The organism is Pseudoalteromonas sp. 68 DY56-GL68, assembly GCF_041414825.1.
In the GTDB taxonomy this organism is placed as follows: domain Bacteria; phylum Pseudomonadota; class Gammaproteobacteria; order Enterobacterales; family Alteromonadaceae; genus Pseudoalteromonas.
This window is the reverse complement of sequence record NZ_JAOCZL010000006.1, coordinates 1-230,686: the sequence shown is the minus strand read 5'-3', so window position 1 is coordinate 230,686 and position 230,686 is coordinate 1. Positions and strand designations below refer to the sequence as shown.

The 230,686-nt window shown below is 40.1% G+C and carries 192 protein-coding genes and 3 pseudogenes (1 of these 195 cut by a window edge); 109 read left to right on the top strand and 86 right to left on the bottom strand.

Going from position 1 to position 230,686, the window contains the following annotated elements; translation table 11 throughout:
- Positions 1–406, bottom strand: the start of a protein-coding gene (locus tag NYF15_RS01775; protein WP_371352573.1) for a glycoside hydrolase family 3 protein. It extends 1,403 nt beyond the left edge of the window; only the first 406 of its 1,809 coding nucleotides appear in the window; its start codon is at positions 404–406; its stop codon lies off the left edge, out of view.
- Between the two features lie 350 nt (positions 407–756).
- Between NYF15_RS01775 and NYF15_RS01770 the strand changes: the two genes are divergently transcribed.
- The 3 genes from NYF15_RS01770 to NYF15_RS01760 all read left to right on the top strand — a co-directional run bounded on the left by NYF15_RS01770 (position 757) and on the right by NYF15_RS01760 (position 6,116).
- The gene (locus NYF15_RS01770) at positions 757–3,618 is read left to right on the top strand and encodes an FAD-binding and (Fe-S)-binding domain-containing protein (RefSeq protein WP_371352572.1); all 2,862 of its coding nucleotides are present in this window, start codon (positions 757–759) and stop codon (positions 3,616–3,618) included.
- A gap of 132 nt (positions 3,619–3,750) precedes the next feature.
- Positions 3,751–5,364, top strand: a complete 1,614-nt coding sequence (locus NYF15_RS01765; protein WP_371352571.1) for a sensor domain-containing diguanylate cyclase — start codon at positions 3,751–3,753, stop codon at positions 5,362–5,364.
- 50 nt (positions 5,365–5,414) lie between these two features.
- A complete protein-coding gene (locus NYF15_RS01760; RefSeq protein WP_371352570.1) occupies positions 5,415–6,116 on the top strand; it encodes a M15 family metallopeptidase in 702 nt (233 codons plus the stop codon).
- 1 nt (position 6,117) lies between these two features.
- Here NYF15_RS01760 and NYF15_RS01755 read toward each other — a convergent pair whose 3' ends face one another.
- A complete protein-coding gene (locus tag NYF15_RS01755; RefSeq protein WP_371352569.1) occupies positions 6,118–6,612 on the bottom strand; it encodes a hypothetical protein in 495 nt (164 codons plus the stop codon).
- Between the two features lie 124 nt (positions 6,613–6,736).
- Here NYF15_RS01755 and NYF15_RS01750 point away from each other — a divergent pair, with 124 nt between their 5' ends.
- Positions 6,737–10,750: a rhombosortase-dependent M36 family metallopeptidase gene (locus NYF15_RS01750; RefSeq protein WP_371352568.1), complete on the top strand. Its 4,014-nt coding sequence runs from the start codon at positions 6,737–6,739 to the stop codon at positions 10,748–10,750.
- A 126-nt stretch (positions 10,751–10,876) separates the two neighbouring features.
- Here NYF15_RS01750 and NYF15_RS01745 read toward each other — a convergent pair whose 3' ends face one another.
- Together NYF15_RS01745 and NYF15_RS01740 are read right to left on the bottom strand one after the other, a co-directional pair.
- Positions 10,877–13,042: a M3 family metallopeptidase gene (locus tag NYF15_RS01745; protein WP_237119305.1), complete on the bottom strand. Its 2,166-nt coding sequence runs from the start codon at positions 13,040–13,042 to the stop codon at positions 10,877–10,879.
- 15 nt (positions 13,043–13,057) lie between these two features.
- Positions 13,058–13,993 carry an endonuclease/exonuclease/phosphatase family protein gene (locus tag NYF15_RS01740; RefSeq protein WP_371352567.1) on the bottom strand — a complete coding sequence of 312 codons (936 nt, stop codon included), beginning with the start codon at positions 13,991–13,993 and terminating at the stop codon, positions 13,058–13,060.
- Between the two features lie 129 nt (positions 13,994–14,122).
- On the opposite strand from NYF15_RS01740, the gene NYF15_RS01735 reads away from it, so the two are divergent.
- From NYF15_RS01735 to NYF15_RS01665, 15 genes and pseudogenes are all read left to right on the top strand, one after another.
- Positions 14,123–15,454, top strand: a complete 1,332-nt coding sequence (locus NYF15_RS01735) for a dihydroorotase (RefSeq protein ID WP_371352566.1) — start codon at positions 14,123–14,125, stop codon at positions 15,452–15,454.
- An 11-nt stretch (positions 15,455–15,465) separates the two neighbouring features.
- Positions 15,466–16,350, top strand: a complete 885-nt coding sequence (gene folE2 / locus NYF15_RS01730; RefSeq protein WP_371352565.1) for a GTP cyclohydrolase FolE2 — start codon at positions 15,466–15,468, stop codon at positions 16,348–16,350.
- 114 nt (positions 16,351–16,464) lie between these two features.
- Positions 16,465–18,624, top strand: a complete 2,160-nt coding sequence (locus NYF15_RS01725) for a S46 family peptidase (RefSeq protein ID WP_371352564.1) — start codon at positions 16,465–16,467, stop codon at positions 18,622–18,624.
- Positions 18,625–18,809: 185 nt separating this feature from the next.
- A complete protein-coding gene (locus tag NYF15_RS01720; RefSeq protein ID WP_237119300.1) occupies positions 18,810–19,451 on the top strand; it encodes a thermostable hemolysin in 642 nt (213 codons plus the stop codon).
- A pseudogene (locus tag NYF15_RS01715) lies at positions 19,448–20,905 on the top strand (AMP-binding protein); the annotation flags it as partial. The gene NYF15_RS01720 and the pseudogene NYF15_RS01715, both read left to right, overlap by 4 nt.
- Before the next feature lie 12 nt (positions 20,906–20,917).
- Entirely contained in the window at positions 20,918–21,607 is a 690-nt protein-coding gene (locus NYF15_RS01710) for a TenA family transcriptional regulator (protein WP_371352963.1), read from the top strand.
- Positions 21,604–22,380, top strand: a complete 777-nt coding sequence (locus NYF15_RS01705) for an SDR family oxidoreductase (protein WP_371352563.1) — start codon at positions 21,604–21,606, stop codon at positions 22,378–22,380. Before NYF15_RS01710 ends, NYF15_RS01705 begins: the two co-directional genes overlap by 4 nt.
- 20 nt (positions 22,381–22,400) lie before the next feature.
- Positions 22,401–23,048 (top strand): tetratricopeptide repeat protein, encoded by a 648-nt coding sequence (locus NYF15_RS01700; RefSeq protein ID WP_371352562.1) that lies wholly within the window; start codon positions 22,401–22,403, stop codon positions 23,046–23,048.
- A 3-nt stretch (positions 23,049–23,051) separates the two neighbouring features.
- Positions 23,052–23,711: a response regulator transcription factor gene (locus tag NYF15_RS01695; RefSeq protein WP_063703908.1), complete on the top strand. Its 660-nt coding sequence runs from the start codon at positions 23,052–23,054 to the stop codon at positions 23,709–23,711.
- Positions 23,711–25,021, top strand: a complete 1,311-nt coding sequence (locus NYF15_RS01690) for an ATP-binding protein (protein WP_371352561.1) — start codon at positions 23,711–23,713, stop codon at positions 25,019–25,021. The genes NYF15_RS01695 and NYF15_RS01690 overlap by 1 nt, the downstream gene beginning before the upstream one ends.
- Positions 25,022–25,025: 4 nt before the next feature.
- Positions 25,026–25,361 carry a cupredoxin domain-containing protein gene (locus tag NYF15_RS01685; protein ID WP_371352962.1) on the top strand — a complete coding sequence of 112 codons (336 nt, stop codon included), beginning with the start codon at positions 25,026–25,028 and terminating at the stop codon, positions 25,359–25,361.
- The gene (locus NYF15_RS01680; RefSeq protein ID WP_371352560.1) at positions 25,348–26,094 is read left to right on the top strand and encodes an iron transporter; all 747 of its coding nucleotides are present in this window, start codon (positions 25,348–25,350) and stop codon (positions 26,092–26,094) included. The genes NYF15_RS01685 and NYF15_RS01680 overlap by 14 nt, the downstream gene beginning before the upstream one ends.
- The gene (locus NYF15_RS01675; protein WP_130151985.1) at positions 26,082–26,786 is read left to right on the top strand and encodes a hypothetical protein; all 705 of its coding nucleotides are present in this window, start codon (positions 26,082–26,084) and stop codon (positions 26,784–26,786) included. Before NYF15_RS01680 ends, NYF15_RS01675 begins: the two co-directional genes overlap by 13 nt.
- Positions 26,787–27,031: 245 nt before the next feature.
- Entirely contained in the window at positions 27,032–27,241 is a 210-nt protein-coding gene (locus tag NYF15_RS01670) for a cold-shock protein (protein ID WP_130151984.1), read from the top strand.
- A 109-nt stretch (positions 27,242–27,350) separates the two neighbouring features.
- On the top strand, positions 27,351–28,115 hold the full coding sequence (locus tag NYF15_RS01665) for a substrate-binding periplasmic protein (RefSeq protein WP_371352559.1): 765 nt from the start codon (positions 27,351–27,353) through the stop codon (positions 28,113–28,115).
- Here the strand turns inward: NYF15_RS01665 and NYF15_RS01660 are convergent.
- The 3 genes from NYF15_RS01660 to udk all read right to left on the bottom strand — a co-directional run bounded on the left by NYF15_RS01660 (position 28,112) and on the right by udk (position 30,872).
- A complete protein-coding gene (locus tag NYF15_RS01660; RefSeq protein WP_371352558.1) occupies positions 28,112–28,843 on the bottom strand; it encodes a substrate-binding periplasmic protein in 732 nt (243 codons plus the stop codon). The two genes, NYF15_RS01665 and NYF15_RS01660, sit on opposite strands and share 4 nt — an antisense overlap.
- Before the next feature lie 157 nt (positions 28,844–29,000).
- Complete coding sequence (locus NYF15_RS01655) at positions 29,001–30,224, bottom strand: NupC/NupG family nucleoside CNT transporter (protein ID WP_054553401.1); 1,224 nt, start codon at positions 30,222–30,224, stop codon at positions 29,001–29,003.
- Between the two features lie 18 nt (positions 30,225–30,242).
- Positions 30,243–30,872 (bottom strand): uridine kinase, encoded by a 630-nt coding sequence (gene udk / locus NYF15_RS01650; protein WP_054553619.1) that lies wholly within the window; start codon positions 30,870–30,872, stop codon positions 30,243–30,245.
- Positions 30,873–31,063: 191 nt separating this feature from the next.
- Between udk and NYF15_RS01645 the strand changes: the two genes are divergently transcribed.
- From NYF15_RS01645 to NYF15_RS01630, 4 genes are all read left to right on the top strand, one after another.
- A complete protein-coding gene (locus NYF15_RS01645) occupies positions 31,064–32,293 on the top strand; it encodes a phosphopentomutase (protein WP_130151981.1) in 1,230 nt (409 codons plus the stop codon).
- Positions 32,293–32,994, top strand: a complete 702-nt coding sequence (gene deoD / locus NYF15_RS01640; RefSeq protein WP_036972525.1) for a purine-nucleoside phosphorylase — start codon at positions 32,293–32,295, stop codon at positions 32,992–32,994. Before NYF15_RS01645 ends, deoD begins: the two co-directional genes overlap by 1 nt.
- Positions 32,995–33,206: 212 nt before the next feature.
- Positions 33,207–33,947 carry a ferredoxin--NADP reductase gene (locus NYF15_RS01635; RefSeq protein ID WP_371352557.1) on the top strand — a complete coding sequence of 247 codons (741 nt, stop codon included), beginning with the start codon at positions 33,207–33,209 and terminating at the stop codon, positions 33,945–33,947.
- Positions 33,948–34,017: 70 nt separating this feature from the next.
- Entirely contained in the window at positions 34,018–34,728 is a 711-nt protein-coding gene (locus NYF15_RS01630) for a nuclear transport factor 2 family protein (protein ID WP_371352556.1), read from the top strand.
- A 167-nt stretch (positions 34,729–34,895) separates the two neighbouring features.
- Here NYF15_RS01630 and NYF15_RS01625 read toward each other — a convergent pair whose 3' ends face one another.
- The 3 genes from NYF15_RS01625 to NYF15_RS01615 all read right to left on the bottom strand — a co-directional run bounded on the left by NYF15_RS01625 (position 34,896) and on the right by NYF15_RS01615 (position 37,503).
- Positions 34,896–36,107, bottom strand: coding sequence for a HipA domain-containing protein (locus NYF15_RS01625; protein ID WP_346729900.1), 1,212 nt, complete (start codon positions 36,105–36,107; stop codon positions 34,896–34,898).
- Entirely contained in the window at positions 36,097–36,396 is a 300-nt protein-coding gene (locus NYF15_RS01620; RefSeq protein WP_130151978.1) for a helix-turn-helix transcriptional regulator, read from the bottom strand. The genes NYF15_RS01625 and NYF15_RS01620 overlap by 11 nt, the downstream gene beginning before the upstream one ends.
- Before the next feature lie 216 nt (positions 36,397–36,612).
- Positions 36,613–37,503 (bottom strand): tetratricopeptide repeat protein, encoded by an 891-nt coding sequence (locus NYF15_RS01615; protein WP_371352555.1) that lies wholly within the window; start codon positions 37,501–37,503, stop codon positions 36,613–36,615.
- Positions 37,504–37,775: 272 nt separating this feature from the next.
- On the opposite strand from NYF15_RS01615, the gene NYF15_RS01610 reads away from it, so the two are divergent.
- Positions 37,776–39,149, top strand: coding sequence for an ATP-binding protein (locus NYF15_RS01610; protein WP_371352554.1), 1,374 nt, complete (start codon positions 37,776–37,778; stop codon positions 39,147–39,149).
- Between the two features lie 62 nt (positions 39,150–39,211).
- Here the strand turns inward: NYF15_RS01610 and NYF15_RS01605 are convergent, their stop codons facing one another.
- A complete protein-coding gene (locus NYF15_RS01605) occupies positions 39,212–39,469 on the bottom strand; it encodes a hypothetical protein (protein WP_130151975.1) in 258 nt (85 codons plus the stop codon).
- A gap of 262 nt (positions 39,470–39,731) precedes the next feature.
- Between NYF15_RS01605 and katG the strand changes: the two genes are divergently transcribed.
- Positions 39,732–41,909 (top strand): catalase/peroxidase HPI, encoded by a 2,178-nt coding sequence (katG, locus tag NYF15_RS01600; protein WP_371352553.1) that lies wholly within the window; start codon positions 39,732–39,734, stop codon positions 41,907–41,909.
- 67 nt (positions 41,910–41,976) lie between these two features.
- On the opposite strand, the gene NYF15_RS01595 is transcribed toward katG, so the two are convergent.
- Positions 41,977–43,572 carry an ABC-F family ATPase gene (locus NYF15_RS01595; RefSeq protein ID WP_267136336.1) on the bottom strand — a complete coding sequence of 532 codons (1,596 nt, stop codon included), beginning with the start codon at positions 43,570–43,572 and terminating at the stop codon, positions 41,977–41,979.
- Between the two features lie 204 nt (positions 43,573–43,776).
- Entirely contained in the window at positions 43,777–44,787 is a 1,011-nt protein-coding gene (locus NYF15_RS01590; protein WP_371352552.1) for an alpha/beta fold hydrolase, read from the bottom strand.
- Between the two features lie 383 nt (positions 44,788–45,170).
- Here NYF15_RS01590 and NYF15_RS01585 point away from each other — a divergent pair, with 383 nt between their 5' ends.
- From NYF15_RS01585 to NYF15_RS01570, 4 genes are all read left to right on the top strand, one after another.
- Positions 45,171–45,731 carry a TetR/AcrR family transcriptional regulator gene (locus tag NYF15_RS01585; RefSeq protein ID WP_165381506.1) on the top strand — a complete coding sequence of 187 codons (561 nt, stop codon included), beginning with the start codon at positions 45,171–45,173 and terminating at the stop codon, positions 45,729–45,731.
- 88 nt (positions 45,732–45,819) lie between these two features.
- Positions 45,820–46,356 (top strand): carboxymuconolactone decarboxylase family protein, encoded by a 537-nt coding sequence (locus NYF15_RS01580; protein WP_371352551.1) that lies wholly within the window; start codon positions 45,820–45,822, stop codon positions 46,354–46,356.
- 60 nt (positions 46,357–46,416) lie between these two features.
- Entirely contained in the window at positions 46,417–46,914 is a 498-nt protein-coding gene (locus NYF15_RS01575) for a DUF417 family protein (RefSeq protein ID WP_130151970.1), read from the top strand.
- 291 nt (positions 46,915–47,205) lie between these two features.
- A complete protein-coding gene (locus NYF15_RS01570) occupies positions 47,206–48,831 on the top strand; it encodes a methyl-accepting chemotaxis protein (RefSeq protein ID WP_371352550.1) in 1,626 nt (541 codons plus the stop codon).
- A gap of 88 nt (positions 48,832–48,919) precedes the next feature.
- Here NYF15_RS01570 and NYF15_RS01565 read toward each other — a convergent pair whose 3' ends face one another.
- On the bottom strand, positions 48,920–49,327 hold the full coding sequence (locus NYF15_RS01565; RefSeq protein ID WP_130151968.1) for a phosphate ABC transporter substrate-binding protein: 408 nt from the start codon (positions 49,325–49,327) through the stop codon (positions 48,920–48,922).
- A gap of 12 nt (positions 49,328–49,339) precedes the next feature.
- Complete coding sequence (locus NYF15_RS01560; RefSeq protein ID WP_371352549.1) at positions 49,340–50,488, bottom strand: porin; 1,149 nt, start codon at positions 50,486–50,488, stop codon at positions 49,340–49,342.
- Between the two features lie 338 nt (positions 50,489–50,826).
- Between NYF15_RS01560 and NYF15_RS01555 the strand changes: the two genes are divergently transcribed.
- From NYF15_RS01555 to NYF15_RS01530, 6 genes are all read left to right on the top strand, one after another.
- Positions 50,827–51,420, top strand: coding sequence for a class I SAM-dependent methyltransferase (locus NYF15_RS01555; RefSeq protein ID WP_371352548.1), 594 nt, complete (start codon positions 50,827–50,829; stop codon positions 51,418–51,420).
- A gap of 305 nt (positions 51,421–51,725) precedes the next feature.
- On the top strand, positions 51,726–52,757 hold the full coding sequence (locus tag NYF15_RS01550; protein WP_371352547.1) for an HNH endonuclease: 1,032 nt from the start codon (positions 51,726–51,728) through the stop codon (positions 52,755–52,757).
- A 520-nt stretch (positions 52,758–53,277) separates the two neighbouring features.
- Positions 53,278–54,771 (top strand): ATP-binding protein, encoded by a 1,494-nt coding sequence (locus NYF15_RS01545; protein ID WP_371352546.1) that lies wholly within the window; start codon positions 53,278–53,280, stop codon positions 54,769–54,771.
- A gap of 2 nt (positions 54,772–54,773) precedes the next feature.
- Complete coding sequence (locus NYF15_RS01540) at positions 54,774–57,470, top strand: Z1 domain-containing protein (RefSeq protein WP_371352545.1); 2,697 nt, start codon at positions 54,774–54,776, stop codon at positions 57,468–57,470.
- On the top strand, positions 57,463–58,416 hold the full coding sequence (locus tag NYF15_RS01535) for a PD-(D/E)XK motif protein (RefSeq protein ID WP_371352544.1): 954 nt from the start codon (positions 57,463–57,465) through the stop codon (positions 58,414–58,416). Before NYF15_RS01540 ends, NYF15_RS01535 begins: the two co-directional genes overlap by 8 nt.
- Complete coding sequence (locus NYF15_RS01530; protein ID WP_371352543.1) at positions 58,413–60,461, top strand: AIPR family protein; 2,049 nt, start codon at positions 58,413–58,415, stop codon at positions 60,459–60,461. Before NYF15_RS01535 ends, NYF15_RS01530 begins: the two co-directional genes overlap by 4 nt.
- A 3-nt stretch (positions 60,462–60,464) precedes the next feature.
- On the opposite strand, the gene NYF15_RS01525 is transcribed toward NYF15_RS01530, so the two are convergent.
- A complete protein-coding gene (locus NYF15_RS01525; RefSeq protein WP_371352542.1) occupies positions 60,465–62,042 on the bottom strand; it encodes a DNA cytosine methyltransferase in 1,578 nt (525 codons plus the stop codon).
- 795 nt (positions 62,043–62,837) lie between these two features.
- On the opposite strand from NYF15_RS01525, the gene NYF15_RS01520 reads away from it, so the two are divergent.
- On the top strand, positions 62,838–63,482 hold the full coding sequence (locus NYF15_RS01520) for a histone deacetylase (RefSeq protein WP_371352961.1): 645 nt from the start codon (positions 62,838–62,840) through the stop codon (positions 63,480–63,482).
- 72 nt (positions 63,483–63,554) lie between these two features.
- Here NYF15_RS01520 and NYF15_RS01515 read toward each other — a convergent pair whose 3' ends face one another.
- Positions 63,555–64,265, bottom strand: a complete 711-nt coding sequence (locus NYF15_RS01515) for a hypothetical protein (protein WP_062567774.1) — start codon at positions 64,263–64,265, stop codon at positions 63,555–63,557.
- A gap of 217 nt (positions 64,266–64,482) precedes the next feature.
- Between NYF15_RS01515 and NYF15_RS01510 the strand changes: the two genes are divergently transcribed.
- Positions 64,483–64,956 (top strand): hypothetical protein, encoded by a 474-nt coding sequence (locus NYF15_RS01510; RefSeq protein ID WP_371352541.1) that lies wholly within the window; start codon positions 64,483–64,485, stop codon positions 64,954–64,956.
- 120 nt (positions 64,957–65,076) lie between these two features.
- Here the strand turns inward: NYF15_RS01510 and NYF15_RS01505 are convergent, their stop codons facing one another.
- A complete protein-coding gene (locus NYF15_RS01505) occupies positions 65,077–65,931 on the bottom strand; it encodes a LysR family transcriptional regulator (RefSeq protein ID WP_371352540.1) in 855 nt (284 codons plus the stop codon).
- An 81-nt stretch (positions 65,932–66,012) separates the two neighbouring features.
- On the opposite strand from NYF15_RS01505, the gene NYF15_RS01500 reads away from it, so the two are divergent.
- Together NYF15_RS01500 and NYF15_RS01495 are read left to right on the top strand one after the other, a co-directional pair.
- Complete coding sequence (locus NYF15_RS01500; RefSeq protein ID WP_371352539.1) at positions 66,013–66,234, top strand: DUF2798 domain-containing protein; 222 nt, start codon at positions 66,013–66,015, stop codon at positions 66,232–66,234.
- Positions 66,231–66,512: a putative quinol monooxygenase gene (locus NYF15_RS01495; protein ID WP_371352538.1), complete on the top strand. Its 282-nt coding sequence runs from the start codon at positions 66,231–66,233 to the stop codon at positions 66,510–66,512. Before NYF15_RS01500 ends, NYF15_RS01495 begins: the two co-directional genes overlap by 4 nt.
- A 179-nt stretch (positions 66,513–66,691) precedes the next feature.
- On the opposite strand, the gene NYF15_RS01490 is transcribed toward NYF15_RS01495, so the two are convergent.
- Genes NYF15_RS01490 through NYF15_RS01480 form a run of 3 tightly spaced genes read right to left on the bottom strand, consistent with a single transcriptional unit; the run spans position 66,692 to position 67,708 of the window.
- Positions 66,692–67,036, bottom strand: coding sequence for a hypothetical protein (locus NYF15_RS01490; RefSeq protein ID WP_371352537.1), 345 nt, complete (start codon positions 67,034–67,036; stop codon positions 66,692–66,694).
- Between the two features lie 19 nt (positions 67,037–67,055).
- Entirely contained in the window at positions 67,056–67,406 is a 351-nt protein-coding gene (locus NYF15_RS01485; protein ID WP_371352536.1) for a hypothetical protein, read from the bottom strand.
- A 41-nt stretch (positions 67,407–67,447) separates the two neighbouring features.
- On the bottom strand, positions 67,448–67,708 hold the full coding sequence (locus tag NYF15_RS01480; protein ID WP_371352535.1) for a hypothetical protein: 261 nt from the start codon (positions 67,706–67,708) through the stop codon (positions 67,448–67,450).
- Between the two features lie 1,278 nt (positions 67,709–68,986).
- On the opposite strand from NYF15_RS01480, the gene NYF15_RS01475 reads away from it, so the two are divergent.
- Positions 68,987–69,682, top strand: a complete 696-nt coding sequence (locus tag NYF15_RS01475) for a hypothetical protein (protein WP_130151953.1) — start codon at positions 68,987–68,989, stop codon at positions 69,680–69,682.
- 52 nt (positions 69,683–69,734) lie between these two features.
- Here the strand turns inward: NYF15_RS01475 and NYF15_RS01470 are convergent, their stop codons facing one another.
- Positions 69,735–71,813, bottom strand: coding sequence for a hypothetical protein (locus tag NYF15_RS01470; RefSeq protein WP_371352534.1), 2,079 nt, complete (start codon positions 71,811–71,813; stop codon positions 69,735–69,737).
- A 95-nt stretch (positions 71,814–71,908) separates the two neighbouring features.
- Complete coding sequence (dgt, locus tag NYF15_RS01465; protein WP_371352533.1) at positions 71,909–73,366, bottom strand: dGTPase; 1,458 nt, start codon at positions 73,364–73,366, stop codon at positions 71,909–71,911.
- Between the two features lie 264 nt (positions 73,367–73,630).
- Here dgt and NYF15_RS01460 point away from each other — a divergent pair, with 264 nt between their 5' ends.
- Positions 73,631–74,821, top strand: coding sequence for an alkaline phosphatase family protein (locus NYF15_RS01460; RefSeq protein ID WP_371352532.1), 1,191 nt, complete (start codon positions 73,631–73,633; stop codon positions 74,819–74,821).
- Positions 74,822–74,839: 18 nt separating this feature from the next.
- Here the strand turns inward: NYF15_RS01460 and NYF15_RS01455 are convergent, their stop codons facing one another.
- Positions 74,840–75,376: a hypothetical protein gene (locus tag NYF15_RS01455; protein WP_371352531.1), complete on the bottom strand. Its 537-nt coding sequence runs from the start codon at positions 75,374–75,376 to the stop codon at positions 74,840–74,842.
- Positions 75,377–75,572: 196 nt separating this feature from the next.
- Here NYF15_RS01455 and NYF15_RS01450 point away from each other — a divergent pair, with 196 nt between their 5' ends.
- Complete coding sequence (locus tag NYF15_RS01450; RefSeq protein WP_237119267.1) at positions 75,573–76,529, top strand: RimK family alpha-L-glutamate ligase; 957 nt, start codon at positions 75,573–75,575, stop codon at positions 76,527–76,529.
- Here NYF15_RS01450 and NYF15_RS01445 read toward each other — a convergent pair.
- The 4 genes from NYF15_RS01445 to NYF15_RS01430 are packed head-to-tail and all read right to left on the bottom strand — an operon-like array spanning position 76,526 to position 80,426.
- Complete coding sequence (locus NYF15_RS01445; protein ID WP_371352960.1) at positions 76,526–77,848, bottom strand: ATP-binding protein; 1,323 nt, start codon at positions 77,846–77,848, stop codon at positions 76,526–76,528. The genes NYF15_RS01450 and NYF15_RS01445 overlap by 4 nt on opposite strands.
- A complete protein-coding gene (locus tag NYF15_RS01440) occupies positions 77,848–78,531 on the bottom strand; it encodes a response regulator transcription factor (RefSeq protein ID WP_130151942.1) in 684 nt (227 codons plus the stop codon). The genes NYF15_RS01445 and NYF15_RS01440 overlap by 1 nt, the downstream gene beginning before the upstream one ends.
- Positions 78,531–79,064, bottom strand: a complete 534-nt coding sequence (locus NYF15_RS01435) for a hypothetical protein (protein ID WP_371352530.1) — start codon at positions 79,062–79,064, stop codon at positions 78,531–78,533. The genes NYF15_RS01440 and NYF15_RS01435 overlap by 1 nt, the downstream gene beginning before the upstream one ends.
- 57 nt (positions 79,065–79,121) lie before the next feature.
- Positions 79,122–80,426 (bottom strand): DUF5666 domain-containing protein, encoded by a 1,305-nt coding sequence (locus NYF15_RS01430; RefSeq protein ID WP_371352529.1) that lies wholly within the window; start codon positions 80,424–80,426, stop codon positions 79,122–79,124.
- Positions 80,427–80,645: 219 nt separating this feature from the next.
- Here NYF15_RS01430 and NYF15_RS01425 point away from each other — a divergent pair, with 219 nt between their 5' ends.
- Positions 80,646–81,794, top strand: coding sequence for a benzoate/H(+) symporter BenE family transporter (locus NYF15_RS01425; RefSeq protein WP_371352528.1), 1,149 nt, complete (start codon positions 80,646–80,648; stop codon positions 81,792–81,794).
- A gap of 50 nt (positions 81,795–81,844) precedes the next feature.
- Here the strand turns inward: NYF15_RS01425 and hemH are convergent, their stop codons facing one another.
- A complete protein-coding gene (gene hemH / locus NYF15_RS01420; RefSeq protein WP_237119263.1) occupies positions 81,845–82,867 on the bottom strand; it encodes a ferrochelatase in 1,023 nt (340 codons plus the stop codon).
- Positions 82,868–82,946: 79 nt separating this feature from the next.
- Positions 82,947–84,251 (bottom strand): HD domain-containing phosphohydrolase, encoded by a 1,305-nt coding sequence (locus NYF15_RS01415; protein WP_371352527.1) that lies wholly within the window; start codon positions 84,249–84,251, stop codon positions 82,947–82,949.
- Positions 84,252–84,349: 98 nt separating this feature from the next.
- Between NYF15_RS01415 and NYF15_RS01410 the strand changes: the two genes are divergently transcribed.
- The 4 genes from NYF15_RS01410 (at position 84,350) to NYF15_RS01395 (ending at position 89,237) form a co-directional block, all read left to right on the top strand.
- The gene (locus NYF15_RS01410) at positions 84,350–85,300 is read left to right on the top strand and encodes a sensor histidine kinase (protein ID WP_371352526.1); all 951 of its coding nucleotides are present in this window, start codon (positions 84,350–84,352) and stop codon (positions 85,298–85,300) included.
- Positions 85,301–85,592: 292 nt separating this feature from the next.
- Complete coding sequence (locus tag NYF15_RS01405) at positions 85,593–88,133, top strand: TonB-dependent receptor plug domain-containing protein (RefSeq protein ID WP_371352525.1); 2,541 nt, start codon at positions 85,593–85,595, stop codon at positions 88,131–88,133.
- Between the two features lie 196 nt (positions 88,134–88,329).
- Positions 88,330–88,764 carry an antitoxin Xre/MbcA/ParS toxin-binding domain-containing protein gene (locus NYF15_RS01400; RefSeq protein ID WP_371352524.1) on the top strand — a complete coding sequence of 145 codons (435 nt, stop codon included), beginning with the start codon at positions 88,330–88,332 and terminating at the stop codon, positions 88,762–88,764.
- Positions 88,764–89,237 (top strand): RES family NAD+ phosphorylase, encoded by a 474-nt coding sequence (locus NYF15_RS01395; RefSeq protein ID WP_371352523.1) that lies wholly within the window; start codon positions 88,764–88,766, stop codon positions 89,235–89,237. Before NYF15_RS01400 ends, NYF15_RS01395 begins: the two co-directional genes overlap by 1 nt.
- 25 nt (positions 89,238–89,262) lie before the next feature.
- Here NYF15_RS01395 and NYF15_RS01390 read toward each other — a convergent pair whose 3' ends face one another.
- Positions 89,263–91,131 (bottom strand): cation:proton antiporter, encoded by a 1,869-nt coding sequence (locus NYF15_RS01390; RefSeq protein ID WP_237119259.1) that lies wholly within the window; start codon positions 91,129–91,131, stop codon positions 89,263–89,265.
- Between the two features lie 225 nt (positions 91,132–91,356).
- On the opposite strand from NYF15_RS01390, the gene arfA reads away from it, so the two are divergent.
- The 5 genes from arfA (at position 91,357) to NYF15_RS01365 (ending at position 100,477) form a co-directional block, all read left to right on the top strand.
- Complete coding sequence (arfA, locus tag NYF15_RS01385; protein WP_062567747.1) at positions 91,357–91,545, top strand: ribosome alternative rescue factor ArfA; 189 nt, start codon at positions 91,357–91,359, stop codon at positions 91,543–91,545.
- Positions 91,546–92,031: 486 nt separating this feature from the next.
- Positions 92,032–95,199, top strand: coding sequence for a glycosyl hydrolase family 18 protein (locus NYF15_RS01380; RefSeq protein ID WP_371352522.1), 3,168 nt, complete (start codon positions 92,032–92,034; stop codon positions 95,197–95,199).
- A 55-nt stretch (positions 95,200–95,254) separates the two neighbouring features.
- A complete protein-coding gene (locus tag NYF15_RS01375) occupies positions 95,255–96,853 on the top strand; it encodes a lytic polysaccharide monooxygenase (RefSeq protein ID WP_371352521.1) in 1,599 nt (532 codons plus the stop codon).
- 64 nt (positions 96,854–96,917) lie between these two features.
- Positions 96,918–99,548 carry a glycosyl hydrolase family 18 protein gene (locus NYF15_RS01370; RefSeq protein WP_371352520.1) on the top strand — a complete coding sequence of 877 codons (2,631 nt, stop codon included), beginning with the start codon at positions 96,918–96,920 and terminating at the stop codon, positions 99,546–99,548.
- 161 nt (positions 99,549–99,709) lie between these two features.
- Positions 99,710–100,477 (top strand): substrate-binding periplasmic protein, encoded by a 768-nt coding sequence (locus NYF15_RS01365; protein WP_371352519.1) that lies wholly within the window; start codon positions 99,710–99,712, stop codon positions 100,475–100,477.
- On the opposite strand, the gene NYF15_RS01360 is transcribed toward NYF15_RS01365, so the two are convergent.
- The 3 genes from NYF15_RS01360 to NYF15_RS01350 all read right to left on the bottom strand — a co-directional run bounded on the left by NYF15_RS01360 (position 100,461) and on the right by NYF15_RS01350 (position 104,104).
- The gene (locus NYF15_RS01360; RefSeq protein WP_371352518.1) at positions 100,461–101,966 is read right to left on the bottom strand and encodes a phospholipase effector Tle1 domain-containing protein; all 1,506 of its coding nucleotides are present in this window, start codon (positions 101,964–101,966) and stop codon (positions 100,461–100,463) included. The two genes, NYF15_RS01365 and NYF15_RS01360, sit on opposite strands and share 17 nt — an antisense overlap.
- A 172-nt stretch (positions 101,967–102,138) precedes the next feature.
- Positions 102,139–102,711: a manganese efflux pump MntP family protein gene (locus tag NYF15_RS01355; protein ID WP_130151923.1), complete on the bottom strand. Its 573-nt coding sequence runs from the start codon at positions 102,709–102,711 to the stop codon at positions 102,139–102,141.
- Between the two features lie 88 nt (positions 102,712–102,799).
- Complete coding sequence (locus NYF15_RS01350; protein WP_371352517.1) at positions 102,800–104,104, bottom strand: NAD(P)/FAD-dependent oxidoreductase; 1,305 nt, start codon at positions 104,102–104,104, stop codon at positions 102,800–102,802.
- A 259-nt stretch (positions 104,105–104,363) separates the two neighbouring features.
- On the opposite strand from NYF15_RS01350, the gene NYF15_RS01345 reads away from it, so the two are divergent.
- Positions 104,364–106,298 (top strand): ATP-dependent DNA helicase RecQ, encoded by a 1,935-nt coding sequence (locus tag NYF15_RS01345; protein ID WP_371352516.1) that lies wholly within the window; start codon positions 104,364–104,366, stop codon positions 106,296–106,298.
- A 51-nt stretch (positions 106,299–106,349) separates the two neighbouring features.
- On the opposite strand, the gene NYF15_RS01340 is transcribed toward NYF15_RS01345, so the two are convergent.
- Together NYF15_RS01340 and NYF15_RS01335 are read right to left on the bottom strand one after the other, a co-directional pair.
- On the bottom strand, positions 106,350–107,717 hold the full coding sequence (locus NYF15_RS01340) for a TrkH family potassium uptake protein (protein WP_130151920.1): 1,368 nt from the start codon (positions 107,715–107,717) through the stop codon (positions 106,350–106,352).
- The gene (locus NYF15_RS01335) at positions 107,714–108,373 is read right to left on the bottom strand and encodes a TrkA family potassium uptake protein (RefSeq protein ID WP_130151919.1); all 660 of its coding nucleotides are present in this window, start codon (positions 108,371–108,373) and stop codon (positions 107,714–107,716) included. The genes NYF15_RS01340 and NYF15_RS01335 overlap by 4 nt, the downstream gene beginning before the upstream one ends.
- Before the next feature lie 177 nt (positions 108,374–108,550).
- On the opposite strand from NYF15_RS01335, the gene NYF15_RS01330 reads away from it, so the two are divergent.
- Both NYF15_RS01330 and NYF15_RS01325 read left to right on the top strand, forming a co-directional pair.
- Complete coding sequence (locus NYF15_RS01330) at positions 108,551–109,855, top strand: DUF4118 domain-containing protein (RefSeq protein ID WP_371352515.1); 1,305 nt, start codon at positions 108,551–108,553, stop codon at positions 109,853–109,855.
- Entirely contained in the window at positions 109,848–110,516 is a 669-nt protein-coding gene (locus tag NYF15_RS01325) for a response regulator (RefSeq protein ID WP_371352514.1), read from the top strand. Before NYF15_RS01330 ends, NYF15_RS01325 begins: the two co-directional genes overlap by 8 nt.
- Positions 110,517–110,519: 3 nt before the next feature.
- On the opposite strand, the gene NYF15_RS01320 is transcribed toward NYF15_RS01325, so the two are convergent.
- The 4 genes from NYF15_RS01320 to NYF15_RS01305 all read right to left on the bottom strand — a co-directional run bounded on the left by NYF15_RS01320 (position 110,520) and on the right by NYF15_RS01305 (position 113,291).
- Positions 110,520–110,939 (bottom strand): hypothetical protein, encoded by a 420-nt coding sequence (locus tag NYF15_RS01320; RefSeq protein ID WP_371352513.1) that lies wholly within the window; start codon positions 110,937–110,939, stop codon positions 110,520–110,522.
- 86 nt (positions 110,940–111,025) lie between these two features.
- A complete protein-coding gene (locus NYF15_RS01315; RefSeq protein WP_237119247.1) occupies positions 111,026–111,520 on the bottom strand; it encodes a GNAT family N-acetyltransferase in 495 nt (164 codons plus the stop codon).
- Positions 111,521–111,583: 63 nt separating this feature from the next.
- Positions 111,584–112,201 (bottom strand): glutathione S-transferase family protein, encoded by a 618-nt coding sequence (locus NYF15_RS01310; RefSeq protein ID WP_371352512.1) that lies wholly within the window; start codon positions 112,199–112,201, stop codon positions 111,584–111,586.
- A gap of 58 nt (positions 112,202–112,259) precedes the next feature.
- Entirely contained in the window at positions 112,260–113,291 is a 1,032-nt protein-coding gene (locus NYF15_RS01305; RefSeq protein WP_371352511.1) for an NADP-dependent oxidoreductase, read from the bottom strand.
- Between the two features lie 186 nt (positions 113,292–113,477).
- Between NYF15_RS01305 and NYF15_RS01300 the strand changes: the two genes are divergently transcribed.
- Together NYF15_RS01300 and NYF15_RS01295 are read left to right on the top strand one after the other, a co-directional pair.
- The gene (locus NYF15_RS01300) at positions 113,478–113,897 is read left to right on the top strand and encodes a hypothetical protein (RefSeq protein ID WP_237127561.1); all 420 of its coding nucleotides are present in this window, start codon (positions 113,478–113,480) and stop codon (positions 113,895–113,897) included.
- Positions 113,898–113,907: 10 nt separating this feature from the next.
- Positions 113,908–114,750: an SMP-30/gluconolactonase/LRE family protein gene (locus NYF15_RS01295; protein ID WP_371352510.1), complete on the top strand. Its 843-nt coding sequence runs from the start codon at positions 113,908–113,910 to the stop codon at positions 114,748–114,750.
- On the opposite strand, the gene NYF15_RS01290 is transcribed toward NYF15_RS01295, so the two are convergent.
- From NYF15_RS01290 to NYF15_RS01280, 3 genes are all read right to left on the bottom strand, one after another.
- Entirely contained in the window at positions 114,747–114,980 is a 234-nt protein-coding gene (locus tag NYF15_RS01290; protein WP_371352509.1) for a helix-hairpin-helix domain-containing protein, read from the bottom strand. The genes NYF15_RS01295 and NYF15_RS01290 overlap by 4 nt on opposite strands.
- Positions 114,970–115,965: a hypothetical protein gene (locus tag NYF15_RS01285; protein WP_371352508.1), complete on the bottom strand. Its 996-nt coding sequence runs from the start codon at positions 115,963–115,965 to the stop codon at positions 114,970–114,972. The genes NYF15_RS01290 and NYF15_RS01285 overlap by 11 nt, the downstream gene beginning before the upstream one ends.
- 163 nt (positions 115,966–116,128) lie before the next feature.
- A complete protein-coding gene (locus tag NYF15_RS01280) occupies positions 116,129–118,864 on the bottom strand; it encodes a TonB-dependent receptor domain-containing protein (RefSeq protein ID WP_371352507.1) in 2,736 nt (911 codons plus the stop codon).
- Between the two features lie 260 nt (positions 118,865–119,124).
- On the opposite strand from NYF15_RS01280, the gene NYF15_RS01275 reads away from it, so the two are divergent.
- Entirely contained in the window at positions 119,125–120,330 is a 1,206-nt protein-coding gene (locus NYF15_RS01275) for an anhydro-N-acetylmuramic acid kinase (protein ID WP_371352506.1), read from the top strand.
- On the opposite strand, the gene NYF15_RS01270 is transcribed toward NYF15_RS01275, so the two are convergent.
- Positions 120,327–120,806, bottom strand: a complete 480-nt coding sequence (locus NYF15_RS01270; protein ID WP_371352505.1) for a hypothetical protein — start codon at positions 120,804–120,806, stop codon at positions 120,327–120,329. The genes NYF15_RS01275 and NYF15_RS01270 overlap by 4 nt on opposite strands.
- A gap of 678 nt (positions 120,807–121,484) precedes the next feature.
- On the opposite strand from NYF15_RS01270, the gene NYF15_RS01265 reads away from it, so the two are divergent.
- The 3 genes from NYF15_RS01265 to NYF15_RS01255 all read left to right on the top strand — a co-directional run bounded on the left by NYF15_RS01265 (position 121,485) and on the right by NYF15_RS01255 (position 125,032).
- The gene (locus NYF15_RS01265) at positions 121,485–122,576 is read left to right on the top strand and encodes a DUF4297 domain-containing protein (protein WP_371352504.1); all 1,092 of its coding nucleotides are present in this window, start codon (positions 121,485–121,487) and stop codon (positions 122,574–122,576) included.
- Between the two features lie 54 nt (positions 122,577–122,630).
- On the top strand, positions 122,631–124,349 hold the full coding sequence (locus NYF15_RS01260; RefSeq protein ID WP_371352503.1) for a hypothetical protein: 1,719 nt from the start codon (positions 122,631–122,633) through the stop codon (positions 124,347–124,349).
- 290 nt (positions 124,350–124,639) lie between these two features.
- Positions 124,640–125,032, top strand: a complete 393-nt coding sequence (locus tag NYF15_RS01255; protein WP_371352502.1) for a hypothetical protein — start codon at positions 124,640–124,642, stop codon at positions 125,030–125,032.
- Between the two features lie 302 nt (positions 125,033–125,334).
- On the opposite strand, the gene NYF15_RS01250 is transcribed toward NYF15_RS01255, so the two are convergent.
- The 3 genes from NYF15_RS01250 to NYF15_RS01240 all read right to left on the bottom strand — a co-directional run bounded on the left by NYF15_RS01250 (position 125,335) and on the right by NYF15_RS01240 (position 129,272).
- Positions 125,335–126,957, bottom strand: a complete 1,623-nt coding sequence (locus tag NYF15_RS01250) for a methyl-accepting chemotaxis protein (RefSeq protein WP_371352501.1) — start codon at positions 126,955–126,957, stop codon at positions 125,335–125,337.
- A 248-nt stretch (positions 126,958–127,205) separates the two neighbouring features.
- Positions 127,206–127,379 carry a hypothetical protein gene (locus NYF15_RS01245; protein ID WP_371352500.1) on the bottom strand — a complete coding sequence of 58 codons (174 nt, stop codon included), beginning with the start codon at positions 127,377–127,379 and terminating at the stop codon, positions 127,206–127,208.
- Positions 127,380–127,730: 351 nt separating this feature from the next.
- Entirely contained in the window at positions 127,731–129,272 is a 1,542-nt protein-coding gene (locus NYF15_RS01240; RefSeq protein WP_371352499.1) for an EAL domain-containing protein, read from the bottom strand.
- An 887-nt stretch (positions 129,273–130,159) separates the two neighbouring features.
- On the opposite strand from NYF15_RS01240, the gene NYF15_RS01235 reads away from it, so the two are divergent.
- The 8 genes from NYF15_RS01235 to NYF15_RS01200 all read left to right on the top strand — a co-directional run bounded on the left by NYF15_RS01235 (position 130,160) and on the right by NYF15_RS01200 (position 137,386).
- The gene (locus NYF15_RS01235; RefSeq protein WP_371352498.1) at positions 130,160–130,492 is read left to right on the top strand and encodes a type IV pilin protein; all 333 of its coding nucleotides are present in this window, start codon (positions 130,160–130,162) and stop codon (positions 130,490–130,492) included.
- The gene (locus NYF15_RS01230) at positions 130,486–130,950 is read left to right on the top strand and encodes a Tfp pilus assembly protein FimT/FimU (RefSeq protein WP_371352497.1); all 465 of its coding nucleotides are present in this window, start codon (positions 130,486–130,488) and stop codon (positions 130,948–130,950) included. Before NYF15_RS01235 ends, NYF15_RS01230 begins: the two co-directional genes overlap by 7 nt.
- Positions 130,934–131,350, top strand: coding sequence for a prepilin-type N-terminal cleavage/methylation domain-containing protein (locus NYF15_RS01225; protein WP_371352496.1), 417 nt, complete (start codon positions 130,934–130,936; stop codon positions 131,348–131,350). Before NYF15_RS01230 ends, NYF15_RS01225 begins: the two co-directional genes overlap by 17 nt.
- Complete coding sequence (locus tag NYF15_RS01220; RefSeq protein ID WP_371352495.1) at positions 131,347–131,952, top strand: PilW family protein; 606 nt, start codon at positions 131,347–131,349, stop codon at positions 131,950–131,952. The genes NYF15_RS01225 and NYF15_RS01220 overlap by 4 nt, the downstream gene beginning before the upstream one ends.
- A 13-nt stretch (positions 131,953–131,965) precedes the next feature.
- Positions 131,966–134,212, top strand: a complete 2,247-nt coding sequence (locus NYF15_RS01215; RefSeq protein ID WP_371352494.1) for a hypothetical protein — start codon at positions 131,966–131,968, stop codon at positions 134,210–134,212.
- A gap of 348 nt (positions 134,213–134,560) precedes the next feature.
- Positions 134,561–135,517 carry a Shedu anti-phage system protein SduA domain-containing protein gene (locus NYF15_RS01210; protein WP_371352493.1) on the top strand — a complete coding sequence of 319 codons (957 nt, stop codon included), beginning with the start codon at positions 134,561–134,563 and terminating at the stop codon, positions 135,515–135,517.
- 139 nt (positions 135,518–135,656) lie between these two features.
- Positions 135,657–136,253 (top strand): tyrosine-type recombinase/integrase, encoded by a 597-nt coding sequence (locus NYF15_RS01205; protein ID WP_062565915.1) that lies wholly within the window; start codon positions 135,657–135,659, stop codon positions 136,251–136,253.
- A 602-nt stretch (positions 136,254–136,855) separates the two neighbouring features.
- Complete coding sequence (locus NYF15_RS01200; RefSeq protein WP_156426486.1) at positions 136,856–137,386, top strand: hypothetical protein; 531 nt, start codon at positions 136,856–136,858, stop codon at positions 137,384–137,386.
- Positions 137,387–137,446: 60 nt separating this feature from the next.
- On the opposite strand, the gene NYF15_RS01195 is transcribed toward NYF15_RS01200, so the two are convergent.
- The 4 genes from NYF15_RS01195 to NYF15_RS01180 form a co-directional block, all read right to left on the bottom strand.
- Positions 137,447–137,920: a GGDEF domain-containing protein gene (locus tag NYF15_RS01195; RefSeq protein ID WP_062565911.1), complete on the bottom strand. Its 474-nt coding sequence runs from the start codon at positions 137,918–137,920 to the stop codon at positions 137,447–137,449.
- Positions 137,904–138,437, bottom strand: a complete 534-nt coding sequence (locus NYF15_RS01190) for a hypothetical protein (RefSeq protein ID WP_281547079.1) — start codon at positions 138,435–138,437, stop codon at positions 137,904–137,906. The genes NYF15_RS01195 and NYF15_RS01190 overlap by 17 nt, the downstream gene beginning before the upstream one ends.
- Before the next feature lie 108 nt (positions 138,438–138,545).
- Positions 138,546–139,373, bottom strand: a complete 828-nt coding sequence (locus tag NYF15_RS01185; RefSeq protein WP_180311776.1) for a mechanosensitive ion channel family protein — start codon at positions 139,371–139,373, stop codon at positions 138,546–138,548.
- Positions 139,374–139,437: 64 nt separating this feature from the next.
- Positions 139,438–140,409, bottom strand: a complete 972-nt coding sequence (locus tag NYF15_RS01180) for a calcium/sodium antiporter (RefSeq protein ID WP_180311775.1) — start codon at positions 140,407–140,409, stop codon at positions 139,438–139,440.
- A gap of 398 nt (positions 140,410–140,807) precedes the next feature.
- On the opposite strand from NYF15_RS01180, the gene NYF15_RS01175 reads away from it, so the two are divergent.
- Both NYF15_RS01175 and NYF15_RS01170 read left to right on the top strand, forming a co-directional pair.
- The gene (locus tag NYF15_RS01175) at positions 140,808–141,512 is read left to right on the top strand and encodes a hypothetical protein (RefSeq protein WP_371352492.1); all 705 of its coding nucleotides are present in this window, start codon (positions 140,808–140,810) and stop codon (positions 141,510–141,512) included.
- A 527-nt stretch (positions 141,513–142,039) separates the two neighbouring features.
- A complete protein-coding gene (locus NYF15_RS01170; RefSeq protein WP_371352491.1) occupies positions 142,040–143,242 on the top strand; it encodes a methyl-accepting chemotaxis protein in 1,203 nt (400 codons plus the stop codon).
- A 72-nt stretch (positions 143,243–143,314) separates the two neighbouring features.
- Here the strand turns inward: NYF15_RS01170 and NYF15_RS01165 are convergent, their stop codons facing one another.
- The gene (locus tag NYF15_RS01165) at positions 143,315–143,521 is read right to left on the bottom strand and encodes a hypothetical protein (RefSeq protein WP_082874020.1); all 207 of its coding nucleotides are present in this window, start codon (positions 143,519–143,521) and stop codon (positions 143,315–143,317) included.
- A 202-nt stretch (positions 143,522–143,723) separates the two neighbouring features.
- On the opposite strand from NYF15_RS01165, the gene NYF15_RS01160 reads away from it, so the two are divergent.
- The 5 genes from NYF15_RS01160 to NYF15_RS01140 all read left to right on the top strand — a co-directional run bounded on the left by NYF15_RS01160 (position 143,724) and on the right by NYF15_RS01140 (position 153,844).
- Entirely contained in the window at positions 143,724–145,835 is a 2,112-nt protein-coding gene (locus tag NYF15_RS01160) for an EAL domain-containing protein (RefSeq protein ID WP_371352490.1), read from the top strand.
- Positions 145,826–146,749, top strand: coding sequence for a diguanylate cyclase (locus NYF15_RS01155; protein WP_371352489.1), 924 nt, complete (start codon positions 145,826–145,828; stop codon positions 146,747–146,749). Before NYF15_RS01160 ends, NYF15_RS01155 begins: the two co-directional genes overlap by 10 nt.
- Positions 146,750–146,832: 83 nt before the next feature.
- Positions 146,833–148,101 carry a PotD/PotF family extracellular solute-binding protein gene (locus NYF15_RS01150; protein WP_371352488.1) on the top strand — a complete coding sequence of 423 codons (1,269 nt, stop codon included), beginning with the start codon at positions 146,833–146,835 and terminating at the stop codon, positions 148,099–148,101.
- 9 nt (positions 148,102–148,110) lie between these two features.
- Positions 148,111–150,369, top strand: coding sequence for an ATP-binding protein (locus tag NYF15_RS01145; RefSeq protein WP_371352487.1), 2,259 nt, complete (start codon positions 148,111–148,113; stop codon positions 150,367–150,369).
- Between the two features lies 1 nt (position 150,370).
- On the top strand, positions 150,371–153,844 hold the full coding sequence (locus tag NYF15_RS01140; protein ID WP_371352486.1) for an ATP-binding protein: 3,474 nt from the start codon (positions 150,371–150,373) through the stop codon (positions 153,842–153,844).
- Positions 153,845–154,283: 439 nt separating this feature from the next.
- Here the strand turns inward: NYF15_RS01140 and NYF15_RS01135 are convergent, their stop codons facing one another.
- A complete protein-coding gene (locus NYF15_RS01135; protein WP_130151905.1) occupies positions 154,284–155,057 on the bottom strand; it encodes a DeoR/GlpR family DNA-binding transcription regulator in 774 nt (257 codons plus the stop codon).
- Positions 155,058–155,266: 209 nt separating this feature from the next.
- On the opposite strand from NYF15_RS01135, the gene NYF15_RS01130 reads away from it, so the two are divergent.
- A complete protein-coding gene (locus NYF15_RS01130) occupies positions 155,267–156,415 on the top strand; it encodes an MFS transporter (RefSeq protein ID WP_130151904.1) in 1,149 nt (382 codons plus the stop codon).
- A gap of 327 nt (positions 156,416–156,742) precedes the next feature.
- Here NYF15_RS01130 and NYF15_RS01125 read toward each other — a convergent pair whose 3' ends face one another.
- The 4 genes from NYF15_RS01125 to NYF15_RS01110 form a co-directional block, all read right to left on the bottom strand.
- The gene (locus tag NYF15_RS01125) at positions 156,743–157,078 is read right to left on the bottom strand and encodes a hypothetical protein (RefSeq protein ID WP_130151903.1); all 336 of its coding nucleotides are present in this window, start codon (positions 157,076–157,078) and stop codon (positions 156,743–156,745) included.
- 150 nt (positions 157,079–157,228) lie between these two features.
- Positions 157,229–157,738 carry a M23 family metallopeptidase gene (locus tag NYF15_RS01120; RefSeq protein WP_371352485.1) on the bottom strand — a complete coding sequence of 170 codons (510 nt, stop codon included), beginning with the start codon at positions 157,736–157,738 and terminating at the stop codon, positions 157,229–157,231.
- A 267-nt stretch (positions 157,739–158,005) separates the two neighbouring features.
- Complete coding sequence (locus NYF15_RS01115; protein ID WP_371352484.1) at positions 158,006–159,034, bottom strand: methionine synthase; 1,029 nt, start codon at positions 159,032–159,034, stop codon at positions 158,006–158,008.
- A gap of 11 nt (positions 159,035–159,045) precedes the next feature.
- A complete protein-coding gene (locus NYF15_RS01110) occupies positions 159,046–160,023 on the bottom strand; it encodes a DUF1852 domain-containing protein (RefSeq protein WP_130151900.1) in 978 nt (325 codons plus the stop codon).
- A gap of 377 nt (positions 160,024–160,400) precedes the next feature.
- On the opposite strand from NYF15_RS01110, the gene NYF15_RS01105 reads away from it, so the two are divergent.
- From NYF15_RS01105 to arsJ, 4 genes are all read left to right on the top strand, one after another.
- Positions 160,401–161,210 carry a sulfite exporter TauE/SafE family protein gene (locus NYF15_RS01105; RefSeq protein ID WP_237119233.1) on the top strand — a complete coding sequence of 270 codons (810 nt, stop codon included), beginning with the start codon at positions 160,401–160,403 and terminating at the stop codon, positions 161,208–161,210.
- A 167-nt stretch (positions 161,211–161,377) separates the two neighbouring features.
- The gene (locus NYF15_RS01100; RefSeq protein ID WP_371352483.1) at positions 161,378–162,142 is read left to right on the top strand and encodes a metalloregulator ArsR/SmtB family transcription factor; all 765 of its coding nucleotides are present in this window, start codon (positions 161,378–161,380) and stop codon (positions 162,140–162,142) included.
- A gap of 76 nt (positions 162,143–162,218) precedes the next feature.
- Positions 162,219–163,229, top strand: coding sequence for an ArsJ-associated glyceraldehyde-3-phosphate dehydrogenase (locus tag NYF15_RS01095; protein ID WP_371352482.1), 1,011 nt, complete (start codon positions 162,219–162,221; stop codon positions 163,227–163,229).
- Between the two features lie 5 nt (positions 163,230–163,234).
- The gene (arsJ, locus tag NYF15_RS01090) at positions 163,235–164,443 is read left to right on the top strand and encodes an organoarsenical effux MFS transporter ArsJ (RefSeq protein WP_371352481.1); all 1,209 of its coding nucleotides are present in this window, start codon (positions 163,235–163,237) and stop codon (positions 164,441–164,443) included.
- 79 nt (positions 164,444–164,522) lie between these two features.
- On the opposite strand, the gene cueR is transcribed toward arsJ, so the two are convergent.
- The 3 genes from cueR to NYF15_RS01075 form a co-directional block, all read right to left on the bottom strand.
- Positions 164,523–164,927, bottom strand: a complete 405-nt coding sequence (gene cueR / locus NYF15_RS01085) for a Cu(I)-responsive transcriptional regulator (protein ID WP_237119230.1) — start codon at positions 164,925–164,927, stop codon at positions 164,523–164,525.
- A 12-nt stretch (positions 164,928–164,939) separates the two neighbouring features.
- On the bottom strand, positions 164,940–167,306 hold the full coding sequence (locus tag NYF15_RS01080; RefSeq protein WP_371352480.1) for a heavy metal translocating P-type ATPase: 2,367 nt from the start codon (positions 167,304–167,306) through the stop codon (positions 164,940–164,942).
- Between the two features lie 318 nt (positions 167,307–167,624).
- Entirely contained in the window at positions 167,625–167,960 is a 336-nt protein-coding gene (locus NYF15_RS01075; RefSeq protein WP_371352479.1) for a zinc ribbon domain-containing protein YjdM, read from the bottom strand.
- Between the two features lie 151 nt (positions 167,961–168,111).
- Here NYF15_RS01075 and NYF15_RS01070 point away from each other — a divergent pair, with 151 nt between their 5' ends.
- The gene (locus NYF15_RS01070) at positions 168,112–168,576 is read left to right on the top strand and encodes a TlpA family protein disulfide reductase (RefSeq protein ID WP_371352478.1); all 465 of its coding nucleotides are present in this window, start codon (positions 168,112–168,114) and stop codon (positions 168,574–168,576) included.
- Here NYF15_RS01070 and NYF15_RS01065 read toward each other — a convergent pair.
- Positions 168,551–170,959: an EAL domain-containing protein gene (locus NYF15_RS01065; protein WP_371352477.1), complete on the bottom strand. Its 2,409-nt coding sequence runs from the start codon at positions 170,957–170,959 to the stop codon at positions 168,551–168,553. The genes NYF15_RS01070 and NYF15_RS01065 overlap by 26 nt on opposite strands.
- A 279-nt stretch (positions 170,960–171,238) precedes the next feature.
- On the opposite strand from NYF15_RS01065, the gene NYF15_RS01060 reads away from it, so the two are divergent.
- Together NYF15_RS01060 and NYF15_RS01055 are read left to right on the top strand one after the other, a co-directional pair.
- The gene (locus tag NYF15_RS01060) at positions 171,239–171,826 is read left to right on the top strand and encodes a DUF4202 domain-containing protein (RefSeq protein WP_371352959.1); all 588 of its coding nucleotides are present in this window, start codon (positions 171,239–171,241) and stop codon (positions 171,824–171,826) included.
- 21 nt (positions 171,827–171,847) lie between these two features.
- Entirely contained in the window at positions 171,848–172,363 is a 516-nt protein-coding gene (locus NYF15_RS01055) for a zf-TFIIB domain-containing protein (RefSeq protein ID WP_371352476.1), read from the top strand.
- Between the two features lie 92 nt (positions 172,364–172,455).
- Here NYF15_RS01055 and NYF15_RS01050 read toward each other — a convergent pair whose 3' ends face one another.
- The 10 genes from NYF15_RS01050 to ndk all read right to left on the bottom strand — a co-directional run bounded on the left by NYF15_RS01050 (position 172,456) and on the right by ndk (position 183,249).
- The gene (locus tag NYF15_RS01050) at positions 172,456–172,836 is read right to left on the bottom strand and encodes a glyoxalase (RefSeq protein ID WP_371352475.1); all 381 of its coding nucleotides are present in this window, start codon (positions 172,834–172,836) and stop codon (positions 172,456–172,458) included.
- A gap of 118 nt (positions 172,837–172,954) precedes the next feature.
- The gene (der, locus tag NYF15_RS01045; protein WP_371352474.1) at positions 172,955–174,424 is read right to left on the bottom strand and encodes a ribosome biogenesis GTPase Der; all 1,470 of its coding nucleotides are present in this window, start codon (positions 174,422–174,424) and stop codon (positions 172,955–172,957) included.
- Between the two features lie 75 nt (positions 174,425–174,499).
- A complete protein-coding gene (gene bamB, locus NYF15_RS01040; RefSeq protein ID WP_371352473.1) occupies positions 174,500–175,678 on the bottom strand; it encodes an outer membrane protein assembly factor BamB in 1,179 nt (392 codons plus the stop codon).
- A gap of 9 nt (positions 175,679–175,687) precedes the next feature.
- The gene (locus NYF15_RS01035) at positions 175,688–176,308 is read right to left on the bottom strand and encodes a tetratricopeptide repeat protein (protein ID WP_237119221.1); all 621 of its coding nucleotides are present in this window, start codon (positions 176,306–176,308) and stop codon (positions 175,688–175,690) included.
- A 24-nt stretch (positions 176,309–176,332) separates the two neighbouring features.
- Positions 176,333–177,607 (bottom strand): histidine--tRNA ligase, encoded by a 1,275-nt coding sequence (gene hisS / locus NYF15_RS01030; RefSeq protein WP_237119220.1) that lies wholly within the window; start codon positions 177,605–177,607, stop codon positions 176,333–176,335.
- A 132-nt stretch (positions 177,608–177,739) separates the two neighbouring features.
- Positions 177,740–178,858, bottom strand: a complete 1,119-nt coding sequence (gene ispG, locus NYF15_RS01025) for a flavodoxin-dependent (E)-4-hydroxy-3-methylbut-2-enyl-diphosphate synthase (protein ID WP_130151876.1) — start codon at positions 178,856–178,858, stop codon at positions 177,740–177,742.
- A gap of 5 nt (positions 178,859–178,863) precedes the next feature.
- Entirely contained in the window at positions 178,864–179,742 is an 879-nt protein-coding gene (locus NYF15_RS01020) for a RodZ domain-containing protein (RefSeq protein WP_371352472.1), read from the bottom strand.
- Positions 179,739–181,397 (bottom strand): type IV pilus biogenesis/stability protein PilW, encoded by a 1,659-nt coding sequence (gene pilW, locus NYF15_RS01015; protein ID WP_371352471.1) that lies wholly within the window; start codon positions 181,395–181,397, stop codon positions 179,739–179,741. The genes NYF15_RS01020 and pilW overlap by 4 nt, the downstream gene beginning before the upstream one ends.
- A 114-nt stretch (positions 181,398–181,511) precedes the next feature.
- Complete coding sequence (locus tag NYF15_RS01010) at positions 181,512–182,642, bottom strand: bifunctional tRNA (adenosine(37)-C2)-methyltransferase TrmG/ribosomal RNA large subunit methyltransferase RlmN (RefSeq protein WP_371352470.1); 1,131 nt, start codon at positions 182,640–182,642, stop codon at positions 181,512–181,514.
- Positions 182,643–182,817: 175 nt separating this feature from the next.
- Entirely contained in the window at positions 182,818–183,249 is a 432-nt protein-coding gene (gene ndk / locus NYF15_RS01005) for a nucleoside-diphosphate kinase (protein ID WP_036972405.1), read from the bottom strand.
- Between the two features lie 517 nt (positions 183,250–183,766).
- Here ndk and NYF15_RS01000 point away from each other — a divergent pair.
- From NYF15_RS01000 to NYF15_RS00980, 5 genes are all read left to right on the top strand, one after another.
- Positions 183,767–184,378: a hypothetical protein gene (locus NYF15_RS01000; protein ID WP_130151873.1), complete on the top strand. Its 612-nt coding sequence runs from the start codon at positions 183,767–183,769 to the stop codon at positions 184,376–184,378.
- Positions 184,378–186,999 carry a hypothetical protein gene (locus NYF15_RS00995; protein WP_237119217.1) on the top strand — a complete coding sequence of 874 codons (2,622 nt, stop codon included), beginning with the start codon at positions 184,378–184,380 and terminating at the stop codon, positions 186,997–186,999. Before NYF15_RS01000 ends, NYF15_RS00995 begins: the two co-directional genes overlap by 1 nt.
- Positions 187,000–187,074: 75 nt before the next feature.
- Positions 187,075–187,560: a hypothetical protein gene (locus NYF15_RS00990; RefSeq protein ID WP_371352469.1), complete on the top strand. Its 486-nt coding sequence runs from the start codon at positions 187,075–187,077 to the stop codon at positions 187,558–187,560.
- A gap of 214 nt (positions 187,561–187,774) precedes the next feature.
- Positions 187,775–189,160, top strand: coding sequence for a tRNA 5-hydroxyuridine modification protein YegQ (gene yegQ, locus NYF15_RS00985; RefSeq protein WP_371352468.1), 1,386 nt, complete (start codon positions 187,775–187,777; stop codon positions 189,158–189,160).
- A 125-nt stretch (positions 189,161–189,285) separates the two neighbouring features.
- Positions 189,286–192,609 (top strand): EAL domain-containing protein, encoded by a 3,324-nt coding sequence (locus NYF15_RS00980; RefSeq protein ID WP_371352467.1) that lies wholly within the window; start codon positions 189,286–189,288, stop codon positions 192,607–192,609.
- 12 nt (positions 192,610–192,621) lie between these two features.
- Here NYF15_RS00980 and NYF15_RS00975 read toward each other — a convergent pair whose 3' ends face one another.
- From NYF15_RS00975 to NYF15_RS00960, 4 genes are all read right to left on the bottom strand, one after another.
- Complete coding sequence (locus tag NYF15_RS00975; protein WP_371352466.1) at positions 192,622–193,527, bottom strand: AraC family transcriptional regulator N-terminal domain-containing protein; 906 nt, start codon at positions 193,525–193,527, stop codon at positions 192,622–192,624.
- Positions 193,528–193,544: 17 nt separating this feature from the next.
- Entirely contained in the window at positions 193,545–194,165 is a 621-nt protein-coding gene (locus NYF15_RS00970) for a flavodoxin (protein WP_188730122.1), read from the bottom strand.
- Between the two features lie 107 nt (positions 194,166–194,272).
- A complete protein-coding gene (locus NYF15_RS00965; RefSeq protein ID WP_371352465.1) occupies positions 194,273–195,208 on the bottom strand; it encodes an alpha/beta hydrolase in 936 nt (311 codons plus the stop codon).
- A 58-nt stretch (positions 195,209–195,266) separates the two neighbouring features.
- The gene (locus NYF15_RS00960; protein WP_371352464.1) at positions 195,267–196,181 is read right to left on the bottom strand and encodes an alpha/beta hydrolase; all 915 of its coding nucleotides are present in this window, start codon (positions 196,179–196,181) and stop codon (positions 195,267–195,269) included.
- A gap of 568 nt (positions 196,182–196,749) precedes the next feature.
- Between NYF15_RS00960 and NYF15_RS00955 the strand changes: the two genes are divergently transcribed.
- The 4 genes from NYF15_RS00955 (at position 196,750) to NYF15_RS00940 (ending at position 201,371) form a co-directional block, all read left to right on the top strand.
- The gene (locus tag NYF15_RS00955; RefSeq protein ID WP_371352463.1) at positions 196,750–197,472 is read left to right on the top strand and encodes a response regulator; all 723 of its coding nucleotides are present in this window, start codon (positions 196,750–196,752) and stop codon (positions 197,470–197,472) included.
- Positions 197,473–197,484: 12 nt separating this feature from the next.
- On the top strand, positions 197,485–199,086 hold the full coding sequence (locus tag NYF15_RS00950) for an ATP-binding protein (RefSeq protein WP_371352462.1): 1,602 nt from the start codon (positions 197,485–197,487) through the stop codon (positions 199,084–199,086).
- 162 nt (positions 199,087–199,248) lie between these two features.
- The gene (locus NYF15_RS00945) at positions 199,249–199,740 is read left to right on the top strand and encodes a DUF6653 family protein (protein WP_371352461.1); all 492 of its coding nucleotides are present in this window, start codon (positions 199,249–199,251) and stop codon (positions 199,738–199,740) included.
- Between the two features lie 197 nt (positions 199,741–199,937).
- Positions 199,938–201,371 (top strand): S41 family peptidase, encoded by a 1,434-nt coding sequence (locus NYF15_RS00940; protein WP_371352460.1) that lies wholly within the window; start codon positions 199,938–199,940, stop codon positions 201,369–201,371.
- Between the two features lie 145 nt (positions 201,372–201,516).
- Here the strand turns inward: NYF15_RS00940 and NYF15_RS00935 are convergent, their stop codons facing one another.
- Together NYF15_RS00935 and NYF15_RS00930 are read right to left on the bottom strand one after the other, a co-directional pair.
- A complete protein-coding gene (locus tag NYF15_RS00935) occupies positions 201,517–202,011 on the bottom strand; it encodes a hypothetical protein (RefSeq protein ID WP_371352459.1) in 495 nt (164 codons plus the stop codon).
- 109 nt (positions 202,012–202,120) lie between these two features.
- A complete protein-coding gene (locus tag NYF15_RS00930; protein WP_371352458.1) occupies positions 202,121–203,350 on the bottom strand; it encodes a hypothetical protein in 1,230 nt (409 codons plus the stop codon).
- Between the two features lie 601 nt (positions 203,351–203,951).
- Between NYF15_RS00930 and NYF15_RS00925 the strand changes: the two genes are divergently transcribed.
- From NYF15_RS00925 to NYF15_RS00905, 5 genes and pseudogenes are all read left to right on the top strand, one after another.
- On the top strand, positions 203,952–204,206 hold the full coding sequence (locus tag NYF15_RS00925) for a YfhL family 4Fe-4S dicluster ferredoxin (protein ID WP_371352457.1): 255 nt from the start codon (positions 203,952–203,954) through the stop codon (positions 204,204–204,206).
- Positions 204,207–204,308: 102 nt separating this feature from the next.
- A pseudogene (locus NYF15_RS00920) lies at positions 204,309–205,088 on the top strand (PAS domain-containing protein); the annotation flags it as partial.
- Positions 205,089–205,187: 99 nt separating this feature from the next.
- On the top strand, positions 205,188–205,628 hold the full coding sequence (locus NYF15_RS00915) for a methyl-accepting chemotaxis protein (protein ID WP_371352958.1): 441 nt from the start codon (positions 205,188–205,190) through the stop codon (positions 205,626–205,628).
- A gap of 197 nt (positions 205,629–205,825) precedes the next feature.
- Positions 205,826–206,599 (top strand): annotated as a pseudogene (locus NYF15_RS00910) (PAS domain S-box protein); the annotation flags it as partial.
- 102 nt (positions 206,600–206,701) lie between these two features.
- On the top strand, positions 206,702–207,142 hold the full coding sequence (locus NYF15_RS00905; RefSeq protein ID WP_371352957.1) for a methyl-accepting chemotaxis protein: 441 nt from the start codon (positions 206,702–206,704) through the stop codon (positions 207,140–207,142).
- A 2-nt stretch (positions 207,143–207,144) separates the two neighbouring features.
- Here NYF15_RS00905 and NYF15_RS00900 read toward each other — a convergent pair whose 3' ends face one another.
- Together NYF15_RS00900 and NYF15_RS00895 are read right to left on the bottom strand one after the other, a co-directional pair.
- A complete protein-coding gene (locus tag NYF15_RS00900) occupies positions 207,145–207,396 on the bottom strand; it encodes a TIGR03643 family protein (protein WP_130151843.1) in 252 nt (83 codons plus the stop codon).
- Positions 207,397–207,441: 45 nt separating this feature from the next.
- Positions 207,442–208,326, bottom strand: coding sequence for a LysR family transcriptional regulator (locus tag NYF15_RS00895; RefSeq protein WP_371352456.1), 885 nt, complete (start codon positions 208,324–208,326; stop codon positions 207,442–207,444).
- Positions 208,327–208,428: 102 nt separating this feature from the next.
- On the opposite strand from NYF15_RS00895, the gene NYF15_RS00890 reads away from it, so the two are divergent.
- The 3 genes from NYF15_RS00890 to NYF15_RS00880 all read left to right on the top strand — a co-directional run bounded on the left by NYF15_RS00890 (position 208,429) and on the right by NYF15_RS00880 (position 210,865).
- A complete protein-coding gene (locus NYF15_RS00890; protein WP_371352455.1) occupies positions 208,429–209,058 on the top strand; it encodes an NAD(P)-dependent oxidoreductase in 630 nt (209 codons plus the stop codon).
- A gap of 68 nt (positions 209,059–209,126) precedes the next feature.
- Entirely contained in the window at positions 209,127–210,149 is a 1,023-nt protein-coding gene (locus NYF15_RS00885; RefSeq protein ID WP_371352454.1) for a Kelch repeat-containing protein, read from the top strand.
- Positions 210,146–210,865: an NAD-dependent deacetylase gene (locus NYF15_RS00880; RefSeq protein ID WP_371352453.1), complete on the top strand. Its 720-nt coding sequence runs from the start codon at positions 210,146–210,148 to the stop codon at positions 210,863–210,865. Before NYF15_RS00885 ends, NYF15_RS00880 begins: the two co-directional genes overlap by 4 nt.
- 34 nt (positions 210,866–210,899) lie before the next feature.
- On the opposite strand, the gene NYF15_RS00875 is transcribed toward NYF15_RS00880, so the two are convergent.
- Both NYF15_RS00875 and NYF15_RS00870 read right to left on the bottom strand, forming a co-directional pair.
- Positions 210,900–212,492 (bottom strand): carboxylesterase/lipase family protein, encoded by a 1,593-nt coding sequence (locus tag NYF15_RS00875; RefSeq protein ID WP_371352452.1) that lies wholly within the window; start codon positions 212,490–212,492, stop codon positions 210,900–210,902.
- Between the two features lie 195 nt (positions 212,493–212,687).
- Positions 212,688–215,627, bottom strand: coding sequence for a TonB-dependent receptor (locus tag NYF15_RS00870; RefSeq protein WP_371352451.1), 2,940 nt, complete (start codon positions 215,625–215,627; stop codon positions 212,688–212,690).
- A 200-nt stretch (positions 215,628–215,827) separates the two neighbouring features.
- Here NYF15_RS00870 and NYF15_RS00865 point away from each other — a divergent pair, with 200 nt between their 5' ends.
- The 8 genes from NYF15_RS00865 to NYF15_RS00830 all read left to right on the top strand — a co-directional run bounded on the left by NYF15_RS00865 (position 215,828) and on the right by NYF15_RS00830 (position 225,261).
- Entirely contained in the window at positions 215,828–217,075 is a 1,248-nt protein-coding gene (locus tag NYF15_RS00865) for an amino acid deaminase (protein ID WP_371352450.1), read from the top strand.
- 11 nt (positions 217,076–217,086) lie between these two features.
- Positions 217,087–217,938 (top strand): MurR/RpiR family transcriptional regulator, encoded by an 852-nt coding sequence (locus tag NYF15_RS00860; protein WP_341804536.1) that lies wholly within the window; start codon positions 217,087–217,089, stop codon positions 217,936–217,938.
- Positions 217,939–217,940: 2 nt separating this feature from the next.
- Positions 217,941–219,398, top strand: a complete 1,458-nt coding sequence (locus tag NYF15_RS00855) for an amidohydrolase family protein (protein WP_371352449.1) — start codon at positions 217,941–217,943, stop codon at positions 219,396–219,398.
- Position 219,399: 1 nt separating this feature from the next.
- On the top strand, positions 219,400–219,783 hold the full coding sequence (locus NYF15_RS00850) for a RidA family protein (RefSeq protein WP_371352448.1): 384 nt from the start codon (positions 219,400–219,402) through the stop codon (positions 219,781–219,783).
- A gap of 122 nt (positions 219,784–219,905) precedes the next feature.
- Positions 219,906–221,354 carry a sodium:solute symporter family protein gene (locus tag NYF15_RS00845; RefSeq protein ID WP_371352447.1) on the top strand — a complete coding sequence of 483 codons (1,449 nt, stop codon included), beginning with the start codon at positions 219,906–219,908 and terminating at the stop codon, positions 221,352–221,354.
- Entirely contained in the window at positions 221,347–222,267 is a 921-nt protein-coding gene (locus NYF15_RS00840) for a sugar kinase (RefSeq protein ID WP_371352446.1), read from the top strand. Before NYF15_RS00845 ends, NYF15_RS00840 begins: the two co-directional genes overlap by 8 nt.
- A 3-nt stretch (positions 222,268–222,270) precedes the next feature.
- Positions 222,271–224,589 carry a family 20 glycosylhydrolase gene (locus tag NYF15_RS00835; protein ID WP_371352445.1) on the top strand — a complete coding sequence of 773 codons (2,319 nt, stop codon included), beginning with the start codon at positions 222,271–222,273 and terminating at the stop codon, positions 224,587–224,589.
- 60 nt (positions 224,590–224,649) lie between these two features.
- Entirely contained in the window at positions 224,650–225,261 is a 612-nt protein-coding gene (locus tag NYF15_RS00830) for a MarC family protein (RefSeq protein ID WP_062567683.1), read from the top strand.
- 35 nt (positions 225,262–225,296) lie between these two features.
- Here the strand turns inward: NYF15_RS00830 and NYF15_RS00825 are convergent, their stop codons facing one another.
- The 5 genes from NYF15_RS00825 to NYF15_RS00805 all read right to left on the bottom strand — a co-directional run bounded on the left by NYF15_RS00825 (position 225,297) and on the right by NYF15_RS00805 (position 230,321).
- Complete coding sequence (locus tag NYF15_RS00825; RefSeq protein WP_371352444.1) at positions 225,297–226,295, bottom strand: DUF4382 domain-containing protein; 999 nt, start codon at positions 226,293–226,295, stop codon at positions 225,297–225,299.
- Positions 226,296–226,402: 107 nt separating this feature from the next.
- Positions 226,403–228,091 (bottom strand): methyl-accepting chemotaxis protein, encoded by a 1,689-nt coding sequence (locus NYF15_RS00820; RefSeq protein WP_371352443.1) that lies wholly within the window; start codon positions 228,089–228,091, stop codon positions 226,403–226,405.
- Positions 228,092–228,185: 94 nt separating this feature from the next.
- Entirely contained in the window at positions 228,186–228,695 is a 510-nt protein-coding gene (locus NYF15_RS00815; RefSeq protein ID WP_341804543.1) for a GNAT family N-acetyltransferase, read from the bottom strand.
- Between the two features lie 3 nt (positions 228,696–228,698).
- Positions 228,699–230,042, bottom strand: coding sequence for an N-succinylarginine dihydrolase (gene astB / locus NYF15_RS00810; protein ID WP_371352442.1), 1,344 nt, complete (start codon positions 230,040–230,042; stop codon positions 228,699–228,701).
- A 48-nt stretch (positions 230,043–230,090) separates the two neighbouring features.
- The gene (locus NYF15_RS00805; RefSeq protein WP_165381505.1) at positions 230,091–230,321 is read right to left on the bottom strand and encodes a helix-turn-helix domain-containing protein; all 231 of its coding nucleotides are present in this window, start codon (positions 230,319–230,321) and stop codon (positions 230,091–230,093) included.
- Positions 230,322–230,686 lie beyond the last annotated feature (365 nt).

The window sequence follows — 230,686 nt, the reverse complement described above, 5'->3', positions numbered from 1 at the left end:
TCGCGAAGTGGGTGCCATGTTCTTTATAGGTCGCGCCAATCGACATGTTACCGGTAAACGACGTACCTACATCACGAGGAATACGGGCAACTCGGCCACCTTCTTGGTCTATCGAAATAAACAGCGGTAAGCCTAACTCTGACTTGGCAGCGGCTTTTTGTAGATCATTATTAAGTTTGATTACTTGCGGCACGGTATCGATATTTTCTGCAAATAAAATCACCCCACCAATGTTATGTTTAGTGATGATATTCGCTAAATCGGCCGGCAGCTCTGTCACCGGTGTGCGGCATTTTTGCTCACCTAGGTCTTGTTCACAGTAATAGCGCAGGTCAAGCATGAGCTTTTGCCCTAACTGTTGTTTTAAAGTTAATGCAGACTCAGCAAATGATGATTGTAATGGCATGAAACATCCTAATCCGATAACCAGTGACGATAGTGCAAACTTATTTAACACAGCAAGCTCCAAAGCAAAACGCTTATTTAGTTTTTAGAATAAATTATTCTTGATGTTAATGGGTTTTTAAATATAAATACAGTATTTTTTTGCTACCCTAGCGGTTTTTCTGTCCGACTGCAAAAAGCTAAGTTAGATCACCAAATAAGGCTAATAGGCTTAAATAACCAACCCTTTATATTGATGAAAACCTTGGCAAGTTGATAATTTATCAATTTAATAGGTCGCTTTTTAGGTCAATTTAAAGTAATAATATATTCCATATTCATCAGCGTAAATATGACAAGCCTGGGGGCGAGATGGCTTTAGCTCGATTGCACGCATTTAAACAGCAAATTAAACCTTTTTTACCAGAGTCTGCATTAATAGAAGATTACTCGCGCCGTTATGCGTATGGGACAGACGCCAGCTTTTATCGATTAATTCCTGAGTTAATTGTATTAGTGAGCAATCTAAATCAAGCACGGCAAGTGATCATTGCTGCCAACGAGCAACACGTACCCATCACATTTCGCGCCGCTGGAACGAGTTTATCTGGGCAAGCAATTACTGACTCAGTATTGGTTTTGTTGTGCGACAGTTGGAGCAAGTTTGAGATACTTGGTGACGCCGAGGCAATTCGCTTACAACCGGCGATCATTGGTGCTCGAGTGAATCAAGTATTAGCCCCGTTTGGTAAAAAAATTGGCCCTGATCCTGCGTCTATTAATAGCTGCAAAATAGCCGGTATGGCGGCAAATAATTCATCGGGTATGTGCTGTGGGGTAGCGCAAAACAGTTATCACACAGTAAAAGATATGACGCTAATTTTTGCCGATGGCACTGTACTAAATACGGCTGATAGCCAAAGCTGTAATGCCTTTTTGCAAAGCCATAGTCGCTTTGTTGATGAGTTAATGAGCCTAGTTGATAGCGTAAAGCAAAACCCAGATTTGAGTGAGCGCATCGCCCATAAGTACCGTTTAAAAAATACCACGGGTTATGGTTTAAATGCGCTGCTGGATTTTGCTGATCCAATCGACATCATTAAACACCTCATTATTGGCTCTGAAGGTACGTTAGCTTTTATCGCCGATATCACCTACCACACCGTGGTTGAGCATAAGTACAAACACACAGGCTTCTTTATTTTTGATGATATCAGCAAGGTGTGTGAGCTGGTACAAAGGCTGAGTGAACTTGATGTTGCAGCCGTTGAGCTACTAGATAAACGCGCCCTGATGTCGGTGTCTGAGCATGCCATAATGCCAAAAGAAGTGGCCAGCTACCCAGAGCAATCAGCGGCATTGTTAATTGAGTTAAGAGCTGAAAATGCACAGGCTCTCGATGCGCTCACTAAGATCACCGAGCAACTTCTTGCCGAGTTTAAGCAAAGCCAACTGGCAGCGATAGAGTTCTCTGCAGATACTGCCCGAAATGCGGCACTTTGGAATATCCGTAAAGGCACGTTTCCTGCGGTTGGCGCAGTGCGCGAAACAGGCACTACTGTGATTATTGAAGATGTTGCCTTTGCTCTTGATAAATTAGCTGAGGGCGTGAATGCGCTGCATCAATTGTTTATTAAATATGGTTATGATGAAGCCATTATTTTTGGGCATGCCCTTGCCGGAAATCTGCACTTTGTATTCACCCAAGCTTTTGATACACCAAAGCAAGTAAGCCGATACGAGCAATTTATGGCTGATGTGGCAAATTTAGTGGCGGTTGAACTAAAAGGGTCATTAAAAGCTGAGCATGGCACTGGGCGTAACATGGCGCCGTTTGTTGCTACCGAATGGGGAGATGATGGCTTTGCGGTGATGGTTGCGCTTAAAGCACTATTCGATAAACAAAATATTCTTAACCCTGGGGTTATTATTAATCACGACAAAAATGCTCACACTCAGCATTTAAAAGTCATGCCAAAAAGTGATGATATTATCGATACCTGTATTGAATGTGGCTTTTGCGAAGTTGTTTGTCCATCAAAAGGGCTTACCTTAACACCGAGGCAGCGCATTACTTTATGGCGACACCGCACAGAGCTGCACAATCAATTACTAACAACTGATGATGTAGCAAGCAAACAGAAATTAAATCAAAAGCTCAGTGTTATCGAAGCCGACTTTAAATACCTTGGTATTGATTCGTGCGCGGCAACGGGTCTTTGCGGCCTTAAATGCCCAGTGGGGATAAACACGGGCGAATTTATAAAATCGCTCAGAGCAGAGCAAGCCTCATCAAATAAGATTGCGCGGTCATTATCACGCTTTACCAGCAAGCATTTTGCGGTTGTTGCTACGGGGGCACGGTTTGGTTTAAGTGTGATGCAGGTGCTCGAAAAAGCAATCGGCAGTAGTAACCTAAGAAGCCTGAGTAAACCTGCTAATAAGTTGCTTGGTACACCGCTGTATTACTCGGCGTGGCCAAGGGCTGAGCAGCCAATTAATAGAAAGCTTCAACAACCCCAACAAGCGAAAAAGTTGGTGTATATGCCAAGCTGCGCAAGCCGAGTTTTCGCGGCCGATAAACTTGCTGATGATAAGCGACCACTGCTAGATGTGATCTATTCACTCGCTGCCAAAGCAGGCTATGAAGTAGTGCTGCCGAAACGAGCAGATTCACTTTGTTGCGGTATGCCATTTGCTAGCAAAGGCTTTAATGACGAGTTTAAAAACAAAAGTGAGCAGTTACTTATTGAGCTTGTGGCGCTTTCAAACAATGGCCAATATCCCATTGTTTTTGATGCCAGCCCTTGTGCACTTACTACTCTTAATGCCGCACAAAATACGGCTCTCAAAATTTATGAAAGCGCTGATTTTGCAGCCCAGCATTTACTGCCTAATTTGCAAGTCACGCCCGTAAATGAGCCGGTGATGCTCCATGTTACCTGTAGTTCTAAGCGATTAGGTAAAGAGCAAAGCCTGGTATCACTTGCCAAGGCATGTAGTAATGAGGTGATTATACCTGCTGATATTGAGTGCTGTGGTTTTGCTGGTGATAAAGGCTTTAACTTGCCAGAACTCAATAACAACGCGTTAAAAACCCTTAAACAACAAGTACCAAACAACTGTCGTCGCGGTGTGTCAAATAGTCGTAGTTGCGAAATTGGTTTAACTGAGCACAGTGGCATTAGCTATCAATCAATTTTGTATTTGTTAGATCAGCAGAGTAATGAGTAGAGTATTTGCTCTTTTTCTTGCGCTAAATCAAATTATGACAAAAGTTCTATAGAGGTACAAAGTAGTAGTTGCTAATATAAAGGTATTAGATGTACCCGATGCGGATATTGGGTTTAATATGAGAAAAATACCGTGCTTAATAGTCTTAGAACAGGTTTAAACCTGCATCGTTTAATTTTGTTGCTAGCATTTTCAGCAACGCTGATTACTTTTCTTAATAGTTATTACTCAAGTTACCAAGTTCAAAAACAGCAACTTATTAATGAAACTTTGAATAACCATAAAGCTTATGCTGCAAAATTGGTGTCAGCCACAGATAACTTTTTGCTAGCTGCTCAACAACAGCTTGCTTATGTTGGTAAAATATTAGAGACAGATTTTAATAACCAAGAGTTAATTAATGCAGAAACCGAACGCTTAAGGTTACAAACCAATAGTTTTAATTCTACGATTATTGTAAATAAAAAAGGCAATATTTTAGGCGTGTCTCCAGCGTCATTAAACTTACAAAACCTCAAAGTCGACAGTTTTGGAACTAAAGCCGCTTTATCATACCGTAGGCCAATGATTAGTGAGCCTTACATTTCCATGGCCGGCAACCTACTAATTTTTATGTCACAGCCTTTGTTTGATAAAACAGGGGAGTTTATTGGCTATGTAGGTGGTACATTGTATTTAAAACGCGCCAGTATTTTGAATGAATTATTGCAAGTTCATTATTATCAAGATGGCTCATACTTGTATGTTGTTGATGAAAATAATCGCTTACTTTACCACCCTAATAAACATCGTATAGGCGAGCAAGTATTTGATAATAAAGTTATTGAATCGGTTTTAAGTGGTCACGCTGGCACACAGATCGTTAAAAATAGTCAGGGGATTGAAATGCTCGCTGGGTATGCACCCTTGTCGGTGGCTCCATGGGGAGTCGTCACGCAAAGACCCCTTCAAAGTACACTTGCGCCACTTGATAATCTTATGTGGCAGGTCTTTTTACGTACAGCACCTATCGGTTTGTTTACTTTTATACTTATTTGGGTGTTAGCAAGACTTATTTCACAGCCACTGAAACAGCTGGCAGAAACAGCAAGCACATTAGATAGACCTACAACATCGCAAGAGCTCAAGCAACTTCGTTCTTGGTATTATGAAAGTAACGAGTTAAGAAATGCAATGCTCAAAGGAGTTGGGCTTTTGCAAAGTAAAATAGGCCTACTGAGGCAGGAAGCGCAGACGGATCCCTTGACTTGCCTGCACAACCGAAGAAGTTTGGATATCAGGTTAAGCCAGTTGATGGCACAGCGATGCCCATTTGCAGTTTTAGCAATCGATATAGATCATTTCAAGCGAGTCAATGATGAGTTTGGCCATGATATTGGGGATTTAGTGCTGCAATCATTGGCTAAATTATTAGTTGATGCAACGCGAGAAGGCGATGTTGTCGCTCGCACAGGTGGGGAAGAGTTTATTGTTATTATGCCAAAGGTTACGGCAAAACGTGCCTATCAGCTTGCTGAACGCTTAAGAATGCAAGTGTCTGAATATTATATAGAACCTGTGGGCTGTATTAATGTGTCGATTGGTATTTCAGGCTGGCCTTTGGAGCAGCTTAGTATTGAAGATGTGATGAAATTAGCTGACCAAGCACTCTACAAAGCTAAAAAAACAGGTCGAAATCGTTGTGTACTTGATGCCACCTTTTGCCAAGATCTTCCACTCGTGTCTGAAGTGCCAGTATTGGAATAAGTTATTTTATATGTAATAGTAAATACCATTAGGTTATTTTGGAAAATCACATGGTATCCATCAGTTCGTCTCGTTTAATGAAAATGGCTTGTGTGTTGAGTGTCATTTTACTCAATACATCGCTAGTGCAAGCTAAGACGAGTGAGAATAAGCGGAGTGAGTTTATTGATGTTGGTGAACTCCTTCCTAACGCGGTTTTAGATATTCGCTACTTTGGGCGTCATAATTTTGTGGGCGCTCCTATTGATGGTTACACTGCGCCTAAATGTTTATTGCACAAAACCGCAGCGAATGCGCTTAAAAACGTACAAAAGGCGGCTCAGAAAGAGGGGTTGAATTTAAAAATATTCGATTGTTATCGTCCACAGCGCGCTGTTGATCATTTTGTACGTTGGGTTAATGATTTAAGTGATACGCGCACCAAAGCTGAGTTTTATCCTAACCTTAATAAAGATCAGCTGTTAGGTGATTATATTGCTGCTAAATCAGGCCACAGCCGTGGCTCAACCATTGATTTAACGTTAGTAGATGCATATGGTGTTGAGCTTGATATGGCATCACCGTTTGACATGTTTGATACGCTTTCAAATACGGATGATCCTCGAATTAGTGCCACTCAAAAAGCTAATCGTTATAAGCTTAAAACACTTATGAGTGATGCGGGTTTTGCTCCGTATTCAATGGAGTGGTGGCATTTCACTTATCAGCCGCAGGCTTACCCTGCGACTTATTTTAACTTTGTAATAAAATAAATTAACGTATTTCGTTAATGGGTGTGTAATCCACAGCAATTTCAACAATACCGACTTCTGGGTATTTTTCTAATTCAGTTTTGACTACTTTTAAATCAGTACCTTTATCGACAAAAAAGCTGTACGTATGCTCAGCTACCTTTTTTAATTTATAGGTGTCTAGTAGTGCTAAGGATGCTTCTTCGGTTTTGAGTGTAATAAATACAGTGCCTGTCACCGTACCTTGCTCTGAATTTGCGTGGTTAAAGACGATGGTTCCTTTTAAAAGCTGCTCAGAGTTATAAGTTAGTTTTTCACCATTGTTATTAACAGAACGACTGTTCGTTTTCGTTAACTCTTCTGTTTTTTTTGTTGTGGTTTGTGGTGTGTTTTGCTCTTTTTGAAGAACTGTGTTTTTAGGTGTGTCTTCCTTTTTATTTACATTATCACCTTCTTGGCAACCCAAGGTTAACATGGATAACACTATAATTAGTTGTATTTTATTAATCTGGTGCATCTAATCTCCTACTATTGTTACTTTTGTTTACAGTTTTTACTGTTTTTTATTAACAGCTTTAGGTACATTATAGTTGGTTAAATTGTTAACCAAAATTAAAAATATAACAACAGGGAACTTATGCATGGCTAAATTTAAAGTAAGCGCTGTAGCAACATTAGTAACGGCTATTTTGGCATCATCACAAGTACAAGCAAGTGAACAAACTCGCTTCTACAGTGCCTCTAGTACAAGCTCACACGCGCAATTCAACCCACAAATAACTCAGCAACGTGCATTAGCTGAGCGCCGCACTGTATCGGGTCATAAATCTATTTTTGATGCTCAATTAGGCAAAGCGACATTCTTATGGCAGGCTGTTGGTCAAGCGAAACCAGATATGTCAGTTGTTTTACCAGAGCAACGCAATGCTTACGCTGCAGATTTTTATTTAAATGCGCTAACGGGTGTAAGTACAGCTAAGAAAGGTGTATCAAGTGCAGTATTAACTGATTTATCTGAGCAAAAACTGGGCTCAATCACGGCTAAATACAAGCAAAAAGTACATGATATTGAAGTATTCAACCGTGAATACAACTTAATCATGGACAAAGAGCAAAACTTAGTAGCTGGCTCTGGTTACTTTGCTAACGTTAGTTCTAATGCGACTAAATCATTTGCACCACTTGCTAAATTTGTGGGTGCTGAGCAAAGTATCAAGCGCGCTATTAAAGAGCTAGCAGATATCAATGTTTCGCTGGTTAAGTCTACAGAGCAAGGTGACTATGTTAAGTACAATGTAACTAACCAAAATGGTGAAAAAGTTGTCGTTGGTCAACCACGTGCGAAGAAAGTATTTTTTGAAGTTAATGGACAACTTGAGTCGGCTTATTATGTTGAAGTTGAAGTTGCCGATAAAAATAGTCTAGATAGCGACTATTTCAGCTACGTTATTGGTGCTGACAACAATAAGGTTTACTTCAAAAAAGACTTAAAAGCACACGCGGCAGACTTTAATTATCGTGTATGGGCTGATGCAGATGGTTACCCTTGGGAAGGTCCACACGGCGACGTAATCCCAGCTGACGGCCCTGATCAAGTTGATGAAACTGAAATCCTAGATGCGCCTTTAGTTAGCTTATCTTACTACAGTAAGCTGAGCACAATGGACCCTTGGCTTGAGGATGATGCAACGACTACATCAGGTAATAACGTTTTTGCGTATGCTGATGTTATTGCACCACAAGGTTTTACTGAGGGTGACTTTACGGCTGAAACAACGTCTGATTATACTTTTGACTACCCATATCAAGTTGATCAGGTTGCTAATAGTTATGACAACCGTAAGGCAGCTATCGTTAACTTGTTCTACATGAACAACTTCTTACATGATTTCTTTTATGATCATGGTTTTGACGAAACATCAAATGTTGCACAAGTATCTAACTATGGCCGTGGTGGTGTAGAAGGCGATCCAATTGAAGCGCAAGCACAAGATAACAGCGGTCTAAACAACGCAAATATGTCTACACCAGCAGATGGTGCAAGCCCTCGTATGCAAATGTATTTATACAACTCAAAAGATGCGAAAGTAGGTGTAGACTTTGGTGTTGTAGTTACATCTGATGAAACGATTGGTCTTCTTGAATCAACGCAAGTTTCTGGTTTTGGTCAAGGTCAGTTTGCAGACGTAGCCGCTGAAGTTGTTCGCCTAATCGATGGTAATGATGTTGATTCAGGGAGTGTAACGGATGGTTGTGAGCCTGCGACTAATGCAGCTGATTTAGCTGGTAAAATTGCTTTAGTTGACCGTGGTTCGTGTAACTTCACTGCAAAAGTATTCCACGCTCAAGAAGCGGGCGCTATTGGTGCAATCGTTGTAAATAATGATCCTAATACCGATGATCCTGCACCTATGGGCGGTGAAGATGATGCTGTGCTTATTCCAAACATGGGACTTAACTTTGCTGACGGTCATAAAATGTATGACGCGATAGATGCAGGTAATGCTGTAACTGTAAACATGTTTAACAAAGCAACGTTAAAAGATGGCACATTAGATAACGGTATTATTGCACACGAATGGGGTCACTATATTAGTAACCGTTTAGTCGGTAACTCGTCTGGTCTTATCAACTTCCAAGGCCGTGCCATGGGTGAAGGCTGGGGTGATTTCCACTCACTTATGTTTATTGCTAAAGCAGGTGATATCAACATTCCTGGCAACGACAAGTTCCAAAAAGCTTACGGTAGCGGTACATTCGTAGAAGACTTCTATTTTGGTATTCGCCGTGTTCCATATTCTACAAACATGGAAGTAAACCCACTGTCTTTCCGTCACATTACTGAAAATGCAGGAACGGACGTTGGTATCGCGCCAACAAATGTGGCTTCGCCTCATGCTGCCGGTGAAATTTGGGCAACAATGTTGTGGGAAAGCTATGTTGCACTAATTAACGAGCATGGCTTTGAAGAAGCACAAAACCGCATGGCTAACTACCTTGTTGCGGGTTATAAATTGACACCAATTGCGCCGCTATACACAGAAGCACGTGATGCAATCCTAGCTGCTGCTTATGCTGTTGATACAAACGATTACGAGCTTATTTTAGGTGCATTTGCTAAGCGTGGTATGGGCTTAGGTGCTGTTGCTCCAGAGCGTTTCAGCACAGACTTAACCGGTGTGGTTGAATCTGATGATATGGAGCTTGCCAGCTTTACTCTTAAAGATGTGAGCGTAAACAATAACTTTAACGGTGCAGAGTTAGGTTATTGCTCGAATGATAACATTCTAGATAAAGGTGAAACCGGCACACTAACCGTGAGCATTACCAATACAGGTAGTGAAACACTGACAGGTACACAAGCACAGTTGAGCGTTGTTAGTAACCATGATGTTACTTTTGAAAATGATGGCTTAATCACGTTTGATGAGATGACTCCATTCACATCGGCTACAAGTGCGCCTATTAAATTTACACTGAATGATGCGGGCACCGCAGATACACTTGAGATTCAAGTGTCATTCCCAGAACTTTCTGCTGATGATGAAATTGTTGAAGCAGCAAGCGAGACACTCTCATATACGGTTAACATGGACTTTGAAGCAAAAGCACCTGTAGGTTCTCAAACTTCAGATAACATGGAAGTCGCAGCGACGTCACTACATGACTTTAAAGAAAACGTAATGACGGGTGGTGACCTAGCAGAGGGCACTCAAAGTATGGCTAATGATGGCAACGTAGCCTTTTTCAATACCTTTGGTTTTGGGCTTGGTGAGCAAACCATGTACCTAAATAACAATGATTTTGAATCAGACGTTGCTGTTGAAACTAAAGAGTTTGAGATTGGTTTTGCTGGCGAGTTTGCAGTGTCATTCTGGCACTTCTATCTAATTGAAGAAAATTGGGATGGTGGTGTTGTTGAAATCAGTGTAAATGGTGGTAATTGGGTTGATGTAACTGAAATGGGTGGCACATTTGATGTTGGCTATGATGGTCCGCTGACTGAAAATGATGCACAGGCAATTCAAGACCGTGATACGTTTACAGGCAATAACATTGATGAGAACGGTGCGTATGGTAATTACGAAACAATTCGATTTGGAACTGAATTAAATGGTAACCGCGCGAAGCTTCGTTTCCGTTTATCGTCTGATAGTGCAGTAAGTGAGTTTGGTTGGTGGATTGATAATGTGTCATTTACCAATGTAACAACACCGATACTATCAAATGTTATCGCGGGTGATACTTTTGCATGTGATAATGCAATGCCAGTTATTAGCGTGTCTGGCGATGAAAGTATTTCTGAGTCTGCAACAGGTACGTTAAGCGTAACTGCAACTGATCGTAATAGTGATGATGAATTAACGTATGCTTGGACGCAAGTGAGTGGTTCAGCAGCAACACTATCAGGCGAAGATACTGCAACATTAAGTTTCACTCCAGGCTCAATCTCAGCAGATGAAGAGGTCGTCTTTGAGGTTGTTGTTAGCGACGGTGTTGCATCCGTGTCAGAGCAAGTAACGGTTGCTGTTACAAATGAAGCTGAACCTGTGGTTGAAACCCCAGAGCCTAGAAATTCAAGCAGTGGTAGTTTTGGTTTCTTGACCTTACTACTTGCTCCATTAGCGTTAGTAGGTCGTCGCCGCAAACGCTAAGTTAATTATCAGACAGTGATAAAAACAAAGCCCTTACAGTTTTCTGTAAGGGCTTTTTTAATTTATGCTGACTTTGTATTTTCTTACCTGCCCATGTCAGGGCAAGCAAAAAGTTGCATTACAAAACTATTGAACCGTCGCTTTTAAACCGCGGCGTTTTAATAACGCTGAAGTGTCTGGCTCTTGGCCTCGGAATGCTTTATACGATTCCATTAAGTCGCGCGAGTTGCCCATTTCTAAAATTTCTTTACGGTATTTGTCACCCATTTTGCGAGTTAAACCGCCTTGCTCTTGTACATAAGCAAAGGCATCAGCTGCTAAAATTTCACTCCACATATATGCGTAGTAACCAGCTGAGTAGCCGCCACCCATAGAGTGTGAGAAGAATGCTGATTTATAACGTGGTGGTACAAATGGTACATTTACACCATGTTTTGTAAGTGCTTGTTGCTCAAACTCTTCAATGTCTTGTAATGGTGCATCTGCAGGCAGTGAGTGCCATTCCATATCAAGAAGTGCAGCAGCAACATATTCTAACGTATCAAAACCTTGGTTGAAGCTACGTGATTGGATTACTTTTTTCAGTAACTCATCAGGAATTGGTTCACCTGTTTTATGGTGTTTCGCATAGTTTGCGATAACTTCGGGATACATTGCCCAGTCTTCTTCGAACGTTGACGGGAATTCAACGAAGTCGCGTGATACCGACGTACCTGAAAGCATAGGATATTTTACTTTTGAGAACATGCCATGTAAGCCGTGGCCTAATTCGTGGAAAATAGTCGTCGCTTCATCATAGCTGATAAGCGTAGGTTCACCATTAGCACCTTTTTGGATGTTCATTACATTAACAACAACAGGCTTTTGTTCTTTAAGGCCTGATTGTTTTACAAATGAGCTCATCCATGCACCGCCACGCTTACCTTCGCGAGCAAAGTAGTCAGCAAAGAAAATGGCTAAGCTGTTACCGTTTTCATCAAAAAGCTCATAGGCTTTAACATCAGGATGGTAAACTGGAATATCGTTACGTGGTTTGAAAGTAATACCGTATAAACGGTTCATGGTGAAGAATACACCGTCTTCTAGCACACGATTAAATTCAAAGTATTCTTTAACTGCATTTTCGTCTAGGTTGTACTTATCTTTACGAACTTGTTCTGCGTAGAATAACCAATCCCAAGGTTGTAGTTTGAACTGTTCACCTGACTCATCGATCTTAGCTTGGATTGCTTCAGCCTCTGCATTGACGTTTTGCATTAACGCAGGGATCATACCAGCAAACATATCAAATACTGCCTGCGGCGTTTTCGCCATTTGTGACTCTAGTCCGAATGCCGCCCAGCTATCATAACCAAGTAGCTTAGCTTTTTGAGCACGTAACTGAGCAAGTTCTGCAACGATTTCACGGTTACTGTTTTCACCAGAAAGTGCACGCTCAGCTGAAGCACGCCAAATTTTTTCACGTAAATCACGGTTTTTAAGTGTCGCTAAAATAGGTTGGCGTGTTGTGTTGGTGATCTTAATTAGGTATTTGCCAGAGTGGCCAGCTTCTGTTGCTGCATTAGCAAGTTGTTCGATTTGACCTGCAGGTAAACCTTCAAGCTCAGCTTTGTCATCAACAAGCACAACGTTCGTTTTAGTCAGTGCTAATAAGTTCTGCGAAAACTGAGTCGTTAAGCTTGAATGTTTTGTATTAATGTCACGGATCTGCTGTTTTTCTTCTGCGGTTAGTTTCGCACCGGCACGTACAAAACGCTTGTAGTAAACATCTAAAAGACGTTTTTCTTCAGCGGTTAATGCTAGTTTATCTGACTCAGCATATACAGCGGAGACTTTCTCAAATAAGTCTTTATTTAAAAAGATATTGTCGTTATGTGCAGCAAGCTTTGGTGCGAGCTCTTTTTGTATTTCACGACGTTTAGGGTTTGAATCACTCCCTGCTAGATTATAAAAAATGCTGCGGGTGCGAGTCAGTAATTCGCCACTTAGCTCAAGGGCAACAATGGTGTTTTGAAAGTCAGGCTTAGCTTGATTGCTAATGATAGCTTGTACTTCAGCCATTTGCTCTGTCATGCCTTTATTGAAAGCAGGCATAAAGTGCTCATCTTTAATTACACTAAAGTCAGGCGTTTCGTATTGTAATACGCTTTTTACTAATAATGGGTTTGCTTGCTCAACGTCAGCCGTTGTTGCAACTTGTTCAGTTGTTGTTTTATTTTCTGTTGTTTGTGGCTCAGAACATGCCGTTAATAATAACGCTGAGCTAATCGCGGTTGCGAGTACGTGTTTCATTGTTTTCTCTTTCTTTTAAAAATTAAATTGCGCTGATAAAGCACAGTGATCGCTTAACATATGATCTGTGTTGTAATTGTGAAATTTCACAGAAGATGGCACCAAAGCGCGCCTCATGGAAGCTGATGTCACAATGTGATCAATGGGCAAAGGGTACTTTGGATGACAACCTACTACACCATCTGTTGCGATAAAAAGGTTATTAGCTGCGATAAGTGGCGAACCATCACTATAATCTTTTTTATTTTTATAGTCAGAAGCTGCTAAAAGCTCAACTCTAAAATGGTTATCTGTGGCTGTTAAATGATGGTTAAAATCACCCAGTATAAGCCAGTTTTCGCGAGCTAAGTTTTGCTGGGCTAGGTAGCTTTTTAAATACTCAGCTTGTTTAGCGTATATTGCACAATTTGATTTATTTGATACTTCATAATTTTCAACAAAGCAGCCACTTTTCATATGAACATTAAGTAAGTTTAATGGTTTACCCGCTTGTTCAATTTGTAAGTGAATCGCTTCTCTTGCACCCACTTTCGCTTTAGCTAACTCACTTAGGTGGTTAACCTGTTTTATTAAAATAGGCTTTCTCACCACGAAGGCGACTTTTTGTTGTGTTGATGCTTGCTTGTTTTCTCTACAAGTGTAACTGGGCGAATCAGTTCGTGATGACATGATTATTTGCCATTTTGAGTCAGGAAATATTCGTTCAACAGCCGCCAGAGAGTCAACTTCTTGAAGTGCAATTACATCTGCATCAAGTGATTGAGCGTATTGGCGCATCTGAGTGTAACTTTCAGTGTCTCTGGCTTTACAGCCTTTACCATTGTGAGCTGCTAAGTGTTCGGTGTTCCAAGTGACCACGCGTAAGCTTTTGGCATTTGCAAAATTACTATTTATAACTGATAGCAGTAGTAATGCCAAGCTAGTCAAATGCGGATGCTTAATTATTTTCATCTATGACTATTACCTAAGAATAATGATGTGGTATGTTATATTGTAACAATTTAATCTGCAATCAATCTTGCCATGGAGTGCATTTTTTTACGATAAGTTGCAAATGTTGCTGAATAAGCAAGGAGTCGTATGGCTATCATAATTAAACATGCCTGCGTTGTTAATGAAGGACAACGTGGATCACATGATATAAAAATTGTTGGTAAACGAATAGTTCAAATCGCTACTGATATCACAGCCAACGTTAATGATCAGGTGATTGATGCGAACGGTTTATTGCTGTTACCTGGTATGATCGATGACCAAGTTCATTTTAGAGAGCCTGGCCTTACCCACAAAGGTACGATTGCCAGTGAATCTGCCGCTGCTGTGGCTGGTGGCATTACCAGCTTTATGGAAATGCCTAATGTTTCACCCTCGACCACCACTGCAAAAGCATTGGCAGATAAATACGCAATAGCGGCGCAAACCAGCGCTGCGAATTATGCGTTTTACTTTGGCGCAACCCCTAATAACCTCGATGAAATTAAAGCCCTTGATGCCAAAATGGTATGCGGCGTTAAAGTATTTATGGGGGCATCAACGGGGGATTTACTGGTTGAACACCCTCACGCTCTAGAGGCTATTTTTCGCGAAAGCCCCGTACTTATTGCCACCCATTGTGAGCAAGGTGAAGTGATTCAACAAAATCAGCGCCGTTTAGCAAAGCGCTATGGTGAGTTACGAATAGAACATCACCCATTAATTCGTGATGAGTTAGCATGTTATGCATCATCATCGTATGCGGTATCGTTGGCAAAGCGTTATGGTTCACAGCTGCATGTTTTACACCTTACAACGGCAAAAGAGCTAGAACTATTTAGTAACGCACCCATAGAGCAAAAGCACATAACTGCCGAAGCTTGCGTGCATCATTTGTGGTTTAACCAAGATGATTACGCAAACTATGACAATCAAATTAAATGTAACCCCGCCATAAAATCAGAGCAAGATCGCCAAGCGCTACTCTCAGCAGTACGCGATGGTCGCATTGATATTATTGCCACCGATCATGCCCCTCATACTTGGCAAGAAAAGCAGCAACAATACAGTGCTGCGCCAGCAGGCCTCCCTTTAGTTGAGCATGCATTACTGTCGTTACTTGAGCAGGTAAAACATGGTGAGTTAAGCCTTGAGCAAGTTGTTGAAAAAACGGCACATAACGTGGCAAAGCGGTTTGCTATCGAAGAGCGGGGCTTTATTAGAGAAGGTTATTTTGCTGATTTAGTTCTGGTTGACCCAAACGCAGAAAAGCACGTTGAGCACACAAACACTCATTACTTATGTCAATGGACTCCATTTAGTGGCACCACCTTTTCACACCGAATAACACATACCTTTGTAAATGGTGAGTGTGTCTTTGATGGGAAGCACGTATACCCGCACAAACAGGCCGCTATGGCCTTAACATTCAATCGTTAAAAGAAGTTGATATGCAATTACCCGATATTACCTCGCACTCTAATGTAGATTTTCAGTCGCCTTTAAAATGGGTGGGCATGGAAAAAATAGCATTGCCTTTGAAGCTTGCACAAACTCATGTTGATGTGCACCTTAATGCCAAAGCTGATGTGTTCGTTAGCCTTGATAGCAATGCTAAAGGCATTCATATGTCGCGGCTTTATTTACTACTTAATCAGCTATTGGCTAATCAAAGCTTATCGACTCAACGTATTAACGAGTTTATGGAGGCCGTTTTAGCATCACAAAAAGGCTTAAGTAAAGGCGCAAAACTAGTGCTGCATTTTGATTTACCACTGCTAAAACCAGCGCTCTTGAGCGACCATGCAGGTTATAATGCTTACCCTGTTGTATTAACGATTACAAAGCAACAATCACTCACCATTAACTTAAAAGTTGATATTGCCTACAGCAGCACCTGCCCATGCTCAGCGGCATTATCAAGGCAGCTATTGAGCGAGGCAGTCGATAAACAATTTAGCGATGCGAGTATAGATAAAGCATCTTTACTCAATTGGCTTGCAAGTGAACAGGGCTCAATTGCAACTCCTCATAGTCAGCGCTCTTATGCCTACGTTGATGTCACCTTTAGTAGTGAAAAACTACCTGATATTAGCGGCTTTATCACCGTATGTGAGCAAGCCATTGGTACCCCAGTACAAACCGCTGTTAAACGTGAAGATGAACAAGCATTTGCAGCCCTTAACGCAAAAAACTTACTGTTTTGTGAAGATGCGGCAAGGCGATTAAAACAATGCTTCGAAACCATGCCGAGTATTGCTGACTACCAATTTAAGGTTGAGCACCAAGAAAGCTTACATGGCCACAATGCCGTGGTTCATGAGTCTAAGTATTAGAACTCATAGCCTTAAGTGTTTACAAATTTTGACAAAGGTAGTCGCAAATCATTGCTATTAATAAAAACAAGGTTAATGATATGCCTGCCAAAAATATTATAAAAAAGGATGACTATGCGTTTTAAATTTATTGCTGCTGCAGTGGGTATTGCTGTCGCAAATGTTGCCGTTGCCGACGAGGGCATGTGGCAACCTCATCAACTGCCAGAACTTGAATCAGTTTTAAAAGCGAAAGGCTTGAGCATTGATGTAGATTCAATTTCAAAACTGACTGAGTTTCCGATGAATGCGGTGATCAGTCTTGGCGGTTGTACGGCTTCGTTTGTATCACCAAAAGGCTTAGTTGTAACAAACCATCATTGTGCCTATGGTTCGATTCAATATAACTCGACCACCGAAAACAACATTTTAGAAAATGGCTTTTTAGCAAAAAAGCACAATGATGAAGTGCCTGCAGCCCCTGGTTCTCGTGTTTATGTAACCGAGGAAGTGGTTGAAGTAACTGATAAAGTAAACAAAGGGACTGAACAGCTAACCGGTAAAGCACGCTTTGATGCTATTCAAGCAAATGAAAAAGCACTTGTTAGTGAGTGTGAACAAGACAAGAGCTATCGCTGTAATGTGTATACTTTCCATGGTGGTCTTGAGTATTACCTAATCAAATCGCTTGAAATTAAAGATGTACGTTTAGCGTATGCGCCAGCGATGGGCGTCGGTAAATACGGCGGTGATATCGACAACTGGATGTGGCCGCGTCATACCGGTGATTTTTCGTTCTATCGTGCGTATGTTGGCAAAGATGGCAAGCCTGCTGAATATTCAGAAGACAACGTGCCGTACCAAAGTGATGCATTCTTAAAAGTGAGTGCTAAAGGCGTACAAGAAGGCGATTTTGTGATGGTGACCGGATACCCAGGCAGCACAAACCGTTACCGAATTTCGCCTGAAGTTGATTACGTGTTTAATACAGCTTACCCATTAGCACGTAAATATAACTCTAAATATGTCTCGTTGATTGAAGAAAATGCCTCGGAGGGTTCAGAGGCACGAATCGCTTATGAAAGCACGATTGCTGGTTACAACAATTACATTAAAAACTATGGCTCAATGATTGAGAGCTTCAATAAAGGCTCAATGTATAGTCGTAAGCAACAATTCGAAAAAGATCTCACTGCGTGGATCAATGAAGATAGTAAACGCAAAGCTAAATACGGTCATGTACTTGCTGATTTAACGGCGCTAGTTGCTGAGTCTCAAGAGCATAACCAGCGCGACCGTATGTTAGGTTACGTACACCGTTCACAAATGATGTCATCGGCTCGTATGCTGTATCGTTTAGCATATGAAAAACAAAAGCCAGACGCTGAACGCGAAAGCGGTTATCAAGAGCGTGATATGCCACGCATTAAATCACGTTTAGAAAGCATGAGTCGTCGTTATGATGAAACCGTTGATAAAGCTATCTTACTGTACTTTATTGAGCAATATGCCGCATTACCAAACGATGAGCGCGTTGTAGAAGTCGATAAAGCGCTGGGTTTAACAAGCGGTTTTGATAAGCAAAAACAACAAGCGTTACTTGATGATATGTATGCTAAATCGGTTCTTGCAGATGAAAGCAAACGTTTGTGGATGGCAGATCTTGACTTTGCTCAGTTAAAGCAAAGTAGCGATCCATTTATTCAATATGCACATGCTGTTTTTGCCGTTACTAAAGACATGGAGGATGCGAAAAAAGAACTGGCTGGTAAACAGCAAGCTGCTCGCCCTGCATTAATGGAGGCAATCATAGCTTATAACAAGGCGCTTAATAAGCCTGTTTATGCAGATGCTAACAGCACCCTGCGTGTAACTTACGGTACGGTAGGCGGCTATTCACCGCAAGATGGCTTAGTGGCAACCCCCTTTACATCTTTAGAAGGACTGCTTGCTAAAAATACCGGTGTTGAGCCATTCAACTCACCAGAGAAACAAAACGAGTTAATTAAGCAAAAGCTTTATGGCGATTACACCGGCGGTATGAATACTGTTCCGGTTAACTTTTTATCGAACGTAGATACCACAGGTGGTAACTCAGGCTCTCCAACGTTAAACGGTAATGCTGAGCTCGTTGGTTTGTTATTTGATGGTGTTTACGAAAGCATTATTGGTGATTGGGATTACGATGAAAACTTAAATCGCTCAATTCACGTTGATTCACGATACATGTTGTGGGTGATGGATAAAGTTGATAATGCTCAAAACCTACTTAAAGAGATGACTATCGTTAAGTAATCTAAGTTTAACATTAATTTAAGTATTAAAATGCCAGTCAAACAGACTGGCATTTTTGTTTTTATAAAAATAAAAACATTAAATTTCATAAGGTTGAAAAATATTTATAAAAATTAATTTTTCTTAAGTTTTATTTAAGTTTCGCTCGATAAATTTTACACATAACCTAAGTGGAGCGAACAATTATGCTTTCAGTTCAACAATCACATCAAACTCAAGTTCAAGAGCCTGCCTTTGTTTGCACGCGTGAAGGAGGTCAATTCCGTGACCGTCTTGAGCGTAATATCAAGCAAGGTTTTGCTGCAGCTTATGACGCGAAAATTTCGCAGTTCATGCCGCTTCTTTGTGAGCTTAATGTTGATGATGAAGTATGTACGTTAGGTCTTCGCTCTGCATCACAACCTTTGTTTATTGAACAATACCTCCCTGCGTCTATTGAGCACTTTGTTGGTGCCAAGCGTGAGCACATTTTTGAGCTAGGTAATTTATGCTCAACGCATCGAAAAGCCACCTTGGCACATTTTGTTTTAATGAATGAAGCGCTCTATCAAGCGGGCGCAAAATATTTAGTGTTTTGTGCAACCCGTAAAGTGAGAGCGCTATTAAAAATGCTGGGTGTAAATTGCAAAGAAATCGGTGTTGCCAATGCACAAGCACTACAAGATCCAGCAAGCTGGGGTAGCTATTACGACAATCAGCCAACCATTTGTGTGGTTGACCTAAACGAAGCACATCAACGTGTATTAAATACCCCCGTTTTATTCAATATCAAACAGCAGTGTTTACAGTCATCCCTTGAATTGGCTGTCTATTTGGAGGCGTTATGAGCTGGTTAACACAGTTACCGCATAAGGGTAGCGACACCTTGATGGTTTGCTATCAAAGTGAGGGTGTGCGCTCACTAACTAAACAAGAATTTACTGAACAAGTGACTCGTTTACTGTCTACTTTGGCTGAATTTGATGCCCAGGGGGTTGCTTATCAATTAGATAACACACCCGCTTGGTGTGTATTAGAAGCTGCGCTTAGCGAGCTTAAAAGAGTGGCGATTCCACTACCAACGTTTTTTACTGCCCAGCAAATTGCGTTTGGTTTGCAAAACAGTGGGGCAGGGTTATTTGTATGTGACCGTGCATACGAAGGTGAGTATGCAAAATTAGTGGCGCTAGTGGATGTATGTAAGCATTACCCTTTATATGTTTATCAATTGAGTAATACACAGTCTGTACCTTATTTTGCAAACACGCAAAAGATTACCTTTACGTCGGGCTCAACGGGCACACCTAAAGGGGTGTGTTTATCGCTTGAGAGTCAAATGCAGGTAGCGACATCACTTTACCAAAGCATTGGTTTAGAAAAACCAAACCATTTATGTTTACTGCCGCTACCGGTTTTACTTGAGAATTTAGCGGGTGTGTATGCGCCGCTATTAGCAGGTGGCACAGTTAACTTAGTGCCTTTAGCGGAACTTGGTTTTTCTGGTGCACAGTTACTTGAACCACGCAAATTGATAGCAGCAATTGAACGCACTGAGCCAAATACCCTTATTTTAGTGCCTGAGTTACTGACTTGTTTAGTGGCTTTTGCAAAGCAAGGCTGGCAAGCACCTACAAGCTTAAAGTTTATTGCTGTAGGTGGCGCGGTTGTAAGCCAAGCGCTTATTAAGCAAGCCCGTAAGCTCGGGTTACCCGTTTATCAAGGCTATGGTTTATCTGAATCTTCATCGGTGGTGAGCCTAAATACACAGACTGATGATGATATCGACACCGCAGGGCGAGTGCTAAAGCACATTCAATACAAAATTGAAAATGGCCAGCTTTATATCAAAGGCTCATTGTTTTTGGGGTACTTAGGTCAAGCCGCGCAAAATGCTGACGATTGGTATGCAACCGGCGATCTCGTTACTGAGCAAGCAGGTCGCTTGATTATACAAGGCCGCTTGAAAAATCAGCTGATCACCAGCTTTGGGCGCAATATCAGTGCCGAGTGGCCAGAGTCGTTATTGCTTAGCCACAGCCAAGTACAACAAGCGGTGGTGATTGGCGAAGGCCAGGCATTTTTAGCCGCGCTTATCTATGCAAACCAAGCGATGAGTGACGCTGAACTTGCTGCCCATATTACGGCACAAAACGCGCAACTACCCGAATACGCACAGATCAGAAAATGGCATCGAATGGCAGAGCCTATGAGCCACACGCAAGGTTTATTAACCAGCAATAATCGCCCTAAACGCGATGTTATTAATCAATTTTTTGCTACAGAGATTTCAGCACTTTATCAAGAGGCGACGAGCATGAGTCAATTTTTCAATACATTACAAGCCGAAACACAGAAAGAACGTGACTACCTTTTAGCTGCGCCGATTATTGGCCGCGTTTTTAAAGGTGAAGTAAGCCTGAGTGAATATGCATCGTTCTTAACGCAAGCTTATCACCATGTTAAGCACACAGTACCACTGCTGATGGCAGTCGGTGCAAAGCTGAGCGATAAACAAGAGTGGCTGCGCGAAGCTGTTGCAGAATACATCGAAGAAGAGTTAGGCCACCAAGAATGGGTGCTAAACGATATTGCAGCATGCGGTTTTGATAAAGAGCTAGTACGTCATTCTCGTCCACAGTTTTCGACCGAATTAATGGTGTCGTACGCCTACGATGCAATTAATCGCGGTAACCCATTGGCATTCTTTGGCATGGTTCATGTGCTTGAAGGCACTTCGATTGCATTAGCCGATAATGCAGCAGGGCAAATCCGTGAGGTTGTAGGTTTACCTAAAAAGGCGTTTACCTACCTTACTTCGCACGGTGCACTGGATATTGAACATGTGAAGTTTTTCGAAAATCTTATGAACAAAATTGATAACGAGGACGACCAGCAAGCCATCATTCACGCCGCAAAATGTTTTTATAAACTGTACGGCAATATTTTCCGTGACCTCGATATCGAGCCTTTCTTTAGCGAGGCTGACTTGGAGCAAAGCGCATGAGTAGCCCAGTTTGTGTGCTAACCGGTGCAACAGGGGGCATTGGCCGTGCTATTGCCCTTCGCCTTGCAAAAGAAGGTTGGCGTTTATTACTTGTTGGTCGAAATGTGAAGCAACTTGCTGCACTTAAATTGGAATGTGGCAATGATGCTGAGTATTTTCAGGCTGACCTAAGTAACAGCGAATCTCGCGACGAACTTGCTAAGTTTGCTCAGCAAATTGGCGGGGCAACGTTACTAATCAATAACGCAGGCGTTAATGTAATGCAGGGGTTTAGTGAAATTAGCGAGCAGCAAATTGATCACCTGTTAAATATTAATCTGCATGTGCCTATTAAATTGTGTCAGCTGTTTTTACCACAAGTGACCCGCAATAAAGGCACGATTGTCAATATTGGTTCGTCGTTTGGCAGCATTGGTTATCCATATCAAACCTTGTACTGCGCTAGCAAGTTTGGCCTAAGAGGGATGACCGAAGCCCTTGCCAGAGAGCTCAGCCACAGCGATGTCAAAGTATTGTATTTAGCGCCTCGTGCCACCGATACCGCGATTAATTCGCCGCAAGTACGCGCGATGAACAAAGAGCTGGGTAACACCATGGATCCGCCAGAAAAAGTGGCTGATGCATTAATAGATTTAATTAAATCAAAAAAACGTCGTCGTTTTATTGGTTTTCCAGAAACATTATTTGCCCGTATTAACGGTGCATTTCCATCACTCGTTGATAACGCAATAGCAAAACAACTTCCTAAAATTAAAAGTTTTTTTGCCAACTAAATTGATTAAGGTGAATGATTATGACTAAACTAAATTTTAAAGCCCTAATGATGTTAGGTGTTATCATGGCTGCACCTGCAAAAGCCGACTTTAATAGTGATTTAAGTTCGGTGCAAAAGCAGTGGGCAGTGGTTAATTACGAATTAGTTGACGATGCGCAGTTAGATGCATTCGAAAAGCTAGCGAGCGAAACTGCAGAGTTTAGTAAAGCCAACGACCAGCAAGCAGCCAGCCATATTTGGTACGGTATTGTGTTATCGAGCTATGCAGGTGCAAAAGGGGGCTTAGGTGCGCTAGGTCTTGCAAAAGATGCGAAAGCACAATTTGAAAAAGCGCTAAGCCTAGATCCAAAAGCGCTTGATGGCTCAGCATACACTAGCCTTGCAACCTTATACGGCAAAGTACCAGGTTGGCCAATTGGTTTTGGTGATGACGATGAAGCGAAAAAATTGTTTAAGCAAGCGCTTGAGCTAAACCCGCGTGGTATCGATAGCAACTATTTATATGCGTCATTTCTGTATGACGAGCGCAAGTATAAATCAGCTAGAGAGTTTTTATTGGTTGCACAGCAAGCGCCAGCGCGCCCTGATAGACCAAAAGCAGATCTTTACCGCCAACAAGAAATTACTAAACTATTGGCTAAGGTAGAGAAAAAAATAAAGAGATAAACTATGCATTTATTGCTCGTTGAAGACGACCATTTAGTGGCAGAAGGCCTGTGTCGTTCTTTACGTCAACAAGGATACAGTGTTGAACATAGTTCGACCGTTAAGTCAGCGATGCAATGGCTGCAAAATGATGAAATTGAGCTGGTAGTCCTTGATTTAGGACTACCAGACGGTGATGGCATCGACATTTTAAAACACATCAAAAAGCATCGTAAAAACCTGCCCGTGGTGATTTTAACGGCTCGGGGCAGTATTGATGATAAAGTCATGGGGCTAGATTTAGGTGCTGATGATTACCTTGCAAAGCCCTTTGATCCCGCAGAATTATTTGCCCGTCTTCGGGTTGCCAGCAGGCGTGTGACCCAAGCTCAGACCAGCACTTTAAAAGTCGGTGATGTTGAAATGGACACCGCCGCTTTTACCGTGAGTTTTCAAGGTGAGCCGGTAAACTTGCCACGCAAAGAGTTTATGCTCCTTAAAGCTTTGCTAGAAAACCAAGGCCGCGTGCAATCAAAACAGCAGTTAGAGAATAAACTGTATGAATGGGGCGAAGAGGTGGGGTCAAATACCATCGAAGTGCACATTCATCACTTGCGTAAAAAATTCCCGAAAGAGTTTATTAAAACCTTACGCGGCATTGGTTATGTGGTGGGTAAGCGCTAGTGTCAATTCGTAAAAGGCTGACTCTACTTATATTGTCTATGGTGATCTTAACTTGCTTTTTGGCATTTACTAAAGGTTACCGTGAAAGTATGAATCAGGCTGAAGCACTGCTCGATAACGAGTTGGTAACGCTGGCGCATGTGTTAATCGAACAGCCACTCAGTAAAGAAGCTCCAGCCTATACGAGTGATCTACCGCAGTTATTATTTCAAGTTTGGGTTGATGACAGCTTGGCCTCAAGCTCAAAATCATTGCAGCATAACTCTAGCAATCAAAGTCAGTGGCAAACCGGGTTTAGTGTTGAGAATTTGGCTGGGCAACGCGTCAAAGTGTATCGCTTAAGCGAAGGTAATAAGCGTGTGCTTATTGCAGAGCCTTTGAGTAAACGTGTGGCGCTGACCGAAACCGTGATTTTGTCGGCCATGACGCCGCTGTTATGGAGTGTGCCTATCCTTGCTCTCCTTATTAGTGTGTTTGTGAAACAAGGGCTTGCGCCACTAACTCGGTTATCAAATCAACTTAAACATCGTCAAGCAAATGACTTTACTGCAATCCCCTGGCAAACCCCAGAGCAAGAAATAAAACCTGTAATTAGTCGCTTAAACGATCTATTCAAACGGGTTGAAAGTGCTTATTTACGAGAGCGTTTTTTTGCCTCCGATGCGGCCCATGAACTGCGCACGCCGCTGAGTAGTTTAAAAATCAATGTGCATAATTTAGTGGCTCAAGGTGTTGAGAGTGTTGAGCTTGATGCGATGGAAAAAGGCGTTGATAAACTGAGCAATATCGTTGAACAGATGTTGATTTTGGGTCGTACTTATCCAGAGCAATGGCAAGCACAATTTAGCCCTATATCGGTATTAGAAATTAGCCAGCAAGTAGTGGCACAACTTTATGAGCGTATAGATGAAAAAGAGCATACCATTAGCATTGAGGGGGGGGATTTTGTTATTGCCGGTGACGAATTTACCTTGCTTACTTTGTTTGGCAATTTACTAAGTAACGCCATAAAATATACCCCCGCTGTGGGAGAAATTTGTATTACCTTGAAAGCCGAAAATAATCGTTTTATCTGGCAAGTAGATGACTCAGGCCCTGGTATTGAGGAAGCCCAAAAACAGCGTATTTTTAACCGTTTCTACCGTGTGGGTGGCGATAAACATCCATCAGGTGAGCAAGGAGCTGGGCTGGGTATGGCCATTGTTGAACACATAGTGTCGATTTATAACGCTGATATTGCTTTAGCAGATAGTCACCTTGGTGGCTTGCGAGTGAGTGTCTCCTTTATGCAAGGAGAAGTGAGTGAATAAATGGATATTGGCGCTTTCTATGCTGCTACTATGTATGTCGTCTTGGCTTGCTTACGCCAAAGAGTACAAGCTGATTTTAAAAGAGCATTTGTTTTATCCTGCTGAAATTAAAGTACCTGCCAATAAGAAGTTGCGGCTTTTGATCGAAAACCAAGATGACACCCCAGAAGAATTCGATAGTTTTGACTTAAACCGCGAAAAAGTGCTCTACCCAGGTCGCACGAGTGTCATTTATATCGGACCACTCAGCCCTGGGCGTTATGACTTTTTTGGTGAGTTTTCGCCTAATACGGCGCGAGGAACTGTTGTGGCTACACAGGTGAAAGATGCTGATAACTAGTTTATTGATGACCATTAACCAGCTTCTGCCAGTGGTGATTTTAGCCGTGCTTTTGAGCTTGATTGTGCCTTTAAGCCAGCGCCAAGTGAGTATTTATGCTGTTATTGGTATCTTGATGAGTTTGGTATTTGTACAAACTGCTGCTTGGCTTAGCCAGTTATTTGACCATCGAGGCTTAGAGTTCATACAAATGCTGCTGTGTATCATAATTTTTGTCGCTGCATTAATTAGCTGTCAGCAACGAAGCATAGCGGCTGCGCTGGCCTTGATTGCAACCATGGCTTTGTATTTAAGCCATTACATGATTTATTTAGTCAGTTTTTGGCACAGTAAAGATACCGCTGAGCCATTAATACTGGGTACTTTTCTAGGTGTTGGCATTTGTATTAGCTTTGGTGTGTTACTGTTCTTTTTGCTTGAAAGTATTACCAAGCGTGCTGGCGTGCAGCCTTTGATTGTGTTGCTAGCCTTCAATGCAACAGCAAAGTTACTGGTACTTCTTGATTTAGCAAGTCAGGTCGACTTACTTGATGTGACCGCAAATTATTTAGATTGGCGTGGGTTTTTAGTTGAAAACTCTGAGCTTGGGCGAGTATTAAAAGCCTTAGTGGGCTACGAAGCCACGCCGAGTAAAACCGCGCTGTGGGTGTATGTCGTTGCTACACTCGCATTTATCACCATAGTTCGCGTTTTAAAAATTAAAAAGACCAAGGAGCCTGTATGCGGTTCTTAATAGTTAGTTTAAGTTGTTTGCTGTTAGCAAGTATCAGCCAAGTCGTACATGCAGATGGCATGGTGGTTGATAAAGTATATCACCCTTATGTACTTCCCTTTGAGCGTGAAGTTGAGTGGCGTTTGGTATCTAGGCAAACTGATAACGGTAATGTGCTAGCGCAGCGCGCAGGCTTTGGTGGTGCAATTAACGATACTATGAGCTTAGAAGGTTATCTAGTAGGAGAACGCGATGACAATGGTGATTTTGGTTTAGCTTCTTACGAGGTTGAGCTTCGTTGGCAGTTAGTTGAGCAAGGCCGTTTATGGGCAGATTGGGGCGCATTATTTGAGCTTGAAAAACAGCACACCCTAGATGCATATGAAGCGACAAGTGGTTTTTTATGGGAAAAAGAGTTTGGTCGCACGAGTTTAACTCTAAATGCCTTTGTCGTTTATGAGTGGGGGGCTGATATTGAAAACGAGTGGGAAAGTGAATTTCGTGCCCAGTATCGTTATCGCTATCGCTCTGAGTTTCAACCATCTATTGAAATTTACGCAGGTGAAGACTTTTTTGGTGTTGGCCCAGGTTTTATAGGTTTGCACCGTTTTAGCCCCAAGCATCAATTAAAATGGGAAGCTGGTTTTATTAGTGAGCTGAGTCAGTCGGGCAAAGATCATAGCTTTCGTTTGGCGCTAGAGTTTGAGTTTTAATTATTCAAAAGTATCTGCAAGCCCTGTTTATGATGGCCTATGCAGCGTTCGATAGTGTTTGACTTATTCTAGTAACTCTATATAGTATGGCGCAGCTAGAAAGAAAGCGTGTAATTAAATCTTTATTTCGTTGTTGTATAAGTAATACTTGTAGTACCGTCCTGAAGTTTTTAAGTTCCATCTGATTTTTTGCTATACCCGCCCATTAAGGGCATTGTTTAATTTTTTATATCAGGAATATGACTATGTCTAACGTTGTTTCAGGTACAGTTAAGTGGTTTAACGAATCTAAAGGTTTTGGTTTCATCGAGCAAGAAAATGGCCCAGACGTGTTTGCACACTTCAGCGCTATCAAAAGCGAAGGTTTCAAAACTTTAGCTGAAGGCCAACGTGTAGAGTTCACTCTTTCACAAGGTCAAAAAGGCCCTCAAGCGGATAACATCACTCCGTTATAATTTTTACTTTTAGTAAAAATTAAGAAGAAGCAAGCTATGGCTTGCTTTTTTTATGCCTAAAAATTGACTGGTAGCATGAACATTTCTATAGTTAATTCAGTCGTCGTATTTGAGTATTTTAACCATTTTTAGATATCTTGTATTAGCGTGTTTGTACATTACACCTGTTGTGTACGCCAAGCACAGTGTGACCATCTATACCGAGCAGTTTCCCCCTTATAACTTCTCTAATAAAGGCTACTTGGAAGGAATTAACCTTCGATTTGTAAGAGCAATGTGCGTGGATGCAGATATTGAATGTAAATTCATCTTATTACCTTGGTCTAGAGCATATCACTTAGCGCAAGAGGAGCCGATGGCAGGGCTTGTGTCTACAGCACGTATCCCAGATAGAGAGCCTTTATTTAATTGGGTTGGACCCATGGCTTCATCCCGTAATTACTTTTACCGCTTAAAATCGAATCCCCAAGTTAATCCGCGAGATTTATCTGAGGTGAAAGATTACACTCTAGGTGTGGTTAGAGACAGTATTTATGAGCAGTTTGTAGAAAATATTGGTTTTGAAAATGAGCAGAATCTACTTAAATTTAGCCACTATTATGAATGCATTAACTTATTCTTTAAGGGAAAGCTCGACCTTATTATCGGCTCAGAATTATCCTTCCATTACCAACTCATGCAATATGGTTATGCGGGTCAAGAAGTTGTAAAGTTAATAGAACTCCCCCTTAACGATACGACGGGTAACTTTTTAGCGTTGAATAAAAATATGCCTAAAGAAATTGTTGAGCAATTTCAAACCAGCTATCAAAAGCTAATGAAACAAGGTAAGTTAGACAAGTTAATAAATGAGTACTTGGTCAATCAGCACTAATTATTTTCAGTTTGCATCATCACTTTTCGATAAGCTTGGCTCTTTGCTACATCTAAAAAAGCGTCTTTCAGTGCTTTAATGTAATTTGGATCTGTATTCTTATTTGCTGCAAGGTAGCCTTTCATAACTAAGAAGTCGATGGTATGAGCAAAGGTGAAGTTGTGTTCGTCTTGTGCTAATTGGTCTGCCATTGCCGCTATGTAGTTTTTATCATCGACAATAAGGTCTACTTTGCCTGATATGAGCAATTGATAAGAGCGGGTTATATCTGAAGTGTATATCAGGGTATAGCCTCGTTCAGAAAGCTGCTTTGCTGAAAGGTCATCACGTTGAACTGCAACTTTATACTGCTTAGCTTGTTCGCTTGCTGTTATATTAATATCAGCGCGTTGTGTAAGCTTTACAAAGCCCATACGGTAAGTCGCTACTGCTCCAATCCATTCGAATTTACTTTCTCGTTCAGGTGTTTTTGCCATGCTATAAATAAGCGTATTTGGCTTTTTTAGTGCCATGCTATAAGCGCGTGCCCACGGATACAGTTCAATGTTGGCTGTTAAATTAGCTTTGGCAAATATAGCCTTAACAAGCTGTGTACTGTCGCCTGCAACTTGGTTGTTAATTAGCGTTTGATTGGGAGGAGAAAGCTCGGTCACGACTGTTAATGTCGGTTCACTATGAGCAGGCCAACTTATACATAATAAGGCGAATAAAAATAGAGAGTATTTCATTTATGTACTTAAAAAGACTTAGTAATTAAATCTTAGCACATAAAACGATAAAAGGGCCTTGCGGCCCTTGGTGAAGTATCGTTCAAGTCAGATAGACCTTTAACCCCTTAAAGTCCTATCCTATTGTTTTGCAACTACGGCTCATCTCATTAAGTTTCTAAGCTAGCGAGAGGAAAAAACCTGCAATTGCTGCACTCATGAGGTTAGCCATAGATCCTGCTAACACTGCTCTGAGCCCTAAGCGTGCGATATCCTTTCGCCGACTAGGCGCCATACCGCCTAATCCACCTAGTAAAATTGCTATCGATGATAAGTTAGCAAACCCACATAACGCGAATGTGACAATCGCTTGTGTGTGCGCGCTTAACGTATCGCGATAATTAATAAAGTCGAGGTAAGCAACGAATTCGTTAACTACCACCTTCTGACCTATAAAACTGCCTGCGATTACTGCTTCGTCCCAAGGTACACCTAGTAACCATGCAACGGGTGCAAATACGTAACCTAAAATTTCTTGTAGCGTTAATGTTGGGTGATCAAACCAACCACCAATACCGCCTAATAACCCATTTAGAAGTGCAATAAGTGCTACGAAAGCAAGTAACATCGCACCTACATTCAGTGCTAGTTGCATACCGTTTGCGGCGCCTGATGCGGCTGCATCAATTACGTTAACCGGTTTTTCTTCTTGTACGTCTAAATCTGCTAAATCTTCTTTTGGTGTTTCGGTCTCTGGCACAATCATTTTTGCCATTAAGAAACCACCTGGTGCCGCCATAAAGCTGGCTGCAATTAAGTATTTAAGCTCTACACCAATTGTTACATAGCCTGCCATAACAGAGCCTGCTACGGTAGCAAGGCCACCTACCATTACCGCAAACAGCTCTGACTTGGTCATGCTGGCGATAAATGGTTTAACAATCAATGGTGCTTCTGTTTGGCCAACGAAAATATTGGCGGTTGCAGAAAGCGATTCAGGGCGCGAGGTTTTCAATAGCTTTTGTAAGCCACCGCCTAGAATCTTGATTATCCAATCCATCACCCCGATGTGATACAACACAGCAACAAGTGCTGAGAAGAACACGATAACGGGCAATACTTGTATCGCAAAAATAAACCCTAAAGTATCTTGCGATGCCAGTGAGCCAAATAAGAAGCTAATCCCGTCATTGGCATAACCAATAACCGATGAAACGCCTCGTGACATACTTGCCAGTACGTTTTTGCCCACCTCGAAGAACAAGACAAAGCCACCAATTAACACTTGAAGTAAAAAGGCGATGCCTACAGTTCTTAAATTAATTGCTTTACGGTTTGTCGAAGCCGCAAAAGCAATGCCTAGTAGCACAACAATGCCTACTAAGCTCATAAATGTTGTCATACTGACTGTTTCCCGTTGTTATTGTTGCAGTAAATATTTTATTTTACTTTTAATTATATCAATGGCAACGCGATTCATACCGCCGCGTGTGACTACGAGATCAGCTTTGTGCTTTGATGGCTCAATAAACTGATAAAACATAGGTCGCACTGTCGCTTGATATTGATCAACAACGGACTGTAATGTCCTGCCACGCTGCTCCATATCTCGTTGCATACGGCGCATAAGGCAGATATCTAACGGTGTATCAATGAACACCTTAATATCAAATTCTTTTCGAAGTGCCGGATCACTCAATAGCAAAATACCTTCAACGATAAGTACTTTTGCAGGTGCCACTCGACGCGTTTCATCGCTACGGGTATGCATTGCATAGTCATAAGTTGGTACGTCTACTGATTTTCCAGCGCGCAATTGAAGTAAGTGCTCATGCAAAAGCTCATGCTCGAAAGCATCAGGATGGTCGTAATTGGTTTGCGTTCGATGGTCAAACGGCAAATGCGACTGGTCTTTGTAATAAGCATCTTCTTCGATCACTGCGATCGCGCCCGGTTCAAGCTCATTGACTAATTCGTTATAAATTGTCTTGCTAAAAAGAGACTTGCCCGACGCAGATGCGCCAGCAATAGCTATAATTGTTCGTGTCACTAAAGTTCTCGCCCACACAGAAGGAAACATTGTTAGGTAGATCACAATAGCAAAAAAGACACGATTAATCTCTTTTGCTTCGCTCAGAGGTGCAAATTTATAATGTTTCTGTTTTATGAAACAGGACTTATGTCCTGTACCAAAAATTCGAAGAGCATATAAAGTATTCACATATTGATAACGAGGTACCCATGGCAAGAGCACTCATCTTAATGGCAGATAGCCTAGGAATTGGCGCAGCACCTGACGCAGAGAAGTTTGGTGACGTAGGCGCTAATACTTTCGCTCATTTACTCAAAGCCTATGCTGAAGAAACCGGTGAGCACTTATCGCTACCTAATCTTACCCGTTTAGGTTTGGCCGATGCATGCGAAGCCGCAGGTAAAGAACCGTGTTTAGTCAGTGACCGCCAAGCACCTATTGGCGCATGGGGGTACGCTAAAGAGTTATCAAGTGGTAAAGACACGCCTTCAGGACACTGGGAAATGGCCGGTGTACCTGTGTTATTTGATTGGGGTTACTTCCCTAATACACAGCCGTGTTTTCCGCAAGAATTTGTTGACGAGCTAATTGCTCGCGCAGAGATTCCTGGCATTTTAGGTAACTGTTATGCCTCAGGAACAACCATTTTAGAACAGCTAGGTGAAGAACATATGCAAACCGGTATGCCGATTTGCTACACCTCAGTTGATAGCGTGTTTCAAATAGCCGCGCACGAAGAATCATTTGGACTGGAGAAACTTTATCAGGTTTGCGAAATCGCACGGGCGCTGCTTGATGAAATGAACATAGGAAGAGTGATTGCGCGGCCATTTTTGGGTTCGAGCCGTGACGATTTTGCCCGTACAGGTAATCGTCGTGACTATTCGGTGCTGCCACCGTCGCCAACCTTGCTTGATAAATTATCGCAAGACGGCGGTGAAGTGATCAGTATTGGTAAAATTGCCGATATCTATGCGCACCAAGGCATCACCCAAAAACACAAAGCGCCAGGGCTAATGAACTTGCTTGAGAAAACCTCAGAAGTGATTGCAAGCGCACCAGAGCATAGTTTGATTTTTACAAACTTAGTTGATTTTGATGAAAAGTACGGTCATCGCCGTAATGCAGTTGGCTATGCTAAAGCATTAAAAGAGTTTGATGATTACCTACCGACCATCTTAAATCAGCTAAATAGTGATGATGTGTTAATTATCACGGCCGATCACGGATGTGATCCAACAGCAGCAGGCACTGACCATACACGTGAATACGTGCCAGTACTTGCATACCAACCGGGAATGACAAACACCCCGCTTGGAGAACGAGCTAGTTTTGCAGACATAGGTCAAACCCTTGCCCAGTGGTTTAATCTTCCTGCACTTGAATACGGTGATAGCTTTAACGACAAGCTATTAGCGAACAAAAAAGGAAACCAATAATGAGTACTCCTCATATCAGCGCCAATGTAGGCGAATTTGCAGAAACGGTATTAATGCCGGGTGATCCGCTTCGCGCTCAATACATTGCTGAAAACTTTTTAGATGACGCAAAACAAGTAACAGGCGTTCGTAATATGTATGGTTTTACCGGTACCTACAAAGGTAAACCAGTGAGTATTATGGGCTCTGGGATGGGTATTCCATCAATGTCAATTTATGCCCGTGAATTGATCGTTAGTTACGGCGTTAAAAATCTAATTCGTATTGGTACCTGTGGCGGCATTGGTAGCGATATCAAAATCCGTGACGTTATCTTTGCACAAGGTGCAAGCACAGATTCAAACGTAAACCGTGCGCGTGTACGTGGTTACGACTTTGCCGCAATTGCTGATTTTGGTTTACTACTAAACGGCGTAAATGCAGCAAAAGAATTAGGCATTGAAGCGAAGGTAGGTAATGTATTTACAACAGATACATTCTACCAAGCAGATAACACATTCTATCAAGAATTAGACAAGCTAGGCGTACTTGCTGTTGATATGGAAACAGCTGGCATGTACGGCGTAGCCGCTGAATACGGCGCAAAAGCGATGGCACTATTTACTGTAAGTGACCACGTAATCACTGGTGAAGCGACACCAAGTGAAGAGCGTCAAAGCACCTTTAACGAAATGGTTAAAATTGCTTTAGAATCAATTTAAACAAGTTCCTTGGTAACGTATTCACTGAAATTTGGAGACACGCCCAAAGTGAAGTGAGACTAACCTCAAAGCCGCATTTATGCGGCTTTTTTTATAGCTAACTTATTTACCTCGCGTAAAATCCTCTTCGTATCTCGCAACTGTCCCTTAAAACTTGAAAATTCAACCAACTGTTGCCACTTTTAATAGAGGAACAACAATTGAGGATGTGTATGTCTAATTGGGTTGAAGCTAAGGTAAAAGACGTTAAATGGTGGACCGACTCACTATTTAGCTTAATCGTTAATGCCGATGTCGAACCATTCACGGCAGGGCAGTTTACAAAGCTTGCAATGCAAGTCGGTGATAAACGGGTAGCACGTGCCTATTCTTATGTGAATGCGCCAAATAACCCAGATCTTGAGTTTTATCTTATCAACGTTAAAGACGGTCAACTTTCTCAGCATCTGGCACAATTAAAGCCAGGTGACTCTGTGACTATTGAGCGCCGCGCCACAGGTTTTTTTACCCTTGATGAAGTGCCAAGCAGTGAGCAGCTTTATATGCTGAGTACAGGTACGGCACTAGGGCCTTTTATTTCAATATTAGAGCAAGGCGAAGTATGGCAAAAGTTTGAGCATGTTCACCTTGTGCATGGGGTGCGTCTTAATGAAGATTTGAGCTACCAAGAGCGCATTCAAGCACTACAACAGCAGCAGCCAAACTTGCATTATTCTCCTGTAGTCAGCCGAGAGTCAGCCACAATGGGGTTTAATGGTCGGATCACAGATGTAATTAAAGACCACCGTTTGTTTGATGTTACAGGTCATCCTGCTGTGCCTGATACTACACAATTTATGATTTGTGGTAACCCAGAAATGGTGAAAGATACAACAGCTATTTTGCTAGAGCTTGGCTTTAGCCGCAATAGGCGTCGTGATCCTGGTCATATAACTGTTGAGCAATATTGGTAAAAAGCTATGCCTAATAGCTAGAATTTGCTACTTTAGCGCCTCAAATGAGCATGGTCTGTTTAGGAAAACTATGAAACCGTTACTTTTTGCAATAAGTCTATTTATTTCATGGCAGTTGGCTGCCTCAGAGTTAAGCACTGAACAAAAGCAAGCTCAGCCAGCTTCAGTAAATGAACCTGAAAAGAAAGACGTTGATAGCCTTGAATTTATTGAACAGAAGCCAGCGACTCAGCAAGTATCGAGCTCAGCCCAAGCTAAAAAACCGGTGGCTGAGGTTGATGACAGTAAGGTATTAGGTTCACAAAACCCAGCACCGGCAGAACAGCCTAAGACCGCAGAGGAAAAACAAGAGGCTGTAAATGAGGCTGAACAAGCTGTTGCTAAAGCTAAAAAGGCACTCACTGAGAAACAGCAAGAAAAGGCGCGTCAGTCACGAGAAGCAACAGCGGTTATCGAACAAGTTATTGCCGCTTATAACGCCCGTAATATTGATGCTTTTATAAAAATGTATGATGAAAATGTTGAGTTTTATACATTTCCTAACGAGCTTATGTTCACAGGAAAAGAGAAACTTATAGCTCGCTACGGCATCATGTTTAAAAAGTTAAAGTGTATCAAATCATCGCCAATTAAACGTATTGTGCATGGCAATATAGTGATTGATCATGAGTTATCAGAAACCTGTTCAGAAGATCCGAATGTGGTTGATAAGCGGGCTGAGTTTGTTACAAGTTACCAAATCGAAAACGGTAAAATAACCAAAGTATTATTTTTCAGATAAAAAAAGAGCAGCTTAGCTGCTCTTTTTTTTGGGTCGATGAAAGTTACTAGATTTGAGGTAGCAGCGATTTCACATCGCGTCCTAGCACCTAGAACCAAGCATCTAATGACGCGGAATAAACCCGTTGCTACATGTAGGCGCGAAACTTGTTTCATACTTTTTTGCTATCAACCTTCATTTATTTCGGGAATTACACCTTTTAAACGAGTGATATCTTCATCACTAACGTCTGCAAAGTGTTTAAAGTGAATCGGCCAATCTTTGCAATATTCTTCTATCTCTTTAATGATATTTTTTGCTGCTGAAGTTGCTAATCCAAATCGTTTTGCCTGAGATAAAAAATTGCTTTTACTTGCATAACGCCCATCATCGCCAAAACCAAGGCCATGTTGTTTTGAGTTGTTGATAGGAGTGATGTCATAGGCTGGACTTAATCGCCAATTTTTTTGTGAAAATGAATATAAGAATGCATGATTGCGAGTGTGATCATCTGTATTACCTATGTACGCATTGAACACCATCCGCTTAAACAGCTCTTCAGCATCGCCTGCATTTTGTATTGTTTGATGCCTAATGAATTCAGCTAATTGACCATATGAGTAGTTACTTGAAAGGTCACTCATAGCAATTTTGGGCTTTTGAAGTAAGCTATTCGCACTTAAAAAGTGGTGTGTTGGTAAACCATTGCATACATCAAATCGCTCAACAAGTAGCACATCACCGGTATGTGTTTCATGAATGAAGGTAGGAGCAGTATTAATGCCAAGCTGTTCCGCCATTTTCATTGCAGCATGCTCGGCTCTGACTAAATTGAATAAATCATCTTGGCGATTGAATTTTGCTAAGTAGAGTTTGTTGTCAATTTGTATAGAGGTCTTTGGTCTAGCTCCCCCCATGCTTTGGCCAAACTCAAATGCTTTCTTAGCTTCTTCTGAAATTGTTTTATTCGCCAGCAAGTCATCTTTAGCTTGGTCTAGTAAGGCTAAATCAGACAAGGTGTTTTTGTTAGTTTTATGTTTTGAGGCACTTCTAGAGAGACTAAAAACAAGAGCTCCTACACCATACCCAGAGCCTGCTAGTAAAAACTCTAGCTCGTTTTTAGGTTTTGTATTATGAAGCGAAAGAATTAACTTGCGGCCCCATGAGTCAGCTCCTGCATCACTCAATACGCCAAACACTCCTTTATTAGCGGTGTAACTAAAAATCCCTGACTTTAATGGAAGATGTATTGGGTCTAGGGCAAAGGCATCGCTTCGGGCTAAATAACTCTTACCATAGTTGAACTCACCGCGACCCGATTGATTATCTAATTTAAAGTAACCACAGATAATGGGTTTTTCTTCTAAACCATCTATAAATACATAGCACTCAGAAGTCATCATTAATTTCCTGTGGTGAATTTCGTTTACGTTGGCGAGCATTGTATCCACCTACGTCGGCTGCTAATTCATTTATTTCGTCAAGAAGCGCTCCTTGTAAGTTAAGTACAACCAGCGCTTCAAAAAGAATATCACTTTTCACGACATCACCTTGTTCTAACTTTTGTACAGTCGAACGTGATACCCCAATCATTTTCGCAAATGTACTTTGCGTATAATGAAGAGTTCGGTGCTGGCGAATCAAATCTCCCAGTTTTTGTGCCATTTTTACAGCCTGCTCAGAACGCATATTGATTACTTTATAAGTCATTAGGTGTTTAATGATTAGTTTAGCGGTATTTGTTTTTTTTGCAAGAGAGGGAGACAAAGTTAGCGAGTTATAAGGGGAAAATTGCTAGATTCGTGTTAGCAGCGATTTCACATCGCGTTCTAGCACCTATGGCTTAAAGCTCCTTTACGTTGGGTGTCGCTCCGCTCGACCCAACGTATCCTTCGCGCGTCTTGGCTAAGCCGTTTCGTTTACCAACGAATTGAAGCTTTCATTGTCGTGCAAGCTTGCAAAAGCACTTTCATGTAGTAGTTCATTGCGAAGATTAGGTGAATATTCCAAAGACATGCGAATATCAGCCATTGCATCAGCATGTTTATGCAATAGAGCATAAGCACAAGCGCGTTGCCAGTATGCATAACCATAGTCACTATCTATTTCAAGCGCTTGGTTACATAACTCGATTGCTTCGCCTGTTTCGTTTATCTCAAGTAGCGCATCTGCTTTGTAGGCAATGGCTTCAACATCTTCTGGTTTACGTTTTAAAATTTCGTCGAATATTTCAATTTTATTCGCAACATCACTTTCTAAATTAGCTCGCATCCATAAAGAGTGCACTTCGTTTGTGATTGAGATCTTTTGCTGATTGAGCAGAATCTCTTCAGAACGTTCACGTAGCTTCTCTTCTAATACTTTAAGACGTTCTTCATATTCTTTAGTGATCGCACTCACGCGTGTATTTACGATGTCTTCTACTTTATTTTTCACATCGCGTAATGAATTCCAGCCTACTAAAACCAAGATCGATGCAGTAATCGTAATAATGAAGAAGACATTATTTATCGTGTCCGTTGTATAAGTTAAAGCACGATCAGCAGTATCTAATTGAGTGTGAGCGACTTGTTTTGTTACATCTTCGCGTAACTTTTGTTGATCTTGGCGCACAGCTTTAAGCTCATCAAGAATATAGCGCTCTAAGAGCGGTTTATACATAGGTTCTTGTAGCTTATCGAGAGCTTGCTGTTGCTCGGCTTCTGTCAGCGCAGGGCGGTTTTCTGTTTCGTTTTGAGCACTAGCAAGGGTTGAAAGGCTCATTAATAGGGTAATTAATAGTAAGATATAACGCATAGCTTATTCATTTATAGTGAATTCTAGGCTAACTGTAACATGCGTGAGCACTATGGACTAGGCAAAAAAAACCAGCTCGTAGGGTGAGCTGGTTAAACTGCATAAACAACATAAAGTTGTAAGGGGTATCAACAGGAGTTAGGTGTAATATAGCTATTTGTATCTGAACAACTACTTAATACTAAAAGAGTTTCTAAAAATTTATTTTCAATATGATAGATCAGTTTTGTTCGTCTAGACTTAAAGGGTCTTACAACTAAAAGGTGAGAGTAATGCGCCAACAACTAGTCCAACTACTCTATGGAGTATCAATATCTTCAGATCTTGATAGTGGTAACGTTGAATTAGCTGAACGTTTGATTCTAAATGCAGTGTTAGACGGTCTAGAAATAGGCAGAGCGGGTATTTGGTTACTGAATGAAGAAAATACGGCTATCGAATGTCGCCTTTTACTTGATAGAGAAAATGGCAAAGAAATTCAAATGCTAGTGCTTCCAAGAGACGCCTACCCTGATTACTTTAAAGCCCTTGATACGCAACGGACTATTACCGCTGTTAATGCTCACACCGACCCTGCGACTTACGAATTTAGTGAAAGTTACCTCACCCCTTTAAACATAGGTGCCATGCTTGATGCGCCAATACGCTACAAAGGAAAAATGATAGGGATATTTTGCTGTGAACATATAGGGGGAGAACGAGAGTGGACTGAAGATGAATGTTCATTTATTGGCGCATTAGCAGATCTGTATGGGCGTGCGCTGTCGGCACAGGAGAATGAGCGAATAAATGCAGAGTTAGAAAGGGCTAACCAACATTTAGAGCACCGTGTGGCAGAGCGAACCCGCACTCTTGAAAAAACGCTAAATGAGCTTACAGAAATGCAAGAAAAGCTTATTGAGTCTGAAAAAATGGCTTCTTTGGGTAACTTATTTGCAGGTATTGCTCATGAGGTAAATACACCGATTGGTATTGCTGTTACAGCAAATAGTTCAGCAAAAGATAAACTTACTGAGCTTGATAAACTCATAAGTGCCAATACGTTAACCAAGCACGCGTTGCTAGAAGGAATGAACCATTTAAATGAATGCATAAAAATTTCATTTACTAACTTAGAGCGTGCCGCAAAACTGATCAGCGATTTCAAGCAAACTGCGGTTGATCAATCTTCGTTAAATTTATTAGAAACTCAAATTAAAGCCTACCTTGAGAATATAGTTCACAGTTTAGTGCCTCTAACACGCAGCCATAATGTTACTGTTAATATTGACTGTGCAGATGACCTTACACTAATAACTGTTCCGGGAGCACTCAGTCAAATCATTTTAAATTTAGTGAATAATAGTTGTGTACACGGTTTTATTGGGAAAGAACACAATGTGATTGATATTAGCGTTCACCTAAATGATGAAAAGGGAATATACACACTTTGCTATAAAGATAATGGCTGTGGAATGACTGATGAGGTGATGCATAAAGTATTTGAACCATTTTTTACCACTAAGCGTGGCACAGGTGGAAGCGGTTTGGGAATGTCGATAGTGTATAACCTTGCAACCCAAGCCTTGCAAGGCGAAATTAACGTCACTAGTCAGCCTAATCAAGGTGTCTCAGTCACCTTAAAATTGCCTATTAATATAGCTTAATAAACAAAATTTAAGCTAAATGCAGGTTAAATAATCTGGTGACTGGGTAATAAAATTAATTTTTAATCAACAGCTTTGCCAAGACAAGATAAATTATCGCATGAGTTTGTCTTGCAAAATTGCTTGATTTTTCTTCTTGAATATAAGTGATTTATAGCCAGAGGCGTCATTATCAGTGTGAGCCAAAATAAAATTGGGCTTCGAAACACCAGCCCAACAATTGAGGCAACAAGCATTCCTGTTAACATTAATAAAGGTAAATTAGCGATAAAAAAGTTAATACTTAGTTGTCTTGCAACCTGCGGGTTTATGGCTTTCATGATTTTCTCACCGTCAATGAATACCCTCATAAAATGTATGACTTTTGCCAATAACTCAAATCAGATTTTTCAATTAATACAATCGATTTAAAAATAAAGACAGGCCTAGCTTTATTTTTGCACTGCCCCTATAGTTTAAAACAACGGGAAATTCTAAGTGATTAGTGATTCATTATTAACAGGAAATCCTTTTTTATGACAAAGACGTATCAGTATTAATACATAAATATCTGTCATATCTTTAGCTTTTGAGGAGCATACAATGAGTAATGGAAAAACGGGCGGCTGCCCAGTTATGCATGGTAGTAACACTGTCACCGCACAATCAAATACAGATTGGTGGCCAAATTCTCTTAATTTCGACATTCTTCATCAACACGACAGCAAAACTAGCCCTTACGGTAAAGACTTCAACTACGCTGAAGCATTTAAATCGCTCGATCTTGAAGCTGTAAAAACTGACTTAAAAAATTTGATGACTGAAAGCCAGCAGTGGTGGCCTGCTGACTGGGGTCATTACGGTGGTTTAATGATCCGTATGGCATGGCATTCAGCGGGTTCATACCGTTTAGAAGATGGCCGTGGCGGCGGTGGTACAGGTAACCAACGTTTTGCGCCTTTAAATTCATGGCCTGATAACGCTAACCTAGACAAAGCGCGTCGTTTACTTTGGCCTATTAAAAAGAAATACGGTAACAAGCTATCTTGGGCCGATTTAATGATTTTAGCTGGTAATATGGCTTATGAATCAATGGGCTTAAAAACCTTTGGTTTTGCTGGCGGCCGTGAAGATATTTGGCATCCAGAAAAAGATGTATACTGGGGCGCTGAAAAAGAATGGCTAGCACCAAGTGATGAACGCTACACCAATGTAGAAAAACCCGACACGATGGAAAATCCGCTTGCTGCGGTACAAATGGGTTTAATTTACGTAAACCCTGAAGGGGTGAATGGTAACCCTGATCCGCTTAAAACGGCGGAACAAGTTCGTGAAACATTTGCCCGTATGGCAATGGATGACGAAGAAACTGCGGCATTAACAGTCGGTGGTCATACCGTAGGTAAAACACATGGTAACGGCAGCGAAGCAAACGTTGGCCCTGAGCCAGAAGCGGCAGATGTGTTTGAGCAGGGCCTAGGTTGGAACAACCACAATTCACGCGGTATTGGTCGTGATACGATGACATCTGGTATCGAAGGTGCGTGGACAACTCACCCAACGAAATGGGATAACGGTTATTGCTACTTGTTGCTTAACTACGAGTGGGAGCTTAAGAAGAGCCCTGCAGGTGCATGGCAATGGGAACCAATCGATATAAAAGAAGAAGACAAGCCAGTTGATGTGGAAGACCCATCAATTCGTCTAAACCCAATTATGACCGACGCCGATATGGCGATGAAAATGGACCCAACCTACCGTAAGATTATCGAGCGTTTTAACGATGACTTTGAATACTTTAGTGATGTATTTGCACGTGCATGGTTTAAACTCACACACCGTGATTTAGGTCCAAAATCGCGTTACTTAGGTGCAGATGTACCAAGCGAAGATCTAATTTGGCAAGATCCGATCCCTGCGGTTGATTACACATTATCAGACAGCGAAATTAGCGAGCTTAAAACCAAGCTACTTAACTGTGGTGTAAGCCAAGCAGACCTTATTACAACTGCATGGGATAGCGCACGTACTTACCGTGGCTCAGATCACCGTGGTGGTGCAAATGGTGCGCGCATTCGTCTTGCGCCACAAAAAGATTGGCAAGGTAACGAACCAAAACGTTTAGCAAAAGTACTCAGTGCGCTTGAATCTGTGCAAGCGGGTTTAAGCAAACCAGTTAGTATTGCAGACTTAATTGTGCTTGGTGGTACAGCTGCGGTTGAACAAGCAGCAAAAGCAGCAGGCGTTGATATAACCGTGCCATTTGCGCCTGGTCGTGGTGATGCAACGGATGATATGACAGATGCTGATTCGTTCGATGTGCTTGAACCAATTCATGACGGTTTCCGTAACTGGCAGAAAAAAGACTACGCAGTTTCTGCTGAAGAGCTAATGCTAGAACGTACACAATTAATGGGCTTAACAGCGCCAGAGATGACAGCACTCGTTGGTGGTATGCGTGTGTTGGGTACTAACTATGATGGTACGTTACACGGTGTGTTTACTGATAACGTGGGTACATTAAGCACCGACTTTTTCGTCAATCTAACCGATATGGCTTACACGTGGAAGCCAATAAGCAAAGGCTTCTACGATATTGTTGAGCGCAGCACTGGGGTTACCAAGTGGACAGCGACACGTGTTGATTTAGTGTTTGGTTCAAACTCAATCTTGCGTTCATACGCAGAGTTTTACGCACAAGACGACAACAAAGAGCGTTTTGTACAAGACTTTGTCGATGTGTGGGTTAAAGTGATGAACGCCGACCGCTTTGATATTTAATTTGATATGATGTTACACCCAAAAGGCTACAGAACTCTGTAGCCTTTTTTTATGGTGCCTGAGTGCACTATGCTTGCTGGGCCAGATGATCCATATACTCGTCAAATGTACCTTGAAAATCGATGACCTGTTTATCCTTAATATCGATGATACGTGTTGCCAATGATGAGACAAATTCACGGTCATGACTGACAAAAATCAACGTACCTTGATAATCTTTTAATGCATTATTAAGTGCTTCAATGGCTTCCATATCCATGTGATTAGTCGGTTCGTCCATAATCAATACATTGATGTCTTGCATCATCAACTTACCAAACAACAAGCGGTTCTTTTCACCGCCCGAGCAATTACGTGCTTTTTTATTGGCATCGTCGGCGGTAAATAATAATCGACCTAACATAGCTCGAACCATTAAATCATTGTGCTTAGCGGTGCGCCATTGTGACATCCAATCAAACAGCGTGAGATCGTTATCAAATTCTTTACTACTATCTTGAGGACAATAACCGATGCTTGCATTTTCAGACCACTTCACCACGCCTTCGTTGCTTTGTAATTCATTAACAAGGCAGCGTAAAAAAGTGGTTTTACCTACGCCATTTTCACCAATAACGGCAAGCTTAGCACCGGCTTCCAGTAATAAGTCGCCGCCGCTAAATAAGGTTTCACCATCAAAGCCATGACCTAACTTAGTGAGCTCTAATGCTTGGCGATACATCTTTTTGCCTTCGTCAAAACGAAGTGATGGGCTAATACGGCTGGATGCTTTTACTTCATCAAGTTTAATTTTATCCATACGTTTAGCACGAGAACTGGCCAGTTTTGCTTTTGAAGCATTTGCGCCAAAACGATTTACAAACTCCTGTAACTCATCTATTTCTGCGCTCTTTTTTGCGTTTTCAGCAAGCAGTTGCTCACGTTGTAAGCTTGAAGCTTCGATCCACTTTTCGTAGTTACCAGGGTAGATTCTTAACTCGCCGTAATCAATATCGGCCATGTGAGTACATACTGAATTTAAGAAGTGGCGGTCGTGCGAGATAATAATCATTGTACATTTACGTTGATTTAGCTCATTCGCAAGCCACGTAATAGTGTGAATATCAAGGTTATTGGTTGGCTCATCTAAAAGTAAAATATCAGGATTCGCGAAGAGTGCTTGTGCTAATAATACTCGCAGTTTCCAACCTGGTGCAACGTTCGCCATTAAGCCGTAATGAAACGCTTGCTCAATACCGGCTTGAAGCAAAATTTCTTCAGCGCGGCTTTCGGCTGTGTAGCCATCCATTTCAGCAAAAATGCTTTCAAGCTCAGCGACTTTCATGCCGTCTTCTTCACTCATTTCAGGTAATGAGTAAATACGGTCACGTTCTTGTTTAACTTTCCAAAGCTCAGCATCACCCATGATCACCGCATCAACTACAGAGTATTGCTCAAAAGCAAATTGATCTTGGCTAAGGGTACCTAGCTTTAAACCAGGCGCAATCGATACATTGCCAGCGGTAGGTACAAGCGCACCACTTAAGATTTTCATAAAGGTTGATTTGCCGCAGCCATTAGCGCCAATTAAACCATAGCGATTACCGTTACCAAACTTGGCTGATATATTTTCAAATAAAGGCTCTGCGCCAAACTGCATGGTGATATTAGCGGTTGAAATCAACGAATTATTCCTAGAAAAAGACTGACAGGTTATGGGCGCAGCAACTGCGAAAATAAACAAGCAATAGGGTAAATAATAGGCCGCGGATTATACAGATCAGCCTTTCAGAACGCCATTAAAAAGAAGACAAAGTTGGAAACAGTACAATCTTAGGCGTATTTTATATCGCGTTATAATTTGTCATGTCGCGGCATGAAGCCGCTGCTACTCGTTTGCTTTAAAAGATAAAGCTTTGTCTAGCGCTCCTTTGAAGCGATCAAAATCTTCTATATGGGGAAGATGGCCAATATCCTCTAATTCAATTAATTGAGATTGTGGAATTTTATCAGCAGCAGCTTTGCCTAATTCGTCATAGCGACCAAGTTCGTATTTTATATTTTCTTTCTTCCAGTTTCGGCCAGGGCCTGTACGATCACGAGTACCTATAATCAGTGAAACCGGCATCTTAAACTTGTTAAACTCTGTGATAACTGGTTGTGTGAAAATCATGTCGTATGTTTTAGCATTCACCCATGCGATTAATTCGTGGTCAGGACCTTGGAGCTGGCCACTAATAAAGTGTGTTAATTGCTCGTATTTGTCATTCCACTTACCGTCGTAATAGTTCTTTTTTTGGTAAGCAATTACTCTTTCGGGTGTTTTTTTGAGCTCATTTTTAAAGAAAAAATCTGTGTCTTTGTACTGAACGTAGTTCAAATAGTTTTCAAGACCAATCGGATTAAGCAAGATTAATTGGTTAACCTGTGTTGGAAACATTAAACTGTACCGACTAGCTAGCATCCCACCCATTGAATGACCAAGCACAATAGGCTGCTTGATATTTAACGATGCAATTAACTGCTGAGTATTATTGGCAAGTGCTGCAAACGAAAACTGATAATCTTTTGGCTTTGAGGATTTACCAAAGCCTATTTGGTCAGGAATTAGAACACCATATCCTTTGCTCTGTAGGTATTTTGCCGTACTTGTCCAGTAATGAGCATTGAAGTTTTTTCCATGTAGTAAAACAACAGTAGGTTTGTTGCCATTGGGCTTTAAATACGAATAAGCCATTTTCAAGCTCATATTTTGAGAAGATAACGTAAAAAACTTCACCGGAAAATCGTAGTTATAGTTGCTTAACTCGGCATCAAAACTAAGAGGAGCTGCTTTTGCAAATAGGGTTGAAGAAGAAAATAAAGTAAGTGTACAGACCAGTAATATGCGAAATAACATTATTATCCTTGCTCATTATGGTTAAAGAGCTTACAGCGTAACATCTTGCTGTAAAATTTATAATATAAATATGATTAAGGTTAAGTGTTAGTGTCTTGAGATAGTTGAATCTATGTGTGGCATCAAGCCGCTGCTACCTGAAGGCGTGAAACATAGTCTGCATAACCCTCGTAGTCGCGATTTTACATCGCGTTGTAATTTGCCATTTTGCGGCATAAAGCCGTTGCTACCTATCTTTATAAAAAATATGTTTACCTATTCAATATTTTTAAAACTATTAACTATATGATTTTTAATAGACTATATTTAGTTTGAGGATCTTTTTGATCAAATGTTTAAAAAATAACTTGCTTACCTACCAACTGGTAGGTAAGATAGCTGCCATGAACACGACATATACAAATATTCTGCAACTTGCAGATAAGCTCATTCAGAGTAATGGCTTTCATGGTTTTAGTTATGCTGATCTTGCAAAAGAGCTCGATATTCGTAAAGCGAGTATCCACCACCATTTTGCAACAAAAGCTGATTTAGGTATTGCATTCTGCCAACTTAAATGTGAGCAGCTTCAGCAACTTGAGTCACATTTAAAAACATTGCCTTCAGCTAAAGAGCGTTTAAAAGGTTATTTTGATGTTTTTCAAAGCTGTGCCAGCGAAAAGCAAATGTGCGGAATATATGCCATGCAAACAGATTTACGTTTAATGGCAGAACCATTGCAAAAGCAAGTGACGAAAATGGCTGATCTTGAATTACAGATACTTAGCTCTATTTTACAAGCTGGCCTTGAAAGCAATGAGTTTAGTTTTAAAACGTCAGCTTATCAGCAAGCTGTAATAATATGTTGCGCGATTAAAGGCGCACTAATGTTAAATAGAAGTGAGCATCATCAAGGTTTATTCATACAAACTTGTGATGCATGTTTAGAAACACTGAGTTTATGATCATTTAGATCATAAATTCTGTTTCTAAAAAATTTACCCAACAAACCTACCTACTAGTAGGTAATTAAATTGTACGAGGAGCATTACTATGCAACGCATTACAACATTGACAGTAAACACCACGAGCGGCCAAGCGCAAACCCAGCTAAGTGACCTTAAGCAGGCAATGGGTGCAGAGCTTAATTTATTTGGTGCGCTCGCTAATTCACCCGCAGCGTTACAAGGTTTTTTAAATTTTAAAGCGGCTTTAGATAAAGGCTCTTTAACACAATTGCACTCAGAGCAATTAGCGTTAGCAATCGCAGGTACTAATGGTTGTCGCTACTGTGCTTCTGCTCATTCATATATTAGCAACAAGCTAGGCCTGTCAGCCGATGAAATTAAAGCTAATTTAAAAGCAACTTCAGCAGACGATCAAACAAATGTGTTACTGAGCTTTGCAAAGCAAGTGATTGAATCACGCGGTAGTGTGTCGCAAGAGCAATTACAGCGTGTAAAAAGTGCTAGTTTTAGCGATGAGCAGCTTGTTGAAGTGATTGGTCATATCGCCCTAAATAGCTTCACAAACTACTTTAACGAAGCATTTGATATTGAAATTGACTTTCCACAAGTTGAATTAACCTAATTACCCAAAGTGAGGCTAAAAGCCTTTAAACAAAAACGGCTATAGCCACAGGAGAAACTCATGAACTTAACTACAACGCAGCAACAAACAGCACAACGAATTGCAAGCAAACTAGAGAATGCTGGTTTACCACTTTTATATATTACCTTAGGTATTATTTATATTTGGTTTGGTGGAATTAAATTTACGCAAGGACAGGCTGAAGGCATGTACGGCATGATCGCCAATAACCCTCTCGTTTCTTGGATGTATGTCATTTTCTCGAAACAAGGTCTGGTAAATTTTTTAGGAACGCTTGAAATCATCATTGGTTTGCTATTTTTTGGACGCTTCGTCAATCCTGCTTTATCAGTGGTTGGTGGCCTGTTATCAATGGCGTTATTTGTTGTAACAATTAGCATGATGGTATTTCTGTCCGGCATTACAACGGAAGCAGGTTTCCCTGTGCTAAGTTTTGTTGGTGAGTTTCTACTTAAAGATATCGGTTTGTTTGCAGCATCTTTATTTATTGCTGGAAATAGTCTGAAAATTATCGCTACAAACCAGGGCGATGAATAACCCTCTCCACGTTGGGGCCCGAAAGGGCCTTTTTCATTTTGCTCACTAATAAAGCACTCCTCCCTTATTTTAAAACATAAAGTCAATTTGATAAAAAAGGATTGATTTTGTAATCAAAAAGCTGCGAGCTAAAAGTTACTGCTATACTGAGTTTACATTCAAGTTAAACGTATTTTTGATTAAAACTGTTTCCCAGTTGCTAACAAAAAACCCTGAAAATATATAAATATAGTTAACAGTTTTTATAAATCGGGCGATAATACGTATAACAAGACAGCAAAGGTGAATTCAATGGCGGCAGGTATTTCTTTTAAAAACTTAAGTATTACTAAAAAAATACACGCGATTACATGTATAGCAGTGGCAGCATTTGTCATTATTGTGTTAGTAAACTACATCGCAATGAATGACAACAGAGCCTCACTTGATGAGTTAGAAAAGTCTTCATACGAAGTAGTAAAGTTAACGTCATCAAATGTTGGTTTACTTGAAAAATTAGACGAACTCTACACACAAGCAGTGACATTTGGTGAGCCAGACTTAGTTGAAAGTGCAGCACAAACCTATAAAACAATTAATGAAAATTTAAAAAATATTATTGCCATTAACGATACGTATGTTCATGATGATACAAAAGAAAAGCTAAAACAGTACGCTAATATTTCTTCCACGATCGCAAGCTCAATGATCTCAGGTACCGCTGATTTTAGTAAAATTCAGCAGCAAGCTCAGCAAAAAACACAACTCTATGAGGCTGTACTTGAAGGTTTTAAGCGTGCTCAAACACGCGCAGATGACCGTTTCTTTGAACTTGTTCAGGCGACTAAAGCACGCTCAGATAATGCGTTACAGTTAATGCTTGTGGTGTCAGTTATTTCACTCTTTTTATTAGTAATTACCTCTATTTGGATTGCCCGTGGAATTGGCTCGTCTGCCAGTGCAGCGGCAAATAATTTAGGGTTACTTGCCGATGGTAAAGGCTCGTTAAGCACACAACTTGCTGTTCATGCAAAGGATGAAATTGGCCAAGTGTCTATTAACTTTAATGCTTTTATTAAGCTTTTAAAGGCGGCGGTGATGGATGTGATGTCTGTATGTGAGCCGTTAATGGAAAACTCAACACGCTTAGTGCAAGGTATGGAGCGTGCAGAAAAAGCAACAACCAAGCAAACAACAGATGCAGAAGTGGTAAAACACTCAATGGAAGAGATGCGTCAAAGCGTTGCTGACATTTCACAATCGGCGGCCAGTGCGTCACATGCAGCACAAACTGCTGAGCAAGAGGTAGAGCAAAGCCGCACCCAAATACAGCGTTCAGTGCAAGAGTCACGCACTTTGAGCAATGAAATTAATCAAGCTGCAACGACCATTAACCGACTCGCTGATGACACAAAAAATGTGACGCAGATTTTAAACGTTATTACCTCTATAGCTGAGCAAACTAACCTATTGGCACTTAACGCAGCGATTGAAGCTGCAAGAGCGGGTGAGCAAGGACGAGGTTTTGCCGTTGTTGCAGATGAAGTAAGAGAACTAGCATCAAGAACATCGCACTCTACCAACGAAATTAGAGAGCTGCTTACAACATTAACAACGGCAGCAAACGAGTCTGTTAATGCCATGACATCAGCCAGAGATATGGCTACAAACAACGCACAAGCAGCTGAAAATACAGGCCTCTCAATTGAAAAAATTGCAGAGCAAATTCTAGAAATAAATGGTATGAACTCACAAATTGCAGCGGCTACTGAAGAGCAAACATCGGTCGCGAGTATGGTGGTTGATAATGTTTCTAATATGCATATGTCATTTGAAGAGACAATGAATTCATTGTCTGAGGTAAGAGATGTTGCGAAGAACCTGCATTACCTTTCTGACTCACTACTAGACGCTACGGCTAAATTTAAAGTCGAGTAAAATTACATATAAAAAGCTGGCAACGCCAGCTTTAGTAGATTCATAAAGAGCCACCTTTTAGAAGGTGGCTCTTTTTATTGAAACGCAATTAGAACGTTGCAACAACCTTCACTTTATCAGTTACTTTTGATGCATCAATATAACCAATAGCATCACCATTTGCTGATACGAAATCGATAACAGCTTGGTCATTAGCAAGCTTTTCTGGCGGTGTGCCTTTGCCTGTAAATACTAACTTTGACCAATAAGCATTAAGCTGGCTGCTCGATTTACCGACTACTTTGTCGTTAAATTCATCGCTAACACTGTTACCGTCTTGGTTTACAGGGTTTACTTTAGTGCCATCATCAAATGACTTTGCTTTACCTAGGTAGATTTTTTTAATTGTGCCTTCATCAATTGCATTGCCATTCGCAGGATTAACAATCACAGCAACATCAGCAAAAGCGGTGCTTGATAAAAGCGCTACCGCTGTAGCTAAAAGTAATTTTTTCATTATGCGCTCCAATTAAAAAACTAAGTCTACAGCAACAGCAACAACATCAGTGTCTGTATCAGTGATGTCATCTTTAAAGCGGCTAAAGTCCACTTTTAAAGCTGCTGAAGGGTGGAAGTCATAACGAGTACCAATAGTGTAAACATTACTTTTAGCTTTACCGCTTTCCAATACTTGATTAATACCGGCGTTTAAAGCGGGTACAGCAGGAAGAGCGTTGTAACGACTACTATCGTGCTTATCATCGTTATTTTCGTAAGTTAAGTGAACAGTCCACTCATCCATACGGTAGCCCACCGACGTGTAATACTGTGTTTGCTTAGCAAGCGCGCTGTTATCAACTTCAAACTCAGTGTATTCGGCATCAAATAAAATGTCGTTGTAATCAATTGAAAAACCAAGCGCTAAGAAAGAGCCATCATCTTCGTTAACGGCAATATCATCAGCCTGATCAACAAAACCTGCATTACGCAATGTTTGCTCTAAGCCATTTAGTGCAATACCAGCATCGGTATCGTTTTCAATCGCGATTGACGTTTCTGCTACAAAATAAGCAGCGCGGGCACTAAACCAGTCGTAAGATAGCGTCCAGTTAATACCTGCAATATCATTAAGTTCGGTATCACCGTTTACAGAAACCACCGCAATTTTGTCGTCAAAGCTTCCATAGATAACCTGTATCGTAGAATCCCAGTCGCCCAGCTGCGTATTATGAAGAAGGCTTAAACCTTCATAAGTCGAAAATGGTAAGTTATATACCGATTGTGGTGGACGAACCCAACGATACGTGTAGCCCACATCTAAAAAGTCAGAGTAGCGATAAAAAGGCACGCGCATTTTACCTGCACTAACTTGTAGCTCATCTGTAAACTCATAGGTTAGATAAGCCCATTCAAACTCAGCATCAAAATCATCACTGCCACGAGCAACAATTTGCGCTGTTGCACTTAGTTTTTCTTGTAAATCAGCAGACAGCTGTAATGCGAACATACTCTCGTTTTTGAACGAAATGTCATCATCGTAGCCGTACAGTGTCGCGTTGTCGTCATCAAGAGTTTTACCACCAACTATTGAAGCAAAGCCATTTATGCGAACCTCTGCTAGCGTGTTTGCAGACACAAAAGCAGCACATAGAGCTAATGCAATAGGAAGTTTTTTCATTGTGTATCCCTAATATTTAGTATGAAAATGTTGATTTCGCTTAATATTATAGTAGTAAGTTGCGAAATGGGCGACATAAGGTATGAGAAAATTGTTACCAGAGCAATAAAAAATTGTTGTTTTAATTAATAATCTTTAAAGGTGTTTTAATATTATAAATTGAGGTGGTAGTTTAAAAGTGAGTAGAAGGTTATATTTGTAATTTTATAGTATTTAAATGGTGCTCTACATATAAATACTTATTTATATACTCACTACATCTGCTAAATTTATTTATGATCCTCACCTTTTAATGATATTTTTAACGCAAACACCGCTGCCACAATAAAGGATATAAAATGGCAACCAAAACAATCGATTACTACAACCAGAACGCACAAGCATTTGTAGATGCCACGCTCGATGTAGACTTAACAGCGCTTTACGATGAATTTTTACCGCTAATCCCTAAAAATGGCACGTTGTTAGATGCAGGTTGTGGCTCAGGGCGCGACGCCTTCATTTTTAAAGAGCGTGGTTTTAATGTTGATGCGTTTGATATAAGCCCTGAAATTGCCAAACTCGCCTCAGAATACCTAAATCAAAAAGTGGCTGTAAGCAGTTTTCAAGCACTCGATGATGTTGATAAATACGATGGTATTTGGTGCTGCGCAAGCTTAATTCATGTCGCAAAAAATGACTTAACCGAAGCATTTAACAACCTAGCCCGTGCACTCAAGCCACAAGGAATTGTGTATGTATCGTTTAAATACGGCGACGGCGAGCGCGAGCACAACGGCCGCGAATTTACCGACCTAAACGAGCAAACGCTTGAGAACATTATTAAAAACACCAACCTGTTTATTTTAAAATCGTGGCAAAGCGCCGACCAACGGCCCGAGCGAGCGTCAGAGATATGGCTGAATGCTATTTTGCACAGAAGAACTATTTGATTAATCTTTTAGTCTTATAGTCAATTATTAAAAATAATGTGGTACGCCCCTTAAGTACCGCATTTTAACTATAAAATCCCTCCCTAAAAATTAGATTTATTACCCCGCTTACTGAAAAAGTCTATATTTTTCATCACTACTTATGCTAGATTATTTGAAACTTAACGCTAGCTTAACATCTAGTGAATAAGTATTGATTTAAAGCCATGGAGCGGTTTTTAGTTTTAAGCCGCAGTAACAGGATTTAGTAATGCGCTTAAAAGTAGCCTTCATCAATTTTTTAAAGGCATAGTTTAGAGATGGCTATGCAGCAACAGCTAGACTTTATCGCTTATATCCAGCGCATGCTGGTGGAAGGGGATTTTAGTGCCACTTATAAGTTTGCTTTGTTACATGCGCTTGCTGATATCAGCATTGAAAAACAGCAAATAGATCCGAATGCCCAATTACAAATAACCTTTGACGAATTAGTCGAAAAGTTTATTACCTTATATTGGCACCAAGCATCTCCTTTTGCTGCTATTGGTAATAATAGAGACCTGTTGCTTTTACAAAACACTAATTCCAAAAAACAAGCCAAAATCATCACCACACTGCATGATGCAAAATTAAGAAACATTAACTCAGTTAGCCAATTAAAAAAGTGCAGTGATTGGGAAAACATACGTAAAACAACGTTAAAAACCATTAAAGAAGGACCATTATGGTTATTACAAAAGCTAAATGGCAAGGAAGAGTGTTTTTTATATCCTCATGTTAAAGGCCAGCAATACATTACCTTAAATGCAGGTATTGCCAGTTGTTTTAGACGCTTTTACGACTTAGTTGTGTATCTAGCCAAAAATGCATGGCTACAAAAAATTCAAAGTATTAAATACAACCAAACGCTAATTGGCCCGCAAAGCCAACTTCATGACTTTTTATTTGGCTTTGATCGCAATGCACTCAATAAAGCAAAACCTGTATTAATAGAACTACAAAAAGGGCAGTGCTTTTATTGTCAAAAGGCATTAAACAGTAAAACCGAGGTTGACCACTTTATTCCGTTTACGCGTTACGCCAATGATTTAGGCCACAACTTTGTGGCTGCCCATAGTAAATGCAATAACAGCAAACGCGACTTTTTAGCTGCACAAGAGCACCGCGAGCGTTGGCAAGAACAAAACCTCGTTATAAATAACCAGCATATAACTCGTGAGTTGTGCGATTATTTTAATTGTGATGCCGAAAAATCACGCTCAGTGAGTGACTGGGCGTACCAGGTGGCACAAGCAAACAGCGCCAAATTATGGGTAGGCATAAATAGTTTTGAGTTTGCAGAAAGTGCTGTTTATTAATAGCAAAATAATGAGCTTGGTTTAGTGGCGGAAGATAAGCCAAGGTATAACGCGTAGGCTCGATTTTATATCGTGCTTTGTTTTTTGATAACAGGTTTTAAGGCACGTATTTTTGTGTGTTTTTAGGAGTTGAGAAGAGATTTAAAAAACTCGACTTGAGGTTTTATCGCGTTGGATGGCAACCAAAGAGAGGCTGCCGCCGATCTCTCTCGGCGCACACGAGGGTTATACTTGATCTTCAGCTTACGTTAATGATGTGAACGTAACCAGCGTAGATAGGCCATCCATGGCCAAGCTACGCTTGTACAGCATTGCCTAAAGGGATTTAGGTACTTGAAATTTGTCGGGAACAAAATTCCGCCATGCTGTAAATTAACTCATCATTAACTTAGTTCTAGGTGTGATCACGGAGAATAGGAGTGTGCTGGTAGGTTGGTTGAATAAACTGCTACAAAGCTGAAGTATATTTTATAACTAAGGTTGAGCAAGCTTGCTCTATAAGATTAGAAAAGGATTAAAAATGCATTATGAGAACCTTTACCCATCACCTTCTTCATTAATAGAATCATTACGTGATATAGGTTACTCAATGGAAACTGCTTTAGCTGATGTAATTGATAATAGCATCACCGCGCAAGCAACAGACATCAATATAGACTTTTCTTGGAACGATGCTGCTCCTTGGTTAGCAATTTCCGATAATGGACACGGAATGGATTATCAAGAATTACTACTAGCAATGAAACTTGGCAGTCTAAGTCCACTTGAGTCCAGAAAAGATAATGATTTAGGGAGATTTGGGCTAGGACTTAAAACAGCCTCTTTTTCCCAATGCAGAAAATTGACTGTAGTATCGAAAAAAGAAAATAACATTTCAGCTATGGAATGGGATCTCGACCAAGTAACTGAAAATCCTGATACAGGTTGGAAAGTAAAAGTTCTAGACTCAAATGATCTGCAACAAATTTTAGAGTTAAGGTCGTTGCTTTCAAACTTAGTTCAGAAAATGACTGGCACTATTGTATTATGGAGGAAGCTAGATAGATTAGATTCATTTGACTCTCTTGCCATTAGAGAGAAAAAACTAAATTTAATAATTGATCATTCAAGAACACACCTAGAGTTAACATATCATCGTTTTCTTAATGCTGGGACAGGAAAAAAATCTGTACGAATTTTTTTAAATGGTGGAAAGCTTGAAGGTATTGATCCTTTTAATACCTCTCATAATGCTACATTAGAGCTTCCATCACAGTCTATTTATGTAGATTCCAAAGAAATTAAAGTCCAGCCATTCGTACTTCCTCATTATACAAAAATTTCTCCTCAAGAGTATGAAAAATATTCTGGTGAAGGGGGGTACCTTCATAACCAAGGCTTTTATGTATATAGAAATAAAAGATTAATTATCAAAAGTACTTGGTTTAGGTTAATGCCCAAAGAAGAGTTAACTAAGTTAGTACGAGTAAGAGTAGATATACCAAATTCACTAGATCATATTTGGAAAATTGATGTTAAAAAATCAAATGCAAGCCCCCCTGAAGTGGTAAGAAAAGGTTTAAAGCAAATTATTTCAGAAGTTGAATATTCAGGAAAGCGGGTATTTAAACAGAAGGGTCATCGACTTAAATCTAAAATCTTAGAGCCATTTTGGAATAGGAATGTAGCTTCTGGAAAGGTGAGTTATGAAATAAGCAAAAGCCACCCTTTAATTGAATCTCTCAAAAATAAGCTCGGAGATGACTTACAAAAAGAGTTTATCAATATTTTAACGTCTGTAGAGTCTTCTTTTCCTTCAGACTTATATTTTAATGACTTTGCAAATTCACCTGGAAATGTTGTTAAACCAAGTGTGCCAGCAGAAGAATTGAAAAATATTATTCAAGTATTTTTGCTTATTTACAAAAATGAAAAATTATCCAAAGAAGAAGTTATTGAAAAGATTACTCAGATAGAACCAATGGCTTCACATGTTGATTTAAGCATTGAAATTATAGAAGGAATGGAAATCTAATTATGACCGATATTGTGAAACTAAACCAAATAGAAGATTTAAGTGAAAAATTTTTAGTCGCTAAAGTTGGAGAGAATGAACTAGATCAGATTGACTCAGAAATGATTCTTGAGACAGTAAAAATGATGGCGCATAGTTTATCAGTTACTGATGAAAACGACATTAATGTAATAGTTACAAAACTGGAAGAGCGATTTGATATAAGTATGACTTTAGGGTCATATTTTGAAGCAAAAGATTATATTCCGTGGTTAGAGGATAGCCGTGGTGACATTGATTGGTTCTTCTGGAATAGATATAAAAGACACTTATCGCATTCAAATTTTCCACCAAAAGTAGTCACGCAGTTAGATGTAGTTACGGACAAAATATTGGACCATTTAGAAAATCCTAAAAAAGAAGGTGATTGGTCAAGAAAGGGGTTAGTTGTTGGTCATGTGCAATCAGGTAAGACAGCTAACTATACTGGTGTTATAAATAAAGCGGCAGATGCTGGTTATAAAGTTATCATTGTGCTTGCTGGGATATTGAGTGCGCTTAGAAGCCAGACACAAGAAAGAATTGATGAAGGCTTTAGAGGGGTTGATAGCTCTAAGCAATTAGATGATATTCCATTGAGAGATAGACTTGTTGGCGTAGGCAAATATTCACATGACAAAGTTCCAATTTCATTTACAACTACTGTTCATGACTTTAAAAATAGCATTGCTAAACAAATAGGCTCAACCCTAGATAATTTTAATCAACCTGTAGTCCTAGTCATTAAAAAGAATAAAGCCATACTACAAAATCTCATAAATTGGCTAAAAAACAATAACCTTAATTTAGACCAGTTTCCGTTTCTTTTAATTGATGATGAAGCTGACCACGCTTCAATTAATACAAACAAAGAAGATACAGATGCTACAGCAATTAATAGCAAAATCCGCGAGTTACTTAAGCTATTTCGACAAAATATGTATTTAGGATACACAGCTACACCTTTTGCAAACATATTTATCGATCCCAATAATAATCATGAAATGATAGGTGATGAACTTTTTCCAAGAGATTTTATTATTAGCTTAGACGCTCCATCAAATTATGTTGGTTCGAAGAGAATATTCAGCTCAGATTCTGATTTAGATATAGTTAGAGAGCTGCTAGATTTTGAGGATTTGCTTCCAACTTCCCATAAAAAAGATTATATACCTGAAGCCCTTCCTGTGTCATTAGAAGAGGCTATTAGGGTTTTTACCTTAATTAGGGCTATTCGTATATTAAGAGATCAAGAATTTAAACATAATTCTATGTTAATAAATGTTAGTCGGTTTACTGATGTGCAAAGTCATATAAAATTGTTAGTACATGACTATGTTGATGAACTTAGAAGAAATATTATTAATCATTATGCATTAGATGAATTACAAGCAATTAAGAATGAATCTATTAGAAGCTTGAAAGAAACTTTTGATAAAGAGTTTTCAGGAGTTGAATTTGATTGGAAAACAGTTCAGTTAACTTTAAAAAGAGCAGTATCGCCAATTAAAACAATTGAAGTTAACGCTTCAAAAAGTTCAGAACCTCTAGATTACAGTAAAGAAAATTACCCTAAAGGAAGGAGTATTATAGCTGTTGGAGGATTAAGCTTATCCAGGGGCTTAACTTTAGAAGGTTTGACAGTTAGCTATTTTATTCGCAATACACAGATGTATGATACTTTAATGCAAATGGGCCGTTGGTTTGGCTATAGAGAAGGTTTTGCTGAACTTTGTAGATTATATATGCCTTGTGAGGCAATTTCTTGGTATGAACATATCTCTGATGTAACCGAAGAGCTAAGAGATGAGTTTAAAAGAATGGAAAATGCCAAGCTCACACCTGAGGAGTTTGGTTTATGTGTACGCAGCCACCCTGAATCACTTATTGTAACTGCAAGAAATAAGATGCGTACAGGTACAAGTGTGTTGAGACAAATTAGTTTACATGGCCGGCATGTTGAAACTACAGTTTTAGGTACTGCTAATAGCTTACAGGACAATAACAAAACAGCTTTAGATTATTTGATAAAGGATTTACTGCAAACTGATAGCCTGATTAATACATCAAGTACCAATTATTTATTTCAAGATATTAACGATGAGCCTATTAAAAAGTTTATAGATTCCTATACAAATCATCCTGCTTCTATAGTGACAGAACCAAAACCAATTTTAGATTATATCGGAAAGATTAATTGCAATTGGGATGTTCAATTGATCAGTAACTCTAGGCCTCATGATGAGTATAAGGCTTACTCTAAACAAAATATTACTATCCACCCTTTAATGCGAACCGTAAGTCTGTATAAGGAAACTAAAAGTGCTATAACATCTAATAAAAGGCGATTTAGTGATCCTAAGTGGGAAAAAGCTGGAGTGGACAGAGCCATTATAGATGCGCATATTGAAACACTAGAGAATGTAAAATCTCTATCAGGTAAATTATTAAGACAACTAAGAGAGCGTCCATTACTGACAGTTTACCTGTTAGATTGTGAGCTAGGTGAAACCAAAGAGCCTGCATTAGAACAAACAGCTTTAGCATGGAGTATTAGTTTTCCGGGTGAAGCAGGTAAAGGAAAACCGGAAAACCTTGTCGAATACATAGTAAATACTACATGGTGGAAGCAAGAGTTTTCTAGTTTACTCGAAGAAGAGGATGAATTAGAAAATGATTAATCCTTGGGAAAACATTAAAACACCAAAAGTGGATTTATCTGCAAGAAGAATTGACCATAAGCACCCTTTAGATATTTACTGGGCTAAAGACAGGTTGGGTAGATATTTATTTGTTTGTAAATTAACGGATGAATGTATATTGCCACCTAAATATCCCTCTCTATTAGGAATAGAGGTTGCTTCCATACTTGAGACTCAACAATTAGTTTTGAGTCTCAAAAATCCTAGCGACTGGGAGCTATTTTTTTCTTTATGTAACGATATCATTTCAGCTACTAGGATATTAAAGCCATCAGCTGTAGTCCCCGTAATCTTTAGAAGAATTGAACGCTGGAGAGAGTTCCTCAAAAAAGATAAAGAAAAACTTTTACCGGAGAGAGTTATTAAAGGACTTATAGGTGAATTAGTATACTTAGATCACCATTTGGCAAAAAAATATGGTATGGCACAGGCAATAGACTTTTGGACTGGGCCAGCAGGTAGTCCTCAAGACTTCAATATTCAAAATGCAGCTTTAGAGGTTAAATGCCAAATAGGTACATCAGCACCAAAGATAAAAATTTCTTCCGCTGAACAACTATGTGGGCAACTTGATGAACTTTACATATTTGTAGTTACCTTGGGTCGAACTGAGCCTGAAGCAACGGATTCACTATCGTTACCAACTTTAATTATAAATATACAAAATGCCCTTGAAGTGGGTGGTCATTCTCAGCAACTTGAAAAGTTCCAAGACTCTTTGCTAAATATTGGATATATATTTAGTGAAGAGTATTACTCATATAGCTATATAGTAGCTTCCAAAAGGTTTTATAACGTTTCAGGAGATTTCCCAAGAATTTCTTTATCCAATATTCCAAATGGGGTTCGTAACGTTACGTATGACTTGGAATTAACTAATTGTGAGCCATTTTTAATAGATGAACCTTGGATTTCAACAATATGAGCTTAGAATTATTTTACGCGAACTTTATGCAAGAAATTTATAGCGAAGCAGAAGTTGGGAGTAAGTTTAATGAACCTGTCTTTGTAGAAAAAATTTGCGACTATTTAGTAGAGCAAGCTGTTATAGAAAATTACAATCTTTGTAGTTATAAAAAGGATTCATTAGGTCTTAAGCTAGATGCATGGCTCCAAAATGAGGAAAATGGTGTTCTAACTCTCATTGTTTCTCACTATAAAGATAAGCTAGAAACATTAACAACTTCGTTAGCTACGCAAATTTCAAAAAGAGCTGTACGTTTTTTTGAAAAAAGTCTAGATAGCAATTTCTACCAAACGATGGAAGAAACAGATCTAGCATATCCACTTGTGCGAGATATATGCCTTAAATCGTCAGGAATCACAAGTGTTAAAATTCTTATAATTACAAATTGTGAAATTAGTAAATCAATTAAATCTATTGAGTCTATAGATAGCTGTAATGGTATTAAACTTAACTTCGATATTTGGGACATTGAGCGAATTTATAGAATTGACTCTTCAAGTAGCGGTAAAGAAGCAATTGAAATAGATTTTAAAGAAGAGTTTGGTGACTACTTACCATGCTTAAAAGCATTTTCAAAAACTGATGAGTATCAGTCATATTTATTGGTGTTACCGGGAGCTTTTTTATCTCAATTGTATGATAAGTACACTGAACGACTATTAGAGCAAAATGTAAGAACATTCCTTCAATTCAAAGGCAAAGTAAATAAAGGAATGAGAAATACAATCATTAATCAACCTAATATGTTTTTTGCATTTAATAATGGTTTGACAGCTACAGCAGAAGAAATAACGACGCTAGAAGAGTATGGCAACACCATGATATCAAAGTTAAAAAACTTACAAATTGTTAATGGAGGTCAAACGACTGCATCGATATACAACACATTAAAAAAAGAAAAAGCGGATTTGTCCCAAGTATTTATTCAAGTCAAGTTGACAATTGTCCCGCCTGAATTTGTCGAAACGGTTGTCCCTAAAATATCAGAGTTTGCGAATACTCAAAATAAAGTAAACGCCGCTGATTTTTTCTCTAATAGTCCTTTCCATTGGCGTTTTGAAGAGTTATCAAGAAGAGTTTGGGCACCATCACCCGAAGGCGGACTTCAAGATACGCACTGGTTTTATGAAAGGGCCCGAGGCCAGTATATGACTGCTAAAACTAAATTGACCCCATCTGAACAGAAAAAGTTTGAAAAAATAAATCCAAAATCTCAAATGATAACTAAAACAGACCTCGCTAAATATTTTAATTCTTGGGAAAAAATGCCACATGTGGTTAGTTTAGGTGCTCAAAAAAACTTTGGTAGATTCGCTGATGCCATGACGGAACAATGGAGCAAGGACGAAAAACAATTTAATGAATTATTTTTTAAAGAATCTATTGCAAAAGCAATTTTGTTCAAAGAACTAGACAAGAAAATTATGAAGCAATCTTGGTATGGTGGATACAAAGCAAATCTTGTTACTTATACTATATCAAAGTTCAGACAAATGCTTGATGGCAAAGGCAAATTACTAGACTTGATATCAATTTGGAAAAGTCAATCGTTACCAGATGAAATTCTGAGTAGCCTTTTGGATATTGCAGAAAAAGTTAATGAAGCGATAAAAAAGACGCCTTTGCACGTAACTAATATTGGTGAGTGGTGTAAAAAAGCAGATTGTTGGGAAAACTTAAAGCAGACTAATATTCAACTTAGTACTGATGTAGAAAATTTACTGATTGACCCGAGCATAGCTAAAGAGCGTAAAAAAGAAGCAGCTAATGTGCAAAGTATTGATAATGGTATAGAGGCTCAGAGGTATATTTTTGATAAGACTGATAAATACTGGAAGAAAATGCAAGCATGGAATAAAGCTTCATTCGTCTTAAGCCATAAAGAAAAAAGTATACTAGATATTGCGGCTGCTATTCCTATGAAAATACCAACCGAGAAGCAGTGTTTATCTTTATTGGATATTGAAAGGAAAGCCCTCGAAGAAGGCTTTCATTTTGCTTAACAACTATCTTTCGATGTGAAGTAAAAAATCACTAATTAATTGAGCTATCTGGGCGGATAAAAGGGGAGGCACGGCATTTCCTACTTGTACGTACTGCTGTGTTCGATTACCAACAAAAAAGTAATTATCTGGGAAGGTCTGTATTCTTGCAGCCTCCCGCACCGTTAAACTCCTACATTGAAGGTAGTCAGGATGGATGTAATAGTGTCCATCTTTAGATATATGGCATGTAATAGTCGTAGCGGGTAAATTTTCAGGTTGAACTCTAAACCTATCTGCAAACTTCCCCGTTTTAAAGTTTTTGTGGTTTGGTATTAATGCTTCTGGAAATTCATTCGCTTTTGGGCTTAAGCGATCCCAGGCATTTTCAATACCTGTCTTTGCCCATATACTACAAAAAAGATACCTCTGTAGATCTTTTGACAAGTGTCCTCTTGTTTCATGATTACATACATATCCATTTAAATTCTTGTCATAATACCAATCACGAAGATATTTATTTTTTATAGACGACGTTCTCTTTAACCCAAAATTGCTACCCTGCTTATCTTTTGGTAGCTCTATTTCTTCAATAGCTTCAGCAAATTTATTTGCTACTAATTTTTGATTGTTTTTATTGAGAGATTTTATAGTGTAGGAAGCATTATCTTTTATAGATGCAAGCCAATTGTCATCAGTATTTATTTCTTTTGATAACCCACTTCTTAATTTTGGTAAATCAAATAGAATATCACCGATTGAAACCATTGAATCTTTGGTTGGCAATACTATATTGTTCCAATTTTCAGCAATATCTTCTCTAATTCCTAATAGTATTACTCTGTGTCGTCGCTGGGGAACACCATAATTTTCACTATTAATTACATAGTCTTTCGGTTGTAATTTTATGTCTTCTTTTCCAGTAGTGACAAGAGAAACTATTTTATATCCGTGACCTTGGTGAAAAGTAGGTTTCATATCAACTGAATTACATGGATTTTCTAAGTCTTTAAAAATTGACTTATAAATGAGTTCACCATTTACTTTAGCGGAAAGCATGCCTTTTACATTTTCCATCACAAAAATTAGTGGTTGGAAAAGAGCTATAACTTTTAGGTACTCTTTGTATAAAAAGTTTCTATTATCTAATGTTGGGTCATACTTTTGATTTGATTTATTTCTCGCAACTCCTGCTACTGAATAAGCTTGGCATGGCGGACCACCTATTAAAACGCAATTATCGCTTCCTAGAGCATTAGATATAGCTTTATAAATTTGTTCATCATCCTTACCAAGTTCTAAATTTAAAGCTTCTGCTTCAGCGGCTTTAACTTGCTCTGAAAATTTTTCAAGTTTATAAAGTTTTTCTTCGGGGGTTTTGCCTAATTTTCCCTTTAAAAAATCATAATATTCCTTAGGGGCCTCATCAAATTGCCTAAAAAACGCACGCAACTTTAACGTCCGATGGGCACTAGGCTCCCTTTCAATAGAAGAGATAAGTTTAAACACTTGATTACCATCACTATCCTTAATTGAGGAGAAGCCTTCCCCTAGCCCTCCAGGGCCAGAAAATAAGTCAATTATTTTTATTGGTTTTTTCATGTTAAGAGTTACCCAAGTATTAATCCTCAATAATAACAAGATTCTTAAGAGAAGTTGATATTATTCACTATGGTTTTTTTAGAGAGCTTCGCTTCTAAAGCAATTACTACAAGGCGTCACTTTTATATAAATCGATTAAAAAATAACTTTTAATGAGGGGGGCTTTAGTCGCCGAATGGATATGCAATCTTCTCAACACAAGCAGCAAGTATTAAAGCACTAATATTTCCCCTTGTAGACTCGGTGAATCGGTAATACTGGTTTGTAGATGCTCTATTAATAACTGCGCATTCGCAGAGGAGGTGCATGAGTGGTATAAATTGGCCTTGATGGAGTGCAGCGAAGCGTTTTTACATAACCAAAGTTGCGGATATCTTTTATACAGTTAATTTCACTCATGGGCGGTATGTCTACACCGCAGTCTGCTTTGACCATTTTTATGGCGATTGTAATATTAAAACAAAAGCTTATTTGTTCAAATTCTTTTTTTAATGTGGTTAATAGTCTGCTGGGCAGCTGCGGCTCTGAATAGGGCAGCACTAGGCGTGATGTTGGCGCCCCTTTCTCTACTATCAGCTTCACGGCAATCGCCTCTAGGCGTCTTTGAAAATAGCTTGAATCTTGTTGCTCTGCTAATCTAATCGCTAGGTCAAAACGTTTTTCTTAGTTGGCTATTAGCATTACTTGAATAAATGTGGAGGTTAAGCGCATAGTTGGCTAAGGCAAATAGGTTTATTACGGTCATGAGTGGGCCGGCAATGATATTTTGTTAGCTTTGATTTTCTAGATAAAAAAATCTTAACGCCTATGCGTTTAGCTGTTTCGGGTACTCTACTAGGTGCTGAAAAAGCGCTGGAGTCTGGCGAGACTATGTGGAATTTATCTGGTGGCTTTCATCATGCTAGCAATTTAAATATGGAAGGGTTTTGTATTTATAATGATATTGGCATTACCTACCAGCAATTACGAAAAAATGGCCATTTAAGCGAAACAGATAAAGTGTTGATTATTGACGTTGATGCTCATCATGGCAACGGTAATGCGTATTCATTTAAAGATAATGAAAACGTACATTTGTTAGATGTATACAATGAAGATATTTACCCAACATCGAGCTTTACCCGCAATAGAGTGAATTTTCCTGTACCATTAAAAAGCGGTGTCGAAGGCGAAGAGTATTTGACTAAACTTAATCAAGCGCTCGAATTAGTGATTGATGAATATGCTTTGGCTTTTGTAATTGCAGGAACAGATGTACTGGCCGTTGATAAACTGGGTGGCTTTAAACTTACAATAGAAGATGTTGTTGAGCGTGAAAAGAGTGTTTTATCTCGTTTAAAAAGCCTAAATATACCAACCGTCGTTACTGGCGGCGGGGGTTACTCAAAGCAAAGTGCGTCAGCTATTGCTGCTGCAATTAGAGCGTGTACGGCCTTATAGAGGCGTTAATTTTTTAAAATCACAAACACCAAGCACAATGCTGTGGTGTTTGTGTACTATAAAGGCTTTGTTTTATGCAAAGCCCGTTTCAATATCGCGGAAAGTCCATTGGCCGTTTGAGTCGGCAATATCAATTAACTCACACGCTTTTTTATTCCATGCTGCTAAGCAGGTAATGTAGTTTGTTAGTTGGTGAAAAGCGCGGTCTGGTGCATCGGGGCGAATTCTTGACATTGAGTAGCTTGAATAAGTTGCGCCACTTCCTACCCAACTTACGATTGAAGAAGCAACGCCACCGCCAGGAATAACAAAACCCGCTGTTGTTGTAACAAGGCCAAGTATTGTTGCGGCTTTTTCTACACTGTTACCCGTTTTCATAATATCTTCGCTGAGTATAGGGTGTAGTAAAGCGAGTAAGTTAGTTGCTTGGGGCTGGTTAGAAGCAACAGCAACATCATTAGATGTTTTTGGCACGTTCCCAGGAGCAGATGCACCTCCTCGCATAGCGGGAAGTAAACTGTTGAAAGATTTTTGGCTACGGTTACTTGTTGAAAAAGTCACAGATTCTGTACTTAAGCCGCCCGCTTTTACACGTTTTTGATCTTTTGGTGTGATGGTTGATTTATACGTTCGTTGTAAGCGACGATAAACAGCTGCGCTACATTGTGTCATTTGTATTGCTAGGGCTGCTTGATCTTTAAACTCTCGCCCGATTGCGCGATCTGAAAGTTGGGTTAACTGTGCTTTTTTCTTCAGCACGTGTTGGCCAATTATAATATCCATAAAATATCCTTATTAAAATCCTATGGCCAGAATTCTATCATGATTATTTGTAATGTTAATATGCTAAAAATAAATTTTGGGTACTTTATATAGCCCTAAAATAAATAGAGTTTTGTTTATTTTATGTTATAAAAGGCAGGAAAATTCTGAGACTATTTATATTTTTTAGTCGATAATATTTGTAGGGAAAAACAATTAACAAAATTGATGTGAAATTATGAATAAATGGATTTTATTACTCGCTAGTTTATTAGTGAGCCCAACTTCAATTGCCAACGAGCAATACTCTCAAAACCAATGCGATAACATTAAAGCTGAACGTGAGTCTATTCGTAAAAGAATGAATCGCAGTTATAGCGCACAACAAGGTGAGCGTTGGAATAAGCGCTCCGATGAGCTGTTTACTTTGCTGGCAAAACATTGCAAAAAACCGACAAAAAGCGCAGGTAATGGCGGTAATTATAGTTACCGGTCAAACCCGACAGGGCTTTTAAATACGAAAGTATATAACTCTACGGTTTATTCTAATTCATACAATGATGATGAAAAACGTAAAGCGTGGGGTGAGTTTTATAAGCTGCCAGAGCGCTGTAGAGCAAAGAAAATCCAGCAAGCGGATTTTGTATGGTGTAGTGAAAACAAAGTTGAGCAAAAAGCCTTGTTTGAATCTACTTGGAATGCCCAGCCTTAAATCGAAATTAGGCCTGTTTTTTAGTTACCTTCTTAAACACGTAGCAGTGGCTTTATGCTGCTACGTTAGGTTATTAAAACTAGCCTATTAAAACGCGATGTAAAATCGCCGCTACTTACTCTATAGCTCTATTATATCCCCTTGTAAGCTAGGGGTGTGAGTAATGCTGTTTTGCAGTTGCTCTATTAAGATCTTGGCATTGGCAGAGGGTGTGCGTGAATGTGGCCAGAGGGCGTAAATAGGCCTCGCAGGTAAATTGTGTGGCGTATCTAGGTAATTAAATTGATTAGTGTCTTTAATGCAGGCTATTTCACTCATGGGGAGTATGCCTGCACCATAGCCTGCTTCAATCATTTTTCTGGCGATTGTAATATCAAAACAAAAGCTTATTTGTTCATACTCTTTTTTTAATTTGTTTAGCAAACCACTGGGTAGTTGTGACTCAGAGTAGGGGATTATTAAACGTGATTTAGGTGCGCCTTGTTTTGTTATAAGTTTAATTGCAATCATACCTAGGCGTTTTTGGTAGTAGCTAGAGTCTTGCTGTTCGCCAATACGAATAGCTAAGTCAAAACGTTTTTGGCTTAACTGGCTATTGGCATTGCTTGGGTAAATGTGGAGGTTTAACGCAGGGTTTGCCATCGCAAATTGATTAATTGCGCCCATCAGTGGACCCGCAATGATGTTTTGTGGGCACAACAGGTAAAAGTCTTTTGCGGTAGGCGAGTCGTTTAATTGTGCTAACTGACTATTGAGAGCAAGCACTTGCTCGCCTAATTCGTTATAAAGTGACTCGCCTTTGGAGGTTAACACAATACCTCTGGCTGTGCGTTGTAATAATGGCTCGCCGAGCTTGTCTTCGAGTGTTTGAATGCGCCTAGAAAGCGTTGATAGATTCAGTCCTAAATCTTTTGCTGTTTGGCTCATGCTTTTACGGCGGGCTATTTCGATAAATAAATGCAGATCATCCAGCATACGACTCCCTCAATCTTAGTTTGCATTTTCGTGACTGTTGCTACTTAGGCTATGCAAATATAGTAACGCCAAGGAGGACATATGAAAATTCATTTTACATTTACTGCGGTATTTTCGTTTTTAATGTCGTTTTTGCTTTCGGCATGGGTTACCTATGTCAATTTAGGGCTAAGCGATACATTTTTAGCAAGCTGGATGAAGGCGTTTGCCAATGCATGGCCTGCTGCATTTGTGGTGGCTTTTACGGTTGCGCCGCCAATAAGGGCATTGGTTTTAAAATTATACACTAAGGAGTTAGTATGATTAATATCGTAGCAAAAATTACCCCTAAAGCAGCATTATTTGAAGACTGTAAAGGGCGTTTACAGGGCATATTAAACGCCACTCGTGCAGAGCATGGTTGTAATCGTTTTGAGCTGTTTGCGAGTAAAGAGCAGCGTTGTCTGTTTTTAGTTGAGCAGTTTGTATCGCAAGCTGCACTTGATGTTCATTACGAGCAGCCATACACCAAAGCTGTGTTCGCTTTTTATGAAAATGCGCTGGCACAGCCTGTTGAGGTTTCAAAAGTAGAGGTGTATTAGTTAAAAGCCAAATAAAAATATCCGGTTATTAAAGCACCTCAATATAGCTCGTTTATTACTCATAAATTGGTTGTGGGGCGCTTTACTGCATGGCCATATGGCATGGCGCGCGAAACAAGTTTCACGCCTACTCAATCGCACTTTTAGATTATCGATAGTTTTTTAGTTAGGCAAAGGAACTAGCTTTTTTGGTAATAAGAAACGATACATAGGCAAATAATCGCCCCAAAGACCGAGATTAAGTGCGCAGCTCCTATAACTTTGTCGATAGGCCTTGCATATTTAGCTACAAAACGGCCATCAAATAGTGGTGTTGGGATTCTTGAACGCTCAAAAAACATAGCAAATATATAAAACGAAACGCTTGCGCTGATACCTTTATCCCAACTAGGGGGAGATACACCATCTTTCTCCATATGCTTATCTATATACTTCACAGATACTCGATAAAACAGCACGCCTGACGCAAAAGTAACCACTGTAAATATAATGAAGGAGTAGAAAATAAAGATTTTAAAATCCATTTTTTTAATTCTCTTTTGTTTATAATCTATCTAAATACATGGCTGTAAATACACTGATTGTGAATCCTGTCATTGTAAAAAGATGTAAGAATGCTAGTACTTTGTCTACTGACCTTGCATATTTTGCTATAAGACGACCATCAAAAATAGGTGTGGGTAATCGCGAGCGTTTGAAAAATATTGCCATGGCATAAAAGGGGGCACTAGCGCCAATGCCTTTGTCCCAAAGCGGAGGAGTAACACTGTCGTTTAGCATTTGTTTATTTATGTACTTGATAGAGATGCGTGTAAATAAAACTACAAAAAGAAACGCTAAAGCCATGAATACAAACATGTTCGCTAGAACTAATTTTTCCAATGAGATCGTCATAATAGCGCCTCCTGTCGTAGAGGTTAATGTTTAGCTTTCCTTTAGGTAAGGCTTTTATATAAAGTAATAATACAGAGGCAAATTATCATGCCAGCCACTGAAGTAAAATAAATTGCTGCAATTAACTTATCAATAGTCCGCGCATGTTTAGCGATAAAGCGGGCATCAAACAGTTTGTTTTTAATTCTGTACTTGTTAAAAAGTATTGCAAATACATAAAACGAAGTGCTTGCTCCAATCCCTCGATCCCAACTGGGTGGATACACGCCATTTTTTTCCATTTTTTTATTTATGTGCTTCATTGACACTCTTGAAAATAAAAGAGATGAAATAAAAAAGCTGAAAAGAAAAGTTAAAAATAAGGAAGTTAAAATAGGAGCTAGAGTAAGATCCATCTATAAAATACCCCTATGAATAGTTTACGATCATAAATATTATCAATAACTTTTTTACGAAGCTATTAGTATTAATACACATATTTACTTTAGAAATAAGTAAAAAACTCAGCTACAACAAAAAGTACTCTAAAACTACCAAAAGAAAGATGCTAATTATAAAGCCAGATGTTGATACAAGATGCAGAAAAGCGAGAAACTTATCAATTGGCCTTGCGTGTTTGGCGACAAACCTGCCATCAAATAATGGCGTAGACTTACGAGCTCTTTTTATAAAGATAGCGAGTGCGTAAAAAGGAGCACTTGCTCCAATTCCTCTATCCCAACTAGGAGATGAAACTCCATTTTCCTGCATTTTACTCTCGATATGTCGTATTGATATTCTGGGGAATATCACAGTCATTATCATCATGAGAGCAAAGAAGAAAATTACACAATATAGGATAAAGTTAAGTACTGCCATTGCAAAAAAACCTTGTGTTAAGGGTTATCTACTATATAAAGTTTTAGTTGTTTTGTAGTGGCTACGTCATCAGTTGCTTTGATAATATGAGACAATACTAAGACTAATGGCCATTCCTGTAGCTGAGACAAAGTGAGCCGCTGTAATCACTCTATCAATAGGTCGTGTATGGTTAGCTATAAAGCAGGCATCAAATAGTTTGTTTTTAATTCAGTACTTGTTAAAAAGTATTGCAAATACATAAAACGAATCGCTTGCGCCGATACTTCGGTCCCAACTATGAAGGTACACGTGGTCTAGTTCCATTTTTTTTATATGCTTAATTGACACTCTTGAAAATAAAAGAGATGAAATAAAGCAAACACATATGAATGTTATTAGTAAGTACCCTGATAAATAAGCCATAGACATTAAAATATTTTCTCGAGTATAGGTTTCCTATAGAGCATGCTTAGAAGCTTAACTTTATAACAGATAAAGAAACAGGTCTATTTCCACTCCTTACGCTCTATATAAAATTAAGTTTGCTCGTAATATTTAAGCTTAAAGGCAAATTCAAGAGGGGAAATATTAACGGGAGCTATTTAGTATATAAGCAGTTAAAATGTATTAACAAAAAAGCAGTTACTTATCATCTTTTTTAGTCATTTTAGCGCTGTTTTGTTGCAGTATTATATAAAAATGTTAGGCTGTACCTCTAACTTTTACAGTGACGTAAATTTATGATCAAAAGGATTTTATTATCAGCTTTATTCATGGCTCCTTGTTTTGCATGGGGGCAGCAAGCTCTTAGTGTTGAGCAATGCGAAAGTATGCAAGCAGAGCGAGCTGAGCTGCAATCAGCCATTCGAAAAACCCACCTACTCGATAAAATTGATTCGTACAAACAACGCTTACATAATCTTTCATCGCGCATTTCAGATAATTGCTTAACCGACGAACAAATATTAAAGCGAACTCATTCGTTTTATAACCAAGATATTGCTTATCTTGAAAACCCATTAGCTAAACCCTTATCTGAGCAAGGTTATATTAGTAAACAAGCAGCGTGGGAGCGTTATTATGTTATTCCTTCCCGTTGTTTACACAGGCCTTTAAATATTCAATATTTAGATTGGTGTATCGAGAATAAACAGGTTCAGTTTCAGCAGTTTGATATGTTGTGGCAGCAAAAAAGTGCGCAGTATGAAAGAGCTGAGGCTAAATCGACAGATTCCTTTCACGAGTTTGTATTACCGAGTAAGTCTGAACGAGCTAGAATAATGGCTGAACGGGAGTTAAAGCGTTATAGCTACACTAACGATACAATTCTACCAACAAATATTATTGTATTATGTGCGTTAGCCGTAACGGTGTTCTTTTCGCTTATCTTTATTTTTCACTTTTTAATGCGCCCACGTCCTGTTATTAAAGACTAAGTTAGAGTGCAATAAACTATGAGTAGTTTATTGCACCAAACTAATATCAACGCTAATCATCTGTTTTGAGTTGTTTCGCTCTATTTTCTGCGTCAATAAGCGCTTGTGATTTGGGCTGTTTTTCTTTACTTTCAATCTGCGGCTTTTCGGTTGAGTTGGGATCCCACGTAGGGTCTAGCGACAAATTAGCAAAGGGGTTTGTTGAGCTCGTTTCTTTTGTTTGTTCATCACTGATCCCTTGAGGCATGTCACTCTCATCTAAAGGTAGTGTATCGTCATCATTATCTGGCAGGTTCGTGTCAGTCATAATGGGTGCCGTCTTTGGCTCATCAGCAAGCTCAGTTGTATTTCGTTGCAGCTCCTGTTCAAGTGTTTGCAGGGCTTTTGCTAAGTCATCATCACTTATGTCATCGTCAGTAAGCGTAATTGTTGCAGGTTCGGCTAAGTGTTCAGGCTCATCTATTGCGCCTGTAAAAGACAGATCGTCATCTACTAAAGATGACAAATCGTACTCAGGTACGTCATCTTTTAGAGGTTGGTCATCGCTTTTATATTCATCAAACCCAAAAGAGCTGCGTGTGTTGGTAAACTCTGGTTCATCATCGAGCTCTGGCTTAATGTCATTGTCTAACTCATTATTACCTAACTCATTACCTAATTCGTTATTATCTAACTCGTCGTATGTCAGCGCCGTTTCTTCTGGCTCTGAGGTGTTGTACTCGTCAAATCCAAAAGAGCTGCGTGTGCTGGTTAGTTCAGGTTCATCATCGCGCTCTGGTTTAATGTCATTGTCTTGCTCATTATTACCTAATTCGTCACCTAACTCGGTATTACCTGGCTCGTCGTATGTCGACGCCGCTTCTACTGGCTCTGAGGTGTTGTACTCATCAAACCCAAAAGAGCTGCGTGTACTGGTTAGTTCAGGCTCATCATCGCGCTCTGGTTTAATGTCATTGTCTTGCTCATTATTACCTAATTCGTCACCTAACTCGGTATTATCTAACTCGTCGTATATCGGCGTAGTTTCTACTGGCTCTGAGGTGTTGTACTCATCAAACCCAAAAGAGCTGCGTGTGCTCTCAAGTTCATCACTTTGAATAGATTCATCGTTCTGTGTTTCTTCGTGGCTAATTTCAAGCTCGTTGAATTCATGCGCATGGGCAAAGTCAGTTGCTTGCTCTTCGGTGCTGATGAAGGCGCTTTGTTCGTCGTGTTCAGCATTTAAGCGTGCAAATTCAGACCATTCTTCATCATCGGACGTTGTCGTTTTCGTGTTAAATGTGTCATTAAATGCTCTCTCAAACTCATCTTCGTAGTGTGGTTGTGATTCTGCTGAGCTTGTTTCATGTTCATCTAATGCTTGTTGCGCTTTTATTTTGGCACTTGCAGCTTGAGCTTGAAGCAAGGTGTTTTCAAGTTCAGTATTCGAATCGGACTGTTTACTCTTACGAAGGCGCAAAATAAATAGGCCGCCAACTAAAAGCACTAATAACACAAGCAGGCTTGGCATCAATAATGAGTTTGGTTCTGGTGTTTGTACTACAACCGGAGCCGGTTTTGTAGCAGGCTCTATAGCTTGATTTGCGTCGTTTTTAATTGCAGCAGGATCTTGTGGCTCTGCTGGTTCTGTGTTTGTAATTGGTGCCGCCTCAGTCACTGGCTCTGTTGCTGGTGGCAGTTTAGGCATTGACTGGCTATCGTTATCTTGTTGAACCGGCTCACTGTTATTAAGCTCAGAACTGAGTGAAGAGTCAGTTAATTCTGGCTCTGCTGGTTGCTGTGTTTGTTGTATTGGCTCTAGAGGCGCTTGTTGAACAGGTGCTTGACTAGGAACATCTTCAGCAGCACCTTTAATCGCACCTGAGTGCTCTGTTATGCTTGTTTTAGGTGGTGTGGGTGTTGCTTCTGAAGTGAGCTTTTGTAGCGCGGCGGTATTATTAACTGGGGTCGGATTTTTACAGTTTTTTTCAAAATTTCTGGCCGCTGAGCGATAGTTTCGGTTGCTGGTATTATCGCGGTATTCATGCATTTGTTGTTTTAACAAAATACACATTGCTTCGTTGTACTGGGCACTACTGGTAAAGCTAAGACCAGTAAATAACAAAAAAAGGGTCGTTTTTATAATTGACATAGATTCCTGACCAGTGAGGTTTAGCTGGTGACTATATATTGAATTATTTTAAGCTCAGTCGACTAATTTATCCACATTTTGTTAACAAATTAGGTTTATTCGAGAACCATTAAAGCGCGATATTCATCGTAAGCAAATTGGTCAGTCATACCGCTGATATAATCTTGAACCAAGCGACAACGATAATAAAACTCATAAGCTGCGTAGTGACCAGGCTCAGCTTTAAGCGCATCTATGGCTTTTTGGTAGCTGTTTAAGTGCTTGTTAGAAAGTTTTTTAACAAGTCTACTTTCAATAAGTAAGTTGTTATCGCCTTTTAATGCTCGCTTAAAGTTATCGTGATCTAGTGCTAGCAAAGGTTTATAACAATCAAGTAAGCCGCTAATGATACGGTAACCTTGAAGTTCAAGTCGTTCAACTTCTTTGTGGCAGAATACGTGGTTAAGCGCGACCTGTTTCAGCGTTTTTGTGACTGCATGTAAGTGGCTGCGATCCTCAAGCAGTGCCTGATTAAAATCACCATGGTAAATAGCTTCAATATTTTTGATAAAGCGCTCAGCTGCATAATTTACTAAAGGATGTAGTAAGGTTACTCGCAGGTAAATAAAGAATTCGCTGTTAAAGTTATATGGCTGCTCAGCGGCTTTACTTAATGCATAATCAATTGCTTTTTCTGCAAAGTCACCGTGTTTTGTATTGTCTAATGTCAGATTTGTGAGTGTTTTGGTATATTGTTCTTTTAGCTTTTCACAAAGTATATCGACACTTATGATACCTTTTTCTACAGCATCTTCTATGTCGGCAAGGCAGTACGAAATATCGTCAGCAGCTTCCATTATATAACTTGCAGGGTGTCGGCAATATTGCTCTATTTCAAGCTCTGTTCGTAATGCGTCTATGAAGGTTTTTTCGCTAAAGTAGTACCCGACTTTTTTCATCAAATAATCTTTGTTAGTCGGACTATCTTTTTTAGACATACTGGCAGGGCGGGTGTATTTTAAAATACCAGCGGTTTGACTGTAGGTTAAATTTAGTGACAATAAAGAGTGAACTATACGAATACCTTGTGCATTACCTTCAAAGCTTTTTATATCTTGCGCAAGGTGTTTAAAAATAACACTTATGCCAACTTCTTTACATCGCTCAGGAACAAGTTCATCTAAATGCTTAGCAAACCACTGATTAATAGCTGCCTCACCAAAGTGACCAAAAGGCGGGTTGCCTATATCGTGCATTAAGCAGGCCATTTCAATAAGGCTTTCTAAAGGCCTTTCTAGCCCTTTAAGGCCATACTCTTTTTGCTGAGCATCGCTTAATTTATTAAAAATCGTTTGTACTATAAAGCGCCCAACTTGCTGTACTTCGAGCGAGTGAGTTAAACGTGAGCGCACAGCTGCATTACGCTCAAGCGGAAACACTTGAGTTTTTTGCTGTAAACGGCGAATGGCCGCGCTATTAATAATGCGACCACGGTCGCTTTCAAGCGCTGTATGTAAATTATTGGTAGAGCGCATTTCACGAGCGGGTGTTATTTTTTTTCGAAAATCGATCATTTCTATTCCTACCAAGTAAATTACAGTCGTGGAGATTACTTTTGGTGATTTTAAAGATTAAATTTAATCTAACAGCTTGTATCATAAATTAAAATATTAGTTTTAAGTTATAATTTTAGTTTGCGTACTTTGCTCAAACTACTTGCTATTAAATGATTGTACTTAGTTACGCTAAAAAGTTGCTGTAGCTATGATCACAAAATTTTAAAGTGAGTTAGATACACTAACTTAATGACTTAAAAAATTAATTTACAAGGATTCTTAATGCGTATTTGGCCTTTTATTTTTTTCGCTTTACTGGCATCCAGTGCAGTGGTTAAAGCTACTGAAGAACAGAGTGTTGTACTTATTTCGATTGACGGATTCCGTTGGGATTATATTGAAAAACATGATGCTAAAAATCTAAAAATAATCAGTGAACAGGGCGTACGAGCCACCAAAATGCGCCCTGTGTATCCGACGAAAACCTTTCCTAATCACTTGTCTATCATTACTGGTTTATTGCCAGTCAACCACGGCATTGTTGATAACCGTTTTTGTGATACTGAGCGTAATGAGTGTTACAAAATGGGTAAGGGTAAAGATGACAGCACTTGGCTAAATGGTATTCCGCTTTGGAATCTTGCACAAATGCAAGGTGTAAAAGCAGCTACTTATTTTTGGCCAGAGTCTGATGCGCGCTTTAATGGCATGCTACCTGATTATTTTTATCATTATTCCAAACACAGTGATTATCAAAAGCGTGTTGATCAAATTATTCAGTGGTTGAGTTTGCCAAAAGCACAGCGCCCACGTTTAGTGATAAGTTATTTTTCGTTGGTGGATAGCATGGGGCATGAGTATGGCCCAGATGCACAACAGACATACGATGCGGTTCAGCAGCTAGATAATTTAATGGCAGACTTGCACACGCGTTTAAAAGCACTTGATGAAAAGATTAACTTAGTGATTGTGTCTGATCACGGTATGGCGTCTGTTGATCCAAGCCTGAGCATCAAAATAGATAGTCTGCCAAAAGATGACAATTTTATGGTGCAAAACACCGGCCCTCGCGTTTTGTACTATGCAAAACCAAATAGCAAAGCAGACATCAAAGGTTTTAGTAAAAAGCTAGCTAAAGCAGCAGATGGCCGTTATATCGTTTTAACTGACCAGCAAAAGCGTGATTATCATTACGATAAAGGCCCTCGGGTTGGTGATATTGTTTTACAAACCACAGCACCGCGAGTATTTACCGATAGCAAAATGGCTTCTTATTTAGGTACACATGGCTATGCATACACAGATGATATGGCCGCGACGTTTATTGCCACGGGCCCTGCATTTAAACGACATGTACAGCTAGATGAAGTGAATAACTTAGATGTGTATCCGCTTATTGCGAAACTATTAGGACTAAAAATTTTAAGCCCAATCGACAGTGATGGTGAAACTTTGTGGCCAGCCATTAAATAAAAAGTTTAAATGGCTCGGTTAAATTTTTGAGACCCAGCCAAACTCGCCAAAGCTTTCAAATTTATAACTCTTATCGCCAGCGTTAAACTGCCCTTGCAACGTGTTGTCGGTAAGAGTCATTACAGCTTGATGAAATGCGTTAGTGTGATCATTCACCTTGCCAAACACACTGCGGTTACCATTACTTGCTTCAATAATATTAGTTATTTCGACAGTATAACTTTGATACTCGTCAACGATAAGAATGAAGTTATCACCGGATTGCAGTGTTTTTAGAGTGCCAAGGTCAAACTTGCTAAACGTTGTATTATTGAGCCTTTTAGGCAAACGGCCTTGTTTATAAAGGTAATCATGTGCACGATTTGAAAGCTGATTAAGTGGTGCTGTTAGGTTAACAACGGGCTGCGGAATCGTGTGTTTATCCAGCGTATCATTGGAAACAAAAAGCTCCTCAGCATTGGGCTGTAACTTAAAGGCACCACTTTGAATATGCCATTCATTTAAGGCAAATACGCTCAGTGGAATAATGAAGATTAATGCAAGCGTCCTGTTCACATGTTTCTCTAATCGGGTTTATTGTTAACTTACTGTGACTTTTTACCTCAATTTAACAATGTGGTCAATGTTTATTCAGTTTGTAGTCATTTTTATCATCGTGACGATAAAATTAACTTGTTTTACTCACTCCCCGATGATGAGCATAATCCGCGTTTTTTTGTCACCGAAACTCCAATATTAGAGGTACCGACTTATGCGCGGGTGGATCATTTATAAAGATAGCCAAGGCTTGTTAAAGCAAGAAACTTACGAAGTTGAACGTTTACTTGCAGCGGCGAAAGAGGAAGGCATTGATTTACAAGTTTATTCGCCTGATCAGTTTGACTTAACGATTACTCGCGAAGATGGTAAAAGTATTCTGATTGATGGCCAGTCAGTACAATTACCTGACTTTGTGATTCCTCGTATGGGCGCGAGCACAACCTATTTTGCATTGGCAATTATCCGCCACCTTGAACGTTTAGGCGTGTATTGCGTGAATAGCTCGCAGTCAATCGAAACGGTGAAAGACAAGTTATTTGCGCAGCAAATTTTAGCTGAGTGTAATTTACCAACCCCCAACACTATGCTCGTTAAGTTTCCAGTTAATATTGATTTAGTTGAAAAACAAATCGGTTTTCCTGTGGTGATTAAAACGTTATCAGGCTCGCAAGGCAGTGGTGTATTTTTATCAAAATCAAAAGAAGAGTTTGATGATTTAATGCAGTTAATTGAGGCTGCAAATCCACAAGCAAACATTATTTTGCAGCAGTTTGTTAAGTCAAGTCACGGTCGTGATTTGCGAGTACTTACTATCGGTGGCCGTGCTGTTGCCTGTATGGAACGTAACTCGCAGGGCAAAAACTTTAAAGCCAATGTAAGTGCCGGTGGTACTGGTAAGTCATTTCCAATAACGCCAGAAATCGAATGGCTTGCAACACAAACCGCGAATGTACTTAACCTTGATGTGGCGGGCATTGATTTATTATTTGATGAGCAACATTTCAAAATATGCGAAGCAAACTCAAGCCCAGGCTTTGAAGGTTTAGAAGGGGCGTTGGGAATTGATGTTGCAAAAGAAATTTTGCACTTTATTCGTATACGTTTAGGTATTTTTGATAAGCCTGAACAGCTTGAGAATGTTGAGAAAGCAGCAGAGGATGCCGCTTAATCATTGGTTATTTTTACACAAAAGCCATCGTCTGAATTAAGCGATAAATTTAAGTTATGGCGGTTGCAAATTGCTTTGACTGTTGCAAGGCCTAAACCAAACCCCTCATGTTGACGAGCTGGATCGCTGCGATAAAAGCGCTTAGTTAGTTGCTTTAAATCTTGCTCGTTAACGCCTTTACCATTATCTGTGACTGAGAAACTTTTTTCATCAAGTGCTAACGTGATGGTAGCGCCTTTGCCTGCGTATTTTATGGCATTTTCAACGAGGTTAAATATTGCTTGGAAGATGAGGTTTTTATCGCCGTTTAATTGCCAAGGAGAAGTGATATTTACACAAATTATTTGGTCATTTTGTTCTGCGCTGGGTTGTAATATCTCACATACATCGTGAGTAAGTTGGCTACTGTCGATTGCTTCTAGTTTCAATGGAAACTGCCCATGCTCAAGACGTGTGAGTTTAAGCATGGCATCAAATGTATTAATAATATTATTGAGTTGCTCAAGCTCATAGCCCATTTGGGGTTGATCTTCTAAGCGCTTTTCTAGGTTAAGCTTTAATCGTGTGAGTGGGGTTTTTAAGTCATGGGCAATGTTGTCGGTTATACCCTGAACGAGTGCGAAATTTTCTTCTACAGCATCAAGCATGGTGTTTATATGCGCTGCTAAGCGGTCGAATTCATCGCCTTTATTTTTATGGCACAGGCGCGCACTTAAGTTGCCATTTTGTACTTGCTCGGCAGTTTCATTAAAATAATTAACACGGCGTAAATGCCGGCGAGAAAATAAATATCCAAATAGACCTGTCAGCACGATGGCTATAATGAAAGTCCAGCTTGCGATAGATTTAAAGTCGACAATTAAGCGTTGTAAGTGCTCTGTGGCGGTGGCAAGTACAATATCACCATGATGTGTTTTAACTTTGCCAGTTGTTAATAGACGGATTTGTCCGCGCCCCGTATCTAGAACAGGAAAAACAATGGTTTGCGGTAGTGCGGGAATGTTATCAGGCAAAAAACTGAGCTGCTGGCTTTGTTCATACTCGCTTTGCCAAAAAATTAAAATTTCACCTTCATTTCTAAATACATCAAGTTGTTGAAAAAAGCTTCCTTTGTCAAACTCTGAAGCAAGCGCTTCGATACGTGTTTTTTCAGCATCAAGACGCCTTTCAACTTGGCGACTTTGTTCACCCAGTAATAACTGATAGATAAGTATAATCGCGAGCAGTAAAGTAACCGCTGTGATTGCTGCAAACGCGAGCGTTAAACGCCAGACGGAGCTTTTTCTAGGGTCGAACAAACGCAGGCCATTTTCATTCATCAACTTACATTCGCCTTTAACCTGTAGCCTACACCACGTACTGTTTCTATTTCTAATTGTGCAGATGCCTCGGCAAGCTTTTTACGAAGCCTTGCAATATGAACATCAATCACGTTAGTACCCGGATCAAAGTGATACTCCCAAACTGACTCAAATAATAAAGTACGGGTGACGAGTTTATTTTGATGATCAAGTAAGTATCTAAGTAGTTTAAATTCTTTGGGTTGTAAGTTGAGTGTTTTGCCATTTACGTCAACCCGTTGATCACTATAATCAAGCGTTAGGTTAGCAAGATTAATTTTTGTAGTTAACGGTGCGTGAAAGGTATGTCGTTTTATTAAGTTTTCTACTCGAATAGCCAGTTCTGAAAATGAGAAAGGCTTGGTTAAGTAGTCATCTCCGCCTGCTTTTAAGCCTGTTACCCTGTCGTCAACTTTATCAAGCGCCGATAAAATCAATACAGGGGTCGTTTTTCCTGTAGCTCTAAGTGCTAGTAATACTTGCAAACCATCAAGCTTGGGAAGCATGCGATCAAGGATAATAGCGTCGTAGTTCTCACAAGTTGCCAACATAAGCCCTTGTTGGCCATCTTCTGCGCAATCGAGTGTGTAGCCTTGCTCGACAAAGGCTTTGTATAAAAACTCGCGATTTTGTTGGTCGTCCTCAACCAATAACAGTTTCATTAATTGCCCCAACGAAGTAATGGCAAATTCTTACCTGTCTCAAGGTCAATGGCTTTTTTGTGTCGCCCTTTATCTGTTACAAATGTGGCGACCATATAGGTAATACCCATATCTTGCTCTAGCTGCGCTTCAATTAGGTAATGGGTAGGTTCGTCATCTAACTGTTTGACCAAGCCATGCAATGTATACCCTTTTTTAGTCATCAGGTTTGCAGCTGCAATTTCTTCTTGTTCATCTAATTCTGGCTGTTCGTATTCTTGTTCAATGATGTGTCCTGAATGGTCAAGAAGCAACTCGATAAAACGTTGTTTTTTTGTTTGGTAGAGCGTGACCTCATAAACACGTTGACCCTTTTCTATTTCAAACTCAAATTCAACAATAACTGCATTTTCAGCGTAGCGTTGTTCGATACCAAATAGCACATCAATTGGCGCAGGTGCAGAGCTTGAATCCAGCATATTGAAAATGGCTGAACTGGCGGCAAAAGCAAGGCCTGAAATTAGACATAAGCAAGTTAGAATTAGTTTTTTCATAATATTTCGATATTGGTTAGGCAGCACATTTAGCACTGCCATTATTAAATTTTATTGTTAATCATCAAGTTGGCATGCACGTACAATATTATCTTGTACCCACTGGCATTCTAGGTCAACATATTGCTCTGTAAAGCTCGCTAAGCTGTTATCTTCGCTAATATAGCCAAATAAACTAGCTTGTTGTGATGCATTGGCAGTCACTATGCCTTTCAACTCCAGTAACTCATTGCTGTTGTCACGCTCGACTTCACTGACAATATAGTTTTGACCGTCAATAATCCCTTCAAGCTCTAACCATTCACCTGAAAGTGTATCTGCTGTTAACTCATCTTCAAACACCGTTCTGTTTGTTACTTGTAAGTTGACCCTGTTGATAGTGATGTTTCCATCACTATAGCTGGCAAGACCAGAAACACTAAAGCTAGGGGTTGAACTTGGCGCAGTATGGCTTTTCTCAAGATCGATTTCGCGAGCTACGAACCAGTTATTAGCTTGTTGCCATACGGCATCTACTTCAATTGTATCTCCAATCGCTAATGTTGTGCGGGTAATGTCTTCGAACGTGGTTTGCTCTGTGATACTAACTTGCCACTGATTATTCAGCGTAACGAGGGTGATGTCATTATTAATAAACGTAATTGTGCCGTGTAGTTCTGTGTCAGTATTGTCATTGCCTTCAAAATTGTGCTCAGCGTCAACCTCATGTGCAATGATTAATTTTCCATCTAGGTAACCTTCTAGCTCAACATATTGGTTATTTTGTAATGTGCCGTCTATATCTGCATGTTGGTATTGAATGGTTAAATTACCTAATTTAAATGTAGATGCTGCGGTATTTAACTCAGTAATGAAGCCTTCGAGCTCCAATTCTGCATTATTAGTTAATGGTTGTTGGTAGGTAACTGTAAATTCACTGTGGTTATTGTTGTAACCACTTAGCTCAACAAGGCTGCCATCTGTCAGGTTTTCTGTCTTTAGGTTATTTAGTTTGATCCCCGCAATGGTTGCGCCTTGTTCGTTAATATTAATAGGGCCTTTGAAGCTTGGATCGTAGTCAATCTCTGTTGCTTCTTTTCCATTTGTTTCAACTTCTACCATCATACCAATTTTTAGATCTTTGATTGATGCGCGATTGTCATCAATTTCAATGTCAGCATTATTTGCTGCAATTTGATGCTGATTAACGGTAATACTGGTATCAGATAGCGCACTAACTTCACCGACTAATAAACTAGGAAGGGTAAGCGTATTTTGTGCTGGTTGTTCGCTGTTACCACTACTGCCACAGCCAGTAAGGAGTGCGCTGATTGTCGCTAATGTGATAATAGATAAGTGATTTTGATTGGTTAGTTTAGTCATGATTAGTCCTTAAATTAGTCAGTGTCTGTAGTTTAACTAAGCAAGGATTGCTACAAGGTGGAGAGCAAATTAAATTTTGTTAATGTTTGCAGCGAGAATTAATGTTGATTCTGTATAGTAAATAAATCTTAAAATACTACAAAAGTGTACAGTGTCATTGTGTACGCCTTGCGATAAGGTAGGTTTTTATCTGCATATTTTGCAAGGAGTTTACCCTTTATGAGTCAACTGATCAGTCGAGCAACTGCGGGCCTCGTAGCGGTAATTATTGGCTTTACCAGCTCAATTGCCTTGATTTATCAATTAGTCATGGTGCTAGGTGGTACGCCTGATTTGGTGGCCAGTTGGGTACTTATGCTAGGCCTTGCGATGGGAGCCAGCTCTATTGCGTTGTCATATTACTATAAGGTTCCCATTTTAATTGCGTGGTCGACCACGGGGGCAGCATTACTTATTTCTAGTGCACAAGGTTATACCTTAAATCAAGCTGTTGGAGCGTTTATGTTCTCGGCGGTATTGGTGTTTTTATGCGGGATCACTGGTATTTTTGAAAGAGTGATGAACAAAATTCCGAGTCAGTTAGCGTGTGCGATGCTAGCGGGTGTTTTAGTGAATTTTGGCATAGATGTATTCAATTTTATGAATGAGCTGCCATTAGTCATTGGTGTCATGGTCGTTGTTTACTTATTTGGTAAACGTTATTTTCCGCGTTTTGCGATGTTAGCGGTTGTTGTGGTTGGTTTTTTAATGGCAGGCTTTACTGGTCAAATCGATACAAGTAGTTGGCAATGGAAATTAAGCGAGTTTGCGTATATTGCTCCTGAGTTTGATTTAAATGCCATGATCAGTGTGGGCTTACCGCTGTTTATTGTGACGATGACATCGCAAAACTTACCGGGCATCGCTGTTTTAAAGGCTCATCAGTACAAGGCGCCAGTTTCGGCGGCTTTGAATGTTACGGGGCTTGTAAATGTGTTTATCGCGCCGTTTGGTGGTTACTCGATAAACTTAGCAGCAATCACCGCTGCAATTTGTATGAGTCCCGAAGCTGATAAAAACCCTGATAAACGTTATTGGGCAAGTATTGCTGGTGGTGTGTTTTATATCATCATGGCGTTACTAGCGGCGACATTAGTTGGTTTAGTAGCGAGCTTACCACAAGCACTGATTTTAGCCTTAGCGGGCATAGCCTTGTTTGCCACAATTGCCAGTAGTTTACAGCAAGCGTTAACGGAGGCGTATTATACCGAGGCAGCTATAGTGACATTTTTGGTGACGGCTTCAAACTTAACATTGTTTACCGTTGGTTCGGCTTTTTGGGGGATTATAGCTGGTACAGTGACATTGGTCATGACGCGAAAAGATTAGAAGCTAAATATCAATATTAAAAAGGCCCTAGTATTAGGGCCTAACTAAAATTACTTAAGCAGAGGCTTAATAACTTCAAACATGGCGTTGATGTGATCATCACGCGTATTCAATGCTGGAATATAGCGGTATTTTTCACCGCCAGCGTGTTCGAAGTTTTCGCGGTTTTCGCCCTCTAATTCTTCTAATGTTTCTAAGCAGTCAGCACTAAAGGCGGGGCTTAAAATTGCAACGTCTTTGATGCCTTCTTTAGGATAGCTCTCAAGTGTGGCATCTGTGTATGGTTTTAACCATTCTGCTTTACCAAAGCGGCTTTGGAAGGTGGTCACTGCGAAGTCTTTTTCTAAGCCTAACTTTTCGGCAACTAAACGTGTGGTTTGCATACAAAAACAGTAATAAGGGTCGCCGTTTTCTAAGAACAATTTAGGCGTGCCGTGGTACGAAAAGACTAGTTTTTGTGGCGTACCATGAGCGTTTAAATCCTCGCTAATACTCGCTGCTAGCGCATCAATGTAAACAGGGTGGTCGTGGTAGCCGTTTATAAAGTGAAGCTCGGGTACCCAGCGCCATTTACGTAATACGTTCGATACAGCATCAAAGGTTGAACCGATTGTAGTGCTTGAATACTGCGGATAAAGTGGCAACACAATCACCCGAGTAATGCCTTTTTCGCGAAGTTCTTCAAGGCCTGCTTCAATTGATGGGTTACCATAGCGCATAGCCATAACAACCTCAGTATCTTGATGGCCTTTTTCTTTTAAAAGGGCCGCCAGCTTTTTGCTTTGCTCGCGGGTTATATGTGTTAATGGTGAGCCGTTTTCAGTCCAAATGCTTTTATAAAGTGCTGCAGAGCGTTTTGGGCGAAGCGTCAGTACAAAGCAATACAGAATGATCATCCAAATAAAACGTGGGATCTCGACGATGCGCGGGTCAGATAAAAATTCGCGTAAGTAAGTTCTCAGTGCCGCTGTTGTTGGGGCATCAGGACTCCCTAAATTGGTCAATAATATGCCCGTTTTTTTATTGAATCTGCCATCATGCGGCTTGTCTGTAATAGCGGAAAATCGCGACACTGAGCGCTCCTTTTAAAAGTAAACGTAATATAAATCATATTGTAACGAAGTAATGGGGTTATGTGATCACTTTTGTTCGTTAATTTTTGATCATGATCCTGAAAGGATTCGGTTTTTTCGCCTCAAGTTGCTGAAGCTTTGCAATCGATCTGGCACCAAAAATATGACCTTTTGGTAATAATAGGATGCCATCGTAATTTCTTAGTGCATGACCGAGTACCATGCCATTTTTTAACTCATTTGCAGATAGTATTTTCATACTACCCACTTGTTGATTACTCGCACATGTGATTTTTAAACTCGCTAAAACCTCAAGTAATTTGGGGTGATAATATGTACCACTGTATAGCTGCAATTGATCTAGTGCGCTTGCAAATTTATTTTCTTGCACAGTTACATTATCTACGGCTTGCCAAAAATCACGGGCAACGGCCAAGATCATTGCCGTGATTGGGATATCTTTACCTTTTAAACCTTTGGGAGTACCAGTTCCGTTGTAATGCTCAAACTGATGGTAAATGGCTTCAGAAACATCATGCAAATGTGTTGCTGGCATGAGCATTAATTGAGCTGTGCTTGGGTGTGTATAGAATACTTTTTTTTGATTTTCGGGTAATTCACGAGTAGGAGTCTTATATAGTGCAGGTTCCATAGCAAGTAAGCCTATTTGTGCTAAATAACCTGCCATTTCGGCCATATTAATATGCTTTTGGTCTAACCCTAAGCTCTGTGCAATTTGTTTGCAGGTGGTGGCTATATTTTGCGCTTGTATGCCATCGAGATAAGGGTTGGCGTTAATAAAATTATATAAAATTTCAAATGTTGTGCGATGCTCGTGTTTTTCACGCTCGTTTGCATCTTCAAGCTGCTTAAGCACTTTACGTATTTGTTGTGTTCGTTTTTCTACCATTTGCTCAAGATTGTTATTGAGCTCTTTTAGTTGGTTGTTTTGCGCTTTTATTTGTTTTTCGAGCTGTTTATTTTTACGCTTTAGCGTTGTTTTTTCGATGCCGTCATTCACCGTTCGTATCAGTAGCTCATTTTGCCACGGTTTTTGTATATAGGCGTGGATCTTTCCTTTATTAACCGCAGAAATTGTGCTGTCTATATCAGCGTAGCCGGTAAGTAAAACTCGGTGTACATCTGGGGCAATATTAAGTGTTTGTGCGAAAAAATCAGCGCCGTCCATTTGTGGCATACGCATATCGCAAATAATGACATCAAATGTGTAAGTGTCTAACAGTTTCAATCCTTCGGTGGGATCAAGCGCGGTTTTAACACTTAAGTGATAAGACACGAGTAGCCTTTGCAAAGTGCGCAATACAATTTCATCATCATCAATGCATAAAACTTGAATATGTTCTTTGACTGCTGGTTCTGCCATGTGGACGCACTATGAATTATCTTTAATCAATAACATAGCTTCAAATTAGGGCTTGTGCTAGGTTTTAGTAGAGACGATTTTATATTTTGAGGCTAAAAATGGATGATTTTAAACAAGCCTACTTACTTGAGAAAGCAGCCAGAGAAGAAGCTGAGCAACTACTAGCAGATAAAAGTCGTATTCTAGTTGCGCTAAATAGTGAATTAGAACAAAAAATCACGGATTTGAAATGTCATCAGGCTTTATTTATTCAAGCTGAAAAGATGGCTACTTTGGGAACTTTGTGTGCAGGCGTGGCGCACGAAATTAACAATCCATTGGCCTACAGTATGAGTAATATTGATAGTCTGAAAAGCCACTGTGCTTATTTCAGCGAATTGCTCGAGCTGTGTGATGAGTTTGTATGTAGCACGACAGATAAAGAAGCGTTTTGCCAACGCCTCACTCAGTTGAATCGATCGCACTCGTTTAGAGCTGTTTCTGATGATTTACCTGAGCTTATAAGCGACACCGCGCAAGGCCTTCAGCGTATAAGTAAAATTGTGGCTAATTTATTAGACTTTTCTCGTCCCAAAAGTCATGAAAAACAGTTTTCTGATATGACAGATGCTGTTAAAAGTGCACTAAAGTTACTTGCTAATCAATTAAAGCATTGTCAATTACACAGCCATTTTAGCCCTATCTCTGTAAGTTGGTGTAATTTATCTGCAATTAGCCAAGTAATTGTAAATATAGTGATTAATGCAAGCCAAGCCTGTAAAAATAATGATAATGCTAACATCATAGTATCTGTTTATGAGCTTGAAGGACGTATTCACATTGATGTTGAAGATAATGGATGTGGTATGAGCGAGCAAACGATTGCTAAAATTTACGATCCCTTTTTTACCACCAAGCCAGTGGGCGAGGGCACAGGAATGGGAATGACAATGGTGTATGCAATCGTCCATGAGCATCAAGGAGAGATCGATATCCAAAGCGCTGAGGGTATGGGGTCACGAATTAGCTGTATATTCCCCGTATTAAATCAAATTGGACTAGAAGGTTAATTATTTATTTTTTGCATTAGTATCCTTTTTTGTGTTGGTTTTTGGTGAAATTTAACCAATGCTAATTTGTAAGTTCTGTTATTTGAAAAATTTATACCTAAGTCGTAACTTTTTTTTCTTCCATTTGCTTGGTTTGTTGATAGGATGTTTCTTAAAGGTTAACTCGCAGGCTTGAGTTAGCTTTCAACACAGCGATTTAAAATCGACTATACGTGCTTAATGGTTACTTTCGTTTTTCTAAGGGGCGTCTCACTTTAACGAAAGCAAGCCTAAAATTATCAACAGGACACATATGACAACACATTCTTTTAACTTACTTGCCGTAGCGGTGAGTTTAGCGCTGACCGCGACTTCAACGCAGGCTCAAGAAGCACAGGGTACAAAAGCCGATAAAAATATAGAGCAAATATCAGTGCTTGGTTCGCGAGTGGCTAATCGGACTGCTACAGAGTCTTCATCTCCGATTGATTTAATTGATGCTGATACATTAAACAAAGGGGGCTTTACTGAGCTTGGTCAAAGCTTACAAGCAACCGCACCATCTTTTAACTTTTCCCGTACTCAGGTGTCTGACGGGTCAGACTTATTTAGGCCGGCTACGTTGCGTGGTTTGCAACCAGATCAAACGCTTGTGCTTATAAACGGCAAACGCCGTCATAATCAGTCTATTTTTGGTTTAAATGGTACTGTCGGCGCGGGTGCTGCTGGTACTGATATGAATGCGATTCCACTGACAGCCCTAAAAGGGGTTGAGGTACTTCGAGATGGAGCTGCTGCGCAGTATGGATCAGATGCTATTGCAGGGGTTATCAACTTATCGCTAAATGATTCGACGGGAATAACTACAGGGTATGTGCAAGCAGGAAGTACAGGCGAAGGCGACGGCGATACAATATCGATTGGTTTGAATCGTGGTTTTGATTTAGGCGACGAAGGGGGTTTTATTAACTTTTCAGCCGAATATCGAGACGCTGACGGTACTAACCGAGCACAGCGAGACACAGGGGGAGCTTTAGGCGAGCCAGCAGGGGCTTTATCTGATGATGTACGTTGGGGACAAGGTAATGCTGACAGCGAATTTACATCGTTATTCTATAATATGGCTTTGCCGCTAGGCGATATTGAGCTGTATTCATTTGGCGGTTTTTCAAATAGAACCGCATTAGGCAATGGTTTTTACCGTAATTACAACGAAGCCGCCAAAAATGTAGTGCAAGTATACAGTGATGGCTTTTTGCCACGTATTGATAATGAAGCTGAAGATATCTCGGTAGCCCTGGGGTTCCGTGGTGAGCTGAATACAGATTGGAGCTATGACTTATCAGCTGTGTATGGTGAAAATAGCTATGACTTTACGTCAAAAAATACCATAAATGCTTCTTATGCTGCTGAGTATGTAGCGAATAACCCTGATGCAAGTGATGCAGATATTGCCGCAAATGCGGGCCCAACAGGTGGTTACTCTGGTGGTTTTAGATTTGATCAAACCACCGTTAATGCCGATTTAAACGGTATTTTAGATATTGGTCGTAGTGAGCCTGTTTATGTATCGGTAGGTGCTGAATACCGAAAAGAGAATTATCAAATAGTGCCTGGTGAAGCAGCCTCATACGCATGCGGCTTAGCGAACACCGATACTTCATATCCTGCGGTAAATGATGAGGGGGTATTTGCTGAGTGTGGTTTTCAAGCTTATAACGGTTTACGTCCAGAAGCGTCAAACAAAGAAAGCCGCCACAGCTATGCTTTTTATGTAAATGCTGAAACCTTAATTACCGATGCGTGGCAAGTCAGTACCGCACTTCGTTATGAAGACTTCTCTGATGCAGGTGATGACATCATTGGTAAGCTGGCAACTCGATATGAAATGACAGACGACTTTGCCGTTCGTGGAGCGATTTCATCAGGGTTTAGAGCACCATCATTACAACAAAGTGCATACACTGCCTACACCACTAACCTAGGTGCTGGTGGTGTGTTGTTACAATCGTTCACTGCAACGGCGGGGTCTGATTTCCCTTCAGCACTCGGCGTGGATAATTTAGGTCTTGAAAGCTCTGAAAATTTAAGTGCAGGCTTTGTATATAACGTAAGTAGTGAATTATCGTTAACGGTTGATTTCTATCATGTTGAAATTAAAGACCGCATTACGTTAGGCAGCTTGATGTCGGCAAATGATGTGGCGTTTAGTCCAGAGGCTGTCGCTGCGCTAAATGCAACGGGTGCTCAGCAAGCTAATTACTTCTCAAACTCTGTTGATTCAACGACCAAAGGGGTGGATATTATTGCCTCTTACCGCACTGATTTGTACGAAGGTAACTTCTCTGCGACTTTTGCAGGTAATTTAAATGACACAGAAATTGATGATGTTAATGCGCCAGAAGGGATCCCTGATTCAGTTGCTCTTGATGACTTACAACGTAGCTTTTTAACTGATGGACAACCGGGTGAGCGCGCAACACTTACTTTTGAGTATGATCGCGGTGATTTCAATAGCATGGTGCGTTTCAATTATTACGGCGAAACGGATGTTAAATACTTTGGTAATGATCACATAGGTCTACCTGATGAGCTATCGCCAACAGGCGAGTTCAAAGATACCAGCACTGTTGAATCAGCGGTATTAGTTGATGTTAATGTTGGTTATCAATTGACCGATGAACTGATGCTATCAGCAGGTATTGATAATATTTTTGATGTAACACCTGATGAGTTAGGTGAAGACGAGGTGCTTGATTTTATTACTAATAAAGCCTTTAAGTATCCTGTTCGTGCTTTACCTTATGGTTTTGATGGCATGACTTATTACGCAAAACTGAGCTTTAGCTTTTAACGCAATCAAGCTGCAATTTTAAAACTTAAAATAGCGCCATTTGGCGCTATTTTCATTCCTAAAGCTAAACAGATGCAAAAGCTGCACCATGCACTATTACAAAACGTAATAAGGAATGGTTGTACAATGACAATTGTAAAAAGCGACAGGTGTCACTATAATGAATGACAGGTGTCGATTTTCGGCGAGGTGAAATATGAATGTGATTGAAACAGATTACCTAGGTGTTGTTACCGATGGCAGAGTGACCGTTCACTCTAATACAATAGATGAAATCAATGTTGCCACGCAGGGGGTGACAGTCAGTGCTATTAAATCTCTTGGTAAAGAGCTAAATTGGGATGCTAATATTCTAGCGATGTCAATAGGCACAACGACGCGTACTCTGGAGCGCTATAGCAAAGACAGAAAACGCCTTAATGCTAAGCTAAGTGAAAACGCCTTAGAGGTTGCACGTATTTCTTCACAAGGTATAGCCTATTTTGGTGATGTTAAACGTTGGAATGAATGGCTTAGTACTCCTAACATTCAGTTTGCTAATCAAGAGCCGAAATCGGTGATTCATACCATTCGCGGTCGAGCCCTTATTAAGCGTGTTATTTTAGGGCTTGAGTATGGGTTTACCGCTTAATGATTTGTTATCGGATCGCACCTAAAGTACATAACGACCTAACTAACGCGTTATCTGGATTAGGTGGCTTGTATGCGCAGGGGCGGTGGCATTTTGTTGGTAAGCCAATAGTGTATACCGCCAGCTCACGATCACTGGCAATGCTTGAACGTTTAGTGAATGACACAACGGATATTTTAAGTAAAAACCTGAGTATCACAACGATTCAAATACCCGATGACCTAAAAGTTATCAGGTTCGTTGCTTCAGAGCTGCCAAAAGCATGGGATGATCACCCTTATATTGCTGATACTCAGGCGTTAGGCTCTAATTGGCTTGCTTCGATGGAGGCCGCGGTGCTTCAAGTTCCCTCCAGTTTATGTCCAGACGAATATAACTTTTTAATAAACCCACTACATAAAGATATCAGTCGTATTCAAAGCATTGATTGTCAAAACTTTCTTTACCCTAATCGGCTAGCCGCAAAACTTTGAGGCCACTTAAAGTCGTTGATGTGGTCTATGTATTTTCTGATGTGGTAACACGCTCGCAAATTTCACGCATTTGTTGCTTAATTTGCGGCTCTTTTTCATCAAATAGTTTATTTATACAATCAATGTAGGCTTGATTTTCCTCAAACGGAACGCCAATTTCGTAAGCATCAGCGGCTTGACGTAGCATTTCCTTATCAAACTCAGTGAATATATCGACCATTTCTTGGGCTTTTTCTCGCTCAATACCGAGAGCTTCAAAAGCTGAACGCCCCATTCTCATCGTGCTGTCAAACGTTTCGCGAATGATATCCCGACAACCATAGGCCCATAAATCGTAAACATGATGGCGGTCTACTGCGCGCGCAACAACATGTAAATGTGGGTAGTTATGCATCGCATAACGTACCAGTTTAGTTATTTGTTCGGCATCATCTAAGGCAACGATGAGCAAATTTGCATTTTCAATCCCAGCAGCATTAAGTAAATCAGGACGCGTTGCATCACCAAAGAAATTACGAATTCCAACCCGCTCGAGTGCATCAAGCTGCTTATAATTATAGTCAATCACGGTCGTTTTATAGCCACCAGCTTGTAAAATACGATCGACAAGGCCACCCATGCGGCCAGATCCTGCAATGATCACATGGCTATCGTCAGGGAAGCTTTCTTCTCTATTGCCTTGCTCTGTAATATACCTTGGTGCAATAACACGTTGATAAATAATGAATAAAGCAGGCGAAATCAGCATTGATAGTGTGACAGTTAAAAGTAGCTGATCAGCAACGCCCGAATCGAGCACATTATTTGCCACACTATAGGCTAAAAGGACAAAGCCAAATTCCCCCGCTTGCGCAAGTCCAAGAGCTAGTAGCCAAGATGCTGCGCCTTTTAAGCCAAATAATCGTCCGAGTAAAAACAACACGAGTGCTTTTGTGATAACAAGGGCGAATGTTAACAACACCGTCACCATAAAATTATCAGTGAGTAGTTGAAAGTTTATTCCAGCACCAACGGTGATAAAAAACAGTCCTAATAATAAGCCTTTAAATGGCTCAATATTACTTTCAAGCTCATGTTTATAAGGAGAGTTGGCAAGCACGACACCTGCTAAAAATGTGCCTAATGCAGCAGATAACCCGACCAAGGACATCATTAACGCGATGCCGATTACAAAAAGTAACGCCGTAGCGGTGAATAATTCCCGAAGTCTAGCCAGCGCGACAAAGCGAAAAAGAGGCGCTGTTAGATAATTTCCACCAAATATGACCAAGGCAATCATCCCAAGCGTTACCAATGCTGCCTGCCAACTTTCAAGATCCGCAACAAGACTAAGCCCACTGTGAGAACTTTGAGCTGCACTACTTATACCTTGAGATAGATCGGGTAAAGCCAATAAAGGAATAAAAGCCAACATAGGGATCACAGCAATATCTTGTGTGAGTAATACGCTAAATGAAGCTTGCCCACCATCTGACTTTAATAGCCCTCTTTCTGAGAGGGTCTGTAATACAATGGCGGTGGATGAAAGAGATAAAATTAAGCCAATTGTAACAGCCGTTTGCCATGTGTGCCCGAGCAAAATAGCGACTGTAGCTAAAACCGTACTAGTTATAATAACTTGCCCGCCACCAAGACCTATTAGTTGCTTACGCATTGACCATAATATTTGGGGTTCTAATTCAAGGCCGACGATAAATAACATCATCACAACTCCAAACTCAGCAAAATGTTGAATTGCAATGACATCGACATTCAGTGCATTGAGTAGCGGGCTAATAGCGATACCAGCAAGTAAATAGCCAAGCACTGAGCCCAAACCCAACTTAGTGGCAATAGGTACTGCAACAATACCAGCTATTAGAAAAATGAAGGCGATTAGGAGGATGTCTGCCATTTTTAACCTTTTTTATGATAAACAGTGTATTAGCATATTTAGTAACTATGGTTGTTTTAAAAAGTATTGCCAATAGGGAAAGCAAGAAAACACTAAATGGGTTGAAAAATAAAAAATCATCCTCAAGTTCGTTACAGCAGTGAATAAAAAAGAAATTTTTTTAAAAACCACTTGCGTAGCTTTAAACCGTGTATATAATCGCGGCACTTTAAATAGGAGCAATAAATGAGCAAAAAGAAACATAACCAAAGCCAAGTTGATACTGGTCGCGGTGTTATTAATGACAATGTCTATGCGGCATTGGTCACTTCAAAATTATTTAAATCAAAGGTAGAAAAAGCTAAAAAAGGTAAAGGCGCTTACCAACGTAAGGCAAAACATGCAGGGCGAGAGTCCTATTTAATCGCTGCTTAGATTTTAGTTGTGATCAAATAGGATTTTTACAGAAAAGCAAACTGGCAAAGTTTGCTTTTTTTATACCTCAAATTTGCTTCTAAGCTGAAAAGTGAACAGAGAAGAACAAAAAACACACAAATTTTTTATACATTTTTTTCTAAAAACTAGATTATTCGTTATATACCCAAATAAGAAACGTATTTTATTTGCCGTTTTAACCCGTTTCTCCCTGCCTTTAATTCAAAAACCCTGTGTTAATCATAGTTAGCAAGGTTAATTTGCTGTTAACTTTGTGTTCACTTTTTAGTTGTAGAATCCTCCCTCGGTTTCATTAAGAGTAAATGGATTCATTCTTTTTGGTTTGTAACTAAGCATTTTACGCCCAAAAGGATTTGATTTTTACCTTTTATCGGTAATTTTAAGGTTGACCCATTTGTTTTTTGTGTTACTTTTAAGTTGGAAATGTAAAATAAATGTTATAACAACCTTGGGCGGAGGGAGCGAATGAGCTCACATCAATTTATAAAAAATGCCTTTAAGCTAAGTGCAATGTCACTTGGATTATATGGCTTTACAGCACAAGCTGCAGTTGATTGCAGTAATCTAGAAGTATGGCAACAAGGACAAACGCACGTTGGCGGTAGCCAAGTTCAGGCTAATAATAATGCCTATGAAGCCAAGTGGTGGACACAGTCAAACCCTGTGGAGAATTCTGGCACGGATCAAGAGTGGCGTTTTTTGGGAGCTTGTGACAGCGTTGTCACTGATAATCAAGCTCCTCAAGTCAATAGCTTAACACCTGCTGATGGTTCTTTATTTAATAGTGGTGACAGCGTTGTCATTGATGCGCAGGCGAGCGATGTCGATGGCAGTGTCGCCAGTGTTGAGTTTTTTGTTGATAATGTTTCGGTTGCTGTTGTTAGTGCACCGCCGTATTCAACTAACTGGCAAGCGGTCGCTGGTAGCCATGTTATAAGTGCCGTTGCAACGGACGATTTAGGTTTAGCATCGGCTGCCGTAGCTAACACGGTGAGTGTGTCGGATGTTGTGGACCCAACAAATCAAGCACCCACAGCCAGCATTGAGTTTAGTGCTGTACCCAATGAAATTACCGTTGGCTCACAGCTTGTGTTTGCACTATCTGGCTCAGACAGTGATGGTCAAGTAACAGGACTTAGTTTGTCTGAAAATGGCACCGCTGTTCATCAAGCTAATACTGCATCTTCAAGCTATACATGGCAGGCTACCGCTTTAGGTCAAGTTACTTTCATGTTAACGGTCACCGATAACGAAGGTGCGACTGGCACAGCAACTAAAGTTGTTAATGTTGTTGAAGCAACCCCACCTGGTGCAGATTGTAAACCACAAGGCTTATATCAAACTCCAGGCGTAAATACGCCGTATTGTACTGTGTATGATGCAAATGGTCGTGAAAAAATGGGTGCAGATCACCCACGCCGTGTTATTGGCTACTTCACAAGCTGGCGAAATGGTGCAAATGGTCAACCTAGTTACTTAGTAAACGATATTCCATGGGATAAGATCACGCACATTAACTATGCATTTGCTCATGTTGATGCTAACAACAAGGTATCAATTGGCGACCCTAATGCGCCTGGTAACCCAGCCACTAATATGACTTGGCCTGGTGTGTCCGGTGCAGAGATGGATCCAAGCTTTAGTTACTCAGGTCACTTTAATCTTCTCAACAAGTTTAAGAAACAACACCCAGATGTAAAAACACTGATTTCTGTTGGTGGTTGGGCCGAAACAGGTGGCTACTTTGGTGCTGATGGTACACGTGTTAATAGTGGTGGTTTTTACACTATGACAACGAATGCTGATGGTTCAATAAACCAAGCTGGTATTAACGCTTTCGCGAAAAGTGCAGTTGAGTTCATCGAAAAATATGGGTTTGATGGGGTTGATATTGATTATGAATACCCTTCATCAATGAATGACTCAGGTCATCCGGATGATTTCCCAATTTCGAATGCACGCCGTGCGGGTTTAAATGCATCGTATCGTGTTCTTATGGAAAAACTTCGTGAAGAACTTGATATTGCCGGCCAAAAAGCGGGTAAACATTACTTACTAACAATCGCTTCTCCATCTTCAGGCTACTTGTTACGTGGTATGGAAACTTTTCAAAGTGTTAAGTACCTAGATTATGTGAACATTATGTCTTACGACTTACACGGTGCATGGAACTCGCACGTGGGTCACAATGCTGCATTGTTCGATACAGGCCTTGATTCAGAGCTTGCGCAATGGGGTGTGTATACAACGGCAGAATTTGAAGGTATTGGTTACTTAAATACAGATTGGGCTGTACGTTATTTCCGCGGTGCAGTATCTGCGGGTCGTATCAACATTGGTATTCCATATTATACCCGTGGTTTCAAAGATGTATCTGGCGGTACAAATGGATTATGGGGACAAGCTGCACTGCCTGACCAATCTAAATGTGCTAAAGGAACCGGTGTTGGTGAGAAGAACAAATGTGGTAACGGTGCATTAGGTATCGATAACCTGTGGCATGATAAAAATGACGCTGGTGAAGAAATGCCTGCTGGCTCAAACCCACTATGGCATGCTAAAAACTTAGAAAACGGTATTAACCCGTCTTATCTTGAAATCTATGGTTTAACACCAAGTACTGATCCAAATGATGTATTAACAGGCACTTATACACGTCATTACGACAATGTGGCTGTGGCTCCATGGTTATGGAATGCAGATAAAAAAGTATTCTTATCAATCGAAGATGAGCAATCAATGGCAACCAAAGTTGATTACGTTATCAACAACGGCCTTGGTGGCATCATGTTCTGGGAGCTTGCTGGTGACTTTGATTATGACTCAGCAAAAGGTGAGTACTTCATGGGTTCAAGCCTAACGACACTTGCTTACAATAAGTTTAATCAAAGTGGTGTTGCGTATGACACGCATCAAGGTAACGTTAATTTCACTGTACCGAGTGAAGCGGTTGATGTCAGCTTTACAGTGAAAGACTTCCCAATTGGTGATGATAACTACCCAATTTCGCCTACATTCTCATTCACCAACAATTCAAATATTGATTTAAGCGGTGCGAAAATCAGTTTTGATGTACCTGTATCTACATCAGCTATTTTCAAATCAAATTGGAATGCTCAAGAAAAACTGGGTATGGCTGTGGATGTGAATGGCTCGAATGCGGCTGGTAATAACATTGGTGGCTATGAAAATGAGTTCCATCGTTTTTCTATCACGCTTACAAATGAGTGGGGCGGTATCGAAAAAGCCTTTAATACAGGCCAAACCGTAAATGCCCAAGTGATGTATTACATGCCAATTACTGGTCCAAGTAACTTCACGATTGAAAAGGGCGGTAAAACATACGCGTTCAAATATGAGTACCCAATGCTACCAGATGCCGTTCCTGGCACGCCAAATTCAGGCGGTGACACAGGCGGTAACACTGGTGGAAATGGTGCGACATGTGAAGGTGTTGATGTAACAAGTATCCCTGTTTATCCAAACTGGCCGCAAACGGATTGGGCAGGTAACCCAACTCATGCTCTAGGCGGCGATCTTATGAATCACAACAATGTGGTTTACGAAGCAAAGTGGTGGACAAGCGCAGAGCCAGGCACAACAGCTGACTGGACAGTGAGTTGCACACTTTAACTCAATAAAGCGGAGCAAGGAGATTGCTCCGCGTTTCTACAGCGAGAACACAACAATGAAAATTATTAAATCGAAGGCATTGTCTTTATCGGCAGTGGCAAGCACCATGCTGCTTGGCTTTGCATCAAGCCATGTTAATGCCCACGGATTTTTAGAAAGTCCTAAAGCACGTCAGGCGATTTGTAATGCTGATGGTGGTTATTGGTGGCCTGATGATGGCAGTGGTATTCCAAATCTAGCTTGTCGAGCAGCATTTGTTGAATCAGGGCATGTACAGTTTGTACAAGATATTGAGTTTTCGGCGAATACCGCTGATTACACCAACATTGCCGCGGTAAAACAAAGTGTACCCGATGGGGCATTATGTGCCGCAGGAGATAGTGCAAAACGAGGTATGGATTTGCCTTCGCCGCATTGGCAACGCAGTGATGTTATTCCAAATGCGAATGGCGATATTTTAGTCCGCTTTTTAGCAAGTACACCACATAACCCTAGCTTCTGGGAGTTTTACTTAACAAAGCCAGGCTTTGATGGGGCAACGCAAGTTTTAACTTGGAATGACTTAGAGTTAGTTGCTGAATACGGCAACCTCGATTTTGTTATTGATGCAAACAATGATCGTTATTACGAAATGAGTGTCTCAATTCCTGCTGGTCGCAGCGGTGATGCAATCTTGTATACGCGTTGGCAGCGTGAGGATGCCGGTGGTGAAGGTTTTTATAACTGTAGCGATATTACTATTGTAACCGACGCTGGACCAACAGATTCAACAAACTGGTCTGCACTCAGTTACTTTGTTCGTCAAGGGCAAGATGCTGTTGTCGGTGGCAATGTTTCTGCACGTTTGTTTGACGAAGCAGGGCAAGAGTTAGTGACTCAACAAATGCAAATAACCAGCGAAAATCAAGCGAATTGGCAGCAAGCCTTTGCTGAGTTACTCAATCTTAATTACAGTCACCTGTTGCAAGTTGGTGTTCAAGGTAGTGATGGCAGTATTGCCTTTAATGTCAACGATGTACTAACAAATCAAGTGTTTGCAACCAATGCAAACTACAGCTTTGCATTAAGTGTACAAGCTGCACCTGAAAACACAGCCCCCATTGTCCATCAACCCGATGATTTACAAGTTAATGAAAATAGCAGTACGAAAGTGCATTTACATGCCTTTGACGATCAACAAAGCGCATTAACTTATAGCTGGAATATACCTGCACCGCTGAGTTTTACAAGCACTGGAGCTGATATCACCATCGTCGCGCCAGAGGTTAATAGCGATACTAGCTACACAGTGACAGCGTCGGTATCAGACGGTGAATTAACCACTCAAACACGTTTTGTTGTGAATGTGCTAGACACCAACACAACACCTACCGAACCAAGCGTACCTGCGTGGGATAGCACGCGCCAATATAACACGGGCGATCAAGTCAGTTTTGGCGGTGGAATTTACAGTGCCAAGTGGTGGAACCAAGGTGCACAGCCTGACAGCAGTGATGCATGGCAGCTTGAAGCGGGGACAGCATCTGAACAATGGACGAGTGGCAAAGCCTATCAGGGCAGTGCCGAAGTAACCTATCAAGGAAAGCGCTATCGCGCACAATGGTGGACTCAAGGTGATGTACCGAGTGAAAGCCAAGTATGGACAGAAATCTAAAGTTTTGTAGTTCAAACTTTTCAATACAGCGTAAAGCTTAATAAAAATAGAGAAAGAGAGAATCATGAATATAAAACAACTAAGCGCAGCCATTGGTGTTGCATTATTCGCAAGTGCAGCAAGTGCTGCTCCTTCAACCCCTGTTCTTAATTGGGAACCACAAGAATACTCATTTGTTGAGGTGAATTTAGAAGGGACAGGATCATATAAAAGCCTTGTGAATCGTGTTGAACAAGTGACCATTAATGTACAGTGGAATGCATGGAGTGGTGATGGCGGCGACAGCTATAAAGTGTATTTTGACAATATGCTGGTAAACGAAGGCACGCTTGCAGCGGGTACTAAAAGTGGTGTAATTAGTTTCCCTTATAATAAAGCCGGTCGTCATACTATGTATGTTGAGCTTTGTGAAGGCGGCACGACTTGTGCGCGCAGTGAAGGCAAACCAATTGTTATTGCTGATACCGACGGCGCACATTTAGCTCCATTGCCTATGGATTATGATCCAAACAATAAAAATATTGGTACAAAGCAAGGATTAGTCACTGGTGCTTACTTTGTTGAGTGGGGCATTTACGGTCGTGATTTCGATGTAACGAATATTCCTGCCCAAAACTTAACGCACATTTTATATGGCTTTATTCCAATTTGTGGTCCGAATGACTCACTGACCGGTGGACCTAAAAATGCGTTAAATACCGCTTGTGCTGGTTCGCAGGATTTTGAAGTGGTTATTCATGATCCATGGGCTGCTGTTCAAAAAGCACTTCCGGGTGTTGATGCTAATGATCCAATCCGTGGTACATATTCACAGTTAATGGCGCTAAAACAGCGTTATCCTGATTTAAAAATCTTACCATCAGTGGGTGGTTGGACGTTATCAGACCCATTCGCGTATTTCACTAACAAGGCAAATCGTGACACTTTCGTCGCCTCGATGAAAGAGTTCTTAAAAACGTGGAAATTCTACGATGGTGTTGATATTGACTGGGAATTTCCTGGTGGTGACGGCGCAAACCCTAATTTAGGTGATCCTGTCGCTGATGGTCCTGCATATGTTGCATTGATGCAAGAGCTTCGCATCATGCTTGATGAGCTAGAAGCTGAAACTGGCCGTCAATATGAGCTCACTTCTGCAATTGGTGCTGGCTACGATAAAATTGAAGATGTTGATTATCAAGCCGCGAGCCAGTACATGGATTATATCTTTGCCATGACGTATGACTTCTATGGCGCGTGGAGTGGTGTAACAGGTCACCAAACAGCACTTTATTGTGGTACGCATTTCCGCCCAGGCCAATGTGATGGTACGGGTGTAGATGCTGGTGGTGTTCCTTATAAAGGCCCCGCTTACACAACTGATAACGCAATTCAATTACTGCTTGCGCAAAATGTTCCATCGAAGAAAATTGTTGTTGGTACAGCAATGTATGGCCGTGGTTGGGAAGGTGTTTACCCTGCGGGCACAACCATTGATGGTAATCCAATGACTGCAACAGGATCGGGTCCATTAAAAGGCAGTAACGCACAAGGTGTGTGGGAAGATGGTGTAATCGATTATAAAGGCATTAAAGCACACATGATTGGTGCATCGGGTACGGGTATAAACGGCTTTGAAGTTGGTTATGATGAACAAGCAAAAGGCGCGTATGTTTGGAATCGTTCTACCGGTAAACTCATCACATATGATAGCCCTGCATCAGTTATCGCAAAAGGTAACTATGTTAATCAACATAATCTAGGTGGTTTATTTGCATGGGAAATTGATGCGGATAACGGTGATATCCTAAATGCAATGCATGAAGGTTTAGGTGGTACCGTGACTGAGCCGACTAACAATGCACCTGTTGTCTCTGTGTCAGGTTCAGTTACAGTGAATGCGGGTGAAACTGTCTCAGTCAGTGCATCAGCAACAGATGCTGATAACGACCCTCTAAGCTTTAGCTGGACTGCTGATAATGCACTTACTGTATCGGGAGCAAACTCAAATACGCTTGCTATTACAGCACCATCGGTCACTGTTGACACGCGATACATTGCAACAGTGACAGTATCTGATGGCAAAGCAAGTGTAAGCCGTAACGTGACAGTCAATGTCGTTGCGCCTGGTACTGGTGGAAACTCAGCGCCTGTTGTTTCAGCTATTACTGACAAAACAGTTGCAGAAGAGGCAAGCGTAGCTGTCTCAGTTTCTGCAACAGATGCAGATAACGATGCCCTTACTTATAATTGGACTGTACCTGCAGGCCTGACGTTAGTAGGTTCTGGTGCAAATGTGAGTTTGCAGGCGGCTAGTGTTACTGCGGATACAACCTACCCTGTATCGGTTGAGGTAAGCGATGGTCAAGCAGCTACATCAGTCAGCTTCAACGTGACAGTGACAGACTCAGGTACGACTAATCCTCCTGGTAATACAACATGGGATGAAACTGCCATTTATGTGGGTGGTGATACTGTGATGTATAACGGTGTTTTATATACTGCTAAATGGTGGACACAAGGTGATCGTCCAGATCTAGGTGGCGTATGGGAAGCAAGTTCACAGCCTACAGATGCAAATGGTGGTGTAATTTGGCAAGCAGCAGGCACTTATAACAGCGGCGACCAAGTGACTTACCAAGGTACTCAATACGAAGCGAAGTGGAGGACTCAAGGAGACGAGCCAGGCAGCGCTGATGTATGGAAAGCACTTTAAGTGTTTTTTAGCCACATTTGAATGCGTTTCATGATAATGTGATTTCCCTCTAAAGCAGCCGTAAGGCTGCTTTTTTCATACTTGGACGTTTATTTTGGTCTTTTACTTACTATCAACCATACTTTGATAATGATTAACCATAGCCGCTGATAAGTATATTGATGAAGTTAAAAGTGTGTCTTCTGCTTTGTTCGATTTTGCTTTTTACAAAAGCGCTTGGTTGTGAACGCACTTTAAAGGTTGGAATATCTCAGCAATGGGCACCTTATGTGCTTATTCGTGATAAAACGTTTTCTGGTATTGATATTCAGATCTCTGAGTTTGTATTAAGTAAATCAGGGTTTTGCACACAATTTGTTTTACTCCCGTCTTCAAAGCGTGGCTTTGCTGAGCTGCGTTCAGGTAAAGTCGACTTACTTCCCGCTGCAAGTTTTAGTGAGGAACGTGCTCAATTTAGCTACTTTTCAGAGCCTTATAGGAGAGAGGTGATGCGGTTATTTTGGTATCCCAAAAAAGAGTATGCGGCACTTAGTCTAAAAGGATTATTACTCAAAGGTCAGGTTATTTTAATTAATAGTGGTAGCTACTACGGTGAAGAGTTTACAACGCTTAGCCGGATAAAAATGTTTAAAAATCAAATTATGGCGGTACCTAAATTGCAACAACGTTTAGGTATGTTATTAGCAAAAAGAGTCGACTTTTTTATAGATGACGAGCTTGCAGGTCTTTACCTTATAGGGTCCCTTAACTTAAAGGGAATTGAGCTTCATGATTATATTATTAACGATAATTGGGTGTCGTTTATGCTCAGCAAAACAACCTTAACAGCGTCTGAGCGTACTAGAATAAACAACACCATCATTGCACACCAACAAACCATTACAGGCTTGATAGCTGAGCATATTAAAAGCTTTAGCCAAGACGAGTAACACGCAGCTTTATACGCCCAGCATTTGCCCCATAAAAGCGGTTAAGATCGTTTGCAAATGGGCAAAACTCACCTGATTTTGCTATACGGATATCGGCACCTTCTGCGATTTCGAAAAGGTGTTCATCGTTGTTATCAATTGCGCCAATGAGTGCAAACCATTGTGCGTGTGCTAAACGTCGAAATGGCTCGAGTAATGCCATTGGAATTTCTTTCACGCCCAGTTGTATATTATCGCGATGCCAGCCGCCTGGGCCGCAACTAATACCGTCGTCATACCAAATTTGATCAGGGTAAGGCGTAAAACGATAGGTGCCACCTTGCTCTAACATAACACCCGTGTGATTGTATTTTTCAGAACCATACACTAAAACATCCTTGCTTTGGCCAATACTAAGCACAGTCATATTTTGCTTATCAAGCGCAATATGTTGGCATAACCCCTTAAATTTTAGCAGGTTGCCATCGTTATAAAGTACGTTATAGGTTAGGCTTTTAAGTGACTCAGGACGATAGCTTGTTAAGCGGTTGATTCTATGTGCGACAGTATGGTGAATAGTTGGCGGGTGGTCGCTTTGTTCGTTTTCAATAAGTACACAACATTCACGATCAACGAGTTTGAATAACGGATTGAACCAAAAATAGTTTTGTTGATGACTGAGTGCTAGTGGGTCGGGCGTAACGGTGACATCGTCTTGTGCAATTAAGTTTCGATGCTCTTGTGGAAGTAACGTGTTGTAGTTGATGTCTGCGCTGGTTAAAAGGTTTAGTGCAACTGTTTGTTCAATTAACCACTCAATCGCATATCGTAGGCAAATGTCGGCTAAACCGTCACGATAGTAACCACCGCCTACATCGGAATGGGCACCAGCAAACCAAATTTCTTCAACATGGGGCGCTTTATTAATAAGCGTTGGTTCAAAAGCTCTGCGTTTTTCATCAAGTGCAACACAATGAAGGGCGGCTTTAATGTTTGTCGCTAATGTATAGTTTTCAAAAATCACATGCTCAGCGCCACGGGTTGCTTTTGTAACTTTAGAAAACCCTATTGATGCAACAGTATCAAATACACATAAGTAAACATCATCACTAATAAGTGGTTCAAGGCATTTAGCAAAACGCCGTGCTAACGCTGCGCCACGACTAAACCCCGTGAGCAGTACTTTATCGCCAACAGTGTAATAGCTTTTAAAGTCATTAATGGCGCGATTTAAGATACTGGCAACATCATCCCCTCTAGGTGCTAAAGCTTGATTGAAAAGGCGTTTAAAACGACTGCCTTGTGTGCCTATACCTTGATAATAAAAACTAATTTGATTAGGAAATGGTGTTTCTGGCTCACTATTTAGTGCGCCGCCAAATAATAAGTGAAGTTTAAGTATGTTAGAGATACTGGCATCTTCTTTGAAATGTGCTGCGCTAAATTGCTCTGCATCACGGGGTTCGCTGCCAGTGCCATCAAAGTTGAAAATCAGCGTTTTAGGGGTCATAGCGTCATTCCTTTAGTGGTTTGTCATAACATACAAGGCATTTGTTAAAATTTGAAGACAAATTATGCGCGATGGTTATTTTTTATTGGTTTTAGTTTTTGGTGTGATGTAAAGAGCTTGGGCAAGAAGGTTTAGAATCTATGCCCAAGGCTGATTTTGAAGAGTTACTTAATTAAGCATAAGTATGACTATAAAGGATGCCACAACCAATCAAGATAAGTGCTATACCGCCAATGGCTTCGGCTTTTTTGCCAACCCAGCCACTCATTACATTGCCAAGTAGCGAGCCAATTGTCACCATGATGGTCGTCGCAAGACCTATCATTGCTGCCGCTAAGTAAATGTTTACTTTCATGAAGGCAAGGCTAATGCCGACTGTCATAGCGTCTATGCTGGTGCCAACAGCCGTTAGTAATGTTGCAATAAAAGAGCGCTTGGTATTGGGTGCAAGTTCCTTTTCGTCATCGTCATCCTCTTTACGACTCTCAAGCAACATATGAACACCCAAACCCACTAACAGCACAAAGGCAATCCAGTGATCAAACGCTTCCACGTAGTCAGCACCGGCACTACCTATAAGCCAACCAATAATCGGCGCGATAGCTTCAATACAGCCAAACAGTAACCCAAGTTTAATTGCACTGAGAATACGCGGGTTTTTAAGTGTACTGCCTTTAGTGATTGAAGCTGCAAAAGCATCAGTCGACATTGCAAGCGATAAAACGCTCAGAGTAATAATATTCAATTTTTGCGCCCCACAAAAAGAGTGCATTATACGCTTATGAGCCGTAAACCGATAGGTTAATTTTACAGCTCAATAGTGCCTATTTGGTTTAGTGAAGCTTCATCTTCGGCCTTACAACCCGCAGAACTTTTTCACTGATCCACAGTGCAAAGGTTTTAGCGCTGCCGTGAATCGCACGTTGATGCATACGGTAGAGCGAAATATACATAAAGCGCGCTATTTTTCCTTCAATGAAAAAGCTATTACTGGTTAAGTTACCCATTAAACTACCGACCGTGCTGTATCGTGACAAGTTGACTAAAGAACCATGGTCACTGTAGGTAAACGCACTCAGTGGCTGGTTTTTAAGTGTGGCAATGAGGTTTTTTTCAACACATTGTGCCATTTGATGAGCTGATTGTGCTCTTGGTGGCACTTGTGTTCCATCTTCTTGAGTAAATGCACAGCAATCACCAATCACAAAAATGTCGTCGTTAACACTACTTTGCAGGTATTGATTTACCTTAATTTGGTTATTGCGGGTAAGTTCAAAGATACCAATCTCTTTAATGAAATCAGGGGCTTTTACACCCGCAGCCCAAACCATAATATCGGCGTTGATATGGTCATCGTTTTTGGTGATAAAGCTGTTTTCTGTGGCTTCTTTTACTTGGGTGCCTTCGCGTACTGTTACTCCTAACTTAACTAGCTCGCGTTTAGCTGAGTTTGCAATGCGCTCGGGTAAAGCGGGCAAAATTCGCGGCCCCGCTTCAATTAAATCAATGTGTAAGCGTTTGGCGGTCATTTTGTTAAGGCCATACATTTTTAGCATGTCTGATACATGATAAAGTTCTGCCGACAGTTCAACCCCCGTTGCACCACCACCCACTATGGCAATAGTTAAGGAGTGCTGTGGGTCGTCATCTTGATGTAAACGGGTGAAGTTATCGAGTAAAGCATGCTGAAAGCGTTCAGCTTGTTGGTTTGAATCAAGGTAAAAACAGTGCTTGTTGACCCCTGGGGTATTAAAGTCGTTACTGACACTGCCTATGGCAAGTACGAGGTAGTCATAGCTGACTTGGCGCTCGGGTAAAATTCGGTGGCCAAGCTCGTCTTTTAACTCGCTTAGGGTAATGGTTTTGTTGGTTTGATCTAAGTGGCAAAAGCTGCCGAGTTGAAAATTATAATGATGTTTTGCTGCATGAGCTGAGTATACAACGCCGTCTAAATCGGCATCAATCGACCCCGTCGCGACTTCATGAAGTAACGGCTTCCAAATATGGCTGCGGTTTTTATCGATTAAAAGTATCTCTGCTTGGCGTTTTTTCCCGAGTTTGTGTCCTAATTGTGTTGCTAGCTCTAAGCCACCAGCGCCACCACCGATTATCACGATTTTAGGAGGTTGGTTAATCATTGCGTTGCCCTCAAAAGTATAATACCTAAACACTCTTGAGAAAAAGCGCTTAGGTATTGCAAATCCATCCATCAATACCCCATGGCAACGGCTCTATTGTGCGCCTTTTTGCTTGTTTTGTCAGCAAAAGTTAAGAACAATGTGGCGCTTTTTATCCTATTTACATGCTTGGGCGATAACAGGAAACGCGTTAGTATGGTATATCAGTTTTTTAAACACCTATCATTTCAGAATAAAGGAAATGAACGAAGGGATCAGGATGACTACGTCACTACATGCATCGCTAACTCAGTACTTTGGCTTTGATGAATTTCGCCAAGGGCAGCAACAAACCATTGAGCAGTTATTAAACCAGCAATCATCGTTGGCTATCTTCCCAACAGGCTCGGGAAAGTCGTTGTGTTATCAATTAACAGCTATGCATTTACCTAATTTGACCTTAGTCGTGTCGCCATTATTGGCGCTGATGAAAGATCAAATTAGTTTTTTAAACAGTAAAGGCATCTATGCGGCAAGCCTAGATTCAAGCCAAACCAGTGAGCAAAGTCATACGGTAATGAGCGACGTGCGTGCGGGGAAGGTGAAAATTTTAATGATCTCAGTGGAGCGCTTTAAGAATGAGCGCTTTCGTGAATTCATTAAGCAAGTGCCTATTTCAATGCTGGTGGTTGATGAAGCGCACTGTATATCTGAATGGGGTCACAATTTTCGACCTGACTACTTAAAGCTGCCGCGCTATCGTGAAGAGCTTAATATTCCGCTGGTACTGCTACTTACCGCTACCGCTACCAAAAAAGTAAAGCGCGATATGTGCGAGCGCTTTGCCATTGCCCCAGAATGTGTGGTGCAAACTGGCTTTTACCGTAGCAACCTCGATTTATCAGTGCTCAGTGTTGCAAGCCAAGAAAAACCTCAGCAGTTAGCAAGTATTTTAGCCAGCCAACAAGGTGCTGGGATTGTCTATGTCACCTTACAACATACCGCCGAGCAAGTAGCCGAAGGCTTGAGGGGAGCAGGCATTAATGCGGTGGCCTATCATGCTGGCCTTGACGATGATAAACGCTGGCAAATTCAAGATGATTTTATGGCGGGTAAAATTAATATAGTGGTGGCAACCATCGCTTTTGGGATGGGGGTTGATAAGTCTGATATTCGGTTTGTGATCCACTATGATTTGCCAAAATCGATTGAAAATTATAGCCAAGAGATTGGCCGCGCAGGGCGAGATGGTGCGCCTTCAAACTGTTTTACCCTAGCAAACCTTGATGGCTTAAATACCGTTGAGAACTTTGTTTATGCCGACACGCCAGAGCAAAGTGGGATTGAGTATGTCATTAATAACATTCGTAACGAGCAAACGAACAACCAGTGGGAAATGCAAGAGTACAGCTTATCGAGCGACAGTAATATTCGTGCTTTAGCGTTAAAAACCTTACTGGTGCAGTTAGAAATGCAAGGGGCTATTACGCCTTTATATGCCTATTACGCTGATTTTAAATATAAGTTTTTAACGGATCAAAATGCGCTGCTTAGCCAGTTTGATGCTGACCGACAAGCATTTTTACAACAAGTATTCAAACACACTGAGTTTAAGAAAATTTGGGGCACACTTAATTTTGATGCGTTAACCCGTGCGACTCAAGTTGACAGAAAGCGCGTGGTTGCTGCGCTTGATTATTTGGCCGAAAAGGGCCATATCGCTCTTGAAACTAAACGTATTACGCAAGTGTATGAGGTGAATAACACAGTAATAAGCCACGCTAATTTAGCACAGCAACTTCATCAATATTTTATCGAAAAAGAACAGGCCGAAATTAAGCGTATTGCCACTTTAGTACGCTTTTTTGAGTTAGATAGCTGCTTAAGTTACAACTTAGCCCGCTATTTTGATGACCAACATGCACCCCAGCAATGTGGCCATTGTTCAGTGTGTAGAGGCCAGCAGGTAAAACTTAGTTATTCATTAGTGCATCAAATGCCTGAGCAAAATGTGATTGCCAGTAAAGTTACAGAGCTTAAGCAGCACCTAGCAAATAAAGGGTTTAATGATGTCAGCATCGACACCCAGTGCCGTTTTTTAGCGGGCATGAGCGTGCCTTTATTTACCCGTAATAAAGTCAGGCAGCTATCAGGTTTTGGCCTTTGCGAGCAGCAGCGCTATAGTAACATTAAAGCCCTGCTACAGCAGTTGTAGCAGGGCTTTAAGTTCACAGTTATGACATTAAAAAGTGTCATAACTGTAAACTTAGCCAATTTGAATACTGGTAGTAGGGTAGGTCAAAGGTTGGCTGTGCTGACGAGCAAAACAATATGCAAACGTGAGTGGGCCAACTCGGCCTATCAACATCAGCAGTATGATAATGAGCTGACTAGGTGCGCTTAAATCACCCGTAATCCCCCGTGAAAGACCAACGGTACTGAGTGCTGAAATCGCCTCAAAGGTGATATCCAGTAACGAGCCTTGTTCAAGCTTGGCAATAACCATAATGCTAATAAAGGCGATAAATAAGTACAGTATCATGACGCTTAATGCCTTGATCACGAGCTTGTCGCTCAACTGGCGGTTAAAAACAGTGACTGTTGTTTGCTGTTTTAAATAACTGCGCATCGCTAAAATTAAGATCACAAAGGTGCCTAGTTTTATGCCGCTCGCCGTACTGACTGAGCCACCGCCAATCACCATAAGCAGCATGGTTAGTAGCGTAGAATCTTGGCTTAAGGCATCGATCGGTAAAGTATTAAATCCTGCGGTACGAGGTGTTACTGCTTGAAACCATGCGGTCAGTATTTGCTCTGACGTTGTAAGTGGTGCCAATGTAGCAGGGTTTGCGTGTTCAAATAAAAAGATAAGCAAAAATGCGGTGCTGTTGATCACTAAAGTCGCAATTAATACTAGGCGTGTATTGGTTGATAGGGATGACCAACGTTTTTGTTTGTAAATATCAATTAGTACCGTGAAACCTAAACCACCGATAATGAATAAGCCAGTGATCACTAAGTTTACGGTCACATCCCCTTTGAACGCAGATAAGCTATCGCCACTTAAGGCAAAGCCAGCATTATTAAATGCAGAAATCGTATAAAACAAACTGTGGTAAGCACTTTTTACTAAACCATAATCATCAAACCAACTGATAAATAATAAGCAAAACGCTACGGATTCAATAATTAATGAATACACTAAGACGTATTTAGCGACCTTGATCACCGAGGTTAAATCGTTGGTGTCAAAAGCGCGACTGGCCAATAAGCGCTGTTGTAAACCGAGGGTTTTTCCTAAACTTAATATTGAGATCACTGCCACAGTCATAAAGCCAATGCCACCAATTTGAATCAGTAGCATCACCACGCTTTGACCAAATACTGTCAGTGCAGTACCTGTATCTATCACTACTAGCCCTGTTACTGTAACCGCAGAGGTTGCTGTAAATAGAGCTTCGAGCCAGCTAATCGGTTGGGTGCTGGCTACAGGGAGCATAAGTAAACTCGTACCCAACATGATTAGTACAATAAAGCCGATAGTGAGCACTAATGGCGGGTTGATTTTTTGCCGCTTGCGACACTTCACACCACTAAATTGTTTGGGATAAACGTTGGCTTGCCAGTTAATCATAATGCACGAAACCGTTTTGCTAGTTTAGTTAAATAAGTTTTAGAGCCAAGTAGCACCAGACTATCGCCGTGGCGCAGTTCGGTGTCATTAGTCAGCTCAGTATTGAAATAATCATCACGGCGTAGTGTGAGCGGTTTAATATCGCTATTGCGCTCTTTTAGCAGCCAGCCAATTTTGCGACCTGAAAGCTGCAGATCTATGCCCAGTTCAACAATAAACGTGGACTGGTTAAGCGGGAAATATTGATTAACCATTGGGTAGTTAAGTGCTTGTGCAACTCTCACGCCCATTTCTTCTTCTGGGTGAATGATGCGTTCAACACCCAGTTTACTTAGGATTTGATGATGGCTTTTGGTACAGGCCTTTACCCAAATTTGCTTTACGCCTAAGTTTTTTAAGTGCAATACACATAAAATACTGGCTTCAATATTTTCGCCTATGGCGACTAATACGGCTTGACAGCTGGGTAAATCGAGCCGCGCTAATTGTGTTTCATCACTGGCGTCGACTACCACCGTAAAACTGAGCTGGTCGGCATAGTGATTAACGGTGCTTTCGCTAATATCTGCGGCACATACCGTGTGCCCTTGTTTTGAAAGTTCTAAACAGGCGGTTACGCCAAAACGTCCTAATCCGATTACTGCAAACTGAGCCATAGTTTTTCTCGCTATTGTGGGTTCGCGCTAAATGTTAATGGCAAAAAAACAGAAGTCTTTAGACATGGCAGAAGCTTTATAAAGATTTTATGCTGAGTGAAAAAAACTTTATAAAAACTTTATAGTGACAAAATTGAAAACCCTTTAATCTAATAGGAACAAAAAATAAGTGAAAAGATGATGCAGTCAGTATTCAAAATACAGTATTTAAAAGCCGCATTTTTAAGTGTGTTGATGCCACTTGTAGTGGTGCTCGCGATTTTTCCGTTTCGAGAACTGTTTACAACCACTGATATTGTGATGTTACAGCTGCTGTGGGTGACCTGGGTTGCGGTGCGAAGTAATCGTCGTGTGGCCGCGCTTACCACCTTAGTGAGTGTTGCCTGCACTGACTGGTTTTATGTGGTGCCGTATTTTACTTTTCATATCGAAAATATTGAATATGTGGTTACCTTTTTGGTGATGCTGATTGTGGGTTTAGTGATAAGCCACCTCGCTGGGGAGCTCAATACCAAGGTTCGCGATGTACAAGCTCATGCAAGTAATAGTCGCTTATTGTATGAGTTAGCTAAAAAGCTCAATGATCTCGATAGTCTTGAGGAACAAAAGCAGCTGTTTTTAAAAACTATGGCTGCGCATTTAAAGGTTGCGTGTAACTGGCAGCTAACAGGCTCTCGGCAGTTTATTTATCTAAACGAACAACAAGCTGAATTTGGCGGTATTGCATTTGCTAAAGCACTTAATGCTGAGCAACTTGCTTTGGCGAATACAGCATGCTCTTTACTGTATCAGGTTCAAGAAAAAACCTTACTGCGTGAGCAATCCGCGGCGATAAAAGTACAGGCGGAGCTAGAAAGGTCAAAAAACACTTTATTGCGCAGTTTATCCCATGACTTACGTACGCCATTAGCAACCATTATGGGTGCATCAAGCATGTTGGCTGATGATGATATTCAACTAAGCTCTGAGGTTATCAAAGAGCAAGCAGCTAATATTTATGAGCAAAGTAAAATTCTTAATCAGCACTTTGATAAAGTCATGGAGCTCAGTAAAGTTAATAAGTTAGCTGAGAATATTAACTGGCAAAAACTGCCTATTTCGACCCTTGTTAGCGAAGCAAAATCTCGTCGCCAGCAGCAATTACAATGCTTTAAATTGAGCATTGAGGCTCAGCCAAACAGTCTCTGTTTTGGTGATGAAACCTTACTTGAAATTGCCTTTGCCAATATGCTCGAGAACGCAGCGCGCTATGGTGATGGCACAGCAAGTATGCAATTTATTGAAACACACAATGAATACCAAATAGTGTTAATCAACCCTTTTGCTAGTAAGCATGAGACGAGTCAAGATGAAGGAGTTGGCTTAGGGAGTGTGATCTGCGATGTAGTTGCTAAATGTCATCAAGGGCGCTTTGAATTAACCCTCAATGAGCATACAAAGCAGGCAACAGCTAAATTAATTTGGAGTAACAGCCGTGGCTAATATTTTGGTTTTAGAGGACTCACCGCCTCTGCAAAGTTTTTTAAAAACACTGCTAAAAGCCAGTAATCATGAAGTTAGTGTGTGCGCTAAAGGGCTTGATGCGTTTGCACTTTTAAGTCAGCAGCAGTTTGATTTAGTGCTACTTGATTTAGGCTTACTCGATATGGATGGGCAAGATTGGCTGGTGGAGTTTAGGCAGTGGAGTCTGCTCCCTGTATTAGTACTTTCTGCACGGGATGGCGAAACAGAAAAAGTCACCGCGCTTGATAACGGCGCTAACGATTACCTAACCAAACCATTCAGCGCAAACGAATTATTAGCACGTATTCGGGTGCTATTACGCACACAAACAACACCAAGCCTAATTTTGCAATGTGGCGATATTCACATAGACCCACATAAGCACGTGGTCCGTAAAGGCGCTGAAGAAGTTAAACTAACTAAAAAAGAGTACGCTATATTGCTGTTGTTATTTCAGCAAAAAGACAAGGTGCTAACGCATAACGCTATTTTATCTGAGGTGTGGGGTGAGCAGTATATTAATCGCCCTGAATATGTACGTGTACACATTGGTCAGTTACGGCAAAAGCTCGAGCAAAATGCAGCGAGCCCAAAGCATATCTTAACTGAGCCCGCAGTGGGTTATCGGTTGGTTGATTAAGGCTTAAGTGTTTTTGGGTTCAATCCGTGACATAGCGATATCACCTGCTGTATTTCTACTGCGAAACTTTAGTAAGTCCTTGAAGTTGAAGTCGGTAAGTTCAATTTCATCATTAGATAGCCAAGTCACCTTGTATTCGAGATGATTTGGGTGACCGTCGAGTACTAGAAAGGTCGTTTTCTCGCTTGGCTCGTTTACTTTTGTGACTGAAATTTGTGTTTCAAAGTTTGTTGTAGCGCCACAATTTATTATAGAAACAACCGCTTGTTTATCTTTGTTAGGAGATAAAAATACTTCATATTGCTCTGTGCCACACCAATCAGGGGTAATAGATGAAATACCCCAAATAAGTAGCGCAACTGTACTACATCCCCAAAAAAAGGCGGCTCCGCCATGCCATAATATTTTTAATACTGCGCCCATTATAATCCTTTATAAAATCATCCGCTTAATTAGTCAATTATACTGAATTAGATTTGAATATTGACCTTAAATATCATGTTTTCTAATTAACTTTGCTTAAATATAACGAAAATGTGGTTATCGTAAAATTGCTTATTTTTGAAAATTGCGTTTCGTAAAATGGCCTCTTGTTTGAAACCTGACTTAAGAAGTAACTGCATCGACGCTATATTATTAGAAAATACGCTGGCGAACACTCGTATAATATCAGTTTGAGTGAAGGTCATATCGATTATTTGCTTTATTGCCGATGAGGTTATGCCTTGTCGCCAGTAATCTTTTGCAAGCCAATAGCCAATTTCACCAGAACGGTTATATTCAAACTCCCCACGATTTACTCCAATACAGCCAATTAGCTTGTTATTGAATACAATTGCTTTTATGAGGCTACCTCGACTGCCTTCGTTTATCCACCACAGTGCATCCGCATTACTATAAGGGGAAGGTATTTTAGTTGAGAGGTATTGTGTAACGTCGCAATCGTTAAGTATAGCGACGAGTTGTTCGGCATCCGACTCTATGAAATCACGCAGCGTAACCAAAATTGTCCCTATTATGTTGTTACTATAAGGTTATAAAGGCACTATAACGTGCCTTTACCTATTTTATCCGTACTTTTCTTCCAACTCATTAGCAGTATGATAGCTTTCATGCGTTTTAAGTTGCTCAAAATAGCGCTCTATTTCAGCAAAGTGTGACAACATGCCAGCTTCAGCGACCTTTTCAATAACAAACGACATCATAAAATCAGCCCCAGTCAATGTATCATCAACTAAATACTGTTTACCTTTTAGTAGTTGATTCACATAACTTAGTATTTTACCAATTTCATTATCAGCATAATCACCTATAAAGTTAGTTTTACAACCGTCTTTTGTAATAAAGAGCTTTAATAAAAAAGGCACCATTGCAGAGCTTTCGGCAAAGTGAAGCCATTGCTGGTAACTAACGTAGCTATCAGATTGTGGTTCTGGCATGTATTTGCCTTTACCATATGTTGTTATTAAATAATCGGTAATGGCACCTGATTCGGTAATAATTTTGCCATTATCTTCAATTACGGGAGCTTTACCTAGTGGGTGAATTTCTTTTAGGTCATCAGGAGCTAAAAACGTTTCGGGGTTGCGCTGATAAGCAACAAGGTCGTAGTCAATGCCTAGCTCTTCTAAAAGCCAAATAATGCGCTTTGAACGTGATTTATTTAAATGATGAAGTTTAATCATAAGTTATCCTTTTGTGGGCGTGGTTTTACTACGCCCACATAATTTGAATGGATCAGTATTACAGTGGCTTTTGTACTTGAACAACCGTTTTACCGAAGTTTTCACCGTTTAACATAGCGTTAAAGGCATCAAGTGTATTTTCAAAATCAGCTTCTAGGTGTTCTTTGTATTTAACTTTCCCTTCTTTTAGCCATTGCTGCATGTCTTTTGCAAACTCGTCATAGCGATCCCGGTAATCATCAAAAATAATAAAGCCTTGTACCTTGATACGTTTTCTTAAAATCAAGCCCATCAGCATCGATAAACGATCAGGCCCAGGTGGTAATTCAGTTGCATTGTACTGTGATACTAAACCACACAAGGGCACACGCGCTTTTGTATTGAGTAAAGGCAGCACTGCATCAAGAACATGACCACCGACATTTTCATAATAAACATCAATGCCTTGGTCACAAGCGGCTTTTAGTTGCTCATCGAAGTCGTCAGCTTTATGATCAATACATGCGTCAAAGCCTAAGTGTTCTACAGCGTGTTGGCATTTTTCCTTACCGCCTGCTACACCGACAACCTTACAGCCTTTAATTTTTGCGATTTGACCTACAGTTGCACCAACTGGCCCCGTTGCTGCTGCCACAACAACAGTTTCGCCCGCTTTTGGTTCACCAATATCCAGTAATCCCATATAGGCGGTAAACCCTGGCATGCCTAAAATTCCGAGCGCGTAAGAAGGGTTGTCTGGGTTTTCACCTAGTTTCATTAGCCCTTCAGTATTACTAATCGCATATTCTTGCCAGCCTGTGTAAGCCAATACCCATTCACCGACTTTATAATCGGGATGCGCTGATTGCTCAACCTGACAGATGGTTGCACCAACCATTACATCGCCAATTTCAACAGGATCTGCATAAGACTCCGCATCGCTCATGCGGCCTCGCATATAAGGGTCAAGAGATAAATAAATCGTTCTTAACAATACTTCACCCTGTTTAGGTGATGATATTGAGTTTGTCTTTAACGCAACGTTACTTTTCGTTGCAGGGCCATTTGGGCGTGACTCGAGAATATATTGACGGTTTTGAAGATCAGACATGCTTAGCTCCTATGACTTAGCTTTTAATTCTGTGTAATAAAGAGGTGCGGGCACGCTAATAGAAATCAATGATTAAATTGTTACCAAGTAGGGAATGTTAATTGCAGTTAAGCAACAATCCATTTTGCACCACGTATTATTACGGTGTATGCTGAAAAAATATTCAGCTGATCAAAAAGGATTGATATGAAAGGTATTTCTTTAATAATAATGGCGCTTGTTATGGGGCTTACTGCAACCAATGCACAAGCGAATTCAGGGACTTTGTCGGTTGATCCTACTTTGCCAGCAGGAAGTGCATTTGCGTTTGAAAATGATGCAAGGCGATACCCAAAAGAAAGTGAATTCAGCATTGTTCATAGCGTGTTGATGAGCAGTGAAAGTGGCAGGCGTTTAGCGGTTGTCACAGTTGAGAATAAAGCGTCAGGCTCGCGTATTTTACAAGCTGATCATATTATGGCTTTGTTTGCTGATGGCTCAAGAATACACCCATCCTCTTTCAGTGGCGGTGTTAAGCTTGATAACGGAGAAAAACGTTCGTTAACGCTGTCTTTTGGTGAAAATGAATATCCAATTTTAGCTGTATACACCAGTTTAGATAATTAAAAGGACGATTATGAGACTTCACACACTTATTGCTGTGAGTAGCTTTTTATGCACGCCGCTTGCATTGGCAATTGATAGCCAAGACTTTGTGAAAGATAACGTGTTTACTCAAGGTGTCGAAGGGCCAACCATGTACAACGATACCTTATATGCAGTTAATTATGCTGAGCAGGGGACTATTGGACGTGTTGATAACATGGGTAAGTCATCATTATTTGTGCGTTTACCAAATGACAGCGTTGGTAATGGCTTGCAATTTGATGAACAAGGTAACCTCTATATTGCTGATTATGTAAATCATAATATTTTAAAAGTACCTGCAAATACTCATCAAGTCGAAGTGTTTGCACATAACGCTAAAATGAATCAGCCAAATGATATTAGTATCACTAAAAGTGGGGCGCTGTTTGCGAGTGATCCGAACTGGTCAAAAAGTACAGGCCAACTGTGGCGTATTAATACTGATGGCAGCACTGAACTTCTTGAAAAAAATATGGGCACAACCAATGGCGTGGCTGTGAACGGTGACAATACTAAACTTTACGTAAATGAAAGTGTGCAGCGTGTGGTTTGGCAATATGATCTTGACGATGAGCTAAACATCAGTAACAAACAAGAACTGATACGCTTTGACGACCATGGCCTTGATGGCATGCGAGTAAACAGTGAAGGTCACATTTTCATTACTCGTTATGGCGCTGGAAAAGTGCTTAAAGTATCACCTAAAGGCAAGGTGTTAAAAACTTATAAACTAAAAGGTCAACACCCAACTAATCTAACATTTAATGAGTCACAAACTAAAATGTATGTGACTATGCAAAAACGTGGCGCTATCGAAGTGATAGAACTTTAGCCTTGCTTTGCTCGCGTAATAGCGGCTGTTATTGCCGCTTTTGCTTGCGGGCTATTTTTCCAACACGTTGAATGCAGCATCGATGCGACTCGATCCGCAATTGTGTTTGCATCAAACCCTGCTAACTCCTCAAACGATTCAATACCAATTTCTTCAAACCGTGTTACAACCGTTGGCCCAACACCTTTGAGTGCTAATAAAGCATCTCGTTCTTTATCGTTAAATGGCATTTTCTCGTTCCTTGTTCATTGAGTCTATAAAATGATGAGGGGCATCTAGTCCTAGAAAAACAGTGTCGATATCACCTATAGGTTCAATGAGGTTAATTTTAATATTCGGGTTGCCAGAGTAGTTATAACGTTTGATTGTGCCAGCGCGTGAAATGAAATCGGTATTTAAATCAATGGTTTTGATATTTGCTAAAGCAATATTGTAAGCAGGGTATAGCCCATAGCGAATAATGAGTTGCGATTTACTAATAGACACAGGACGCTTTGCAACCGCTCGGTACTCTGCAATGAAGAAGAAAAGGCTAAATATAGTTAAACCAGTGATAATGTTTGCTGCTGATGATGACCATACAAAATGTATAAAGAGATGCATCATGGGCAACTCTAATAAGATAATAAAAATAAAGCCAAGTAAGTTAGCTTGTGCGCCGTCTTTGTTATGATAACTAAAATGTAGTTCACCAGTGAAATAGCTTGGTTTAATGTGTTTAGCGTAAAATAAGAAAGCCCACATCCGTGTTTCGAAACATAAAAAGTTTGCAATTGCGTTTTGTTTGAAAAGCTTGTTAATTGGCCGTTCAATAGCTATATCTGGATCGGTCTGCTGGCTTAAAGCAGATTTTATTGCCAGATAGACAGTAATGAGAGCGCTTAGTTCTAAAATTACAATCAAAGCTAAAAGCCCGTAACGACCTTGCTCTAAGTAATTCATTAAAAACTTGTTTTGCTCTGGAATGATGTAACTCCCCACTAAAATAGCGAGTGAGCACAACATCAATGCCTTTAAAGCCGCTTCTTTCTTATTTTTAATTAATATTAAGCAAAGTACTGGTAATACTATTAGTGCATCAAGTAGGTATAACCATTCAAAGTTTGCATTTCCAAAGTCATTCAGAGGGTGACTTCCTTGGTAATACATAGCCCAAAAAAGACTAATAGTAATTAGGAAAATAAATGGAATTTTTGACTTTATTGACTTGAGCATAACATCTTCCCTGTTGCTTTTATTGCTTATATCATAACTAACAATTAAAGCACTGTCCCTTTTTTATAGTTGATATAGTTACTATTCGTTTGAAATAAAAAAGCGCACCGGGCAGGGTGCGCTTGTGGGGATCAATCCTGTGTAGCTAAAACAGTAGGATTAATTAGAAGCTTGGAGCATATCTTAGTGAAACCCCGACTGAGCGGCCAATCACACTATAATCACTCACGGTGTTAAAGTGGTTTGCGCCTATCTCAGGTGTTGGCGGTTCACGGTCTAATAAGTTATCGACACCAAAATTAACTGCAAGTTCCTCATTAACTTGCCAAGCCGCAGCAAAATCTAAGTAGTTCTGCGCTGAAATAGTTTCTGAGCGGTCAACAGCGTACTCAACTTCGCCGATTCTGCGCCAGCCAAGTTGGAAGTTCATATCGTCTAACTGCCAATCAATGCTTGCACGGTGTTTGTAATCTGCTTGCAAAATACTCGCAAAGTCACCAGAACATGCGCTGCCGTAAGTGCCTTTACAGTCAATTTCTGGCACTGTACTGTTGTTTTGGCGGGTTTGTTTTGTAACAAAGTTACCTTGATACGAGAACCTGAAACGACCACCCATTTGCTCTGGTGCATCAATCACGTAGTTGGCTGCAACGTCGATACCTTCTTGTTCAATCGCGGCTAGGTTAAAGTCGTTCACGATCGCTGTACTAATAAAGCCAGTATTCGGATCGCGAAGTACCGCACCACACAATGGATTGTTCGGATTCGGATCGTCAATATAACAGCTTTGTAGTGCTGCGCCTGGTTGAATTTGGCTTACAGCATCGGTGACACGGATACTGTAGTAATCAACGGACAAATCAAAACCGTCTATATAACTTGGTGTGTATACAACGCCAAGTGTATCTGACTCTGCTTGCTCTGGTTTTATATTCGGGTTGCCACCGTAGGTATACTCAGCGGTGCTTGAATCAAACTGTGTACCAACAGCCGGTGCGCCAAAGGCTGCACATTGTGTTGCATCACCAGTGCCTAATAAGCAAGGATCGCCGTTATAGCGCCCTGCTAGACGAGGTACAAATTGATCACTGTTTTGATCGAATAACGATAACGAAAGTGCTGTGATTGGGCTGGCAAATTCACCTAAGTTAGGTGCTCTAAATGCCGTTAAGCGGTTTGCACGAATACGAATATCACTGTTAATTGCCCAGTTGATACCTAGTTTGTAGGTGTCTTCTGCTTCTGTGTTCGAATAATCAGAAATACGGTACGCACCTTCAAAGCTAAGCTCTTCAGCAAAGGGTTGGTCAACTAAAATTGGCACTAAAATTTCGGCATAGAACTCTTCAGAGCTAAAGCTTGCATCCATATCGAACGCGCTAATTGAAGCAAAGCTGGTGCCGTTTCTAAAGGCATCGCCTGGTGTTTGTTTACCGGTTTCTTTACGGTATTCATAACCAATTGCAAAATCGATAGCACCGGCTGGTAACTCAAATAAGAAGCCAGAATCACCCGATAAGGTTGCTGATATCACACTTTGTGTACGGTCGCGGGTGGTATAAAGCAAGGGATCGCTAAAGTCACTAAAATCATGGTTCGGATCAAAAATATCCACTGAGTTTGCCAGTGCAGCAAAGCGGCTGTTGCCATTATTATCATTACGGTAAGCGTTGTTGTAAATAGTCGCAACTTCATCGGTTTTACCATATTGACCGTATACATCGTAGCGTAAGTAGTCAGTAATATCGCCTTTTAAACCCAATTGAAATTGCATTGAGTCACGCACTGCTTTGGTGTGTTGAACACCCAAACCTAAATTACGTTCAACATTAACAAGGGCATTGCCTTCACTGTCAAATGTTAGTTGGTCACGTAGCTCATCAGGGATATAAGCATTATCTTGTGAAAGAGTCACTTGCTCATTAACAAAAATAGGTGTTTGACCACTCGCTCCCGCACCATTAACGGTTACTTTTGAGTACATAGCGCGACCATAGGCGATTGCACTGTCGCTTACGTCAACATCAAATAGTAACCCAGCAGAGAAACGATCCATTGGCTGTGTTAAGTAGCGGTGAGGAGTAAAATCAGAGGTTTGGCGTTCATTTGTTACAGCACCTGCATCGGTAATTGCAAGGCTATTGCCAGAAGCTACGTCAGTGTAGTAACCACCGCTATTAATTAAAGGTGTCGAGTTTTTAAGTGCATAATCACGTTCACCTGCTAATAACTCCTTACGCTCTGTGTAACCTAAATAGCCGGTAATGTGGCCACGGCCATCAGCAATATCGCCACCAAAAATCGCCTCGAAATTTAGTTTTTCGTTACCACCATCAGCACTTTCATAGCTGGTTGAAAACTCTGCACCAGTAAAATCATCATCTAAAACGAAGTTGACAACACCAGCCACCGCATCGGCACCGTAAACGGCCGCGGCTCCGCCAGTTAATACATCAACGCGTTTAATTAATCCGGCAGGAATAGTATTTACGTCAACCGAGTTACGAAAACTAAATGGTACGGCGCGAGTACCGTCAATAAGTACCAATGTTCGGTTTTGACCAAGGCCGCGTAAATCAATAGTTGATGAGCCAAATGAGTCACCAACTGTTGCACCCGTGCTGTTTGCACCCGCCGCAGCTTGCGGCAGCTTTGCTGTGATATCTTCTACGTTTACTGCGCGGTCGAGATGGATTTGCGCTTCGTCAACACTGACGACAGGGCTGCTAGAGGCAAGCTCTGCACGTTGGATACGCGACCCTGTTACAGTGATTACTTCAGGCTTTTTGACTTGTTCTGCTTCTTCTGCATGGGCTACGCCTATAATTGAACTGACTGCGATCGCAAGTGGCGAGAGCAGTAAAAGCGAGCGCGTTGTGGATGTTGTCTTTGCTTTCATGTTGATTCCCTAGCGTTTTATCATTTAAATCAACGCTGGTTGGCTTATTACCTAGACCATTTAGTTAATTTAATGAGTCATACTTTTTGTTATGATGCGTTCCGTGTTCTCCTTTTGGGGAGTTCACTCGTACAGTTTTAAAGCAATTTAAAAATCTTTGCAATAATTATTCTTTGAATCTATTATTTTAAAATATAAACTATTCCAACATCCAAGCTTGTTTATTTTGATATAAAAAGCTGATTTTAAGTGATTTATTTATGCATCAACATATTGAAAAACTGTACTTAAGCGCCAAAAAAGAAAAAAAATTAATTGTTGGTCTGATGAGTGGAACCTCACTAGACGGCCTCGATATCGCGTTATGTGAGGTATCAGGACAGGGTATGAATACCCATGTTGACGTTATAAAATTCACCACAGTTGACTACGACGATGATTATAAGTCACGAGTTAAACGGGTGTTTGCAAAACGTGAGTGTGATCTTGAAGAGGTGACTCTACTGAACCCATGGATTGGTCAATTACATGGTGACATGGTTGCAAAAACTCTAGCGAAGTGGAATGTGGCGAAGGAGCTTGTCGATGTCATAGCAAGCCATGGACAAACGATTTACCACTGTCCAGAAAGTCAGCACAAGCGCCCAGAATACGGCAATGCCACATTACAAATTGGTGATAGTGATCATCTTGCTGTGACAGCTGGGATCACCACGATTGGCGATTTTAGACAAAAACACATTGCAGCAGGAGGTGAAGGCGCCCCCCTTGCGGTGTATGGTGACTATTTGTATTTCACAAGCACCAGCGAAAACCGCATATTGCTTAATATGGGCGGTATTGCAAACTTGACATACTTACCTAAATCAGCCGATGCGCGTGCTGTTTTTAGCTCAGATATAGGCCCTGGCAATACTATTATGGATGCCTATATTCAGCGCCATTTTGCGCCGCAGCATTATGATAAAGATGCTGCAATCGCAAGCCAAGGAAAGGTGAGTGAACCTTTGTTAAATGCGCTCTGTGATAATGCATTCTTCGGCCTTGCTTTTCCAAAAACCACAGGCCCCGAAGTGTTTAATTTAGACTATTTAGCAGCGGCCCAAGCACGTACCAACACCGAGCACTTGTCTCACTTTGATGTCATGGCAACACTGGTGCATTTTTCTGGGTTAATGATTGCCAAAGCAATTACTCAATGTAGTGACGGCCTTAGTCAAGTTGCAGTGTATGCAAGTGGTGGTGGGGTACATAACCCATTATTAATGAAAGTTATTTTAGACAACTGCCCACAACTTTCAGCTATCAAAAACACAGATGAATTAGGTATAAACCCTGATGCCAAAGAGGCGGTGTTATTTGCTATTTTAGCAAATGAATGTTTGTCGGGTGGGCAACAGCGATTTGGTAATACCGAGCAAGGGATCCCCGATATTACCATGGGGAAAATTAGCTTTGCTGACTAAAAAAAAGCCAATAAGCTAGCGCCAATACTACTAATGTAATGGCGTAAACTTTGCGTTTTATCTTGCTGTTTAGTTAAGTTTTGAGCTGTACAGCTGCTAGTAGCAAGGCTCACATCAAACTGCGCACTGTCTTTTAAGGTGGCATGCTTGCCATGTAGCATGAGTTGCAATACAAACTCGCCGCTATGCGTCACATTATTTAGTGTAAGCATAATAACGTGCTGCTCTAAATCGTTTTGCGTCAGCGTATGGGCAGTAAAATAGGCAGACTCTCGCGCATCAGGATGTGTTGCACTGATAGAGATTACATCGCCCTGATGGGCATCATCTGGTAGCACGCAGCAAAATACGACACGCTTTTGCTCATCGGCAATAAAATGCAATTGTTCATATTCTACAGTATGCGCAAGTGCAGCACACATAGGATCGTCACTAGAGGGGAGTGCAAACGAAAGTTGCACCAAGGCACTGTCCATTACTTCTTCATTACGTGGGTGATTAAATTAGCGTCAATTATTGATCAGTTAAATGACAGAATTATGACTATTGTCATAAAGCGTATTATTTATTTTAGAGTCTGTTTAATGTTGTTCTTTCTGTTCCAAAACTGGAATGGTTTCTGACAAGATTGGAATAGAAAGTCTTGTCTGGTAAAGGGTTTTAGGGTGGAGAGAAATATCGATATTTGGGGTTTTCTGATAAGGCGTGATACCTGTATATTTACCTCAAAGCTACAGATGAATCATAATTAAAATATCAAGTACTGGAGGTAATACAAAGCTCAGTTTGGATTAATCAAAAACCTGCCTTTTTTGTGCTGTCTCTTAACTTAAAAATGCCCCAAAATAGAGTTAACGTAATTGCTTTAAAAGTTTGCTATGAGCGGTCATTGAATATTTCTTTTGATACATTTTTTATATTCAGAATTTACAACTTTCCCCTATATTCAGGAAAATGAGCAATTAGCGCATATTTGTCATCAGGCCACTTTACTAATATAAAAATATTTTGTTAGCTAGCAAATGGTTAGCTAATTTGATAAAAATATAGAAATGATAAAACAAGTAGATGTTTGGTAGAAATATACGCGATTTGCGCACTATTAAAATGTTATACGCCTAGTCGGCTTTAGTGAATATTAAAAAGGATTGGAAATGGATGTTGATAATTTGAATCAAGCTAATCCTCTGGGGCTTGAGCCGAAAAGGGAAAAGTCAGGCAGTGATACATTCCGAAAGTACAACTATCAATATCATTGGGCATTCTGCCGCATCTTAGATGAGCATGAGGCTGGAAATGAGTTTGCTCTTTTTATTGAAGAGCACGAAGACGTTACTATTGCTGACTCACTTGATGTTAGCAAAACAACATTTGAACTGAATCAAGTCAAAGAAACATCCAAGAAACATACAATTCATAGCCTGACCAGCGTCTCCAAGGGTGAGTCTAAGTCCTTAATTGAGAAGCTAGCCGAGAGTTGTTGTGATAAGTCTTATTCTCAGAAAATATCTAAAGTCAATTTTGTTTCAACTGGAGGTTACAGCTTTAATATCCATAAAGAAGGATATTGTTTCGAAGTAATTGACTCTGGCGAACTAAGCGATGAAGAAGTTAAAAAGATAGAAGATGCCATATCAAATATATCTGGAACCGAAAATTTTATTCCTAAGTTGGCTTTTGTTATACCTTCTTTGCCTGAAAAAGGTTTTGATCTTGTTGTTGAAGGAAAAATTAGCTCGTTAATAAGCAAGATAGCTCCCGGACTGAAATACGATGCCAACTCTATATATGAATGTGTAATACGAGATCTAAACAGAAAAGGGGAGAATAGCTTTGACTATAAAAATTGGAATGACGCTCTTAAAAGAAAAGCCATAACAAGTGGGCAATTATCAGATGTTATCGAGCAATATGTCAGCCGCAAGCCAGATGAGAATATAGTCTCTGAGTTGATTCAAATCCTTAATGATGAGTATTCATTGAATTCTTTAGCTAGAAGAAAAGTTGTTAGTGGATTTAATAGATACTATACGAGAAAAATTTCAAGCAGAGATTTAATTATAAAGGAAGTTTCAAACGATATTGTCAGATGCATTGAAAACCATGCTGAAAAGCATACTAATGCACTTGAATTAGAAGTAGATGTGAAAAAAGAGTTAAGTGAAAAAACATTGGGGTTTTTTCAAACCCAAGAAGATCTAACAGGCGCTTTTTTATATGAACTTTTAGAGGGTGTTGAAATATGAGCGACATTAAGTTTGATTATAAGAAATTAATTAGAAGTTTGAGGGAGCGAACTAATGAAAGAAATGTACTTCAATCGACTGACAATATTAAGCAAGACAGCCAAGAAAGCGGCCCAGTTCGACTTCTCAAAGAGCTACAACTTAATACTATCAAAACAAAAAAATAGTGTAGGTAAATCTTCTCTAGTAAAAAATATATTTTGGTGCTTTGGATGTGAACCTCAGTTTGATGACAACTGGAAGTCGCTAGATTGTCGTGTGATTTTAGATTTTGAGGTGAAAGGTAAGCGCTATCAGATTGCTAGGCATGGAAAGCGATTTATTCTTAAGAACCATGAAGGTAAGTATAAAGTGTACACTGCGACAGGTGGTGATTTCTCAGTCGAGATCATGGCATTGTTCGAGTTTGACGCTTTGCTGGCCGTCCGAGATAAAGATGAATTAGTAACGCCACCACCTGCCTACTATTTTTTACCATTTTATATAGACCAAAAGCAAAGCTGGGCGAATGCTTGGTCTAGCTTCAATAATCTTGGTCAGTTCCCAAGCTGGAAAAAGACCGTAATACCTTACCATACAGGAATGATTGGAAAGGAATATTTCGACAAAACAAAAGAAATATGCTCAAAAAAAATTGAGATGGCAGATACTAATAAAGAAATAGACCGTTTTGATACCGCAATTTCTGTAGTAAGTGAGTTTTCAGCCAATAGCGGCATAGTTATAGAAGAAGTAGAGCTAGATGAAATAGAAAAAGAAATAAGTATCGATGTAATGGATCTGCACTTTCAACAAGAGATTCTTTTTGAAGAGCTGGCAAACCTACGGGCAGAGCAAGCCCATGTAGAATCACAAATTGTCATAGCTAAACAATCGCTGGAGGATGTTGTTGCGGACTATGAATTTGCCGAATGTTTAGATGAGGATATTGAATGCCCCACATGCGGCGTAGTTCATGACAATTCGATAGTAAATAGGTTCTCATTGTTTCAGGATAGAAATCAAGCTGAAGAGATTATTAGAAGGTTTCAATCTGATTTGGCGCACCTAGAAGAAGATATATTGGCTAAGGACTCTGCCTTTAAATCGGTGAGAGAGAAGATAGATCAATTAGATGAGAAGTACTCATCAGAGAAGGATAGTAATCGATCATTGTCTTCTGTTCTTGATGCGATTTCATCTAAATCGGTAAGAAAGAAGGTTGAAGCTAATCGAAGTTTAAAAATCGAATCTTTACATCAGCTAGATGTAGATGAAAAGTTGTTGGTTAAAGAACGAACAAACGCGTCGAAGGAAAGCAGAAAAATAGTTAAGGAGGCTTTTCAGGAGTACTTCCCGAGATATCTTTCCAAGCTAAAAGCATTTGGTGTTAACACGAGCTCAATTAAGTCTCCAGAGAACCACGCAAAAGTTGCAGAAAGCGGTGGTGCCGCAGAATCGACAAGAGCAATGCTTGCTTATTATATTAGCGTGTACAACCTTATTCATAAGTTCGGAAACCACGTTCTATGCCCGCTTGTTATTGACACCCCAAATCAACATGAACAAGCGGCAAAGCATTATGAGAGTATCGTGTCGTTGCTAATTGATGAGCTTCCAGAGCAGTCACAGCTATTTGTTTGCGGTATGGATTCTCAGAAATTAGAGCGTTTAAAGGCTAAAGCAAAAACTATATATTTAGATGTCGAGCATTCTTTACTTAATACTGAAGAATTTGAAAAAATCGATTTCGAATACTCGGGAATATTTGAACAAGAAGAGAGCGGCGTATAACAAGTCAAAGCACGCGGACATGGTAAAGCTGTCACCTTTTTTGTACCAAAAAAGCCGCCATCTTCACCATGCCGGTGTTTGAGGCGTTACTGATTAAATACTCTAACGTGTTTTTGTCCATAGGCGAGTTACTTGCTGACTCGCCTTTGCCCCAAAGTGAGTTAACGTAATTACTCTAAGGACAGCTTTAAGGAGTTTAATGAAGTTATCTTAACTAATTTATGTAGGTATGCTACGGTCTTTGTTTATCTAGAATTCTGACCACAACTATTATGGATAATAGAGCAATATTGAAAGCATTGGTTCTCGCTTCAATTATGGCAACGATAACGCTTGCACTTTTGGGAGGATATACTCCTCAGACTTCTATTGATGGTGTAACATGGCATCATTATTCGTTTCAATGGATTGATTTATTGTTGTTAATATTGCCAATATTTGTTGTTCCTATTATCTTCATAATTGGCTACCCAACATCTCTTTTGTTATTTAGGTTAAATTTGTTCAACATCTATACGATGTCAATTGACGGTTCTATATGTGGAATAATTGTCATTTCGATAGTGTTTTATCAGTTTCTTCCAACCGCAATAGTAGCCTTTTATTATGGAGTAGGAGGTTTCGTTGCCTCAACTACAACTTTTTTTACTTATAAATACCTAACAAAAAATATAAATATTTAGTGATTTAGCAATTACCAGCAACAATCTCTTGGTTTAATTAACTCACAATTGCCCCAAAAAAATTCAGAGTAAATGTCCTAAAGTCTAATTTGAGCGATACTTCTAATTTACTTGATAGACAATTTTTATTTAGGTGCGTTTTGCTCAATTGACTCTCTTCTCTTGAGCAAACAGTCATGAACTATAAAGAACTTAATGAGCCCTGTTACATAATATGCTTTTTCTATTTGCTTAAAGAGCAGAAAACGTTTGGAGTTCACTCGCCGATTAAAATATTTACTACAAGCCAATTGTTATTTATTTTAAACAACAAACTTAGACGTCAATTCATTCAAGTTTTGCGCGAGTCTTGCAAGCTCTTGATTTGAAGTAGCCGTTTCATTTGCTCCGGCAGCTGTTTCACTAGAAATATCACGGATCGTCACTAGATTCTTATCTACGTCTCTTGCGACGATTGCTTGCTGTTCAGTGGAACTAGCAATACTAAGATTTTGTTCGCTTATAATCGATATTAAACTGGTAATTTCATGCAATGCATCACCAGCTTGGTTAGCCACCTCAAGTACAGCTTTTGCCCTTTCATGGCTACTTTTAATTGCACTCACTGTATTATCAGTATTTGATTTCACTGCCTGTATCATTGCTTCTATTTCGGTTGTTGACTCTTGTGTTCTAGATGCCAATGAACGAACTTCGTCAGCCACCACAGCAAAACCTCTACCAGATTCACCCGCTCTTGCGGCCTCAATTGCAGCATTAAGTGCAAGCAAGTTGGTTTGTTCAGCAATTGTACGTATTACATCAAGCACTGAGCCAATATTGTCAACTTGCTCAGCTAAACTATTTACGTCTTTAGTCGTTGTATCCAAATCAAGTAAGAGCGTGTCAACCGTATTGACTGTATCTAAGACACGAGCTTTGCCTATATTTGCACGTTGATTAGCATTTTCTGATTCATTTGAGGTCGCTTCAGCATTACGAGCCACCTCATCCACAGCAACTGATAACTCAGTCACTGCCGATACTGCCTGCTCTAATTGCTCTGTTTGAGTATGTATGCCACGCGTTGACTGCTCAGTAACAGCACTTAGCTCTTCAGAGGTAGCCGCCAATTGAGATGATGAAAGTTGAATTTCATTAATAGTCTCGCGCAACTTATGCTGCATTTCTTTTAGTGCTGACAGCATGTGAGCAGTTTCATCTTTACCATTATCATTAATGGCAGAAGTTAAATTTCCTGAGGCAATTTTCTTAGCGGTATCAACCGCAACTCGCATAGGCAAGGTTAAACTACGTGTAAAAAGTATTGAAAAAGTAATTACGATAATCAGTGATATTATGGAAGTAATAACGAGAATTGTGAGTGAATTACTTTTAGCACCCTGAATGTCATGATTACTATCAGTGATACGTTTTTTTTGGAAATCTACCAAATTACGAATATCAGAGGTTATCATCTCACGCAAGTTTTTCATTTCACCATTTTGCAGTGTTTCAGCTTCTTGAAACCGCTCGTTAGCAACTAAATCTAATTGCTTCGTTAAGGATGTGTCGTAAGTATCCATATGCTTTCTAATATTGTTTAACAGACCTTTCGCTTCCTCTGCTTTAGCTAGCAAAACCATCTTATCAAAAGATTTATCAAAGTTATCTTTTGCTTCACGAAGGTTTACTAAGTAGTCTTCACGTTGTCGTTCCGTTTTAGCCATAAGCACATTCGCAGTTTGTAGTCGCTTGTTTAAAAATGAAGCCAGCATGCTTGTTGAAGTGTCTAGTGCAGGTACTCTGTGTGATGCGACTACTTCGAACTCATCACCAAGCTTACTTAATTCAAAAATGGAGAAACTAGCTAAGAGCAAAATGACTGCGCCTATTGAGCCGAAAGCAAAGCTTGCCCTTTTACCAATACTTACATCGCGTATCATCAGAAATCCTTAGAGGTGATAAGTAATTTTTTGCAAATAGTAAACAGCTTTAAATTAATATATTATCACAGAAGAGATGTCATTTATTCAACTTCCAAAAATAAAAGGTGTCTAGTTATTCAAGAGAAGATAAGCTGCTTCTTGTACTTGAAGCTTTAACTCACTTGCAACTAAAGGAATGTCTAACTCATTATCATCTATACTTGGTGCTATTTTTACATTTCAAGCGCCAAGTTCATTTGTGGTTTTTAGTAATTCATGCGTATTTTATCCGAGAAACGGCTACGCTCACCTTGGTGATACCAATCAGATAGAAATTTTAGCTCAATATGTTTAATTTGATGCCTTCTAAGAAAACCTGACATTAATTCAAAACCTATTTCATCCGCATCAGACATTAAATCTGCATGCACAAACCCCATGTCATTAAAGCTAGCATCAGCACACGCTTTAACTCTGTCAAAGAATGAATATGGAATAATTGCTGAAGCTGATAATGGATGAATATCGCCTGAAACAGTCCAATAAGAAGCTAATAACTCTATACCACTTATCTATAAAACCATTTGAAATTAAAAAATATCATAGTATCAATTGGCGAGGGCGAATCGATAAATAGCTTTTAAATACACAGTTTGTAGAGCTAAAGTAAACAATCAGTGAGTCTCTGGCTTATGTCTATTTAAATGTAAATTTTCAATGCCGTATATCCTAAGCTCTTTAAATCATTCTCGATGGACGCAAGTATTTATTGACCATACGAAATTTCGGCTCTATCTTTTCTTGAGCTCTCTAGAGACAATAACTTCTAGTTCCTTAATTGGAAGTGATTTATAAAAGTACCAACCTTGTACTTGATAGTTGTTATTGTAACTCTCAATAAATGTGCTTTGTTCAGCTGTTTCTACGCCTTCAAAAATAATGGTTCTATTAAGGTTTTTAATGAGAGACATGATTGCCGTTATCATGTCTTTTTTTAACTCATCATCAATTGTTTGGGTAAAAACTCTATCAACTTTAATAATATCAAAGTTAATTTCTGTTAACCAAACAAGGTTAGAGACACCAGTCCCAAAGTCATCTAGTGCTATTTTAAAACCAAGTTTTCTTGCTTTTAAAGCAAAGGTCGCAAGTTCACATAGTGGAAGTTCTATACGCTCAGTGATTTCGATTTTTACTTGATTGGGCCTGAAATTGTATTTTTCACATGACTCTAGTAGGAAACTTAGGTATTCATCACTTTGAATCTCATATGAGTTAACATTGATCGCAACACTAAATATTTGATTTGAGCTTAAGATAGGAGAAAGCTCTTTGAATGTTTTTAATACAATTGTATACGCTAATGTTGGATAAATTGATAACTGTTCTGCAATGCTTAAAAATAATTCAGGAGAAACTTGACCATGAATTTTATCTTTCCATCGTATCAAGCTCTCGACTCCTATTATTTGTTTAGAGTTTATAGCTAATATTGGTTGATATTCTACATATAATTCATCATTTTTAAGTGCTTCTCTTAATCTGCATTCGATTAATTGGGTTTTATCAGAATAAGAAATGAAAGAGTAGGCTATAAGAAAGCTAATAAAGCCTAAGGAAGAGACAAACAGAAACGATATGTAAGCTGGGAAATAGAGTAAGCCTGGTCGATTGTTCGATGTTGTAATGCAATACGTGAACTCTTTACTGCAAGTAACAACTTTTTGAGGCTTGAGTATGAAACTATGTTGAAACTGCATATCCGATAAATACTTATGGAAAGTATGTTGTTTGTCGTTAGATATAATTTGGAAAGAAAACTCCTTATTTAAATTGTCATAATGCTTAAATGGTTTAGGAACTGTGAAAGCAATAATTCCATTTTTCATTGCAGCATCATATTTTGCATGAATAGGAAAAACTCCCTCCACTTCTTTGGCAAAAAAGAAACCAGTCTCGGTTGATTTGTAAAAGTGCTCATTGATATGTGTTTGTGCTTCCAACACCCCCCAGTTGGCTGAGCATTTAACAACTCCATTTTCAATAATTCCTATGTCTTGAGTATATTCATAATTTGCTAATATTTTCCGTAGTTTATTTATTGAAACTTGATGACAAGATTGAAGATTAGCATCTAATGCCTGCTCAATTGAATTTGAAATATCCCATGAAACTTCCTCCGCTTTTGTTAGTAGAGATTGAGAAAATTGCTTTTGTGAGTTTAATTGGAAATAGCTAACTAAAAAATGTACAGCACCGGTTAATAACAAAAATAACAGGCAAAAATAAACCGTTAAACGGCTAGGATTTCCTTTAAAAGCTTTGATCATCATGGCCCTTTTGAACAGTCTTATTCTTTGAATTAGTTATAACTTATTATATTGTAGTTGAAAAATGGCGTTATAAAAAATGTGAATGAACGTAAAGTTCGTTGGACTTTCCAGAGATAGTAAAAAGTGAAGTGAGTTGTTTTCTCACGCTCCAACTTAATCAAATCTCACCTAGAGATTAAATTAACAATATTTCCAACTCAATTTAGTCGATGTAGTTAGCTATTTCTAAACCTATCTAGCATTTCATTCAAAACTTTACATTGTATTGGACTCACTAGGACAAAAAAAGCTTGGCTTGTGCTCTCTTTTCGATTCAAATGTTATGCAACAATCTTTTTGGTTACAACGGCGTTAACCCTTAGATATTTTTATCCGAAGCAGACGAGTTAGATTTAAGACTTTAACTCGAAATTGTCCAAAGGCGTGTTATAAATATAACTCGCCTTTGCCCCTATGTGAGTTAACGTAAGTGCTCTAAAGTTTGTGTTGGTAGTCAGAGTACTAAATTTGAGCATTTTAAATAGTATTATAATATGTTCTACGTATTGAATTTAGGGAAAGTATGATGTACTTTAGTACTAGTTTTCGAGTTTTAACTCTAACTATTTCCCTTACTGTAATTTCTTTTAACTTTCTTAGTTAATAAGGGCATGGAAGCAATGTGTTTTTTAAACCAAGGATGGGTATTCAATGACTAAACAAATTTCGTTACAGAGATAGCTTAAAGACACAGTCTTCAAGAATAGCTGCTACCTCTTTTAATTTCGTAGTGCTATCCCGTTTTAAATAATTTTGCTGTACCTCTTTTTCTTATATTTTGGCTTTTTATGATTTGTTTTTATAAAAAATGCTCACCAAAGAGCGGTGGTTTTACTCTTATAGAGCTTATGATTGTAATATCAATTACAGCGATTCTTGCATCAATCGCATTCCCTGCATATCAAAATTATATTCTCCGTAGCCAAGCACAAGTAGCTGGAGCTGATTTAGTTGCACTATCTGTAAGTTTAGAGAATCGATTTCAACGTCAATTGAGTTACTCAGGCGCTGCAGTTGATAATGTAAATTGGTATCAGTCATCTAAAAACTACACTATTAATATGAGTGTGACGGCAAACTCATACCTCCTTAAAGCAACTAATTCTGATTGCGTATTAACTTTATCCAACACCGGTTCGCGAACACTGTCTGGTAATTGTGGTGGATTGAAGTCTTGGTAAAACAACAATCGGGTTTATCTCTTATCGAGCTGATGGTAGTGATTACAATTATAGGTTTTTTGGTATTAGTAGTCGTTCCATTTACTCAATCTTGGATATATGAAGCTCAAGTTAATAAAGCAAGAAGTTTACTTGCGAATGGGTATAGTCAAGCCAAGGCATTGGCATTACGTAACCCACAAAATTCACAGGGGGATTTAGCATCATCTGCATGCGTTAAATTAGCAGATGATGGGGTGCTTCAGGTAAGAGAACCTGAAGGTTCCTTGTGTTCTGGAAATATCGTTTGGCAGGGGGATTGGCCTGAAGGTGTTTCTTTACTTCGAAGTAACAATCGCCTTACGGTATTTTTTATTAATAATCGAGGCTTAATACTGAAAAATGATCAGCAGGTTGGTGATAATCTAACGTTTACTCTCAATAAAGGAGCTGTTTCTTACAATGGGGCTTTTTACTAAAGGATTAGTGCTTCAAAGAGGGTCCTCTTTGATCGAAGCGATGGTCGCTATGTTAATCTTGGCAATTTTATTTCTCGGTATTGCACAAGTTTTAGGTCGAGGTTTAGTGAGCCAACGCTATAAGAATACATATAGTTTAGCGCTATTGGAAATGCGCGAACGCCTTCAACAACATAATGATGTAACTCTTTGTAGTAATCCTGGAAATCTCAGTTGGGTTGGGAATATTCAGTTAGTTGCAAGGTGTGATGAGAATGATGTAACTATTGGTGTTAATGGCGCCAATGTATCTGTAAAAACAAATGTTTTAACACTATCAACGAATGGAGACGAAGAATCACAAGCATTTTTTGGAGCTGATGGCGTTATTCGAATATCGGAAAGTTCGAGTATAAAATGAAGAAACAAGGCGGTTTCACTTTAATCAGTTTACTAGTTGGCTTGCTAATCTCCTCATTCCTACTAATAGGAATGATGATGGTATATAGAAACACTATCCAAGTTGTTGTTCCTGCTTCTGAATCTTCTCGAAGTGATGGTGAGCGCGTTTCAGCTTTATTATCCACCAATATGATGTTACAAGCTGCAGGCTTTGGAATCGAGAATTCATCATATGGTTCTCATTTACGCATTTTCAAGAGCAGTGCTTTTGTTCCTTTGGCTACATCTGAAGGTTCTATTGCTAGGGGGGATACTGTTTTATGGCTAAGTAAAGATTTTAATGGTACTCAATGTCGTGGGTTATCGGCAGATGGTGAAGGTGGTTTGTGGCAAGTATCATGTGACTTAGATATGCAAAATATAAAGCTTTCTTCCAGACTTATTCTACCTTCCCAGTATGGAGCAGAGCAGGCAACTCCTATTACAATTATTGCTAAGAGAGTAACTTGCTATCCATTTAGTACCGAAATTTCAGGTCGTTTAAAGCTGGTTTTAGTATTTCATAACTCTGTTGCACGACAAATTGAAAGCTCAACATGTTTGCTGAACTTTGTTTCATAATACAAGGGATAGTATGAACAAAATTACTGTTAGGTCGCGTCAGTGTGGTGCAGCGACAATCACTATTTTACTCTTAGTGGGAGTGTCAATTTCCATTGCTGTTTTAGGCTCACTTCATTATATCCAAGGTTCTCAAAATCAGACTTTAACCATGCATGCGCAAACACTAGCCCAACGAAAAGCTTGGGTTGGAGTAGATTTAACAAAAAAGTATTTAAATGCTCTTAACAGCTCTCAATTGGAAGAATTAATTGATTCATTACCACTTAAAGCTGAAGTTGGACAAAAACAACTGACACTCAAGCCAAGCGTCAGTGACCCAAATATTCACCTTTCCCTGTTTAAAGAGGAAGTTGATGATAAAACATATCTTTATGCTGAAGTGAATGCTGAAGCGGCAAAGGGGACAAAAGCTTACTCTAACTCATCAATTGAAGCTGTTTTTGAGCTTCAACATATAGGCACGCAGTCACCAATAAAATCATGTTCAATAGTTCGCACAGCTGTTCTCAGGGGAGCAACTGACTTAACAGGAGGTGGAACAGACTTCTTATCTGGTGATGCTCTTTCAGATATCGCTGTTGAAGGCAACTTGACTCTCAAAAACTCTTCAAAAAGTGGTATTTCTGGTTGTGTGAGCGGTGATGTTTATATGAATGGCGGGGGCATAAAGCCTAATGCAAACCTGTATGTTGGTGGTCACTTTACACTTGAAAGCATGTCAACGCCTGAACATGTGGGCGTTTGGGCGAGTGATATTGATATTGGTAATAGTGGTAATGGGGTCTATGAATACCTTCGAGCTGGTGCTTTTAGTGCAGAAGTGCTTGATGATACAGGTGATTTGATTGGAACGGCTGGCATAGGTGGTAAACTTATTAACGATACTGGGGCCGCAGACCCATTGAAGGATATAGGAATTTTATTACCATCAAAGAATCTAAAATTTGTGATTGAAATGACCTCTGGTGGGCGGTTACTTGTTGACTTAAGTGAGGCCAATATTGAGAGTTCAACAGGGTTTGTAACTGGATTTACAAGTGAGGTTTTAGATGGTGATGATTCATTACCTTCTGTAATACAGTTTTTCGCTACAGGAGTCATCGGGGGAAACATTGATATTTTCTCCCTTACAGTTGGAGAACTATGGGGGCAAAAGATAGTAAGTGACGGGTATGGCGCTAATTATACAAGTGTTTTCTCAAATGGTGATTTTAGCGTAGGCACAGGTAACATCGGTTCTTTGATTGGTGGTGGTAATCTTCGAGCGAATAAAGGTGGATGTAGTAGTGATTCAAATTGTTGGAACTTACCTAAAATTCTAAACCCGAGCCAAATTGCTGGAGAGTTAAGTATTGGTAATTATCAAGGTAATGCAACGCTAAATAATCTAGTCCAAAAAATGACTGGGATTAACTCTAGCTTGCCTGGGGTGCCGTATTGCGACACAAGAGTAGCTAAAGTGGTTGCTGATGATTATAAGGCTTCAGCTAACTATATTTTTGAGGAGGTTGATGGTAAACGTCATTTAACGATTCAAAATGTAAGTTTAGCTGATGGAACAAACCTTGATGGTGTTTATGATCTCCAAACTGATGAGCTTCGTTTTTTTGGAGATCAGCCTTTTCTTTCATGTGGATGGGGAAGTGGGCATTGTTTTCGAAACAACGAAATTTGGGAGTTAAATGGAATTTCTTCTTTTCCACCAGGAATTGCATGGTTTGATAGATCGTTAAAAATTAATGGTGTTGGCAGTAATGATGCCGTAAATAATGTAGGTAAAAATTTACTAAATACATTTGTTACAACAGGAGATCTAGAGCTAACCTCTTCAGGGCATGGAAAACTCATAGCGCCAAACTTTAATCCTAGTGAGCTATGCAGTGGTGGAATTTTGCCAACAAACTTATGCACCCCTGAGGGTAAATTGGTTGGAGATGAAGAGGCTGGTTTAGCTCTTGCTAATTCATCAATCATTTCGCAAGGAGGTTTAAATGTACAAGGGTGGGTTATAGATGGTCATGTGACACTTGGTGCAGCTGTAACGACCTCGGGTTCCAAGGTAGTTATCAATGGTGGTTTAGTTGTTGGCTCGAATGCACCGGCGAGTGTGTCAGTAGGAGCAGGTGGTTTAGAGGTCAATACACAGGGCTTGTCGCAAGGTCAGCTTCAAAAAGATTGTAGTACTCAAACCGGCGGTAGCTCTGAAAGTGGGTGGCAACTGAAAAACAATACGCCAATCTGGACACGATATTTATAGCGAGCTGATATCTATAAATTTTAACTTCAGCCAATTTAAGTCTAAATTGGCTGGTTGAGAGTAATCATAGGTCTTTGAGCTGGCACATTTCTGCCCCATTGTTTGTTATCACTGAAGTTAATTAATTTCTTTTGGATGAAAGTTTCCCTTACTTGTAGTTATCAGAGGGAGTGTCGTCGTAAGCTTTTTAAAAATATGCGTCTTTTTGCAATCTAATATCCATTCCTTCTCATTAACCTATTGATTATCAATTGAACTGTAATTGGAAAGACTGCATGATAGGAGTATGAAAAGCGGCTAAAAGCCGTATAGAAAGCGTTAGCAGCTATGAGGAGATAAAGAGGTATCATGACAAAAATCAAAGATAGATTAGTTAAAATTATTCGTGATAAACCTAGAGTATTGACCCGAGCAATATTTTGGAAAATCCCTCATAACACTTCTGAAGACGAAGTGTTCTTGAAGCTTGGTCGGTATAATAAGCCAAAGGGTTGGCTTGAGGGTGAAACACTAGAATTAGATAAACCCAAAAGTGAACTCACTCTCGATAGTGAAGAGTTCAGTAATCTTATAGATTTTATTTCAACCAATTACGAGCCTTTCAGACAGGGTACGAAAGCTTTTTTACCTTTAGATAACCCGTACGACACATCAAATGCAGAGCAAATCAAACAACTTTTAAATTTACCAGACAAGCAAGGGATGCTTCAGTTTCTATTGGACAAAGACGTAATACCGGAAGAATTAGAACTAGGCTTAGAGCATGCACGAAAATCTCGTGCAATAGATGAATTTCAATATTTACTAGAGTCTGACTTTACTGAAAACGTATGGCAAAACTGGTTTGAAACCAATAGTTGGGTTCTAGGTAGCGACTTTGTCAAAGTGTTAGATGAAAGAGCAATAGATACTCATAACATTTCAGACTTTCTAATGGAAAGTTATGACGGCTTCCTCGATATTGTTGAAATCAAACGACCAGAGGGCGGTTTAAAGTTCTGGGCTTCAGGTCTTGATCATAATAATTATTACCCGCACTCTGATTTAATTAAGGCGATCACACAATCCCAGTCTTACATACATGAAATCGAGCTAGAGGCAAACAGTGTCAAATTCATGGAAAGGGTTGGTTATGTGAAAACGATTAAGCCGCGATGTACGTTAATATATGGTCGCTCAAATGACTGGAACCGAGAGCAGCAGCAGGCATTTCGAGTTTTAAATAGTAGTTACCACAACTTGACTATTATGACGTTTGATCATGTGTTAGAAAGGGCAAAGCGTATACTTGGAAAACGCTGCTAACAAGTATTTAAGGTTTCAAGATACTTTTACTAGTCTGATATTAGCGGCTTACCAGATTACGCGTAACTCACATTTGTCCAAACCTTAGTCATTGGCAATCTATCTATTATCAATAGTGACTTTTAATTAGGAGGTCACTATGAAACAAAAACTAAACCACAATGCTACTGGGATGAAACGTCCTTTCAAACTTGAAGAGATTTGGCGTATACGTACTCGCATTGAAATTCAAAATAACTTGATGCAACTGGCGTTACTTAACTTGGCGATAGACAGCAAACTAAGATCATGTGATCTACTGTCTTTAAGGGTTAGAGATGTCGCAACCCAAGATCAAGTTTTCGAGAGGGTTCAATGGACACAAAAGAAAACAGGGATCGAAGTTCAATTTGAGATAACTCCGAGAACACAACAAAGTATTAGCCGTTGGGTTCAAGAAGGTAAATTGAAACCTAGTGAATATTTGTTTAGGAGTTTACGTCGCACTAATCAACCAATAAGCTATTCATATTACAGGTCTATAATCAGGAGTTGGGCTGAGCAGTTAGGGCTTGATTCTGATCTATATGGTACTCACTCAATGCGCAGAACCAAAGCGACTTTGGTTTACGCACGAACCAAAAATATTCGCGCAGTTCAATTACTACTTGGTCACACAAAAATCGATAACACAATTAGATATCTCGGAATTGAGATTGAAGATGCTATCAAGATATCCAGAGAAACAGATTGTTAATTAAGAAAAGGCGGCAATTTAAGCTGCCTTTGCCCCAAGACGTGTTTAGGCGAATTACTCAAAAGAGCGAACTTCGGCCATTCAAAATTGCTTTTCTATTTCGTCAAAGTATATTGCTTGCATAGTCAGGAAAGCGACCCAATCGCTCTTTTTTGTCCTGAGACAAAAGCTAGAACTACTGCATTTTAGTCTTAATGGCAATTAGTTAAGAAGTTTGTTACAAATGAGTCATTCAGAAAAGCGAGCGACACTGTGTTAGAAAAACGCGCGATTCGCTCGCTATAGACATGTCATGTTTCAAAGGGAAAAGTTGACTTATGAGTTATAGATTTGGAAATAAACTACTTTTTATTTTATCCGTTATAGTTTTTATTTATAGCCTGTTCAGTATTTTCGAAATGCAATTTTCAGCATTTGGATTTAGCGTTAAACTTAATGAAAATCCTGTATTATTTTATTTCATTGTAGGTGGCTTATTAATGGCCTCAGGCTTTACGTTACTAATAAAGACCTTAGAATTTGCCAAAAGCAAAACTCAACGAGTTGAAACATAACAAGCCATTGCAGTGCGGGGCGCTATAAAGCAACGAGGCATCAGAATTTTGGAAATGCATTTTGTATTTACTTCCTCTAGAGGACTAATTGAATCAGCAGAATATCTGCCGGCACACACTGAAGATGATGATGCATTCTTCAATTCAAATAAATACTCCTTTATCTTAGTTGCTGCCGCTTCATTGGAAAGCTTGCTTAATGAAGGCATCATCTCATGGGCTTTTCGTCATTTCCCTAAAGCTGATCACAAAAGACATGCAACAGCGTTTCTTTCAATGAACTTAAGTAAAAAGTTAGATGTATTAGGGTTCCTTTTATCATCTGGTAAGCTCATTACAGACAATGAAAGTAAAATTTATCAGACTTTGATTAACTTAATAAAACTCCGAAATGAAGTGGCACATAGCAAGGACTTTTATAAAGAAACGGACATTGATTATGGTGAGCTAGATAAAGATGGTGGTAGAAGTTTCCTTTTAGCTTATGATATTTCTAAATTAATGAATAATCACCCTCTAAGTATTGAGCAAGAAAAGTGTCAATTCATTGTGTCGTCATTGAAGCACTCTGCAAGATAACTTTAAACATTCAAAATGTGGTCATTAATGAACGTAATGACCACAAAATTAATCCAAGTTTCATTCATTATATTCAACTCGATTTCTGCCATTTTTCTTTGCACGATATAGAGCTAAATCAGCACGTTCAATTACTGTTAGCGTATTATCATCACTGTGATTAATCGTCACTCCACAGCTGACTGACAATCTTTTTTCGTGAAAATAAATACCATTTATATCTGTAATAATGGTCGTTGCAACCTCTTTTGTTTCATCTAAGGTTGCCCCTTCAATGATGATTACAAACTCTTCGCCACCCCAACGAGCACATAACGCTTTACTTGGAGATACTGACTTTAATTTATTTGAAACAATGACAAGCGCTTTATCGCCTTCCAAGTGACCATAGGTATCGTTTATTTCTTTAAAATAATCAATGTCTAGTAGTATGAAACCAAAATTCGAGCTTTTTAGTAAACTTGAAAGCGTTCTATCTAGTTTTTCTCGATTAAACAATCCAGTGAGTTTATCGGTTTCAGCGAGTTTTTTCATAGAAACGAAATAAGACAATGTGAGCAATGGCAACTTCAATAATATTAAAAACAGAGCCAAGGCCAATTTTAAGAGGTTCCGGATTCTGTGAGTGTTCATAAACTATAAAAGCACACACTGCAAAAGCAAACGCACTAAGTAAACTTCCCCAATTTCGACCTACTAAATAAAATGAAAATGGAGGAATTAATGTTGCCCAAAATAATGAATAGGCCGCGCCGTTAATTGAGATAATAAATGTCAGTATTAAACTGTTAATCAATAACACCACAGCCCATGAAACCGCTTTAATTTTTGAGCTTTTAATGAACCAAACATATAGTAAAATAGACAAAGTTAGCCCAACCGCATCAAGCAAAGCGAGTTCATAGCTGTTGAATTTAAAGATATTGATAACAGTCAGTACAAAGAAGTACACAGTACATATCAATAAAGAATGGGCGATCAAACGGCTTCGCCAAAATAGCTCAGGACTATTGTGGTGTGCTGGAATGTTTTTATACCAATATTTGAGCATAGTAAATTCTGTTTTTAAATTATTACACGCGAGCTATGCTCTCAAGCAAAGGCCCAGTCCTGTCACTCTATCATAGAAAAACGTGCTAGGACTGAGCGAGGTTTTTCATTATTTTTTATCGCCGTTTATTATGTGCAAATCACGTTGAGGGAACGGAATAGTAATCCCTTTGCTCTCCACTTTATCTTTAATTTTACGCTGTGTTTGCCAATATATATCCCAGTAATGTGGTGTAGCGACCCAAGCACGAAGCTGCAAGTTCACAGAGCTATCTGCTAATGTGTGGACTAAATACTGAGGGGCTGGCTCAATCAAAATTCGAGATTCTTCACTAACAAGCTCCCTTAATGCCGCAAGTCCATCTTCAATTGAATCACCATAAGAAATACCCACAGTTATATCCATGCGACGCTTTTCGTTTCTCGTAAAGTTTTTTATCGCATTTGCCCAAACCGTGCTATTTGGGATTGATACAAAAACACCATCGGCGGTTTCAAGGACAGTGGTAAATAGACCTAAATCTTTTACACTCCCTGTATAGCTTGACACTTCAACAAACTCTGCCTTTTTTAGAGGCTTTAAGAAAAGTAGCATGACCCCCGCAGCCACATTACTGAGCGTATCTTTTAGGGCTAGACCAATCGCTAAGCCTGCGGCACCGACGAGTGCGACAAGACTGGCCGTATTGACTCCAAATAAATCTAAAATAATCACAATTGCAATTAAATAAACCACATAGCCTGAAAGCGTGGTAAGCAGTTTTGTAATGATTTCATCTTGCTTGCTCAGTCTGTAAACACCTTTATGTACGGCACGTTTTAGTAATTTTGAACAAATATTTGCCCCAATAAAAATGAAAATAGTCAGCAGCGTATTCTTTGCTATTGCTATAAGTTGCAATTGATGCTCAGAAAAAAAGTTTATGATGGTGTCCATCGGTGATTTCCCTTTTAATATAAATAAAATATGCGCTTTGCTCTAAACAATTTAGCAATAAATGTTATTTAATGATACTGGTAACTAAGTAGCCATTGTAAGCAATATAGGAAGCAAGCAAGATACTACCTTCCCAACGATTTATTCTGCCTTGTCGGCCAAAACCGTAAGCCATAACCAATAACATGACGGAAAGTACAAGCATCACACTCCAATCTCTGTAAAGTACGTCTGTAGAAATGTGAGGGATAGGCTCAATAATACCAGCGATACCAATTACAGCTAAGATGTTAAACATATTCGACCCCACAACATTGCCAATGGCGATGTCATGCTCTCCCTTTTTAGCGGCAATAATAGAAGCTGCAAGCTCTGGCAAAGATGTCCCTAATGCAACGATAGTTAAGCCGATAATAAGGTCACTGACACCGAGCGCAGTTGCAATTTCAACCGCTCCCCAAACAAGTATGCGAGAGCTAATAATGAGTAATGTTAAGCCCACGGTGAGCCAGAAAATTGCTTTCCCTAAAGACATGGCGTGACTTTTAAGCTCAGTATCAAATTCTGTTTCGAGGGTATCACTTGGTGATTTCATACTTGAATAGACTGACCATGCTAAGAACAAGACTAATCCGCCCAACAACAGACTTGCATCAATCACTGATAAAGCGCCGTCATACAGCAAGTACCCACAAAAAAGTACGACAACTAATAATAAGGGAAGCTCGTTTTTAACAATTTTAGACTGAACAGTGATAGGGGCAATGATGGCTGTTACACCAAGAATTAAGCTGATATTTACAATATTGGACCCGAGTGCATTACCTAACGCCAAATCAGGGTTTCCATCACTTGCAGCCATTGCTGATACGACCATTTCAGGAGCCGAAGTCCCAAAACCAACAATGACCATACCAATTAAAATTGAAGGCAAGCCAGCATGGCCTGCTGTAGATGCCGCCCCTTCAACAAAGCGGTCTGCACTCCATACGAGTAAGGCAAACCCTGCAATAATAGCGGCTATAGCTAAAACCATGACTGAGCCCCCGCGATATCAATACCTGAAGGGTGTATGGCAGAGTTGTCTGGTCTATTTGCAAAATGAAGTGAACTTTGGCAGCGATGTAGTTTCATTATTTACCCTTAGGGCAGACTAGACTAAAAAGACAACAAACCATCTCTGCCCGAAATGACTCATTGCCTTAAGTCTTGTCAAAACCTGATACGGTTCGAAACTGCCACGAGCGATGTTGCCCGGAGACTGTTGACAGTTTCCTTGCTTAATGCAAGAGACTACTCCCCTAAGTTTTTCAAGAATAATCCATCCCTAATAATAATACAATTAGCTTGGCTCCCTTTTTTAAAAAATGATAAATATAAAGAATCATCAAAATAGGCCGATATAAAATTACATCACTAAATCAGGGACGTATTATGAAGGTTAATTCTGGAAGTTTACCGCAACCACTTAATATTCAAAATGTGACTTTAGAGTCACCTATAAATGGCAAGGCTCTTTTAGAAACTGAGCTTAAAAAATTGGCGGATGACGTATATCATGAAAGCGCGCCTCCAGAGCTAAACCAAACGTATACCAAACCGCTGACGATGACATCGAGCCAGATAGACATAACTAAAACAGTTGATGACTATATGCATGAGCTAGCTGTTGCTACTGGTGAATTATATTTGCCGGGAGGTAGTGTGCCTAAGGCGGTAGAAAAAATGCTGTCTCCCTATGACTCACTTCTTTCAGATATAAATCGGCAGAACCCTTCATTGGCCTATAAAAATTGGGGAATCGCTATAAACCAATCTGGTGCTTTAGAAGCGACAGGCACAATTACAAGTTTTGAAAAAGAATTCTTAGAAGAAAAACTAAATGATTCAAAGGAACTAGTAAGCACTATATCTGATTTTAAATCTAATTTTTTAAAATATATTGTGCCTGAAAACCGAGGTTATGGAAGGTATGATGTTACGGCTGATAATTTTCTAGGTGTTTTCGATTTTAGAGAAATGCTTGAAAGTTCAAGGAGCAATGACGACTTCAAAAAGACATGGGAATACGAAACTAATTGGTTAAAATTGAATGATAATATCTTGTCACAGTTAAAAAGAAACGCCACAAGTTATTAGGCTTAGTGCCCATATTGTGCTGAAATGAATTCACAGCGTTCCTTACTAAATACTACCATGTAGTGGCATACTTTTATGCCTTAATTTAGTCATGACTCTTCAAATATTTTAACGCGTTTATGTCCAGAAATGCGCTAGAGTGATCTGCCTCTTTGGGGGGCGTTAAAGACAATTTTTGATTCTTACGCACATGCACTTTAATCTTGGATAAAAGTGATGGGAGGGACACTCAAACCAGATTACAGAGAAACAGGTTATTTACATAACCTCTCTTATTTATGAACTAACATAAAGATCCAATTGCTCACTAACTTCGTACTGAAGGCCAGTTGAAGTGATAATATGAGCCCTTAATCTGCCATATCTTTACTTTTAGTATCTACTGTCTAAACTATTGATTCTTAACACTCAAATTTTGAGTTGACTCTTAAGGGAAACACCCCAAATGTGGTTTACAAATAAAAAATTGTTATCTGAAAGAGCAAACTGCCGAGTATGAAAATATTAAGCAGGAACTGAAAGAAGAGATGCTGTATTTTTTATTAAGTAAAAGTGGGCATATCTTAGAAGCAAATCATCGTTTTGCTGCGGCAATCGAAATTGAAGTTGAGGATCTAAAAGGGGCAAGCATTGAAAGCTTGATCTTAAAAAAGTCATTAAATAAACCTCATACACAAAAATTCTTGTCAGCACTTAAGAAAACTAACCATTGGCATGGTGCTTTACAGTTAAAAACGAAAACTGATAGAGAATTGTGGCTTAGAAGCATTGTTCAACCTGTAAATGAAGATATAGCTATTTTCTCATCTGAGCTCACTCGCACTATCTCTCATTCGAGAGAGAAAGAAGATATGCTTGCTGCTCTTAGTCGTTCATCTGCTGTAATCGAGTTTACTCTAGATGGAATAATTCTGAGTGCTAACGATAATTTTTTAAATGCAATGGGGTACTCTAAAAGCCAAATACTAGGTAAGCACCATAGTATCTTTTGCGATCCAGAAGAAGCAAATTCAAATTCTTACAAAGAGTTTTGGTCAGAGTTAAAGGGGGGGCGCTTTATCTCTGACCGCTTTAAAAGAATAGATAGTTATGGCAATGAAGTATGGCTTGAAGCTTCTTATAACCCTATTCATGATGAAAATGGAGATTTATATAAAGTTGCTAAGTTCGCGACTGTCATTACAGAACAAATGAGAAGAGAGCAAGCTATTTCAGAAACAGCTGGCATTGCTTACGATATCTCAAAACAAACTGACTCTGATGCAGAAAATGGTTTAGGTGTTGTAAAGCAAACTATCTCAACTATGAATGCGCTTTCTAAGAAACTTGAAACTGCGAGCGAAGGCATTAATAAACTTGATGTACAATCAGCAAAAGTCTCTCAATTGGTTGAAAGTATTAAAGGAATAGCAGATCAAACAAACTTATTAGCACTTAATGCTGCAATAGAGGCTGCAAGAGCGGGTGAGCAAGGACGTGGTTTTTCAGTTGTCGCAGACGAAGTAAGACAATTAGCATCAAGAACGAGTTTAGCTACAGAGCAAATAATTAGTGTGGTTGCAGAAAACAAAGTACTTACTCAGGACGCTGTAACCCAAATTGAATCTAGCCTAGTAGAAGCCAAAGATGCTTTGGATTTATCTAATAGTGCAGGTAATGTAATCGATGACATTCAAAAAGGCGCAAAAGAAGTCGTTGAGGCTGTAGGCCAATTTAAAACAAACCTTTAATTTAGCTATCACAACTTGAGAGAGACTGAACAATGTGACTAAATCAAGTCAGTCTCTCAGTTATAAATTTCTCTATCGAGTATGGCAAAGCGAGCAACAATGCTTACAACCATCAACATTTGAATATTTGGTTTTTGCTTTCTCTACTGCATCTTTGCAACTATGGAAGAAACCTAAATAAGTGCGGTCTGTTATCAAGTTGAAGTACGGGCATGACTCTGTATGTACCTCATGCTCACCTGTGTTTTGGGCGTTATCGTTAATGTAATAATGTTTCAAAATTCCTCCCTAAATTATCCATTTTGTTTTATTACATAGTTAATATGTATTACTTACACATTAATTAAAAACTAGCTAATGCTTTCAAAAATACCAGTTTAATATACAAAAAATAATATTTTAAGACTAATAAAAAAGTGTGTCGCAAATTTACTGTTTTAGCGTTATTGTAAGTAGGTACAAAGTATTGCGGGAAACTTAAATGGACAATTGCAGCGTTCTAATCATTGATGATGAAGAAATTAATACCTTACAGTTAGAGCATGCCCTAGAGGATGTTGGTAAGATTACAACTTCTAACAATAGCTCCGAGGCTATACAACTTATAGAAAAAATTAAGCCTGATATCTTAGTTCTTGACTTAGAAATGCCTAAAGTCAGTGGTTTTGATATTTTAGAAGTCATACAGAAAAAGTCTACTCTGGCACATATTAGAACTGTTGTTATTACGTCTCACAGTGATCCTGCGATAGAAGAAAAAGCATTGTCTCTTGGCGCGATAGACTTTATTTCAAAACCCTTAAACCTCAGACTATGTCGAATTCGTATTGAAAATCATATAAAAATCAGGTCACAAGAAAAGATATTGCAACAGACTCAAGCAGAACTTTTTGCTGAAAAGGAACAGTTGAGAATCACTCTTGACTCGATTGCTGATGCTGTTATTTCTACTGATAAAAAGGCAAATATTGTGTATATGAACCCTGTAGCGCAAAGACTTACAGGGTGGTCACAAACAGCAGCGAAAGGTCGCCATATTGAAGAGGTGATGAAGTTAGTCGATGCTACGACCAAAGCTTCATCAATTAACCCATTAGTCGTTGCATTAAATGAAAATAGACCTGTTGCTATGGCTTTAAATACGCAACTAATAAGTAAGCAAGGAATTGAACATCGAGTTGAAGACAGCGCAGCTCCTATCCTTGATAAAAACCATAATCAATGCGGCGCTGTTATGGTGTTTCAAGATGTAAGCGAAGCTTTAGCTATGTCTATGCAGATGACTTATTTATCTCATCATGATCAATTGACCTCACTACCAAATCGAGTGCTACTGCATGATAGACTCACGCAAGGCATAGCCAGAGCAGAATTTAATGACTCTAAATTAAGTTTAATGTTACTTGATTTAGATAAGTTCAAGTTTATTAATGATGCATTAGGCCATCACGTTGGTGATGAGATAATTGCCCATATTGGTCATACTTTAGATTTATTTGCATGTAACGATATTACTGTCGCACGTGTTGGTGGGGATGAGTTTGCACTCGTTGTTCCTCATTCAGCTAACTCATTAAGCCTAGAGCCTCTTGTTAATCAAGTTCTCAATGTTATTAGCAAACCTTTCAGGTCTGGTGGTGAACAACATGTGCTTACAGCAAGTTTAGGTATAAGTGTGTATCCTGACGATGCTTCAAGCGTTGAAGAGATGCTTCGTCATGCAGACTCTGCAATGTATAAAGCAAAGAGTGAATCTGCAAATAGTTACTTTTACTTTAGTGACGATTTACAGATTGAAATTAATAGGCGCCTTGAGGTTGGAAATAAGCTAAGAAAGGCATTAGAAGAAAATGATCTCGAAGTTCATTATCAACCTAAATATGATTTAAACACTGACACACTTATTGGTGTAGAAAGCTTAGTCCGTTTAAAAGATGGGCAAGGCGGCTTTATTTCTCCAGTTCATTTTATTGAATATGCCGAGGAGACAGGGCTTATTTTTCGCTTAGGAGAACAAGTTCTAGAAAAAAGCTGTATTGCTGCAAAAAATTGGCTTGATAAAGGTCTGCCTATTAAAGTTGCAGTAAACATATCTGCTAAACAGTTCACAGATACTAAACTTGTAGATACTGTTGCTGAGATTCTTGAAAGAACGCAATTACCTAGCCGTTATTTAGAATTAGAAGTGACAGAATCGGCCTTGATTGAAAATTTTGATTATACTGTAAGTCAATTAAAGCTTATTTCTGGAATGGGGGTGAGTATTGCTCTTGATGACTTTGGTACTGGATACTCAAGCCTTTCATATTTAAGATTATTCCCATTAGATGTGCTGAAAATAGATCAGTCTTTTGTTCGTGATATGCTTGATGATGCTCAAGCATTTAATATTGTTACTACTATAATTGAATTAGCTCATTCACTAGGACTGCAAATTGTGGCTGAAGGGATTGAAACTTTAGAGCAAAAAGATCGACTGCAAGAGCTTGGTTGTCAAATTGGTCAAGGTTATTTACTAAGTAAGCCTTTGAATATCGACAAGGCTAACAAACTAATACAAAGTAGTAAGGTTGAAGGAATATTATGCCCTTAAGTTTAAAGCCCTTATCACAATGTAAAGTATTCATCGTTGACGATGATGAGATGGTAAGGCTAAGTTTAGGAGTTATTTTAGAAGATCATTTTTCCGTGGATGCATACTCTTCTGGTCAGGCTGTTTTAGAAGCCTGTGAGGATTTACTTCCAGATTTGATTTTACTAGATATTAATTTACCGGATATAAGTGGTCTGGATATTTGTAGGCGACTTAAGGCTAAACCTACATTCGAAAATATCCCAATAATTTTCATCACTTCGACTTACGACACGGAATACCAAAATGCATGCTGGGAAGCTGGTGCTTCTGATTTTATTGGTAAACCTATTACTGCATCGACATTGATACACCGCACGAAAAATCATTTAGAGAATAAGCTTCGATTAGAAAAACTATTACAGCTTACTTATAAAGATTCGTTGACAGGCTTATTTAACCGTCACTATTTGGATTTAGAAGTTGCAAACGTTTTTAAACAGACTTCAAGAGAGAGGAAACCGTTCAGCTTGCTAATGCTGGATATCGACTTCTTTAAATTATACAACGATCAATACGGGCATCCGCAAGGAGATGCTTGCCTAAAAATAATTGCTGATGTTATTGAGCGATCTATTCAAAGACCTCAAGATATAGCAATACGATATGGTGGTGAGGAGTTTCTTGTCATACTGCCATTCACTGACTTCGACGGCGTTAAATTCATATGTGATCGTATTTCAGCAGAGCTTGAGGCAATTAATATCCCACATGTTAAGTCTTTATGGGGCCGCGCTACAGTCAGTATCGGTGGGGTTATCTATGAGCATCAAAATAAGGTGAGCTTTAATGAGCTAATTAATTGCGCAGATAAGGCGCTTTATGCGGCTAAAAATGATGGGCGAAACTGTTTTAGGCTTAGCTTTTGTGATTGATTTAGGCTTTTCTTACTGCTTTTTGTAGAAACCTCAGGAACATAGCCTATACTTTGGAGATTGTTAACTTACCAAGAAATACAATGGAACATTCCCAAAAGCGTCGAGATTTTCTAAAAACACTCGGTGTTGGTGCTGCGGCATCAACACTTGCGTTTAAAGCCCCTTATGTTTTTGCAAAGAACAAAGTAACCCTTCGTGTAATGGGAACACATGTTACGTTGCAAGAAGAGCTTAGACAAAGAGCAATGCGCGAACTAGGTATAAACATTGAGTTTTCGCCAATGGGAAGTGCCGCCGTTTTGCAAAAAGCAGCAGCAGACCCTAGTTCTTTTGATTTGTATGAGCAATGGTCTGACTCTATTAATATTTTGTGGCAAGCAGATGCCATTCAGCCAATCGAGGTTGATAGACTTGTTTATTGGGATGAAATAAACCCACTTTCCAAGATAGGCAAAATTGTACCGGATGCAAAGTTAGGTTCAGGCGATTCACCAAATAAGCTTCTTTATGCACAGCAGGATGGTTCGTTAGGAAAAACACCATCCAAATTAATTAGCTTCATGCCTTATGTACATAATGTAGATTCATTTGGCTATAACACGAATGTAATTGAAAAAGGCATTCCTTACGAAACAGAGTCTTGGGCATGGTTATTAGATGAAAAGAATAAAGGGAAAGTAGCATTAGTTAATGCACCAACAATAGGCATTTTTGACGCTGCTCTAGCTGCTCAAGCTAAAGGATTAATGAAATTTAATGATTTAGGCAATATGACTATTGCCGAGATTGACCAATTATTTGCCGTTTTATTTGAAAAGAAACGCCAAGGTCATTTTTCAGGCTTTTGGACGTCAGTACCACAATCTGTTGATTTTATGAAAATGAACCGAGTGACCATTCAAAGTATGTTCTCACCAGGTGTCAGTGCGCTAAATGGGCAAGGCATTCCAGTAACTTATGCATCGCCAAAAGAAGGTTACAGAGCATGGCATGGAGTTATGTGTTTATCAAAAAATACCCATGGGCATGTTAAAGATGCTGCGTATGAGTATATGAACTGGTGGTTATCTGGCTACCCAGGTGCATTTATAGCAAGGCAAGGATATTACATTTCTAACCCTAGTCGTAGCCAACCGCTTATGTCTAAACCTGAGTGGAACTATTGGTATGAAGGACAAGAAGCGTCAACTGACTTGAAGGGAACAGATGGAAAAGTATCTATTAAAGCAGGCGAAATAAGGGATGGTGGCAGTTATATTAAACGGTTTTCGAATATTGCGGTTTGGAATACTGTGATGCCAAATTATGATTACAGTTTAGATAAGTGGTATGAACTACTTAGCGCATAAGGAAGTAAATTGTTAAGTTTTTTTTCAAAATCTCTTGCTGTCAAAATGTCGCTAGCAATGGTGCTTGTCTTAGTCGCTATGAGCGCGAGTTATTTGATTATGAATCAAAGGCTTAAAACGATTGAGGACTCTTTTAATAACATCGGTAAGATTGGCAACTATGCTGTAGATATTTTAAAAATTAATAAAGATATTGTTGAGATGCAAAGGGATATCTCAGTTTATGGTGCATCAGGTAGTGCACCCGTTTTTAAAAAAATCATGGAAAATTTTGAAAGTATTGAAAAGCGATTAGCTGAAATTAATGTAATAAAAGGCTCGGAAAGTATTCAAATTCATCTTGATGGTATGACGGAGCTTGTAAGTCGTTATGGCGCTAACTTAAAAGTACTGACATTTCGCTTTACACGACGGAATGACTTAATTGAAAAAGAATTACCGCAAATTTATTTGAACGCAATTTCACTTCTTGAAAATTTAAAAGCAAAGGCTACTGATACAAATGAGAAGTTGTTTGTTACAGAGTACCTTAATCTATGGCATATGCTGCATCGTGATGCTTATCAATTTTTAACAAAAAAAGATTATGCCAAAAGAGCTGAAGTTGAAAAAATACTGAACTCGCTATCTAAAAACGTTGCAGATAAATCTAAATTTAAAAATATGATCGATTTGTCTAATAGCTATCGAAATACTTTTTCAAAAAGTGTTCAGGCTAATCGAAACTATTTAAGCTTAGTAAATGTAGTAATGGCTGGAGATGCAATTGAATTTAGTACGCTTGCGAATAGCTTAAGGGAAGATTCGTTAACGCAACTAAAACAAATAAAACGGGATGCTCAAAAGACGGTTTCAATGACAGAAAGCATTTTAAATGTACTTGCTTTGATAGTTGTTATTTACATTGTCTCTCTATCAGCATTCTTTCACTTGCAAATTATACGTGCGATTAAACGCTTAACAAATAGCTTCACACATTTCTTAGACGGAGATTTGGAAGCACAAATTTATGATTTAAAAAGAAAAGACGAAATTGGTATTTTAGCCAAGGCAGCTAATAAGTTTAGAGAGCTAAGTAAAGACCTATCTGAAGCGAAGCAAAGTGCTGAGCATACAACAAAAGTTAAGTCAGAGTTTTTAGCAAATATGAGCCATGAAATTAGAACACCGATGAATGGTATTTTAGGCATGGCTCGCCAGATGAGCCGCACGACACTCACACAAGAACAAAGCAAAATGCTACACCTCATACAGTCTTCAGGTGCTAGCTTATTAGTGATTATTAACGACATTCTTGATTTGAGTAAAATTGAGGCTTCAAAAATTGAACTTGAGTCTGAACCAGTAGATTTAAGCTATCTTTTAGAGGAGCTAAAACACCTATTTCAGGAGCAAGCTGCTAGTAAGAATATTCAGCTTTATATCTCTACAACTCCGGAAGTTGAAAAACTGACTTTTTTGGCCGATGAAACGCGCTTAAAGCAGGTATTGATAAATTTACTGGGTAACGCTGTTAAGTTCACAGAGAGAGGAAGCGTTTCGTTAACTGTAAACATACAAGAGATTGGGTTTGATGAAGTAAAGCTTACGTTTAATGTATCAGACACAGGGATCGGGATTGCAAGTGAACACTTGAATACACTATTTGAAGCATTTTCTCAGGCAGATACGTCTATTACAAGACGTTTTGGTGGTACAGGGTTGGGCCTCACTATATCAAATAAATTATTAGATTTGATGGAAGCACCTCTACAAGTCGAAAGTGCACTAGGAGAAGGGTCTCATTTTTATTTTTCTCTGTTAGCAAAGCGCACACTATCTTCAATGGACTTAGATCATAAAGATGCTTCATTAACTACACCTAAAAAAGATATAGATTTATCGAATATTAATGCGCTTGTTGTTGAAGATAATGACATTAATCAGATAGTGATTGAAGCGATGCTCAATGAATTTAATATTACCTCTATAAATATGGCAAACAATGGTCAGGAAGCTGTTGAACAATGTGAACTAGGTGTATTTGATATTATCTTTATGGATATGCAAATGCCAGTATTAGATGGTCCGCAAGCCACTGTAAAAATTAGAGAGTTTTCTGCTTTCAAACATACACCAATTATTGCTTTAACTGCTAATGTATTAAGTGCAGATAAGCAGCGCTGTTTTGATGCCGGAATGGATGATTATATCGCAAAGCCACTCGAGTATGACGCTTTGAGGTCTATCTTGCTAAAGTGGTGTAGAACAAATATTAAGCGGACATAGTATGGATATTTATAATAAAGGTGGTGCAAGTTTAGTTGGTTCGAAGGTATTTTTAACAATAGTTTCCTTTGTGTTTTTTATTTTTGCCTTATTTGCAGTTTATTTTTTTGAAGGACACGTTAAAAGTGATGTTTTAGGGTCAATTGATCAAGAGTTTACTGAGACACAAGAGCGCTTAAAAGAAATAGTAACTAGTTCAATTGCTGAGTCAAAATCAGATCTCCGCTTTTTATACTCAACCCCCCCTATATCGGGATTACCAAGAGCTGAATTTAATGATGGAATTGATCCATACGATGGTACTACATACAACCAGTGGAAAGAGCGTCTAGAAACCATATTTATTGGTTTTATGGAAAATAACCTCGCTGTTGAGCAACTTCGTGTTATTGCTGTTACTGCCGAGGGTAGAGAGTTAATACGCGTGCAAAGAGTAGGCGCATCTGTAGAGGCTGTGCCTGATTACTCATTGCAGGCTAAAAGCGGTGAGCTATACTTTTTACCAAGCTCTCAGCTTGAAACGAATCAAATTTACATGTCGCCACTTACTTTAAATAAAGAATTTGGTGAAGTGGTTTTTCCTTACCAGCCAATGTTACGTTTTTCTATTCCCATCTTTAGTGATAAAGGAAAGCGGTATGCATTTTTAATTATGAATGTAAATGCTAATGCACTCATTGATAATCTTAAACGAACCGTTTTTAACTACTCTGATTTAATTATTAGTAGCTCTGAAGGTGACTTTATTTACCATCCTGTAGAAGACTATCAATTTTCACGAGATTTAAACCCAGACCTAACGTGGGAAAAAGTTTATAGTCAGAAAGTTCAATATCAAGGGCTCTACACGGTAACATCAAAACTTAACCCTAACTTGCAGTTTTATGTACATTCTACAAAAGTGAAAACAAGACCTAGGAATAAATATGGATATATTAACTTTAATCTTTTAGTACCTGAAAAATACGTAGAAATGTTAGTTAATGAGAAACGTGAAATCACTTATGGCTTCCTAGCGGCTATTGGTGTTTTCACTTCCATATTACTTATAATGTTTTATAGAAATGCAACGAGGAGCCAGTTATTAGCGGAAGCTCGCAGAGAAGCATCTGCAATAGTTGATGGGTCAATCGATGCAATCGTTGGGTTAAATCTAGAGGGTGAGTTAACAAGTATAAATAATACAGCGGAGCGTTTGTTATCAATTTCTAAAGTGACAGCATTAGGGAAATCAGCAATAGACATTGAGTTTCTCTCAAAATTACCCACCCAGACCTACATTAATGATATACAAAGCTCAAAATCACAAATTAAAGATGAATTCTCCGAACAATTTGGCGAAACAACGTTTCATTTTGCGATATCTGTTAGTCCCGTATTTTCTGAACAAAGTACTTTAATTGGACTTGCTTTAATTATTAGAGATATAACAAAAGAAAAAGAAGCTGAAATAAAAGTAAAACGATTAAATACAGAGCTAGAAGCGAAAGTTAGAAAGCGTACTCAGGCACTTGCAGAGGCTAAAGATGATGCGATCAAGCATAGCGATATTAAAAGCGCATTTATATCGAACATAAGCCATGAGCTTCGAACTCCATTGAATGGGGTCATTGGCACTTTAAATATTTTAAAACGAGAAGAGTTGTCTGATAAATCACGAAACCTTGTTGAAATGATGGATCTAAGTGCATCAAATTTAAATCTATTAATTAATGACATACTTGATTTATCTAAGATTGAAGCAGGTAAACTGGATCTAAATCTTAAAACAATCAATCTACAACTACTAATTGAAAGACTAGTTGAATCAAGTGCTATTCGAGCCTTTGATAAAGGGTTAAATGTATATTTAGATACCAGTGACTTAAACTGTGAGAATATTAAAACAGATCCGCTCAGACTCAGCCAAATTTTAAATAACTTAATCAGTAACGCGATAAAATTTACTGACAAAGGCTATATAAAAGTCACTGTTAGTTCTGAGCGCATATCGGAAAAGTTACATGATTTAAAAGTAAAGGTCCAAGATACGGGAATAGGGATAGCGCCTAGTACGCAAGGACAATTATTTGATGCGTTTCAGCAGGCAAGTACGGCAATATCAGAAAAGTTTGGGGGGAGCGGACTTGGCTTGTCTATTTGTAAACAATTATGTCAATTAATGGATGGAGACATTTCTGTCAGTTCAACTTTAAATCAGGGCAGTACTTTCACCTTCAATATTAAAGTTCGCTGCAATGGAGAGAACTTTCAAGTTACTGAAAAATGCTACGAGAATAAAGCTATTTTGGTGGCGAGCAGTAATCAGAATATTTGGGAAGTCTTGGATAAGACAATTAGTTTGCTAGGTGGTATTGTCAACACATGCTCTATGGCGGAGCTTGGTGCACATAAAAACAAAGCTTTTGATTACGTGTTCTTAGACTATGAAGATGATACAACTAATAACATAGGTTCAATCATTGAAGTTTTAAGCGAAAATAAACAAAGTACTCAGTTTATAACACTTCATCAACCAGGAAACCCACTCCCTAAAGGTATTGCATCAAAAGTTTCTCAAATCACAAAGCCTATAACCCAAACAGAGCTGGTGCAAGTTGCTGGCTACGAAGTGCCGAAATGTGAGCCATTATATCTACTTTCTGAAACCAGTACCTTTGAAGTTACAGATGATGTCACTGAGCAATTAAAAGATTGTACAGTATTGATTGTCGACGATAATGAAATCAACATTGAAGTTGCTAAAGGCGCATTAGATGAGCTGCCTATAAATATTTTAACAGCAAGTAATGGACAAGATGCAATTGAACTTTTAAATCATTTCAACACAAATGAGAAGCAAATAAACTGCATACTGATGGATTGCCAAATGCCAATTTTAGATGGTTATCAAGTGTGTGAAAAAATACGCACAGGAAAAGCAGGAGAGTCGTTTATTGATATTCCTATCATTGCTATGACCGCAAGCGCGATTGCAGGTGAAAAGGAAAAATGCTTAGCTGTGGGGATGAGTGATTATGTGAGTAAGCCAATTGAGGTAGTAAAAGTATTAGAAAAGGTCGTCAAATGGTCGTTATCAAGCTACGAGGGGCAATCTAAAGCAATTCCTATTGCTGTAAATGAACTCAAAGAAGAAAAGCTGTGGGACCGTGAACAAGCCCTCACACGATTATTAAATAAAGAAGTTTTACTAAACAAAATTTGTGAAGTGTTTGTTGTTAAAGCACCTATTAAAGTGCAGGAACTAATAGAGCAACACAAACAAGGGAATAGTGAAGAAGTTCGTCAAATAGCGCATGCGTTAAAAGGGATGTGTGGTGAAATCAGCGCTAATAAGTTAAGAGAGTTATTCTCTGATATCGAGGTGATAGCAGAGAAAGGTAATTTGGATATCGGCACTCAGCTAGCCTCTGTTGAACAAATGATACCTAGGTTAGTAGAGGATGTTAAAAAAAGTACAACTTCTAACAAGTAAACTCAGCTTAAGCCTAAAAGAGGCGAGGTCTAATATCTAATAAGAGCGTTACCACCTTATGAAATTGTATTGAGCCGCCCGTTGGCTCTAACTCATTTTTGTCCATCGACGAGTTATAAATATAGCTCGCCTTTATCCCAAAATGCTTTAACGTAAGCCTTGATGTGTATAGATTGAAAGGATGATTACGATTGTAGTTGTAATTCAGAGAGCTGCTTTGATATCAAACTCTTTTGATGAGAAATGACCTTTCTTTAATATACCCTCACTTTGATAGTTTCTTTACCAACCCTATTTTAAACTTTCAATGAGTGCAACAAGAGTTGAGAAATAATGTATTGTTGTTCAGGTTGATACTAATAATTGTTTTTCATTAAGAGAATGTCCATTAAGCTACACAGTATAGCCATTCAGGCACTTTAAAAAAGAAGGAATTTGACTACGAAGCAAACACAAGTTGTAATTCTAATTTTCTAAATTCGGCGAGCTTTTCTTCTCTTACTTTTTCTTCAGTGATTAGTACTGAGATTGAATCTAAATCTGTCACTTTGTGTCTTGCAACGGAAGACAGTTTTTCTTCAGTTACTGCAATTAGCACATTATTACTTTGTTTCACAATAGCTTGTTTAAATTGAGCATCTTCAATATCAAAAGCAGAAACACCGACTTCCAAATCGATTGCGCAAGCCCCTAAAATAGCTAAATCAAAGTGCATAGTTTGTAGTTGTTTAAGTGAGGTCGTTCCAATTGCAGCTCCCTGTTGCTTACTTATTTTTCCTCCCAACAAAACAACATCACAATACTCATGAGATTGTAATGCAATGGCGACCGATGGTGTATGTGTTACAACAGTTAATTCAAGGTGTTGTGGGATCATCTTTGCGATAGCTAAATTTGTGCTACCGGAGTCAATAAAGATGAATGCTTTTTCTTTAAAATAAGGGATACAAGCCTTTGCTAAGATCTGTTTACGATCATCATTTAAGTCTAATCGCTGGACTAAACTACCATCATTTTTCGCATTAATAACGGCACCACCGTAAACTTTTTTACATACACCTTGATTCGCCAATTCCTGTAAATCTCGACGGATCGTGTGCTCTGAAACATTGAGTTGTTTGGCAAGTTGAACGCACACAACTCGGCCTGTTTGTTGTAAATGATCTTTGATCAGTGCTTGCCTCTGATTTGGGAATGAAGCATAATCGAGCATAATAAATCATAATTGAGCATTGATTGGTGATATTAATGTAGCATTGAGTGCTTCTTTTAGCAATTTTATGATTTATTAAGTAATAGCAGTAGATTACTCCGCAGCGTTATAACCTCATGCAAGTCGTTTGCTGTAATCATTAGGCTATATTTAACTTAAAATTTTTGAACAGTCTGCTCGATTGTGATGTTTTATGAAAGGTTTATGCAATGTCGTTAAAAATATGTCCATTCAATAAGCGAGAAGTTTTAGCTACAAGATTACTGTTTTTGTGTGCAGGCTTAGCCACTGCAACATGGGCCTCACTTATCCCTATTATAAAAACACGTATAGGTATAGATGAGAGTACTTTAGGCTTTTTGTTATTATGTCTTGGCGCAGGTGCAATATTCGCAATGCCAATTTCTGGGGCGCTCGCTACTAAATATGGTTGTAAGCGAATCTTGCAAGTCTCAGGCATATTGATTGTTGTTTGCTTACCTATTTTCGCCTTAGTCAATAGTGTTGTTAGTTTAGCTGTTTTACTCGTTCTTTTTGGTCTATCTATAGGTACAACTGATTGTGTAATGAATATTCAAGCTGTTTTAGTTGAAGAGCGTTCGAAAATGCCATTAATGTCTGGTTTTCATGGCTTTTATAGCTTAGGTGGCATTGTTGGAGCTGGTGCTGTTGCTGTGCTGTTGATTGCAACTTTCTCTGCAATCGAAATTTGTTTGGCGATGGCTTTGGTTGTTTTACTATGTTTTCTGATTGCTAGGGGGGATTTGCTACCGTTTGCAAGCCAAACTGAAGGACCTGCATTTGCTTTACCAAAAGGGCCTGTTGTATTGATAGGTGTTATTTGTTTTGCGATGTTTTTAGCCGAAGGAACCGTTCTAGATTGGAGTGGTATTTATTTGATGGATTACCAGAATGCATCTAATGGAATGGCAGCTTTGGGGATATTCAGCTTCTCAATCACAATGACATTAGGTAGATTGTTTGGTGATCGAATTATTACTCATTTTGGACAAAGAGTCGTACTTACTATTAGCGGCTTAACAGCAAGCCTTGGGCTTCTAATAGCTATTGCATCTATGAACTTTTACCTTGCGCTATTTGGTTATGTGCTTATGGGAATCGGCTGTGCCAATGTTGTCCCTATAATGTTTTCAGCGGCAGGTAAGCAAACCTATATGTCACAGGCAACAGCAATTCCAGCGGTGACTACACTTGGCTATGTTGGTGTATTAATGGGGCCTGCAAGCGTGGGACAAATTGCACACTTCACATCACTTGCAGCTGCGTTAGTTGTAATTGCAATTTTAATTACTACAGCAACTATGCTTTCCTTTTTCGTAAAAGTTTCTCGCGTTTAAGTTATCTCTAATAATTTAAACTTCAGTCAATTTAAGTCTAAATTGGCTGGTTGAGAGTAAGCAGATAGGCTTTGAGCTAGCACGTTTATGTCCATCAACGGGTTTTAAATATAACTCGACTTTTGCCCTTTAACGATTTAGAGCTAATAGGTTAAGGTCGCTTATGAGCCATCTAAGATCACAACAAACTCTTATATTCGTTTACTCTCTGTCCAAACTGAAAGATGTCTAGTTGTTCAGGGGAAGATCATTGTTAGGTGCATATGCAACAAGTACCTAAGGCGTGCTTAATACACGAATAACTATCTTTGTATCAAAACAAACCCATCAATAAATCTGGTATTCACCTTTAGGTTTATTGCTATACATGAACGACTCGAGTTCCGATTTAAGTACTTCGACGATATCGGTTGTAAACGGTGTTCTTATTTCGCCAGAGTCTAAATACCTCAGTAAATCAACTTCATGTTTAATAGCTGACTGAATTGAGTAAGTAATAGGGTAGGTGACTTTAAACTGCTGATGTGAGATGACGTTATCAGGGTTTTCTATGTCAACGTAGAAGGTTAGCTGTTCATTTTCTTCACAAATATCACTGCAAGTACCATGGTCTCGAATGTAATCCATGACTATATTTTTAATGAAAATATCGAACTCATTCATATTAATCCCTCAATATTTGCCCATCCATTGGGTACAACTAAAATCTAGCAAAGAATAATAAATCTAGCCAACGCTATTTTGCAGATTTTTAGTTAACCCTCTCTGAATGAGGGTTAATAAAATAGTAGAAGGAGTAATTAATTCAGCTCTTTACAGTAGTTTTTCATGAGGGTTTAGATAGAACATCTTCTTCCATCCTTGGGTTTCATTTGTCATTAACCAAGGAAGTGGTAACAGAGATAAAATTGAATAGTGAACGTGTGACGGTTTACCAATCGCGTTACCTGAATTACCTAATGTGCCGATGGTATCGCCTATTTTAACAAGGCTCCCACTCGCGACTGAAAGGCTATCTAGGTGAGAAAAGTAATGAATACGCCACTTTGGCCCTAAAATAGCAATTGCCTTACCACCCTTGCTGAAATGACCCGAAAAAACAACAATACCAGAGCTTGCAGCTGAAACGGTGGTTCCCTTCTTGCCAAATATATCGATACCTTTATGTACAACAGAAGAACCCCAAGGCTCGAACCAAAAAGTTTCATGGTTCCAATCATTCGGTGTCGCACCTTTAACAGGAATAATGGTTTTTTCTGGTATCAACATACCAATTAAGATTATCAAGCCTAAAGTAAGGAAACTATATTTTATGTATTTCATTGTCTTATCCATGACATATTTTTAATTAAAGCTGACCCATTAAACTCATTAATAGTCTAAAAAACAATACAAAACAACGCCACCTGTTGTTTGGAACACTCCGGCTCATAATGAGGAGGGAATTTTATGTACTTTAGAGTGAATTTTATCTTTAGTTTAAAGCGTGAGCCGTAAAAGGGAAGAAAGTGCTTCAAGGTATGATGAAGCACTTTTAATGAATCGATTAATGTGTAGATTAAATAATAACGTGGGGAGCGAGCTTATTAACTACGCGCCTAATTCAGCTCTTACGATTTCAGCACCTTGACTAAGTGCACTTAGTTTAGCCGTAGCTACATCTCTTGAAAGTGGTGCCATACCGCAGTTGGTGCAGGGGTAAAGCTTGTCAGCGTCGACATATTTGAGAGCTTCGCGCAACGTTGCGGCCACCTCATCGGGTGTTTCAATATCAGTGGTTGCCACATCAATTGCACCAACCATTACTTTTTTACCGCGAATAAGTTCAAGCAGTTCAATAGGTACGCGAGAGTTGTGACACTCCAGCGAAATAATATCGATATTCGATTTTTGTAGTTTTGGAAACACTTCTTCGTATTGACGCCATTCATTCCCAAGCGTTTGTTTCCAATCTGTATTTGCTTTGATGCCATAGCCGTAGCAAATGTGTACGGCTGTTTCGCAGTTTAGCCCTTCGATTGCTCTTTCTAGGCACTTAATGCCCCAGTCATTTACATCATCAAAAAATACATTAAACGCAGGCTCATCAAATTGGATAATATCAACGCCCGCGGCTTCGAGCTCTTTGGCTTCTTGATTGAGTATTTTGGCAAATTCCCATGCCAGCTTTTCTCGGCTTTGATAGTGCGCGTCATACAAGGTGTCTATCATGGTCATAGGGCCTGGCAGTGCCCATTTTATTGGTTGTTTGGTTTGTGAACGTAAAAATTTAGCGTCTTCAACAAACACTGACTTGCTGCGTGATACTGGCCCAGCGACGCTTGGCACACTTGCTTCGTAGCGATTGCGAATAGTGACTGTTTTACGGTTTTCAAAGTCAACACCATTCAAATGTTCAATAAAGGTGGTTACAAAGTGTTGGCGTGTTTGCTCACCGTCGCTGACAATATCAACGCCAGCCTGTTGTTGCTCTTGCAGGGCTACACGTAGTGCATCTTGTTTGCCATCAATAAGCTCTGCACCTTGTAACTTCCATGGCGACCATAGAGTTTCGGGTTCAGCGAGCCAAGAAGGTTTTGGTAAGCTGCCCGCTGTCGATGTTGGTAATATTTTTTTCATGTTAACTCTCATTAAATCGCGTAGTTAGCCGACCACTGTTCCAAAACTGATTGATAAGGCTTAATAAAGTGCTGTTCAGTAAACTTACCTTGAGCAATGGCAAGTTGGCTGCGTTCTTCGCGGTCATAAACTATCTGTGTGATAGAGTGATCGGCATTTCGTAAATTTGGTTGATACTTGCTACCCGCTACGGCGTTTGCGTTATAGATCTCCGGTCGATAAATCTTTTGGAATGTTTCCATGGTACTGATTGTGCTGATTAGCTCTAAATTAGTGTAATCATTCAATAAGTCACCAAAGAAATAGAATGCTAAAGGTGCAACGCTGTTTGGTGGCATAAAGTAACGAACTTGTAAGCCCATCTTTTTGAAATACTGTTCTGTGAGTGACGATTCATTAGGTTGATACTCGACACCTAAAACAGGGTGGTGATTTTCAGTACGGTGATATGTTTTATTGTCAGAAACGCTTAGGCAAATAACCGGAGGCTTTTTGAAGTGCTGTTTATACGTTTCTGAATCAATAAAGTATTTAAATAACTTACCGTGTAGATCGCCAAAGTTATCTGGAATACTAAATTCTTCTCTGCTTTTATTGTGATCAAGTAATAACACACTAAAATCATAATCACGGACATATGATGAGAAGTTGTTACCAACAATTCCCTCAATACGTTCATTGGTTTTATGGTCAATGATGTTGGTCTTTAAAACTTCAATTGAAGGAAACGCTTCACCACTGCCTGCAATATCTAAATCAACTGAGACAATTTCAAGCTCAACAGAATAGCGGTTGCCTTGTGGATTATCCCAATTTGCCAGTGCATTGAAACGGTTATCTATCATTTTTAATGCATTACGTAAGTTCTGCTGGCGACTTTCGCCACGTGCTAGGTTAGCGAAGTTAGTGGTAATACGGGTGCTGTTTGACGGATGGTAATTTTCGTCAAGACGAATACTCTTAATTGTAAATGAGAAATTGTGTTTCATGGCAATGTACCTAATGTCCTGAGATAAATGATTGCTGCTCACCTTCCTTTAATTGCTAGGTCGTTAACCTTAGGTTGCTCTGCAGCGGTAATGAATTTATACGTGCTTACTATCATGAAGAAAAACGTTTTTATTTCAGGTAAAACATGAATTTGATTCATACCTAAATGGGGGGATTAGTTTATTGAGTAACAAAGAGAGGATAATATATGGAAAAATAATTTTAAATGTCTAGATGGCTAGATGTTTTTAGCGGTGTTGTAATTTTTTCATATAAAACGTGAGTAATATTCACCACTTATCATTGGCTTCATAGTCATTTGTACTGCTTTTAGTTGTTATACTCAGCTCCCTAACTAATAACAAAGACAAGTAAAATGAATGAATTAATCGTGTTAATACTAGCCTGCGCGATACTCGGCAGTGGTGTTGGCTTTTTGGCAGGGCTCTTGGGGATCGGTGGTGGCTTAGTGATCGTGCCGATATTAAGTATGATACTGCTGCATTTTCAGATTTTACCAGCGGAACAAGTTGTGCTGGTGGCTATTGCAACATCGCTCGCATCAATCCTTTTTACTTCAACATCATCAGCCATTGCTCACCATAAAAATGGCAATGTGCCTTGGCAATTAGCTCCTTGGGTTATGACAGGAGTTGCATTAGGCGCACTGATAAGTGGCTTCTTAGCAGCATTATTACCGCAAGATGTGGTACGAATTGTCTTTGCAGTAAGTGTGGTGCTTATTGCATTGAAAATGATTTTTGGCAGTAAAAATAATGCCCAAACAACTCGCGCATTACCGAATAAAGGGCTTTTAACGTTTTATACAACAATCACAGGCGGTTTATCTGCCATGATAGGCATTGGTGGTGGTGCCGTGTTAGTACCGTTACTCACGTTTTTCTCGGTCGATATGAAAAAAGCCATTGGCTGCGCCTCGGCGTGCGGTATTGTTATTGCACTATTTGGCTCAGTGGGTTACATCAGTTCGGGCAGTCAGTACTTTACGTTAAAAGAGGGCTTTGCTGGTTTTGTTTATTTACCAGCTTTGTTCGGTATTGTGTGTACTTCGTGGTTTACCGCGCCATTAGGTGCAAAAGCAACGCATCACTTGCCAGTATCCACAGTTAAAAAAGTGTTTGCTGCGCTTTTAATCATTATGGCTATTAATATGTTATTGCGTTAATTCGATACTATTCGAGTATCGAAAGTTAAACTTTCATGTTTTCAAGAAGCAGCAGCTACGCTGCTTTTTTTATTTACAGTAGGAGCGATTTATTTAGAAACGGAGATAGTGCTTGCACTATTGATATAACAAAAATATTATATAACAAAATTGTTATGGAGTGAGCCGTGAACATTCTATTCCTTTGTACAGAAAACTCAGCACGCTCAATTATGGCTGAAGCACTACTTAAACATCATGGTAAAGATAAGTTTGAAGTACACAGTGCGGGTACTCAGCCATCAGTAGTTGATGAACGCACTTTGGCTGCAATAGCGCATTTTGGTTTAAATACCGATGGTTTTTATTCAAAGCATATTAATGAGTTTTTGCATGCACACTTTGAGTATGTCATTACCTTATGTGATGACGCTGCAAAAGAATGTGCCAATCGAGTCGATGGTAATCACTGCCTTGCGTGGGATTTTGCAGATCCTAAAACTCGCTCCGAACCTCACGCATTCGAAAAAACCTTGCAAGAGATCAATGAGCGAATTAAACAGTTTGTGCAATCCCATAAGAAAGAAAAACCAGCATCGATTTCGCCAACCACATTTTATAAAGCGCTTGCAGATGATATTCGTTTAAAAAGCTTATTACTTATCGCCGTTGAGCAAGAGGTTTGCGTGTGTGAATTAATGACGGCACTTAATGAGCAAAGCCAACCAAAGGTTTCAAGGCATTTAGCGCAGCTGAAAAAGCAGGGCATTTTGTCGGATAGAAAACACCAGCAGTGGGTGTTTTACTCTTTAAATCCGACCTTACCAATATGGATGAAACAAACAATTACCTCGACCGTGGTAAACGAACCAAATTTCATAGAAAACGAGTTAGCAAGGCTAAATGCGATGGGGGATGATCGTCCAACCCGTGTTGCTCGCTGTTGTAATTAAACAAAGCGGTTTGCTGTTAACTGTCGACAAACCCTGTAAAACAAGTTAGACAATTTCAAAAAGTAGGAGCTTAACAATGGCAATTAAAGTAGGCATTAATGGTTTTGGCCGTATGGGTCGTTTATCGCTTAGAGCAGCGTTTGCATGGGACGACGTTGAGTTTGTGCAAATTAATGACCCTGCGGGTGATGCAGCAACACTGGCTCACTTACTAAAATATGATTCGGTACACGGTATTTGGCCTCATGAGGTTGAAAGTAACGAAAATGCTGTGATCATCGATGGCCACGAAATTAACGTCACACAAAATAAAGCAATTGCAGACACTGATTGGTCTGGTTGCGATATTGTTATTGAAGCCTCTGGCGTGATGAAAAAAACCGAATTACTGCAAGCCTATCTTGATCAAGGTGTGAAAAAAGTTGTTGTCACTGCCCCTGTAAAAGAAGACGGCGTGCTGAATATAGTGATGGGTGTAAATGATGATTTATACGATGTACAGCAGCACGATATTGTTACAGCAGCATCGTGCACTACCAACTGTTTAGCACCTGTGGTTAAAGTACTGCAAGAAAAAATTGGTATCAAACATGGTTCAATGACCACTATTCACGATATCACTAATACGCAAACTATCTTAGATGCGCCGCATAAAGATTTACGCCGTGCTCGCGCATGTGGCATGAGCTTAATTCCAACTACAACCGGCTCAGCAACAGCGATTACACATATTTTCCCTGAACTCAAAGGCAAATTAAACGGCCACGCGGTTCGTGTGCCTTTAGCAAATGCATCAATCACTGACTGTGTGTTTGAAGTTGAAAAGCCAACCACCGCAGAGCAAATTAACCAGTGGATGCAAGAAGCCGCAGAGGGCCAGCTAAAAGGTATTTTAGGGTATGAAGAAAAGCCACTTGTTTCTATCGATTACAAAACCGACCCACGCTCAAGCATTGTTGATGCGTTATCAACCATGGTTGTGAACGAGACGCAAGTTAAGTTGTATGTTTGGTACGATAACGAATGGGGTTATGCAAACCGCACCGCCGAACTTGCCCGTAAAGTTGCGCGATCACTACAAGGTTAAAAGCAATGACGCGTTTGGCTAATCTTCCCGCTGATATAAAGCAGTACTTAATTGTCACCGGGAATTACTGGGCATTTACGCTAACAGATGGCGCATTGAGAATGTTGGTAGTACTGCATTTTCATGCGCTTGGCTACTCGCCTTTGAGTATTGCCATGCTGTTTTTGTTTTATGAGATTTTTGGTGTTGTCACTAACTTAGTGGGTGGCTATTTAGGCGCAAGGCTTGGTTTAAACAAAACCATGAACATTGGCCTTGCCATACAGGTTGCAGCCTTGTTCATGTTGGCAGTCCCCCCTGAATGGTTGAGTGTTGCTTATATGATGTTGGCACAAGCACTGTCGGGTATTGCAAAAGATCTTAATAAAATGAGTGCTAAAAGCTCAATTAAAATGCTGGTTGCCAGTGGTCAAGAAGGCACCTTGTTTAAATGGGTGGCGATACTAACGGGCTCTAAAAACGCCTTAAAAGGTGTGGGCTTCTTTTTAGGTGGCTTACTTCTCACATTAATGTCGTTTAAAGGCGCAATGCTTGCTATGGCTGCCACTTTGCTGGTGGTGTGGTGTTTTAGTCTTTATGCACTTAAAAATGATTTAGGCAAAGCCAAAAACAAACCTAAGTTTAACGAGATATTTTCAAAAAGCAGTTCAATCAATATCTTGTCAGCCGCAAGGTTGTTCTTGTTTGGTGCGCGTGATGTTTGGTTTGTAGTTGCACTACCGGTGTTTTTATCGCAAGCCTTTGGTTGGGACCACTGGACCGTGGGTGCCTTCTTAGCTAGTTGGGTCATTGGTTATGGGGCTGTGCAATCTTTTGCTCCCAAAATCATTAAGCTTAATAAGCAAACATCACCAAGTGCAGAAACAGTTAAGTGGGCATCATTGCTTGCTTTAGTCACCTTAGTCATTACCCTTGCTATTGGCTTTGACTGGGCTGTAAAACCAATGCTGATAGGCGGGTTGATGTTATTTGGTGTGTTATTCGCGATTAACTCATCTTTACACAGCTACTTAATTGTTAGCATGGCTGATGCCGATGGCGTATCACTGGATGTCGGTTTTTACTATATGGCCAATGCCATGGGACGCTTAATTGGTACTGTGTTGTCGGGCTTAGTATTTCAGCTTTATGGCTTAGAAGCCTGTTTAGCTATCTCACTGTTATTTATTGTTATTACTGCATTTATTTCGACTAAATTGCCAAAACAAATTTAGTGAGTGATAGTTACGAATAGCCTATTTACATTCAGTTAGCCTAAAGAGACACAGCCTGAAGAAAGCCGCTTTCAATAAATTATTTCGGCTTTGCTAATTGCTTTAAAATACTGCAATTTGGGCTGCTGTCACCGCGGCAGCTTTTTGCAAGTGTGGTTAATATTTTTTGTATATGCTGAAGCTCTGATATCTTGGTGGAGACTTCATGTAAATGCTGTTCTGCTAGCTGTTTTACAGCCCTGCTTTCGCGTTCAGGATTTTGCCATAGTTCAATAAGCGAATGAATTTCGTTAAGAGAGAAGCCTAACTTACGGGCTTGATGAATAAAGCTTAACTGATTAATTTGTTCTGTATTATATAGGCGGTAGCCAGATTCGGTGCGAGGTGGCTTTTGTAGCAACCCCGACTTTTCGTAATGACGGATCATTTTGGCTGTTAAGCCGCTAGCTTTAGCGGCTTCACCTATTGTCAGCAACTCGGACATTTAACTTCCTCACTAAAGCGACATTCGTTGTAATCTCAATGCATTAGTTACAACAAATACACTGCTACATGCCATTGCTGCACCGGCGATAATAGGGTTTAAAAAACCAAGCGCGGCTAAAGGTATTCCTATTGTGTTAAATGCAAAAGCCCAAAATAGGTTTTGCTGAATATTTCGATAGGTTGCATTAGCTAGTTTTAAAGACGATGAAACTAGCTCTGGGTTACCACGCATTAAAGTGATGGCAGCAGCACTCACGGCAACCTCAGTGCCAGTTGCCATGGCGATACCAAGATCTGCACTGGCAAGAGCAGGAGCGTCATTTATACCGTCTCCTACCATAGCAACTTTATAACCTTGTTGCTGATACTCAGCAATAGCCTTCGCTTTACCTTGTGGTAACACCTCGGCTTGCACATCATCAAGGTTTAATTGTTCGGCGATATACTGAGCACTTGCCTTTGAGTCGCCAGTCAGCATTGCAACTTTTACGCCTGCTCTTTGCAGCTTTTCTATCGCATTTTTTGCTTCAGGCTTAGCTTTGTCAGCAAAACAGAATAACCCTATTAGTTCAACATTATCATTGCTCTTTTTTGCTAACCAAGAAACTGACGCCCCTTGAATAGAAATCAGTTCTGTTGGTAGTGTGAGCCCTAGTTCTTGCATCCAGTTACCTGAGCCTAACAATATCTCTTGCTCACCTATTTTGGCTTTTACACCTTTACCTGCAACCACTAAAAACGCTGAAACGTCTTCAAGTTTAAATTGATTATTTTCAGCATAGTTAACTACGGCTTTCGATAGTGGGTGCTCACTATTTTGTGATAGTGCGTAGGCTAAAGTTAGCGTATTTTCTTCAGTGCCTTGCAATGGCGTTATTTGCATAAGTTCAGGCTTTCCTTCAGTTAAAGTGCCTGTTTTATCAAATACTACATAGTTAATTTTTGTGGCTTGCTCAAGCGCTATTGCATCTTTGACTAAGATACCATGACGTGCTGCGGTGCCTGTACCTGCCATAATAGCTGCGGGTGTTGCTAAACCTAAGGCACAAGGACAGGCTATAACAAGTACAGCCACGCCATGCAGAATGCCTTGCGTCCAATCATTAAAAATCACACCCCAAACTAAAAATGTGACCAGAGCAATAATTAGTACTACTGGCACAAAGACACTACTGATTTTGTCAACCATGGCTTGAACGGGAGCTTTAGCTCCTTGTGCTTGTTCTACTAAACTAATTATTTTGGCTAATGTTGATTCAGCGCCTACGGCTGAGGCTTTAAACTCTAATACGCCATCCAGATTTACTGCACCACCCGTTACTTTATCGCCACTCCCTTTATAAAGTGGAATGCTTTCTCCACTTATTAAAGCTTCATCAACGTGGCTAGTGCCTTTGGATATGATGCCATCAGAGGGGATCCGCTCGCCGGGGAGAACTTTGACTAAGTCATCTTTTTTAAGCTCAGCTGCGCTAATCGCTTGCCACTGATTATCACGCCATACTGTTGCAGATGTCGGTTTTAAATTTTCTAATGCTTGTAATGCATCTGTAGTACGTTTTTTGGCGCGCTTTTCTAAATATTTACCTAGCAGTACAAGAGTAAGAACGGCCGCGCTACTTTCAAAATATAAATGAGGTGCACCGTGATGGCCCTCAAAGCTGAGCCATGTGTATAAAGACAAACCATACGCGGCACTTGTCCCAATCGAGACTAGTAAGTCCATATTGCCCGTGCGTGCTTTGAGTGCATGCCAGCCAGCTTTATAGAATCGCGCACCAAAATAAAATTGTACAGGCGTAGCTAATAGCCATTGCCAAAATGCAGGTAACATCCAATCAGCGCCAAATAGCATACCTATCATAGGCATCACTAATGGAATTGTTAGAGTTGCCGCGCCAACAACAGGCCATTTGTCTTTTTTAAAAAAGCTAGGCTCTATTTTTTGATGCTCTGCTTTAAAGGCTTTATCTTTAATAAGTAATTCATAGCCAGCGTTAGCAACAGCAAGTTGTAAACTCTCATCGGAAACGGAAGAGGCTAGAACAAGGTTAACGTGTTCAGTCGCTAAATTTACATTAGCAGAGATCACCCCAGGCACATTTAATAAGCTTTTTTCTACACGGCCTGCACAGGATGAGCAAGTCATACCTATGACTTTGAAAGATTTCTCGGTTGTTTCTATTTCATAGCCTGCAGAACTAACTGCTTTTTGAAGCTCACTAAACAACATATCGCCTTGTATATTGGCTGTTTCTGTTGCGAAATTTACGTTCGCTTGTGTCACACCTGCAACAGAGTTTAATGCTTTTTCAATTCGGTTTGCACATGAAGCGCAGGACATACCTTTTATGATCAGCTGTATATTCGTTGCCATGATAGTTCTTCCTAAATAATTAGATAGTGCTAGGCTAAACCTTACCACAAGGGGAAGGTCAAACAGTTTTTCAGCGAATATATTTACCTTAACATGGCGATGGCTTATGACATGTTGATTTATTTCAATATTGACGTTTTCTGATTGAATTAATGAAGCTTAATAGAGGCTGATAAAATAAGCTAAAGAACAAAGGGATTACTAATTTTAGAAATTGTAATACTTGTTAGAGGCCAAGCTTAGTCCTTAGCCTTTAGCAAATAGTTTTCTGATATGGCTATTGAGCCACTTTTAAGTGAGCAAAAGGTTGGCTCAATACTAGGCTTTTTTAACGAACTTAGCTGTCACCATCATTTCACCGACACCATCAAGTTTACAGTCGAGTTCGTGATCTTTTTTATCAAGCACTCGGCGGATTAACGCTTTTGTGCCGATTTTAATGACTTGTGAACTGCCTTTGATTTTTAAGTCTTTTGCAACGGTTACTTTGTCGCCATCAGCCAATAACGTGCCGTTAGCGTCTTTTACATTGATGATGTCATCTTCATTGACCGTATCAGGATTCCATTCATGGGCACACTCTGGGCAGATAAGATTATTTTGTTCCGGATAAACATATTCCGAATTACATTGTGGGCAGGGAGGATAAGACATACACTTCACTCTTAATCATTTGATTCTTTGTAGTTTAACCGTTTTGGCAAAAGGATTCGATTGTTTGCTCATTTATGAGCGTTGATTTTATTAAATTAACGAGTTTTGTCTAAGTTAATGTGATACAGCTTTATGAAAGGGAAATATAATAATGATACGATTTTTAGCTGCTTTGTTAGTGTTATTTTCAAGTATGGTTTATGCAACGGATGCCCCTCACAGAGGAGACATTACCACCGATGATTTACTTAAAGATTACCCTGCATTTAATAAAGAGTATGAGAGCTTTTCGCCAAGCAAAGAAGAGCTTGTAAAAATTAAAGCACTGCAAGGTAAGCAAGTATTGGTATTTTTGGGTACTTGGTGTCATGACTCAAAACGAGAAGTACCGCGCTTTTTAAAATTACTCAATGCTGCAAAGGTACAGTTAGATTCGCTGCGTTTAGTGGCGGTAGGCTATGATAAACTCGACCCTAATGGTCTGGCTAAGCAATTCGATGTACGTTATACGCCTACCATCATTGTCAGCGATGGTGAAAAAGAGCTTGTGCGTATGGTTGAGAAACCAAAGCAAAGTATTGCTGTTGATCTCACAATTCAGGGTCAAATTTTATAAACTCCTCAATCGGTAAAGGCATTGAAATTAAATACCCTTGCACATAATCAATGCTTTTATCGCTGACCAGCTCCCACTGCTCTGAACTCTCAACCCCTTCAGCTGTGATAGTCAGATTCAATTGATGGGCTAAGTCACTCATGGTCTGCAAAAATAAACCATCGCGTGGATTTTCAACACAGTTACAAATAAAGGCGCGGTCTATTTTTACATTATCTAATGGGAATTGTTGAATTGAGGCGAGTGATGAATAGCCAGTGCCAAAGTCATCAAGTGATAAGTCAAATCCAACGGCCTTGAGTTCATGCATTAAACTAATGGCATACTGTGTATTTTGAAATAGCGCTGATTCGGTAATTTCTAAATTAATTTTTTGTGTAGCAGGAAATAGCTGTGCTTTTTCACTTGTGAGTCGATTAACAAGGTGCGCATCTGAAAACTGTTTGCGTGATAAGTTGATCGACATTTTTACATGGATATTGTTCTCCACAAGGCTGTGGCAATCTTTTGCGACTCTTGCGACAATCCAGCGTGAAAGGAGGTTAATTAGCTCAGATTGCTCAGCAATGGCGATAAACTCCTGTGGAGATACAAAACCTCGTACAGGATGTTGCCAGCGAACAAGTGCCTCGCAACCTATCAGTTTTCCATCTTTTGTATTTACAATGGGTTGATACACCATACTAAGTTGTTTATCGGTTGAAAGTGCATGCCTTAAGTCACTTTCTAAATCACTTTGTGCGATTAATTTGTCTTTAAGAGACTGACTGTAAATGGTGTAGGCTTTTTTCTGTCGATGGCATTCATTCATGGCAATTAACGTTGTGTTAATTTGCTCTGCTGCATCTAAATTCTGTAGGTGCGGATAGCCTATGCCAACATAAAAATGATAAAAATGAGCTGTGCCCGCTGTTTCAATCAGCCCTGCGACACGGTGTTGTAGTTCATCGATGAGAGTCGCAAGTTCTTCGTCAAAAACGCCTTCTTTTAGCAAGAGCATAAAGCAGCCTGATTTAATAGAAGAGCAGAATGCTTGGTGTTGCTCTGCAAACTCAATTAAGCGATTGGCTAAGGCTTTTTGTCGTTCATTTGACGCCTTATATCCGTACATGTCTTCAATTTGCCTATAGCCTTTAATTTCTAGGCAAATTAGAGTTAAACCTGAGTTGTATTGGTTTTTAGGGCAAAGGCTGGTGATATATTTTTCGCTGTAGTGGCGGTTTGCTAATCCCGTTATGGGATCAAAATGAGCTTGTTGATACAGTTCATGCTGTTTTTGCTTTTCAGCACTAATATCTTCTACTGTTCCCACCAAGGTTTTTGTTTTGTTATTCCATTCAGCATACTCATGAAACCAGCGTTGTTCACCATTGATTTTTATTGTGTACTCAAGCTCACTGGGGCTGGCTGGTTTAGCGTTAATAAAATTAAGAAATGCATTTTTGTAGGTATTATCGATTTGGTCGCATACTTGTTGGATTGGCTGCTTAGGTGACTTCGTTTTAAATAATTTAGTTGCTTGCGCAGAAAGGTGTCTCGATTCACTGTAAGGCGAAATGTACCAACTGCCTACACCGCTCAGTGTTTGGGCTTGTTTTAAGGCTAGAGCCTGTTCAGAAAGTTGATTGGTTCGCTTTGTTAGCAATGATTCTAAGTTTTTTTCATGTTCGCGCAGGCGAAAAGTAATGCTAATTAAGTAACTTATTAAAGATGAAAAAACTAAAACAATAAAGGTTAAAATGCCCATCTCAGCATAAGCACGATACGCAAATTCATCTTTTATCCCTACAACCCATAATTGATTTTTGACCGGTAGTGAACGTGTTTCCCATTTAGCATTATTAAACGCATGTTCTCCTAGTAAAGGAATGTAATTACCATCGTTGTTTTGCCACACCTCGATAATATGGGAGTGGGATACATGTTTTAATTTTATTTTATTAATAAACTCAGGAAAGCGAAGCACTACAATACTAAATCCCCAGAAAGAGTCTTTGTTGAATATAGGTAAGCGGGCAACTAATCCTGCTCCCCCTTGAGAGAGTTGCTTTGGGCCATCAAGCTGCATTTGCTCAGTTTGAATGGCTTTTTCTAAAGAGGGTTTTATTGAAGGGACAGCAAACAAATTACTGTTAATGACTCCTTCGTGTGTAACAAGCGGATAACTATAAGTAATAACACCATTTGGAGCGAGCTGAATGGTTTGACTACCGTCACTATGTTTAAGGATATGCTTGGCGAGTGTTTCAAACTGTGTTTTGGTATAGCTGTTATCACGCATCGCATCTCTAATTAAGTAAGGGCCGAGCAATGCTGTTTCTAGGTTTGTTTTTAAATCGCTTGTATAACTATCAAGAACAGACTCTTGCTCAATACGATGCATTGCTTGTCTGTCGAGATAAACTTTAAATGCAATAATCGAAAATAAGCAAAAAGTTAGAATGAAAGAGATTACACTAAGTGAGGATTTGTTATTATTTCGCAAAGAGTTCGTATTCCCGATTAATATTGCAATTTAAGTATTGAGCAGGCTCTTAAAAATACTAGTTTAGGGTTGTTTTATTGTCTAGTTAGTAGGCATAAAATTGGACGTTTATTACTGTTTAAAGTACAAATATTTGTACCGAGAAACAGTAACTTGAAATTTAGAAGTGTAAAAGCAATGTACCAAAGTGTGATTAAAGCCATAGATAAAGCGAATGCTGCAGACCCTAATAAAGTGACTGTAGATGGGAATCCCTATGCCAAAGAGAGTCTCTACGCGATGCGTATGAGTGAGATGTTGCAGCGTTTTAATCCATCGGCAGATGACTTGATGTGTATCGCAGCCCACGGACAACACATTGAACGTTGGCGCTCTCCTCGAAGTGATTTTCCATTAGGAAAACAAGGCTACTATCAATGGCGTACTGCTTTATATGATTTTCATGCTGAACGTGTTACAACGTTAATGCAACAGGCAGGCTATTCGTCAAGTGAATGCGAGCGTGTCTATGCGGCAGTCGCTAAAAAGAATATAAAACGTAACCCCGACAGCCAACTCATTGAAGATATCGCAAGTCTTGTGTTTATTGAACATTACATGCTTGATTTTGCAAGTAGCAAACCTGATTACGATGAGCAAAAATGGCTGGGCATTATTCGTAAAACATGGCAAAAAATGTCGGACGAGGCACATGAATTTGTACTCGCTGGTAACATTAAATTACCAGAGCCGCTTAAACCATTAATTACAAAAGCACTAAGCTAAAGTAACAAACAAGGATGTAAAATGTATTGCCCGCGAACAAAAGTAGCGCTTGAAGAAACAACTATTGGTGATATTAAGGTTTATTTATCCCCAACTGGCGGTGTGTTTTTTGATAATCGACAAATCTTTCATTTCAGCGACCCAAGGTTAAAGCCCGCACAAGTGCTGGTGGCTCATTTACAAACTCTGCCACTAGAGTCAATAGATTTAAAAAAACGGATCCATTGCCCTAAGTGTCCTGATGTTGTCATGATGCGGCGCTTTTTTACGCCGCTCAAAGTGGTGGAAATTGATGAGTGTCCGAACTGCGCTGCAATTTGGCTAGATAATGGTGAACTTGAAAAAATTCATGAGAATCACCTAACCCCAAAAGAGCGTGAAATGCTGCGTATCGACATGGCAAATAACAATGGCTTTATTCAAGTTAAAATCCCAAAACGGCGTCATCATATTCATGTAGAAAAGTCTGCTGCCGGTGAAAATTCAAACCTGCAAAAGCTCGCAGAGCTTGCGTATTTGTCGTTGTTGAATGAGTGATTACTTTATAACCTCAGTAGTTAGACTTTAGAAAATTCATTGTTCAAAGATCAAGGGTTTTTAAGCGTAATTAATTACTTAAAAATGGTAATTTAAATCTCTATTAGACAAATGAGAGTGCCTTCGATTGCGCGAACATAGGCATAGTGCTGAGCATCTTTTTTGGTTGGTGGGCATAAAGGTTCTGCCCCAGCAAGCACAGCTTTATCGTAGCTTTCAACTAAGTTCTTACAATTAAAACGTAGCTCAAATCCAAGCGCAGGTTGCTTTGGGTGGGCGCGAATGTAGCCTTGTTTAAAATACGATTGGGCATATGGGTGAGTGGCAAATGCTAATTTCACCGTGCCCGTTACGAGCTCGCCATACTCTGCATCGTCACTGATATGATTGGTATTTAAAGCAAATGCTTGATAGTAAAAGTCGAGTACTTCTTCTACGTTATCGACGTAAATAACCTGACTTATAAACTCCATTCGTACACTCTAAGTGATTATTGATTCTTTAAATAAAGCATACTTTTTACGATTTTGCAGAGATAAAAAAACCTTGTAAGTGTTAATTACAAGGTTTTCATCTTAGTAGATACCGTCGTTAAGATTTATTACGGTTTTCTTTCGCAAAGGCACGTATTTTACGTTTTTGCGATAGCGTTACTTTATTAGTACGGCCTGCGTATGGGTTATCGCCTTCTCTAAATTCAATTTTGATTGGCGTGCCCATAATACCTAATGCTTTACGATAGTAATTCATCAGGTAGCGTTTGTAGCTATCTGGTAAGTCATGCACTTGGTTACCATGAATAACGATGCGTGGCGGGTTATAACCACCGGCATGCGCATACTTAAGCTTAACACGACGACCGCGAACGAGTGGCGGCTGGTGATCTGCTTGCGCCATATCCATGATACGACGTAGCATCGCTGTGCTAATACGCTTAGTTGCTGACTCGTACGCTTCGTCTACTGATTCAAATAAGTGACCAACACCGGTACCATGTAGCGCAGAGATGAAATGCAAACGAGCGAAGTCAATAAAACCTAAACGACGGTCAAGCTCAGACTTAATGCGCTCTTTCACGTAATCGTCAAGGCCGTCCCATTTGTTTACCGCAACAACCAACGAGCGACCGGCGTTTAAGGCAAAGCCAAGTAAACTTAGGTCTTGATCAGAAATACCTTCGCGTGCATCAACAACCAATAATACAACGTTGGCATCTTCAATTGCTTTAAGGGTTTTGATCACTGAGAATTTTTCAACTACATCGCTTACTTTCTTACGCTTACGAACACCAGCGGTATCAATCAAGATGTACTCTTTATCGTTACGGGTCATCGGAATATAGATAGAATCGCGTGTTGTACCCGGCATATCGTAAACAATAACACGTTCTTCGCCTAAGATACGGTTTGTTAGTGTTGACTTACCTACATTAGGACGACCAATAATAGCGAGCTTTACAGGTTTATCGGCAAAGGCTTGCGTGTTGTCTTCCCCTTCTTCATCTTCACTGTAAAGATCAACGAGTTCGTCATCACTTTCTTCAAGCTCTTCTGTTTCACCAGCAAGTTCAGCGATCACAGGTTGCAGAGTTGTTTCAAGTAGTTGTGTGATGCCACGGCCGTGAGCCGCCGCAATATGATGAATATCACCTAAGCTTAATTGGAAAAACTCTGCACAGTATGAGTCTGCATCAATACCATCTACTTTATTGGCAACAACAAAGCATTTTTTTTGCTGTTTACGTAAGTGATTAGCAATTGCTTGGTCTGCGGCAGTCATACCCGCACGGGCATCAACTAAAAATAGCACGATATCAGCCTCTTCAATCGCAAGCAGCGACTGCTCAGCCATTTCTGTTTCGATACCATGTTCAGAGCCGTCGATACCGCCCGTGTCTACCACGATAAATTCATAGCCATCGTAATCAGCTTGGCCATATTTTCTATCTCGTGTTAAGCCAGGAAAGTCGGCAACGAGGGCGTCACGAGTACGTGTTAAACGGTTAAATAATGTGGATTTGCCCACATTGGGTCGCCCAACAAGAGCGATCACGGGAAGCATAAACTACCTCTTAAAAAAACAACAAAAGGCTTCGCTAAGCGAAGCCTTATAAAAAGTACAAGTAATATTAATAAGTTAGTCTGGAATTTTAACCGCGCTAACTTCACCATCTCGGGTGTATAAAATTAATTTGTCACCAGCCACAACAGGCTCAACGAAGAAACCTGAGCTGTCAAAGTCTTCACGAGAAACAAGTTCACCTGTTTCTTTATTTAGCCAATGTAGGTTACCTTCTTGGTCGCCAAGGGCTATATAATTTCCTGCAATGGTTGGTCCTGTAAGGTACCAACCGCGTAGTGCTGGCTGACTCCAACGTTCAATGCCTGATGATTTATCTAGGGCATAAATTACGCCATCGCTATCGACAACGTAAATGTGTTGGCTATCCATAGATAAGTCACGATAGCTGCTGTACTCTCGTTTCCAGACAACATTACCAGAACGAATATCAACAGCTGCTAAGTTACCATTATAGGCGATAGCGTAAGCATATGGGCCACTAATTAATGCTTGTGTATCAACATCAACAAGACGCTCAAATTCAGAAGCCCCTTTTGGCGTTGCAATTTCAGCACTCCATGCAGAGTAGCCATTTTCTGAAATAAGCACGCTTAATCGACCCGTTTCAAGGCCAAGTAGAACACCACCATTTGCAACGGTTGGGGAGCTTTGCCCGCGTAACGTAAGAGGTGGAACTTCTTGTTCAAAGCGCCAACGCTCTTCACCTGTATCTGGGTGAACAGCTAATAGTTTACCTGAGCCCAAGTTAACGAACACAAGACCATCACCGGCGGCTGGTTTAGACAGCACTTCACCTGGCATGGTTTTACGCCAGACAATTTCACCTGTTTCGCGATCAAGCGCGGTTAAGTAGCCATGCTCAGAGCCAACAAAAATTTTGCCATATGCTTGTAAAATACCGCCTGAAAGCTTTGCGCTTTCAGTGCTTTCCCATGGCCAAAACGCTGGGTTTTCACGTACGTCTGTTTGCCACAGTGTATCGCCATTTTCAAGCGATAGGGCTTCAACTTCACCTTCACGGTTTGCTACATACACAACATCATTATGCACCGCAGGTGTTAGGCGAGAAAAGTAATGCTCTACACCATCACCGATTGATTCTTGCCAAATGATATCTGTTTCAAATTGATTAACGATTTCTGGCAGCACTAACTCTTCTTCGTCATCACTTGACGAACACCCTGTTAGGGTTGCAATACACAGAGCAAGTGTAGCCGCTGTTAACTTCTTCATCTTAACCCCTTACGCCGCTGGGCTAGTTTGTGCTAAGTCATCAAGTTTAATTTGTAATAAAGGGTTATTCTCAAGACCCCCTTTGTCAGCAGCTGCTTGGTACTGTGTACGAGCCTGAGCCTTATCACCTTGCGCAGAAAAAATATCACCTTTAAGTTCAGCGACAGTTGCTGCAAATGATTCAGGTAACTGCGAGTTCAAAGTAGCTAGGGCTTGCTCATATTGTTTTTGGGCAATATGAACACGTGCAAGACGTGTTGTAGCTGTTGCTTTTAACTCAGGGTTTTTCTCATTCGTGATGATCCAGTTAAGCTTTTCGCTTGCTGCATCAAGATCATTTTTTTCTACCGCTTCTTTTGCTGCAACAAATGCTGTTAGGGTGCTGTAGCTTGATTCGCTATTCTCATTGATAAACGTATCTGCTTTGTCTAACACTGCGCCGCTATCAACAAGTTTTGTGAAAGAGTCTGATGCTGTTTCAGCCGTTGTGATTTGGTTTTGGTTATACGCTTTCCAACCGTATAAACCACCTAAACCAGCAACAATACCAATAGCTAGTGCGACACCATTTTCACGAAAAAAGCGTTTAATTGCTTCTGCTTGTTGTTCTTCTGTTGAATAAATATCCATGCTTACCTCTGTTGCTCACTGGGCTTATATAAGCGCAGCAAGTAGCGTCTTCGCTTCTTCTAATTTTAGGGTGACTTGTTCTTTACGCTCTCGTAAGTACTTAATAGTCACAACGCCTTGTTCTAATTCATCTTCGCCGATAATTACCGCGACTAATGCGTCGCTCTTATCTGCGCGTTTTAATTGCTTTTTAAAGTTGCCGCCGCCAGCGTGCACCATCACACGTAAGCCCGCAACATCTTTACGTAATTGAGCGGCAATAAGCGGTGCTTGAATACTGGCTTTATCGCCCATGGCTGCCAAATATACATCAGCACTACGTCGAATGTCACCAACGGATTCTAACGCTTGAAGTAACAGTACTAAGCGCTCAAGACCCATTGCAAAACCAACGGCTGGCGTAGCTTTACCACCAAGTTGTTCAACTAGGCCATCATAACGGCCACCGGCACAAACCGTTCCTTGTGCGCCTAGGCTGTCTGTCACCCACTCAAAAACGGTGCGGTTGTAGTAATCAAGGCCGCGCACGAGCTTTTCATTTACCGTGTATTCGACGCCTGCGGCGTCTAAACGTTCACATAAATTTTCAAAATGTTCTTTTGATTCAGCGTCTAAGTGCTCAGATAGCTTAGGAGCATCTGTTAAAATAGCTTGTACATCAGGGTTTTTACTATCTAGAACGCGTAATGGGTTAGTGTGCATACGACGTTTAGAGTCTTCATCAAGCACATCGACATGTTGCTCTAAGTAAGCTATGAGTGCATCACGGTATTCAGCACGTGCTTCATTTGAGCCTAGTGAGTTAAGTTCAAGGCGAACGTGCTCGCTGATACCAAATTCTTTCCATAATTGGGCTGTTAGCAAAATAACTTCTGCATCGATATCAGCAGTGGCGATGCCGAATGTTTCTAAGCCAAATTGGTGGAATTGACGGTAACGGCCTTTTTGAGGACGCTCGTGACGGAACATCGGACCCATGTACCATAAACGTTGTTCTTGGTTGTACAGTAAACCGTTTTGATTACCTGCACGCACACATACCGCAGTCCCTTCTGGACGAAGAGTTAAGTTATCGCCATTTCGGTCAGCAAAGGTGTACATTTCCTTTTCAACGATATCGGTTACTTCACCGATTGAACGCTTAAAGAGGTCGGTTGATTCAACAATAGGAAAACGAATTTCTTGATAACCAAACGATGAAACTGTTTCACGTAAAATGTCTTCTACTTTCTGCCAAATTTGCGTATCGCCTGGCAGACAATCGTTCATACCACGCACTGCCTGAATTTGTTTTGCCACTGATAAATCCTAAATACTGTACTTGCGCTGAAAAAATCGCGCATCAAGAAAACTGAAAAATTGACCCGTTATTATACCGTTTGGACGGTAAAGGTAAACGGCAAACCTAAGGGTTTGCCGACTATATGCGAATTATTCTACGATTTTGATGTCGATTGGCGTTTCTTTTTCTTTTTTAGCGATAAAGTCACGCACATACCCTTCAAGTTGCTCAACAATGTTATCGTTATCGATACGCGCTTTTTGGCGCTCACCGTTGATGTATAAGCCAGAGCGGCGATTTGCGCCTGCAAGACCAATATCACTAACCAGCGCTTCGCCTGGGCCATTTACCACGCAACCAATCACTGATACCGACATGGGTTCAACAACGTCTTCTAAACGCTCTTCGAGCTGGTTCATGGTATTTACCACATCAAACTCTTGGCGTGAGCAGCTAGGGCAGGCAATGAAGTTAATGCCGCGTGAGCGAATGCGCAGTGATTTTAAAATATCAAAACCCACTTTTATCTCTTGTACCGGATCGGCAGCAAGGGAAACGCGTAATGTGTCACCAATGCCTTCGGCAAGTAGCATTCCTAAACCTACGGCTGACTTAACAGAGCCAGAACGCATACCGCCTGCTTCGGTGATACCTAGGTGTAATGGTTGGTCAATTTCTTTTGCAAGCAATCGATACGCACCCACAGCTAAAAATACATCAGATGCTTTAACCGACACTTTGAATTGATCAAAGTCTAAACGTTGTAAGATCTCAACATGGCGCATTGCTGATTCAAGCAGGGCTTCTGGTGTTGGTTCACCGTACTTTTCTTGTAGGTCACGCTCTAATGAGCCGCCATTTACACCAATACGAATTGGAATATTATGCTCGCGCGCAGAATCAACGACAGCACGAATACGCTCTTCGCTACCAATATTACCAGGATTGATACGTAAACAGTCAGCGCCATATTGCGCTACTTTTAGCGCAATTCGGTAGTCAAAATGAATATCCGTCACAAGTGGAATTGTCACTTGCTCTTTAATGCTTTTAAACGCTTCAGCAGCATCCATTGTTGGGACTGAAACACGCACAATATCGGCGCCAGCATCTTGAATAGCTTGGATTTGCGCCACTGTGGCATCAACATCAAGCGTATCAGTATTTGTCATTGACTGAACGGCAATTGGGGCGCCGTCACCAATCGGAACGTTACCTACATTGATACGTGTCGATTTTCTGCGTTTAATAGGAGATTCTGAAAACATTGTGGTTACTCTGATAACGGTAAAGTAAATTTAGCTAATCGATTTTTAGCAAAGTGCGAGGTGTCAATAGCTTCACCTTGGAAAGTAATATCAACAACTTGGTGTTTGCCTAACACAATATTAAACGGCTGTGCGCCAGTTACGGTCATCACATAGCCTGCTTTTTTTACACCAAAGGCTACACGATCGCCATTGCCGTCATGTATTTCGACCCAGCTATCTTCATTGAAGTTCATAACAATGGTGCTGTGTTCAGGGTCATTTTTTTTCGTTTGTTCAATTGCTGTAGATGCCGCAGGTGTTGATGGCTCTACGGTTTGTGTCGCTGGTTTTTCATCTACCGGTGCGTTTTGCGGCGCAGATAAATCAGTAGTTTGCTCTGTATTGTGAGCTGCGGCTGTCGTATCTTCGGTCGGCATCGCAGGCTCATTTTTTTCAAGCTGACTTGGCATGGCTGCACTGACCGGTTCTTCTAAGTTTGGTGCGCTATTTTGCCACCACCAAAATACGGATGAACCAATGACTATCGCTAAAATAAAATAGCTGAATAGCATTAGTCGACTGTCGTGTGCTTCTTTTTCTGTGCGACGAGAAAAGCTCTGCATGTTGGACTTTTTAGTTGGTTCAACATGTTTTGGTAAGAGAGTGAGAATCTCTTGGCAGTCTAGTTTTAGCTCTCGACAATAGCTTTTTACATAGCCTTTTACAAAAGTAGCAGGGCCAAGAAGTGTGTGCTCGTCATTTTCTAAACGTTGTAATTGTAACACTGATAATTTCAATGCACCTGCAAGCTGCTCAAGGCTCATTCCCGCTTTTTCGCGGTGCTGTTTTAGTACTTGGCCGAGCGTTTCTTGCGGTTGTTCTGTATTTTTTTCTTCATTCATAATGCGTATGAGTTAGGGTCTACCAATAAGAGTCTATGTCCAGGTTCGAGGGCAACATCTGGACTTAATTTGTTCCAGCGCATTAATTGATCGATCAATACGCTGTGCTCAGTGGCAATGCCAAAAAGGGTATCACCGGTATTTATGTTGTGATAAATGTGCGGATCGTTTAAATAGATTTTTGTGCCGTTTTGCACGCGATCCGATTCCTTAAGGCCATTCCACTGCAAAATTTTCTGTAGTTTAACATTGTATCGCACCGAAATGCTAAACAGGTTTTCGCCATTTTGAATAATATGATAAGGGATATTCAGCGCAGGTACACTTGGGTTTAGCATCGGTAAGTTTGTATGCTCGTTCGTTACACTAAAGTGCGTTTGGGTGGTGTTTTGAGTTCCTTGTGAGTTTGCATTAAACACGCTTTCATCTTTTTCTGCTTCGTAAAAAACTACCGTGCTCGCGTCATTACTTTTCGCTTGAGATTGCCTTGTTGTTTGCTGCTTGGTAGCTGGTTTTTTTGGCGCGCCAAATGAAACAATAGTAATATCGTCACTCTGTGTTGCAACGGGAGCTGCTTCTGTGGTGCTTGGCGAAGTTGTTGCTTTAGTTGGCTCTTCTACTATTGTTTTTTGATTTACTGAATTATCGGTTGGCGTATTTTGAACGACCGCGCTTCCAGCTTTTGTAGCTGATGATTGGGCTGCTGGCGCAGCTACGTTTGTTGCTATTACTTGTGGCTGCGAAGCTTTTGGCGGTGCTTTTTTCTTCACAATGCGTATTTTAGGTTGATCTTTACTGACAGCAAAGGTGTTGTTTGAGATCTGTAGTTCTTTGAGCTGTGATTGACGATACTTTTCGCGCAAAATTTCAAATTCAGTGCGTTTTAGTTGCTCTGATGAAATTGCTTTGGCCTCAGTTGAACCTGGGTACGTTTGTAAAATAATCCCAGCGGTGGTTTGGGCTTTTTCTATGTGTCCCATGCGTTGCTGAATTAAATAACTTAGCATGAGCGCGCGTGGTGTCACTCTGCCAGTTGCTTCATATTTTTCAACCACCTCTTGTGCTTTATGTAAGTCGCTTTTAGCGTAATATAAGCCTGCGAGGCTGATCAGCGAAGATGGGCGTTGTGAACTATGACTTAGGGCCGATTTTAAGTATTTTTCTGCATTTTCAAAGTCATCAAATTCAATAGCACACAAGGCTAAGTTTTCATAACTTTCTGCTACTCGGATGTAGCTCGGAATCGAAATAGCTTTTAGCAGTTCTTCGGCTGCGCGGTCATATTCACCAATACCGCACAAAAACACACCATAGTTATTTAATGTATTAGGATCATTAGGGTCAATGCGTAATGCTTGTTGATAGGCTTTGTCTGCAAGTTCAGGTTCATCAACCTGTTGATAATAATAAGCTAGAGAGTAATGGACTTCAGGGAGTTCAGGAGCAAAATCAGCAGCGCGTTCTAGGTTGTATTTTGCTTGCGAGTTATTGCCAGTTTTTAGATACTGTAGAGCAAGTGCTATACGTGTGCGTGCCGCACCTGTATTGTTGATTTTGTTCTCTACAACGGGTTTATTACTGCCGTTGTAGCTGTTTTCTGTGACACATCCTGCTAATGCTAAAGTACTAACAGTTATGGCAAGTAAAGATCGCATTACCTAATCTCTTGTTTGATTCCGTATGCCTATCTTACCGAAAAGCCTTTGTGTTGCATCTATTATTTTAAAAATAACAGGCTTGCTACAAAGGCTTATCTTTTATTTTCGCGTTTAGGCTTGGTGAATGTTCACCGAAATTGCATTATCTTCACGCATTTTCTTTTTCGCTAGGCGTTTGGTGCGGTCAACAACATCACCGACTAACTGACCACATGCTGCATCAATGTCATCACCGCGAGTACGACGAACAATACAGGTAATACCCGCAGCTTGTAATACTTTAGAGAAGCGGTCTATGCGACTATTGCTCGAACGACCATATTCGTTCCCTGGGAATGGGTTAAATGGAATAAGGTTTACTTTCGATGGTGTGCCTTTAAGTGTTTTAACTAACTCATGGGCTTGATCTGTGCTGTCGTTGACACCTTGCAGCATGACGTACTCAATTGTCACGTCTTTGTTTGCTTTAGAGCCATCAATATAACGACGGCACGCCGCTAAAAACTCTTCAATTGGGTACTTTTTATTAATTGGTACAAGCACATCACGCAGCTCATTGTTTGGCGCATGAAGTGAAATAGCCAGTGCGACGTCGATCTTCTCTTTTAATAAATCAAGCGCAGGCACCACACCTGATGTACTTAATGTTACACGGCGTTTTGACAGGCCAAAACCCCAATCATCCATCATCAGCTCCATCGCTGGGACAACATTTTTAAGGTTAAGCAATGGCTCACCCATGCCCATCATTACAACGTTAGTAACAGGACGTTTAGTGCTGTCGCCATCTAAACCGATGTCTTTTACGACACGCCAAACTTGACCAATGATTTCAGACACAGCTAAGTTTCGGTTAAAGCCTTGTTGTGCTGTTGAGCAGAATGTACATTCAAGAGCACACCCAACTTGTGATGAAACACATAAAGTTGCACGATCTTTTTCAGGGATCCACACAGCTTCAACTTCTTGGCCACCTTGTAGTAAAAGAGCATATTTGATGGTGCCATCACTTGCTACTTGTTTAACTGAGATCTCAGGAGCAACAATTTCACATTCAGCTTTAAGCTTCTCTTTCAGCTTTTTGTTGACGTTTGTCATATCGTCAAAATTATCTACACCAAAATGATAAATCCATTTCATCACCTGATCGCCACGAAATGGCTTTTCACCGAACGATACAAATAGCTCGCGCATTGCATCTCGGTTTAAATCTAATAAGTTAATCTTTTTTTCAGTGGCCATGAAACAACCTCAATCAGTGACGGTGATGGTATTAATAATTTGGGTGCGCGATTGTACATTATTTAATCGCTTTAGTCATTAGCTAAACAGATTTATAACAGGCTTAGCTAATGACTAAAAAAGGGCCCGAAAGCCCTTTTTCTTCTGCATCACAGACTTAGCTGTGAACTCGAAATTAACGAGTACGTGGGCAGATTTCTTCGTCAGCGAAGAAGTATGCGATTTCACGTGCAGCTGATTCAACAGCGTCTGAACCGTGAACAGCGTTTTCGTCGATGCTATCTGCGTAGTCAGCACGTAATGTACCAGCTAGTGCTTCAGCAGGGTTAGTAGCACCCATGATTTCACGGTTTTTAAGTACTGCGTTCTCACCTTCAAGAACAGTAACCATTACTGGACCAGATGTCATGAACTCAACTAAAGCACCGAAGAAAGGACGCTCGCTGTGCTCAGCGTAGAAACCTTCAGCTTTTTCTTTTGAAAGGTGAACCATTTTAGCTGCAACGATTTTAAGACCCGCAGTTTCGAAACGGTTGTAGATAGCACCGATGTGGTTTTTAGCAACTGCATCAGGTTTTACGATTGAAAAAGTACGCTCTAAAGCCATCTTTATGCTCCAATAATTTTAAATTTAAAAGGTTAAATATTAACGGCCGCGAATTATACGCGCTTTACGTTAAAATTCCTAATTTTATTAAATAGCGCATTAATGTCATTTTCATGACCTTATTTGAGGAATTATTGCAGGTCAGTTTTTATGTGCTGGCTAAGCCATTTTTTTGATTGGTAATTGATCAGTTATTAACAACGGTTGGCTTTCTTTATTTTGTTAACTTAGTGTTCACTTTTTATTGTGTATTTTGTTTTAAATAAAATGCCATAAATATAAGTTTTTGATTTTTTGTATTTTTAAATCTTTTCTCAACTTTATCTTACCACTTTCAACTGTCTTTCCTAATTTTAAATTGTAATCGAAATGTTAATTTTAATGTACAAAACGCTACATGGTTTTGCGTGAATTTTAGGGGTTTATCAATCATAAAATATACGTGAATTAGTTTTCTATTAAGAAACTGAATTCTTAAGTATGCATTCGATTAAAAATAAATATAAAGGAGAGAAAAATGAGATCACGCAGCCTACTTTCTAAGCTGTCTTGCGCATCCGCTATTGCGTTAAGTGCCGTGCTGACATTATCACCTGTTGCTCATGCAATGAAATTAAAACAACAAAATCTGCAAGAGATGGCGGTTCAGTCAAAAAATATTATTTCTGGCAAAGTTATTAAAGTGACGGATGGGTTTGATAATAAGCGCCCATACACAGAGGTGACATTGCAAGTAGCATCTGATGCCAAAGGAAAATTAAAAAATGATTCTACTTACACATTTAGACAGTTTGGCTTACTGAAACCGCGTTCTATGGGTAACGGTAAGGTTTACCTAGGTGCTACACCGGAAGGATTTTCTAAATGGCGCGAAGGCGAGCAGGTTATTGCGTTTATGTATAAACCTGCTGCAATGACAGGTTTTCAAACCACGGTAGGTTTAGCGCAAGGTAAGTTTGTTGTACGTAACGGAAAAGTTCAGAACAGCTTTGCTAACGATGGCCTTTTTGAAGGCGTTGACACCAGTGATTTAACAACTGAGCAGCAAAATATTTTAACAACACCAGGCGCCGTAGATGTAGGCGTGTTTATGGGATTAGTGGGTAAATTGACTGGAGCACAACAATAATGAAATTTTCAAAAATTGCAGCAGCCTTAACCTTAGCGACCGTCACATCTGGTGCCTTCGCTGGCGGTCCTTTATATATTCATGAACCAACAATGACCCCCTACAAATGGGATACATCAAAAGGAAGTATTCCTGTTTGGACTGATGGTGGTCAACTAATCAAAGATAAAGATGGTAATGATGTACAAACATTTACTGTACTTGAGAAAGGCACAGTATTTAATATTGATGTGACTTTACCTGACGGCACTGTGCTTCCTGCCAATACTGAGCTTGAACGTGACTATACTTTCTTATCAATTGAGCAAGCAAATAAAGTAACAGCAAAAGCTGTTAAAGAATGGTCTGATGTTGAAACATCGACATTTGAAATGTCTATTCAGGGCACTATTTTTGAGAAAACAGGTATTGCTGATGTTACAGCTGATAATGTGGATCAAATTTATGGTGTTGAGAATGGCTATGGCTTCTGGGTTAACTATGATACCGATGGATCGATTCTTGAGAATTACTTCGGTGTTCCTAGAGACTCAGTGCTGGGGATTGCTTTTCCTGAGTGGGCGGACGAAGAAACAGGCGAAATTATAGAAGCAACAGCGCTGATGAATGGCTGGTTTGTGGATATTAGTGACACAGAAGGTACGCAGGTTGGGGGTGTTTTCACTCATGAATTTGGTCATGCGATTAATATGTCGCATTCGCAAGCCAATGGTCACTTAGTTTATATGTCGGCAAGTTATAGCCCTCAATATGATGGTGTACCAGGTTGTGCTGGCGTTACTAAATTCACAAATGGATCTATGCTTGACCATTCAGGTATTGAAACAATGTTTCCATTCATTAATGTGCGTGGTTCAGCCGGTGCGAACCAGCATACGGTCAATGTGAAAGACGATATTGTTAATATTTCAGATCTCTATCCAACGGCTGAATATAAATCTCAGTTCGGTCGCATTAAAGGTAAGCTACTTACCAAGGAAGGCGTTGAATATTCGGGGGTTAACTTAATTGCACGTAATCTAGATGACCCATATCAAGACGTGATCAGTCAACAATCAGGCAATATGACGCAAGGCCTAATTGGTCCTGATGGCTCATTTACCATCAATGGTTTAAAGCCTGGCGCGCGCTATGCTCTGTATACTCAAGAGATTAATGCCGGTGGTTACCCTACAACACAAACCAATATTCTTTCAGAGTCAGAGTATTGGAATGAAAACGAAAGCGCAGATCCAAGTGTCGATAATGCGTGTGCAATGACAGAAATTGTTGTATCGGCAGGTGAAACAAAAGAAGTGGAGATGGTTTTCAATGGCTATCTTGATGGTATCCAATATACACCACTTATCTCAGCGTTTGTGATGGACCATGCTAAAAATGGTAAGAAGGCGCTTGGTGTAACTTCATCAGGTATTCCATTTATCTATGACAGTGCTAACAACGAAATAGATACACTTACCACACCTCAAGGGTATGCATTACTTAGTTCTACAAATGCAGCTATGAATAAAACGGCTACTAAAGCGGCTATTACAGCTCACTTTAATGATAACGGTATTATGCAAGGTGGTGTTTGGGATATTAATTCAGGCAAGGTTTCCATGCTCGAAGATTTAACAGGCAACACCTGCTCACTTTCAAGCCAGCAAGGTAATAGTTCACATAGTATTTGGGATATAGATGACTCAGGTAAGGTTGTCGTTGGTACTACGCGATTCCCATACGATGGCAGTAACAGCTGTGCGCCAGGTGAAGGCTCGTTTTCAATAGGTATCCCTACCGTATGGGATGCCAGTACAGGTAAGGCGACTCTTTTAGAAGGTGTAAAAGCGGTAGATCGTTCCTATGGCTCAGGTAAGGAAGCTGCAATCATGGATGGAGACACAGAGATCCGCCGTACTGCTTGGGTTAGAGCTGATAGGGTATCAGGCAATGGCACAACGATTACCGGTTCGACTAATGGCTACACCCAAATAGCATGGGTAAATGGTCAACTAGTTGATACATACACTGAGTATGGGGCAATTGATAACTCTGTTATTTCTGAAGATGGTCGTTACGTTGCATTTGGTTCGATTGAAAATCGACGTCCACAAGGTGTTAAAGTTTGGGATACAACAACGGGTAACACGAAGGAAATTGGCAGCCTACGTTGGTGTGAACATGTGCCTGCGATTAACCTTTGGACTGATTATTGTGGCTTAGGCTACAGCCATGATGAACTTGTTGACTTAGGCTTTGGCCTTCCTTCAGTGATAGTGCTTGATGCAAATGAAGATCTTTCAATGATCACTGGCCGTGCAGGCAGCCCGCTAGCAGGTGGTTTTGTTGGTGCTATCTATCTTGAGGGAATTGGCTGGATGTCATCAAAAGAGTTTTTCTCAAAACAAGGTGTAAGCGAAGCGAAAGGCTTGTTAACAGACAATATCTTTGGTTTAAGTGCCAATGGTTCTGAGATGATGGCCGGTATTGCAGGGTTAACCTTATCAATTGAGGTTGATGCCAACAAAGCATTCGTGTGTGATAACGGCACTGATTATGAGCTCAGCTTCCCTAAGCAAGTTGTTAAGGCGGTTGAGAAAGGCGCTGAATTTGGTCGCTGCGCACATATAGCAGACTAGTATTTACTCCGTAAGATCCCAAAGGCTCACTGCTACAGTGAGCCTTTTCTAATTAAGTTATAAAAGGAGCAGGTAATGTATAAACATGCGATGCACACACTATATCTGTTGATTTTTTGCTTCATTACATTTAACTCAGGTGCGCAATCGAGCTTACAGCAAGATAAACTCAACACGAACAAAACCTTCCCTGAAGAGCTTGCTACAGTGTGGGAGTTAGATGAAGCAGCGTCTTTAGAGTACGCTAAAAAATCAGCTTACTGGGATGAGAATATTGCTAAATTAATGCCCAAATTAATTGCAACAACCAAGCCCATAAAATACCGCTTTGTAGATGGCAAGCTGATTAGTTTGCAAGGTCAGCATGAGCAACAAATAGATATTCGCCTACAACAACAAACGCAAAGTACCTATACGTTTGAATTTCAGATTAATGATAAAAATGGTGCTTTAAAAGTGATGAAAGCAGCAGGTGGACGAATCAATATTCAAGCAGATGGTTTACTTGGCTATCAATTTTTACTGTGGAACAAGCGTCGTGACCGTTTGAGTGGTGTATAACCTTAATTAAGTTAAAACTGAGTCTGCCGTAAAGAGATGGCGACCGATTTGGGCATCTCTTTATAGCTGTGTAATCGATGGTGTGTGATAAGAGAGCTTCGCCAATTATGATCTAGATCAATAAAAAAAATAGGCAGATTATTATACTCCCGCGCTCAATTATTCTATTAATTCATGCAACCGACTTGTACTCGGTTCGATGTGTGGAGCTTTCATGTCGTCACCTATTTTGACCCCTCGTCCTTTTACGCCTGAGTTGTTATCACCTGCGGGTAGTTTAAAGAATATGCGTTATGCTTTTGCCTATGGTGCAGATGCTGTTTATGCAGGTCAGCCTCGTTACAGCCTTCGTGTTCGTAACAATGAGTTTGACTTAGATAACCTACAAATGGGTATCAATGAAGCGCACGCACAAAATAAAAAATTGTATGTGGTGTCGAACATTGCTCCCCACAATGCCAAGGTAAAATCCTACCTACGCGATATTGAGCCTGTCATTGCTATGCAGCCTGATGCGCTGATCATGTCTGATCCTGGGCTTATTATGTTGGTTCGTGAAAAATGGCCTGACATGCCAATTCACTTATCTGTTCAGGCCAATGCGGTGAACTATGCCACAGTGAATTTTTGGGCAAAGCAAGGTATTGAACGAGTCATTTTATCGCGCGAATTATCGCTTGAAGAAATTGCTGAAATTCGCCAGCTATGCCCGAATACAGAACTTGAAGTGTTTGTTCACGGTGCACTTTGCATGGCGTATTCTGGTCGTTGTTTGTTATCGGGTTATATTAATAAACGCGATCCAAATCAAGGAACGTGCACTAATGCATGTCGTTGGAACTACGATGTGAAACCAGGCATCGAAAATGAAACCGGTGAAATGGTACATAAAATCGACCCTAAAGCGGTGATCCCAACACTTGGGGATGGCGCACCAAGTAACGAAGTATTTATGCTGGAAGAGCAGGGGCGTCCTGGCGAATACATGCCTGCTTTTGAAGACGAGCATGGTACTTACATTATGAATTCAAAAGACCTACGTGCAGTTCAATATGTTGATCAACTCACTAAAATGGGCGTACATAGTTTAAAAATTGAAGGCCGTACTAAGTCTTTCTATTATGTTGCACGTACTGCGCAAGTGTATCGTAAAGCCATTGATGATGCGGTTGCAGGCCGTCCTTTTGATGCAAACTTATTTAAAACCCTCGAAAACTTAGCGCATCGAGGCTATACCGAAGGGTTTTTAAAGCGCCATGCGCACCAAGACTATCAAAATTATGAGTACGGTCATTCGGTATCTGATAAGCAGCAATTTGTCGGTGAAGTATTAGGCCGCACTAACAATGGTTTAGTTGAAATTGATGTGAAAAATAAATTCTGTACTGGTCATTCACTTGAGCTAATGACGCCAAAAGGCAATATCAATTTTAACCTTGAGTTTATGGAAAATAAAAAAGGCGAAGCCATTAGCGATGCAAAAGGCTCGGGCCATATTGTAAAAATTCCTTTGCCAGAAGACATCGACTTAGATCACGCAATTTTGATGCGTAATCTAGATGCCGACCAAGATACCCGCAATCCATTCAATAAAGCTTAACAACAAGATGCGCTAGGTCATACTTAGCGCATTTTATTCACCTTTTTTGCTATTTCACTGTCGCTAATAATTATTTTTACTATCCTTTTTTATAAGGCAACTAACAAATTTAATTAAAAATTGTGGTGAAATTTTTAGTCCATAAATCCCATCATCGAGAGCTTTTACACACGCTGCCATATATTGCTGCGGGTATCGTTTTGAGTGCAGTTGTATTGCTACTAGAGTGGTTTGGTTTAATTGCTGAAATACCATTTTATGTTGCTATGCATACCAGCGTAGAGTTGTTTTCGGTTGTTATTTCGTTTTTGATTTTCGCCATTGGTTGGAATACTTGGCATTTTACTAAAAATTATCAGTTGCTGTTGCTTGCATGCACAATGTTGTGTGTTGCTATTTTCGACTCCTTGCACTTTTTAGCTTATGACAATATGCATGAAAGTGCAGAGCAAATGAGTTTAGTGCTTAATTTTTGGTTAATTGCACGACTTTTTAATGCCGCAGCATTTTTAATTATTGCGATGGGGATCTGGTTTAAATATAAGCCTCTTAATGCCAATATATTATTAACTTCATTACTGCTCTTCAGTTTCTGTATTGCTAGTGCAATGTTCTATTCGCCGCAATGGTTATCAACTATATACATTCAAGGAAAAGGGGCAAGCCACGTAAAATTTATAATAGAGCTGAGTGTATTAGTCCTTTATACCAGTGCAGCTTTTATGTTCGCCTCTCAGTTAAGTAAGCCTAGAGCAAATTTGAACATAGCAGGTAAAACCCTTGTGTGCGTACTCGCTATTTTGAGCGAAACATGTTTTGTAGTATTTAATGACACCTCTCACACGACCAATATCTTTAACTTTTTTGGTCACGTTTATAAAGGGTTAACTTATTTATTACTCTATAAAATTCTCTTTGTAGAAACCGTTACTAAGCTCTATGCGGCACTTGAAAACTCAACTAAGCAATTATCAGCAACGCTGACTGCATTACCCGATTCAGTATTCGAGCTTGAAGAAAATGGCACATTTCGTGAGGTTTTTAGTGATAATTCTGATAATCATATTTTTATTAAAGGCATGATAGGAAAAAACATCCTAAAGCTATTTTCGGATTTAGATGCGCAAGAGTTTATAAAGGGGTTAAAAGAGTCAAAACGTTCTGGGGTGTGTTTGTTGAATCCATTACCTATTGCATTTAAGGGACGTGTGATTCATTTTGAGTTTTCTATCACATTATTTGAATATGATAATAATGGTCCTACCTATTTAGTGAATGCTCGCGATGTATCTGAAAAAGTTGGCCGCGTAGCTGCACTTATACAGCAAAGTAAGTTTAATCGAGGTCTGCTACATTTGACCGAAATCTCTTTTCAAGATGACCAAGATGTATTGCTAAATTATGCCGTCGAGCAAGCACGTGCGATAACAAACTGTGATGGTGCTGCGCTGTTTATCTGTAATGAACAAAAGCAACTTGCCTATAGAGCTGAACACGGTTCTACATTTGCCGTGTGTACCGAAAAACTACAAGCAAAAGTGGCCGTTGGCGAAGCTGTTATTGTTAATCGTAAACAAGCAAAAGAATTTGGTTTACCAAGCGATTCAAACTCTTTTTTAGTTGTGCCAATTCTTCGGTATGGAAAATGTCATATGGCTATCATTTTGCAACATATCGAAAAAGTCTTCACAGTGCATGACAAAAACATGCTTACAGTATGGGCTGAGTCTGTTTGGCAGTGGTTTAATAAAATAAACCTAAATAAACGCATGCATATTCTGTCACAAGCGGTTGAACAAAACCCACACCCCATTATGTTTACTAACACAGATGCCAAAATTGAGTATATGAACCGCGCTTATTTAGACATGTGCCAGTATGACTACGATGAGTTAATAGGACAAAGCCCTCAAACAATCAGTGCAGGGCAAACAGACCCCTCTGTTTATAAAGATATGTGGCAGCAGCTTAAAAATAAACAAGCTTGGGTAGGGGCGTTAGTTAATATGACTAAGCATGGCAAAACCCTTGTTGAGCAAACAACCATTTATCCAATTTTAGATAAACAAGGCAAGGTGAGCAATTACATATCATTTCAACATGATATGACTAAAGAAGTTGAGAGTGAAACACGCATTCATCAACTTTCATATTTTGACCAACTAACTGGACTGGCAAATCAAGACAGACTAAAAATGGAATTTGAAGGAATTGCCAAACCACACGAAGATTCGAAAGCTGCATTTATATTAATTGGCTTAGATAACTTTAAAATACTAAACAAAGCAATGGGGATAGCTCATTGTAACCTTGTGCTGCAAAAGTTAAGCGCTAGAATCCGCAGCTTTTTAGGGGAGCATATAATGGTGGCGCGTTTACAAAGCGATCGTTTTGCATTTATTACTCCCTATACGTCGACAGGCGCCATAAATAAAAGTACACAAGAATTATTAAGGGTGATAAGCGAGCCGTTATTGGTCAATGATGAATTAATTGTTGTTACGGCCTCTATTGGCATTGCTTTATATCCTATTGATGGCAAAGAGTTTGAGCCGTTATTGCAAATGGCAGAATCAGCGATGTTCGAAGTTAAAAAGCTAGGTCGTAATAATACGCTATTTTATGCTGAGGAGATGAATAAGTCTGGGCTGCGACAGCTACAGATTATAAATGCGCTTAATTATGCGATCGAACATAATGAGTTTTCATTGGTGTTTCAGCCACAGATCGAACTTGCAACGGGTATAACCGTTGCCGCAGAAGTGTTACTACGTTGGCACTCAGAAATACTGGGTGATGTATCACCCACTGAATTTATTCCTATCGCTGAAAGTTGCGGGCGCATCAGTGAAATTGATGACTGGGTATTTGAAAATGCCGTTAAAACTGTTCGTCAATGGCAAGAAAGTGGTATGCCTAAACTGACGTTTGCGATTAACTTATCGGCGACTAAATTCATTAAAAAGCATTTACTTGGTGATTTAATTGCGGTTTTGCAAACACATTCCGTTAGCCCTGAGTGTATTGATCTCGAGTTGACTGAGACCATTGCTATTGGTAACCCTCAATTTGCCTTAAACACCATCACAAAATTGCGTGAAGCCGGTTTTAAAATGTCGATTGATGATTTTGGCACAGGCTATTCGTCGATGAATTATTTAAAAGACTTTTCACTCGATAAGCTAAAAATCGACAAATCGTTTATTGATGATTTAGAAAACCCCAGCGATGCTGATAAGGCAATTGTTAAGGCTATGATTGATTTAGCCAGTGCGTTAAAAATGGAGTCAATTGCTGAAGGTGTTGAAAGCGAGCAGCAACTGAACATACTAAAAGAGCTTGAGTGCTCCCAAGTACAAGGCTATTACTTCAGTAAACCCCTGCCAATTAAAATGCTGTATGAGTTTGTGAAAGGTAAGCAATCTAAGCTGGCTTTAATTAGCAAATAATAACGAGTTTGTTTAAATTTGTTGTTGCCTTAACCTTTGCATATCTTTTTGCGGAGGCAGGCCAAATAAACGGCTGTACTCGCGACTAAATTGCGAAGGGCTTTCGTAACCGACCACACCACTTGCTTGACCAGCGTCAAGACCATTGATCAGCATTTGATCGCGAGCCTCTTGCAGCCGTAAGGTTTTTAAATACTGCAATGGGCTGGTGCCAGTAATGGTTTTAAAGTGTTGGCGAAATGTTGATGAGCTCATATGCGCTTGTTTTGCTAGCTCTTCAATTTGTACTGGGCGCATAAAGTTGGTTTTAAGCCAGCTCACAACTCTAACGATATGACTACTTGGTGACCCCTCTGATGCTAGTTTTCTAAGGTGAGGCCCATGAGGCCCCTGTAAAAGGCGAATAACAATTTCTTTCATGAGTAATGGCTGTAAGCCGTCGCGAAGTGCATGGTTATATTCAAGCTCAAATAACCGATTAAGTGCATCAGTTAGCCCCGCATCGATATTATGAATAGAAATCGGCTCAAACGTTTCGTTGCGTGATTGCTTTGGCAGTTTAAGTTCTGCGGCTGTTTGCAAAATTAAGTTGTAATCAAGCTTTAGTACCATGGCAACAAATGGCTGGTGGCGTGTTGCTTCGGTCACATGGGATACCACGGGTAAATCGAAAGTCGTTAACATGGTTTGCCCACCAGAGCAGGACAGTACACTGTTTTCAACTGAAAGCATTTTTGCACCTTGCAGCACCACCGCAAGGCTTAATGTGTAAATACAATGCAAGGGGTCGGTTGGTGCGTTACGAATGTGCAATGTGAGCTCTGGCGTATGAGAGGTAATATCACCCGCTTTATTAGCGAATAACATAATCTTTTGCGCGAGCGGTTTAGCAATCTCTTGATGGTTGGTGTCTATCATGTTTTAAAAACTCACGGTTAGTTATCTTGGCTGTCAAATTTATCAAGCATATCTTGGCTACTAATTTGAGAGCCCATACGGCCACGATTCACGTACCTGTGAGAAAACGTTTTTGCGCCATTTGCCCGAACTAGCTTTTCAAAATCATCAATAAAATGCTGTTCGAACTTACTGTTAAAGGTATTAAATAAAATCACATTTTTACCTGAAAAGTCATTATTTTTTGCAAACTGCCAAATCGGTGGGGCAGGGCTATAAAGCCAAATAGGTGAGCCTAAATAAATGGTTTGATACTTCTCAAGGTTAATATTGCTCGGGGTAATTGTTGCTACGTTGCTTCTGGCATCATTGAGAGCTGCTATCCAACCAGGAATACCTAACTCGTAATCGGTAGCCGTTATCTCAAACAGCTCCGCGTTATGCTTTTGCGCTATGTGATCTGCTAAAACCCCAGTATTCCCTGAGCGAGAAAAAACCACGACGGCTGTTTTGGCATCAAGCGTGATTCTCGGCTCCGCATTGTGTAGACGTAAGCTGTTTTTAGCATGCTGAGATTTTTCGGTTTGTGTGACCCAAATGGCAAGAGATAAAAGCCCTAATACGACCACTGCGAGTATTATAAATAGCCATTTAATCATTCGTTAACTCCTAAAATCGCAAATTCAATTCAACAACAAAAGTAAGTTAGGCCAAGCATGGGCCTAACTTCTTTGTTTTATGCATGCTCAGCTTATAAGTGCGCGATTTATAAATGCTTGGTTAAAAAAGGCAGTATTTGCTGCATCGCTAACGCAACTGGCTCAGGGTTGTCGTACAGGTCATAGTGCGACCAATCTTCTAGTTCAACGAGTTGTCGGTCTTTTGATGCAAATGACTTTCCGTAAATTTCTTTACCGTCACGGTACGCGCCAAATGCCCCTACTTTTTGACCAATCACAGCCATCATAGGTTGAGTCATTAATGTTTCGGCAAACGCGAAGGCATCCCACGTGAGGGTTTTTTGTGCATGAGAAAATAACATACGTGTTGCGCCGCCTTCGCTTTGACCACGCGATGTTTTGTAGTAATCGGTCGCTTCGAAAACATCACGTTCAGTCAGGCCATTGTCGCGGGCAAATTCAATGCTTGGTGGGAGTAATTCGTTAACTTGTAAATCACCACCAAGTGCTTCGGCAGTCCGTTGTGCTGCCATCGCTTCAAGTGCGCCGACTGGGTTAAACTCGGTGAATGCTTCTCTAAATAAACGACCCAAATTAACTGGTGTGATGCCCACAACGGCTTTAACGCGTTTTTCAGTCAGTGCTGAGTTAAACACATAAGCACCACCACCACATACCCCAATGCTGCCAATACGCTCGTTATCGACATAAGGGAGTGTCACTGCATAATCAATAACATGGCTAATATCTTCAACGCGTTGTGATGGATATTCAATGAAGCGAGGTGTACCGCCAGATTGACCTTGATAGCTGGCATCGAAGGCAATAACCACATAACCCGCTTCAGCAAGTGCTTTACCATATACACTACTCGAGGTTTGTTCTTTACAGCTACCAAATGGGTGAACACTGATCATGGTTGGGTAGGTTTTTGACTCATCAAAATTAGCAGGTGTTAAAACAAGTGCTGAGATTGCCCACGCCATATCGTGGTTTTGAATATTAACTGTTTGAATGTTCATGTTTGCTCCTAAATGCCGTTTAGGAATGAGCCCTGTCCGGGCTCATACGGATTAATAATTACAGATTGCTTGTAAAGAACGGGGCTAATACGCTGATAGCTTCAGTGATTTCACTTTCGCCATCATATAAATCCATGTGGTTTGCACCTTCAACGATGTGCATGTTTTTGCTGCTTGATGCAGCGCGCGCCATTAGGTCATCGCTCATCCACTTGCTGCCTGCATTGCTGCCGACAACGGTCAGTAATGGTTGCGTTAAAAATGCTTCAGCTTTAAAGAATGCATCATAAGTAATGATTTGATTTAAGCTGCGTGCAGTCGCAAAACCCGGTGCAGTGCAATAAGCGGCGCGGTCTGTGTGATAGTATTCCCACGCTTGGCGAAGTTCTTCGTTTGGTGCATCTTCTTCTTTCAGCGGTGCCATTGGGATAGTTGCAATGTCGTTACCACTTGCATCCGATGTGCGAGAATCAGAGCCAGCTTGTATATATGGGATAGCGTCGCTGTCTTTTACATTGTTATCCCAGCCATTACGGAACATTTGGCCAATATTTACCATGCTTACCGTGCCAACTGCTTTAATACGACGGTCGTTAATTGCAGCATTTGCGGTGTAACCTGCACCCGCACAGATACCCATTGCGCCAATGCGATCATTGTCTACATAAGGTAAGGTCGTTAAGTAATCGATTACTGCACTCACATCCTCGGTACGAACATGTGGGTTTTCAAGTTGGCGTGGCTCACCAGTGCTTTCACCTTGGTAAGATGCATCGTACGCAATAGCGACAAAACCTTGCTCAGCTAGTTTACGTGCGTAAGTCCCTGCTGTTTGCTCTTTAACACCACCACCTGGATGCGATACGACAACGGCTGGGTAGGTTTTCGTTTCATCAAAATCAGCAGGTAAATTTAATAAGCCAGCGATAGTAATATCTAAACCGTTAGTGTTTGGAAAAGTAACTTTGTTCATGAGCGTATATCCTCGTTGGGTTAATAAGTAAGGACAGAGACTATTCTCGATTGCAGAGCTGTTTGCTTTGCGTCCTTCATTGAGATTAAGTATAGGAATGGGCTGAAACAAATGTTTGCCTAAAATGACAGGGTGTTTGTCTAAAATGCCGAAAGACAATAAGTGCAGTAATTTAAATAAAAGCGAAGTGGTGGTTGTTTGTGCTTATGGTTATTTTAACTAACATACAATAATATTGCTTGTCGTTCATTTTTATCAGAGAAGATACAGGTTCTAGTTGCCTAGAAGAGTAGCTGTATACTTTAGCGGATAATGGAAGCCAAATTGCCTGTTTTGCTTTAATTAAATAGTTACTATACAGGAAGTGATGTTCATTTCTTATTGGTCGACAAGCGCTAAGAGGGGAAATGCTGCACACTTAGACATGAAATCGTAACAGTAGCGAGTTTAGAAACCGAGTGATAGTATAACAAAGATTAGCATTTCTTCAGTACACATTGCAGGTTAAATGATGCTGTGAAGTTTAATCGGGTTCTTGAAGCCCTCAGCTCTTTGATAGAGGAAAAGGATGAATTTATCACCACAAGCCAACCCCAAAAAATCTATTTTCCTTGTTGAAGACGACTTAGCGTTATCCTGTTTAATCAGAGACTTTTTAGAGCGATATCAATTTAATGTGTCGGTGTTTTCTAATGGTGCGGAAGCTGCAAAGGAAATCTTACGCTGCCAACCTGACCTCGTTATTTTGGATATTATGCTTCCGGGGATGAATGGTTTGGATGTTTGCCGCCAGATCCGCAGTGAGTATCGCGGTTTTATTATGATGCAAACTGCACTGGACGATGATATTGACCAAATGTTGGGCCTTGAGATAGGGGCTGATGACTACATAGTAAAACAAGTTCAACCTCGGTTACTCCTAACGAGAATTAATGCTTTACTTCGTCGTTCACAAAGAGCAAACCCATATCATCCTAATGACGAAGTTCATGCGGCTATAGAATGTGGCCCCTTAGTCATTAATTTGAGCAACCGCTCAGTCACATTAAATCGTCATTCAGTTGAACTCACGAGTGCAGAATTTGAACTATTGGTGTTACTGGCTCGCTCAATAGGTAAGGTGGTGTCACGCGATGATATAATCCAGACAATTAGAGGATTTGAATACGATGGATTAGACCGCTCTATTGATCGGCGCGTGTCAAGGTTAAGAAAGAAACTACATATGTACCACCCTGAAGAGATGATAAAAACTGTGAGAGGACTGGGGTATCAGTTATGCGTATATTAGAGGGTATGGCGTATGCTTAAATCGTTTGCAGGATTATGGTTGCTGGTGTTTGGTCCTCTATTCTTTCTTTTATATCCTAGCCAGTATAATCCGATAGTGCGATTTAATGAGCATATTGAAGGTCAGCGGTTTATTCATATCTATCAAGGTACACTGAGGTTAATTGAGTCGCGATTAACGATTATTCCTGAATCTGAGAGGCAAAAAAGTATTGCTTCACTGAAACAGAAATTTGGTTTTGATATTAGGCTTGTGCCTTTAACTAGTTTGTCTTTGAGTGATAAGCAAAAAGCACTTTTACAGCAAGGTGAAATACTATTCATTAATGCAGAGCCTGAAAGTCTTTTAAAAACAGTACCTCAAAATGATCAAGTCTTACAGTTTTTTACTGATGTTTCAGCAGAAGAAAAAATCAGACGCGGTGCTCAAGGGTCTATATACCTTCTTCAACAAGCATTTGAAAATACACCTTCGCAGGACTGGCCGTTGCTTCTTGAGCAATTGTCGTTAACATTTTCTTTTGATATGGAAATCATCGCACCTAACTTACTTAATCCCACATTGGATGAACAACAACAAATTGAGCAAGATGGTTTTTTCTGGCGAGAAGAGCCTTCAGGGGATCTATCATTTTATGCTCAGCTACCAGCAAAAAAAGGGTATTTGAACGCTAATTTAATACCAATGACTTCTGTGGATCTTTCCGTAGTACTGATATTGATAGTCGTGTTTGTACTGTTGATTTCTGTTTGTATGTTTTTATGGGTATACCCGTTATGGCGTGATCTTCGAAACCTGCTGGTTGCAGCATCGGAGTTCGGTAAAGGAAACCTACACAGTAGGGCGGAAGTATCAAAAATATCTGTTGTTGCTAGTTTAGGTAGTACATTTAATCAAATGGCGAAGAAAATAGAGCAGCTGCTTGAAGGCCAAAAAACACTCACTAATGCTATAGCGCATGACTTACGTACTCCGTTATATCGAATTAGATTTGCGTTTGAGATGCTTGATGACTCAACGTCAAAAGAGCAAAATAACCAGTATCGACAAACTATTCTTAATAGTATTGATGATGTTGAGCATTTGGTTAATCAAACACTGCAGTTATCTCGGTACAGCAACAAAATACAATTAGCTAATTTTGCAAGTTATAACCTTTCTTCAATATTAGAGTGGGAATGCCACAATATTTTTCAGTTATACCCGACAATCCAACACACGTTAAATATCGAGCCTCAATGTCGAGATAAGCTGGCTTATGTTGATAAAACTGCTATGCAGCGTGCAGTTAGCAACCTAGTCATCAATGCATGCAAATATGCTCACTCTCAGGTTGAAGTCGCCCTTGTATATAACCTACAAGCGGAGCAATTTACAATTGAGGTAAGCGATGATGGCCCAGGTATAAATGAGGCTGATCTGGAACGCATTTTTATGCCTTTTGAGCAGCTTAACAGCACAAGAGCAGAGTCAAATAACGGCTATGGCTTAGGGCTTGCCATTGTGAGTCATATAGCGAGGTGGCATGGCGGCACTATTACTGCTGGGCGTTCTGCTTTAGGTGGTGCACTATTTGTTTTTAACTTGCCATCTGAGCATAGATGCTCTGAGTGAGCTGTTAAGTAATGTGAGGTATATAAAGGGGGCTGACGAATAAAACACTGTCCCAGTTTGTCACATTAAGCCTGTATTCTATTCGTTATACTGCTACTTGTTGGTTTTGATTTGTACATAGTATGAAACTTATCAAAACTCTTTTATACCAAGGAGCACAGTATGACAATTGAACGCAAGTTGGCTCGCTTATTTAGGCTCGATCACGATGGTTGGGGTAGGCATGCAAACCCTTTAAGTGTGTGGTCTCGATACAGCGTATTGCCCCTCTTTTTAGCTGCTATTTGGCTAAGAAATTACAGCATCACTTTGATGATAGTCGTTTTGATATTAGCTGTTGTTTGGACGTTTATTAATCCCATTATTTTCTCAAAACCTAAAGATGCGTCTAGCTGGGCAACGAAAGCTGTGCTTGGCGAACAGGTATACTTAAACCGTGATCGCAGTAGCTTGCCTGAGCATCATCAAATACGACTGTATCAGATTCTGAAAATAACGGCTTTAGTGGGTGTTTTCATAAGTTTATGGGGTGCATATAGCTTTAATATTACTCACTGTGTTTATGGGGTTTTAATAACTTATTTAGCTAAAAGCTGGTTTTTAGACCGCATGGTGTGGCTTTACCATGACAACGTAAACCCTGACACGTTATAACGAGCACTGTCACAAACTGTCTTATTTCGACACATAACGACCCGATATTTACTACGGCATTTGATTATCATGCAGACAATTTAATCAATACTGGTTCGTTTAGCCATGAAATGGAAGCGATGAGATTTGTAGCTCATCGTAAGTAAAATTTCTAACGGTTAATTACGAACTAGATAAACTGGCATTAAGAGGATGTTATGAAACTGAGTCGATTAGGTACACTAGCACTACCTGTTCTATTTTTATTGGGAGGGTGTGATGAAAGTAGACTGTCTGAACCCGAGCAAGGTTATTGGGTATCTGAGCCTTATGGCTCTGCACTTCATATCGTAGCAGATGCTGTTATGCATTATGAGTTTACACCTGACTACTGTTTACTTTCTAAAATTGAAACCTTAAGTAAAAGCGAGTTTTTAAGCCGTTATCAGATAGCAGACAACGAACTATTCAGCCCAACATACCTAGGCTTGCCGATGGATGATAATGACTTTGGCATTGAGTATGAATCATCATCAAAACTGCCTGAAATATGTCGCCATGACATTTTTGATTTAACATCAGGGATTGATAACAACTCCCCCGAAGTGACATTAGAGATATTTCTGCAAACCTTTTCGCAATACCATTATAGTTTTGAATCTGTGGGTGTGGATTGGACCGAGGTAGGTCAACAAGCTAGGTGGGCTGTATCAGAGCAAACCTCAAGAGCAGAGTTATTTGAAATAATGTCTGAGGCAATTAAGCCGTTGCAAAATGGGCATGCTTTTATCTCAGACGGCGATAAAGTGGCCGTTTATCGCCAGTCAGAAAAGCCTATATTATATGAGCGCTTACGAAACGAATTTCTTACTAAAAATGATTTAACGCCGCCGTTAACTATATCTCAAAATAGTGCCTTAGCAGAGTACATCAAAGAGAGTGAAAACCTTATTCAGGCTGCTATTTTAAATAATTTATCCTCAGATACTTTATCATTTGCAGCTAACGACCACATTATTTGGGGGACACACGAAAAGTTAGGTTATCTGTTTATTGATAGCTTTAACGACTATACCGAAGAGAATAAGCACCCTGAAGCACTTGCTTTACTGCATAGCACAATGAAGCAAGTGATCGCTGATTTTGAATCAACAGATGGTGTGATTATTGATTTAAGATTTAACGGTGGCGGCTATACTTATTTGGCAAAAGCACTCGCTGAGTATTTCATTGCCAGCCCACAAACGGGCTACATTAAAAGTACTCGTTACGGAAATCAGTTTACCCCTGAGCAGTTTGTAACACTCACACCCGCAGCACACAATTATGGTAAACCCGTTGTAGTGCTGATAAGTAACACAACGGCTTCTGCTGCTGAGCTTGCAACTTTGATGCTTAGTACATCAGAAAAAGTGACATTAATTGGAGAGGCAACGCAAGGAATGTTATCGGGTAGTTTAATTAAATCGTTACCGAATGGTTTTATCTTTGGACTGTCTAATATGAAACAATTATCAAACCAGCGCGTGTTATATGAGCAAACAGGTATCCCACCGATGATTCAAACGTCATTTTTTAACCTGCAAGAGCGCGTAAGTGGAACAGATAAAGGCTTTGACGCAGCCGTAGAATGGCTTCTCTCTCAAGGCTAGCGCTTATTATTAGAATACATTGAGTCGTTTCTCAATGTATTCTAATTTACTGAAATGAGTAAACAGGTATATAACTCGTTTGTGGACAGAAATTAGTAGCGGAGCGGAACCAGCCAACTGTTATTTGTCCGATTTTAATAACTTGTTATGAGTCGAACCAATGTAGTTCTTTACTTACCGCATTCATCACGGCCTGAACATCGCCTCTTGAAGGTTTATACCATTTTTCTGATTTTGAAATATTTTGTAGAGCTAGTTTTGTTTCTGGCCCAAAGTACATATTAAGTAAAGACAAAACAGCCGTATATTCAGCTCGCAGTTCAATAGAGCGGTTAGAAAGTTTGTTTACATCAGCTTTTTCTGCTGGTATTTCCTTTCCTTCTTTAATGGATAGCAGTAGCCGTTGTTTCTCTAAACCAATTAGGGCGCTATTCTTCTCCGCTTCATTTAATAAAGCAAAAATCTTTGCGGCTCGTTCTATTAGCTTAATTCTTTGATCTAGTATCAGTCTTTTTTCCTTGTATTCGATATCTCTTTCCCAAGCATTCTCAGACAATTCAAAAGATAAAAATGAGCCAGCACCAGCTCCTACAAAAGCTAGCAAGGAAGAGATGATAACTATTTTTATTTCAGATTTCATACTGACACTCTAGATTCATAACGCTACGCTAAGCGGCAAATGACTGCAGGCTAAAATGTGTAGCGAAGCGAAACCCAACCAGCAGTTATTTGTCCGTTTAAGCGCCTTGTTAGCGCTTTGAGTTTAATTTATTTATTGACTTTTCTAATTCAGAAATAGACATAGATATATAATGCCTCAAATTTTTATCCCCCTTAATACCTCTACTTTCATCTAAGATCGTTGACTTCTGTTTTGGGGTGATCGCAGAATCTAAGCACTGTTGAAATTGAAGTTCATCTTCGAAAATAGTTTCAACATAATTAAGCTCAGGAAATGAAATCATGGCTTTAACTGGGCAACTAGCAATAGTGTCGAGCAAACCTTTATCTAAAGTTGTTATGCTAGGGATGTAGAAGCTGTTCCCTTTTTCTTCTGTCAATAAAGTTTCAGCAAATCTAAATATAAATAAATCCCATGAGAGAGCTCCTATCCGTTTGATAGAATCCTTTTTGGGAGCCTTTAAAGAACTTTCGTCAAAAACAGGAGTAAAATAACCAACACTATAGCCAATTATAACTTTCCAAGAAAAATATAACTCCTTGAGAGGTACAACCCCTAATGTTTCCAAACAGTAGTCTACAAGCTTGTTGAGTGCAACCTCTAAGGTAATCTGTTCATTCGTCCAGCATAAATGGTAAGTTTTGAGCATAACTGCATAAATGAGGTCTCTTTTGTCTATCAAGTTCCACATTTCTTTACTGGCTCTAAAATTAAACCAAACATTTTCTGCTTGTTCAAAATACGGTTCAAATATGTCCTCTTCTTCACTTAACGGCTTTAGGGTGCCTCGCAGTTTATGATCTAAATATATAGCTGATGAAACCTTGTTAACAGGATATGGGTTATTGTCAGATGTAAACTGCCTTAAATTTTCAAGCATGGAGAAACAATAATCGAACCCTCCCCCATAGGTACTTTCAATCACATTTAAAATTTCTTCAACTTTCTCTTTTGTTGATATATCACTACCTTTAAGATATTTTGGTAGGTCTGATAGTAAATTCGTATCGAACAATGCTCTTTGTTTAAAACAAATTACCGATGTCCCAGTTTCCATTTCTTTTCTGATTGAATCTGAGTAAGCAAGCAATCGTTTTTTAGAGAATATACCTGAAACAATGTGATTTAGTGAGTCATCAACCTGCAATTGGGCACCACTAGCATTGGTGGAGTACAGCATTCTTATGCCATCAAAGGCGGAATTATCACTATCAACAATATCTTTTAATGACGAGTTTTTATCAGCAGATAATATTGCATGTTTAACACGGAATATTTTATCTTTCTTTATATTCATTTAACTCTTAACTCTATTTGTTGCCAAAAATGGCACTAAAATTTAATAGTGCGCAAATCACGCATATTTCTACCACACAACTGCTCACTTTTCTGATTACTACGTTTTTATCAAATTAGCTAACCTTTTGCTAGTTAACAAAATAATTTAAATTAGTAAAGTGGTCTTACGACAAGAATGCGCAAATTGCTCATTTTCCTGAATATAGGGGAAGTTGTAAATTCTGAATATAAAAACCATATCAAAAGAAAATATTCAATGTTTGCTGTTTGCTTAAAGCCATCTTTAAATCAATTACGTTAACTCATTTTGGAACAGAAACGAGTTACTTCTTAATAACTGTTGCAGGCACCAAAAATCTGTTTAGCTTCCATAAAAAGCATCTTACTTCCTTATCAAACAACTAAGCTCGGTAAAAAATCGCTGACGCGGTATTTCTAAAACATCAGTCGAAGAGAATCCCTAGTACTTCTAAGATTGATCTAGATCAAAGAAATTTCATTCGCTGCAATCTATATTACGCGGCTGCAATTTTGTCGCGTCCGAAATCCATAATGTGGATTTTAATGGCAATACTCATTTTCGTGCTTAAAGGTGTGTCATGGCATTACTCATCAATAACAAATGTATTAACTGTGATATGTGCGATCCTGAGTGTCCGAATGAGGCTATTTATATGGGCGCGAAGATTTATCAAATCGATCCTAATAAATGCACGGAGTGTATTGGCCATTACGATAATCCGACTTGCGTGAGTGTTTGCCCAATCGATTGCATTAAACCTGATTCAAATCATCGAGAATCACTTGATGAACTTGCTGATAAGTACGTCAAACTCACTTCTCAAGCGTCTTAGTATTGTACACTCATTCTTTTTAATGATTTTAAAGTAGCAGCTTGCGCTAATTGTTCTACAATTCTAGGTACAACAATACGTTATTATTAATTAAGGTGTGTTATGTGGTTTGGTAAGTCTTTAGAAGCTGAAATTGCAGCATTAAAAGCAGAGCTCTACCCGCTTAAAGATCTAACAGCAGGCATTGATGAAGAAATGTTGGTTCTTAGGCTCAATGCCGATGGGGCTATGGCTTATATAAACCAAAACTTTTTAGATGAATTAGGCTACTCTCTTGAGCAGCTAATTAACTCTCCTTTTGAAAACATAATTACACCTCAATCTAAAAGTAGTGATCAATTTATAGCGCTAAAACGTGCAATTGATCGTCAAGAGCATGGCGTCGGTCATCTACAAATAGCTCGATTCGATGGCAAGCTCGAATGGTTACGTTTAATTGCTCATCCAGTTCATACCGCAGAAGGTGAGCTGGATTATTTTGCGATTTACGGCACTGTGTTAACTGATGCAATTGCCAGTTCTCGCGAGCAACGGGATGTTATCAATGCTATCTACCGTTCAATGGCCGTTATTGAGTTTGATCTAAATGGTAATGTACTTAATGCGAATCAGCCTTTCTTAGCAGCCATGGGTTATAAAAAAGACGATATTGTAGGTAAACATCACAGTATGTTTTGTGAGCCCGAGGTCGCTAACTCCGCAGAATATGAAGCATTTTGGCAGCGCCTCAGACGGGGGGAATTTATTGCTGAGCGTTTCAAGCGCGTTGACCGTTATGGCAATGACGTATGGCTTGAAGCGTCTTATAACCCTATTACGAATGATTTTGGTGAGTTGTATAAGGTAATGAAGTTTGCCACTGTCATTACTGATCAAGTGAACCGTGAGCATGCTATTTCTCAAGCAGCAGAAATTGCATATAGCACCTCAACAGAAACAGACAAGCTCGCCAAACAAGGTGCACACGTTTTACAAAGCACTATGGCTGTGATGGATGAGCTTGCGCAGCAAATGGAGCAGGCAGCACAGGAAATCGCAGCGCTTGATAAGCAATCACAACAAATAGCCAATATTGTGCAAAGCATTAGTAGTATTGCTGAGCAAACCAATTTATTGGCGTTAAACGCCGCGATTGAAGCTGCTCGTGCCGGAGAGCAAGGGCGTGGTTTTGCTGTTGTGGCTGATGAAGTAAGGCAATTGGCGTCTCGTACGTCTAAAGCAACAGAAGAAATTGTTGATGTTGTAAAAGACAATCAGTCTCTTACGCAAAATACCGTGCGAGTGATAGAGCAAGGTAAAGTTAAAGCTGAGCAGGGGCAAGTATTAGCCAATGAATCAGGAAAAGTCATGGAAGATATTCAGCAAGGAGCGCAGGAAGTTGTCGATGCCGTTGGGCAGTTTGCTAATCAGCTGACAAGTTAAATATGCGTATTTTTCTTTTTTTATTCAAATTGTTAAGTTAATTCTTATTTCGTCTTAAGAATTTTCCTATTATCGCAAAAATAGGGACTTTACTGTAACGAATACGTTAAAGTAAGCATGCATATACTATTTTGCTATGTGCATGCCTATACATCAGACCAAGGTGTATTTTTTCTTACCTTAACGTGAAGAGTCCCATGTTTTTTAGTCAATCATTAAAGAATAAAGTTACTGAATTAGACGATGAGTTGTTTACTGTTTCACAAGTAAAAAATACGCTCGACAGTAAAATGCTTACTTTAGAATTAGATAAAAATGCACATATCTTGTCACTGAATGAACAAGCAACCGTTGAGCTAGGTTATGAGAAGAATCAACTGATAGGCAAACCACTTCTTAGTTTAGTGCCTGAACTGGCAAGAACGACACGCCATTACCACAGCTTTAAAAAAGCGCTTGATGATAAAGAGGCATGGGTAGGTGCTGTACAGCTTGTAAATGCCCATAATGAACAAGCGTGGTTGCGGGTTATTTTGCATCCGGTTATTAATAGGCAGCAGCAGTTCCAGCAGTTTACTTTGCATGCCAGTGCACTTACCCGAACCATAGAAACATCAAGAGAAAACCAAGATTTAGTAAAAGCGATTCATCGCTCAATGGCGGTGATTGAGTTTGATTTATCTGGCCATGTAATTACTGCCAATGAGCAGTTTTTACAAGGCGTTGGCTACACAAAACAAGAAATAGTGGGAAAACACCACAGTATATTTTGTGAACCCGAGGAGGCAAACTCAGCAGACTACGCCGATTTTTGGAAAAAGCTTCAAAGGGGCGAGTTTATTGCGTCACGTTTTAAACGTGTTAATAAATATGGTGAACCTGTCTGGCTTGAAGCAAGCTACAATCCTGTTTTTTGTGAGCAGGGGGAGCTTTATAAAATCGTAAAATTTGCAACAGTGATAACAGAGCAAATTAATCGTGAAATAGCTGTATCTCAAGCTGCTGAAATTGCATATAACACCTCGACAGAAACTGACCAAATCGCTCATCAAGGCGCTGAGGTATTAGGTGATATGGTGAATGTAATGGACGAACTTGCAAAAAAAATGGAGCAAGCAGCAACGGAAATAGCAGCACTTGATAAGCAATCTCAGCATATAGCTAATATTGTACAGAGCATCAGCAGTATCGCAGATCAAACTAATTTACTTGCTCTAAATGCGGCAATTGAAGCTGCAAGGGCCGGTGAGCAAGGCAGAGGCTTTGCGGTTGTTGCCGACGAAGTAAGGCAGCTAGCTTCACGCACTTCGAAAGCGACAGTTGAAATTGTTGATGTTGTACAGCAAAACAGGGCACTGACGCAAAATACGGTAGAGGTGATAGAGCAAGGAAAAAGTAAAGCTGAGCAGGGTTACAGCCTTGCGACTGAATCCGGAAAAGTGATGAGTGACATTCAAAATGGCGCGCAAAAAGTAGTGGATGCCGTTGGTCAGTTCGCTGACCAACTTAAATAGTGTTACCTGTGCTTGTATTGGGTTTTGCAATAACCACGTAGAATATCAGGGTGGCGAAGTTTTATATGCTTACTTTGCCTCCCAGATACGCGTTTTCGCCAAAGTTTAAAACTTGAGTTTGTTAATTGCTCACGCATTAACGTGATAACGCTTTTTTCATTTAAGCCAAACTGTTGGTTTATTGCTTCAAACGGGGTTCTGTCTTCCCACGCCATCTCTATAATACGAGATATTTCATGATCTAAGTGCTGCATTTCGGCTCCTTTTTGTAGCTTATACGTAGCTGCAGCGGATTTAGATTATAAGATATCTTGTTGCCAGTGCTCTGCTAAAAAGTCGATGAACGCCCTCACTACATTTTGCTGGAAGTTACGTGATAAATACACCGCCCATAAGTGAGAGCCAATTGTTATGTGCTCTGGCAGTACTTTAACAAGTTCTCCCGATGCTAAATAGTCATTAGCTAAGTCACAAGGCAAGTGAGCAACCCCCATCCCTTGTTTTGCTGCTTTTAAAAGTACGCCCATATCGTTGGCAACAATGTTGCCCTTAACGGTCACTTTTTGTGTGTTATCGTCACGTTGAAATTGCCAAATAGTGTGTTTGTTATGAATAAGGCAATTGTGTGCAGTTAAGTCACTCGGCTCATTAATCGGTGGGTTCACAGCTAAATAATCGTGTGATGCACACACTGCAGTTGCGATATACATGAGCTTGCGGGCAATAAGACCTTCATCGGGCTGGTGGATATAACGCAAAGCAATATCAACGCGGTCATCAACCAACTGCGATAAACTATCTGAAAGTAACAGTTCAAATCGCGTCTGTGGATGGCGCTTGGTAAACTCTTCAATGGCATCAAACAGCTTATGTTGGCCAAGCCCAATGGGGGAGGCAACGCGAATAGTCCCCACCAATTCATTGTTATGGCTGTGCGCTCGGCTTTGTAAGTCAGACACTTGATTTAGTATTTGCTGGCAATAGCTAAGGGCTTCTTCGCCTTGAACAGTTAAACTTACTTTTCGTGTTGTGCGATGAAACAACCTTAAACTTAGCCACTTTTCAATATCTTGAATATGCCTAGAAACTTGTAACCGGCTTAAGCCTAAATGCTCTGCTGCCTGAGTAAAGCTGCCTGTACGGGCAACTTCGACAAAGCTAGTAATTGAAGTGAGTTTGTCCATTAGTATCTTCAAGTGAAACAATATGTATCTATCTAGTGTATTTATCAGTAAATAGTGAGCAAGTAAACTGAAATCATTGAAACAAACAACGGAGAATTCCTCATGAAATTAGCAGTTATTGGCGCAACAGGTTGGATTGGCAGTCACATTACATCAGAAGCAATCGCACGTGGTCATCAAGTAAATGCACTAGTAAGAGATGCAAGTAAAGTAACGCAAGAAAATGTTACTGTGACTGAATTTGATTTAACAAAAGATGATATCGCAAGTGTAGTAGCCGAGAGCGATGTTGTTATTGCTGCAATTGGTGGTCGTGCTTTAGGTAACCATGAAATTGTGGCAAACACAGCAAAGCAATTACTAAACGCGTTTGCAGGTACTGGCACACGCATTTTATGGGTGGGCGGTGCAGGAAGCTTAGAAGTGGCATCCGGTGTAACACTGGTATCAAGCCCAGATTTTCCTGCTGAATACAAAGCAGAAGCCATTGCTCAAGGTGAAGCGCTTGATGTATTTAGAGCATCAACAACAGATACGTCGTGGACCTTTGTTTCACCCGCTGCGGTTATCTACCCAGGTGAGTCAGAAGGCCCATACCGCGTCGGTGGCGACAGCTTCTTTACTGATGCAAACGGCGAAAGCAAAATTTCAGTCACCGACTATGCAAAAGCGATGCTTGATGAAGCACAGTCGGCAGCACATTTAAATCAACGCATTAGTATTGCTTACTAATAACGAGCCTTTCTTCAGGCTCATAAAATGGTATTCTTAAGCGATGTGTTAAGTTACCTATTTAATTTATGAGCCTGCTATTTTCTGTTGCACTTGCAACCATACCCGCCTTACCTGAGCCCGTTGCTAACAATGCTGTAGCCAAAGTTGTAATTGATGAAAACGCCTACTTTTTAAGCTTTATGGGCCTGAGCTCAGGCAAAGCACATACCGATGTTCACAATAAAGTATGGGTACTCAAAGTGGGCGATAACGCGTGGCAAGCAGCTAAAGCGGTACCAAGTACATTGCCCCTTACTGGTCGCCTAGCGAGTACCGCGGTGGGGGTTGGTCAACATGCTTATGTATTTGGTGGTTATACCGTTAGCGCTGATCATCAAGAAATCTCTACACCTGATGTATATCGCTATGATGTGCGCTCTGATTCATACACGCAACTTGCCAATATGCCTGTGCCGGTGGATGACAGTGTGGCGCTTTCCTATAAGCAGCGTTATATCTATTTAGTCAGTGGTTGGCATAACGATGGCAATGTTAACCTTGTACAAGTTTATGATACGCATACAGATACTTGGCAACAGGCTTCGCCCTTTTTAGGCCAACCGGTGTTTGGTCAAGCGGCGGCAATTAGTGGCAACACTATATTGGTGTGTGATGGCGTTAAAACACAGGCGAATGCAGATAAGCGTCGTTCATTTGCTGCGGTTGCACAGTGTTTAAAAGGCACAATTGATGCTAATAACCCATTAAAAATAGATTGGCGTACCGTGCCACATCCAACAGGTGTTGCCCATTACCGTATGGCTGCAACCAATTTCAATGGCGATATTTATATGATGGGCGGCTCTGATAACCCATATAACTACAATGGTATGGGATACGATGGCAAACCCGCGCCAGCGAGTGATCATGTTTGGCGCTTTGATGTTAATAAAAACACGTGGCAAGTGATGCCAAAAGCCGATACTGCGAGCATGGATCATCGAGGTTTATTAGAGCACCAAGGAAGCTTGTATCGTCTTGGTGGTATGGACAATAATCAACAAGTGACAGCCGATGCACTTGGTTACAAGGTAAAGTTATCTCTATGAATACACTCTATATTACTGGGGCGGGTGTGAGTGCCGCTAGCGGTATACCGACCTTCCGTGGTGAAGATGGCTTTTGGACCATTGGTAGCAAAAATTATACGCCGATGGAAATGGCAACCCGTGCTATGTACGAAAACAACCCCCGCGAATTTTTAGCTTGGTATTATCATCGTTTTGCAACCTACCGCCATCACGGTCCCAATGAGGTACATCATTGGTTGAGTGATAAAAATCTTATTACGCAAAATATCGATGGTCTTGATGGCAAAGCAGGAAACACTGATTTTATTGCTATTCATGGTCGCTTAGATCAAATGACACTGTTTCATCATCAAGGTGACGATGTAATGGCTTTTAACGCGCCGTGGGATAAAATTAATGAAGACAATCTCCACAACTCCTTGCTTGAGGTGTTCAATATTAATAATGAAAGCCCGATGATTAACGAATCGTTTAAGCCTTACGTGTTGTTATTTGACGAATACTACACTGAGCTTTATCGTATTTCAGAGGCGCAACAGCGTATGCTCGATGCCGATAAAATCGTCTTTATCGGCACCTCGTTTAGCGTCAATATTACGCAAATGGCACTCGATATTGCACGCAGTCAAGGCACACCAATAGAAGTGGTTGACCCCGATCCTACTCATGTATTTCATCCTAATGTAACCTACCACAAGATGACTGCGCTTGAGTATGTTCAGCAGCAAGGGTAAAAAATAAGGCGCTTATATTAAGCGCCTTGTTTAATTAATTTTCAGCTTTTGTTGCTGTGATGTTTAACCGTGCTTGTAAGGGGTCGGGTAAAAACTCTGCAGTCCCTGATTTGCTCATTTGCAGTATAAAAGATTCATCAGTTTTATATGCTTGCCATGTTGGTAAACCTGGGCCATTTGGTGTGCCTAATTTAATAAAGTTAGTCACATAACGGTGCATTATTTTAGCGGCTTGCTTATCTTGCTCTGTGGTGACATGCCCATATTTCGCTGCCACAGTATTAAAAAAGTACGGAATTTCGCTGGCGTGCTCTGCACCAGGTTTATCTAAGGTTTGCGCCACATAACCAAAACGATACAAAAAGGCATCTTTACCCATATCTGTCACACGTTTTGCGACGAACCTTGCTGGTTCTTGCATTAAAGTATCTTGACCAACTTGGTAATTGAGTAAAGGCAATGGCATTTGCTCATCTGCATCGTAAGTCATTTTTGCTTGTGTACTGTGCGGAGTAAAACTTGCGAATAGCGCCTCTTTTGAAGCAAAATTAGCAAAGCCTAAATCCATATCTGTTGTGCCAACCATGGTCGCAACATGGCTAAATGTGCCTTTACTCAAGCGCGCTTCTGTCGCCGAATTGATGATAGTGCCATCAATAATTGGTCCGCCAACGTAGGTAGACTCATCATCATTTTGTCGGTTTAATGTGCTCAGATTGAGGTTATCAACCACGTCTTCGGCAGATAATTCACGTAGTGCAGCAAGGGCATTTTCATCACTGCCTAAAATGGTGTGTTGTTTGGCAAAGTTTTCGCCAATTTTTTCGGCGCTTAATACAGTGTCGTTATCACTTTTAAGTGGCAATTGCTTAAATAGCTCTCGTCCGCCTGCCGACATAATAATCGCTTGTTGGAATAAGCCATTAGCAGCAGGGGTTTGCATCATCGCATGCACCGATGCGCCACCAGCCGATTCACCCATGAGTGTCACTTTAGAAGCATCACCACCAAATTGAGCGATATTTTGTTTCACCCACTCAAGAGCCGCAATTTGATCCATTAATGCGTAGTTGCCTAGTGCATCATTCTCAAAACGAGTAAGAGCAGGGTGTGCAAAAAAGCCAAATCGGCCTAATCGATAATTAAAGCTAACAAAAATAACGCCTTGTTTAGCAAAACTTTCACCCGAGTAAACAGCGGGAGATGCGCCACCATTTACAAAGCCACCACCGTGTATCCAAACCACAACAGGGTAGGGAGTATCGCTGTGTTTCGTGGGTTTAAATACATTTAAATAAAGGCAGTCTTCCGAAGGGGTTGTCGTAAGCGGCGCAGCATCGCCAGTAAATGGCTTTTGCATACAGTCAGGGGCGTAATCGTTAAGTACTTTTACATCTTGCCACTTGGGCACAGGCTGCGGTGCTCGCCAGCGTAAATCACCTACAGGGGGAGCGGCGTAAGGAATGCCTTTATAAGTTATTACGCGACCTTGTTGCTGTCCTTGGATTAATCCACCATTGACTTTGATATTGTTACTTTTTGGTTGCTCTTGGCAGCCTTGTAAAAAAATAGCTGAGCTTAGTAATACAGAAGCACACAGAATAGAGTTAAAAAAACGAGATGTCATCACATAGCCTAGGTAGAACTGGTTAGGCTTATAATATTAACATATTCATACAGTAACAACGAGAAAACCAGTACAGCACCAAGGGGAGTCTGTACTGGTTTAGTATTTGGCTAAACCACGCGGTGCGTTGTTCATTAAAAAGACTAAGTTAGTCTTTTATCACTTGGGCAGAAGTGAGCCAAATTTAGTTAACGCTTAAAAGCGTGTACGAATACCTAATGTAATACGACGCTCAAAGATATTTTGAGTGATCACATTGTCTGACCACTGGGCGTATATATCTTCTTTTTCTTCGGTTAAATTGCTGATCGACGTATAAATGCTCGTGTCTTCTGCAAATTCATAACCAGCATACATGTCATAATACAGTGTACTTTTAGTCCAAAACGGCACCACGCCTTCGCCCATAGCGGAGCTTAAGCTATCGAGACGGTCGCTACGATAGTTTGCAGCTAAGCGAAGTTGTAATGGGCCTTTTTCATACCATAAAACAGCATTAGCTGATTTTTCAGAGTTGTCTTGGATTGGTAGACTTTTACCGTAAACATCGACGTTAGCGCTGTCACTCGGGGCATAGGTAAAGTTTAGAGATGTACCTAAACCATCAAAAGGTTCTGGCAAGAAGTCGAATGCTTGTTGATAGGTAACCTCAAAGCCTTTGATTTCACCACCTTCACCATTAATTTCGGTCGTTACAGGTACTTCGCGACGAATTACGCCGTCAATGTCTGGCAGACCCAGCATTACAGTGCCACTTTCGACAAATGATTCTATATCCATTAAGAAAGCAGAAATACTTAATAAGCCACTTTCATTAAAATACCACTCGGCAGATAAGTTATAGTTAGTTGCGCGCCAAGGCTCCAAGTCTGGATTACCATTTTGCGTGCCTTGTACCGCAACGAGTAGATCTGGGCTCACACCGAGTTCAGCTGCGAGGATATCACCAGCGCGAGTACGACCAACACTGATGCCACCCGCAAGTTTACCAATGTCTAGCGTTGTCATTGTTTTGCCGTAACCAGCACGTAGAATGAAATCTTCAGTGAGGTTTAAATTAAAGTTCATTGATGGTAAAAAGTCTGAATAATCACGACTTAACCATTTTTCACCTGTTTTTTCACTCGCGGTACATAATGAACATGGACGTGCTGAACCGAGTTGGTTTTGTAACATGTCGAGTTCTGTTTTGATGTATTGCGCACCAATATTTGCGGTGTAACTCATATCAGCCAACTCACCCGCAAAATTAAATTTAAAGTAAGCTGATTGGGTTTGCTCTTTTACTTTGTAAGTGCGTGATGGGTTAGCCAGTCGTTTATTGCCTGGGTAAATAGCATTTTGAAATGCCATAGGGTCATCCATTACCTTCGGATCGATAAGATAAAACCCTTGTCCTACACCACCTGGTCCAAAGTCATTTATTTGGTTTACCCAGCCGTCTGGTAAATCACTAAAATAGTTTGGATGACCAATAGTTAAATCACCACCCGCAACGCTGTTTTCACCATCGCCATTGGTATCGCCTAAAGAGGCCCCAGAGTCTTTCCACATGACATCAGCGGTAATATCACCAGATGTAAATGGTGCCACTAAAATATACGTTTCGCGCTCTACATCGCGTTTTGATGCCCGTAATCCAAAGTCGACGTTAGTGAGGTGGTCTGTTGAAAACTCATAACGGCCATCAAGTCTAGCAACATCAAGCGTTGCTTCTTCTTCGAAGTTATTTTCTGAGTAAGTTGATACTAGGTTATATTGATTGATATCGCTGCCAAAGCCTTCCTCAAAACCTAGGGTGATGTACTCGCCAGTACGAGAGAAATCAACCATGACAGGATCTGGGCCAACACCATTTGGATTAACCGGCGTTGCACCTGTGCCGTCGTTTCTAAGTAAGCCATGTTGTGCGCCAGAGGTTAAATAACCATGCGCTACATTTTCGGTATGACCGCGCTCGGCACTACCATGAATGTATCTGAACTCACCCGAAAGAGGACCATCTCCTTGATATTCAAAGAGTAAGCTTGCGTTAGTTGATTCACGATCATTGGTTAAGCTTTCTGAGTAAGCACTGACACGTCGTGCTTCTAATGTGGCGTCGTTAACAGTGTAAATTTGTCCACCACGGTCGTTGTCGAGGCGTGGTATAAAGTTATCTGAATAAGCCCAAATCTCGCCGCGCGCATTATCGACCATCATCCCTTGTTTGCGATCCGCATCATCCATGTCGGTATAGAATATATCACCGGTAAAAGTCAGTGAATCAGACAACTGATATTGCACAGTGGTGTTTAAGCCGAGGCGATCTCGCTCAGTTTCACGATGCATTACGCCATAAAAACGTTGACTGTAGTAACTGTCGTTTAAGTCTCCATCACCATTGAAATCTCGAGAGGTTTCATTTTGAATCTCGTTGGAGGTTAAAATCGTACCATTACGGTAGTTAGCAAGTGTACTTTCATCATAAGCGGCAGTGAAAATAATACCAAATTTGTCATTGTTATAGCCCGCGAATGCCACTAACTTAGGATCGGTTTCTTCGGATAAGCTGCCGCGTGTCGCTTCGCCTGTAAATGAAAAAGTCGTGCCTTGTTCTAAGTCGAATGGGCGGCGAGTTTTTAGATCTAATGTGCCTGAAATACCACCTGCGAGAATATCGGCTTGGGGAGACTTGAGTACATCAATACCCGATAAAAGCGCAGCAGGTACGTCAGTGAAATCAGGTTGAAGTGTTGTAATTGAGCCTGCACTTAAAAATTGTTCGCCATTTAACAGCGTTGTCACTTGCGGCATACCACGAACATTAATCGTTGAGCCTTCGCCTGCTGAGCGACGAATTTGAATACCGGGTATACGTTGTAGAGTATCTGCAATGGTCACATCGGGTAATTTACCAATATCTTCTGCGGTGATTGAATCCATCACACCAGTACTAAAGCGTTTGTTATTAATATCTTGCTTGTTACTGGCTGCAATACCACGTACCTCAATGGTTTCTATTTCATCGTTTGTCAAATCACTTTGCTGCGCGGCTACTGTATTTAGGCCACTTAGCCCACAAATGACAGCTGCCACAGCCTTAGCCGTTATGCTTGGCGAGAGTGTATGTTGGTGACGGGTTTTAGTTTTCATTTTAAACGTTCCTCATCCTGTATTTTTAAAGTTAATTATTATCTTCTGTTAATTTGTAACATGTATTGACTGTTGGTGTGTTATTAATTAACATTAGATTTAACAAAATTGCAATACCCATTACATTAAATAAGTCACATTTTTTGTATGGTTTTTAATGAAAAGTAATTAACCAGCTGATTTATATGAAGAGTTTTTGAATGAAAAAATTAAGCGTTGCAAACTTGGAAACCGTAAGCCGAGCCAATAAAGGACTCGGTAATGTTCAGCAGCTTCACAAATCAGGGTGGAACATTGCACAGCAAGATGTCAGTTTGCCATGTTTGTGTCTGTATGAATCACGCCTATTGAATAACATTAGCTGGATGGCTGACTATACCAACCAAAGCCATGTGTTATTTGCTCCGCATGGTAAAACAACCATGACACCTGCCATCTTTAAAAAACAATTAGCGGCTGGAGCATATGCAATTACTGTGGCAACCACAGCTCAAGCTGTTGCAGCAGTAACGAGTGGCGCTGAGCGAGTTTTGATGGCTAATCAATTGGTTGGTCGGGCAAACTATCAACAGCTTGATGACTTACTCAGTAGCAATGAAATTGTATTTTATTGCTTGGTCGATAACCTTGATAACGTACGTATGCTTGGTGAATATTTTGCTAATACTCAGCACACTATTCATGTACTGATTGAGCTTGGTGTTGCTGATGGCCGCTGTGGTGTGGTTAACAGTCAGTTATTGGCAGAGTTGATCGCAGAAATAGCAAAATTCGATTCATTAGCTCTAGCGGGTATAGAGGTTTATGAAGGTGTGCTGGGCGATCCCCTTGCCGTGAGTCAATTTCTTGAGTATGCGGTTGCGACCTGCAAACAGCTTATTGCCGATAATGCGTTTGATACTAAGCAAGTGATGATCACCGCTGGTGGGTCGGCATACTACGATTTAGTGTGTGAGGCATTTCATCCTGATAATTTAACCGAGAATATGATAGCCGTGTTGCGACCTGGTTGTTACGTCACTCACGATCAGGGAATTTATGAGCAAGCCCAACAACAAATTTTAGCGCGCAATGAATTGGCATGCTCTTTAGGGAGTGAGCTGACATCTTGCTTAGAAATTTGGGCATATGTGCAGTCAATGCCAGAGGCGGGAAGGGCTATAGTCGGCTTTGGTAAACGGGATGCAGCGTTTGATGCAGGGTTTCCAATCCCAACACTACATGTTGATCAGCAAGGGCAGATAAGCGCTGCAAATAGCAATTGGAAAATAGAAAAAATGATGGACCAGCATGCCATGATGAAAGTACCAAATGATACCACACTTCGGGTTGGTGACATGGTAGCCTTTGCTACCTCTCATCCGTGCTTAACATTCGATAAGTGGCGCTACATCAACGTAATAGATGATAACTACAATGTGGTTGATGTCGTCGAGACTTATTTTTAGGAGAAAGACGTTTGGATATAGTTTCAAGAATAAAAGAGCGCTTGGGTCATCTACGCCAATCAGAACAAGCTGTTGCTCAGTTAATTTTAGCTGATTTGCAATTTGCAGCCTCGGCAAGCATTAGTGATTTGGCTGACAAAGCAAACGTGAGTCATGCATCAATTACACGGCTAGCGAAAGCGCTCGGTTGTAATAATGTCCGTGATATGAAGTTACAGTTAGCGCAATCTTTAGCGGTTGGTGAGCGTTTTATCACTGAAAATAACACTCAGCGTGAAGATATACCGGCAATTTATCAGGCCATTCATGACATTTTGGATGTCAATGCAGGGCTAATTAATCAAACTGATGTTGAGCAAGCAGCTCATTACATTGCAAATAGTCGCCACAGTTTAATTTTTGGTGTGGGTGGAGGAAGCTCAGTGGTTGCGCAAGAGTGCCACAACCGATTATTCAGACTTGATATTTTAAGCAATGCTTACAGTGACCCTGTAATGATGCGAATGACTGCAGCAAGTGTCGATGTGAGTGATGTTGTGGTGGTGTTATCACTAACAGGCTATACCAAAGACTTAATTGATGCAGCGAATATCGCGAAAGATTATGGAGCAAAAGTGATTGCGATTTGCCCAGAGAGTGAACTTGCTAACACTGCCACTATTCATTTACCAATAAAAACAAATGAATCTGACTATATTTTCACACCAAGTACAGCGCGTTATGCCATGTTAGCCGCAGTCGATGTGCTAGCAAGTGAAGTGGCAATTTTAACGCAGAAAAAATCACGCGAAAAACTACGTCGTATTAAACACGAGTTAGATGAATATCGCCAAGGACCTGATCGCGCCCCATTAGGAGATTAATAATGCACAGCAAAGACTCACGGCCTGTGGATACATTGATTCTAGGGGCGAAGGTATTTGATGGCCAAGGTAATGAAGCCTCAGTCACTGATGTAGCGATAAGCGATGATCGCATTATTGCAATTGGTAAGCTCAACGAATTGCCTGCTAAACAAGTTATAGATGCAAAAGGGTTATGCTTAGCGCCTGGTTTTATTGATGTACATACCCATGATGACTTGGAAGTACTGCGCAATCCTAATATGGCAGCGAAGATCAGCCAAGGTGTCACAACGGTCATTACTGGAAATTGTGGGATCAGTGCAGCCCCTGCTGTGGTAAGTGAAGCAGCCCCAGATCCGATGAACTTATTGGGGGCACTCAGTGAATTTAAATTTGCCACCATGGCTGATTATATTCACGCTTTGCAAGCAAGACCTGCAAATGTGAATGTAGCGGCTTTAGTGGGCCATACCACATTGCGTAATAATGTCATGGATGATCTTTTGCGAGGTGCAAATGATGCAGAGATTAAGCATATGTGCAAAGAGCTTGATGCTGCTCTTGCAGCTGGCGCGATTGGCTTGAGTACGGGGCTTGCTTATAAAAATGCGAATCAGGCCCCCAGTGATGAAGTTCAAGCCTTTGGCCCTGTTTTAAAAGCCCATGACGCAATCTATACAACTCATTTGCGCACTGAGTTTGACGCTGTCATTGAGGCGATGGATGAAGCGTTTGCGATGGAGCAAGCTTTTGATATAAAAGTTATTATTTCACATTTGAAATGCGCTGGTAAAAATAACTGGGGACGTGCGCCAGAGCTGATTAATCGGTTTTCAAGACAAGGTTCGCATTCTCGTTGCAGTTGCGATGCTTACCCTTATGCAGCCAGCTCAAGCACTTTGGACTTAAAACAAGTGACCAGCGACTTCGAAATTTTTATAACGTGGTCAGATCCTCACCCCGAAATGGCGGAGCGTTCGCTGCAAGATATTGCAGATACATGGCAGTTGTCGTTACTTGAAAGTGCTAAGAAGCTGCAACCGGCTGGTGCTGTTTATCATGGGCTTGATGAGCAAGATGTGGCAATGATTCTAGCCTTTGAAAAAACCATGATTGGCTCCGATGGTCTGCCGTGTGATCCCCATCCGCATCCTCGTTTGTGGGGATCGTTTCCTCGTGTATTAGGTAAGTACGCACGTGATGAGGGCATTTTCTCACTCGCAACAGCAATACATAAGATGACAGGACTCAGCGCTCGTAATTACGGTTTAACTGACCGTGGTGAGATTAGCGTAGGAAAGTTTGCTGATTTGGTGCTTTTTGACAGCGATGCCATTTGCGATAACGCCACATTTATTGACTCTGAATTACCAGCATCAGGTATTCACAGAGTGTGGACCAATGGTCAACCAACCTTTATTGATGACCAAGTAGTGCCTGCATATTCGGGCAAGTTTTTAACTTCAACTGGAGAGTAATATGATTAAACGTATAGGAACAGAGGGCGGTACAGGCACCGGTGGGCAGCATTTACCTTTTGCACGAGCCATCGAAGCTGGAGGCTGGTTGATGGTGTCTGGGCAAACGCCAATGAAAGACGGTGAAGTGGTTGAAGGTGGCATTATCGAACAGTCTCGTTTAGCGATTCAAAACTGCATCGATATTATGGATGAAGCGGGTTATGGCCTTGAACATGTTGCGCATGTCAAAGTGATTTTAACGGATGCGCGTTACTTTCAATCATTTAATAAGGTGTTCAAAGAGTTTTTTGGTGAGCACCCGCCTGCTCGAATTTGTGCCGTCGCAGACCTTGTTGTTGACTGCAAAGTTGAAGTCGATGTGACGTGTTATAAAGCCCCATAAATTAAAAAAGTTCGACAGCCTAGGCTGTTGAACTCATACATAAAAATAATTATAAGCACCAAAGCCGTGTAATAAGCATAAAGCAATGATAATAATTTGGCTGAGGTGAAGCAGGATGTTGTATGAAGTGGCAATTACTAATGGCCTTTTTAGGCTACCTGATTTTTATGATCTGGTTTGGCTGGTGGGTCAGTCGGAATAGCAAAACCGGTGACGACTTTTTACTAGGCGGACGAAATCTTCCTTTTATTTTAACCTTGGGTACAACCGTTGCGACTATGGTTGGCACGGGCTCCTCAATGGGGGCAGTTGGCTTTGCTTATAACAATGGCTGGGCGGGGATGATTTATGGGCTTGGTGGAGCATGCGGCATATTGCTGCTAGCAAAGCTATTTGCACCTGTCAGAAAGCATGAATTTATGACTATGAGCGAAGAGGTTTCTTTTTATGTAGGGGCTGATCCGCTTGTTAAAAATACTATCGCTATATTCATTTTTGTAGCCAGTATTGGCTGGCTTGGCGCCCATATTCTAGGCGGCGGAATGTATTTGGCTTGGTTAACGGGGTTATCACCACTGAGTGCTAAATTGTTCATTGCTCTTGGTTTTAGTATTTATGTGGTAATAGGTGGCTATGTTGCCGTTGTGTGGACAGACTCTATTCAAGCTCTAGTATTGTTTATTGGGTTTTTCTTGATGGCGGGTGTTGCGCTCTATCAAGCGGATGGTTTGATGATGATCAACGAAGCACAACCTGTACTGAATCAAAGCTTTTTATCACTCGATAAAATAGGTGTTGTACATGGTATTTCGTTGTTTTTTGCAGTCTTGGTTGGCGTACTCGTTGCACCTTCATTTCGCCAACGAATATATTCTGGCAAGCATGTGAGCAGTATTCGTCAGTCATTTTATTTATCTGGCGGTTTATATCTGCTGTTTGCTATTGTGCCTGCCATAATAGGTATGGCTGCATACAAGCTCAACCCAACCCTTGAAAACAGTGCCTTTTCATTTCCTTATATGGCCTTTGAGCTTCTTCCTTTTGGCTTGGCGGCGTTGGTAATAATTGCTGGACTCTCAGCCACTATTTCAAGTGCCAGTTCCGATGCCATTGCGGCGGTAAGCGTATTGATTCGTGATATCTATATGCTGGTATTTAAACGGATGCCACATGCCAGTGAGGTCGTTTTGCTATCACGTATAGGTTTAGTGCTAACAATTGGCACGGCGTTACTTTTGGCGTTACTTACTAACGATGTTATTGGTTACATCACCAATATGATTGCGACATTGATGTCGGGGTTGTGTGTTTGTGTGCTGCTTGGGCATTTTTGGCCCCGATTTAATTGGCAGGGCGCTATGACGGCATTATCAGTGTCATTTATTGTGTCAATGGCGGTAATTTTAACGCCACATTGGCAAGCCTATTGGAGTAATCCCATCATTCCAGCAACCTCTGCATCAATGCTACTTTGTATTATTGTTACCTTACTCACCCCAAAACAACGCTGCAGTAGCGAACAAGCATTAGCAATTTTAAATAAGCAAAGAGAGGCGATGCATCATGATTAATGTGGCCTTTTTTGGCGAAGCAATGCAAGAGCTTAGCGGTGATAACAGCATTCGATTTGGTGGCGATGTTTATAACACTGCGGTGTATTTTAAGCGCTTACAATTAAAAAATATGAAGGTAAATTTTGTAACGGCGCTGGGCAGTGATGAAGTAAGTGACGTTGCACGTTGCCTTTGGCAGGAGCAGGGCTTATCGCTTGATTACTTGCAAATAGCAGCGAATAAAACCCTTGGTAGCTACGGTATAACAACCGATACAAAAGGAGAGCGTTATTTTAGTTACGAACGTGATGACAGCGCTGCCAAGCGGTATTTTTATTTAGATACACAACACAGGTTCGTTAATGCCTTGCGCGAAGGACATATGAGTCATTGTTATTTTTCAGCGATTAGTCTAGCTATTTTAGATACACCTAGCCGACAGTTATTGTTAGATGCACTGCATACCTTTAAAACCGCAGGCGGCAAAGTGATTTTCGATAGTAATTATCGTTCTGTACTTTGGCGATCAGACGATGCTGCTGGTTACTTTAAAAAAGCATTCCAGCTTGCTGATTATTTGTTTGTTACTGATGATGATCATTATGGGGTGTTTGGTGAATGCACAGAGCAGCATTTAGTCGCGTTTTATCAACAATATTCATCTGACCTTGTTGTGATAAAGCAAGGGCTGGCAGATACACTGGTGCTTGAGCATGGAACATTGCAGCGTTTTCCAGTGACGCCTGTAACACAGGTTATAGATACAACATCAGCTGGAGATGCTTTTAGTGCTGGCTTTTTAGCTGCATTTTTACACACTGGATCCATTACATACGCCGTAGATATTGCTCAGCAATTGGCGAGTCAAGTTATCGTTGCTAAAGGGGCGATAGTCGCAACCAGCATTCAATTAGAGCATAGTGAGGGTTAAACCATGTCATTTATTTTACGCGTTGTATTTTGTAGCCTTTGGATACTAAGTGTTGCGCATGCTAAATCATTACCTTTAATGCCGATGCCTGCAAATATCACAGAACTTGAAGGCAAGTTTCAATTAGATCAAAAAAACTTAACTGTCTATTTAGCCGAGAAATACCGAGACCCTAGTGAAGGGTTATTTGAGCACTCTGCGTTTTTTCAGCAGTTTGCCAAGGTCAATTGGGCAGAAGAAAATAAAGCACAGCTGGTTATCGACGTTGATAACTGGTTACCCGCAGTCCCTACTTTAGGAGTGGATGAAAGCTACCAGTTGAGTATTAGTTCGCAAGGTATTTTACTCAAGAGCGCGACTCAGTTTGGTATGCTCCGAGGATTTAGTACTTTGTCGCAGTTAGTGTTTTCAGCAAAGCAGCCTTACTTACTGAGTGCGATCAAAATTGATGATACGCCAGCATACCCGTGGCGAGGACTACTATTTGATAGCGTTAGACACTTTTTACCAATTGCAGATGTAAAGCGTACCCTTAGAGGGCTTGCTTTAGCAAAAATGAATGTATTTCATTGGCACCTCACAGATGATCAAGGCTGGCGTATAGCGCTTAAAAGTTACCCTAAGTTACATCAACACGCTTCGGATGGGCTTTATTACACACAGCAGCAGATTAAAGACGTGGTTAGCTATGCCGCACAGTTAGGTATTCGAGTGGTGCCGGAGTTTGATGTGCCAGGGCACGCGAGCAGTATTGTGCTTGCTTACCCTGAGCTAGGTAGTGGGACAACCCCTGCGTCGATAGAGCGCCATTGGGGGGTATTTAGACCCTTATTAGACCCTAGTAATCCAAAAGTGTATACATTTGTAGAGGACGTGATAAAAGAGCTAACGGAGTTATTTCCCGACGCTTATTTACACATCGGTGGTGACGAAGTGGATGCCCGTGACTGGCAAGAAAATAAAAAAATACAAGCGTTTATGGCTGAGCATGACTTACCAGATAGTCACGCATTACATGCTTATTTTAATCAACGTGTTGCTAAAATCTTAGCTAAATATAATCGCAAAATGATTGGTTGGGATGAAGTACTACATCCAACACTACCTAAGCAAACATTAGTGCAGTCTTGGCGTGGTCATCATTCTCTTGCTGCCATTCAAAAGGCGGGGTTTGATGGTTTATTATCCAGTGGTTTTTACATCGATCAGCCACAATGGACAAATTATCATTATCGTAATCATCCTGAGCCTTTAAAGCGTGATCCATTAACCGCAAGCAACATTTTAAGCAGCGCACAGTTCACTCTAACACGCCTTAAGGGCAGTGCTGTTACCGGCGACATAAGTGTATTTACAACTGCCGATTCAGAGCTTGCCGCTTTAGTTACTATAACAGGCAAAGGGGCGTTTATAACAAAAAATGTGAAACAACGAGCAGCAGGGTTCGAAGTATTAATTGATACATGGATGGGGCCTACGATGCTGGTTGTTGCGACTAACAAAGTGAGTAACTTACCAGCATTTGTTGGCAATACCCCGTATGACTTACAGACTACACCTGATGAGAAACCTAGCATTCAAGTGCTTAATCAAACATTACACGATACACAGCAGGTTAAAAAATCAGGCGAAGTATTGGGCGGTGAGGCAACAATATGGGCGGAGCTAGTCACGACAGATACCATCGATACACGCCTTTGGCCACGCGTTTATGCTATTGCTGAGCGTTTTTGGTCACCCAAGAGTATGACCGATGAGCGAGATATGTATCGCCGTTTAGCGATTATGGATGAATTTGCTATACAACATGGTAGTAAACATAAGGCGCAATTTATTTCTCGTCTTGAAAACGTGTTAGCTGATAATGCCAATCAGGCTAATATCAATACACTACTAACATTTAGTACGTTTATTGAGCCTGCACATTATTATACTTTGCACCATTTAGCCTATTTGAGAAATGAATATCACCATGATGCGCCACTTGATAAGCTTGTTGATGTACTCCCTGTTGAAAGTTTGCAGCTACGTGCGTTTAATTATCAAGTTGAAGACTTTCGACAGCAATGCGCTACAGAGCTAAAAGAAACGTTGCAGTCACAAGTCAGCCGTTGGAGAGAATTTATAACCAACCAGCAAAAGGTTATTGAATCAATCCCTGAGTGGCAACAGGCTTACAAGCAAATAGAGGCATCTTTTAACACGAGTGATGTTCAACCTATTGCGAATAATAATGGCACTATTGCTCATGTTATCGCCTCATTAAATCATTACAAAGAAGCAAGCAAGCATTGCGAAAGTATGAAAAAGAGTCACTTTTGATATTTATTCCCATGCTTTATTGCTAATCTAAGGGCACAGCTTTTAAATGTTAAGGTGTGTATGTTAGATAAAGTATTGCATGATTTTTTAGTTATTTGGGCCACAATTGACCCAATAGGCACGATGGCACTGTTTGCTGCTCTAACGGCTAAATTACCTGCTAAAAAGCGGCGTAAAACAGCCTTTAAAACGGTGGGATATGCTGCTATTGTGCTTATAGGAGCTATTGTTATTGGCCAATTACTATTGAGCGCAATGGGCATTAGCTTGTTATCATTTCAGGTTGCAGGTGGCATCATTTTATTTTTATTTGGCCTGCAAATGATATTTGCTGATGATTCTTCACAGGGCGATATTGAACCGCAACATGATATTTCCGTTTTTCCTTTAGCTATTCCTGCAACGGCTTCACCAGGAGCAATATTGGCAGTTATCTTAATAACGGATAACCATATATACACCATAAAAGAGCAAGTTATAACGGCGCTAAATATGTTAGGGGTGTTGTTAATAACGCTTGTATTGTTATTACTCAGTGGTCGCATTTTAAAGTTAATAGGCACTGGCGGTGCGTCAATCTTAACACGTATTATGGGGTTGATTTTGGCCGCTTTGTCTGTTGAATTTGTTATGGAAGCATTGGGAGTAGCGAAGTGGATTGCAAGTAATTAAGCCCGCATAGCGGGCTTAATTTGCAAGCTGTAATATTATTCAGATACAGTGAATGAAACTTCTAAATCGTCGCCAGAAGTCACTGTTACAGGTTTAACCTGATAAAGAGTGAAAGCCTCGTCTTGCGCTTCTGCATCATCAATATGTGCTGCACATGTGTATGCTAATTGATAATCACCAGGTTGTACGAATGCAAGCTCAAACTCAAATTGATTGTCATCACTATCGAATACGACATCAGCTGTTGCAAGCGGGGCATCAGCAGGGGTCTCATCTTCATTTTCTTCGTAGTTATCCATTGGTACTTCTACGTCGCTGCTGTATAGGTAAACAGCATGACCAAACGAGCCATCTTCAAGAGCAATATCGATGTTATCTGTTTCGCAGTTAGCGATTAATACGTCGCTTACTGTACCTTCAATATCTTCAGATTCAGCAAGGTTTTCTAGACGTACACCACGAGGTTTTAAGAAAATCTCGTCACTATTTTGTGGATCAACCAATGACTTTTTAAGATCAAATTCCATTACAAAATCGTTACCAGCTTGGTTAAGTGTAAAACCATCTAGCTGGATTTCGCCTATACCATCGTTGCCTTTGCGTTTTACAACCAGTGGGGCAATGCTGTCATCTTCATATACAACATGTGAAGTCATCGTTAGGTTGTTGCTGTCACCATTGATTACATCAGCACGGATCCATTGATAGTCGCCAGCAGGGACTTCTTCATCATCAAGTAGTGAGAAAACATCATCGCCAGTGTAATCGAGTAAGTTAACCATCTCTGGTAGTGTGTCATCACTCTCTTCACGAGTCTCAAATGTAAAATCTTCACCGCCTTGGCTTCTCAGTGTGATTGAATCAAAGACAACGTTAACCGCTTTTAAACCTGTTACAGGCGCATCCGATACACCTAGTGTGAACTGAGCTGTTTGAGGTGTTGGATCTGGCGTGTCGTTATCGTCGTTATCTGAGCCACAACCTACAAGTGCAAATAAAATGGCGCTGCTTAATAAAGTTGTTTTGAAGTTCATGATTGATCCCTTTTGTGTTCTAAATGTTGCATTAAGTGTAATGAATTAAACTTAATGCAACTTGAACTTAAGAAAAATAACTTTTCAGCTGAAAAGTGTGACCTAACCTAAGCCTTATAACGGCTAACGTTCTGCTCCAATTGAGTGGCTGTATCAGTAAGCTCGTGCATATAAGAGGTTGCTACATCGGTATCACTGGCCGTCTTATTTGCAATTTCAACAATAGTTGTCATGTTTTGGTTTATCGCTTCAGAGACCGATGTTTGCTCTTCAGCTGCGGTGGCTATCTGTGCATTTTGTGATGTAATCGTGTTAACCGAGTGCAACACTTCATTTAAAGCTTTTTCTACTTCACTTGCTTCAGAAACACTGGTTGCGCTACCACTCTTTATTGCCTGCATTATACTTGTAACCGTTGTTGTACCTTGCTGAACTTGTTCAATCATGCTTTCAATTTCATGGGTACTGTCTTGGGTGCGTTTTGCAAGCGTACGAACTTCATCGGCTACTACTGCAAAGCCACGACCAGCTTCGCCTGCGCGTGCTGATTCAATTGCTGCATTGAGTGCTAGTAGATTTGTTTGCTCAGCAATATTTCTGATCACATCAAGCACACTGCCTATTTGACTTGATTGTTGATTGAGCTGGTCAACCGCATTCGCCCCTTCGTCGACTTGTTTAGCAAGTCCGTTGATCACTTTTATAGCAATAAGAAGCTGATTATTAGCTTGTTTTACCAAGTGATCAGCATGTTCAGCCGCGGTTGATGCTTCTTGAGCGCTACGTGCAACTTCCATTGACGCTGCCGACATTTCGTTGATAGCGGTTGCAACCTGCTCACTTTCTTCATGTTGACGATTAATACCTGTATGCATATTAGCAAGTAGCTCATTGAGCTTGAGTGAGGCGTGATTCATCGATTGTGATGATTGGCGAATATCGATGACCATTTTGCCGACATCATCAGCAAAGCGATTGAATGAACTACCAAGCTGGCCAAGCTCATCAGTTCTTTTTTCCATGAGTCGTCGAGTGAGGTCACCATCACCCTGAGAAATGTCATTCATGGCAAGCACAGTTGTATGTAGCGGACTTGTGATACTGCGAGATACCACAACGGCAATCGCGGCTGTTACAGCAACAGCAAGCACCGAGGCAATAATGGTGTTCACAAATGCATTATCAATCGCGTCATTAACTCTTGTTTCTGTGCTGGCAACTTGTTGCTCAAGGCCGCTTATCCAAAATCCGGTACCTAGCACCCAATTCCATTTTGGGATAAGTGCGGCGTAGCCAAGTTTAGGGCTAACAACACCTTGGGTATTTTTCCATGCATACTCGACGAAGCCACCCCCGTCTTTCGCTGATGAAATGAGCTCTCGAATTAAATAAACCCCATTGGGATCTTTAAAATCGTAGAGGTTTTTACCTTCTAATGATGCATTTACACCATGGGCAACACTGACACCTTGTAGGTCATAAACAAACACATAGCCGGTATCGCCGGCATCATCGAAGCGTAAGTTTCTAAGAATATCTTTAGCCTGAGCTTGTAATTGTTGAGTATTTGTACCGTTATCCTGTGCTACTAAGTGAGAGATAGAGCTCATGGCAATTTTTTGGTAATTACTCACTTCTGCTTTGCGATCACTTTTCATCTGTGAAGCAAAGCTTTCCACTGTTTGAGCACCACTATTCTTTGACTGCACATAGTTATAAATAGTGAGCATAATAGCAATGAGTAAAGGTGGAAGAAGGGCAAGAAGCAGTACCCTTTGCTGAATTGATAGCGCCATTAATTTCTCCTTATAGAATTCTTACTACTAGTGTAGTGGGTTTATAGAATTTTATAAGTCGACTTTATGGCTATATTCACCTGAATTGACTAAATTAAGCGACTTGTTTGTAAAAATACACAGTCGCATCAAACTCCCCTGTTGAACTTTTAGCAAACCCAGGGATTGTGCCTGCTTCTATGTAGCTTAGCTTTCGATAAAGATGTGATGCGGTATCGCCAAGTCGTGTGTCTAGGACAAGCAAAGCTAGACCTAACACCTGTGCATCTGTTTCAAGGCTATTCATAAGTTGTTTTGCAATTCCTTTGCCCTGATAATCACTATGTACCATCAGCTTTTCAACTTCACCTCGATGGCTACCATTCGCCTTTGCACATAAAGAAAGCTGCACAGAGCCGATTACATCTTCACCATCGAAAGCAAGGTATAAACGACGATAGGGAGTGGCTAAATCGGCATCGACTGCTTGCCAGTAGTCATGTGCCGACTGTAATGATAACGGGGCTATAAAGCCGACTGATGCGCCATTGGCGACGCTATCAATCAGCAATGCATTAAGTGATTTAGACACACCTTTAATAGAATGTACTGCTTTAATTTTCATTATTTATTCTTGTTGAAATGGATACACAGAGCCTAAGTTAAGCACGCTGGTTAGCTCATCAAGTGCCTGATAGCTTTCGGTTAAAAGCATTGGATCGGCAAAGTCGTCACTACTTAAAGAGTCACGGTAATGCTTATTCGCCCAACTCACTAGTTGGTTATATTTTTCTTCGCTAAATCGTACAGCCGGATTGACCGCTGCCAGTTCATCCGAATTGAGTGCAACACGTAAACGTAAACAAGCAGGGCCACCGCCATTTTGCATACTTTGGCGTAAGTCAAAAAAGCGCACTTGCTGAACAGGGTTATCTGCCAAAATCATTTCTTGAATGTAATCGTGAACGGCTTGATTGCGCTGACACTCTTTAGGTGCAACCAGCATCATACTGTTATCACTTAAGGTAATTAACTGGCTATTAAATAGGTAGCTGCCTACAGCATCTGAAATGCTCACTTTATTGGTCGGCACTTCAATAATATGTAGCGGCTTATTGCCAAGGTAGGCTTGTTTAATCTGTTTTAGCGTATCAGCTTGATGCAAAAACGCTTGTTCATGGCATAAAAGTACATTGCCATTGGCTACCGCAATCACGTCGTTATGAAACACGCCTTGGTCTATGACATCAGGATTTTGTTGAATAAATAACTGATTTTCAGGCTTTAGTTGATGTAAGCGGGCAATGGCTTGCGATGCTTCAAGAGATTGTCTTGCAGGAAATTTTACGGGTTTTGGTAAGGCGCTATTAAAACTACTTGCACCATAAACAAAGATCTCAAGCCCTGCATCTGCATGGCTGTCGCATAATCGATTATGGTTTGCAGCGCCTTCATCACCAAAAAAGCCTTGCTCAGGTAAGTGTGTGTGGTGGCTAAAGTAACGCTCGTCGTTAAACATGGCTTTTAACAACGCGGATGTTGTTACTGGCTCTAACGAACGATGAAACTTATTATTTAAGTTTGCAGCCGTAAAGTGCACTTTGCCATCAAGGGTATCAACTGAAGGTGAGATAGTGCCAGCATTGGCTGTCCACATTGCCGATGCACTGTAACAAGCTCGCAGTAAAACAGGGTCGGCTTTAAATGCTTTTTCAATAATTTGGCTATCAGTGCCTGTAAAACCTAAGCGTTTTAGCACGTTAATGTCGGGGCGAGCATGAGGTGCAAAAATACCTTGCTCAAGTCCTAATTCGTGCATCGCCTTCATTTTTTCAAGGCCTTGTAGCACCGCCTCTTTTGGGTTTGAATGCGAAGAGGCGTGACTTAGCGAAGCAACATTGCCATACGATAATCCCGCGTAATTATGGGTAGGCCCCACTAAGCCATCAAAGTTTACTTCTACTGCGTGCATACTTAATCCGTCATTATTGTGCGTGTATTTTAACCATACAGAAGTTGTTTAGCTGAAGCTAGCTAACTCCATTTCTACATTACGTAGGTTTTGCTTAAGACGTTTTTGAGTAGCAATTAAATATGCCTTTTGCTTGTTTAGTTTTGTCTGTTGCTGCCTTAATGCTTTGTAAATAGCTCTTTTAGGGATGTCGTATTGTTCTGCTGCTTCGGTGATTGTAAGTTGATGTACAGAAACCTTTTTTAATGCTTCGATAAATGCGGGGTCATTATTTAACATAGCGACGCTCCAAATCAGCAACATTATGCGGATCGTGTGCTTCATGAATATGCCATGTGCTGATATCTAATCGCCAAAGTAGATAAAGAGTGTGAAAAAAGTTAGTCACGTTAGTCTCCTTGTTAGTGCCAGTTCATACTCAATATTGGAAGATCTGTGCCAAACCTTTATTAAATTTAAATGTATTAAAAATCAATCGGTTAATTTTTGGTGATTAGGGCGTCCTTAAAAACAGGCACTAAAATAGTGAAAGGTAAGTGCTGTAATGCACTTTAATGATGCGTGCTTGTATTATTGTTTGAGCAAATATGCGATGTGAAATCGCTGCTACATGCTGGCAACTCGTAGGAATGACTTTAGTCATG

What these genes read in the sequence shown, in the direction of transcription:
- NYF15_RS01300 (WP_237127561.1), top strand. Translation starts at nt 113,478, where the DNA reads ATGAAAGGTATTTCTTTAATAATAATGGCGCTTGTTATGGGGCTTACT.
- NYF15_RS01110 (WP_130151900.1), bottom strand. Translation starts at nt 160,023, where the DNA reads ATGAAACACAATTTCTCATTTACAATTAAGAGTATTCGTCTTGACGAA.
- NYF15_RS01175 (WP_371352492.1), top strand. Translation starts at nt 140,808, where the DNA reads ATGAAGGTTAATTCTGGAAGTTTACCGCAACCACTTAATATTCAAAAT.
- NYF15_RS01560 (WP_371352549.1), bottom strand. Translation starts at nt 50,488, where the DNA reads ATGAAAAAACTTCCTATTGCATTAGCTCTATGTGCTGCTTTTGTGTCT.
- NYF15_RS00935 (WP_371352459.1), bottom strand. Translation starts at nt 202,011, where the DNA reads ATGAAATCTGAAATAAAAATAGTTATCATCTCTTCCTTGCTAGCTTTT.
- ispG (WP_130151876.1), bottom strand. Translation starts at nt 178,858, where the DNA reads ATGTTTTCAGAATCTCCTATTAAACGCAGAAAATCGACACGTATCAAT.
- astB (WP_371352442.1), bottom strand. Translation starts at nt 230,042, where the DNA reads ATGCACGCAGTAGAAGTAAACTTTGATGGCTTAGTGGGGCCTACCCAT.
- NYF15_RS01125 (WP_130151903.1), bottom strand. Translation starts at nt 157,078, where the DNA reads ATGAATGAGTTCGATATTTTCATTAAAAATATAGTCATGGATTACATT.
- NYF15_RS01635 (WP_371352557.1), top strand. Translation starts at nt 33,207, where the DNA reads ATGTCTAATTGGGTTGAAGCTAAGGTAAAAGACGTTAAATGGTGGACC.
- NYF15_RS01725 (WP_371352564.1), top strand. Translation starts at nt 16,465, where the DNA reads ATGCGTTTTAAATTTATTGCTGCTGCAGTGGGTATTGCTGTCGCAAAT.
- NYF15_RS00865 (WP_371352450.1), top strand. Translation starts at nt 215,828, where the DNA reads ATGAAAAAATTAAGCGTTGCAAACTTGGAAACCGTAAGCCGAGCCAAT.
- NYF15_RS01265 (WP_371352504.1), top strand. Translation starts at nt 121,485, where the DNA reads ATGGATGTTGATAATTTGAATCAAGCTAATCCTCTGGGGCTTGAGCCG.
- NYF15_RS00975 (WP_371352466.1), bottom strand. Translation starts at nt 193,527, where the DNA reads ATGATAGACACCAACCATCAAGAGATTGCTAAACCGCTCGCGCAAAAG.
- NYF15_RS01610 (WP_371352554.1), top strand. Translation starts at nt 37,776, where the DNA reads ATGCGCCAACAACTAGTCCAACTACTCTATGGAGTATCAATATCTTCA.
- NYF15_RS01480 (WP_371352535.1), bottom strand. Translation starts at nt 67,708, where the DNA reads ATGAAGCACATAAATAAAAAAATGGAAAAAAATGGCGTGTATCCACCC.
- NYF15_RS00950 (WP_371352462.1), top strand. Translation starts at nt 197,485, where the DNA reads ATGCTTAAATCGTTTGCAGGATTATGGTTGCTGGTGTTTGGTCCTCTA.
- NYF15_RS01720 (WP_237119300.1), top strand. Translation starts at nt 18,810, where the DNA reads ATGCTTTCAGTTCAACAATCACATCAAACTCAAGTTCAAGAGCCTGCC.
- NYF15_RS00830 (WP_062567683.1), top strand. Translation starts at nt 224,650, where the DNA reads ATGTTAGATAAAGTATTGCATGATTTTTTAGTTATTTGGGCCACAATT.
- NYF15_RS01580 (WP_371352551.1), top strand. Translation starts at nt 45,820, where the DNA reads ATGCAACGCATTACAACATTGACAGTAAACACCACGAGCGGCCAAGCG.
- NYF15_RS00940 (WP_371352460.1), top strand. Translation starts at nt 199,938, where the DNA reads ATGAAACTGAGTCGATTAGGTACACTAGCACTACCTGTTCTATTTTTA.
- NYF15_RS00835 (WP_371352445.1), top strand. Translation starts at nt 222,271, where the DNA reads ATGTCATTTATTTTACGCGTTGTATTTTGTAGCCTTTGGATACTAAGT.
- NYF15_RS01365 (WP_371352519.1), top strand. Translation starts at nt 99,710, where the DNA reads ATGAAGTTAAAAGTGTGTCTTCTGCTTTGTTCGATTTTGCTTTTTACA.
- NYF15_RS01185 (WP_180311776.1), bottom strand. Translation starts at nt 139,373, where the DNA reads ATGGACACCATCATAAACTTTTTTTCTGAGCATCAATTGCAACTTATA.
- cueR (WP_237119230.1), bottom strand. Translation starts at nt 164,927, where the DNA reads ATGTCCGAGTTGCTGACAATAGGTGAAGCCGCTAAAGCTAGCGGCTTA.
- NYF15_RS01655 (WP_054553401.1), bottom strand. Translation starts at nt 30,224, where the DNA reads ATGACAACATTTATGAGCTTAGTAGGCATTGTTGTGCTACTAGGCATT.
- NYF15_RS01710 (WP_371352963.1), top strand. Translation starts at nt 20,918, where the DNA reads ATGAGTCAATTTTTCAATACATTACAAGCCGAAACACAGAAAGAACGT.
- NYF15_RS01105 (WP_237119233.1), top strand. Translation starts at nt 160,401, where the DNA reads ATGAATGAATTAATCGTGTTAATACTAGCCTGCGCGATACTCGGCAGT.
- NYF15_RS01060 (WP_371352959.1), top strand. Translation starts at nt 171,239, where the DNA reads ATGTACCAAAGTGTGATTAAAGCCATAGATAAAGCGAATGCTGCAGAC.
- NYF15_RS01240 (WP_371352499.1), bottom strand. Translation starts at nt 129,272, where the DNA reads ATGATGATCAAAGCTTTTAAAGGAAATCCTAGCCGTTTAACGGTTTAT.
- NYF15_RS01350 (WP_371352517.1), bottom strand. Translation starts at nt 104,104, where the DNA reads ATGATTAACCAACCTCCTAAAATCGTGATAATCGGTGGTGGCGCTGGT.
- NYF15_RS01570 (WP_371352550.1), top strand. Translation starts at nt 47,206, where the DNA reads ATGGCGGCAGGTATTTCTTTTAAAAACTTAAGTATTACTAAAAAAATA.
- NYF15_RS01250 (WP_371352501.1), bottom strand. Translation starts at nt 126,957, where the DNA reads ATGATACGCGATGTAAGTATTGGTAAAAGGGCAAGCTTTGCTTTCGGC.
- NYF15_RS01115 (WP_371352484.1), bottom strand. Translation starts at nt 159,034, where the DNA reads ATGAAAAAAATATTACCAACATCGACAGCGGGCAGCTTACCAAAACCT.
- NYF15_RS01740 (WP_371352567.1), bottom strand. Translation starts at nt 13,993, where the DNA reads ATGAAAATAATTAAGCATCCGCATTTGACTAGCTTGGCATTACTACTG.
- NYF15_RS00855 (WP_371352449.1), top strand. Translation starts at nt 217,941, where the DNA reads ATGCACAGCAAAGACTCACGGCCTGTGGATACATTGATTCTAGGGGCG.
- NYF15_RS01700 (WP_371352562.1), top strand. Translation starts at nt 22,401, where the DNA reads ATGACTAAACTAAATTTTAAAGCCCTAATGATGTTAGGTGTTATCATG.
- NYF15_RS01305 (WP_371352511.1), bottom strand. Translation starts at nt 113,291, where the DNA reads ATGTCTGATCTTCAAAACCGTCAATATATTCTCGAGTCACGCCCAAAT.
- NYF15_RS00845 (WP_371352447.1), top strand. Translation starts at nt 219,906, where the DNA reads ATGAAGTGGCAATTACTAATGGCCTTTTTAGGCTACCTGATTTTTATG.
- NYF15_RS01080 (WP_371352480.1), bottom strand. Translation starts at nt 167,306, where the DNA reads ATGGCAACGAATATACAGCTGATCATAAAAGGTATGTCCTGCGCTTCA.
- NYF15_RS01530 (WP_371352543.1), top strand. Translation starts at nt 58,413, where the DNA reads ATGAGCTTAGAATTATTTTACGCGAACTTTATGCAAGAAATTTATAGC.
- katG (WP_371352553.1), top strand. Translation starts at nt 39,732, where the DNA reads ATGAGTAATGGAAAAACGGGCGGCTGCCCAGTTATGCATGGTAGTAAC.
- NYF15_RS00880 (WP_371352453.1), top strand. Translation starts at nt 210,146, where the DNA reads ATGAATACACTCTATATTACTGGGGCGGGTGTGAGTGCCGCTAGCGGT.
- NYF15_RS01320 (WP_371352513.1), bottom strand. Translation starts at nt 110,939, where the DNA reads ATGGGCGCAGTATTAAAAATATTATGGCATGGCGGAGCCGCCTTTTTT.
- NYF15_RS01285 (WP_371352508.1), bottom strand. Translation starts at nt 115,965, where the DNA reads ATGCTCAAGTCAATAAAGTCAAAAATTCCATTTATTTTCCTAATTACT.
- NYF15_RS01380 (WP_371352522.1), top strand. Translation starts at nt 92,032, where the DNA reads ATGAGCTCACATCAATTTATAAAAAATGCCTTTAAGCTAAGTGCAATG.
- NYF15_RS00825 (WP_371352444.1), bottom strand. Translation starts at nt 226,295, where the DNA reads ATGAACTTCAAAACAACTTTATTAAGCAGCGCCATTTTATTTGCACTT.
- NYF15_RS01460 (WP_371352532.1), top strand. Translation starts at nt 73,631, where the DNA reads ATGCGTATTTGGCCTTTTATTTTTTTCGCTTTACTGGCATCCAGTGCA.
- NYF15_RS01245 (WP_371352500.1), bottom strand. Translation starts at nt 127,379, where the DNA reads ATGGGGTTTGTGCATGCAGATTTAATGTCTGATGCGGATGAAATAGGT.
- NYF15_RS01280 (WP_371352507.1), bottom strand. Translation starts at nt 118,864, where the DNA reads ATGAAAGCAAAGACAACATCCACAACGCGCTCGCTTTTACTGCTCTCG.
- NYF15_RS01760 (WP_371352570.1), top strand. Translation starts at nt 5,415, where the DNA reads ATGGTATCCATCAGTTCGTCTCGTTTAATGAAAATGGCTTGTGTGTTG.
- NYF15_RS01395 (WP_371352523.1), top strand. Translation starts at nt 88,764, where the DNA reads ATGATTTGTTATCGGATCGCACCTAAAGTACATAACGACCTAACTAAC.
- NYF15_RS01535 (WP_371352544.1), top strand. Translation starts at nt 57,463, where the DNA reads ATGATTAATCCTTGGGAAAACATTAAAACACCAAAAGTGGATTTATCT.
- NYF15_RS01485 (WP_371352536.1), bottom strand. Translation starts at nt 67,406, where the DNA reads ATGACGATCTCATTGGAAAAATTAGTTCTAGCGAACATGTTTGTATTC.
- NYF15_RS00840 (WP_371352446.1), top strand. Translation starts at nt 221,347, where the DNA reads ATGATTAATGTGGCCTTTTTTGGCGAAGCAATGCAAGAGCTTAGCGGT.
- NYF15_RS01770 (WP_371352572.1), top strand. Translation starts at nt 757, where the DNA reads ATGGCTTTAGCTCGATTGCACGCATTTAAACAGCAAATTAAACCTTTT.
- NYF15_RS01400 (WP_371352524.1), top strand. Translation starts at nt 88,330, where the DNA reads ATGAATGTGATTGAAACAGATTACCTAGGTGTTGTTACCGATGGCAGA.
- NYF15_RS01615 (WP_371352555.1), bottom strand. Translation starts at nt 37,503, where the DNA reads ATGCGTTATATCTTACTATTAATTACCCTATTAATGAGCCTTTCAACC.
- NYF15_RS00955 (WP_371352463.1), top strand. Translation starts at nt 196,750, where the DNA reads ATGAATTTATCACCACAAGCCAACCCCAAAAAATCTATTTTCCTTGTT.
- NYF15_RS01670 (WP_130151984.1), top strand. Translation starts at nt 27,032, where the DNA reads ATGTCTAACGTTGTTTCAGGTACAGTTAAGTGGTTTAACGAATCTAAA.
- NYF15_RS01625 (WP_346729900.1), bottom strand. Translation starts at nt 36,107, where the DNA reads ATGACTTCTGAGTGCTATGTATTTATAGATGGTTTAGAAGAAAAACCC.
- NYF15_RS01335 (WP_130151919.1), bottom strand. Translation starts at nt 108,373, where the DNA reads ATGGCTCAGTTTGCAGTAATCGGATTAGGACGTTTTGGCGTAACCGCC.
- NYF15_RS01675 (WP_130151985.1), top strand. Translation starts at nt 26,082, where the DNA reads ATGCGGTTCTTAATAGTTAGTTTAAGTTGTTTGCTGTTAGCAAGTATC.
- NYF15_RS01075 (WP_371352479.1), bottom strand. Translation starts at nt 167,960, where the DNA reads ATGTCTTATCCTCCCTGCCCACAATGTAATTCGGAATATGTTTATCCG.
- NYF15_RS00850 (WP_371352448.1), top strand. Translation starts at nt 219,400, where the DNA reads ATGATTAAACGTATAGGAACAGAGGGCGGTACAGGCACCGGTGGGCAG.
- NYF15_RS01375 (WP_371352521.1), top strand. Translation starts at nt 95,255, where the DNA reads ATGAAAATTATTAAATCGAAGGCATTGTCTTTATCGGCAGTGGCAAGC.
- NYF15_RS01705 (WP_371352563.1), top strand. Translation starts at nt 21,604, where the DNA reads ATGAGTAGCCCAGTTTGTGTGCTAACCGGTGCAACAGGGGGCATTGGC.
- NYF15_RS01270 (WP_371352505.1), bottom strand. Translation starts at nt 120,806, where the DNA reads ATGGACAGTGCCTTGGTGCAACTTTCGTTTGCACTCCCCTCTAGTGAC.
- NYF15_RS01000 (WP_130151873.1), top strand. Translation starts at nt 183,767, where the DNA reads ATGAGATCACGCAGCCTACTTTCTAAGCTGTCTTGCGCATCCGCTATT.
- NYF15_RS01170 (WP_371352491.1), top strand. Translation starts at nt 142,040, where the DNA reads ATGCTGTATTTTTTATTAAGTAAAAGTGGGCATATCTTAGAAGCAAAT.
- NYF15_RS01415 (WP_371352527.1), bottom strand. Translation starts at nt 84,251, where the DNA reads ATGGCAGAACCAGCAGTCAAAGAACATATTCAAGTTTTATGCATTGAT.
- NYF15_RS01260 (WP_371352503.1), top strand. Translation starts at nt 122,631, where the DNA reads ATGAAAGAAATGTACTTCAATCGACTGACAATATTAAGCAAGACAGCC.
- NYF15_RS00820 (WP_371352443.1), bottom strand. Translation starts at nt 228,091, where the DNA reads ATGGCGCTATCAATTCAGCAAAGGGTACTGCTTCTTGCCCTTCTTCCA.
- NYF15_RS01020 (WP_371352472.1), bottom strand. Translation starts at nt 179,742, where the DNA reads ATGAATGAAGAAAAAAATACAGAACAACCGCAAGAAACGCTCGGCCAA.
- NYF15_RS01225 (WP_371352496.1), top strand. Translation starts at nt 130,934, where the DNA reads ATGGGGCTTTTTACTAAAGGATTAGTGCTTCAAAGAGGGTCCTCTTTG.
- NYF15_RS01525 (WP_371352542.1), bottom strand. Translation starts at nt 62,042, where the DNA reads ATGAAAAAACCAATAAAAATAATTGACTTATTTTCTGGCCCTGGAGGG.
- dgt (WP_371352533.1), bottom strand. Translation starts at nt 73,366, where the DNA reads ATGATCGATTTTCGAAAAAAAATAACACCCGCTCGTGAAATGCGCTCT.
- NYF15_RS01750 (WP_371352568.1), top strand. Translation starts at nt 6,737, where the DNA reads ATGGCTAAATTTAAAGTAAGCGCTGTAGCAACATTAGTAACGGCTATT.
- NYF15_RS01370 (WP_371352520.1), top strand. Translation starts at nt 96,918, where the DNA reads ATGAATATAAAACAACTAAGCGCAGCCATTGGTGTTGCATTATTCGCA.
- NYF15_RS01055 (WP_371352476.1), top strand. Translation starts at nt 171,848, where the DNA reads ATGTATTGCCCGCGAACAAAAGTAGCGCTTGAAGAAACAACTATTGGT.
- NYF15_RS01755 (WP_371352569.1), bottom strand. Translation starts at nt 6,612, where the DNA reads ATGCACCAGATTAATAAAATACAACTAATTATAGTGTTATCCATGTTA.
- NYF15_RS00905 (WP_371352957.1), top strand. Translation starts at nt 206,702, where the DNA reads ATGGTGAATGTAATGGACGAACTTGCAAAAAAAATGGAGCAAGCAGCA.
- NYF15_RS01065 (WP_371352477.1), bottom strand. Translation starts at nt 170,959, where the DNA reads ATGCATCGTATTGAGCAAGAGTCTGTTCTTGATAGTTATACAAGCGAT.
- NYF15_RS01340 (WP_130151920.1), bottom strand. Translation starts at nt 107,717, where the DNA reads ATGATTAACTGGCAAGCCAACGTTTATCCCAAACAATTTAGTGGTGTG.
- NYF15_RS01510 (WP_371352541.1), top strand. Translation starts at nt 64,483, where the DNA reads ATGAATAAATGGATTTTATTACTCGCTAGTTTATTAGTGAGCCCAACT.
- folE2 (WP_371352565.1), top strand. Translation starts at nt 15,466, where the DNA reads ATGCAATTACCCGATATTACCTCGCACTCTAATGTAGATTTTCAGTCG.
- NYF15_RS01310 (WP_371352512.1), bottom strand. Translation starts at nt 112,201, where the DNA reads ATGATTAAACTTCATCATTTAAATAAATCACGTTCAAAGCGCATTATT.
- NYF15_RS01475 (WP_130151953.1), top strand. Translation starts at nt 68,987, where the DNA reads ATGATCAAAAGGATTTTATTATCAGCTTTATTCATGGCTCCTTGTTTT.
- NYF15_RS01410 (WP_371352526.1), top strand. Translation starts at nt 84,350, where the DNA reads ATGGATGATTTTAAACAAGCCTACTTACTTGAGAAAGCAGCCAGAGAA.
- NYF15_RS01160 (WP_371352490.1), top strand. Translation starts at nt 143,724, where the DNA reads ATGGACAATTGCAGCGTTCTAATCATTGATGATGAAGAAATTAATACC.
- NYF15_RS01490 (WP_371352537.1), bottom strand. Translation starts at nt 67,036, where the DNA reads ATGGATTTTAAAATCTTTATTTTCTACTCCTTCATTATATTTACAGTG.
- arfA (WP_062567747.1), top strand. Translation starts at nt 91,357, where the DNA reads ATGAGCAAAAAGAAACATAACCAAAGCCAAGTTGATACTGGTCGCGGT.
- NYF15_RS00965 (WP_371352465.1), bottom strand. Translation starts at nt 195,208, where the DNA reads ATGAACATTCAAACAGTTAATATTCAAAACCACGATATGGCGTGGGCA.
- NYF15_RS01440 (WP_130151942.1), bottom strand. Translation starts at nt 78,531, where the DNA reads ATGAAACTGTTATTGGTTGAGGACGACCAACAAAATCGCGAGTTTTTA.
- NYF15_RS00925 (WP_371352457.1), top strand. Translation starts at nt 203,952, where the DNA reads ATGGCATTACTCATCAATAACAAATGTATTAACTGTGATATGTGCGAT.
- NYF15_RS01470 (WP_371352534.1), bottom strand. Translation starts at nt 71,813, where the DNA reads ATGTCAATTATAAAAACGACCCTTTTTTTGTTATTTACTGGTCTTAGC.
- NYF15_RS01540 (WP_371352545.1), top strand. Translation starts at nt 54,774, where the DNA reads ATGACCGATATTGTGAAACTAAACCAAATAGAAGATTTAAGTGAAAAA.
- NYF15_RS01585 (WP_165381506.1), top strand. Translation starts at nt 45,171, where the DNA reads ATGAACACGACATATACAAATATTCTGCAACTTGCAGATAAGCTCATT.
- NYF15_RS01630 (WP_371352556.1), top strand. Translation starts at nt 34,018, where the DNA reads ATGAAACCGTTACTTTTTGCAATAAGTCTATTTATTTCATGGCAGTTG.
- NYF15_RS01735 (WP_371352566.1), top strand. Translation starts at nt 14,123, where the DNA reads ATGGCTATCATAATTAAACATGCCTGCGTTGTTAATGAAGGACAACGT.
- NYF15_RS01565 (WP_130151968.1), bottom strand. Translation starts at nt 49,327, where the DNA reads ATGAAAAAATTACTTTTAGCTACAGCGGTAGCGCTTTTATCAAGCACC.
- NYF15_RS00895 (WP_371352456.1), bottom strand. Translation starts at nt 208,326, where the DNA reads ATGGACAAACTCACTTCAATTACTAGCTTTGTCGAAGTTGCCCGTACA.
- NYF15_RS00945 (WP_371352461.1), top strand. Translation starts at nt 199,249, where the DNA reads ATGACAATTGAACGCAAGTTGGCTCGCTTATTTAGGCTCGATCACGAT.
- arsJ (WP_371352481.1), top strand. Translation starts at nt 163,235, where the DNA reads ATGACGCGTTTGGCTAATCTTCCCGCTGATATAAAGCAGTACTTAATT.
- NYF15_RS00970 (WP_188730122.1), bottom strand. Translation starts at nt 194,165, where the DNA reads ATGATTAAATGGCTATTTATAATACTCGCAGTGGTCGTATTAGGGCTT.
- NYF15_RS01695 (WP_063703908.1), top strand. Translation starts at nt 23,052, where the DNA reads ATGCATTTATTGCTCGTTGAAGACGACCATTTAGTGGCAGAAGGCCTG.
- yegQ (WP_371352468.1), top strand. Translation starts at nt 187,775, where the DNA reads ATGTCGTCACCTATTTTGACCCCTCGTCCTTTTACGCCTGAGTTGTTA.
- NYF15_RS01450 (WP_237119267.1), top strand. Translation starts at nt 75,573, where the DNA reads ATGCGCGGGTGGATCATTTATAAAGATAGCCAAGGCTTGTTAAAGCAA.
- NYF15_RS01290 (WP_371352509.1), bottom strand. Translation starts at nt 114,980, where the DNA reads ATGCCATTTAACGATAAAGAACGAGATGCTTTATTAGCACTCAAAGGT.
- pilW (WP_371352471.1), bottom strand. Translation starts at nt 181,397, where the DNA reads ATGCGATCTTTACTTGCCATAACTGTTAGTACTTTAGCATTAGCAGGA.
- NYF15_RS01035 (WP_237119221.1), bottom strand. Translation starts at nt 176,308, where the DNA reads ATGGATATTTATTCAACAGAAGAACAACAAGCAGAAGCAATTAAACGC.
- NYF15_RS01545 (WP_371352546.1), top strand. Translation starts at nt 53,278, where the DNA reads ATGCATTATGAGAACCTTTACCCATCACCTTCTTCATTAATAGAATCA.
- NYF15_RS01645 (WP_130151981.1), top strand. Translation starts at nt 31,064, where the DNA reads ATGGCAAGAGCACTCATCTTAATGGCAGATAGCCTAGGAATTGGCGCA.
- NYF15_RS00890 (WP_371352455.1), top strand. Translation starts at nt 208,429, where the DNA reads ATGAAATTAGCAGTTATTGGCGCAACAGGTTGGATTGGCAGTCACATT.
- NYF15_RS01215 (WP_371352494.1), top strand. Translation starts at nt 131,966, where the DNA reads ATGAACAAAATTACTGTTAGGTCGCGTCAGTGTGGTGCAGCGACAATC.
- NYF15_RS01205 (WP_062565915.1), top strand. Translation starts at nt 135,657, where the DNA reads ATGAAACAAAAACTAAACCACAATGCTACTGGGATGAAACGTCCTTTC.
- NYF15_RS01190 (WP_281547079.1), bottom strand. Translation starts at nt 138,437, where the DNA reads ATGCTCAAATATTGGTATAAAAACATTCCAGCACACCACAATAGTCCT.
- NYF15_RS01120 (WP_371352485.1), bottom strand. Translation starts at nt 157,738, where the DNA reads ATGAAATACATAAAATATAGTTTCCTTACTTTAGGCTTGATAATCTTA.
- NYF15_RS01435 (WP_371352530.1), bottom strand. Translation starts at nt 79,064, where the DNA reads ATGAAAAAACTAATTCTAACTTGCTTATGTCTAATTTCAGGCCTTGCT.
- NYF15_RS00875 (WP_371352452.1), bottom strand. Translation starts at nt 212,492, where the DNA reads ATGACATCTCGTTTTTTTAACTCTATTCTGTGTGCTTCTGTATTACTA.
- NYF15_RS01130 (WP_130151904.1), top strand. Translation starts at nt 155,267, where the DNA reads ATGTCGTTAAAAATATGTCCATTCAATAAGCGAGAAGTTTTAGCTACA.
- NYF15_RS01010 (WP_371352470.1), bottom strand. Translation starts at nt 182,642, where the DNA reads ATGGCCACTGAAAAAAAGATTAACTTATTAGATTTAAACCGAGATGCA.
- NYF15_RS00930 (WP_371352458.1), bottom strand. Translation starts at nt 203,350, where the DNA reads ATGAATATAAAGAAAGATAAAATATTCCGTGTTAAACATGCAATATTA.
- NYF15_RS01155 (WP_371352489.1), top strand. Translation starts at nt 145,826, where the DNA reads ATGCCCTTAAGTTTAAAGCCCTTATCACAATGTAAAGTATTCATCGTT.
- NYF15_RS00870 (WP_371352451.1), bottom strand. Translation starts at nt 215,627, where the DNA reads ATGAAAACTAAAACCCGTCACCAACATACACTCTCGCCAAGCATAACG.
- NYF15_RS01550 (WP_371352547.1), top strand. Translation starts at nt 51,726, where the DNA reads ATGCAGCAACAGCTAGACTTTATCGCTTATATCCAGCGCATGCTGGTG.
- NYF15_RS00960 (WP_371352464.1), bottom strand. Translation starts at nt 196,181, where the DNA reads ATGAACAAAGTTACTTTTCCAAACACTAACGGTTTAGATATTACTATC.
- NYF15_RS01605 (WP_130151975.1), bottom strand. Translation starts at nt 39,469, where the DNA reads ATGAAAGCCATAAACCCGCAGGTTGCAAGACAACTAAGTATTAACTTT.
- NYF15_RS01745 (WP_237119305.1), bottom strand. Translation starts at nt 13,042, where the DNA reads ATGAAACACGTACTCGCAACCGCGATTAGCTCAGCGTTATTATTAACG.
- NYF15_RS01660 (WP_371352558.1), bottom strand. Translation starts at nt 28,843, where the DNA reads ATGAAATACTCTCTATTTTTATTCGCCTTATTATGTATAAGTTGGCCT.
- der (WP_371352474.1), bottom strand. Translation starts at nt 174,424, where the DNA reads ATGCTTCCCGTGATCGCTCTTGTTGGGCGACCCAATGTGGGCAAATCC.
- NYF15_RS01345 (WP_371352516.1), top strand. Translation starts at nt 104,364, where the DNA reads ATGACTACGTCACTACATGCATCGCTAACTCAGTACTTTGGCTTTGAT.
- NYF15_RS01495 (WP_371352538.1), top strand. Translation starts at nt 66,231, where the DNA reads ATGATTAATATCGTAGCAAAAATTACCCCTAAAGCAGCATTATTTGAA.
- NYF15_RS01070 (WP_371352478.1), top strand. Translation starts at nt 168,112, where the DNA reads ATGATACGATTTTTAGCTGCTTTGTTAGTGTTATTTTCAAGTATGGTT.
- NYF15_RS01590 (WP_371352552.1), bottom strand. Translation starts at nt 44,787, where the DNA reads ATGTTATTTCGCATATTACTGGTCTGTACACTTACTTTATTTTCTTCT.
- NYF15_RS01555 (WP_371352548.1), top strand. Translation starts at nt 50,827, where the DNA reads ATGGCAACCAAAACAATCGATTACTACAACCAGAACGCACAAGCATTT.
- NYF15_RS01095 (WP_371352482.1), top strand. Translation starts at nt 162,219, where the DNA reads ATGGCAATTAAAGTAGGCATTAATGGTTTTGGCCGTATGGGTCGTTTA.
- NYF15_RS01210 (WP_371352493.1), top strand. Translation starts at nt 134,561, where the DNA reads ATGACAAAAATCAAAGATAGATTAGTTAAAATTATTCGTGATAAACCT.
- NYF15_RS00885 (WP_371352454.1), top strand. Translation starts at nt 209,127, where the DNA reads ATGAGCCTGCTATTTTCTGTTGCACTTGCAACCATACCCGCCTTACCT.
- NYF15_RS01500 (WP_371352539.1), top strand. Translation starts at nt 66,013, where the DNA reads ATGAAAATTCATTTTACATTTACTGCGGTATTTTCGTTTTTAATGTCG.
- NYF15_RS01515 (WP_062567774.1), bottom strand. Translation starts at nt 64,265, where the DNA reads ATGGATATTATAATTGGCCAACACGTGCTGAAGAAAAAAGCACAGTTA.
- NYF15_RS01505 (WP_371352540.1), bottom strand. Translation starts at nt 65,931, where the DNA reads ATGCTGGATGATCTGCATTTATTTATCGAAATAGCCCGCCGTAAAAGC.
- NYF15_RS01235 (WP_371352498.1), top strand. Translation starts at nt 130,160, where the DNA reads ATGATTGTAATATCAATTACAGCGATTCTTGCATCAATCGCATTCCCT.
- deoD (WP_036972525.1), top strand. Translation starts at nt 32,293, where the DNA reads ATGAGTACTCCTCATATCAGCGCCAATGTAGGCGAATTTGCAGAAACG.
- NYF15_RS01275 (WP_371352506.1), top strand. Translation starts at nt 119,125, where the DNA reads ATGCATCAACATATTGAAAAACTGTACTTAAGCGCCAAAAAAGAAAAA.
- NYF15_RS01180 (WP_180311775.1), bottom strand. Translation starts at nt 140,409, where the DNA reads ATGGTTTTAGCTATAGCCGCTATTATTGCAGGGTTTGCCTTACTCGTA.
- NYF15_RS01330 (WP_371352515.1), top strand. Translation starts at nt 108,551, where the DNA reads ATGATGCAGTCAGTATTCAAAATACAGTATTTAAAAGCCGCATTTTTA.
- NYF15_RS01360 (WP_371352518.1), bottom strand. Translation starts at nt 101,966, where the DNA reads ATGACCCCTAAAACGCTGATTTTCAACTTTGATGGCACTGGCAGCGAA.
- ndk (WP_036972405.1), bottom strand. Translation starts at nt 183,249, where the DNA reads ATGGCTTTAGAGCGTACTTTTTCAATCGTAAAACCTGATGCAGTTGCT.
- NYF15_RS00990 (WP_371352469.1), top strand. Translation starts at nt 187,075, where the DNA reads ATGTATAAACATGCGATGCACACACTATATCTGTTGATTTTTTGCTTC.
- NYF15_RS00915 (WP_371352958.1), top strand. Translation starts at nt 205,188, where the DNA reads ATGGCTGTGATGGATGAGCTTGCGCAGCAAATGGAGCAGGCAGCACAG.
- NYF15_RS00815 (WP_341804543.1), bottom strand. Translation starts at nt 228,695, where the DNA reads ATGAAAATTAAAGCAGTACATTCTATTAAAGGTGTGTCTAAATCACTT.
- NYF15_RS01425 (WP_371352528.1), top strand. Translation starts at nt 80,646, where the DNA reads ATGAGTCAACTGATCAGTCGAGCAACTGCGGGCCTCGTAGCGGTAATT.
- NYF15_RS01135 (WP_130151905.1), bottom strand. Translation starts at nt 155,057, where the DNA reads ATGCTCGATTATGCTTCATTCCCAAATCAGAGGCAAGCACTGATCAAA.
- NYF15_RS01220 (WP_371352495.1), top strand. Translation starts at nt 131,347, where the DNA reads ATGAAGAAACAAGGCGGTTTCACTTTAATCAGTTTACTAGTTGGCTTG.
- NYF15_RS01680 (WP_371352560.1), top strand. Translation starts at nt 25,348, where the DNA reads ATGCTGATAACTAGTTTATTGATGACCATTAACCAGCTTCTGCCAGTG.
- NYF15_RS01140 (WP_371352486.1), top strand. Translation starts at nt 150,371, where the DNA reads ATGGATATTTATAATAAAGGTGGTGCAAGTTTAGTTGGTTCGAAGGTA.
- NYF15_RS01620 (WP_130151978.1), bottom strand. Translation starts at nt 36,396, where the DNA reads ATGCGTTCTGAGCAGGCTGTAAAAATGGCACAAAAACTGGGAGATTTG.
- NYF15_RS01405 (WP_371352525.1), top strand. Translation starts at nt 85,593, where the DNA reads ATGACAACACATTCTTTTAACTTACTTGCCGTAGCGGTGAGTTTAGCG.
- NYF15_RS01430 (WP_371352529.1), bottom strand. Translation starts at nt 80,426, where the DNA reads ATGACTAAACTAACCAATCAAAATCACTTATCTATTATCACATTAGCG.
- NYF15_RS00805 (WP_165381505.1), bottom strand. Translation starts at nt 230,321, where the DNA reads ATGTTAAATAATGACCCCGCATTTATCGAAGCATTAAAAAAGGTTTCT.
- NYF15_RS01445 (WP_371352960.1), bottom strand. Translation starts at nt 77,848, where the DNA reads ATGAATGAAAATGGCCTGCGTTTGTTCGACCCTAGAAAAAGCTCCGTC.
- NYF15_RS01150 (WP_371352488.1), top strand. Translation starts at nt 146,833, where the DNA reads ATGGAACATTCCCAAAAGCGTCGAGATTTTCTAAAAACACTCGGTGTT.
- bamB (WP_371352473.1), bottom strand. Translation starts at nt 175,678, where the DNA reads ATGAAGAAGTTAACAGCGGCTACACTTGCTCTGTGTATTGCAACCCTA.
- NYF15_RS00995 (WP_237119217.1), top strand. Translation starts at nt 184,378, where the DNA reads ATGAAATTTTCAAAAATTGCAGCAGCCTTAACCTTAGCGACCGTCACA.
- NYF15_RS01295 (WP_371352510.1), top strand. Translation starts at nt 113,908, where the DNA reads ATGAGACTTCACACACTTATTGCTGTGAGTAGCTTTTTATGCACGCCG.
- NYF15_RS01050 (WP_371352475.1), bottom strand. Translation starts at nt 172,836, where the DNA reads ATGGAGTTTATAAGTCAGGTTATTTACGTCGATAACGTAGAAGAAGTA.
- NYF15_RS01195 (WP_062565911.1), bottom strand. Translation starts at nt 137,920, where the DNA reads ATGAAAAAACTCGCTGAAACCGATAAACTCACTGGATTGTTTAATCGA.
- NYF15_RS00900 (WP_130151843.1), bottom strand. Translation starts at nt 207,396, where the DNA reads ATGCAGCACTTAGATCATGAAATATCTCGTATTATAGAGATGGCGTGG.
- NYF15_RS01390 (WP_237119259.1), bottom strand. Translation starts at nt 91,131, where the DNA reads ATGGCAGACATCCTCCTAATCGCCTTCATTTTTCTAATAGCTGGTATT.
- NYF15_RS01575 (WP_130151970.1), top strand. Translation starts at nt 46,417, where the DNA reads ATGAACTTAACTACAACGCAGCAACAAACAGCACAACGAATTGCAAGC.